Below are 230,686 nucleotides of genomic sequence, written 5' to 3' on the forward strand. Positions count from 1 at the left end.
GTTTCCGTTGATAATCCCTGCACTCAGAGAAAGGAAATTAAACTGAGTAGGAAGTCCACATACCATAACCGTACTTGGCTGTGCAGGATCTGCAGCAGGAATACCCGGAGTGACAAATGGGTTAGGAGCTAAAGTGGGATTGTTAAACGCAGATTCTAAGCTTGCGGTACCGGTCCAGTTCAATGAGAAGCCATTGGTAGACCTGCTGTAATTATCAATAACCAGATAATAGGTTTCTCCGGCTAATGCATTGATATAAGGGCTCCATTTACCATTATTCATGCTATTTGTTTGACCCGGAGGATTGGTCGGGAATACAGCAGGTGGATTTAGAGTCAGGTCAAGCCCGGTATCTCCACCGGTCCCTGAATAATTACATCTTAAAGGCTGTATAAAAATATTGCCGGGAGTTTGCAGGGAAGCACATCCTCCATTCGTAGGCCCATACACTGCAAAATCATAATCATTTGCCTGTACATTGGGTACAATGGTAAAGGCAAGTGTTCCTGAAGTAGATACGCTGAAAGTATACCATACTGTAAACCTTTCATTAGTACTTAAGCAGCCGCCGTTCTGATTGAGAATTTCCAGTATACTTCCAGGGCCTGAAGGGGTATAGGATATATTAGAGTTTCCACATATTGGGATGGCTGTAATGCAGTCTGATTGCGAGTAAAATGCCTGGGATATCCATAAAATTAAAAATAATAATATCTTTTTCATTGACTGGTTTTTTTAATGGTGATTATTAAGCCATTGTATATTTTAAAAACATATCTTTTAGGGAATTAAAGAGCGAATTAATCTCTGTTTTTTACCATGATCCATCCTGAGAATTTAATAGGCGTATTCTTTTTATCATTTTCATTCCATGTCATAGAATACCAGTAGGTTCCTGTAGGTATTTTTTTCCCGGAAACAGTTCCATCCCATTTATATCCGTTGGACTTATCTGCCTGATGGATTTTTGTTCCGTATCTGTCGAAAATGTTTAAGATGAGATTTTGCTTATCTGCCAATGTTGAATAATCTATTCCATCGTTTATTCCGTCTCCGTTTGGAGTGATGACATTAACCAGGTTTGGGACAACTACTGAAATTTCAATAGGATCACAATCATAAGCATCTTTTACATATACTTTATGATTTCCTCTGGAAATGTTGGTGAATACATTCGAGTTCTGCCATATTATATTATCCATAGAGTATTGGTAACTGGGAGTTCCGCCTGTGACATTTATAGTTATTGCATTGTTGGAGATATCAATACCGGTCACTACAGGCTGTTCGGAAGCATAAATCTTTACTGTTTGCAGGGTTATGCAGTCTCCGGTTTTCAGTTTTACCCAGTAGGTTCCTACTCCTGCATTGGAGATGGACTGAGTAGTAGCTCCGGTGCTCCATTCATAGCCGCTGAATCCAGGTCCTGCATCCAGTGTAGTTGTATCTTCCATGCAAATGATTTTGTCAACCAACACATCAGATTGTACAGGAGGAAGTACTGTTAAAGTTACTTTAGCAATAGAGTAGCATCCCTGGCTATTGATGACTCTTACGTAAATCAGTCCGTTTGGTGCAATATAATTTGCCGGGTTTAAGATTTCATTCGTCTCGTTTATTGCATCTGTCAAAGAAGGAAAGTATCTTTTCGTCGTATTCGCTTGTGTGGTTACCAATGCGTTGTTAAGATTAAATGAGGCTGTTGATGGATTGGCTTCAATATAGCAGGCTCTTAGAATAGCATCCGTTACGGTTACTGCCGGATGAAATTTTAAGGTAATTTCTACAGTGGCAATACATCCGGACGGATTGGTTGCTTTTACAAAGACAGATCCTTCAGCAGAGGAATAAGCGTTTGGATTGGTGATTTCATTGGTGCCATTGTTGAGGTCATATAGCGAAGGATAATATTTTAATACATGAGTGGGACCGGCTCCTATATTGGCTGTTGTCAGGTCATACAATGCTGTTCCTGAGTTATTATTACTACAGCTGGTAAGAGTGGTGGGCGTTAGGGTAAAATTGCCATCTCTAAACCTGAACCTCCCTGTAATGAAACATCCGTTGTTGAGGTTAGCAGGATTGGCAGGGTCACGATAAACAATTCTGTAGAAATAAATTGTTGTAGCATCTATAAGTCCTGTTGTAATAGGATTTCCTCCTGTAACAGCATCATTGGTGTTATTATGATAAGTTACTGTAAAATTGGTGCTGTTGCCGTTTATAATTCCCTGAGTAAAGGTCGTAAAATCAAAGGGAACAGAAAATCCACTGCATACTGTCACTTCATTGGGCTCTGGTGGGGTTGATAGAGTGCCTGGCGTGATGAACGGATTAGGAGCCAGCGCTGGATCATTAAATGCAGAATTCAGACTTGCAGTACCGGTCCAGTTCAACAAAAATCCGTTAGCTGATTCGTCGAAGTTGTCTACAATAAGATAATAGGTTTCACCGGCTGTTACGTCCATGTATGGACTCCATTCATTTTGGTTATTTGAGCCGGGAGGTATGGTTAATGATAAGCCGGTATTTCCTGTAGTGGTACCCGGCCAGTAATTACACCTCAATGGAGATACAAAAACACCGTTGTTCTGTAAAGAGGAGCATCCGCCATTCGTGGGACCATAAACTGCAAAATCATAATCATCGTCGTCGTCATTGGGGTCGATAGTGAATGCCAGTGTTCCCGGGGTTGCTATGGTAAAAGTATACCACACAGAATAATGTTCCCTAGTTAAGCATGAATTCGGACCAACCTGTTCATTGATGGCGCCAGGTCCGGTAGGGGTATAGGAGATATCAGAGTTTCCGCAAATAGGTATTGCAGTTATGCAGTCCGACTGAGCGTGAAATAGATGTGATATAAATAAGATGATAAGGAGTAGTTTTTTTTTCATATAAAATAGTATTTGAGTTTTTATTTATCAGAAAAGGTCCTAAGACTGTTGTTTATAATCATTAGATATTGATATAGTTAGTAATATTTTTTGTTGAAATTTATATATCCCTACTTGTTCAGGTGTTGTTTGAAAAACATTTAAATATTTCAGGTTTTTAGGAGATTATTCTAATGGGCTTGTGTTAATTACAACAGCAGCAGGTACTTTATAAAGAATACATTTAATTATTATAATCTAACAAGGCTAAAATACTTATTTGTTATTTAATAATTAATATTTTAGCCAAATGTTTATAGTATTAATAAAATAAATGTATTTATTTGCGTGTATTTATTATTTTGAAGAAAATTTTACTAATAAAAAAGCAAAAATCATTTACGGGGCAATAAAAAATCAGCTACGTTTTATAGCTGATGTTATTTTTTTATAGGTGAAGATGAGCTAGTACTGCATTTTTCTCAGCTTAGGATTAGTGCTTCCTACAAGCAGGGCTATCAAAACAGTCATGGTTCCCCCAAATATTACAGAACGTACAACTCCTAAAGCTTTAGCCATTACGCCGCTTTCAAATTGTCCCATTTCATTACTGGACATAATGAATATTGAATTGACACTTAAAACACGGCCCCGAATATGATCCGGGGTTTTTAGCTGAACAATGGTTCCCCTGATTACTACAGAAATTCCATCCAGCATTCCGCTCATCACCAGGAACATAAATGATACCCAGTAGAGTTTGGATAATCCGAATCCAATGATACAGAGCCCAAATCCTGTAACGGCCACCAGAAGAATTTTCCCCTGGTTTTTTCGTAAAGGAACAAGCGCCAGAATAGTAATGATGCACATTGACCCTATATCCGAGGCAGCATTCAGCAAACCGAAACCTTCCGCTCCCGAATCCAGAATGTCAGTAGCAAATACAGGAATCATAGCCACTGCACCACCAAAAAGTACGGCAAACATATCGAGGCATAAGGCTCCTAAAATTTCTTTGGTTTTAAAGATATAAGAAATCCCCTCACGCATACTTTCCGCAATATTTACTGAGTCCTTTTTGTTTTCCGAATATTGCTTGTTCAGCTGCCAGAAAAATAAAGAAGCAATAAAAATTAAAGATAATATAACCACTAATGTCCACTTTACTCCCACATATCCGATGAGAACACCTCCTATGGCATGGCCGCATACCGAAGAGATCAGAAATGTTGCCTGATTCAGGGTAACGGCATTCGGCAGGTTTTCTTTTTTTACTATTCTGGGGATCATAGAAGGAACGATAGGGCCGATAAAAGCCCTTGCTATTCCTGTGAAGAATATAACACCATAAATAAAATAAGTGATCTGATGGCCTGTAAAATGCATTTCTACATTAAGAAATGCAGGAATAAGTAAAAGACCTATCAGGAAAATATAAGAATAATTACAGATCAGAAGCAGGCGCTTCTTTTCATTCATGTCGATAACATGACCGGCATATAAAGCACAGCTCACCGCAGGGATAACCTCCGAGAGCCCGATAAGGCCTATTGAAAATGGATCTTTAGTCAGCTGGTATACCCACCATCCCAATAAGGTGGCAAGCATTCTGAATGCTAAAACAATAAAAAACCTTCCTGTAAGAAGATTTCTGAATTCGATATTTTGTAGGGTTTGTAACGGGGTAAAGGAAATCATGAACAAAAATAGCCCTAAAAATTTATTTAAGGCTATTCATATGTTGATTTTTAAAAGATAAATTAAATATATCCTGAAAGATAAAATCTATTTTAGTCAGCTCTGCTTGCACTCAGTACTATGGCAGCAACTCCGGCTGCTCCTATAATGGTTGCTCCGGCAGCTATTCTTGCTTTGGATCTGTCCTTTACAGCAGCTACCTTAGCTTTAGGAATAATTACTTCTGTACTGTCTTTTTTGCCGGCTGTTCCTACCAGATTTTCACCCACTACATTTCTGAACAGGATTTTTTGTTTTGGAGAGCCATCCCTCATTTGAACAACATACATTTTTCCTGCCTGAAGATTTGAATAGTTATTTTTGGAGATATCTTCGCTGTATTTTGTGGTAGCACAAGATGAAATGACAAATAAGGAGGTTAATAAAGACGATTTTAACAGTACAGATGCTTTCATTATTTTCTTTTAGTTTTTCAAATTTATAATTTTTTTCGAATATACGTTTTTGGAATTGAAAAAATATCTTTAAAGTTTATAAATTTCTAATAAATCTGCGATATTTCTGTCATTTGCCAATCTTGGAGTTTTGTTTTGTCCACCCAATTTTCCCTGAGATTTAGCATACTCTTGAAATGCATTTTTTCTGAGCCTGGTAATACAGAGCTTTTGTAAAATATTCCCTGAAATCAGGTCGTCATAATAGCTGTTTCTGCTTCTTAGCTGGCGGTCAAGTTCATTTCTGAATAATTCCAGATCTTCAGGAGCTTTTTCAAATTCAATCAGCCATTCATGGTAAGGAAGGCCCTCCTGAGGATTAACTTGAGGGGCAAGATGAAATTCTGTAATCTGTGCCGGGAGTTTTTCCAAAGTAGCCTTCATTGCTTCTTCCACTTCAAAAGCAATGACATGTTCACCAAAAGCAGAGGTGAAATGTTTGGTTCTGCCACTTACTAAAACTCTGTAAGGTTCTTTGTCAATAAATCGTACAACATCGCCTATCGAGTAAGCCCATAACCCGGAATTGGTGGTAAGGATCAGAGCATAATCCTTATGAAGTTCAACTTCTTGTAATGTTAATCTCCGTGCATGAGGTTTGCCGTATTCTTCAAGAGGAATAAATTCATAGAAAATTCCATGATTGGTCAGCAGTAACAATCCTTCTTTAGTATAATCATCCTGGAAAGCAAAAAATCCTTCGGAAGCTGGAAAAGTTTGGATAATATCAACTTTACCTCCCAGAAGATCTTCCATTTTATCCCGGTATGGTTCATAATTGACTCCTCCCGTAACAATGAGCTGAAGGTTGGGAAACAGTTGTTTGATCTTTTTCCCATGCTTCTCGGACAGTTTTTCAAAATACATAATCAGCCATGGCGGAATTCCTGAAATAAGGGTCATATTTTCAGACTCGGTTTCCATAATGATTTGATCTACTTTGGCCTCCCAGTCTTCCATAATATTGGTTTCCCAGCTGGGGAGACGGTTCTTTTGAAGGTATCCTGGGATATGATGGGCCACGATACCTGATAATCTTCCTGTTTTTATTCCAAAGACTTCTTCCAGCTCGGGACTTCCCTGTAGAAAGATCATTTTTCCGTTAACGAAGTCTGCATTGTTTTTTTGAGCAATATAATGGAACAGAGCACTCTGAGCTCCCGCAATCTGGAATGGCATCCCTTCTTTAGAAATAGGAATGTATTTAGATCCGGAGGTTGTTCCGGAGGTTTTTGCGAAATACTCCGGAGTATCGGTCCAGAGAATGTTGGCCTGTCCTTTTTTTACTCTTTCAATATAAGGCTTCAGGTCTTCATAGTCAGAAAGAGGAACTCTATCCTGAAAATCTTTTACAGAATGAATGTTTTCGAAATCATGCTCCCGTCCAAAAAGAGTTTTTTGAGCAGTGTTTATAAGAGAAAGTAATAGATCGTCCTGATTTTTCTCCGCATTTTTTTTGAATTCCCCTGCTTTTTGAACATGTTTTTTTGCCCAAATAAGCGCTGCATTTTTCTTGAAGAAGTTTAACATGCTCCAAATTTATAAATTAAGTAGAGAACTGGAACAATTTTTACAAAGCATGGCATAAAAAAGCCGATAAAACTTGTTCATCGGCATTTCGAAATTTGATTATGAAAATAACAACTATATATGTTAATGTTGTGCTTATTGGTTTACTTTATACCTTTTGTCGGGAGTTCCGTCTTTTTTCAGATGTTTATTGTCTTTGTATCTCTTATCCGGAGTTCCGTCTTTTTTCATTTTGACAGCAGGCTGAGCGGGTTTTACTTCAGCGGGTTTTGCTGTTTTCATGTCAGCGGGTTTTGCAGCTTTTATTTCAGCAGGTTTAGTTGCTTTTACTGTTTTCACCGGTTGATGAGCTGTGCTTGTAGCAGGAGCCGTCTGCTGAGCAGTTGCAAGTCCCAGTCCTAAGATCAGTGACATTGCTGATAATAATTTTTTCATAAGAAATACTGTTTGTTTTTGTTACATAAAGATATGCAAAAAGCGGGCTGAGAATTTTTGGTTTTTTAAACTTAACTAAAGTTTATTACAGCTTAAAAAAAAATTAAAACAATTCCTATCATTACAAAAACCTGTTTCAATGAAAACAGGTTTTTGTAATATAATTATAGTATGAAATGTTTATCGGGTACAATTGGCGGTCCAGGTCTTACCATCTTTAAGGTATAGAATTTTTAATTCGTTGTTGTCAATTCTTATATATGATGTTCCTGTAGAACCAATCATGACAAGGGTATGATCTCCTTTTTGTTCAAACTCAATCCCGTTGAGATCAGGAATTCCGTTTGAGAAAGAAAAATTATACTTGGTACCGCTGGCGATCTTGGTTACGAATACACTTCCGTTATCTGTACTGATGTTGGTAGATCCTCCGTCGTTATAAGAGATGCTTCCTTTATATGTTCCTGCGAAGAAGTCATTATTCGTAGGGTCATCATCATCACTGCACGACGAAAAAGATAATGCCGTAAAAACAAACAGCATTAAGACTCCTAAGATTTTAATTGCTTTTTTCATAATATTATTCTTTAGCGTTTGGTTATAAGCATAAATTTTCAAACATTGTGCCATGGGAATTTTTTTGTTTTTTTTTAACAGGGAATTAAATAAATTAATAAAAATTAAGATTTATAAAAAAAACTAATAGCCTCATTTTAAATAGGTATCTATCCGCTTTTATAAATAAGAAAAATTTATTCTTATCTTTGTATAGCTAAAAACGATTTCGGAAAACTCCCGAAATCGCTTTTGTCGTTTATACCATTAGTATTTATGCAGTTAAAATCCATCAATGAAAAGTTTCTTCCTGATCTTTTACAAAAGGAATTCGGGAAAGAAATATTCACTCAGTTAGAAAACGATCAGCATATTGCCGTGAAGGGGAGTGCGGGGTCTTCGGTGTCTGTTTTTGTTGCTGAACTTTTTTTAGTTCAAAAGAAAAGTATTCTTTATCTGGTAGATGATAAAGAAGATGCTTTGTATGCGAATGCAGAAATGGAAGATCTTTTGGGAAAAGAAAAGGTGCTGTATTTTCCGGCAACCCATCTTGAACCTTATCAGGTGGAAAAAACTCAAAATGCCAATCTGGTACTGAGAACGGAGGTTTTAAATAAGCTCAGCTCAGGAAGGTCTTCAAAAGTAATTGTGGCCTACGCAGGAGCATTATCCGAAAAGGTTTTAAAGAAAGAAGACTTTAAAGCAATTTCACATCATATAAAAGTAGGAGATCAACTGGATTTTGATTTTATTGACGAGTTGCTTAATCATTATCATTTTCAGCAGACTGACTTTGTCTCCGAGCCTGGTGAGTTTTCTGTAAGAGGAGGAATTGTAGATGTATTTTCCTATTCTTATGAAAAACCATATAGGATAACGTTCTTTGGAAATGAAGTGGAAAGTATTAAAACCTTTGATATAGAAACCCAGCTTTCTATAGATAAAGTAAAAGAGCTCCAGCTGGTTTCCAATATGAATTTTTCCGTGACAGGAAGTAGAGTGTCATTATTACAGCTACTGCCAAAGGAAAGCTTTATTATTTCCAGAAATGGAATGGTTGGAATGCAAAAGATAAAGACATTCTATGAGAAAGCTTTAGAGAAATATGATACTTTAAATAAAGATATTGCCCACAGAACGCCTCAGGAACTTTTTATTTCAGACCAGGAATTTCTTTTTGATTATAAAAAATTCAAGACCGTTGATTTTGGCGGAATAAGCATAGAAGGGCTGAAAGATATTTCCGAAATAAAAATGGAGCAGCTTCCACAGCCTTCCTTCCATAAAAATTTTGAACTGCTGATTGAAGATCTTGAAGAAAAGCAGAACGAAGGTTTTGATACCTGGATATCTTTTTCAACAGAAAAACAAAAAGAAAGGCTGGAATCTATTTTTGAAGAACTGGAACATGAGCTTCCTTTTAAAAGCTTTAAATCTGAACTTCATGAAGGATTTGTGGATAATGGACATAAGCTCCTGGTGTATACGGATCACCAGATTTTTGACCGTTATCAAAGGTATAAAGCCAAAAATACATTTGCCAAGTCTGAACAGCTTACCCTGAAAGACCTGATGTCTTTAAAAATCGGGGACTATATTGCCCATATTGATCATGGTATCGGGAAGTTTATGGGACTCGTAAAGGTGAATAATGATGGGAAGATTCAGGAATGTTTTAAACTGACTTATAAAAACGGAGATCTCCTGTATGTCAGCATTCACTCACTGCATAAAATTTCAAAATTTAATGGCCCTGACGGAAAAGAAGTGGTGCTAAGTAAACTGGGTTCTCCTGCCTGGAAATCTTTAAAACAGAAAACAAAAGCAAAAGTAAAACAGATTGCTTTTGACCTTATCCAATTATACGCCCAAAGAAAAACAGCCAAAGGTTTTGCTTATACTCCGGATTCTTACCTGCAGAATGAACTGGAAGCAAGCTTCATCTATGAAGATACTCCAGACCAGGAAAAAGCAACATTTGATGTGAAGAAGGATATGGAGGCTGATACGGTTATGGACAGGCTGGTATGTGGTGACGTAGGTTTTGGAAAAACTGAAGTGGCCATTCGTGCAGCATTTAAAGCCGCCACAGATGGAAAACAGGTCGCTATATTGGTGCCTACAACTATTCTGGCGTTTCAGCATTATAGAAGCTTTAAAGAAAGACTGAAGGATTTTCCTGTAAATGTTGGCTATGTCAACCGCTTCAGAACTGCCAAGCAAAAATCAGAGACTTTAGATGCTTTAAAAAACGGAAAATTAGATATTATTATAGGAACTCATCAATTGGTAAGTGCTTCCGTGAAATTTAAAGACTTAGGATTACTGATCATTGATGAAGAGCATAAGTTTGGTGTTTCTGTAAAAGATAAGCTGAAAACTTTGAAAAGTAATGTTGATACCCTTACTTTGACGGCTACTCCTATTCCAAGAACACTGCAGTTTTCTTTAATGGCTGCCAGAGATTTATCGGTTATTAAAACGCCACCGCCAAACAGACAGCCTGTTGATACTCAGCTGATCGGATTTAATGAAGAAACTCTTCGTGATGCTGTTTCTTATGAACTTCAGAGAGATGGGCAGGTGTATTTCATCAATAACAGGATAGAGAACCTGAAAGATATTGCCGGGCTTATCCAGCGATTGGTTCCCGATGCCAGAGTTATTACCGGACATGGACAGATGGAAGGTAAACAGCTGGAAAAAAATGTTTTGGACTTTATGGAAGGGAAATATGACGTGCTGGTTTCTACAACAATTGTGGAAAGTGGAGTAGATGTTCCGAATGCCAACACTATTTTTATTAATGATGCCCAAAGATTCGGAATGGCGGATCTTCACCAGATGAGAGGAAGGGTGGGGCGAAGCAACAGGAAAGCATTTTGTTATCTGATTACACCCCCTTATGATATGATCACTTCTGATGCAAGAAAACGTTTGGAAGCTATTGAACAGTTTTCTGACCTGGGAAGTGGTTTTCAGATTGCCATGAAGGATCTTGAAATTCGTGGTGCCGGAGATTTATTGGGTGCGGAACAGAGTGGATTCATCAATGAGATGGGGTTTGAAACCTATCAGAAATTAATGCAGGAAGCCCTTGAAGAGCTGAAAGATGATGCAGACTTTGAAAACCTGTTTGAAAATGAAGAGGACAGACAGAAGCTGTTCAAATCTGTAAAAGATGTCAATATCGATACTGACCTTGAGCTTATGCTGCCGGATTCTTATATTTCCAATACGGAAGAAAGACTGCTGTTGTATCAGAAAATTGCAGAAATAACGAATGAACAGGATCTTCATAAGTTTGAGCTTGAATTAATAGACCGTTTTGGAGCTCTTCCAAAAGAAGCGGTAAATCTTTTGAAAAGTGTTGCTTTAAAATGGCTGGCTGCGGATATAGGCTTCGAAAAGATTGTAATGAAAAACGGTGTGTTTTTAGGGTATTTCCCAGGCAATCCCCAGGATAAATTTTACCAGACAGACAGATTCAGACATATCATTACTTATTTAACCCAAAATCCTGCCGAAGCGCAGCTTAAAGAAAAATCAGGAAAAGAAGGTAACCAGCTCATGATGAGAAAGGAAAGAGTGAAAAATGTAGATGAGGTTAATCTGTTGCTGAAAGCTATTATTGCCCATCATTAAAATCTAATTTCCAAAATGATAAAGCTTCCCCGGAAGCTGAAAAAACATATAATAACTTAAGTTTTTATATGTTTTTTTGTGATTGTTATCAGCTTTTTGGTTAAAAATATTCATTAATTAGAGAGTTAACGCAGTTTTAGGCAATATAATATCACTTTTTAATGATAAAAATAAAGCTGTAAGCCTCGTTGTAGAAGGAGGTTGTGAAGAAGCGTGCTTTAAGATGAGCCAATAAAGTATGCTCGTGTAGTAATAATTCTACTTTTGTGTGCGAATAATTCTATCGTGTAATGTGTTTATTTCTATGGTGTTAGGTGTGTCGGTTGGGACTTTTTGTAGTTCTTAATTTGTACATTTGCAGTCCTTAATTATGAAAAAAACTATTTATTTCGTTGCTGGATTTCTTTCATTCTATGCCAACGCACAGGTGGGAATCGGGACACCTAAGCCAAAATCTACTCTCGATGTCAATGGAAAAACTACTTTAAGAAAAGAACTTAGAGTGGGAGGCAGTTCTACTCAGGCAGGTAATGCCGGGTTGAACGGGCAAATCCTGGTTTCTCAGGGAGAAGGTAAATCTCCTGTTTGGAAGTCGTTGAATGTTTCCTTTATGGAAGAGGGGCAATACAAATTGATCAATTCGTATTTGTCATCAGATCAGGAGGGTATTACTACCCTTACAGATGGTATTGCAGGAGATAATGTGTTTAAGAATAATGTAGGGGACAATATCACTGATGCTACTAAAGGTAAATGGGTAAAGATTGCAGGTCTTGAAAATAACTTTAGTATCAAAAATGGAAGAAATAGGTTAACGTATCAGTTCCAGACAGGAGTTGAAATGAAATCACCAACCGCTACTGTGATCAATGATGTGAGATTTACGTGTGGGGTATTTAGAAATGGAAAGCTTGTGGCTGTTCGTCCAGACAGAATAGAGTCTAATAATAATTCTGAAAAAGGAGGTATCCAGGACTATATTTTCACCCTTAATTATACTGAGCAAAATGTACCTGTAGGTGCTCATAAAATTGAAATTGCATGCAGAAAAATTGATGCTTCCAGTACTTCATCTCAATTTACAATAGGACGGAATGTTCAGAGCTCCAATGGGGTGTCTAATGCATTTACGCTGGAATCTACGATGAAAATGGATGTAATTGAATTTGTAAGCTATAAAAACTAACAATTGATGAAAAAAATAATATTGACTTTACTCCTTCCGGCAGGATTATTATTGTCTGCTCAGGTGGGAATTAATACAGATTCTCCAAAAGCAAAACTTGATGTCAATGGAGACCTTAATTTAAGAGATAAGATTGCGGTGTATGACTCTTCAGATAATTCTGTATCTCAGGGAAATAATGACCAGTTACTTGTATCACAGGGCGAAGGATATCCTCCTATTTGGAAAACACTTCGTATTCCTGAATATGAACCCAACAAATTTTATCTGATTTTTAACAATTCATTTTCCGATAAACAGGGAGCCAGATTTACTTATAGTGAACAGTCTAATATAACTACTTCCAGAGGCAGTGTTTTTAATAAAGGCACACAATATGGTACTTTGAGTAATTTCAAGAAAATTGCCGGACTTTCACAGGATATCAATGTATACAGTACGGTAAGCAAAGCTTATTTTCAATTTGAAACTGTTGTACAGGCTAATTTTGATGCAAACGGGGCTACAGATACTTCCATAGACTATGCTTGTGGAATCTTTGTGGATGATAAATTGGTGAATCTAAGACAGAGAAATCTGAAGGCCATTGGTTCCCTGCAGCCTTTCCTTACCCATACTCAGATTGGAATCGTTGAAAACCTTACAAAAGGAACCCATACAGTAAGTGTAGGATGTGCAAGACTGGCATCTTACGGTAATGCATCAGGCAAAACGCTTACTATTGGAATCAATGCAGCATCTAATATCAACAGCTTTATTGCTCAGTCTTCTCTGAAAGTAGATGTATATGAGGTTCCGGAGGTGTTTAACCCGATTATAAACTAAATCAAATCATGAAAAAAATATTTTTTATAAAATCTCTTTTGCTGGCAGTATGGATAAATGCGCAAGTGGGCATTGATACATCAAACCCTACAAATAAGCTTGATGTGAATGGAGATTTAAATGTCAGAAAAGAATTAAGAACCGGAGGTACAGATCTTTTAAAAGGTTCTGCAGGAACGAGCGGAGATATCTTTCATAACAACTCAGCGATGACAGCTAATGACTGGAAGGCTATAAAAATTGCTGATGGCCAGGGAAGTATGTCTGTATTCTCTATCAACACTGTGGCAGATCAGACAGGGGTTTCTTTTAGCTCCAGCGGGTCAGCTGTCCCTTATAACGAAGGTGACCCTTTAGCCGGAGATTGGACTGTATTGCCAACGGCATTGGATAATTTCTCCGTAACCAATTCAAACAATAAAGTAACATTCTCATTTCAAACTACTGTTCAGAAAGCCGCAAAAGGTTCAGCAAGTTTTGCATGCGGGATTTTTGTAGATGACAGACTGAGAGCTGTAAGAACAGACGTATTGCTGGGAGGAGCCGGAGCTTATAAAATTTTTAATCTGAATGCCACTCTCTCCAATCTTACCCCAAAAAACAAATATGTGGTGAAAGTAGCCTGTATTAAACGTACATTAAGCGGTTCACCAATACCGGTGCTGGGAATAGGAAGAGCCGTGGATACTGCAGTATTGAATAATGATATGGCACAGTCTGTTTTGACAACATCAGTACTACAGCCTTATTAATTTTCATGAAAATATAATAATTAAGAATCTAAAAACGTTATGTTTTTAGATTTTTTTTGTTTTTACGTCTGTTTATTGTGAATTTGTTCGAATGGAGTGTATGCTGTTATCGAAAATTGAATTATATTTGGCATTACTAAAACTAATTTTTCTATGGTAAAAAATTACTTTCTTAAAATATTTACAGGAATTGCTCTTTTAGGAGTATTGGCATCATGCAATACAACCTCTGACCCTACAGAATCGATCCCGAATCCTGATGAAGGAACTGCCCCCAAAAAAATTCTGGAAAAAATCAATAAGGATAATGTTTCTCAGGAAGAATATATTACAACAGCCGGAATTTTGGATCAGGCTGTTTTTAAAGATGATAATTCTAACGCCAGTTATATAAGTACGTTAACATACAATACAAACAAAAAAATTACTAAAATTAATTTTGCAAGCCAGACTCCCGGAAGTTTGTCTTATGAGTTTGATGTAACTCCGGATATTAATGGACAGATTTATAATGCGTCTTGTGTGGCAACAGGATCAATTCCCGGAACATCATTCATCAGCGATTATGCTTTTACATATGATGTAGCAGGAAAGCTTACGAAAATTCTTGAAAAAAGAAAAGTAGGAGGGATATCTGCCTACAATGCATTCGTAGAGAACGTTTTTGTATATGCCGGAGATAATATTTTTAAGGTAACGAGTTCTAAAGGAATCCTGAATACGAATGGTGCTCCTGATATGACTACAGCTGTTCAAACGATCTATAGTTTTCAAAACTATGATTCTCAGAAAAGCCCCTTTTCTACACTTCCAAGAGTGTTTTTTATCATGCGGGGCCTGATGAATCCGGTCAATTTCTACAGGCTGTCTCCAAACAACCCTACGTCAACGTATGTTCAGATGCCTGCGCCGGCCCCTGGAGTTAATACCACACAAAGTTATACCTATGATCAAGGCTATCCGGTGATTGAGAAAAATCAAAAACTGACCTATAGCTATAAAAATTTGTAAAAGAGTTCAATTATTAATCTTATTGGAATATAAATAATTATATAATTTTTATGCAAAAAAAAATTATATTTGTCAAAAAATAATCAATTACCAGAAAATGAAACAACTTTTCTATTTTATTTTATTAATAGCTGGTTTTGCCTCAGTGCATTCCTGCAAGAATCTAGTGGATGAAGAAGGAAATCCATTATTAGATCTGAATAACACAGGAGGATTAACCGGTCCCAGAGCATTATATAAAGAAATTACAGATAAAGATACATTAGCTGAATATCATTACAGTGGGCTTCTTGTGAATACAGTACTTATGGATAGTGCATCAATCACTAACATAATGTACAGTGGAGATAAGATCAGCCAGATCGCCTTTAATGGATTCCTTGATCTTGACGGAAACGGGAAGCTGGATAAGGATAGTGTTTCTTTTACCAGACTGCTTACTTATGGAAATACCGGAAGATTGGAAACGATTTCTGAAAACCGTTCTATCTTCAGAAGACCTCCCCCTGTTCCACCAGCTACTGACCCGGGACCACAAACACTTCTCAGAAAGACAAAATCACTTTATAATGTAAGATACAGTGCTGCGACAGCAAAACTGGATTCTATTATTATGAAGACAGGTCCGGATATTGCAGGAACACCATTTGCTTATGATAACTTCTCAAGAACAGCTTATACCTATTCCGGAGACAATGTTTCCAAAGTTATAAGACATTACGGTCCTATGGCCGGAGGAGTAATGGGAGCGGTTACTACAAAATACAGCTATGAATATTATGCTTATGATAATGAGATCAGTCCGTTCACATTATTACCGTTAGCATATAAAATTTCAAGACTTTTAAATACAGATCTTAATGATAAAGAAAGTCTTATATTATCTCCGAACAATCCTAAAAGATGGTCGTTTACAGATCTTACTCCGCCTATTCCTAGCCCGGTTGTAAAGAGTACAAATTACGTTTATGATCCACAGACCTATATGACAAAAGGATATGGAGTAAACTATATTTACAAACCGCAATAACATTATTTTTAATAATATGTAAACTCAACCTTCCGAAGGTTGAGTTTTTTATTTTTTATCTCTTAATTTTGCAAAAAATTTCTGATGAAATATTTAATAGTCGGGCTGGGAAATAAAGGCTCAGAATACGAAAACACACGCCATAATATAGGATTCAAAGTAGCTGAAAAAATTGCGGAGACGCTTGATGTTTCTTTCAATACGGCTAATTTTGGATGGATGGCTGAAGGAAAATACAAAGGCAGGAAAGTTTTTGTGCTGAAACCGGATACTTATATGAATCTTTCAGGAAATGCTGTAAGATACTGGATGCAGAAAGAAAATATCCCGTTGGAGAATGTCCTCATTATAACAGATGACCTTGCGCTTCCTTTCGGTATGCTGAGGATGAAAGGGAAAGGTTCTGACGCCGGGCATAATGGGCTTAAAAATATTAATGAAGTATTACAGACGCAAAACTACACAAGGCTCCGTTTTGGAATTTCTGCAGATTTTTCTGCAGGACGTCAGGTAGATTATGTATTAGGCACATGGAGCGGAGAAGAAGCAGAAAAGCTTACCGAAAGAATTGAAATATTCTCTAAGGCGAGTCTTTCTTTTGTTTTTGCCGGATTGAATAACACGATGTCCGCATACAACGGAAAATAGAGCTTGCTGTTAGTAGTTACGGAAAATGAAAAAGGCCATCGGATTTCGATGGCCTTACTTATAATCGATCTTGAATTAAGTGTTGATCTTTGATCTTAATTCTATGATCATGTTAATCTCTTATAACCAGGTTACTGCACCTGTCTCAACGTTGTAATTCGCTCCAACGATTTTAATCTTACCCTCATTCTCAAGGTTACGAAGGGTTGAACTTTGCTTACGGATATCTTCAATGGCGCATCTTACGTTCTGCTGATTAAGCCTTTCCAAAAGTGAGCTGTTTTTTGATGAACGCTCTTCGTTTTCCTCAATTATTTGGTTAATGATAGGGTCAAAATGGTTGATAAGGTGGTTGAGGTTATCCATTCCCAGCCCTTCAATCTGTGCTGCATCAAGACCTCCTTTTAAGGCGCCGCATTTAGTATGGCCTAAAACCACGATAAGTTTGGAACCGGCCACATTACAGCCAAATTCCATTGATCCCAGAATGTCCTGGTTAACAAAATTACCGGCAATTCTGATGCTGAAAACATCTCCCAATCCCTGATCAAAAATAAGTTCTGCAGAAGTACGGCTGTCTATGCAGCTTAAAACTACCGCAAAAGGCCACTGTCCCTCACGTGTAGCATTTACCTGCTCCAGAAGGTCCCTGTTAGCCTTAAGATTATTTACAAATCTTTGATTTCCTTCTTTCAAAAAATCTAATGCTTTTTCAGGAGTAATCGTCGATTGGGTTTCGTATGTATGTGCTTTCATATAGTATGTAATTGTTTTTTGAATTTAAATTAAAAAAAAGTTGATGGGCAATGAGATTACATTGCTCTTTTATGGGTAACCAGAATATGGGAATCTTCACTTCTTTCATAATCTCTGTATGAAGTTTTGAAGCCTAAAAGTTCTACCATGATGTCCTGTTCCTTTGCGCGGATATTGGCAAAGTCCTGAATCATCTCCAGAACATCAGTAGCAATATATGATGTACTTCTGGCATCGATGGTTACCGTAGAATTTGGTTTGATATTTTTAAGTGTTTTTTTGATCGCTGCCTTATTTAAAAATGAAACTTCCTCAGCTAATTTGATGTTGATTCCATCGGCATCATCCAGCTTTTCGCGGCTTAGATAATAAGCTCTTTTCATATTTCCCTGAAGGATATAGAAAACAGAGATGGCAAGACCAATTCCCACTCCTTTTAATAGATCTGTTGCTACAACAGCTGCAACAGTGGCTACAAATGGAATAAACTGGAATTTTCCTAAATGCCAGAAATGCTTAAACGTAGCAGGTTTTGCCAGTTTATATCCAACTAAAATTAATACCGCAGCCAACGTAGCTAGTGGAATTAGATTAAGAATGACAGGGATAGTAAGTACACAGATCAGTAAGAAAACCCCATGAATAATAGCCGATATTTTAGAAGTTGCCCCTGCATTTGCATTGGCAGAACTTCTTACTACAACAGAAGTCATGGGAAGTCCACCAATGAATGAACTGATCAAATTCCCTATTCCCTGCGCTTTAAGCTCAAGATTAGTATCAGTAATTCTTCGCTGTCTGTCTAATCTGTCTGATGCTTCAATACAAAGCAGGGTTTCAATAGAGGCTACAATAGCAATAGTTGCTCCTACGATCCATACTTTTGGATTAGTAAAGCCATTAAAATCAGGAGTGACAATCAGGTTTTTAAAATCATCCAGAGACTGTGGAACAGGTAAAGAAACCAAGTGCTGGGTTTCTATAGCCAATGAGCTTCCTGCCATTTTAAACAGTTGATTTAAAATAATACTCGCAATTACTGCAACCAAAGCGCCTGGAAGCATTTTCATTCTTTTCAGTACATGAATTTTATCCCATGCAATAAGAATAGCTACAGAAACTAAAGTGACAATAATAGCCCCGGGCTGGATTGCCCCAAATAATTCTGTAAAATATCCGAAGTTTAAGCCGTTGTCGAAAATAGATTCATGGCCTTCATAATCTTTATCGAATCCTAAAGCATGTGGGATCTGTTTCAGAATAATAATGATTCCTATGGCGGCAAGCATGCCTTCGATAACGTTGTTGGGGAAATAGTTGGAAATACTTCCTGCCCTTACAAATCCTAGAATTAATTGAATCAGTCCTGCAATGATCCCGGCACATAGAAAGAGCTCAAATGCGCCAAGGTCTGTTATTGCCGTTAAAACTATAGCCGTTAAACCTGCAGCAGGCCCTGAAACTGAAATATTTGAATTACTGAGGAATCCTACGACCAGGCCGCCTACAATACCCGAAATAATTCCGGATAAGGGTGGAGCGCCTGAAGCTAAAGCAATTCCTAAACATAGTGGGAGTGCCACTAAAAATACCACGAGTCCTGAAGGAATATTCTCCTTAATTCCTCCTATTAATGATGTCTTTTTCATGATGTGAAGCTGTGAGAAATAACCGGCTTATTCTCTGTGAATAAGTCTGTTATAAAAGTTGAAAAATTTTAATTTTTAAAGTACATGTGTATTCAATATCAAAAAACTGATAGAGAATAGGTATCAAAAAAATCTAACTATGGAGTTAAGCTTCCGGAGGAGGAGAAAATATAGTAAGTAAGGGAGATAGATGAAAAGAATCATCTACCAGCACAAAAGACCTTCCCAGAAAATCGGGTTCCGAAAACTTGAGATAATCAAATACATTCAATGTTTTCGGAATAGCCTTTTCGTAAACAATAAAAGAAGACGGATGAGAATGTGGTTCTTCTTCGTTCACTATTATATTGGTTCTCAGAATATCCCAGCCCGCAACCGCAGCAATGCTTGGCAGCGCTGTAAAATTCAGAAAAATCGTTAATACAATAATACTCCAGAACTTCATTTCACATTCTTTTTAGAAAAACTACTTTGTTTTTCTACTCATGACCCAGTCTGAACTTGTAAGGTTATAAATTTTCTGGATGTCTTTTAAGATTTTCTCAAAATCAATATCCAGATCAATAATTTTACCGGTTCTAAGGTCAAATACCCAGCCGTGTACCACAGGATACTCTTCTAAGATGTATCTTTCCTGTACACAGGCCATTTTGATCACGTTGATGCACTGCTCCTGAACATTAAGTTCTACAAGTTTGTCATAACGTTTGTTTTCGTCTTCAATAGAATCAAGTTCAGCCTGATGCAATCTGTAAACATCACGGATGTTTCTCAGCCAAGGATTTAACAATCCCAAATCCTGAGGAGTCATCGCTGCTTTTACACCACCGCAGTTGTAATGTCCACATACAATAATATGTTTTACTCTAAGATGTTCTACAGCATATTGAATTACTGCTGTAGAGCTCATATCTAAAGTATTGACAACATTGGCTATATTTCTGTGAACAAAAACTTCGCCCGGTTTTGCACCCATCAGTTCTTCCGCTGTGGCCCTGCTGTCTGAACATCCGATATACAAATAGTCAGGATGCTGAGTTTTTGCCAGCTCTTCGAAGAAGTGTGGATCTTCTGATACTTTGGATTCTACCCATTTCTTATTGTTTTCAAAAATAACCTCGTACGATTGTGACATAATTTTAAATTTTTAAAAGTTTATAATTATTTATTTCGTTTAAATTATTTTCAAAATCAATAGACTAAATCAATAATTATACAAAAATATAATTTTTGTCGAAGAATTGATGTGTTTTAACAAAGTTTAATATTAAAATATGCTTAAAATCATGTCTGATAAAATATGCTTTGTCTTACTGTCAATGTAGGCTGTCCTATAATTCAAACGTTTAAATCTAAGTTAAAATTACAAAGTATAAATTAGAATTTTGAATTTGAGATTAAATATTCTTAATTTTCTGTTCCTCAGAAGAACTGCAGGTCATCATATTCAAAATAAATAACCATATACTGTGGAAAAAAGAATAAATTAAGGTCCTGATTTTAACCTTATATTTTTAATGGATTTCGATCTGGGAATATTTTATTGGGCAGGAATTTTTATTGCCTGGTTTTCATCTTTTCTTATCTTGGGAAAGCAGAAAAAGAAAACAGTAGATTTTCTTTTAGCATTCTGGTTTCTGATTATAGGATTTCATCTTGTTTTTTTTGTGTTGTTCCGTTCGGGAGGCTATTTAAAGTTTCCTTATCTCATTGGATTTGAAATTCCTTTTCCTTTCATGCATGGGCCGATGTTATATTTGTATATTCTGAGCCTGACAGGTAGAAATACGGGGAAAAAGATTTGGCTATTGCATTGGGTGCCTGTTGTGATAATTTATATGATTTTATTTCAGTTTTTGCTGCTGTCTCCGCAAGATAGGATGACGGTTTACCAGAATAAAGGTAAGGGGTATGAGGTGTTGAGTGATGTGATCAAATTTTTAATGATCTTGTCCGGAATTTTGTATGTGGGCTTAAGCCTTCTTACAGTCAGAAAATATAAAAAAGAAATTTCCAATCAATACTCCAATACCGAAAAGATTAACCTGAATTGGTCATATTATCTGATTACAGGGATTGCGTTAATATGGGTCGCTGTTATCATAAGGAATGATATTCTTATTTTTTCCATGGTTGTTTTGTTTATTCTGGTAGCGGCTTACTTCGGTATCAGTCGTGTGGGGATTTTGGATTTGCCTGTTGTAGCTGATGTTTCAGGTGAAAAAGAATCTGATGTTGAAGTGGTAAAGTACCAGAAAAACTCTCCGGGATTTGATGTTATACAAGCTATTTATGAAAAGCTTGTGTACAAAATGGAGTATGAAAAGCTGTACAAAGATCCGGACCTGAATCTGAATCATGTGGCTCAGCTGTTGGATGTTCATCCGAACCTATTATCACAGACCATTAATTCTTTGGAGAACAAAAACTTTTATGACTATATCAACCGGCAACGGATTAAGGAGTTTAAAAGAATAGCAATACTTCCTGAAAACCAAAAGTACACGATTTTATCACTGGCCTTTGAAAGTGGGTTCAATTCCAAGACCTCATTTAACCGGAATTTTAAAAAATATATGAATTGTTCTCCAAGAGAGTTTCTAAAAAGCAAAAATCTTACGTTGGAATAGTAAGTGTCAGTTAATAAGTGATATTATATTTGTTTCATCTTTCATTTTGGAACAGTTGAACCTTTCTTTATGTCCATTTTTACAGAAAATTTAATCAACTGTCATGAAGAAACTCTTATTTGTAATCCTATGTATTCTTGCATTGCTTATGGGTGCCTATCCTTTAATTTATGTTTTTGTTGAACATAAAAATACTTTTCTAGGTTCTAAATCATTGGAGATACTTCAAAATACAATTTGGAAAACTGCATTTTTTGCTCATATTATTTTTGGTGGAATTTCCCTCTTCATTGGCTGGCGTCAGTTTGGGAGCAAGTTCAGAAATAAATATGTAAAGTTGCACAAATTCATTGGAAAATTCTACATAGCCGCAGTGCTGATAAGTTCTGTTTCGTCTATCTATATAGGAATGTACGCCAACGGAGGAATTGTATCATCTGTCGGATTTGTTTGCCTGGGAATTATTTGGCTGATTACCACTTTGGTAGCAGTAGTCTATATAACCAAAGGTAACGTAGTAAAGCATCAACAATTTATGGTATACAGCTATGCCTGTACCTTTGCTGCAGTGACATTAAGAATCTGGTTTCCTGTTTTAAAGAGTATTACACAGGATCCTGACAATTCCTACATTGCTGTAGCCTGGTTATGCTGGCTTCCCAATCTTTTGGTAGCGTATCTTATTAATAAAAAGAATGTGGTGGCCGGTTAAACTTTATTGTTGATATAGCCGTTCGTCGCCTCTGTAGTAGGGTAGATCTTTCCGGGATTTCCCATTACCATAGAATCATCAGGTACGTCAAAATTGACGTAAGAATTAGGGGCAATCAATACATTATTTCCAATGTTGATACTTCCTACAATCACTGCGTTGGGGCCAATCCATACTTCATCACCAATCACTGGAAACCCTTCATTCTTTCCACGGTTCTGCTGTCCGATGGTTACACCCTGTGCTATATTGCAGTTTTTTCCAATTCTGGTTTTGGGATTGATAACCAATGCTCCGAAATGTCCCAGATACAGTCCTTCCCCGATTTCAGTCTCGGGATAGATCTGGAAACCGTATTTTATCTGAAAATGCCTCAAAACAATTCTCCAGAATAAACCGGAAATGGCTTTTTTATTGCTTTTCTGGGCTTTCCTAAATAAATAAACATAGTGGAGATTAGGATTGATACATTTTTTCCAAATTTCAAAAGTAGAAAGCCATTTGCCGCTTTCCCTGTAAAAATCTTTCTGTATTGCTGTGTAATCTGGCATAACAAAATATTTTATACTTCATCAATAATTTCCTGAAGATGTGCTACCGATTTCTGAAGCACAAATGGAAGATCTGCTGCTGCAGTTTCCTTTTCAAACTGTTGTGCAATCTCCTTATTGAGAAGGAACTTTTTCATCCCTTCATAGATTCCGTCTTCTGAATTAGGAGTAATGAGGCCCAGTTTTCCGTCCTGCAGAAGATCTTTGATTCCTGAAACATCTGTGGAAACTACAGGTTTATTCAGGATAAGAGCTTCTGCAATAATGGTAGGGAATCCTTCATGTCGGGATGACATGACATAAAAATCAGATTTTTTAAGATATGGATAAGGGTTACTTCTGAAGCCAAGCATCTTTACCGTCTCATGAAGCCCCAATTGATTAAGCTTTGCCTTGATATTCTCAAAATCAAATCCATCACCAATAATGATGATCTGATGTTTTAATCCTTCATCCATTAATTTTTTATGAACATCCAAAAGCCTGTCATAGCCTTTTTGAGGATACACCGTGCCTATGGTTATAAAGGTTGGAAGATCCTTTGAAAAAGGGTAGTCATTAATTTCAGCTTCAGCTTTCTGGAGAGTATCCTGAGAGTCAATGGGGTTAAAGATCTTAACAACAGCCTGTTTTTCTTTTTCATTACGGGCCAGCTTCTGCATTTCCTCTTTAAGCTTGTTGGAAATGACCAGGATTCTGTCAAATTTGAAAAACTGCCTGATGACATCCGGAGTATATTCTTTCAGATTAAAGATGTCATTCTGAACCCAAACGATCTTTTTGGAATCCTTTTGCGGGCTGGATAGTACCTCTCTGTACATTCCATGGATAGCCGCTATTTCTACATCGTATTTTTTATTTTTCAGTATAAATGTATAGAGAAGGGATGGGAACATCAGGAACATTTTCTGATAAAGTACTCTGAATGCCTTTACCGGAATTTCATGAGGCCTGTTGGTGGTAATCATTTCCCCTTTCAAAAGGTAGTATAGGTTGACCCATGACGGAATTTCCTTAATGTACATTCCTGTATACAGGTTAATCAAAAGATCAACTTCATATTTGTCTTTGGGAAGGTTTTTAAGAAAGTTGGCCAGAACTTTTTCTGCACCGCCATGGCGAAGGGAACCGATTCTAATGAGAATTTTCTTTTTTTCAGACATTTATTTTTTTATAGGTTTATAAGTATGTGGGAGGTGCTCACTTACATAAGCTTCAAGTTTAGGTCTGTCTGCTTCGAGCTCTCTTGGATATATGATATTGTTTTGTAATGCTTTATCTCCATATTCTTCAATAGTGCAAATAAATTTTGCAGGAATCCCTGCATAAACCGTTCCGTTCGGCATAGAGGAAGTTAAAATCGAACCTGCTCCCAATACACAGTTATCACCTATTTCTGAGCCGAGCATGATGATGGTGTCTGCACCAATAAAGCACTGTTTTCCAATTTTTATGCGCCCGAAAGCTCGTACATCCTTATATTTTTCGAAAAAATGTAAAGCATTATAACCGCCGTCATGATTAATGAATCTAACATTATTAGAAAGTGTTGTTTCGTCACCTATTTCAATTAAAAAAGGTTCTGTACCTAATTCGGGAACTTCTACAAAACGAACATTTTTTCCTACCTTTAATCCCTTAGCAATACAAATTTTGAGATAGATTCTCTTGATAAGGTATTGGTAGGTAGTATGAATTTTTAATATGATACGATAAATAAATATCATTATTCTAAATTTGTTTTTCTCATACAAAGAAAAGAATTTATATGATAAGAATTTCTAAAATAGAATATTATTTGCCTGAATTGGTCCTTACCAACATGGATTTGGAAAAGGAGTTCCCGGAATGGAGCTCTGAAAGAATCCGGGAAAAAGTAGGGATCGTACAGCGTCATATTTCTTCAGAAAATGAAACCGTCCTGGATCTGGCTATACAATCATCAGAAAAGGTTTTTGAGAACTATGATAAAAGTAAAATAGACTTTATTCTTTTCTGTACCCAAAGTCCGGATTATTTCCTTCCAACCACCGCCTGTATTTTGCAGGATAAGCTTGGACTGAGAAAAAATATAGGAGCCATGGATTTTAATTTGGGATGCTCAGGATTTGTCTATGGCCTGGCATTTGCCAAAGGTTTAATAGCCGCCGGAATTGCTAAAAGCGTATTGTTGGTCACTTCTGAAACATATACCAAGCATATCAATCCTAAAGATAAAGGAAACCGTTGTATATTCGGAGATGCCTCTGCTTCAGTAATTATTGAAAAAGATACCAATGTAGGCGATTATAAATTTTGTTTGGGAACTGATGGCAGTGGAGCTGAAAACCTAATCGTAAAAAAGGGAGGTTTCAAAACAGATTTTACACTAAACCCAAATCATGAATTTGATCCTGAGAATCTTTATATGAACGGACCTGAGATTTTTAATTTTACCATAGAAAAAATCCCGGGATTGATTAAAGAGACCATGGATGAAAATGGGCTTACCATGGATGATATTGATTATTTTGTTTTTCATCAGGCTAATTCTTTTATGCTGAATTATTTGAGACGAAAAATGAAAATTCCAACCGAAAAATTCTATATTGATATGGAGACAACGGGGAATACAGTCTCTGCAACCATTCCAATTGCACTGAAAAATATGCTGGATAAAGGCCTGTTGAAAAGAGGAAATAAGATTTTATTGGCTGGTTTTGGAGTAGGATATTCCTGGGGAGCCACTATAATGGACTTTTAATTTTCAAATCATAAAATTTAAAATATATGAAAACTTCCGTTTTTTTAGAAAAGTTACAAGAGGAACTAGAAGAAAAACAAATGCTGAACCGGGACACTAAGTTAAAGGATCTGGAAAACTATGATTCCATAAGTTTACTCTCTGTCATTGCTTTTGTAGATGAAAACTTTAATCAACAGCTTGATCCGGATCAGTTTAAAAATATGGAAACGGTATCTGATCTGATGAATATTATTGGGTTGGAAAACTTTGAAGATGAATGATGATTATTTAATTATCATCATTCACTTTGTTTTTGTTGATAAAGATTCTCAAGGATCTGCTCAACGGCATTGAAGATTTTTTGATTATCAAACTGATCTTCGATGGTAAGAAGGTTCTTTCTGATGTTGGAGATCAATTCCGGATCAGAAAGGAACTTTTTCATAGCTTCATACATTTCGTTGGTTTCGTATTTGATTAGATATCCTGTTTCGCGGTCCTTAATCATGATTCCAACATCGCCGGTATCCGTTGCAATAATTGGTTTTTGAAGAATCAATGCTTCAGCAATTACAAGTGGCCATGCTTCAGATTCGGAAGGAAGAATAAAATAATCTGCCTTCTTAATGTAAGGATAGGGATTCATTTTATTGCCACATAAAATAAACGTATCCTGAACATTATTGGTGTTGATCTGTTCTTTCAGGTTTTCCATTTCTTCTCCATTTCCAAGGATTAAGATACTGTGTTGGAAACCTTCCTCTATCAATCTTTTATGAGCATCAATAAGTTTGTGATACCCTTTTCTGTGATGAAGTCTGCCTACGGAAACAAAAACAGGTCCCTGAGGGAAGTCTTCTAATTTCTCTTCTGCCTTTTTTTTAATTTCTTCGATAGGAATTGCATTAATGACAACACTTTCTGCAGGATATTTTAAATCCGGATAATACAGATGCATCATTTCTTTGATCCTTTGCGAGCAATAGATCATATGGTCAAACTTTTGAAAGTTGTCTATGATCTCCGGAACTACTGGCTGTAGGGCAGGTAAATTGATCTCGGAGTGAAACCAGCCTATTTTTTTTGAATGTTTATTGCTTGAATTGTTTACAGATGAGAATGTAGCATAAGAGGGAGAGATCTCTATATCAAACTTTTTATTTCCTAAGATACGGTCAGCAATTCTTGGATTTTTTAATATTCTTATCAGTTTTAGTCTTCTGCGGGCCAGCTGAAGTTTATTGATGAAAGGGTTTTTGGAAAAACTCTCTTTGCCTTCAGTAAGGTAGATCTTTTTTACATGACCCGGGATTTCATTTCGAAGTTCTCCCTGATTCATGTTTAGGCATATAGTTAATTCAAATTTATCAGGATTCAGATTGTTGAGCATGCTCAGTACCACTTTTTCTACCCCTCCCATTTCCATAGAGCGGTGTCTGAAAAGAACCTGTATTTTCTTGTTTTCTGACATTATCTTAAAAATTTATGTAAAGTAATGGAGTTTTTTTCTTTCCTATATATCCATGTTGGTATTTGCAAAAGTGCGAAAATCTCATGATTGGAAGTATTCCGGAATTTTTTACCATTGATAGCTTTGTGGTTTCTCCGCTTCATGCTATTCTATCAGGAAAAAAAATTCATCCGTGATTAAAGTGAATCGAAAATTAGCTCCTGCTTATTGATAACCCTTGTATTCGGAGGGATATCCTGATAAATAGTACATCCGGCGCCTATAATACAATTATCACCTATGGTTACTCCTTTAAGAACTGTTACGTTACTTCCAAGCCAGCAATTACTGCCTATTTTTATGGGAGCTTTATTAAACTTTGATGAATATACTTTAAATTCAGGCGAGGTTTCATAACAATGGTTATGATCATAAAGCTTTACATTCTCTCCAAATAACGTATGGCTACCAATAGAGATGTGTTCCATACAATTAATTGAACAGAAGTTATTCATAAAAAAATCAGTTCCTATCTCTAAAGAGGCGTTTTCTAAAACAAGAATAGAAATGTAGTTCCTGAAATCTGCTGAATGGCCAATATTTACTTTTTTCAGGTTTCTATCCAGGACAAAATGATTGCCTACACCAATTCTTATATTCTGAGAAAATACATTAGGGTGCTTTTTTAAAGAAGACAGTTGTTTTTTTCTTTGAATTTTTTCAAAAAAATTGTAAAGCATATTGTAATTTTTTTTTCACTTTGAGTTACACAAATATAGCCTGTTTTTAGATAAATGAAAAAAAATCTTTATTTTTGCTTCAATTAAAGGCAACACAGTGAGTGAAGTAACTAGAGTTCTCAAAACATTTATCGGGTATTTAAAAAGACCTGATCTTTATCCGGAGTTAGGCCGGAAGATTATTAAAAATACTGTCAACAGGGGCAATGCCTTTAAAGGAAAAGATAAAACCAATTCCTGGGCCGCTGCAAGAGCAGTATCACAGAAAGAAGCCGTTTCTAAGCTTTTTGGGCTTGAAATAGATGCTTTCCGTAACAATTATCAGGAAGTTTTAGCTACAGCAGCAGAAAAAGAAAGGGGATGTCCTGTAAAAATGGGAGGCCCCGGAGCGTTAGAGCTTATCTACTATGCCTGTGAGTTTACCAAAGCTCAGCATGTAGTGGAAACTGGAGTTGCCTATGGGTGGTCTTCATTGGCAACGCTTTTATCACTGGTAAAAAGAAACGGAACACTCTACAGTTCGGATATGCCTTACCTGGCACAGGATGGTGATCAATATGTAGGATATGTAGTTCCGGAAAACCTTAAAGGAGGTTGGAAATTATTCCGTTTTGCAGACAAAGAGTCCTTACCCAGGATTTTCTCAGAAAATAAAGTTTTTGATGTTCTCCATTATGATTCTGATAAAAGTTATAATGGCAGGATGTGGGCTTACGATGAGCTTTATAAGCATTTGAGAGAAGGAGGAGTCTTCATCAGCGATGATATTGGTGATAACTCTGCGTATCAGGATTTTTGTGAAAAAAATAATATTGAAAGTACAGTAGTAGAATACGAAGGAAAATATATTGGTGTTTTTATTAAATAAGCTTTATAATAAAACAGTTTGTTCCTTTTTTTATAAGATGGTGAGCGGATTGTAATAAGTTTATTCAACGAAAATAATTCATGACTATACTTTACAGTAATAAAATAAAGGTTTCTGGATAAAGGACATTAAATACAATGTATAATATGACTGTTTGGCCGTTTTTATGAAGATAACCCAGATTACATTTACCCGGTTTCTTGCGGCTATGGCTATTGTCATTTCCCACTTCAATAAAGATATGTTTCTATACAAAATAGATTACATTTCTAATATTTTTCTGAAAGCGAATGTAGGAGTAAGCTATTTTTTTATTCTTTCCGGCTTTATCATGATCGTAGCCTATCATAAGAAAGACAGGATCAAGTATTTTGATTATTACAAAAATCGGTTTGCCAGGATCTATCCATTGTATGTATTGGGGCTTTTGCTATATCTGATCACCCGGTATTCAGGGTTTAGTTTTTATAAAGCTTTTTTATACTTGTTGGGTCTTCAGAGCTGGATTCCAGGAGAGGCTATGGTTCTTAATTTCCCGGGCTGGTCTATCTCTGTTGAATTTTTGTTTTATCTGCTTTTCCCGTTACTCTATAATCATTTTTATTCTAAAGGAAATAAAAGCATCTGGGTGATTACCATTATTATCTGGATTGTAACGCAGGTAATTTGTAGTCTTTATGCTGGGTCCCAATATTATGAAGGACCTCATACAGAGAGTCACGAACTGCTGTATTATTTCCCACTGATGCATATTAATGAATTTCTTGTAGGAAACCTGGCAGGGCTGTTTTTTGTGAAAAATCATAAGCAGAAAAATTACGATGTTCCTGTCATTGTAATTTTCCTATTAATACTATTGGCGTTGATCTTTGTACCTCTTTTCTATCATAACGGCCTGATGGCGCTGCTGTTTATTCCGCTTATTGTTTTGATATCGAAGAATAACGGAACACTGACCAGAATATTTTCATTAAAACCGTTAGAATATTTAGGAGAAGCAAGCTATGCTGTTTATATAACACATATCCCTATTTTATATATCTTAAGGGAGATTCTGGAACCATATAATCTTGGAATTGACAATATATTCTGGATTTATATGGGTACTCTTATTATTACTTCTGCTTTATTTTATCAGTTTATTGAAAAGCCGCTCAGGGATTATCTTAAAAAAATAAAATTGAGCTGAGGATATGTATTTTTATCTAACTTAAAACGCTCATAATGATCAAAATAAAAAATGTTCCCCCCAAAAAACAATATCGAAATAGATGGTTTATTGCTTTATGGGAGGTATTTAAATATCAATAACTTCTAAAAAGGCAATATGTTATTTAATTCAATAGGGTTTCTTATCTTTTTACCAATCGTATTCTGTCTTTATTGGTTTGTTTTCAATAAAAAATTTCAGCATCAAAACAGGCTGTTGCTGTTGGCCAGTTTTTATTTTTATGCATGCTGGGACTGGAGATTTCTCTTTTTGCTACTGTTTTCTATTGGTTTGGATTATCTTTCAGGTATTAAGATTGAGAACAGTAAAAATAAGCGGGAAGCCACATTTTGGCTTACATTAAGTATTGCCATCAATCTCGGCTTTCTGGGCTTTTTTAAATACTATAACTTTTTTGTTGGAAGCTTTGCCGAACTTCTTGGTGGATTTGGGTTCAAAGCGAATATCTGGCTTCTTACAATTATCCTTCCGGTAGGTATTTCATTCTATACATTCCATGGTCTTTCTTATGTCATAGATGTGTATAAAAAAAGGATTAAAGCTGAACGTAACTTTACAGATTATGCCGTATTTGTAAGCTACTTTCCTCTTCTTGTAGCAGGCCCAATAGAAAGGGCTACCCATCTATTACCTCAGATACAGAAAAAAAGAACATTCAATTATGAGCAGGCTGTAGATGGCATGCGTCAGATACTTTGGGGGTTCTTCAAAAAAATGGTCATTGCAGATAACTGTGCTCCTTTAGTAAATGAGATCTTTACAAACTATCAGACGGAAAGCCCTGGAAATTTAGTAATAGGAGCTGTATTATTTGCATTCCAGATCTATGGTGATTTTTCCGGATATTCGGATATCGCATTAGGGGTTTCCAGACTGTTTGGAATAGAGCTCCTGAAAAACTTTGCATTTCCCTATTTCTCAAGAGATATTGCTGAATTTTGGAGGAGATGGCATATTTCGCTTTCTTCATGGTTCAGGGATTATCTTTATATTCCTTTAGGAGGCAGTAAAGGAGGGCTTTCTATGAAGATCAGAAATACATTTATTATTTTCCTTGTTTCCGGGTTCTGGCATGGTGCCAACTGGACGTTTATTATTTGGGGAGGACTTAATGCGCTGTATTTTATGCCTCTTCTGATAATGAATAAAAATCGTCAGAATATTGGAGTGGCAGCACAGGGGAAGGTATTACCCTCCTTTAAGGAATGTTTTCAGATCTTTATTACTTTTTTAGCGGCTTGCTTTGCGTGGATTTTTTTCAGAGCAGAATCTGTAGCCCAGGCTTTAGATTATATAAAGAGAATCTGCAGTACCGGAATTTTTACTTTACCACATCCATTACCTGTAAAAATACTGGCACTGATTGGGTTTATGCTTTTGGTAGAGTGGATCAATAGAGAAAAGTTTCATGGTTTGGAAATAAGAAGATTCAATCCATGGATGAGACGTCTTTTTTATATGGTTATTATTTATATCATTCTCCGTTATGCCAATTTCGGGAATAATGAATTTATTTATTTTCAGTTTTAGCATGAAGAAGTTTTTAATAAAAATAGGATCTTATTTTCTGGCAGTAGCAACGGTATTTGCTGTACTTGGAAGTTATGCTGACGGAAATACAGATGATAACTATATGCATTTTGCGGTTAAAAAGCCACAGAATATCATTTTGGGGGATTCCCGGGGATCACAGGCAGTTGTACCCAGTGTTTTAAAAAAGAAACTTTCAAGGGAATTTGATAATTTTTCGCTCAATGTTGTTGAGTCACCTTATGGGCAGATCTATTTTAAAGCATTAAAAAGAAAATTAGATCCTGAAACAAAAAATGGAATTTTCATTCTGACAGTAAGTCCATGGACTTTATCCTTGGATAAAAACACTAAAAATGTCAAAGATTTTCCGGAAGAACACTCACCACTGAATGATGTGTACACTTATGACAGGTCTCCAAATTATGAATACCTGCTAAAACACTATACAAGAAGCTGGTTCAAAATATACGCGGAAAGAGCAGATGCAGTTGGGAAATCCAGTTCATTTCTTCATGAAGACGGATGGATGGAAATTAATGTGAATATGCATAAAGATTCTGTGGCTGCCAGAACTACCAAAAAAGAAGTGTTCTATAAGGCTTTAGCCCAACAGGCCGAGTTGTCGCAGGAACGGCTCAAAGCTTTTGATGAGATCATTAACTATTTAAGAACTAAAGGAACGGTGTATCTGGTTCGGATCCCTGCTTCTAAAGGCATTATGGCCATTGAAAATAAAAAGTTCCCCCATTTCAGCAAGCTATTACAGGATGTTTCACGAAAACAGAATGTGAAATTTTTTGATTTTTCAGAGGCAAGCGAAACGTATATATATACTGACGGAAACCATATGTACCGGAATTCAAGTAAGGTTTTTACTTCCAGAATAGCAGACTCTATCAAAGTAGGGAAACGCTAAAATAAATTTTTTCTGAAATTAATATTGTAAATCCCCGAACGTATACTCGGGTAATCTGAGATCAAATGTTTTAGGATAACTCCCCATTTTTGAGGAGCAGCAGTTGTTGCGATCCGGAAACTTCTGTACATTCTGTTGATATGCAGTTTGATATGATCTGGTATTGTTTCTTCATTTTTAGCCCAATTGTCAACTTCCTGCCATAAAAGAACCCTGGTAGTAGCCGGATTGATTTTTTTCGAATCTACCTGAGTAATCCGGTTATTTTCATGTACACCTCTCATCGCTATAGCTTTATCTAAAATACCGGGATACAGATCAAGATAATAGGAAAGACGGAATAAAAATTCCGAATCCTGATGGAGCCTTAAACTGGCTTTAAATAAAGTACTCATTTTTTTTAGCAGAGAATCTCTTCGTATCGTTAAAGTATCAATACTGAACAGTCCAAAGCTTCCAAGCATATAGATTTGTCCCGGAAAAACTTCTTTTGGACTATGTTTCTTATGCACGGTAGTCAGTCTGTCTCCAAATACGGAATAGTACTGTTCTTTTGCTTTTTCAGTATAATAATGGACGCCAAGTGCTCCGTATACACCTTCTACTTTTGGATCTTTAAAAAGTTCTTTTTCAGCATCAAATCTGTTGGGAAGAAAATAATCATCTGCATCCAGAAATGCAATAAAATCTCCGGTAGCTTTTTGTATTCCCAGATTCCGGGTAGGGCCGGCACCGTGATTCCCTTTGTCAGGATGCTGATAAAGTTTTATCCTGTTGTCTTTTTCAATAAGTTGTTTGCATACCTGTAGTGCATTGTCTGGAGATTTGTCCTCAATCAGAATAACTTCATAGACCTCATCAAACTGAAGGGCTGATTCTACTGCCTGGAAAACAAATTTTTCGGCATTATAAACTGGAATTATTACAGAAATTTTCATTTTTTGCTAACTGAATTTTTTTGATCATTTGTGTGATGCAAGATAATCAAATATAAAGACTTGTGGCTTAAAAATTAATTAAAAAAGTGGAAATACAGCTCTGTAAAATAGAATAAACATAGCAGGATCACCAATCAGATCAGTGAATGCCTAAAGTTAATATTATAGAGACCGGATCTTATACTTTTATAATCTGTAAACAGGTATTTGATAATCATTCCCCATTTTTTGAAAGCCGGGGCTTTTGCAATTTCGAAGCTGCGGTGCATTCTTTCTATGTGAAGTTTGATATCTTCGGAAATATCACCCTCAGTTTGTGACCATGTTTTTATCTCCTTCCAAAGCACTGTCCGTGATATAGCGGGATTTATTGCACGGGAATCTATTTTTGTTATTCTGTTATTTTCGTGTACCCCTCTCATTGCTATTGCGCTATCAATAATTCCGGGATATAGATTAAGATAATAAGACAGACGAAGCAGAAATTCGGTGTCTTCATGCATTCTCAGATGAGGTTTGAATAAAGGATTCATCTTTTTCGTTAATGCCTCTCTGCGAACTGTCAGGGTGTCAATACTGAACAATCCAAAGCTTCCAAGCATGTGCAGCTGTCCCAGAAAGATATGGTAGGTATCGTATCTTTTATAGACGGTGGTAAGCCTGTCTCCAAATAAACTGTAGTATTGTTCTTTTGCTTTTTCAGTATAATAATGGACACCAAGTGCTCCATATACTCCATCTACTTCCGGATTTTTAAAAAGTTCCTTTTCCGCATCAAACCGATTAGGCAGAAAATAATCATCTGCATCTAAAAAAGCAATAAAGTCTCCCGTTGATTTTTCTATGCCTAAATTCCTACTTGGGCCTGCTCCGTGATTTTTCTTATCCGGATGCTGATAAAGCTGTACTTTATCATATTTTTCAGCAATCTGCTTACATACCTGCAGTGCATTGTCCGGAGACTGGTCTTCAACGAGAATTACCTCATAAACTTCATCAAACTGAAGAGCAGATTCCACTGCCTGAAGGACATAATTTTCGGCATTATAGACGGGAATAACTACTGAAATCTTCATTTCACCTTTTTATAATAAATTAATTGTGTTTTTTACACTGTCATTTCAAGTACGAAATTTAAGCTTTTAATTCTAGTTTTACAATTCTTAACCTTGTGAAACAGTGAAATACTTATTTTTTTGAATATAATAAAGATTAAAACATCATTTTATACCATATAAGCAAGGTAAATTGGTTGTATGAGATATTTTTTAATATACATTGGATATTAAAAAAGAAAACCTCTAAAAAAATTAATAGAGGCTTTAAGTTTTTAGGTGTAAGTTATCCTTTCGGTAGAATACTGATGTTACCCAGGACTTATTGGAGGTTGAATTTCATCAATGAGAATAGGTGAACCTGTATTTTGTCCGCAATATATTGGGATTTTTAAGAATAGTGGCCAATAGGCTCGTCATTTTTGAAAGTCCTTTTTTTGCAGAAAGCTCAAATGCTTTTTTCTGAAGGTAGATATGCTGGGCATAATCCGGTTCTAAAGATAATGGCTTAGACCATTCGTACAAAGAGTTCCAGAAAAGATATTGCCTTTGATTGTATTGAGGGGAATACCTTATGATTTTTGTAATTCTGTTGTCATCATGTATACCTCTCATCGCTACAGCCTGATCTATAATCCCGGACTTTAAATAACAGTGATAAGCCAGCTTAATGATAAAATCAGAATCCTGATGCACACGCAGAACCTTATTAAAGTTTAAAGAATGCTTCTCAAGGGCAGATTTTCTTACAGTCAATGCATTCAGGTGAAAAAATGTACCGAAAGTTTTCGGTGTAAAGCCTAAGAGTCCCCTGAAAACTTCTTTTCCCTCAGCAGGATAATTGACTGTAGTAAGTGTATTGTCGCTAAATTTAGACTGAAACTCTTCTTTTCCTTTTTCAGTCAGGTATTCAATACCCACAGCATTGAATACTCCGTCTACTTTTGGATCATTAAAGAGGGTGTTCTCTGCATCGAACCTGTTTGGAAGATAATAGTCATCTGCATCTAAAAATGTAATAAAACTTCCGGTTGCTTTTTCAATTCCCAGATTCCTTGAAGCTGCAGCTCCATGATTTTCCTGGTCAGGATGCTGAAAAAGCTTAACCTTTGAATGTTCTCCTGCTAATCGTTTACAGACTTTCAGGGAATGATCGGTTGATTTATCTTCGACTAAAATAACTTCTTTAACTTCTTCAAATTGTAACGCAGAGATTACTGATTTTTCTAAAAATTCAGCAGCATTATATACAGGGATGATTACAGAAATATCAAGCATTACAGTACAGATTGGTTATTATCTGCCCAAAGGGCAAGTTGCAAAAGATTCCAATGTTTTTCATCTTTATTCAGATAGCTTTGAGTGGCTTTAAAATCAATAAAATTAAATACTTTATGATTGGGGTTTTTCAGCATGTCATTGGAGAAATTCATGAGGTTTTCTTCGGTAAACCAGTTCTTTACTCCCAATCCAAATCCCTGTTTATGACGCTTCCTGATGGTTTCGGTCCAATATGATCCCATCGCTTCCCGAAGAATAATCTTGTCATTGGTATTGCTTAATTTCAACTGATCGGGTAGCTGTATGCAGAATTCTGCAAAATCCAGATCAAGAAACGGAGTCCTTACTTCCAGTGAATTGGCCATAGCCATCCTGTCAGATTTTACCATCATATTAGCCGGAACATAGTTCTCAAGATCGGTTCTCATAATATCATTGAGTGAGTCCGTATCCGGTGTGAAGCTGTAAGGCTGGAGGTAGTCGGAAGAAATACCGAGGTGCTTCCTTTCTTTCTTATTAAAGTCATTTCTTACAGCATTCAAATGGAAATCCAGAATAGAATCATATTGTATATTTTTTTGAGTAATAAAAGAAGTGGTTCTTAGCTTTTGATATAATTTTAATCCAAATTGAGCCATTATATTTTTATAGCTGAAATGCTGTTTCATCTTGTTTTCAACGGTATAAAAATGATAACCGCCAAAAAGTTCATCTCCTACATCTCCGGATAACACTACAGTAAGGTTTTTCTTAGCTGCTTTACATATCTCATAATGTGGGATAAAGGAAGCATCTGCAAAGGGCTCATCAAAAAAAGGAGTGATCTTTAAAAGAGAAGTGACAAGATCTTCTTTTTTCTCATGAACCTCTATATGGTTGGTTTTATATTTATCTGCAATTTCTTTAGCATATTTTAGCTCATTATCTTTATGGTCATATCCAAAACTGATGGTGGTCTGCTGAGGTAAAAATTCATCTACCAATGCAACAATGGATGAAGAATCCAACCCTCCGCTTAAAAAACTACCTACTTCTACATCTGCAATAAGCTGTTTTTTTACTGCATTTTTGAGGAGATGCAAAAATTCGTCTTTAGCATCAGAAAGACTGATCATTCTGTCTTTTGCCGGTAAACTGTAATAGCGTGATACACTAATTTTACCTTCTTTCCAGATCAGCTGATGGGCAGGAGGCAGGGTGTATATATTACTGTAAATACTTTGGTATGTACTTACATATCCATATTGAAGATAATGGGAGAGGGCATCAGAGCTTACTTTGGGTTGAATAAGACCAGAGGCCAGGATAGCTTTGATTTCCGATGCAAAAATAAACTCGTTATTGTTCCCAATAGCATAATAAAAAGGTTTTTCTCCAAAACGGTCTCTGGCACAGAATAATTGTTTTTTCTGATTATCCCAGATCGCAAATGCGAACATTCCCGGAAGCTCGTGGATCAGGTTTTCCTGCTTCCTCTGATACATAGCAAGGATAACTTCTGTATCAGATTCTCCATGGTAAGGATATTCGGCATATTGCTTTTTAATATCCTGATATCCGTAGATTTCACCATTGAGAACAATACATTCTTCTTTAGTATTGGAGAACATGGGCTGCTTTCCATTTTCAGATAAATCTATAATGGAAAGTCTGCGATGGCCTAATGCTGCATTGTCATAAAATTCATAATGCGAAGAATCAGGACCTCGGTGTATCAGGGAATCTGTCATTTTTTTGATTTCTTCCTGATAATTTCTGGCATTACTGCTTATAATTCCCGCTATTCCACACATAGATTTTTATTTTTCATCATTAATTTTCATTTTTTTGTATTGGCTAATTTACGACAGATTAAGAAAAGTAGGACCTTTCTGACTCAGCTGATTTCGTAAATCTGTTAATGTTTCCCCGTCTCTGGATATTTTTTTATATTTCTTTGAAAGCTGTTTATACTTACTAATATTGCCCGTCATTATATTTTTAAACATGCTTTGCTTAAGGGCTTTTTTTTCAAGTTCAAGAGCATTGGGAAGATTCGGATTCATAATATTGACTTCAATACGGACGTCTTCATACTTTGTGAAGTCTATTTTATGAAGTGACTGAACACCGTCATGCACCACCTTACTGCCGGGGACAAGTAATACTTTCTTCTGGTGAAAATGAATACGGTTCACGTACTCATCATCTTCTCCATAATGGAAAAAATAAGGATTAAAACCACCTACTGTCTCTATTGTTTTTTTGGGCAGCAGCCAATGGGCGGCATTCACAAATTTGATTTCATAAAAAGGCTTCAGGGTCTGAAAATAAAGGTCAGAAATCAGCCTGGTTTTTTCATAATTCTTAGCGATATACTGGTCTAAAAAAATATCCAGATATTTTTCTGAACCATCTATATGGAAAGGGCTGATAATCCCAATCTCGTCCTTGTTAGGGTGATGGTTATAAATATCTAGCATTTTTTCCATACTGTCCTGATAAAGCCATGCATCCTGGTTCATCAGATAAAAAAAATCTGCACCTTTTTGGTAGGCTTTTTCAATACCTATATTATTGGCCTTTCCAAAGCCCAGATTACTGTCCGCTTGAATAAAATCAGCTTCAGGAAAGTGGTTTTTTATATATTCCTGTGTACCATCTGTGGACCCATTATCAATAATTATACATTGCACAGGAACAGAAGACTGTTTTAAACTTGTAAAACATCTTTCGGCCCACTTCATGGCATTGTAAGTAACAATAATAATATAGACGTTAGGCATTGTAAATTTTTAATGAATTATCTTGTAAAAGTATATTTTATTATTTTTAATAATTGACTGATGCCAGTCCCCCAGTCCCTGGAGATTGAAAAACGTTCAAAAATTGCAGTATACAATTTGTTGTTTACTAAGGGAGAAGCAAACTCTTTTTCATAATAATATTTATTAATGAGTTCATCCAGATTCTTTACGATCTGCTGATCCGCTCTGTTATCATTATTGACTTTCTTGATGTTTTTAAAAATATTAATTGAAGTACGGAATTTTTTTTCATTTTCCAAAGAACTGAAAACACCTCCGCTGTGAAGCCGGTATACTCCAACAATAGTATTGAAACTTCTGCCTTTTCCAAATTCGAGGGCATGGTAAAAATAATATAAATCCCTGTAATTTGGGTAAACATCTATCCATTTGAGATCTACAAACTTTCTCCTTACAAGATAGGTAAATGTTTGTGTAGGACGCTGTACAAAAAAACTGTCCTGCGTATAATCAATATGTTCCTGATTTTTAAACATATAGTCTTTTCCATCCTCTGTAAATTTATTTTCATCCTGATGGAATAATAAATTTCTGGCAGTAACCATCACATAGTCCGGATTAGCTTCCAGAAAGTCATACTGAAACTGTAATTTTTCATGATCTGTCCAATAATCATCACCTTCACAGTAGGCGAGGTATTTCCCTTGTGCCTTGCCGAATGCAAATCTCTGATTTTCTACAAATCCAATATTTTCTTTATGGTTAAAATACCGGATGAGGTCCGGAAACCGGGCTGCATACTCTGAAATGATGGCATCAGAATAATCTGGTGAATTGTCATTACAAATGATCAACTCAATCGGGAAGTCTGTTTTCTGTGCAAGTACTCCTTCTATAGCCTGTTTCAAATAAGGAGCATGCTTATAGGTAAGCATTATTACAGAAACCAGTGGTATTTTATTTTCCATTATTATTCGAAGATACTATCTGTAAATTATATATTTAAAAAAGAATGTTGTTTCTTTTTAAGTGTTTCTCGGGAGCTCATGATTTCTTCAAATCTGCTTTTCTGATACTTGTATTCCTTAAAAATACGTATTGCAGCTGAGAATTTTCCCATCACCGTTTGCTTGATGATATCAGGAATGAAGTCTTTTTTTAAAACAGATCTGCTAAACTCTAGCCGGGGATCCAGGTAACGCTGTTCTCTCTGTACCCTTTTGGCATTGATATGGCTTGTTTTATTAAAGTCTTGTCTGCCATCATGTACTACCTTACTTTTAGTACATGCCAGTATTTTTTTGTCAAAATAGGCTACCCGCTGAACATATTCATAATCTTCGGAATAATGAAAAAAGTAAGGATTAAAACCTCCAATTTCTTCAATCGTCTTTCTGGGTAAGAACCAGTGCGCTGCATTTACAAAGTCAATTTCATAATATTCCTGTTGTGTGTTGGTAAAAGTATTTGAGAAGATCCTGTTGACATGGGTATTTCTTGCCAGATACCTTTCAAAAAAAATGTCGAGATTCTTTTCCGTACCATCCAGGTGCATAGGACTTAAGATACCTATTTTTTTTGGGTCAGGATAAGTGTTGTATACATCCAATAGATGTTGAAAACTGTCTTGAAAAATCCATGCATCCTGATTCATCAGATAAAAGAATTCTGCTCCTCCCCTGTACGCTTTTTCAATTCCTAGATTATTGGCTTTTCCAAAGCCTAAATTTTGAGGAGACTGTATAAAATCTACCTCGGGAAAGTGAGTTTTAATATATTCCTGTGTACCATCTGTAGAACCATTGTCTACTACAATACATTGTATCGGTACTGAAGAGGTTTTTAAGCTTGAAAAACATCTTTCTGCCCATCGCATGGCATTATAAGTAACGATAATTACATGAACAACAGCCATTCTTAAATATACTTTTGAGTTAATGTTTCAAGGTAATTTTCCGGGCTTATTCCTGAGAAGAAAGTGATGATCTCTTCCTCAAAATCTACTTTATAAAAGTCTCCTTCATCTACTTCTGAATAACAGGCTTTTTGATAAGTCTCTTTTTCAATCGCACGGATAATTTCTTTTAAATCAAAATTGTACGGAAATGAAAAATTAATAATCTTATTATTAACATGTAAGCATTGTGATTCTAAGAACCTGGAAATATCTTCTATATCCAAAAGCAGTCTTCTGGCTTTAGTATGGAGTGTAAATTCAGTTTTGTTCGCGATCTGTGTTTTAAGAAAATTAAAAAGGGTATTGGGATTTCCGCCTTTACCCACAATATTTCCGATTCTTAAAATTACATAATCCTCAATATTGTTCTTTATATAGTCCTCAATCTTTTTTTTATGAATGACGTAGAGACTCTTCTGTTTGGATTGGTCAAGAATGCTTAAGGTGGAGAAATAGACCATTTTTTTTCCTTTATTTTGTTCATATACCGTTTTTAAAAGAGAAAATTCTCTTTCAAACTCGGATGTTCGTGTTTCCAAAGAGTTGGAAACTCCTGATGCAAAATATAATATATCGTTTGTATCAATATTCATTAATGAATTGGCAATAAGCCCTGTTCCTATAATCATATTCTATTATATTTTTTCTTCACCATAGTGAAAGTAATAAATTTTTAGTTCTCAGTGTTTGTGTTTATCTTTCTGTTGATACTCTTGTGGTATCTAATATATTTAAAATACTTCTTTGTAATAATCAGATGATCATTAAAAGTAAGTTTTTTAGGATAAAATTTTAAAGTAAATACTATGTTTTTTGTATTTATAGGATAATAAGTGAAATAGTTATATAAAAAACCAAGGAAACTCTTTTTTTCAGTTTCAGAATCTGATTTTTTTTGGAAAGTTAAGTGATTGTTTTCCCTTACCAGAATAGTATTGTCCAGCCAGAGTTTATCCCGATTTCCCTTTGAAAAATGTTCTATGAGAATATCATCTATCACATAATTCTGAAGTTTTTTTGACACTCTGAGGCTGAAGTCCAAATCATAGCCATGAAAACCCTTTAATATGGTTTCGTTAAATTTGAATTGAGCGTAATTTTCTTTTTTAATGGCCATAAAAACACCATCTACAGCAAAAACCTCTTCTCTGTTTCGCTTGGTGGAGTGGATTAGAAATGAATCTGTATTGCTTTTATCCCCTTGTAATATATGTACAAAATTATATTTCTCTGAAACTGTCCAGCTTGAAGGAGCAGAAGGGACATATGAAGATCCTGCAATGCCTATGATTCCTGTGTTTTCTTTACTTAAATGTTTATTAAGCTTTTCTCCCCAACCTTGAGTATGGAATAGAATATCTTCATGTATAAAAAGAAGATTTTCGTATTTTGCTTTTTCAGCTCCTTGGTTGTATGCCTTACAGATCCCCATTAATCCGGGGTTGTCAATTTTAATTAGTTCGTAGGAACTGCCAATAGTTTCCTCTATATTTTTTTCGAGAGCAGAAAAAAACTTCGGAAGATAGGAGGAGATAATAATGGAAATCATTTTTTAAAGTAAGCTATCAATTATAGTGAAAATTTTACCGGCCAGTTTTTTATCAGAATATTCATTTTCCAGTCTGTGGTGAATGTTTTCTCCATAAGTTTCCCGCAAGCTGGAATTGAGCATAAGGGTAACTACTTTTGCTGCCATCACCTCCAAATCCAGATACGGAATAAGAACCCCATGATCATTTTCTAAAAATTCTACTGCGCCACCACTTTTTTCAAAAGCTATAATGGGCTTTTTAAGTTTCGCTGCAGTAAGCATTACCAAAGGGAAAGGGTCTTCACGTGACATCAGAATAAAAATGTCAAAAATATTGATATAGTCATTAGGGGTCTTGTTATGATCAATAAAAATCATACTATTTTCTATTCCTAACTTTTCTGCATCAAGCTTTGCACATCTTACGGCAGGACTTTTTGAATTACCACCGAGATTGATGAATTTAAACTCGAGATCGGTTTTTTGTTTTATCTTCTGAACCAACATAGGAACCATGTCCGTTCCTTTCCTTAATTCCTGAGAACTTGCAATTCCAATGATTAATTCATTATTTTTAATATTTAACTCACTTCTTAAAGTGTCTTTGTCTTTTTGGATGGTAAGAGCCGTATCAACAAAAGAATGTACAGCAGTGACTTTTTGAGGGTTTGCGTTGTACTTAGTGATGAGGTTGTCTGCAACGGCTTGTGAACCTGCGATGATTTGTGTGATGTTTGAAATATTTTCTAAAACAAATTCTTTAGAATATGTACTTTCAATTCCAAAACTCAGCTCATGAATAGCAACGATTGTCGGAATATTCTTTTTGTAGAAAGGGAGTGCCCAAATTAGTGATTCCATTGTATTTCCATAAACCAGATCATAGTTGTTCTCAAGAAGTATATTGGTGATTTTATCAATTTTATCTTGTTGCGTTTCTGTTTTCCTGAAAACAAGGGACTGAATTCTTTTTAAATTTCTCTTAAGAAATGAGAAGGATTGCAGATGATAATGTGCTACAACAATCTGGTTTGATACTTTTGCAAATTCTTCATATAATTCTCCGCCTCTGATCAATAAGACATCAATGATATAGTTTTCCTTTTCCTTCTTTAATCTTTTTATTAAATCTAAAACAAGAATCGGAGCGCCTGATAAAGAGGCTTCGTGGGAAATGAATAATATTTTTTTTGTATTCATTTTAAAGAGATTAAGAAATTAAATTTTGTTTATTTTTCATAATTGTGTTTGAAGGAACAGATTGATGTATTACACATCCTGCCCCAATAATGGAGTTGTCTCCAATAGTAACACCTTTTAATATAACGGTATTACTTCCGATCCAGCAGTTTTTACCAATTTTAATAGGTTTTTTTGTGTATTTTTCTTTTTCTATGGAAAGATTTTCATTCTTATGGATTAAATGATTATGATCATATAGTCTTACGCCTTCACCGAAAATAGTATCATCTCCAATTTCAATATTGTCTAAACAATTAATTGAGCAATAGTTATTAAAGAAAACTCCCTTTCCGATTTGAAGCTTGGCATTTGGGAAAACTAAAATGCGGCCATATTCTCGGATTAAAAAATTTTCACCAATTGTGATAGTTCCCAATTGATTATTTTCACCTTTGAAAATTTCTGCATCCTTTGGAAAAAAGCTGGAATGAATGTTAACATTAGATTTTGAAGTGAACATGTTCCATTTTTCCTGTTTCTTTCTTTTTTCATTATTCTCAATAAGAGTAATGATTTTTTTTGCAAAGTTGTTTTTTAATCTTGTAAACATTTTAGAAAAATTTATATTTCAGATTATATAATTTTGCCGGGAAGCCATACTTTAAACATATATCCAGCCAACGTTCTTTACCTTTATATTGGGAATATTTTTCAGAAACCTTTTGAATTTCTTTTTTATCGGTAGACGTTAGGTAAATCTTTTTAATGTCATTATTTATTTTTGTTTTATTTTCAAGATTGCTGTCGTATTTTAATCTTAAAAGAATTTCTTCTACAAAAACGATTCTTTCTTTTATTTTGGAAATGTTTTCATCATGTTTTCTATGATATGCTAAATTTTCAGGTACAAAATCAATGAAATAGTTTTCATTAATCCTAAGCCACCTGTCATAGTCTTCAATGAGAATATTTTTATCATAATGTCCGGTTTCAAGTAAGACTTTTCTTTTGGTCAAAGTAGCTAAAGCCGGGATGAAATTCATTTTTTTTAACGTCTTTTTAAATTGATTTTCATTCTGGTAAAAATTTAGATTATCAATATAATTGATCAGGCTTTTGTCCTCTTTTATAATAAAACAACTTGAAAAAACCATTCCGAAACGATCGCTTTTATTCTCTAAAGAAGCAAGACATTTTTCAAGAAATTCAGGATGGAAATAATCATCAGCAGCAATGATATTTACATATTTACCCTCCGTCATTTCAATACATTCATTAAGTGTGGTTGCAAATCCCTTATTAATTTCGTGAAAATTCGTTTTTGCGTGAATATTATTTTCTTTCAACCAGTTTTTTGTGATTTCTACGGAATTATCCGGAGAAGCGTCATCAGCAACGATAAGCTCCCAATTTTTATAAGTTTGGTTTTTAATACTGTTCAGACACTCAACAATAAATTCTGAGTGTTTGTAGGAAACCACTATGAAACTTACCAGAGGACTTTCCATTAAAACTTGTTTAATAATTCTATAATTTTTGTTACGGCTTCATTTTCCATCACAGGAGAAATAGGAAGACTCAATACTTCTTTATGAATTTTTTCACTGATGGTAAAAGATTGAGTATTCCATTCTTTGTATGCTTTCTGTTTATGAGGAGGAATAGGGTAGTGGATCAAAGTCTGTACATTATTTTCTGCAAGATATTTTTGAAGCTCATCTCTTTTTTCAGTTCTGATCAGGAAGATATGCCACACATGTTCACTTTCATTTTCAGGGTTTTCAGGAAGAATAATGTTAGAGTTTGAAATTTCATCGACATATCTTCGTGCTATTTTTCTCCTTGTTTCATTCTCTTCATCAATGTATTTTAATTTAATATCTAAAACAGCAGCCTGAATTTCATCAAGACGAGAATTTAACCCTTGGTAGATATTGACATATTTTGTATTTGAACCATAATTAGCTAAAGCTCTTATCGTTTTTGTTAACTCTTCATCATTGGTTGTAATTGCACCTGCATCACCTAAAGCTCCTAAGTTTTTTCCTGGATAGAAACTGAACCCCGCTGCATCACCAAGATTTCCTGTTTTTATACCATTCCACTCAGCTCCGATAGCCTGGGCATTATCTTCGATGATTTTTACATCATATTTTTGAGTAAGATTCTGTAATTCTTCAGAGAAAACTACTCTTCCATAAAGATGAACAATAAGAATCCCTTTCGTTTTAGAAGTGATTTTTTCTTCAATTTTTGAAATATTAATATTATAGGTATTGATATCCGGTTCAACTAATACAGGGACTAATCCGTTGTCTGAAATGGCAAGAATGGATGCTATATAAGTATTGGACGGAACAATAATCTCATCACCAGTACTCATGATGCCTAATTCAATATATGCGCGTAAAATGAGCCGTAATGCATCTAAACCATTAGCTACTCCTATGGCATATTTTGCTCCGGTATACTGGGCAAGATTTTGCTCAAAACTGGCAAGTTCTTTTCCCATAAGATACCAGCCGGAACGAAAAACGTCAATAAGCTTGGCTTCAATCTCCTGCTGATATTCTAAATTAATTTTTTGTAAATCGAGGAACTTAATCATGAGAATAAATTTTTTATTTTTTTGTTGAAAGGTTTCTCTATTATTTCATAAGCAAAAATACTTGCAATAAGTGTAATAGAAAACATTATTAAGGCTAGAGGGATACCGGTAAGGTGAATTCCCTTTATATCATTATATTTAAGTGTGTAAGTTATGACTAAATAATGAATTAAATAAAATCCAAAGCTAATCTCTCCTAAATATACAAGCCATTTCCATGAAAAAAAAGTTGTAATCCAAGTTATATTTTTCTCTGAAATAAAAGAATTTGCAGCAGTTAGGATAATTAGACACATTGGTGGCCAATAGTAAATTGAAAATCTATAACTGATAGGAAAGTTGTTATGAAAAATGAAAAATAATACCAGGGTAGACAGAGCTCCTATTTCAAAAAATGTACGTATGCTCTTTTGTAAGCTTATTTTTTTATTTTTCAGATAAAGGGCAACATCAAATAACAGAATTCCTAGAATAAAATCAAAAATTCTTGTGAAAGGTGAAATATAAAGCCAATAATGGCTTTTTTCTTCAGGTAAAAAATTATTTAGTACTATTAATAATGATACAAATATTATTAATAATAGTATTTTAAATATTCTACTAAATTTAAAACTAATTCCGATTAAAATAGGAAATAAAGCATAAAAAAAAATTTCATCAGAAATGCTCCATGAAGGTGCATTGAATGAGAAAAAATATTTTTGGTCAGGGATATAGCTTTGAATCAAGAAAATATTATACAACAATATTTTGAAACTACTATACAGCATTGGTATAGAAATCAAAATTGTTACAAGATATAATGGATAAATTCTGGCAAATCTGGCTATATAGAATTTTTTTAAAGTAATTGTTTTATTCTTAAACTTATCTCTATAATTTAACGCGAGGATGAATCCACTCAATATGAAAAAGAAACTAACTCCCAAAAATCCTTCTGAAAATATATCGTTAAACATAGTCTTATACCTCTCGTCCTCTTTTAAATAGGATAAATGGCTTAAGAAGACAAAGAATGCAAAGAAGAATCTTAAAGAAGTTAATGGTTTAATCATTTTTCAACAAATCATGATTTTGGAATTGATAAAAAATTTCCTTCGTTGTCCATCATATTTAGATCTAATATTTCACCTTTTGAGATGATGTAGCCTGTATATTGGGCTAGATTTTCAAGAGCAGGAATATTTTTGCTCTGAACGTCAGTTAATCTATGTGTTTTATAATTCATTCCGTATCTTAAAAAAATGATCATAATCCTTCTCAGACACAATAAGTAGTTGGAGAATTGGTTAAAAAATCCCCAAACCTTCTCCAATACATTTTCAGGTGTATAATCTGTAATAAGAGCGTTCTTAATAAATACTCTTTTTCTCCTTTATCATTTGTGATGATATCAACTTCCTGATAATGCAGTGATGAATTCCTACTGCTCTTTAAAAGCGCAGATTCCTCTTAATCCTATACCTAACATAAATCGAGTTATGTCTTTTTAGAAGTTGTATCGTCTGAGGTATCATGGCGTTTGTACATTATAGTCAAAATTAGGTCTCATAATTCCGGGATAGATGTGAAGTTTGCTGCCTACTTTTACATTTTCAACTTCAAAGCCAACGAAGTTATCAACTCCAAATAATACTTCAGTTTGATTTCTCCCGAAGATCAGTTTAAAATAATAATTGCCTGCATTGATAAGGCCTGCCGGAATATCAAATTCTACCGTATAATCACCTGTTTTGGAATCTTCATTCTCTGTAATAAGCTTTCCTACATGGAAGATGACAAGTTCTTCGTAATTTCTTAATTCAAAAGTCGTATCCAGATTAATATTGGGGCAATTATTTTGGAAAATAAGCTTTACCCTTATTCCTGAATCAATGTCAATCAAATTTCCGAGAATAGGACTAACAGAGAATTCTTTTATTCTGATATTTTCGTTTCCTAAAGCCTCATTAATGTTGCCGTTAAAATAATAAGAACTGGCTTTTGTACTGCTTTTTTGATACTCAATAATAGTACTTAGCATATCTCCTTCATAGGAAAGAGTCCCTTGGTTAAGAAGGATACCTTTATTACAAAGCTCTTTTACAGCAGTCATATTATGACTCACAAAAAGAATAGTTCTTCCCTCTCCTTTAGTAACATCCCCCATTTTACCGAGACATTTTTTCTGAAAATCAGCATCTCCTACCGCCAGTACTTCATCTACAATTAAAATTTCGGATTCCAGGTGGGCTGCAACAGCAAATGCAAGTCGGACGTACATTCCTGAAGAATATCTTTTTACTGGAGTGTCAATATATCTTTCAACACCTGAAAAATCTACAATTTCATCAAATTTACGTTTGATCTCTTTTCGGGTCATTCCTAAAATGGCTCCATTGAGAAAAACATTTTCACGACCCGTCATTTCAGGGTGAAAACCTGTTCCTACTTCCAATAAAGAGGCTATTCTTCCATTGGTATATATTTTTCCTGTTGTAGGCTTTGTAACTTTACTTAAGAGCTTTAGGAGGGTAGATTTTCCGGCACCGTTTCTTCCGATAATTCCTATAGCATCACCCTGTTCAATTTCGAAATTAATATCGCGGAGAGACCAGACGTAATCTGAATTGCCTTTGGAAGCTCTGTCATTAGTTTCACCAATTTTTAAATATGGATCTTCTTTTCCTCTTACTTTATGCCAGAACCTGTTGAGGTCATGAGATAAAGTACCGGTCCCGACTTCACCCAGGCGGTATTGTTTTGATATGTTTTCTGCTTTTAAAGCTAGCATGTTTTAGAGTTTTAAATTTTTTTATTCAAGTGCTTTCATGTTCACTTATACTGTATCCATAAATGTTTTTTCAACTTTGTTAAAAGTAACTACTCCTACCACAAGAAGAATTAAAATGATAACCGTACTGGTTATTAGCATTACGGGAGAGAAATCACCTACTCCCAGCCAGCCATATTTGAAACATTCAAAAATACCGGTTAATGGGTTGAATTTTGCTAACTGCTTAAAATATCCGGGAAGCATAGATACAGGATAAATAACCGGAGTCGCATACATGTATAAAGTGATCCCAAAAGCCAACAGCATGCTTAAATCTTTATATTTTGTAGTAAGAGCTGAAAAAATCATTCCCATTCCCAATGCAAATAAAGCCATGAGAATGAGTAGAAATGGAGTTGCCAGTATCCATAAATTAGGTGAAATTTCATGATTAATAAAATAGTATGCCCAGACCATAAGGAATAAAATAAACTGAACACTTAAACGCATCAGGTTTGAAATGACAATTGAAATAGGGGTTACTAACCTTGGAAAATATACTTTGCCAAAAATATTGGCATTTCCGGTAAACGTTGCTGATGTCCCTAATAATGCCCCGGCAAAATAATTCCACAAAGTAACTCCTGCAAGATAAAATATTGGGCCAGGAGCGCCATCTGTAGGAAGCTTTGCAAACCTTCCGAAAATAATCAGATAAGTGATCGTGGTAAAAATAGGATTGATAAAAAACCAGATAGGTCCTAAAATAGTTTGTTTGAAGCTTGATATAAAGTCCCTTTTTACAAACATGTAAACAAGGTCTTTATATTTCCATACTTCTTTAAGCTGGATATCAAATAAAGAATGATTGGCTTCAATTGTTTCTGTCCACTTTTGCTGTGGTTCATTCATCTGTGTAAGTTTTTACAAATTTATAATAATTAATTCTTACTCTATTTCTTCGTTTTATGAATAATTGTTCACATAAAAGCGAAAATCAACAACTAATATATTGATATTTGTTGTTATAAACAAAAACTATTGGCCATAAAGCCAATAGTGTGTGGGATTTACAAATTGTTTTTTTATTTACGGATAAGCTGTTTCAGGTATTCACCATAGCCGCTTTTGCCATATTTAGCTGCTGTTTCCAATAGCTTTTCTTCGTTGATAAATTTATTTCTGAAAGCAATTTCTTCAATACATCCGATCTTGAAGCCTTGTCTTTTTTCAATAACACTTACAAATTCTGAAGCATCATGAAGGGAATCGAAAGTTCCTGTATCCAGCCATGCGGTACCTCTGTCCAGTACACCTACCTCAAGATTTCCCTGGCTCAGATAAACATTGTTTAGATCCGTGATCTCCAGTTCACCTCTTGCAGAAGGCTGAATGTTTTTAGCAATGTCTACTACACTGTTATCATAAAAATATAAGCCGGGAACAGCATAGTTGGATTTTGGCTGTAAAGGCTTTTCTTCAATAGATATTGCTTTAAAGTCATCATCAAATTCTACCACACCATATCTTTCGGGGTCTGCTACGTGGTATGCGAAAACAACACCTCCCTCCGGATTGGTTTTATTTTTTAATAAAGTTCCCATCTCAGAACCGTAGAAAATATTATCACCAAGAACTAATGCTGCAGGATCATTGCCAATAAACTGCTCACCGAGAATAAATGCCTGTGCCAGCCCGTCCGGACTTGGCTGTACCACATATTCTATATTACATCCTATCTGGGACCCATCACCTAAAAGTTTGATAAAACCAGGCTGGTCATGAGGAGTGGTAATGATCAATATATCCTTAATTCCTGCTAAAAGAAGCGTAGAAAGAGGGTAGTAGATCATAGGTTTATCGTAAACAGGCATTAGCTGTTTGCTTACCGCAATGGTTAAAGGGTATAGTCTTGTTCCGGATCCTCCGGCTAATATTATTCCTTTCATATTATTTTTTGTTTTCTACTGCATAGCCTGTGTGATTTTAAATCAACAGGTAGGTAATTTAACCTTTTTCTATGCTTTTATAAAATATGATCAGTTCTTGAGGTCTTCTTTTTAAAATATATAGAAGAGTGATCTGATCAAATTTTAAAATTGTTTTTTTATACGTAGTTCCTTTGGTGTATGGATACTAGTTATATTGTTTTTCGTAATATTTTTGGTAATCTCCGCTGGTTATATTCTCAAGCCATTCTTTATTTTCAAGATACCAGTCTATTGTTTTTCCCAGACCTTCTTCAAAGGTTACTGAAGGCTTCCATCCCAAATCTTTATTAAGTTTAGTAGCATCAATAGCATAACGCTTGTCATGGCCAGGTCTGTCTTTTACAAAAGTGATCAGTTTTTCAGAATGACCTTCCGGCTTTCCTAATTTAGCATCCATTTGTTTGATAAGCTCTTTTACCAGATCAATATTCTGCCACTCATTGAATCCTCCAATATTGTAAGTTTCCCCTGTTTTTGCTTCATTGAAGACCTGGTGGATAGCTCTGGCGTGATCAATTACAAAAAGCCAGTCTCTGGTATACTTTCCATCACCATAAATAGGTAAAGGCCTTTCATTAATGATATTTGAAATACATAAAGGAATCAGTTTTTCAGGAAAGTGATTGGGTCCGTAGTTATTAGAACAGTTGGAAACGATGAAAGGCATTCCATACGTGTTACCATAAGCTCTTACCAGGTGGTCAGAAGCTGCTTTTGATGCAGAATACGGAGATTGAGGATCATAAGATGTTGTTTCTAAAAAGAATCCTGTTTCTCCTAAGCTACCATATACTTCATCGGTAGATACGTGGTAGAATAAGTTTTTTCTTTTTTCATTCGGAAATCTTCCATGGGTATGATCCGGGTTTAAAGTCCAGAATTCCTTACATAGATTAAGAAGATTGGCTGTTCCGTTTACATTCGTGTTAATGAATGCCATGGGGTCCGTAATACTTCTGTCTACATGACTTTCTGCAGCTAAATGTACTACTGCATCAGGATTGTATTTTTCGAAAACCCTTCTTAATTCTTCAGGTTCTGTAATGTCGGCTTTTTCGAAAACATAATTAGGTTCATTTTCAATATCCTTTAAGTTTTCTAAATTTCCGGCATAGGTAAGAGCATCAAGATTGATGATCATACCATCCGGGTTATTCTTCACAAATTCTCTTACAACATGTGAACCGATAAATCCGGCACCCCCAGTGATAATTATATTTTTCATTTTGTCTATTTTAAAATTGTTCTTCTTCCTATACTTTTATAATAAAACCCATTCTGCTCAGGAACTTCTAACGGGTACATGTTTCTACCGTCAAAAATAGCTTTATCCTTCATTTTTTTCGACATGAGTTCAAAATTGGGATTTTTAAACTCCGGCCATTCTGTAGAGATAAATAGAGCGTCTGCACCTTCTAAAGCATCATACATTCCTTTGGCGTATTGTATTTTATCACCAATTACTTTCTTGACGTTACTTTCTGCAACAGTATCATAAGCTATGATTTCAGCTCCCTTTTCCAATAACAGGGCAATATTATCTAAAGAAGAGGCTTCCCGGATATCATCCGTATTGGCTTTAAAAGCTAATCCCCATATAGCAATTTTCTTGCCTTTAATATTTCCTCCGAAATATTTTTCTATTTCAGACACGAGAATTACCTTCTGTGCCGTATTTACATTTTCTGTAGCTTCTAAAATCTGGAAATTGAAATCTTCCTGCTTTCCGGATTTAATAAGTGCTTTTACATCTTTAGGAAAACAGCTCCCTCCATAGCCGATACCCGGAAATAAAAAGCGGTGTCCAATTCTGTCATCACTTCCCATTCCCAGTCTTACCTTGTCCACATCTGCACCTACTTTTTCACAATAGTTGGCAATTTCATTCATGAAAGTAATCTTTACTGCTAAGAATGAATTGGCTGCATATTTGGTAAGTTCTGATGATTTTTCATCCATGAAGATGATTGGAATCCCAGTATTGGTAAAAGGCTGGTAAATTTTAGACATAATTTCCTTCGCTCTTTCAGAGCTTGCTCCTACAACCACTCTTGATGGGTTCATGGAGTCTTCCACAGCAAAACCTTCTCTTAAAAATTCCGGATTTGAAACTACATCAAAAGGAATGTTTGTTTTGGAAGATATGACGCTGCTTACTTTATCAGCAGTTCCTACAGGTACTGTACTTTTATTGACAATAACTTTATATTCTGTCATCATCTCACCAATATTATTGGCTACCTGAAGAACATATGAAAGATCTGCTGAACCATCCTCGCCGGGAGGAGTGGGCAGTGCCAGATAAATGACCTCACTTTTGTCTAAGGCTTCTTTCAGATTGGTAGTGAAAAATAATCTCTCAGACTGTATGTTTCTTAGAAACATTTCTTCAAGATTCGGCTCATAGATGGGAACTACGCCGTTTTTCATACCTTCAACTTTTTTTTCATCAATATCAACACAGTATACTGAATTGCCAAGTTCTGCCAGCGTAGTTCCTGTAACTAATCCTACATAACCTGTTCCTACAATCGTTATATTCAAAATGTTTGGTTTTTAAAATTCAAGACAAAAATAATAAAAATACTTTCATATGCTCGTTTAATTTAAGGTAAATAGAATTTATGCTATTTGCTTGATAATAAGATAATTTTGCTTTTTTAGAAAAAAAGCGTATATTTGCATTGGATTTACGGGAAAAATGAGAAGGCTTCGAAAGAAAGCCTTTTTTCGTACTATAAATCAAGATAAAACAATGTATGGAGTTTAGAAAAAGAATTGAAGAATTATTAAATGAATTCCTTGAGACCAGAAAAGATCTGTTTCTTATTGATCTTAAATTTTCTGCAGGGGATGACATTACAGTGATTTTAGATGGCGACAATGGAGTTTCTTTGCAGGATTGCCTTGATGCAAGCCGTGCAGTGGAATTCAATATGGATCGTGAGGAACATGATTTTAGCCTTCAGGTGATGTCTGCAGGACTTAGTGAACCGTTGTCTATCCCAAGACAGTTCAAAAAGAACTTAGGACGAGAGATTGAAGTGATGTTGGAGGACTCTTCTAAAATTGAAGGAGAATTATCTAAAGTAGATGAAGAGAAGATTACCCTTGTTTTACGTTATCGTAAACCGAAGGATATCGGGAAAGGGAAAGTTGATGTAGAGGAGGAAAAAGAAATTCCTTACTCTGAGATCAAAAAAGCATTGGCAGTAATTAAATTTTAAAAAAGAAAAAAGAATAGATGGATAATATAGCGTTGATTGAATCCTTTGGTGATTTTAAAGACGAAAAAGGGATCAGTAAGATTGATCTTATGGCAATTATTGAAGACTCACTGAAAACTCTTTTGAGAAAAAGATTTGATTCGGATGATCATTTTGATGTGATTGTAAACCCTGATAAAGGAGATTTTCAGATATTTTTAAATAAAACAATTGTAGAAGACGAAATGTCTGAAGACGATGATCTGGAGATTGAAATTTCTGAGGCTAAAAAAATTGATCCTACCTTTGAAGTAGGAGAAGATTTTACAATGGAAATTCCTGTTGCGCAATTAGGAAGAAGGAATATTCTTACCCTAAAGCAAATTTTGGCTACAAAACTTCAGGAGCACAATAATGCAATGCTGTATGAACAGTTTAGAGATAAAATCGGGGAAATAGTTGTAGGGGAAATTCACCATATCCGTCATAAGCACGTGATTTTGTTGGATGATGAAGAGAATGAATTTATTTTACCGAAAGAAAATCAGATCCCATCAGATTTCTTTAAAAAAGGTGAGAATATCAGAGCTATTGTAGAAACAGTAGACTTTAAAGGTTCTAAACCACAGATTATTATTTCCAGAACTGCACCTAAGTTTCTTGAAAAGTTACTAGAACTGGAAATTCCTGAAATTCAGGACGGAACAATTATCTTGAAGAAGGCCGTTAGAATTCCTGGAGAAAAGGCAAAAATTGCAGTAGATGCTTATGATGACAGAATTGATCCTGTAGGTGCCTGTGTAGGTGTGAAGGGATCCAGAATTCATGGGGTTGTAAGAGAGTTGAGAAATGAAAACATCGATGTTATTCAGTGGTCTAAAAACCCTGAGATTTTGGTGAAGAGAGCTTTAGGAAATGTTACAATTAATAAGATTGAAATCAATGAGGATACTAACTATGCATTGGTATATACTCCGGTTGAGGAAATCTCTAAAGTAATTGGAAAACAAGGTCAAAATATCAGACTGGCTTCTTGGTTGACAGGATATGAGATTGATGTATACAGAGAGTCTAGTGAGGATGACGACGTTGATTTGAGAGAATTTAATGACGATATCGAGCAGTGGATTTTGGATGAATTTAAAAAGGTAGGTCTTACTACTGCAAAGTCGGTTTTAGATAAAGAAACTGAAAGTCTTTTAAATATGGTTGATCTTGAGGAAGAAACTATTGAAGATGTAAAACGTATTTTAAGAGAAGAATTTGAAGATTAAGATTTTAATAAATTTTAATAAGCAGTAAAAAGAAATACTTTAATTTTAAAAATTAAAAAAATAGTAAATAATATAGATGCCAAAAATAAGATTAAATAAAGCGGTTAAGGAATTCAACATTTCGATGTCTAGATTAGTGGAGTTTTTACAAGCTAAGGGAATCGAGGTTGAAAGCAATCCTAACGCTCAATTAGAAGAAGCGGCATATTCTGCATTGGAAGCTGAGTTTGCCAAGGATGGTGAACAACGTAAAGCTTCCCATGAGGTGGTGATCACAAAGGTTCCGGAAGAGAAACTGGAAATTGAGAAATCCCCTGAAGTAATAAGAGCTAAAGCTAGTAAACCAGAAACTAAGATTTTAGGTAAAATAGACTTGGAGGCTAGAAAGCCTGAAGTTGAAGAAGCTCCTGCAGCCCCTGTAGCAATACCGGTTGAAGAAAAGAAAGAAGAAATAGTGAAAGAAGAACCGGAAGTGAAAACAGCGCCTGAGAAGCAGGAATTTAAAGTTTTGGATAAGATTGATTTGTCTCAGATAGAATCTAGAAATAGACCTGTGAAAAAAGACAAACCAAAAATGGAGGAGAAAAAAGAAGAAGTGAAACCTGTGGAACCAATAAAAGAAACTCCAAAACCGGTTGTAGAGGAGAAAAAAGTGGAAACTCCAAAAGTTGAGGCTGAACCGGAGTCTCAGGAACCACAAAAGATTGAGACAGTTTATCAGAAGCTTGACGGTCCTAAGATCGTTGGAGAAAAGATAGACTTAACTCAGTTTGCGCCAAAACCAGGTTCTGGAGCAAAAAAGAAAAGAAAAAGAATTGAAAAACCCGGTGGCCCGAATAATAATCAGCAAGGTCAGGGGAATAATCAAAATTCTGGAAACAATAACCAAGGTGGTCAAAACCAAGGAAACCGTCAGAATAATAACAATGGCGGACAAGGTGGGAACCGTCCTCCGGGTCAAGGAGGCCAAGGAAACCGTCCTCCAGGACAAGGTGGTCAGGGTGGTGGAAACCGTTTTGGAAACAACCAAGGTGGCGGAAATCGTCCGGGTCAAGGTGGTGGCTTCAAAAAAGGAGGTCAAAACAACAGACCTGGTCAGCGAGTTATGCCAGTTGAATTAACTGACGAACAAGTTAAAAATCAGATTAAAGAAACTCTTGAAAAACTTACCAATAAAGGAGGTAAGTCTAAATCTGCTAAACACAGAAAAGACAAGAGAACGTACCGGAGAGAGCAGGATGAGCGTCAGCAGGAGCTTGAAGCACAAGACAGAACGCTTAAGGTAACAGAATTCATCACAGTAGGTGAATTGGCCAGCTTAATGAATGTTTCACCAACAGAAGTTATTTCTGCTTGTTTCTCATTGGGGGTAATGGTAACCATGAACCAGAGATTAGAAGCTGATACCTTATTATTAGTAGCAGATGAATTTGGTTATAAAATTGAATTCTCAGATGCTGATCTTGAAGAAAGCGAAAGCGAAGATGAAGTTGATAATGAAGAGGATTTAGTGAGCAGAGCTCCAATCGTTACAGTAATGGGACACGTTGACCACGGTAAAACTTCATTACTTGACTACGTAAGAAAAACCAATGTAATTGCAGGAGAATCCGGAGGGATTACTCAGCACATAGGTGCTTATAATGTGAAACTGGAAAACGGTCAGAGAATTACTTTCTTAGATACACCAGGTCACGAAGCATTTACGGCGATGAGAGCCCGAGGTGCTCAGATTACGGATATTGCTATCATTGTAATTGCGGCTGATGATGATGTAATGCCTCAGACGAGAGAAGCTATTTCTCACGCTCAGGCAGCGGGGGTACCAATGATTATTGCATTGAACAAAGTAGATAGACCAAGTGCAAATCCTGATAATATCAGACAACAGCTTTCCGGGATGAATATCCTTGTAGAAGAATGGGGTGGAAATGTTCAGGCGCAGGAAATTTCTGCAAAATTTGGTAACAATATGGATGTTCTATTGGAAAAAGTATTACTTCAGGCAGAAATGCTTGATTTAAAAGCTAACCCGGATAGAAATGCTCAAGGAGTTGTTATTGAGGCTTCACTAGATAAAGGAAGAGGATATGTTGCCACGATGTTGGTACAAACCGGTACTTTAAGAGTTGGAGATTATGTAGTGGCTGGTAAAAACCACGGTAAGGTAAAAGCAATGCTTGATGAAAGAGGAAGAAACCTTACAGAGGCGGGTCCATCTATCCCGGTAACTATTTTAGGGTTGGACGGAGCACCAACAGCAGGTGATAAGTTTAAAGTATATGAAGATGAAAGTGAGGCTAAAACTATTGCCAATAAGAGAGAACAACTTCAGAGAGAGCTTTCAATCAGAACGAAGAAGCATACTACGCTTGAAGAATTAGGTAGAAGAATTGCTTTAGGAGACTTTAAGGAATTAAATATTATTCTGAAAGGTGACGTGGATGGTTCAGTTGAAGCATTATCTGATCAGTTACAAAGATTGTCTACAGGTGAGATTAACGTTAATATTCTTCATAAAGGAGTAGGTCAGATCACAGAATCTGATGTTAACTTAGCGGCTGCTTCAGATGCTATCATTATCGGATTTAACGTAAGAGCTGGTGCTAATGCTAAAGATCTTGCGGATAGAGAAGAAATTGAAATCAGAAACTATTCTGTAATTTATGCAGCAATAGAAGAAGTGAAAGAAGCTATGGAGGGTATGCTTTCTCCTGAAATTAAAGAACAGGTCATCGGTAATGTTGAGATCAGAGAGGTGTTTAAAATCTCTAAGGTTGGAACAATTGCCGGTTGTATGGTTCTTTCAGGAAAAGTAGCCAGAAACTCCAAAGTAAGAGTATTGAGAGATGGTATTGTTAAGTTTGACGGAGAGCTTGAAAGCTTGAAGCGTTTCAAAGATGATGTGAAAGAAGTAACCAAAGGTTATGAATGTGGTCTGAACCTGAAAGGATATAACGATATTGAGATCGGAGATATTCTTGAAGTTTATGAACAGGTAGCTGTTAAAAAGAAGCTAAAATAATATCATAAATAAATATATTATTAACCTGCCGTTTCAGAGAAACGGCAGGTTTTTTTATGGTATTTCATTTCAAAAATACTATCCGATGTTGATTTTATTAACCATTAATGGATTATAGATTTATATTTTTTAGTTTGATTAAAAACAACGGTTAAGGTCAATTTTTTCCTTGTTGGATAGTGTAATTCGCTTATATACTTAACTGTATGGTGAATTATAAAGGATGCATTATTTTCTATTGATTCAATTTATTTTTTAAGTATATCCCTTATTTTGGTTTTCCACTAATGATTGTGGTTTTCTGTAATGTGTTGGAAATGTGGGATGAATGGATGGTTTTAGTATTTTTATAGTCATTTTAACCTTAGAGAAAGCAAGTTTTGGCAATAAAATAATTTAGAATCATTATAAATAAAAAAAAATAAACTACGGATTGATTATTTATAGTGTGTTATTTTTAATATATTTTAATTTTATGGTATTTTTTTACTTTAAAAATTGTTAAATATTTATAATTTAAGCTCAATACCAAGTGAATTGTTAAAATTATACTATTTAGTCAAAGTGAAAAATTTGCTAGTGTTAATATTTATTAACATATTTGTTGCTAAAATATATTAAAATTTGTTAATATGAATGTTAAACTATGTGTATTGAGTGTGGGGGCTTTGTTTTTCTTGGGACAAACTGCTTTTGCACAGACAACAAAAAAAGATACAGCAAAAACTAAAGTAATTGATGAGATTGTTGTAGTTGGGGTACAAAAAAAGAAAAAAAATGAAATTACCCAGGCTGTTTCTGTAGTAGGTGGTGAAGAGCTTACTAGAATGTCCGCTTCAAGTACCGGTATTACAAACATGCTTCAGGGTAAGATGTCTGGTTTGCAGGTATCTACCAACTCTGGTAAACCAGGAGAACCAGGGTCCATCAGAATTAGAGGAGCTGTCAATGTTTCTGCTACAATAGGAGCTTCAGATCCATTGTTTGTTGTAGATGGTATTTATATGACTCAGCGTCAGTTCAACTCCATTCCTGCAACAGATATTGAAAGTGTTACGGAATTAAAAGATGCCGCTTCAACTGCTGTATATGGAGCTAGAGCTGCTAACGGGGTTATTGTAGTGACTACAAAAAGAGGTAAGTCTGGAAAACCAGCGATCACTTATGATACAAGATTTGGTTTTGCTTATAAGCCGAAAGACAAGAACTTCACAATGATGAATACTGCTCAGAAGATTCAGTTTGAGAACGAGATGTCAGGATTAGGAGTGAATCCAAACCCGGTTTATACTCCTGCAGAAGCTGCAGAATTAATGGCACAGGATCATGACTGGTCTAAAGATATCTTAAGAAATTCAGCAATTCAATATCATAACCTATCAGTAAGAGGTGGGGGAGAAACTAACTCATACTACGCTTCTTTGGGATATGATTCAGATTCTGGTATCCTACAGGAATTAGATGGATTTAAAAGATACAATGCCCGATTCAACTTTGACCAAAAGGTTAGTGATAAAATGAAGCTAGCTTTTGATTTTGGTATCATTAATGTTAGAACACAGGATCAGAGATTTTCTTATAATGCATTAAGCCCGTTTTATTCAATTTATACATTGAATTCATATGAGCCTATCTATAATGCAGACGGTTCTCTTAATCCTACAACCAACTCTATTAACCCAATTGATCTTAGAAGAAATGAGGTTACTACAGACTGGAGAACAAGAATTTCAGGGCAAATATCCGGTTCTTACGAATTCTTTAAAGGGTTAACATTCAAATCTACGTTCGGAAATATTTATGATCTTAGAAAGAATAAGTACGTAGTGAAAAAAGGGTCTGATATTGCTAAAGTATATGGTACTCCAGATGGAAGTATCAGAGATACAAGGTCAGATTTCTGGACGTATGTATTTAACAATAGATTTGACTTCTCAAGATCATTTGGACAGCACAAAGTGTCAGCAGTTGCTGCATTTGAATATAGCCAGGAACAGTTCGGAAGTTTATCAGGAACAAAAAGAGTAATGTTGGGACCTGATGTTACTGATGTGGGTTCTGCCTCTACTCCGTTTGCTATTACGGGTAGTACAACAACAACAAGATATGTGAGTTTATTAGGAGTAGTTGACTACAACTATGCTGGTAGATACTTATTATCAGGATCTATCAGAAGAGATGGAAACTCAAGACTAGGACAAGATAATAAATATGGTAACTTCTGGTCTGCTTCAGCAGCATGGAATTTAGCAAAAGAATCTTTCTTTGATGTTCCTTTCTTCAATGATATTAAATTTAGATATAGTATCGGTACAACGGGTAATATATCTGCTCTTGCAGATTATCAAAACCTTATTACTGTCGTATCAGGTGATTATGGTACAGATCCTACAGCGGGTCCTTCTAATGCATATGGACAGCCAAACCTTAAATGGGAGTCTAAAAAATCTCAAAACTTAGGGGTAGATGTGGCGATGTGGAATAACAGAATTAAATTAACTGCCGAAGTATTTAAAGATGACAGAAAAGACTTCTTGTATGCAATTCCTAATACACCACTTGAAGGAGGAGGTTATATTTATTCAAGTGTTACCAATGCTGGAAATATTGAAATTAAAGGGTTAGAATCTGAATTAAGTATTGATATCATCAGAAGTAAAGATATTGACTGGTCTGTAAGAGGAAATATCTCTATGCTTAAATATAATGTAAAAAGTTTATATGGAGATGCTACCCAGCTTAGCTTAGATGGTACTACATTTATGCGTGTGGGTGATGAGCCTACCGTGTTCAAAATGGTTAAGAGTGCCGGTGTAGACCCTACCAATGGAGATGCATTGTATTATAAACTGGATGGTTCTGTTACCAACGTATATAGCTCCGGTGATGCGCAGTTCCTGTCAGGAAAATCTACTTTACCAAGTGCGTATGGTGGTTTTGGAACTACATTCAGATATAAAGGATTTGATTTAAATGCAGATTTTTCTTTCCAGACTGGAGGATATAGCTATAATATTATGGGGCAAAACCTTTCAGATTTCTCTGCATACAACCAAAACTTGAGTACGGATGCGTTTAATTACTGGAAGAATCCGGGAGATACTAATGTGTTGCCTAAGCCAAATGTTAACGGTCTTCAATCTACAGATGCATTTTTACAGAAAACAGATTTTGTAAGATTGAGATCAGTGGAAATAGGATATACTTTTGATAAGAAATTCCTAGGTGAGTCCCTTCCTGTAAATAGTATCAGAGTATATGGTTCTGGTCAGAACTTAGCTCTTTGGACTAACTATACAGGAGATCCTGAAGTTGCTTTAGCCTCTGAGACACAGTCGAATGGAGCGTTTATTCCAGGATCTATCAGTTTATACAATTATCCAAATACAAGAACATTCCTAATGGGAGTGCAAGTTAACTTCTAATTCAATTTTCTCATGAAAAAAAACATAGTAAGAATAGTATTATTTACATCATTAGCTTTTACTGCTGCATCATGTACTGATGACTTAACAGTATTGCCGAATGATAGATTGGTTTCGGATACCTATTACACAACTGAAAGTGATTTTAGAAAAGGTGTAGATTATGCTTATGATGCGTTTAAGATTTCAGGATATTATCAGCAGGATTATACACAATTAATTGTTCCTGATGTTATTTCAGATAACTTAATTCAGAATCCTCAGGGAAGAAGATCAAATAACGATGCATACAATTTCAATTTTGCAGGAGATGTGGATGCAGTTGTTTCTGTTTATGGAGCAGGATATGCTGTGGCGGCAAGAGCCAATGCAGTTCTTGATAAGATTGGTAATTTAGCGCCGGGTGCATTCAGAACTAATATTGAAGCAGAAGCAAGAGGTATTCGTGCAATAGCTCACTTTGATATTGTAAGAAGATATTGTAAAATACCTACACAATCTGCTGATGCAGGTACTTCATTAGGTATTGCTTATGTAGAAAAGTTTGACCCATTTCAGTTAGTTACAAGAAACCTGAATGTAAATCAGGTATATGATAAAATTATTGCTGATTTACTTTTTGCAGAGCAAAATATTACTCAGACTGCCAACGTAGGTAAGCTTAGAAAACCTGCTATCCAAGGGATGTTATCAAGAGTATATTTGTACAAAGGTGATTATGATAATGCCATTCTTTGGGGCCAAAAAGCGTTAGCTTTAAGCCCTAGCGTAGGAGCTATCGGTACCTTCAAGAATATCTGGAATGATACTTCAAGTGATGGAGTATTGTTTAAAATACTTAACTCAAGTATTGAGAATATCAAAACAGGTTCGGCTTATAACCAAACTGTTGGTGGGCAAATTAAGTCAGAGTATGTAGTAGATTTCGATTTCTATAATAAGTTCGCTGCTACAGACATCAGAAAAAGTTCTTATATTACTACTTCTCCATTCCTTACAAAAACGTATAATAACGTTATTAAATACAAGCAGGCTACTGATAAGCCAATTGAGGCGGTAGATGTAAAGTATTTAAGAACTGCTGAAGTTGTTTTAAATGTTGCAGAAGCAATGTTTAAGAAAGGAAATGAAGCAGGAGCTCTGGGATTATTAAATACTTTAAGAGCGCAGAGATATACTGGATTTGTACCTGGTACAGAAGCCGGACAAGCTCTTTGGAATGCAATTATGCTGGAAAGAAGATTAGAATTAGCATTTGAAACAGACAGATTCTTTACATTAAAAAGACTTGCTCTTCCAATTCAAAGGTCTAACTTTGGTCCGGAATCAACTGGTGCAGGGAATCCGGCACCTGTGTTGAGTCTTCCTGCTTCCAGCCATAAGTGGCAGTGGCCAATCCCTCAAACTGCAATAAACAATAACCCACAGATTCAACAGAATCCTGGTTATTAATAATAATCATCAATTGTTATAAACAAAAAAACCTGCTCTTAGCAGGTTTTTTTGTTTATAATTTCTTTACATAGTATAAATAAAGTATATATTTTGCTGTTTTTAATTCTTGATAGGATTTTATTAATTAACATGTAATATTTTAAAAAATTTTATAATCATTAAAACTGCTATTTGTGTTTATTTTTTTCTTAATAAATTATTGTATTATGAAAAATAATTAACATAAATTATCAAAAGTTAAATTTTTTTTTAGTTAAAAAATAGAAGTTGATGTGCTTGGAACGGCCTGTAGAGGGCAAAAGCTTGTGGATGTTAATATTTATTAACATATTTGTCGCCTTAAAATTTATTAATAAAATTTGTTAATATGAATGTGAAACTAAGAGTATTAAGTGTTGGGGCTTTATTTTTTTTAGGGCAAACAGCTTTTGCGCAAAAGACAACAAAAGACTCTGCTTCGAATGAAACGAAAATTGAAGAAGTAATCGTTACAGGGTATCAGAAAAAGAAAGCGGATGAAATTACTCAGGCTCAGGCTGTAGTAGGTGGTGATGAGATCAGGAGAAACAGTCCTACTACCTCTATCGGTAACTCGTTACAGGGTAGAGCTTCAGGGGTATTTGTACAAAGTACTACAGGACAGCCAGGTGCTGCTGCTACCATTCAGGTAAGAGGTATTGGTGGTGTTGGTGGTTCTTCAGAGCCTACTTATGTGGTGAACGGAATGTACATGACTGCAAGACAGTTTAGTGCGATCAACCCTGCAGACGTAGAATCTATTTCGATTCTTAAAGATGCTGCTGCTACTGCCCAGTATGGCGCAAGAGGTGCTAATGGGGTAGTTGTAGTAACTACTAAATCCGGAAAGTCTGGAAAAACTCATTATTCATTTGAAACTAAATTTGGTTTCGCTGAAAGATTAAAGGACAATAACTATACCATGATGAACTCACGGGAGTTAATGGGTTTCCAAAATCAATTGGGATATCTAGGGTTTAAGCCAAGATCTCAGCAAGAGATGGATAGACTTGCTGCATATGATCACAATTGGCAAAAAGATCTGTTAAAGCCTTCTGCAATTCAGTCTTATTTGTTCAGTGCACAAGGGGGATCTAAAGAAAGTACTTTTTATTATTCATTAGGATATGATTCTGACAATGGAATTATCAGAGATATTGACGGGCTTAAGAGATATACAGGTAACTTCGGTTTTACAAATAGACTGAGTGAAAAACTGAACGTAGGAATCAACCTTGGAGTTCAGTATCAGGTTACACAGAACTTCAGAGATAGAAATAATACGCAGAACCCATTCGGAGCAATGTACAAATATGCTCCATATGAGCCAATTTATAACCAGGATGGAAGTTATAATCAAACCATGAGAGCCGGGTCAAATGTTGTTGAACAGATCCGTAATTATAGATTAGATGATCAGAGACTGAGAATTCCGGTAACTTTATTTGCTGAGTATAAAATCATCGATGGTCTGAAATTTAAAACTAATTTCAACGGACTTTTTGACTGGTTTATGGGAACTCAGTGGTTGAAAAAAGGATCAAACCTGGATTTAACGACAAACAAAGTTCCTACAGGGGCATTGAATAAAAATACATTCTATGGATTTAACTATACTTGGAATAACTCAATCAACTACAAAAAATCATACGGAAGCCACAACTTTGATTTCTTAGGATTTATCGAATATAATGATAATTTCAACGAAACAACCAATGGAGGTGCTTATGGATTGAAGTCTCCTGTGCTAAACGTTCCTTCTATTACTACACCTTCAGAAAGAAATACATTTACCGGAATTAAGACGAGAAATACCCTTTTCAGTTTAGCGGGAATGTTGAATTATGATTATGAAGGTAGATATTTAGTAACAGGATCATTGAGAAGAGATGCTTCTTCAAGATTTGGTGTAAATAATCAAAGTGGTATCTTCTGGTCAGCAAGTGCTGCATGGAATATTGCGAAAGAAGAATTTATGAAGGGTGGCTTTATTAATGATTTAAAACTTAGAGGATCATACGGTACAACAGGTAATGATGGAACATTGCCGGATTATTATAATGTAACAAATGTCAGCTACGGATTATATGGTTCTAATGCCACTTTGTATCCTGGAACAAGCTCACAAGGAAGCTTTATCATCGGTAATGAGAATCTTAAATGGGAATCTAATGCGATTACCAACTTAGGAGTTGATTTCACTATGATGAATAGAAGAATCCGTGGATCAGTTGAAGTGTATCAAAATAAAAGAAAAGATTTTGTACAGCTTGTACCATTGGATAAACTGGAAGGAGGATATTACCAGTACATCAATGCAGGAGATATGTCTCAGAAAGGTCTTGAAGTTGAGCTGAGCGTAGATGTACTTAAAAAGAAAGATTTTCAGTGGAATTTACATGCTAATATTTCTTTTCAGAAATCAACTCTTGATAAGCTAGCAGACGGTCAGACTGAAAGAAACTTAGGAGATACTTATCTTAAAGTAGGTGAAAGCCCATATGTATTCTATAATGTAAGGTTTGCAGGAGTAGACCCTAATAACGGAGATGCATTATATTACGATAAAGCAGGAAATGTAACTAACGAATACAGTGCCTCAAATGCTGTTCCTCTTACGGATAAATCTCCTTTCCCAAAAAGTTTTGGTGGATTCGGAACTACACTTCAGTACAAAGGGCTTGATTTCAGTGCAGATTTTGCATTTAAACTGGGAGGATATACTTATAACAATATGTATGCAGCTGCTGTTGATCCTACTCTTGCTGTTGCAGGGAGAAATATGGCGCAATCTGCTGCTAATATTTGGCAAAAACCAGGGGATACGAATGTATTTCAGAAGGTGGATTCAAACGGTATGCGTGATTCAGACCAATGGATTGAAAAATCAGATTACTTGAGACTAAGATCCCTTACATTAGGATATACATTTGATAAAGAATTCCTTGGAGAAGGATCACCTATCAATAAACTTAGAGCATATGTACAGGGACAGAACTTATTTACTGTAACTAAGTTCCACGGAGAGCCTGAGGTTTCTGTAGGTTCTGGTGAGTCTACCGCATTATTTGTTCCTGGATCATACAACCTTTATACTTATCCTGCTGTAAGAACAATCCTGGTAGGATTGCAATTAGAATTTTAATATTGAATAGCTTTATGAAAAAGAATATAATAAAAATAAGTTTAGCTGCGTTAACTGCCTTTGTTACGTTGACGTCTTGTGATAGAAATTTAGACCAGGTTTCATCTATTAATGAAACTGTAGACCAGGCGATGTTAAGACCTGAATCGTTCAGGCAGGCTATGGACGGTGCCTATACGGCACTAAAAGGAGCGGGGTATTATAATGGAGATACGGGTAGTCAGCTTATTATGGGAGACCTTACTACGGATAATTTAATTCGTACAGCTTCAGGAAGAAATTCAAATTTTGCAGCATCAAACTTTGAGTTTTCTTCAGATAATTCACAGACAACAGGATTGTATAGTGCGGCTTATCTTGCCATCAGCAGAGCAAATTTTGTTTTGTCACATATCAATAACGGGGTATTATCAGGTGCGCAAAAAACAAATGTAGAAGCAGAAGCGAGAGCATTGAGAGCAATCGTTCATTTTGATATCGTAAGAGCATATTCTCAAATTCCAACACAGTCTGCAGGAGCTAAAAATTCTATTGGAATTTATTATTCAGAAAAATATTCTCCATTAAGTAATACTGCCTCCAGAAACCTAACGGTTGAACAGGTGTATGATAAAATCATTGCAGATTTATTATTTGCTGCTGATAATATTACACAGAATGATGCTGATAAAGGAAGAATGAGCAAGGCTGCTATTTATGGATTATTATCAAGGGTAAACCTTTATAAAGGAGATTATGCTAATACAATCAAATATGGAGAACTAGCTTTAGGGCTTTCACCAAGTATTACCACAATCGATAACTTTACCAGAATTTGGAAAGAAAATGAAGGGCTATCCAGAATCACTGATGGTGTTCTATTCCAGGTATCTAATGCACCGGCAGAATCTAATACTGTAGGATCAGCATACAACCAGGCAGTCCCTAACCTTAGATCAGAATTTGTGGTAGATTATGATTTGTATACGGCATATACAGCTAATGATGTTAGAAAATCTGCTTACTTTACAACGAGTATATACAGTGGTGAAAAATATAACCACGTTACAAAATATGCTGGTAACGGCGGTCCTGCTAACATAGTACCTATTAAATATTTAAGATCTGCGGAAGTATTGTTAAATGTTGCAGAAGCTCATTACAGAACAGGAAACCCCTCTCAGGCCCTTACTTTATTGAATAAATTAAGACAAGAGAGATATTCTTCATTTACTCCGGGAACAGAAGCCGGACAGGCTCTTTTAGATGCTATCCTGAAAGAAAGAAGATTAGAACTTGCCTTTGAAAATGACAGATGGTATACCCTGAAAAGATTAGGTCTTTCTGTTCAGAGATCAGGTAAAGGAGATATTTTTGATGGTACAGGAGCACCGGCTGTTAAGCAGACTCTTGCTGCCGGAAGTACAAAATGGCAATGGCCGATCCCTATTACAGCGATCCAGGCTAATCCTAATATTAAGCAAAACGACGGTTATTAATTATCGTACAATTCTATAGCAGAGGCTATCTCATTTTTGAGATAGCCTCTTTTATTTCTTATTATTTCTTATTTTTGCTGTACAATAATGAATAATGAAGTACATCCTTTTCATACTCATCTTCTTTGGTTTTGTGAGCAAAGCGCAGGTTGTGGATAAAACAGATCCTAACAAATCAACTCAAAAAGAAGAAGATACCCTGGTCATAGACTCCGGGAAAAAAGACTCCTTAAAAATTTTTAAACCTACCATCAACGATTATCAGTATCAAACCCAGTTTTCAGAAAAAAAAGTTTTTGATACGGTAATGACTTTTGATAAGACCCATATTTTTTCACAGTATAACAACCGTGATAATTTTGGAAGAGCTCAGCCGGCTAACATAGGAGCAGGTTTTAATCCGCTTGTATTTGAAGTAAATCCCGAGCAGAATTTATCTTTACTACCTTCCAATAAATCTTATATGATTCTGGGAGCTGATGATGTGAAATATTATGATGTAAAAACGCCTACCGCCTCATTCATCTACCATACGGCAATGAAAAACGGTGCCGCATTAAATTCAACTTATACCCAGAATATAGGGAAAAGATTCAATTTTGCTATTGAATATATGGGACTGCGCTCTCAGGGGTTTTACAGGAATTCCTTAGCGGCAAATAACAATACTATATTTTCAGGACACTATACCTCAAAAAGTGGAAACTATGAGCTATTTGCCCATTACCTTCATCAGAATGTAAATAATCAGGAAAGTGGAGGGCTTGTGGAAGATAATCTGTTTCAAAATGGAGACAGTAATTCTAACAACAGGCAAAATATGCAGGTTAATCTGGCTTCCAGCAGCTCACAATTTGCTTATAGAAGGTACTATCTGAGCCATCAGTTCACTCCATTCAATGCAGAAAAATTTCCTTTCAGCATAAGACATACCATTTCCCACCAGGGAAACAAATATTATTATAACCAAGGTGCTCTGGAGCAGTATTGGTATGCTGAACCAACAGATTTAGTTAATGGATTTCCTTTGGCAACCAAAAAATATTCGGAGAATTTCAGCAATACGGTAAGTCTGGTTTTCAATAATGAAAAATTTAAACTGGATGCCGGAGTTCGTTATCAGGTTCTGAAGTTTGGAATTAATGACGCTGTTATTGCCAATGGGGTACCTTTCCCAAATGAGCTTAAAGAAAACAGGATTGGAGCTGTCGGCAATTTACAGGTAAAACTGTTGGATAAAATACAGCTGAATTCATTTTTAGAATTTTCAAACGGAAGCCAGTTTAAAAGCTATCTTAAAACGACAAATAATCTAAAATTTGAACCTATAAAAGATTATTTTGTCAATGCAAAAGTAAACTTCCAAAGCGCTTATCCTTCATTTAATTATTTATTAAATACTTCTGTTTACGGCAAGTATAATTATTACCTTGAGAATGCCAAGAATCAGTCGGTAACGGAAATTGGAGGAAGCATCAATCTGAAGTGGTTCAAGACAGAAATTTTCGCTAACTATTTCAGAATTGATAACTATACTTATTTTGACAGCAACGCTAATCCGAAACAGAGTGAAAGCTCATTGAACATTTCTCAGATCGGAGGAGATGCAACCTTCAGCTACGGTAAATTTCATCTAAATACAAGACTGCATTTTCAAAATGCATTAACGAATAAAGAATTGCTTCCTATGCCGGGTTTTATCGGAAGAGCTAATTTCTTCTTTCAGACACAGGCATTTAAAAAAGCTGCAGAAATTCAGGCAGGAGTTAAAGTGTATTACTTCTCTAAATTTGCATCCAGAGAGTATTTTCCAATCCTTAATGAATATATTCTGCCCAATGCAAATTCATTTTCCATTGGTGGGCAGCCTATTGCAGACCTTTATGTGAATATGAAAGTTAAAAAAATGTTCTTCTTTATTGAAGGACAGCAGATAGGAACTGTTATTTCCAGTAACAAAGCATATGCATTTCCACATTACCCTGTATATGACTTCAGGTTAAATATCGGAATTGTGTGGTATTTGTTCAACTAAAAACAAAACAAGTTGAAAACAATTAATAAAATATCATTTAACGATATAGAAAGCATTCCCCAATTGGTAAAAGATTTTTTGAATCAGAAAATTGAGGGTTTTGAAAATAATACATTTTCTTTAGATCATTTCAGAAATCAGATTGAACTGAAGAAAGAATCATTCTTATCCGGACAGAGAGAAATACTATATGACGTATTTGAAAAACAGCTTTCAGATCTCGATCTTTCTTTGAAGCAAAAAGAAAATCTTGAAAATCTGAAACTCCCCAATACCTTTACCATTACAACCGGTCATCAGCTGAACCTATTTTCGGGACCTGTTTTCTTTGTCTATAAAATTCTACAGACCATTAAAACCTGTACTTATCTGAAAGAAAATTTTCCTGATTTTAACTTTGTACCGGTATATTGGATGGCTTCGGAAGACCATGATTTTGCTGAGATCAATCACTTTAAAACTGAAAACAACTACTATGAAACCCATGAGAAATCAGGTGGGCCTGTAGGAAGAATACAGATCACGGATACCTTTTTTATCTCGGAATTTGAAAAAGAATTTAAAGATTCTGTTTTCGGTACCGAGCTGATCTTAATGCTAAAAGAATCCTATAAGCAAGGAAATACCCTGACACAAGCTATTAAAACATTAGTTAATCGTCTTTTTTCAGAGTGGGGTCTTATGATTTTGGATGGAGATTCTAAAGAGTTAAAGAATCAGATCAAAGATGTTTTTAAAGATGAGCTTCTCCACTGTAGTTTACAAAAAGCTTCAAAAAATAAAGTAGATCTCCTCACGGAAAAATATGGAAAAGTACAGGTGAATCCTAGAGATATCAATCTTTTCTATCTTACTGAAACAAGGGATAGAATTGAATATAACGGGCAAAAATATACTATTGTAGATACAGATATTCAGTTTACACAGGAAGAAATATTAGCTGAACTTGAAAATAATCCTGACAGATTCAGTCCGAATGCTTTGATGCGTCCTGTATACCAGGAAAAAGTATTGCCAAACCTTGCCTATATTGGAGGAAATGCTGAAATCATGTATTGGCTGGAACTTAAAGACTATTTTTCTGCAATTAATATTCCTTTTCCTATTTTGATTCCAAGAAATTCAATGCTTTTTCTGAAAGAAAAAACACTGGGGAAAATTGAAAAATTGGATCTTAGCATAGAAGACTTTTTTCAGAATTTTACCATCATTACCAACCGTAAAATTTTAAATGATAATACCATTTTAAAATTACTGGAAGAAAAGGAAGAGCTTTTAATTCGTAGTTTTTCGGAGCTGAAAGCAACAGCATCTACCACGGAAAAATCTTTTGGTAACCTTGTGAATGCTGAAGAAGTAAGACAATTGAAATCATTTAAAAGAATGAAAAAACGTTTGCTTCATGCCGAGAAAATAAAACAGGGCGAATTGCTGGAAAGACTTGAAAATCTGTTCCTCAGTGTACATCCTTCCAAAACCTGGCAGGAACGGGTATATAACTTTAGTACATTCTTTTCAGATGAAGGATATTCATGGCTTGAAAATTGTTTGGAAGAAATGGTGGTTCAAGAATCCAAATTAATAATTGTTGCCATTTAATTTTAAAGGAGTATTTTTGTAAATTATAATTATCGAATATGATAAAGAGGTTTTTTATTCTATCTAGTTTATGTATGGTTTTGGGCGTTTCAGCTCAAAAATCTCATACGGTTGTACAAGGTGATAACCCTTACAACATCGCAAAAAAGTATGGAATAACTGTAGATGAATTGCTGAAGCTAAACCCAAAGTTTAAAGACGGCAAATTGGCTATTGGAGATATTTTAACAATAAAATCAGATAAAGTAGCAGCTCCTGTTGTTACCAAAACTGCCGTAGCTGAAAAAGTAAAAACCAATACGGATGCTTCGCTTGGAAAAATTGTTTTACAGCCAAAGCAAACGATCTATGGAATTACCAAACAATACAGAATCTCGGAAACTGATTTAAGAAAACTGAATCCTGAATTGGATTCTCATATGAAAATCGGAGATGAGATCACATTGCCTCTTACAAGCATAAAAAAATATGGAGATAGCCAGCAGGTTATTGCTACTGAAAAACCGGTAGAAACTCCAGTAGAAAAAGAAGGTACTGCAACTCCTCCAGCTGTAGCTGTAGAAGGAGAGACCTATGTAATTCAAGCTAAGGATAATTACTACAGAATAACGAAACAGTTTGGAATCACGCAGCAGGACCTTTTTGCTTTAAATCCCGGATTGGAAGAAAAGGGACTAAAGCCCGGAGACTCCATCAAAATAAAAAGATCAAATACATCAGATACCGTTGCTGAACCTGTCAATCCAAAGACAAAAATAGATTCAGGAAACGAAAAATCTTCATCATCCAATGTGGTTGTAGGAGATGACTATGTAACCTATACTGTTCAGCAGGGAGATACTGTATTCTCTATTGTTAACAGATTTGGAGTGAGTATTGATGATTTGATCGCTCTGAACCCGGATCTTTCACATGGACTGAAATCAGGAATGGTTTTAAAGATCAAAAAGCAGGATCCTGCTTATGTGAAGAAAAACGGAGATGCTTTGAGCGTAGTGTTGATGCTTCCGTTTGGTTACAGCACGAACGAAACTCAATACCGGGGAATGGCATTAGACTTTTTAACCGGAGCTAAACTTGCTATTGAAAGAAACGCAAGAGGAGGTCAGAAACTGGATATAAAAATAGTGGACTCCGGAAACGAGGCTTCATTTAAAAATTCTCTGACACAGATTAACCCGGACAATACCGATTTGATTATCGGCCCATTCTTTAAGTCTAATGTAATTGACGTTTTGGATTTCACCAGAAATCAAAAAATTCCAATTGTAGCACCATTCGCTAATTCTCCGGAATTATACAATTACAGCAACCTGATTATTGTTGAAACAAACAATCAGACGTATGCCGATAAAATTGTTGAAGAAGTAAAAGCAGTATATTCAGATCAGAAAATATATGTGGTTGCAGATCCTAAGAAAGAAAATGCAAACTATATTAAAGCAGGTCTTGAAAAATCTGTTAAAAATCCAAATATTGTTATCGTTAATTCTCCGGCAGAAATTCAGCTGGATCAGAATATGATGACAGGGCAATCTGCCCCGGTTATTGCTGTTTTAGCTAATGATAATGATAGTATGGGTGAGGCTTTTGCCAACAGAATGATTGCTCTTTCTAAAGAAGCACAGGGAGTGAAAGCTTTCAGCTTATTCTATTCTCCGGTTTTTGAAAAGAAAGTAGATGAACTGAGCCAGGCAAACCTTGTATACCTGATGGATAGAAAGATCAATACTGACGGAGGATTTGAAAAAGAAATTCTGGCAGCCTATAAAACAAAATACTGTAAAACACCTCCAAAATATGCAATTGTAGGTTTTGATGTGGTGAATGATATGCTGACAAGAGAGAATAAAAAGGGAGAAATCTTTAAGCAGATGAATAAAGTTCAGACTCAGCTTGCAACAAAATTTGAGTTTGTAAAATCTAAAGCTAATGGAGCTTACGTAAACACCGGATACAGAGTAATCAGGCTGGTTCCCTAAATGATTTATATCTCTTTAACAGTATATTGTTAACAATATAGTTATATTTGCATAATATTTAATTCAGTACATGAAAGCACTTGTATTTCCTGGGCAGGGTTCTCAGTTCGTAGGAATGGGAAAAGAATTGTATGATTCTAGAAAAGATATCAAAGATCTGATGGAATCTGCCAATGAAATTTTAGGTTTCGATATTCTTTCCATTATGTTTAACGGAGCAGATGAGGATCTTAAGAAAACAGAGGTTACCCAGCCTTCAATTTTTATACATTCAGTAGCAGCATTAAAAGCAGTAAACGGTCTTGGAGCTGAAATGGTAGCAGGACACTCGTTAGGAGAGTTCTCTGCATTGGTAGCTAACGGAGTTTTATCTTTTGATGATGGTTTGAAATTAGTATCCGAAAGAGCTAAAGCTATGCAGGAGGCTTGTGATGCAAATCCAAGTTCAATGGCAGCTATTCTAGGACTGGAAGATGCCAAAGTAGAAGAAATCTGTGCTCAGATCAATGGAATTGTAGTTCCTGCCAATTATAACTGTCCGGGGCAGCTTGTAATTTCGGGAGAAACACCTGCAGTAGAAGAAGCTTGTGCTAAATTGAAAGAAGCAGGAGCAAAAAGAGCATTACTACTGGCTGTAAACGGAGCTTTCCATTCGCCATTAATGCAGCCTGCACAAGAAAGGCTAGCTGCAGCCATTGAGAAAACAAAATTCAGAAAAGCTACTATTCCGGTATATCAGAATATCACTACTACAGCGGTAACAAATCCTGATGAGATTAAACAAAACCTTATTGATCAACTTACCGGTCCTGTAAAATGGACACAGTCTGTTCAGAATATGATCAAAGATGGAGCTTCTAATTTTGTAGAAGTTGGACCTGGAAAAACCCTTCAGGGGCTGATCAAAAAAATTGACGGATCTGTAGACGCTGTTTCTGCAATCTAAAATAAAAAAATATGAACGCGATATTTTCACCGGGCAAGCTTATGCTTACTTCAGAATATTTCGCGATAGACGGAGCTCTTGTCCTGGCGGTACCTACCAAGCTTGGACAAGAGTTTTTTTTTGAAGAAAGAAATGACAACAAATCCCTGATTCTTTGGGAAGCATTTCATCAGAACAAATTATGGCTAAAGGCTGCTATAGATTATAAGAATTGGCAGATTCTTGAAGCTAATATTCCTGCAAGTGCTGAATTTATTCTAAAAACATTAAAGAATGTACAGCAGCTTTCCGACATAAAATTCAAAAACGATTGTACTTACCATTTAAAAACAAATCTTCAGTTTCCTGCGGATTTTGGACTTGGAAGCAGTTCTACCTTAATGAATAATCTGGCAGAATGGGCCAGAATTGATCCTTTTTATTTGAACTCCATCAGTTTGGGAGGAAGTGGATATGATGTTGCAGTCGCAAAAGAAAAATCTGCTGTTCTTTTTCAAAGTAAACCGGAAATCAAATATGAGAAGGTAACTTTCAGTCCTCCTTTTAAAAATGAATTGATTTTTATTCACCTGAATCAAAAACAAGATAGTAGGGAAGGAATCATTTTTTACAAGTCAAAAAAGAAATCTCCGGAATTGGTTGATGAATTTTCAGATATCACAAAGAAAATTTTGTTATGCAGTGAATTGCAAAATTTTTCTGAGCTAATGGCGGTTCATGAGCAAAAAATTTCCAATTTTCTTGAAATTCCTACAGTTAAAGAGAGATTATTCTCAGACTGCCCTTGTTTTGTCAAAAGTTTGGGGGCATGGGGTGGAGATTTCGTGATGAGTGCTAAATTTGGGAGCTATAAAGACTATTTTTGGGAGAAGGGTTTTACTAGTGTTTTTGAATGGCAAGATATAATTAATTTATAATCAATAATTTACAAGCCCCTTTTTTTATTTGCGATTCTGACTTATATCAGTATATTTAAACCACCTTTAACAAATAATTAATATTATTTTTGTTGAACTCAATAAAGAAATAGAAAATATAAGTAAAATGAAAAACACTAAAATCATCCAGGATTTAGAGAAATTAGGGATTAAAGGAAACTATGAAGTAGTATATAATCCTTCTTATGAAGAATTATATCAGGCTGAAGTTTCTCCTGAAAATCAAGGATTTGAGAAAGCTGAGCTTACAGAATCTGGCGCGGTATCGGTAAAAACAGGAATTTTCACAGGTCGTTCACCTAAAGACAGATATATTGTTCAGGATGATGTTACAAGAGATACAATTTTCTGGGATGGTAAAGTAAACTTACCTACCACTTCGGAAATTTTCGGGTCTTGTAAAGAACTAGTGATGGATCAGCTGGCAGAAGCAAAAAAAATCTATGTTGTAGACGCTTTCTGCGGGACAAATGCTGATACAAGACTTAAAGTAAGATTTATTGTTGAAGTGGCATGGCAGGCACATTTCGTGACCAATATGTTCATTCGCCCTTCTCATTTTGAGCTTGAAAACTTCGGAGAGCCTGATTTTACTGTAATCAATGGTTCTAAAACTACGAATCCAAATTGGGAAGCTCAGGGATTAAACTCTGAAAACTTCATCATGTTCAACCTTACTGAAAAACTACAGATCATTGGTGGTACTTGGTACGGAGGTGAGATGAAGAAAGGAATGTTTGCAATGATGAACTATTACCTACCATTAAAAGGTATGGCTTCAATGCACTGTTCTGCAAATGTAGGAGAAGAAGGTGATGTTGCTTTATTCTTTGGTCTTTCAGGAACTGGTAAAACTACTTTATCAGCAGATCCGAAAAGATACCTGATCGGTGACGATGAGCACGGATGGGACAATAACGGAGTATTCAACTATGAAGGGGGATGCTACGCTAAGGTTATCGATTTATCAAAAGAAAAAGAACCGGATATCTTCAGAGCGATCAAGAGAGATGCACTTCTTGAAAACGTTGTTGTGAACAATGGAGTGGCAGATTATACAGACGGATCAATCACTGAAAACACAAGAGTTTCTTATCCAATCTATCATATCAACAAAATTGTATTGCCATCTAAGGCAGGGCATGCTAAAAAGATTGTTTATCTTTCAGCAGATGCATTCGGAGTACTTCCTCCGGTTTCTATCCTGAATGAAGATCAGGCTCAGTACCATTTCCTTTGCGGTTATACTTCAAAACTTGCCGGAACAGAAAGAGGAATTACAGAACCTCAGCCATCTTTCTCACCTGCATTTGGTGAAGCATTCCTTACATTACACCCTACAATGTACTCTAAAACATTGATCGGTAAAATGAAAGAGCACGGTGCTAAAGCTTATTTAGTAAATACAGGTTGGAACGGTACTGGAAAAAGAATTTCTTTAAAAGATACAAGAGCAATCATTGATGCTATTATTGACGGTTCTATTGATAACGCTCCTAAAACTCAGGTTCCCATCATGAATCTTGAAATTCCTACCGAACTTCCAAATGTTTCTGCAGGTATTCTGGATCCTAGAGATACTTACGGTAATGTTTCCGAGTGGGAAGAAAAAGCAAAAGACCTTGCTTCAAGATATATTAAAAACTTTGAACAGTACTGTGATACTGAAGCCGGTAAAAAACTAATTGCTTCAGGACCTCAATTACAGGGACAGACTATCTAATAAGATTGCTTACAACATACACAAAAGCCTCATCACTGATGAGGCTTTTCTATTTTCAAATAGATGAATTGCTTATTTTTTCTACAACGCAATCATTTGCAGAATTTGCTAAACCTGAGGAGAAACTGAGAAATTATTTTAATCCCAGTAATGCTAATCTGTATCCCTCCATTCCGAAGCCAGACAAAACAGCATCGGTATTGGCGGCAGTCACAGACTTTTGCCGGAATTCCTCTCTTTTATAAATGTTGCTGATGTGAACTTCCACTTTAGGTTTCTGAATATTTTTTAAACAATCTGCTATGGCATAAGAGTAGTGTGTGAAAGCACCTGGATTGATGACAACAGCATCAAAATCATCTTCCTGAAGCCTGTTGATAAGCTCTCCTTCAATATTGGATTGATAATATTTTAATTCATAAGAATGAAACTCGGATTTTAAATTTTCCAAATAAGTTTCCATGGATATTGTTCCATAGATTTCCGGTTCTCTGGTGCCTAAAAGATTGAGATTAGGCCCGTTTATAATTAAAACTTTCATCTTATAAAAATAAAACTTTTTCCTTTAAAGAGTAGAATTTTATTTTTTTTCATTTTTCTCCTTTGCATTATCTATAATGATATTTGTCATGTTTGTTAAAGTGCCAATTTTTATAAGTCCTTATTTTACCGGCTTTTTAATAAAATATTAAGTTAATTTTTGAAAAATTATCATGAAAAATTATAAGTCTACTTGTTTTGTAGACTAAATATTTCTAGATTTGCAGTCATATTTCGATCGGCTTATAAAGAAAGATGGAGGGAACTGACCCAATGAAATCTTAACAACCTGCTCTTGTGCAAGGTGTTACATTCAGCCTTTAAAGGAAAAATAAGCATTAGGTTTATCGTATTTATCGATGCCCTTTGCTGTATTATCTGCAAAGGGCAAAATTTTAATATATGATAAACAAAATTGATTATGATTAATAAAAATTTGATTAGCTCAAAAATTTGGATTCCCCCTGTAGCGGTATTCTTTTTAGGAATTGGAAGCATACACGGGCAGGATACCAAATCTAAAAAAGATACACTCAATGAGAAGGAACTTGATGAAGTGGTGGTGGTAGCTTACGGAAAGGCTAAAAGAACCAGCTATACCGGTTCTGTGGCAACTATTTCCAGTGATAAGATTAACAACAGACCTGTTACCAATATTACCAAAGCATTGGAAGGACAGGTGGCGGGAGTACAAACAACAAGTTCTTCCGGACAGCCGGGATCTACAGCTACAATCAGGATCAGGGGAATTGGCTCTATCAGTGCATCCAGCGATCCTTTATATGTGGTAGACGGTATTCCTTTTGACGGAAATCTGAACTCTATAAGCCCTAATGATATAGAATCAATCAGTGTGCTGAAAGATGCTACGGCAAGTGCTCTTTATGGATCAAGAGGGGCGAATGGGATTATTATTATTACGACCAAGTCCGGTAAAAAAGGAGAAGCCAGAATCAACTTTAATATAAGCCAGGGTTTTTCCAGCAGAGCGGTAAAAGACTACGAACAGGTAAGTACAGATCAGTATTTCCAGCTGTATTGGGAAGCATTGAGAAACGGATACAGATCCAGTCAGGTCAATGGGCAGCAGGCAGCCCAGATGGCTACCAATAATCTTATCTCTGAACTGGGTATTAATCCTTATGGTGCTAATTATTCAAAACCTGTAGGTACAGACGGGAAATTGTTACCCGGAGCAACACCATTATGGAATGATGACTGGAGAGATGTTTTACAGAGAGTGGCTTCCAGGAATCAGGTAGATCTGGATATCAGTGGAGGAAGTGAAAAAAGCAATTACTTTTTCTCATTGGGATATCTTGATGATAAAGGGATTGCCATTGAATCCGGATTTAAAAAATACAGCACAAGGTTAAAACTCAACTCTGAAGTTAAGAAATGGCTGAATGTAGGGGTGAATTTAAGTTATACCAACAGTATTCAGCAGGCTCCTACGTCTTCAGATTCCAATACAAGCAATGTTATCCAGGCAGCAAGATCTGTTCCTTCGTTTTATCCTTATTATGAGAGAAACCCTGATGGATCATATATATTGGATGGGGCAGGAAACAGAATTTACGATTTTGGAAAATACAGACCTACCAATGCTCTTCAGAATCAAAATTTAGCGGCAACTTTACCTTTAGATAAAAATGAAAATAAAGAAGATAACTTCTCCGGAAAAGGTTTTATGGACTTCACATTCTTACCGGAGTTGAAGTTCAGAACAAGTTTTTCCGTAGATTTAGTCAATTATAATGGACATTATTATTCAAACCCACTTATTGGGCAGGGTAGTGAGATTGGAGGATCGGTCACAAAGTCAAACAGCAGAACTTTATCTTATACCACGAGTAATATTCTGACGTTTGATAAAAAATTCGGAAAGCATCATTTTAATGTGTTAGCAGGTCAGGAATTTTATAAATATGATTACCAGACAATCTCCGGTACCCGAAGTCAGTTTTCACTTCCATACTATTATGAGCCGGATGCTGCAGCCTTGTTGGGGAGTTTCAGTGGAAACAGTGATAAGGTCAGCCTGCTAAGTTATCTTGGAAAAGTGGAATATGATTTTAACAATACCTATTTCCTGTCAGCTTCAGGAAGGGCAGACGGTTCTTCAAGATTCTTTGAGGATAACCGTTGGGGGAAATTCTGGTCTTTAGGAGGTTCATGGAAGATTTCTAACGAGGAATTTATCAAAAATCTGAATTTCTTTAATCAGCTGACACTTCGTGCAAGTTATGGAGGGCAGGGGAATGATAAATTATTACAGCCTAATAAACTACCTCTTTATTACGCTTACCAGGAGCTTTATAAATTTTATAACAACCTTGGTGAGCCTGGTGCCGTACTTGAAAAAGCGAGAACCAACGGCTTAAAGTGGGAGACGAATCTTAATCTGAACGTAGGATTAGAGTTTGCGGTTCTTAATAACAGAGTAAAAGGAAATATCGAATATTTTGAGCGAAAAAGCCAGGATCTTCTATTTAATATGCCAGTAGCTCCGTCTTTAGGGATTAATGATTTCCCGGCCAATATCGGAACTATAAAAAATACAGGTTTTGAATTCTCCCTTTTTACGACGCCAATCAAGACAGATAATTTCCAATGGAATTTAGACCTTAACCTGAGTACACTGAATAATAAGATTACGAAATTACCTAAAGGTTCTATCCTTACCGGAACGAAGCTGTTACAGGTAGGAGGTTCTGTATATGATTTCTATATTCCGGAATGGGCAGGGGTAGATGCAAGTAACGGAAGACCGTTATGGAAAACCATTGGTACAGATGCTAATGGAAACACAGTGGAAGGGACTACTTCTGAATATGCAAAAGCAACAAGAACATTGCAGGGATCTGCATTGCCAAAAGTAACCGGAGGGCTTAGTACAAGTATTACCTATAAGAATTTCGACTTCTCAGGGTTGCTGACTTTCAAAATCGGAGGTAAAATTCTTGATACCGATTATACCTCAATTATGCATAACGGAAGCGCCGGAGGTCGTGCGTGGAGTGTAGAAATGTTAAACAGATGGACGCCTGAAAATCCTAATACGGATGTACCTGCATTGAGTACAATTACCAATAACTGGACGTCCAATTCTTCAAGATTCTTATATTCCGGAACGTATGCAAGACTTAAAAATGTAAGTCTGGGATATACTCTTCCTTCAGATTATTTTGAAAAACTTGGACTTAAAAAGTTCAGAATCTATGTTCAGGCAGAAAATCTTCTGACCTTCTATAAGCATAAAGGAATGGATCCTGAGCAGGCATTGGACGGTACTACTTATTACAGGTATCCTGCCATGAGAACAATTACTTTTGGACTTCAGGCAACTCTTTAACTTTTAAAATTGAAACAATGAAAAAATTAAAATATTTATCTTTTGCCTTACTTACAGCATGGTCATTGACCAGCTGTGAAAGTGACCTGGCAACAGCTCCTACCGATCAGGCTAATGATGTGGAAGTTTTTAAAACTGCTGAAAGTGCAGAAACAGTAATCAACGGAACCTGGGCCAGATTCAATGATGACGGAACTACTTATGCCAATATCGGGTATTCAACTGTTTTAAGAGCAAGTGATGCTATGGGAAGTGATGTTGCTGTACTGACTAATAAATATGGTTTTTCTTCTACCTATACATTTACAGAAATGGTCAATAATACAGCAAGCCGTCCATTATTTATCTGGTCGATGCTCTATTCTGCCATTAATAATATGAATAATGTGATTGCAAGGATTGACGGAACAGAAGGAAGTCAGGAAAAAAAGAATCAGGTGAAGGGCCAGGCAAAGGCTTTACGGGCTTTCTGTTATCTGAATCTTGCCAGTTTTTATCAGTTCAGTTACCTGAAAGATAAGACAGCATTAACAGCTCCGATCTATACGGAACCTTCAACGATAACTACTGTAGGGAAGAAAAGAGCAAGCCTGGAAGAGATCTATGCTTTAGTGAAAAATGATCTTACAGATGCTGATGATTTATTGAAAGATTATACGAGAAACAATAAAGATAAGATCAATCGTTCTGTAGTAAACGGGATCTTGGCAAGAACTTATCTGAATACAGGAGAATGGAGTAAAGCTGCAGCTGCAGCAAAAGTTGCAAGAGAAGGGTATCCTTTGATGGCTCCGGAGAAATATAAGGATGGTTTCAACGATATCAATAATGCTGAATGGATTTGGGGACACGGACAAACCCAGGAGCAGTCGGGGGCGAGTTATGCATTCCATTACCTGGATGTATCTTCTTCCGGAAGTTATTATTACAGTTTTATGGCTGATCCTTATTTTAAAGACCTCTTTGATGCTAATGATATCAGATATCAGCTTTTCTCATGGGATGGCCTTAAAGGGAGAGAAGGGTTGCTGAGGTATGCTAAGTTTAAATTTAAATCAGGGCTTATTGCTGATATCGTCTATATGAGAGCTGCTGAGATGTACCTGATTGAAGCGGAAGCAGAAGCAAGAAACGGAAATGTATCCCAGGCAGTCACTATTTTAAATCAACTAAAATCTGCAAGAAATGCTAATGTTTACAGTGGTTCTTTAGCTCAGAATAATGTGGTAAAGGAAATTTTAATTGAAAGAAGAAAAGAATTATTTGGAGAAGGTTTTTCTCTTTCAGATATCATCAGAACACAGGGGACAGTAGTAAGGAAACGTTTCGTAGATGCCAATGGAGAACCTGTTAAAGTTCAGGTTACCACACCGAACGGAACGGTAAAAACGGTTGATGGAAGAGGTCATACTAATTTTGCATTCCCTGATCAAACAGGATTTGTTCCGAATAGCAGGTATTACTTATTCAGCATTCCACAGAAGGAATCTGAAAACAACCCGAATTTATAGTTTATAACCCAATAATTAGATTTGATTTTTTTAAGCCACTGCACTTGCGGTGGTTTTTTTATTTTGATAAATGATTTGGTTGATAAATTTATAAATTATCTATGGTTAACAAATTATTTCCCCCTGGATCTATAATATACTAAAGAATCAAAAGTGTGCATAAAATTTTTAAAACTTTTAGTTTTTACAGTATCTATACTCTCTTTTTCGTTAAGAAAATGGCGAAAGTTTATTGATAAGGACCTTTTATTTGTTTTAATTATAATTGTATCATCAAGTTCAATAGAATTTGCTCTTTCTCCTATCTTTGTATTGTTATTAATAAGATAGATTTTATTCTTATCAAAACTTTTTCTTAAAAAAGTCCAATCCTTATCTGTTAGTTTAAACCTAAGCGTGTCAGAGGTATCAGGCTCGATCATAAGATTTGTTGTGTAAATATCAGTTCCATTAACAGTCGAAAGATTTCTGTTTTGGTTTAAGATCTTAATGTCCTCGTTTAATATCTCTTTTTTTTCACAAGAAAATAGGATTGAACAAGTCAATGATATAATTAAAGGTGTAGCAAAAAAAGGTTTCATTCTAATATAATTTTATTACTTGATTAGAGGGGTTTTTTAGAATATTTAAGTTATAATAATTGTCAGGATTTAAAATGTATTCAATGTAGTGATTGTTTTTTTATTTCATTATCAAACTTAGAATAATCAGAAACATTTCTGTATTGCATATTAAATATCCAAGGAGATGATCCATTTTAGAAAAAAGCTTTACCTTTGTAACAATGAATCTATTAAGATGGATACTGGCAATTTATTTCATGGCGTTATCATTAATGCCATGTGAAGATGTGTCCGCATCATTTGATTCAGGAGAAAAGAAAATATCATTAAGTATCCATGGAACTCATTCTACAGAGAAAGGAGATATCTGCTCGCCACTCTGTGCATGCAGCTGTTGCCAGATTGCAGTTTCCACATTTAAGATGGATCCTTTATTAGATATTCCTGAGCAGATTCCTGCTTATTTTTCAAAGAAAATTCTGTTTCAGAAGAATGACTTTGCTTACCAGGTATACGATCCTATCTGGCAGCCTCCCAAAATTTAATTTTTATTGATCTTTAGAAAGTGATGCTTTCTAAACATTACCTGAAACTTTGCAATACCGTTGCAGAGGTTTTCATGATATTTTTGCTGCAGCTTATAAGCTGCAGGCATTTGTTTTTCAATAAAAATTCAATAAAATCGTGTTAGATAAAATCATAAAATTCAGTATTAAAAATAAGGTTGTGATTGGTATTATGACCTTGCTGCTGATCATCTGGGGAACCTGGAGTGCCACCAGATTGCCGATAGATGCTGTACCGGATATTACCAATAATCAGGTGCAGATTATTACAGCCTGCCCTACATTGGCAGGTCAGGAAGTGGAGCAGCTGGTAACCTTTCCTATAGAGCAGAGTATTGCCAATGTTCCGGATATTCAGGAAACGAGGAGTATTTCAAGATTTGGCCTTTCTGTGATTACCGTCGTTTTCAAAGAAGATGTCGATATTTACTTTGCAAGACAGCTTATTAGTGAACAATTAAAAAATGCCGTAGAAGAAATCCCTAAAGGAATAGGAACTCCTGAGCTGGCTCCGGTAAGTACGGGGCTAGGAGAAGTATATCAGTATATTCTCCATCCTAAAAAAGGAAGTGAGAAGAAATACAATGCTAAAGACCTTAGAACGATGCAGGACTGGATTGTCCGCAGGCAGCTCAACGGAACTCCGGGAGTGGCGGAAATCAACAGTTTTGGAGGAGAACTGAAACAGTATGAAGTTGCTATTGACCCTAACCGTCTTAAAGCAATGGGAACCAGCATTACTGAAATATTTACAGCTTTAGAAAAAAACAACCAAAATACAGGAGGAGCTTATATCGATAAAAAGCCTAATGCTTATTTTATCCGTGGGATTGGTCTTGTTACTTCTCTTGAAGATATAAAAAATATAGCCGTTAAAAACGAAACCGGCAGTGTGCCTATTTTTATCAAAGATGTGGCAGATGTTCGTTTAGGAAGTGCTGTGCGTTACGGAGCTTTGACCTATAATGGGAAAGTAGATGCTGTTGGAGGGGTGGTTATGATGTTAAAAGGTGCCAACAGTAATGAAGTGGTGGAAAATATTAAGTCGAAAATTCCTGTTATTCAAAAATCACTCCCGGATGATGTTGTCATAGAACCTTTTCTGGATAGAACAGATTTGGTAGATAGGGCAATAGGCACGGTTGAGAAAAACCTTATTGAAGGGGCTTTAATCGTTATTTTCGTGCTGGTGGTTTTTTTAGGAAATCTTAGAGCAGGGCTTATTGTGGCTTCAGCAATTCCTCTTTCATTGTTGTTTGCGTTAGGAATGATGAACGTCTTTGGCGTAAGTGCTAATCTGATGAGCCTTGGAGCCATTGATTTCGGGTTAATTGTGGATGGCGCTGTAATTATTGTGGAAGCTACCCTGCATCTTCTTCATCATAAAAAGTTTAATGGAAGTCTTACCCAGGCTCAGATGGATCAGGAAGTAGGAACTGCTGCCTCTAAAATGATGAATAGTGCGATATTTGGACAGATTATTATCCTTATCGTTTATGTTCCTATCCTTACATTAGCAGGGGTAGAAGGGAAAATGTTTACGCCAATGGCTAAAACAGTTGGCTTTGCCATTATTGGAGCGACTATTTTATCCGTTACTTATATTCCAATGATGAGTGCCTTATTTCTGTCTAAAAAAATCTCTCATAAAGAAACTATTTCAGATAAGATGATGAACCGTCTGCAAAGGATCTATGAACCCTTACTGAAGAAAGCTATTAAAGTAAAATATGCCGTGGTTTCAGCTACAATACTTGTTTTTGTATTGGCTGCTTTCATCTTTAAAAATATGGGTGGAGAGTTTATCCCGCAGCTACAGGAAGGTGATTTTGCATTCCACTGTATACTGCCGCAGGGAAGTTCATTAAGCCAGAGTATAGAGACGTCTATGCAGGCTTCCAGGATCATTAAGCAATTTGATGAGGTAAAAATGGTCGTTGGAAAAACCGGTTCAGCTGAGGTTCCTACAGACCCGATGCCTCCTGAGGCCACGGATATGATTATTGTATTGAAACCACAGAGCGAGTGGAAAACCAAAAAATCATATGATGAACTGGCAGATGAGATCAGTGAGAAACTGGAAACGATCCCGGGGGTCTTTTTTGAAAAAAATCAGCCTATCCAGATGCGTTTCAATGAATTAATGACAGGGATAAGACAGGATGTTGCCGTGAAAATATTTGGTGAAAACCTTGATTCATTAGCAGTATATGCAGATAAAGTGGGAAAAGTAATTCAAACGGTTGACGGGGCTACAGCTCCTCAAATCGAAAGGGTAAGCGGTCTCCCACAAATTAATGTACAATATGACAGAACAAGGATAGCGAATTACGGATTAAATATTGAAGATGTTAACAATGCCGTAAGTACAGCCTTTGCTGGGAAAGCTGCAGGACAGGTTTTTGAAAATGAAAGACGTTTTGACCTGGTAGTAAGGCTTGACAGTCTTCACAGAACAGATATTACAGATGTTAATAATTTAATGATTACCTCAAGTACAGGAATTCAGATCCCATTATCGCAGGTTGCAGATATAAGCTACAAACTGGGCCCTGCACAGATTAGTCGTGAACAGGGAAAACGTAGAATTGTGATAGGCTTCAATGTAAAAGGACGTGATGTAGAAAGTGTCGTGAAAGATATTCAGGCAAACCTGGATAAAAAAATAAAGCTTCCATCCGGATATTACTTTACTTATGGCGGACAGTTTGAAAATCTTCAGGAAGCGAGCAAACGTCTTACGATTGCTGTTCCGGTGTCGTTATTTCTTATTTTCATGCTATTGTATTTTACATTCCGCTCATTCAAACAGGCTGCTTTAATTTTTACCGCAATTCCTATGAGTGCCATTGGGGGAGTATTTGCTCTTCTTTTAAGAGATATGCCTTTCAGTATCAGCGCAGGAATCGGGTTTATTGCTTTATTTGGAGTGGCTGTACTTAATGGGATTGTTTTGATAGGAACTTTTAACCAACTTGAAAAAGAAGGGCAAACCGATATTCTGAAAAGAGTATTTGAAGGAACAAAAACCAGGTTAAGACCGGTTTTGATGACGGCTACAGTAGCTTCATTAGGATTTTTACCCATGGCTATTTCCACCGGAGCAGGAGCGGAAGTTCAGAAGCCCTTGGCAACTGTGGTAATCGGTGGTTTGGTAACGGCAACCTTCCTTACTTTATTTGTCCTTCCTATGTTGTATATTATTTTTAATACTCAATTTTTCAAGCGAAAAAATAATAAAGCAGGAACATTTACCATCATTGTTCTCATAGGGTTTATGATGCTGGGACAGACATTTAAAGCACAAACCAGACCTATCTCTGTAGACCAGGCAATAGAAATGGCAGTGGATAATAATTTAACTTTAAAATCAAAAGATTTAAGTATAAGGTCGGCAGAGGCATTAAGGCCTACGGCTAAAGAACTTCCCAAGCTAAGTGTTGAGGCCCAGCTTGGCCAGTACAACAGCCCGAAATTTGACCAGTCTTTTGCCATTTCACAAAGTATTCCTTTCCCAACACTCTTTAAAGCAAAAAAGGAATTGATCAGCGAGAATATCAGGAGTAAGCAAATTGACAGAGAAATTACAGCCAACGAGCTGATAAGACAGGTTCGAACCTATTATTATCAGATTGAATATTTTCAGTACAATAAAGCACAGCTTACCAATCTTAGCACTGTCTATGATGACTTTATAAGAATTGCCACCGTGAGATTTAAAGCCGGCGATATTAAAAAGATTGAAATTAATACGGCCGAAACCCAAAAAGGAGAAATTAACCTGTTGCTTAAACAAAATGAAGTATATTTAAATAATGCGTATAAAAGTTTAAGAACACTTCTAAATACATCAGATAATATTGAAGTACCGTTTACAAAAGACTATGAACCTCTAAGAGCGGAAAATGTGCTGGATAGTGCTGCGGTAGCTAATAATCCGTCAGTAAGAGCTTTTTACCAGGAAATGGAAATGGCAGAGAAAAATAAAAAAGTTGAAAAATCTTTGGGCTTGCCGGATTTTAGCTTAGGATATACAAACCAGTCGCTAATAGGTCTTCATACGATCAATGGGCAGGAAAATTTTTATGGATCTGGCAAGCGTTTCCAGTCTGCAACAGTAGGTGTGGCAATTCCTTTAACATTTGGAGCTACAAAAGCCAGAATTCAGGCTCTGGAATATGATAAGCAGGTCGCAGAAACCAATGCTAAAATGCAGCAGAAACAACTTTCTGCACAGTTGGAAAATGCTTTCAGCCAATATCAGCAGGATATTCAGCAATATGACTATTATGTAAGCCAGGCACTGCCGAATGCGGAGAAAATTGTAAAGGCAGCTCAATTAGGATATAAAACGGGAGAAATCTCCTATGTGGAATATCTTTTTGCGCTGCAGACAGCAACGAATATTCAGTTAAAATACCTGGAATCTATCCAACAGGTTAATCAATCTGTAGTGACCATTAATTCAATCATTAATAAATAATATGAAATCGCTAGTAAAAAAAAATTCCGGAAAACAAGCCTTAATAAAGGAGGCGATTGCATCTGATCTTAGACCAAGTAAACATTTTCATATGAAACTCAAATATAACATCATAGCCCTTATACTTTTCTCCCTGGTAATCATAAGCTGTGGAAAAAAAGAAGTCGCAGTGGAAAAAGCTGCTGAAAAAACTGAGCAGAAAGAACAATCTCATGAAGAAGCTCCCGAAACCACAGCCTCACTTACAGAGGAACAGATGAAATCTGTGGGAGTAGCCCTGGGAACCGTAGAAATGAAAGAACTGACCTCCACGATTAAAGCAAATGGGCTGCTGAGTGTTCCCAACAGTAATAAAGCAACTATTACTTCTCTGTATGGAGGGATTATTAAAACATTAAATGTCCAGGTAGGAAGCATTGTGAAAAAAGGGCAGGTGATTGCTACCATTGCCAATCCGGAATATATACAGCTTCAGGAAGATTATCTCACCACAAATAGCCGGATTACCTATGCAGAACAGGAATACAGAAGACAGAAAGAGCTTTTTAATAATGATGCAGGCGCTAAAAAGAACCTTCAAAGTGCCGATGCAGAGCTCAACAAACTAAGAACCAAAAAAGCTTCTCTTCTCAAACAACTTCAGATGATGGGAATAAGTCCTGGAAAGGTAAGCAATGGTAATATGAGATCGGGTCTGGTAATTACTGCCCCAATTAGTGGGACAATCAGTGGTATTACAGCACAGATAGGAAGCTATGTAGATATTTCTTCTCCTGTGGCTACTGTGATTGATAATGGATCAATTCATCTGGATCTTCAGGTTTTTGAAAAAGATCTTCCGAAGATGAGAGTAGGGCAGATTGTTCATTTTAAACTGACAAATAATCCTGAAACAGAGTACGATGCAAGAATTTACAGTATAGGATCTTCATTTGAAAATGAGAGTAAAACAATTTCTATGCACTGTGAAGTGATCGGAAATAAAACCGGCTTAATTGACGGAATGAATATCACGGGAATTGTAAGCCTGGATAAAAGCACTACTCCGGCAGTGCCCACAGAGGCTATCGTAGAAGCAGACGGTAAATACTACATTTTTATTCAAACCGATAAAAAAATAGAGGAAGAGCATGAAGAAAAAGGGAAGCCTCATCCTAAAACTTTGAATTTTGAAAAAGTAGAAGTAGTAAAAGGAACATCAGATATGGGATACACTGCCATTACAGCCATTGGGAAAGTTCCGGACAATGCAAAAATTGTGACGAAAGGTGCCTTTTTTGTGAATGCTAAATTAGTTAATTCCGGAGAGCACGAACATTAATTAAAGTGATCGGAATCAGGTAAATATGGTTTTTTATGCTTAATTTAGAACTAATTCCAGCATCGCTTTTATACCCTTGTAAAAGCCGCCTGAAGGTGAGAAGATAAGCTTTATTGTATTTAATAAATGATGAATTATGTTATTAAACAAAAAAATATCAGTCTGGTATTTCATCCGCGAAATAAAATCTCAGATTCTGTTTATTGGGATATTCGCTGTTGCCATAGGCCTTTTGGATATGCTGCCTGGGTTTAGAAAAATATCACTCCCTTTGAATATTCCCGCACTTTTAGGAACTGCAGTGTCTTTACTGCTGGCTTTCCGGACTTCCCAATCCTACGAAAGATGGTGGGAGGCAAGAACCGTTTGGGGAGCTGTTGTTAATGATTCAAGGACGTTTGTAAGGCTGGTCATTCAGTTTATGCCTGCCGGAGATGATAAAACGATAAAAGATTTTGCCGAAAGACAAATCACCTGGACCTATGCGCTTGGAGAATCTCTGAGAAAGCAGCCCTTCTCTGAAAAAGTTCAGGAATATCTGGACAGAAATCATATCAACGGAATGAATATACCCAATGCGCTGCTGGATGCTCATTCTAAACAGCTAAAGGAAATTGCCCCAACGAAAGAATTAACAGATTTTCAGCAAATGCAGCTCAATGATATAGTTACAAGGCTTTGTGACAGCATGGGAAAATGTGAAAGATTGAAAAATACAGTTTTTCCCAGGTCTTACAGTATTTTAGTACATATTTTGATCTATGTATTTGCCGCCATACTTCCTTTTGGGCTGGATGATTCACAGCTTGTTGTGGAGATTGCAATTACATTCCTGATTCCGATTATGTTCATTGCTATTGAAAAAACATCAATCATTATGCAGGACCCTTTTGAGAATGGTCCGGTGGATACTCCAATGACGTCTCTGGCACAGACCATAGAGATCAATATTAGGCAGATGATTGGTGAACAAAATGTTCCTTTGAAAAAAGAAAATACGTCGTATTATGAAATGTAATTAAACCATAGAGATCATATGGAAAACACACCGACACAAACACCCTCTGCAGCAAGCAGACATAAAAAGAACCTTCTGATTGTACTGGGCCTCAGCGGAACCTATCTTATTGCTGAGGTTATTGGAGGAATAGTTACCAATAGTCTTGCATTATTGGCAGATGCAGCCCATATGCTGACAGATGTTGTGGGACTGCTTTTGGCATTTATTGCCATAAAAATTGGTGAAAGAAAAGCGGACCCTTCCAAAACATATGGATATTACCGGACAGAAATATTAGCGGCCGTTATTAATGCGGTCGTTTTACTGGGAATTTCTATCTATGTATTGATTGAAGCCTATAAGCGTTTTCAAAGTCCACCGGAAGTACAGAGCAAATCGATGCTGATTGTAGCAGGAATAGGATTAGTAGTGAATATTATCGGGATGATGATCCTGAGAAAAGATTCAGAAGGAAGCCTGAATATGAAAGGCGCTTACTTTGAAGTACTTTCAGATATGCTTACCTCCGTAGGAGTAATGATTGCAGGGGTTATTATGCTTACCACGGGCTGGTATTATGCCGATCCTTTGATCTCTGCAGCCATCGGATTTCTGATCTTCCCCAGAACCTGGAAACTGCTGAAAGAAGCAATCAATGTTTTACTGGAAGGTACTCCCAAAGATGTAGATATTCATATGTTGCGTCAATCATTGGAACAGACCCCTGGAGTGAAGAATATCCATGACCTCCATGTATGGTCCCTTACCTCAAGTGTCAATGCGATGAGTGCCCATATTGTAAAGAATGAGGGTGTTTCTCAGAATCAACTGTTGAAAACATTAACGGAGGAGACGGTTAAAAACTTTAAAATAAGCCATACCACTTTTCAGATAGAGGAGGAAGGATATGAGGAAACAGAAGTACATCTGTAACATTAAAATTGTTGACAATGAAAAAAGATATAGAAAATAAGCTCATTGATAAAAATACCAAGCCTACCAGCATGAGAATTCTGGTTTATGATTTTTTAAGCTCTCAGGAAGCGGCATTGTCTCTTTCTGAAATAGAAAATTATTTTGATAATGCAGACAGGATCACAATTTACAGAACATTGAAAACCTTTGAAGAAAAAGGAATTGTTCACAGTATACAGGAAAATACAACTACCAAATATAAGTTATGTGAGGATGACTGTGATGAAAAAACACATAAAGACTGGCATCTCCATTTCTATTGTAAAATATGTAAACAAACCACCTGTAAAGAAGATATTTCCTTTCCTGAAAATATCCAGACCAGTTTCAGGATTGATGAAATAAGGCTGTTTGCCAAAGGAATCTGTGAGAATTGTCTTGAAAGTTTGCAATAGTATTGCATCCGTCTCATCATTAAATTTGTATAAAAATATCAGTTATGGAAAAATGCTGTAGTACGACCCCGGAAAAACCAGTAACAAAAAAACATAATCATTCAGAAGGAGATGGGCATGACCATGACGGTCATGATCACTCTCATGATTCCGGAGATCAGACGGTCTTTCAGATGTTTCTTCCGGCTATGATATCATTTGCCCTTTTATTGTTAGGAATTGCTTTTGATAATTATATAAAACCCACATGGTTTACCGGATGGGTACGTTTAGTATGGTTCCTGGCAGCTTATATTCCTGTAGGAATTCCTGTATTGAAAGATGCTTATAAAAGTATCATTAAAGGAGATGTTTTTTCCGAGTTTTTCCTGATGGGAATAGCTACCATTGGTGCTTTTGCTATTGGAGAATATCCGGAAGGAGTTGCCGTAATGCTGTTCTATGCCGTAGGGGAAGTTTTCCAGTCTATGGCGGTAACCAGAGCAAAAGGAAATATAAAGGCTTTATTGGACCAGCGTCCTGATGAGGTAACGGTTATTAAAAATAATCAGCCGAAAACTATGAAAGCAAAAGAAGCAAAAATAGGAGACGTTATCCAGCTGAAGCCTGGTGAGAAGCTGGCTTTGGACGGTGAATTGCTATCGGATGCAGCCTCATTCAATACGGCAGCTTTAACGGGAGAAAGTAAACCGGACACCAAAAATAAAGGGGAGACAGTGCTGGCAGGTATGATCAATATGAACAGTATTGCACTTGTTAAAGTAAATACCGCCTATGAAGACAGTAAGCTAAGTAAAATACTGGAGCTGGTTCAGAATGCTACCGCCCAAAAAGCACCTACAGAATTATTTATCAGAAAATTTGCCAAAGTATATACTCCAATTGTTGTATTCCTGGCTATAGGAATCTGTTTATTACCTTATTTTTTCGTCAATGACTACCAGTTCAGAGATTGGCTATACAGATCCCTGATCTTCCTGGTAATTTCTTGTCCTTGTGCATTGGTTATTTCCATCCCGTTGGGCTATTTCGGAGGGATAGGAGCAGCAAGCCGGAATGGAATTCTGTTTAAAGGAAGTAATTTTCTGGATAGCATCGCAGAAATTCAAAATGTGGTGATGGATAAAACAGGAACGATGACAGAAGGGGTTTTCAAAGTTCAGGAAGTAAGCATTACCCCTGGGCTTAATAAAGATGAAATCCTTCAGATGGTCAATGTCCTGGAAAGTAAAAGTACTCACCCTGTAGCCACTGCCATTCACAATTATGTAGGAGATATCAATCATTCTATTCCTTTGGAAAATGTAGAGGAAATTGCAGGACATGGCCTTAAAGCTGTGGTCAATGGAAAAGAGCTTTTAGTGGGGAACTTTAAATTAATGGATAAATTCAGCATCAGCTATGATATCAACCACACCAATATTGTATACACTATTATTGCTGTAGCGTACGATCGTAAGTTTGCAGGATACATCACCATTGCAGACAGTATTAAAGAAGATGCGAAAGAAACAGTTGACAAACTCCATAAAATGAATGTAAAAGCCACCATGCTGAGTGGCGATAAGACTACAGTGGTAAAATATGTGGCAGATCAACTGGGTATCGACAATGCATACGGAGATCTATTGCCTGAAGATAAAGTAAATAAAGTAAAAGAGATTAAAGCCAAAAACCAAACGGTAGCTTTTGTAGGAGATGGCGTGAACGATGCTCCTGTAGTTGCTTTAAGTGATGTGGGAATCGCTATGGGAGGCTTGGGAAGTGATGCAACCATTGAAACGGCAGATGTGGTGATCCAGGATGATAAGCCCAGCAAAATTCCAATGGCGATCAATATCGGTAAGCAGACAAAAAAAATCGTTTGGCAGAACATTATTTTAGCCTTTGCCGTAAAAGCTGTTGTTTTACTCCTTGGAGCCGGAGGACTGGCAACTATGTGGGAGGCTGTTTTTGCAGATGTAGGGGTTGCATTGCTGGCTATTCTGAATGCGGTAAGGATTCAGAGGATGAAGTTTTAAAGATAACTCAATTATATTCATAAGCTCTGCTGAAGATTCAGTGGAGCTTTTTCTTTGACAATACTGGATATAATGGCCTTTACGTTTGGCTATAACAATAAAAAAGCCCTACCAAAATACATCAATAGAGCCTTTTAACAAGATTAAATTTTATAAAGAACTAATATTTTTCTTTTGACAGTACAAAAAAATCGAATATTTCCTTTCCTATGCTGAACTGATGTTCTCCAATCTTAGAGAACCCGTTTTTATAATAAAAATGTAAAGCCCGTTCATTCGAATGTAAAACTGAAAGCCAAATATGAGTCTGGTCGGAAGTATTAAAAGAAGACATAAGCTCTTCCATTAATACCTTTCCTGCTTTTTTATCCAAAAACTCTTTCAGCACATAGATCTTTTGCAATTGTGAAACTGTGGAAGAGCCGATAAACTCAGAAGTAGAATGCACTTTCAATTTTGCATACCCAATAGGCAGCTCATTCCAAAATACAATCCAGTATTTGTTATTCTTTATACTTGCTTTTATTTTAGATACTGCGAAAGTCTGCTCATAATAATCGAACAGGTCCTGTGTATCGCGGAAATATTCCGAGAATGTTTCGGTGAAAGTAACTCTTCCCAACAATGCAATATGTGGTGCATCTTCAGGGATCGCTTGTCTTATCTGAAGCATGGTATAAATTATGAGGTTTACTTCAAAGGTCGGAAAAATATAATTATAGCAACAGATACAGTTTTATTATTTTTATAGGTAACAGTATATTGTATTCATAAGAACCATTAATGACTTTCATCATAAATAAGGCTTAAAACAGTTTTGAAATAGTATATTTGTATCACAGAACAGAATAGTTGAAGTTATTCATTTCCATATTCATCATTTTTACCGTTGCATTACGTCCCGTTTTGCCATTGGTCAATTACGCTGTTAATTATGATTATATCGTAAAAAATCTTTGCGAAAAAAGAGATATACCCCAGTCGACCTGTAAAGGGAAATGCTATGTGGAAAAAGAACTGGCAAAAACAGAAAAACAATCCAATAGCTCTCAAACAATAAAGATTGCCGGGCTTGATGTTTTTCTTTCCAATGAAATCCTTTCTTTTTCATATAAAAAAGAACTTGATCTGTCTGTGAAAACTCCGCATACAAAGGATGTTAACTTTCACCCTTCGGGATATTTTTCCAGAATATTCCATCCTCCGTTAGCGTAAATTTATTTTAAACTATGTTTTTAGTTTATGTGGTTGAAAGTATTCCTGAACTTAATACTGAGTTCTGATTGCTTTCACTAATGTTATGCTTTACAATAGCTAACAATCTATTCCGTTTAATAGTATCATTAATTTCAATTTATATCAAAATGAAATCTCCGATTATTTTGACAGCGTTGTTGTCAATATCATTATTAGCATGTGCTAAAGAAACACCTCAGGTGAAACATAAAAGCAGCATGAGCTCTTCTAAAGAGAATATAAAGAATATACAGGTGGTGAACGGGGAAGACCCGATCTGTCATATGAAAACCGCAGAGTTCCTGAAAGACACTGCTGTATATAAAAATAAAACCTATGGTTTTTGCAGTGCTTACTGTAAAGATGAATTCAAAAAAAGTCCTGAGAAATATGCCAAAAAATAATAAAGCTAACAATAAAACAAAGATTATTATCCCCATTGTGGCCTTTGGGTTGCTTTTTCTGGGTATTGGAGTAGGAATGGGATATTTTAAAAAGAATCTTTATACTGTTATGAAAGTTCCTGATTTTAACCTGACTGATCAGAACAGTAAAAAAATCACCAACAGAGATATGCTGGGAAAAGTATATCTGGTAGAATTTTTCTACAGTAAATGTCCTACCATATGTCCTGTGATGAATACCAATATGAAGGCCATTCAGAATCAGATTAATAATCCTGATTTTGGAATTATTTCCATAAGTATTGATCCTGAAAATGATACTCCGGAAGCTTTAAAAGAACATGCTAAAAGAATTGGGGCTCAATCTCCCAACTGGCATTTTCTGACGGGAGACAGAAAATATATCGGGGATCTTGCAGATAAATTCAATATTTATGTTGGAGATCAGGAGAATGAAGGGGAAAGTCTTAATCACAGTGGAATGATTGCCCTGGTAGATCAGGAAGGAAATATCCGCTGCCGATACAATAAAGAGAATATGCCGATCCTCTATTATTCAGGATTGAATTATGAAGATCCAGATGGGAAAAACCCAAAGCTAACAGGGAAATATCACCCTGACCGCGAAATTCTGATTGAAGATATCAGGAAATTATTGAAATAGGCTGGAAGATGGAGATCTGAAGTGCCTCTATGCAGATATTTAGTATGTATTTGTCTGCTAATTGAGATCAACTAAATTACTTCCAGCCCTAAGCTTCCTTATTAATGAAAATATTGTTTAACCATACAACAAAACGTTATGAAGATTATGAAAATAGCTGCTTTAGGAGCAGTATTGGCGGCTCAGTTTACACTGGCTCAATTTAAGCAAACTCCTTTACCTTATGCTTATAATGCATTGGAAGGATCAATAGATGCGCAAACAATGGAGATCCATTATTCAAAGCATGGTGCAGCGTATGCCAGCAACCTGAATAAAGCGATTGCAGGAACTCCACAGGAAAAAGAAACCTTAATCAAGATTCTTTCTGAGACTTCAAAATTAAGTCCTGCAGTAAGAAATAATGCAGGAGGGCATTACAACCACGAGCTTTTCTGGACGATCCTTACTCCTGAAAAAAATACCCAGCCATCAGCAAAGTTAGCGAAGGCTATCAATGAGTCTTTCGGAAGTATAGATGCTTTCAAAGAAAAAATGAGCAAGGCCGGTGCGGATCGTTTCGGTTCCGGATGGGCTTGGCTGTCTGTGGATAAGAACGGAAAATTATTTGTTTCTTCAACTCCCAATCAGGATAATCCTCTAATGGATATCGTAGAGGAGAAAGGAACTCCTATCCTGGGAATTGATGTTTGGGAGCACGCTTACTATCTGAAGTATCAGAACAAAAGAGCAGACTATCTTTCTGCCATCTGGAATGTACTGAACTGGAAAGAAGTAAGCAGAAGGTATGATGCCGCTTTAAGCAAGAAATAACCTTATGAAATTATTTTGCAGCATACTCTTTACTTGTTATATGGTGTTCAGGCCTCTGATACCTATAGTGGAGTATGCTGTAAATTATGATTACATTGTCAATACCCTGTGTATTAATAAAAGTAAGCCAGAGATTCATTGTAACGGAAAATGTTTCCTGAGCAAAGAGCTGGCAAAAGCTAATGATTCCGAAACGGCGCCATTTAGTAAAGCGAAAAATTCGGGGCAAAAAATTCTTGATATTTATATCCTTCCTGGCATCACAGAGATTTCAGTTACCGGGAAAATTCCTTTTTCCAATGGTCAGTTTATCTATGAAGCAGCCTATTCTTTTCTGTTTCTGAATCCTATTTTCAAACCTCCGGTTTTTTAAGTTATACATCATTATTGAGCCACAAAAGCCCAGATAAGTTGAAAATCAAAAGATTTTCAAAAACTTAAGTGCCCTTACTATGCGCAAAACATATCACTTAAAGAACTTAAGTGTAAGAAGCTTTGTGCCTTTTGCGGTAAAAAAGAATGTTTTCACATTCAAAACAGCACATTCAAAAATTGTATTCAACTAAAAAAATCAACAATGAAAATTTATAAATTTTTATCATTACTCTTTATTGCCTTAACTCTATTTTCTTTTTCCGCTTGTAGTAACAGGGATGACGATAATCCACAGGATACAACACCCGGAAATCTTCAGATAAAATTTGAAAACGGTTTCAATAACTTAGGAGATATTGTTTTAAACCAGACGACACAAACTTCCTTACAAGGGCAAAAACATAATTTTTCCACATTGAAATATGTAGTCAGTAATATTGCATTGATTGATGAAAGCGGAAACGAGTTCAAATACAATGAAAATAATCCTGACAAAGGAGCATTTATCATAGATCAGGCTGATGCTGTAGCCGGAATTGTCTATCTGAATCTAGAAGGCATACCCAAAAACAATTATAAAAAAATAAAATTCGGTTTGGGAATCAGCCAGAAAGCATATTTACTCGGACAGGACGGACAGGCTGAGTTCTGGACTAAGGCTAAGCAGAAGGGAATGTCCTGGTCCTGGGCAGCAGGCTACGTTTTTGTAAAACTGGAAGGGAAGTACGGAACGGGATCTCCCACTACTGAATTTATGAACCATACAGGAAATATGGGAAATGTAACAGCTAATAATACTCCTGATCTTTACAGGGAAATTACACTGAATTTACCGACTACGGCCAGGGTTACAGCTCAGATCAGGCCATCTGTCCATATTCTGGCAGATCTGAATCAGTTTTTGAGCGGTGATAAGCAGCTTATGCTTACTACAGCTAATGATATGATGATGGGTTCAAGCCAGCATCTGGCAGATGTTACCAACAACCTTACAAAAATGTTTAAAGTAGACCACGTTCACAATGATTAATTTTTTTTTAAAGACAGTATTATTTCTGGTGATCTTACTGATGAGCGTTATTTCCTGTTCTGATGAGGTGATTCAGCCATTGGAGAAAGATGAAGCCTATCGTCTTCAGTTTCCTTCTTATTTTCCTGAGATGAGTTTTGATCAATCGGCCAATCCGGTAACAAAAAATGGAGTAGAGTTGGGAAGGAAACTATTTTATGAAGGAAGACTTTCCCGTAACAATACAATTTCATGTGGTTTTTGCCATATTCAGGAAAATGCTTTTACCCATCACGGTCATACGGTAAGCCATGGTGTGGATGACAGGATAGGAATCAGAAATGCTCCGCCCATTCAGAATATGGCATTCCTGAAAAGATATATGTGGGACGGCGTGATTCATAATTTAAATGAACAGCCTATTATTCCGATAACAGATGTGAATGAAATGGACAGTTCTATGCCGGAAGCTATTTCGAAAATAAAAGATGATCCGAAGTATAAAAGGCTTTTCAGCGCAGTGTATGGAGATGAAAATATTACCGGAGAAAGGGTTTTAAAAGCATTATCCCAGTTTATGGTATCAATGATCTCTGCTGATTCCAAATACGACAGATTTAGACAGGGAAAGGAGGTTTTTACATCCGCAGAATCGCAGGGAATGGCCGTATTTAATCAGAAGTGCGCTTCCTGTCATAGTGGGGAACTGTTTACTGATGAAAGTTTCCGGAATACAGGGATGTATTATAATACCCAATTTAAAGATGCGGGGCGTTATCGTGTGACACTTGATCAGATTGACTGGATGAAGTTTCGTGTACCCAGCTTGAGGAATGTAGAATATACAGCTCCTTATATGCATGACGGAAGATTTTATACGTTAGATGCCGTGCTTAATTTTTATACCGATGGGGTAGAAAATCATCCTAATCTCGATCCACAGCTGAAACAGAATAACCACATCGGAATTGCAATGAATACACAGGAAAAACAATTCATCATCGCCTTTCTGAAAACACTATCGGACAAAAATTTTATATCCAATCCAAAATTTGCAGAATAATTTAAATTGACATGAAGAAGATAATTTTAATTGTAAGCTTGCTCATAGGTACTGTGATTCAGGCGAAGATAATCAAAGACAGCGCTTATATTCCCCAAAAGAGTTTTAATACAATTGATTTTGATTTTGATGATTGTGATGCCTGTGGCTGTGCGGCGGGAAATGGGTCATCCGGTTTTGAGTCATTACTAAATCCTCAGTTTATCGGGATCAAGTATTTTGCCCAGCATTATAAAGCAAAGGAAAATTTATTTGTAAAAGATCTGACGCAGGATCAGTATTTTAATACCATACAGCTTTGGGGAAAAATTCCGTTGACAAAGAAACTCAGTGTTTATGCAAGCCTTCCATTTCATTTTCACGAAAAGAAAACAATGCAGGGCGATATCAGGATCAATGGGATCGGTGACCTAAATGTTATGGGAATTTATCAACTGATGCGTTCGAAAGATAATTTCCATCAGCTGAACGGTGGATTGGGCGTAAAAATTCCTTTGGGTAAGTTTGATGAAAAAGGAATTTCAGGAGTTAATCCGAGTTTTCAGCTGGGAACAGGAAGCTGGGATTATCAAGCAGCTTTGAATTATAAATTTCAGAAGAATAAAATTGCGGTATTGCTTAATACAGATTATACCATTAAAACAGAAAATAAAAAGAAGTACCGCTTTGGAAACCAATGGAATTATGCAGCAACAGGCTTTTATCAGGTTGCGGGAAATGAAAAATCAATATTTTCTTTAAAGACAGGGGTTCAGGGAGAAGTGTATGCTCAGAATAAACAGTTTGATGAAGCGCTGCCTAATACTGCCGGAAGTGCATTATATGGAAAGTTGGGCTTTGAGGCTTCCTATAAAAAGTTCAGTCTTGGAAGTGAAGTTATGCTTCCTGTTTATACCCATCTTGCAGGAGGAGATATAGAAGCAAAATCAAGGTTCAGTATTTTCCTGAATATTGGGATATAGTTGATCCTTAACGCAAAGTTTAATGTTTGTCATACTTATTCAGATGGGAGATATTTAAACTTTGCGTTTAAAATCATACCTGTAATTTTTACACGAATTCTATTGTACTTTAGTATTTTTCTATTCAAAATTTACCTTTGGTACACATGCTTTTATAATATTGTAAATCATTTTGTTATTTGTGAATATATATTAATTATTTTCTATCTTTGCCGAAATTTGGTAAGCTGTAAAAAGCTTTTAAAAGGGAATCCGGTGAGAATCCGGAACAGACCCGCTGCTGTAAGCTCCACACCAAAATTTTTGAAGATTATATCCACTGTTTTTTAATGGGAAGGATTTCAAAAATGGAGTAAGTCAGAAGACCTGCCAGACCATAAACGTTTGACGCTTTCGTGGAATAAAGCTTTAGGACAACAATGATTTTGTGCAGTGACCACTGTGCTTTGTCGTTGCTTTCTTACATCCATTAGCGTCATCATTATTCATAAATGAGCTAATGGTGGCAAAACTGACTACATCTCAATTTCATAAAGTTGTTTTCACAATATTGGTGTTAACATCACAATTCTTGTTTTCTCAAACAAAGAAAAAAGACACCTTAAAGGAAGAAGCTATTAAGGCTGTCAATATTTACAAAAAGAGCTTTAAAGAAATCGTTCCTGCTCAGATATTGCAGGGAGAAGAGCTTGAAAGACTGAACAGCCACTCTGTTGCAGATGCCTTACGGTATTTTTCCGGTGTTCAGATCAAAGACTACGGTGGAATTGGAGGCTTAAAGACCATTAATATCCGAAGTATGGGAAGCCAGCACGTAGGAGTTTTTTATGACGGAATTCAGCTGGGAAATGCGCAGAACGGCCTTGTGGATCTGGGAAGATATTCTTTGGATGATCTGGAAGAAATATCATTATACAACGGTCAGAAAAGTGAGATCTTTCAGCCGGCAAAAGATTTCGGATCATCAGGTTCTATTTATTTGCAGCCCAAAACACCGGTATTTACCGGAACAAGAAAAACAAATCTTGTTTTGAGGGCAAAAAGTGCATCCATTGATTTATTCAACCCCTCTTTCCGTTTGGAACAAAAAATATCACAGAGAACTTCTGCCAGTTTCAGTGCCGAATTTCTGCAAAGTGATGGTATTTACAAATACCGTTACGAGAAAAAATATCCTAATGGAGAGCAGGCGTATGATACGATTGCTAAAAGAAGAGACTCTGATATTAAAGCAAAACGTTTTGAAACCTCCTTGAATGGAACTTTAAATAACGGAAGCTGGAATATCCGTGGATATGGGTATATTTCAAATCGGGGTATTCCTGCTCCTGTTGTTAACAGCCGTTTTGATGGGCGAGGGGCAAGGATGTTTGATGAGAACTATTTTGTACAGGCCAATCTGAGGAAAAAGTTATTCCCTAAATTCGAAACTCAGCTTAAAGCAAAATTTGCTTACGATTATACCCGTTTTCTGGATACGGTACAGTCTCAGTTAGTTAAATATTCAGATAATACCTACATTCAAAGGGAGCTTTATATATCTTCTTCCAATTTATATACAGTGAGTTCCAATTGGGATATTAGTTTGAGCGGGGATTTCCAGTACAATAATCTGGATGCAGACCTGTATCAATTTTCTTATCCTACCCGCTATACCACATTGGTGGCTTTGGCTACTACCTATCAATGGAACAGGTTTAAAGTTTTAGGAAGTTTGCTGGGTACTTTTACTTTTGAAGAAGTAGAACGGAATAAAAGACCTGAGGACAGAAGTGAATGGACTCCTGCTGTTTTTATGAGCTACCAGCCGGCTACTGTTCCGGAGCTTACTTTTAGGGCTTTCTATAAAAAGATTTTCAGACTCCCCACCTTCAATGATCTTTATTATACCAATATTGGAAGTACTTTTCTGAAACCGGAGTTTACTACGCAGTATGATGTAGGATTTACCTATCAGAAAAAATATAATCATCCTGTTTTTAAAGCTTTTTATGCGAAGGTAGATGGCTATTACAACCGGGTAAAAGATAAGATAGTTGCGGCACCCACAGGAAATATGTTCCGCTGGATGATGATGAATCTTGGGTTGGTTGATATCATAGGAGCAGATGTAAATGTTCAGGCAGAAATGATGTGGGGCAACGTAAAAATCAAACCATTACTCTCTTATACCTATCAAAGTGCGAAAGATATCAGTAATCCGGGAGATGATATCACCCCGGGCGATACCTTTTATAAAAAGCAGATCCCCTACACGCCCTGGCATAGTGGATCTTTTACACTGATGGCAGACTACCGTGACTGGAATTTCAACTACAGCGTGATCTATGTTGGAGAACGTTACGATGGGCAACAGGATAATATTCAGTATAATTTTGTCCAGCCCTGGTATACCCATGATTTATCTGTTCAGAAAAGATTTGACTACTCAGGACATCAGTTTAAGCTAAGCCTTGAAATGAATAATATTTTCAATCAATATTATGACGTGGTCAGAAACTATCCCATGCCGGGAAGAAATTTTAAAATTAGTCTAAACTTCACCTTATGAGAAAAATAAACTTTTGTCTCCTACTCTTCATATTGGTTTTTTTTGTGGCCTGCCGTACCGATGATATTATCGTCCGTCAGGAAGTGGTGGAAGGGTTGGCAGCACCTGAGAATACTGCTATTAAAGGCTTTTATCTATTAAATGAAGGGAATATGGGAAGCAATAAATGTACCCTTGACTTTTTCGACTATACCAAAGGAACTTACTATCGGAATATTTATGCAGAAGTGAACCCTAATGTGATCAAAGAATTGGGGGATGTAGGAAATGATATTAAAATTTACGGAAGCAAACTGTATATCGTGGTCAATGTTTCCAATAAAATTGAAGTACTGGATGCTAAAACAGCCAAACGGATAACGTCCATCCCCTTACAGAACTGCAGATATATAACATTTAAAAACGGAAAGGGCTATGCCAGCAGTTATGCAGGCCCTGTAGATATCAATCCTAATGCACCCAAAGGTAAAATAGTGGAAATAGATACAGCTTCTCTGGCTATACAACGCCAGGCCGCAGTGGGATATCAGCCTGAGGAAATAGAAATTGTTGGGGATCAGCTTTTTGTAGCCAATTCCGGAGGGTATATGGCTCCGAATTACGACAGAACAGTTTCTGTAATCGATTTAAATAGTTTTACAGAAAGCAGGAAAATAGATGTTGCCATTAATCTTCACCGGCTTAAAAAAGACAGTTATGGTGACCTGTATGTAAGCTCCCGGGGAGATTATTATTCAGTACCCTCCAGTTTATATCTGATTGACGCTGCAACAGGGACGATAAAAAAAGACTTTCATATGGCGGTAAGCGAGATGACGATTGTGAATGACAAGCTTTATTTCTATGGAAATGAATTCAATTACAATACCCATACCTCCAAAAAAACATTCGGAATTATTGATGTAAAAACAGAACAGATTATTTCTGACAGGATTTTTGATAAGGAATATGAAAATGTCATACAAACCCCTTACGGAATTGCTGTAAACCCAATTACAGAGGATGTTTATATTACTGATGCCCGAAACTATGTTGCAATGGGCTTCGTGTACTGTTTCGATAAAAACGGCCATTTCAAATGGAAAACCGAGGGAGGAAATATCCCTGCCCATTTTACTTTTCTATATAAATAATTAAAACTGACAAACATGAAGATCAATACTTTTACCTACTTAAAAACAGGTTTTTTATCATTTCTTCTCGTAGGAATGACAGCCTGTAAGCATGATGATGAGGATAATTTTGTATTTAACGGGTTGGATGACTCTTATACTATCGAACGTTTTGAAGTTCTGAGCATTCCCACCAATATTTCAGGAAACTTTACCTGGAGTGTGAAGGACTCCATTGTTTCTCAAAGTTCAGAACTTGAATTTATCAGTCCGGTAGTAGCCACATATCCATTGACACTTAAGATAGAAAGTAATGGCAATATTCATACATATCAGTCTAAAATAATAGTGGAAAAAGAAGCGGCTACCTACAGCAAGTATATTGCTAAGGTTTTCGAATATCGCCCGGCTCCCGGACAATTTATGAATAAGATTCCCGAATATGAACCGGGAAATACTGCTGAAAATATGCTTCAGAAAGCAAGAGAATCTTTGATAGGTTCCAGTTTTCAGGAAATAAGTCTTGGGGGCTTCGGAGGCTATGTTGTTTTTGGATTTGATCATACGATTCCCAATCTGAATGGAAGAGATTTTAAAATCCTTGGAAATGCCTTCTTTGGAAATGCAGCTGCTGACCCCCGTTCAGGATCCTGTGAACCGGGAATTATTGTCGTGGCCTACGATAGAAACAAAAACGGAAAGCCTGATGATAATGAATGGTACGAAATTGCAGGAAGCGAGCATTTTAAAAATACAACCGTAAAAGATTATAGCATAACTTATTTCAAGCCCGATGAGAATAAACCTCCTGTTTCTGGAAGTTTAGGCTGGCAGGTTGACACAGAATACATCAAGTGGCAGGATAATCTGGGAAACAATGGATTTAAAACAAAGAATATGTTCCATTTACAAAGCTATTATCCTTTATGGTTTTCCGATGCTTCTTACAGTTTTACAGGGACTAAGCTTAAAGACAATTATTATGATCAAAGCGGAACAGGATCGTACTGGGTAGGAAAATCATATGAATTTGGCTACGCAGACAATGCTCCCAATAAAGATGATGCTTCTAATATTGATATTTCCTGGGCGGTAGACAGGAATGGCAGATATGTAAAACTTCCGGGTATCGACTTTGTCAAAGTATACACGGGGATCAATCAGGAAGCCGGATGGGTAGGCGAAGTTTCTACAGAAGTTTCAGGAGCTTATGATTTATACTTTAAATAACATTAAACCATACAATAAATTTTAAATTAATAGAAATGAAAAAGTTTTATCTTTTTACTCTGCTTTTTCTATTTGCATTTTTTACCAATGCACAGATAAAAGTTCAGGGTGTTCTCCGAAATGATATTCAGGGAACGGAAACAAGTCAGCTTAGAGCAGCTGTAGCACCATCAATCAGTTTTTCCGATATTAAGTATTGGGTAGGAACAGGCTCAAACGAAGCTGCTTTTGTAGTACAGTGGAACGACAGTAAAAATCCGGATGCCCTGGTTTGGGGATTCAGATGGAACGGAACTGCTACAGGCGCAGATATGATTAAAGCAATTGCTAAAGAAGATCATAGACTTTTTACACTGCTTTATCAGGGAACACCACAGGGAACAGCAGTTGGAGGTTTTGGTTTCGATCTGGACGGGCAAAATCTCAATGCCCTGTATTATAACGGAAATACAGCATCTCCGATTTCTCCGGTAAACGGAATTGTTAATACCACAGCATATAATTTTGATAATTATACCGGAGTGGATGCTAACGACCACTGGCAGTCCGGATGGGCAACTAAAGGATACTGGTCTTATTGGATAAAAAATCCTGCAAGCGCTAATTTTGGATACTCCGGGGTAGGAGCATCTTCCCGTACGTTGCAAAACGGTTCATGGGATGTATGGAATTTCAATCCTTCATTCACTTCAGTTCCTATTTCTTCTACGATGACTCCGGTTTCTCCTTATGTTGCTTCTGCAAGCTTTATGAGTCTGATGAACCCTGCTAATCGTCTGAATCCGACAAGTTTTACAGAGGGTTTCTTTATCGTTAATGAAGAATGGTTCGGCCATACAAACGGATCGGTAAACTTTATAGATAATAACGGACAGATCAATTACCGTGTATATAGTGAGGCTAATAACAATCATGCTTTTGGAGCCACTACCCAATTTGGAACCATTTATGGGGATAAGTTTTACTTTGTATCAAAGCAGGAGGCAGACCCCGGAGATGTGCAATATACACCTGGAGGAAGACTGGTGGTTGCCAATGCGCAAACCATGCAAAAATTAGCTGCATTTGATAATATCGGAGGTGGTGATGGAAGATCATTTGTAGGAGTAAATGAGCATAAAGGATATATCGGAGCTTCCAATGGAGTCTATTTATTTAATATCGATAACCTTCAGGTTGGAGGATTAATTCCAGGTACGGCAGGTGCAGGAGGACCTTACAGTGATCAGGTGGGAAACATGATCCGTACTTCACAATATGTGTTTGCCGTAAAACAGGGAGAAGGTATTTTAGTCATTGATCCTAAAACCGATACCCTTGTTACTACCATTACCGGAGACTTCTATTCTGTTACTCAGGCTAAAGACGGAAGTATCTGGGCCATTAAGAGTCAGGCGGTAGTAAATATCCATCCTACTACTTTTGCCACTCAGTCCTATGCCATTCCTACCACAACATATCCTGATCCTTGGGGAGCATGGAATGCAGGAAGTTTTTCAGCAAGCAACACAGAAAATACACTCTACTGGTTTATATCTGCAGGTTGGGGTTCCGGAAACAGGATCGTTAAATTTGATGTAACGGCTAAAAGCTTTAATGAAAATTTTATTACCATTCCGGGACAGACAGGAACTTATAAGCAGACTCCTTATGGAGCAGGATTACGTGTAAATCCAGTGACGGGAGAACTTATTGTAAATAGTACCGAAACAGGAGGCCATTATCAAAAAAACTGGGTTCATATCTATGATGCTAATGGTAGCCTTACCAGTACGAGAATATTGAGTGACTATTACTGGTTCCCTGCATTAACGGTATTCCCGGATAATACAGCTCCGGTGGTGAACAATACGCTGCCTTCACAGGTTACTGTAGGAAATGTGACTACAATTGATTTGAAAACAGGGGTTTCTGATGAAGACAATAATACAGCTTCAATTGTGAAGACTATACAGTCAAATGACAATCCGGCAGTAGTTTCCGCAGTAATTAATAATAATGATGAGCTGGTATTGACTCCTGTTGCTTCGGGAACAGCCAGTATTGTTATCCGTTTTAATTCTAACGGTAAGACAGCAGAAAAAATAATCACAGTAAACAGCCTTGGCTCTACTTTAGCTACCGCTGAGGTGAAAAAACTGGAATTCAGTATTTATCCGAACCCGGTTACAGATATTCTTATGATCAAAACTCAGGAGAAAATTGTAACTATTTCTGTGTACGATGCTTCAGGTAAATTGGTGAATACGCCATTCAGCAACGGACAGATCAATATGAGTATGTTACCAAAAGGAATGTATATTCTAAAAGCAGTAACGGATAAAGCAGTATATCAGCAAAAACTGATTAAAAAATAGTTTAGCATAGCTATTTTGTTTCATTTAGCCCCGGCCAATTTTGGCCGGGGCTTTTGTATTATTAGATATTGTTGGGTTTTATCGGGTAAGAATAATCTTTCGGGAATAGACTTTTTTGTCTTTCGTTTGCAGGATAAGGATATAAACCCCTCCAGAAAGAGTAGAGGGCAGTTCCAAAGTTTTAGATCTCACTTTTGCCTGGTACACCTCTCTTCCGAAAGCATTTCTTAGGGTAATAGTAGCATCCTGTAAAAGAATGTTTCCACTTAGGGTAATCTGTCCAGTTGTGGGGTTGGGAGAAACAGTAAATATTTCATGGTCTGATCTTACTTTTTGTGCTTCAATAGCAAAAGAGGGAATCTCTAGAGGAATATTATAGCTGGTGGTTAATTGGTGCCTTTCCTCAGGATTCAAAATTCGGTCGTAAACGAGAAGTTCATCGATACTACCTTTTGCAACTGTCATGAGTAAGCTATAAGGAGGCAGTATCATCGCTACACCGCCATCATTAATCTTTTTCCCATTTCGATATACTTCTGCAGAAAAATGATAATCTCCTCCATTAGCATATATTATGACATAATGATTGAGTTGGGATGAATTAATAGAATCCTCCTCTGGTGTGAAAAGTGCTGACTCACCATGGTCTGATATAGATCTTATGGATATTAAGGAATCTGTACGCCCCAGGAATGAAATAGTTAATGAACGGTCAGGAGCTAAAGGGAGGTCATTTTCTATATACAGTGAGTCTAAATGAGTTGCTGTAAGATTTTTTCCACAGGTCGGGCTATTTGAGAAGGTAGGGGCGATTGTTGAAGTAAGATCCAATCCTCTTATTTTATCTTTTAGGTCTCCATCGAATGGATAATAAAGAAGTGGACCAAGAGGAGGGGTACCACAGGTTGTAAATGGAATGGGACTATGCTGGGCATAATATATTCTAAGCTCGTCTCCTAAATGAAGCAATCCACTGTGGAGAGTAATTTTAATCCGGTCAAAACGCTTTGAAGGATTGAATTCAATAGTTCCGGTCTTGGGATCGGGATCAGCTTTCAGCATTGTGTTGTCTACTATTCTAACATCATTGTTGGAGATACTTCCATTAAAAGTTTCTATAGATATTTTTCCTAATGGCAACTGCATAACAGGTGTATTGGCAGTACCGATTCCTATAGTCGCTTTTCTGAAATTAGAAGCAAGCTCTGGAAAAATTAAGGTTTGTTCTATTCTGGCAAGAACTCCTATGGGAATTGTCAAACTGGCATAATCACCTTCATAGTGATCTAATGCTTTTTCTGGATTTTGTACAGAACAGAGCAGGCAGATTCCGAAGATCTGGTTAACCTGGCTGTTTACATAGATTTTGTCTAGCTGTGCAAACGATAATGAGTTTATCAGTAAAGCCAATAAGGAGAAAAGGGCCGTTTTCATAAAGCAAGAGCCTGAAAATAAATAAGTTTTCATACTTTGAGAATTTTGGTTATTGTGTTTAAGTAAAATTTATTAAAAATAAGGCAGAACTAAGCTGTCTGCCTTACTATATTATTTTCTACCTTGTTAAAATGATCTTACGCGAATAGACTTTTTTATCTTTCGTTTGCAGGGTAAGAATGTAAACCCCTCCGGAAAGAGCAGATGGAAGATCAATAGTTTTAGATTGTACTTTTGCCTGGTACACCTCTCTTCCAAAAGCATTTCTTAGGGTAATATGAGCATCCTGTAAAAGAATGTTTCCTCCCAGGGTAATCTGTCCGGTTGTGGGATTGGGAGCAATTGTAAATGATTCTTCTGCAGGAATTGTTCTCATAGTATCTGTATTTGAAACAGAATTTGTAGGATAGACATTAGATATTCCGTAAGAATTGGCCAGAGTACGGATTTCTCCTGGGCCAAGTGCCCAATTATAGATTATTAATTCATCTACTTGTGCCCGGTCCAGAGCAAGTTTAATTTTTTTATGATTGCTTCGGTCAGCTTGGTTCCAGGGGGTGCAATCCGCATCTTCATCACTAGTTTCTCCTCCCAATACACTATCAATATATAAGCATGCTCCTCCATCTGTATTATCAGGATTTTCTTTTAATACAAGAGCATAATGAACAAAATGATTTGGGATGTTTGGTTTATCGATTTGAGGTTCGTCCGCATTCATACCTACTTTTATTACTTTAGGACTGATGTTAATTTTTTGCCCAAATGCATCCATTGTAAAAAAAGGCTGTGGTCCGGTGGGTGGAATGGTTTCATCAGGATCATCAGGATTAGGAATATCTTTATCTCCTTCATTGATACTGGCCCAAAAAGAAATAGTGATATCACCTGTAAGCAGTGAAGCCGGAATTTCAGGGCTTTCAAGAGTGTATGGAGATGAAATTGAAGTCAGCCCCTGATTACAGATCATATCGCTTTTGTAGGCCGGAGTAGAAGAAGTAAGTGTAAAACCGGGAACCGTACTGTTTGTATTTCCATTAAAGGAAAAATAATAAAAAGGATTAAACGGAACATCAGAACAGGCATTAAGAGGAATAGGCTCCTGGTATGCATAATAAATCCTTAGATGATCCATGTCAAACAACAGTTCTAGTCTTATCCCGTCATAGGGGAGTGATGTCCAGAATTCGATGGTTCCTCTGCCAGGGTTTAATGGGTCAGTCTTTATTTCTGGTTTTATTCTTTCATCATGATGGCTTAAGCCATTTTTTAGCATGCGTATGGCTGGTCTGTGTGAAGAAGAAAGAGGAGGTGTATCTGTTCCGATACCGATCACTACTTTTGTAAAAGTTTTTACAGCTGGAAAATACAGATTCTGTTGGATATTGGTAACACCTGTTTTTTTTCTCATTTTCATATAATCATTTTCATTAGGTCCTAAGGCATTCTGTGGATTTTCTACACATTCAGGGCAGAATGCCCCAAAAGCCAGATGACTTTCACTGTTTACGTATACCTTGTCATTTACTGTTTTATAGGCATAATATACTCTAAGACCTCCATTGAGGTTAAGTAATCCTGCATTCAGGCTTATTCTTACCCGGTCAAAAGGTTTGTTAGTGGTGATTTCAATAGTACCTTTGGACAGATTGGTAAACCCTACTTTTAGCAGTTCATTGTTTACTATTCTGTAATCATTATTGGAAACATTCCCGTTAAATGTTTCTATGGAAACTCCTGCCAGAAGCTGTGCAGACAAAAGAGATTCGCTTGTTCCAATACCAATTACAATTTTATTCAGACTAGGATCTGTAGCCGGAAAACTTAATGTCTGTTCTATTCTTGCAGCAACTCCCAAAGGAATAAGGAAGGTAGCAAAGTTATCTTCATTGTTCCCAATGGCATTTTCTGGGTTCTGTATACCACAGTTTAAACAGATGCCATAGACTTGGTTAGTCTGGCTGCTTGCATACGTTTTGGCCTGTGCAAAAGCCGATGTGTTCATCATGAACAGAAATAAGGCTAATACTGTTTTTACCAGACAGCGGTTTGTCAATACTTGTGTTTTCATACTTTGAGAATTTTGGTTATTGTGTTTAAGTAAAATTTATTAAAAATAAGGCAGAACTAAGCTGTCTGCCTTACCATATTATTTTCTACCGTGTTAAGATAATTTTACGGCTATATACTTTTTTATCTTTCGTTTGCAGGGTAAGAATGTAAACTCCTCCGGAAAGGGTAGATGGAAGATCAATAGTTTTAGATTGTACTTTTGCCTGGTATACTTCTCTTCCGAAAGTATTTCTTATGGTAATGTTAGCATCCTGTAAAAGGATATTTCCATCAAGGGTAATCTGCCCGGTAGTAGGATTAGGAGAAATAGTAAATATTTCATTTTCTCCCGAAGGGGATATTCTTGCAACACTGTTAGAATTAGGCATCATTTGCGAATAAGAATTGAAAAGTAATTTTGGGGAAACCTTTTTATCATAGATGAGAAATTCATCTATTTGCGCTTTATTAAAAGAAATGATAAAATCATTATTATAAAGGTCTGCGCCCTTGGTGTAATAAGGGGCCCAATAAGTAGTTTCGATTAAGCCTGGATAGTTTCCTCGGTTGTTAGGATCAGAAGGAGTGAAAAAAGGAAAAGGCCCTGGTAATCCTTCACCATTGACGGTCATGCGTAAATCTACAGGATAATAAGGTGGATTAGTGTTAGCATTGCTGGTATAGAAAGTATTAATAGTGTAATAATCCGGAGTCGGATCATTATTAAAGTTGATAACATAAAGGTTTAATGCTCCGGGGGTAGCGGGATTTCTTCTGAACATTCTGCTGACTAGTTTAACAAAACTTGGGTGTTCTTTTATGGGCTTTATGATAACGCTATCTTGGGTAATTTTGATCTTTTCTCCGTACAGGGTTAGATTGATGGAACCGCCCTGATCTACGCGTGCCCAGAATGAAACGGTCCTTGGTGCTCTCGGAGAAGGAACATTTAAATAATCTGCCCCTTTAAATGTATACTCGGTTTCCGGTTCTGTTGTTGAATATCCAAGCCCTTGCTGGCACACCAGGCTATTCTGAAATATCTCAGTGTTTGCACTGATGCGGGTTAAATTGAGATTGCCGCCTGGCATATCCAGAATATTTTCATTCAATGAGTAATAATGAATAGGGCTTAAAGCAGGAGGACACATTGTAGCAGGTATGTCTGTGTAGAGATAATAGGCATAATAAATCCGAAGCCCATCATTGAAGAGCTGTTGAGAATGACTCCATATCAATGTTGCAGTAGAAAACTCAGTAGGATCAATGTCAATTTCAATAGTTGCCCTTGTGGGATCTGATAGACTGCTCCTAAACATACTGTCATCCACAACAATAGCTTTTCGTGTATAATTTCCAAAGCCATTATATGCCATTTCTACAACGAGTTTCCCTAAGCTTGCCAAAGATATTGGTTTATAGTTATTATGAGGATAGCCGTTACTATTATATAGCTTACCAATGCCAATAACTAATTTTTTTGGCAGTTTATTAATTGGAGGTTGTGGGAATGTTAGTGTTTGCTTGGCGTTATTGGTTCCATTCGCCGCTTTTAAAATGGAATAAGTATTTTCATCGTTATCAGCTGCATTATCTGAATCTGTTACCCCATAATCATTCCATGCATGGGTCGCATAGATCCTGTCTATCCAATAAGCATAATAAATTCGCAGCCCGCCATTGAGATTTAGCACTCCCGAGTGATAATTTATTTCAATACGGTCATAAGGCTTGAATGTAATAAATTCAATAGTACCATTGCTGGAATTTGAGCTGATTTTGAGTAATTCACTGTTGACAAATCTATAATCATCATTGGAGATATTTCCATTAAATGTTTCAATAGATACTCCACTCAGTAATTGAGCCGTTAAAGCTTGATTTGTTCCAGTACCAATGCCAATCACAACTTTACTGGTTTGTGTTATTGTTGCAGGAAAGGCTAATGTCTGCTCCACTCGGGAAATAGCCCCAAGTGGAGTTGATAGAGTAGAATAATCACTTTCATTATTGCCTATTGCATTTTGTGGATTCTGAACGCTGCAGCCTATACAAATACCATGAACTTGGTTAGTCTGACTGCTTGCATACGTTTTGGTCTGTGCAAAAGCCGATGTGTTCAGTATGAACAGAAATAAGGCTAGTAATACTGTTTTTACCAGACAGCGGTTTGTCAATACTTGTGTTTTCATACTTTGAGATTTATGGTTATAGTTATTCTGAATTTTATTTAATCTTTAGCGATTAACGTTTTAAATATACTTTCTAAAATAAAACGGCAGGCTTTAAAGCCTGCCGTTATGATTTCTTATGAATTTTATTTCATCATAATTTTTTGAGTATAGGTTTTTCCTTCCTTCGTTTTCAAAGTCATAATGTACAAACCTTGTGGCTGTCTTGATTCAAAGGTATTGGAAGTCAGTTTAGAATGGTAAACTTCTTTTCCGGAAGTGTTGGTTAAAGTAATTTCCGAACCTTCCAGTGGAAGTTTTTTATCAAGGGTAACCTGCCCACCTTCTGTATGAGCCATTAGGTTGATAAAAGGATCTTTGTATTGATACGTATAATAAACACGAAGTTCACCACCAAGATTCAGTAACCCTGAATTGACGTTTATTTTAACACGGTCAAAAGGAATGTTCATGGTAAGTTCAATTTCACCTTTGCTTGGGTCTGCACTTCCCAGTTGGAGAATATCATTGTTGATATTTTGATAGTCATTGTTAGATACATCTCCATTAAATGTTTCAATGGATACACCTCCCAATACCTGAGCAGATAGCGGAGTACCGTTTGAGCCGATTCCAATGACAAGCTTATTGGTGTTATTGGCTATGTTGGAGGTGGGAAAGATCAGGGTCTGTTCCGTCCTTGCCAATAGACCTATTGAAACCTGTAAAGTAGAATAATCGTTTTCATTACTTCCTATGGCGTTCAGTGGATTTACTACACCGCATCCTATGCAGAGTCCGGTAACCGAATTGGTTTGGCTGCTCGCGTACGTTTTTACGATTTGTGCAGTAGACATAGAACTCATCAGGAACAAAAATGTTGCAGACATAGCCGCTTTAATAGCACGTCGTCTCAATAATAAATTAGTTTTCATATGTAAAAAATTTTGATTCTTAGCTTTATGTAAATTTATAAATAAAATTATTATGTTAATAATTTTATTTCATATTGTGGTGATTATGTAATAATTTGTTTACATAAATATAAATTTTTGTTTTTTATTTAATATGTATAATCATTATAAAACAAAAAAAATCCGGCTGGATTTGCCCGGCCGGATTGAAATATAAAAATATACTTATTTAATCATTATTTTCTTGGAATACATTTTCCCGTCTTTTGTCTGCAGAGTCATAATGTACACACCTCCGGGTTGTCCGGATTCAAAAGTTTTAGATCTCAGTGTAGAGCGGTATACTTCTTTTCCGGAGGTATTGGTTAAGACAACTTCTGACCCCTCTAATGCTATGTTTCCATCAAGGGTAACCTGTCCGCTCTGGCTATGTGCCATCAGGCTGATTAAAGGATCCTGGTAAGCGTAATATATTCTGAATCCGCCACCAAGGCTAAGTACACCACCTGTCAGCCCGATTCGTATGCCGTCATACGCTTTTGTCGGCTTGAATTCTACAGTCCCTCTGTTAGGCGTTGCTCCCAGCTTAAGAAGACTTATATCTATGGTTCTGCGGTCTTCATTTGAAGTCCCTCCATTCATAGTTTCCAATGTTACACCGCTTAACAATTGTACAGATAAAGGAATGTTGTCTGTACCGATGCCTACTACCAGCCTTGTATCTGATCTAAGATCCGGGAAAATTAAAGTTTGCTGGATTCCTCCTAATAATGCGGTTCCCAGCGACATTGTAGAATAGTCATCCTCATTATCCCCAATTGCATTTTGAGCATTTTCTACACGGCAGCCTAAACAGGCAACCCCAAAAACACCGGAGCTCTGCGCGTGAGCATAAATTCTGTTTTGGCCAAATGATAAAGTGTGGATTGAGAATAAAAGTAAGGCTATTAAAGCCGTTTGAAATGAGAAATGATTCCCCGGGAGTAAATTAAATTTCATATTATTGATTTTTGGATGAATAGTTTTAGTCAAATTTAAGGATTAATAGTAAAACCTAAAAATAATATTTCTATTATAAGTGATTTTTTTAATTGTTTTGTATATGTACTTGATAATCAGTATATAAAATCAAATTTATTGTTCTTTTTAAATTTGATTGGGGAATGGTAATTCTATTGTTTATGTCAATAAACAAGATGAATTTTTTTTTCTGCCAGGCTTACTGCGGTTCATTGTAATAAAAAAGACAGGCCGCTGAGCCTGTCTTGCTTTATAGTTCAATTTTTATCGTGTAAGAATAATTTTACGGGTGTATATTTTTTTATCCCTGGTTTGCAGAGTAAGAAGATAGACTCCTCCTGGCAGCGTAGCTGGTATATCAAACGTTTTGGAACTGAGTTTAGAACGGAAAACTTCTTTTCCAAAAGTTGTATTGATAAAAAGGTCAGCATCTGCCATAGAAATGTTACCTTCCAGGGTGATCTGCCCGAAAGTAGGATTGGGTGATACGGTGAATAGATCTTCTGAGGGCATTATTTTCGCGACAGGGGCTATAGAACCGGTAAGACCGGAAAAACAATTTTGCGGACGATTATAAGCGCATGGTAATTTTTTAAGGACTTCATCAGGTAATGCTTCATCATAAATAAGTAATTCGTCAATTTTTGAATTGTTATAGGTAAGTGAAATATTATTATCTTTTTCTGGTCGTTGTGGGTTGTTATTTTTAAATAAAATATAGCTTTCAGGATAAGGTTTTCCATCTATGAAGAGTGAGATTTTACCTTTTGTTGTGAATGCACAACTGAGAATGTTTCCTTCTCCATATCCACTTGTGGCTGATATGCATTCTACCTTATCAGCAGTAGAAGGAGGAAATGATGAAACTTGTATTGAATAATGATGAAGCCCGGTGAAAGACTGTAGGTTAATATCTACGGGCTCAAAGATATTTTCATCATCATCATCATATTCTGACGGGAAATGATTAGTCTGATATAATGCAATAGAAGTAGGTCGTATAAATACTTGTGTACCGAGTACATCTAGATGCAAAGAATCTTTTATATCAGCCCAGAATGAAATAGTTTTTTCAAATTTAGTTGTTCTTGTATTGGTTTCGAGTTTAAACTTTTTGGCCAGACCTTCTTGACACACCTGATTGTTTGCGAACGGATAATTTTCTATAGTCACTGGTGTTTCAGAAGTCATGTGATACTGTCTGATTTCCTCTTCAAAGTTATTATTAAAAGTATAGTAATAATATGGATCAGCAGGAAGAGCAGTATTACATTGTGTATGATATTCAGATTGATAGACGTAGTAAATTCTTAGCTCACCATTGAGGCTAATAACTCCGGTATTTAAAGTTATCTTAACTTTGTTATAGGGTTTTGATGGCCTCAATTCAATGATTGCTTTGTTGGGCTCGGTTCCGATTCTAAGAATGTTGTTATCTATAACTTTACTGTCCCCATTAGATGTATTTCCATTCATTGTTTCTATGGTAGCTCCACTTAGTAATAAAACCGACAATTGATCAGTACCTGTTCCAACGCCGATAGTTATTTTTTTTAAACTGGATGAAGGAAATTCCAATGTCTGATTGATATTGCCCAATAATGCCAGACCTGTTTTTAAAGAAGAGTAATTAGTTTCGTTATTTCCTACTGCATTTTGTGGGTTATCAATCCTGCAGCCTACACAAACAGAGGAAACGGTATGGGATTGATTGGTTGCATAGCTTTTTTGGTTACCGTTACCTTGTGCGAAGGCGAATGTATTGGCAAGAAACACTAATAAGAATAGCCAACCTGCTTTTATTAAGCAAAAATTTACAGATAAATGTTTTTTCATGGTTTTAGGATTTTGGTTATTAATTTTATTCAAAGTTAAGTGAATAAAATTTTATATAAGCAAAATGCATTATTTTTTTTTATTAATTATTAGTTATATTCACATTATGATGGCTTTTATTGTTTAATAGATGATTATTTATAAACTAATTTTATACGAAAGTTGTTTTCTAATGTGAAATTGAGAAAAATATGATCAGGTATTGGAGCGGAAGAAGCTCTAAAGCAGTAGGGCAAGATGTTAAATCCGCTCACTGATCTCTGTTTTTTGTGACTGATCCGTAAAAGGTAGAGCTTTCTTTCTATTCAGATTAACTCAACTTTTGCCTAGACCCCAAACTTTTGCACCTGATCCGTTTCCTCAAGCCGGCACTGCAATATGAAAATAAAGAATTATAACAACAAAAAAAGAGAAGACTTCATATAATATAAGTCTTCTCTTTGTAGCCCGTAGGGGAATCGAACCCCTCTTACCAGAATGAAAATCTGAGGTCCTAACCGATAGACGAACGGGCCCTCTATCTTCCATTACCAAAGTAACGTGTTAGCTTTTGTTTTTATAAGTATCAACTCTTAGTTTGTAGCCCGTAGGGGAATCGAACCCCTCTTACCAGAATGAAAATCTGAGGTCCTAACCGATAGACGAACGGGCCTACTATATTATTACGCTAACTTATTAACGTGCTTTGTCAGTTTGCTTTTCAAGTTAGCCGCTTTGTTTTTGTGGATAATATTTTTCTTAGCTAATTTATCCAATAAAGCGATAACCTTTGGCAGTTGTTCCGTTGCAGCAGCTTTATTCTCTTCATTTCTCAAGCTTTTAAGCGCTGTTCTAGCGGTCTTGTGGTAATATCTGTTACGAAGTTTTCTAGTTTCGTTTTGTCTAATTCTCTTTAGTGCTGATTTATGATTTGCCATATCGTTCAAATGTGAGTGCAAAACTATAAACTTTTTTTTAAACTACCAAATTTATTTTCTGAATTTTTTAATTTTCTTCCGAAAGGTACTTTTTAAGTTTATTTATTGCTTGTTCTATTTTTAAATTTTCTTGTTCCTTTTCTATTTTTTTGATTGTGTTTCCCAACATAATCATCGCGTTGTTCCATTCCCCAGTAGTATTGGTGAAAGTAAGTTCATCTATTGTTACTTCAAAAGCAACCCTTTCTCCTGTCCTGTAAAGCCTGAAACTTATTTTATCATCCCTGCCTGTAATCCCGTCTTCATAGATTTGTAAATCATAACTTTTTGGGTTAGAGTGGATTTTATTAAAAAGCAATTTCGCTTCTTGTATTTTTAAATCCGGCATGATATCAAATTTGGTAGCCTATAGGGGAATCGAACCCCTGTTGCAAGAATGAAAATCTTGAGTCCTAACCACTAGACGAATAGGCCAAATTTTGAGGTTGCAAAAGTAACGATTAACTTTTTAACTTCAAAATTATTTTTAACTATTTATACACTTTTTGTATCACTGTATTCTTAATTCCTTTGTTCTCAAGTTCTTTCTGAAGTTTCACTGCTTCCTCCAAAGTAGCTACTTTTCCATAGGTATAGTAGAAAACACCATTGTCTTTCTGTCTTTCCACATCTTTAAGGTTCTGAAGAATATAAGAATTTCCGTTCAGTTTATCGCCGGCATACAGCTCTATGGTATAGTATCCCATGCTTATTTTTTGGTTAGGCATGAACCCTACAGCAAAGGCATTTCTAAATCCTGCATCCTTGGCAGACTTCAGATTAATGTCTTTCACAGAAGCCATATTAGTGACTGCATAATAGTATTTGTACTGGCCATTTTCTTTAATGGTAAGAATATAACCCAATCCTTTCATTGCAGGATCTCCCTCATTGTATTTGGTAGGAGAGCTCATCAGTAATATCCTGAAATCGTTTTTCAACGGTGTTTCTGCCGGTTTTTCAGGTTCCTGCTTTTTAATGGTGAACGTACCTCCGCTTTTTCTGTCGATTGCTTTTTTATAATCAATAATAGCATTGTAAATACTTTCTGCAATTTCAGCCTGCCCCTTTTCAGAAGCTATATAGTGGCTTTCTTCCGGATGATTGATAAATCCGGTTTCTATCAGTACAGAAGGCATAGCGTTCATACGCAGAACGTGAAGGTTTTTCTGGAAAACCCCTCTTGAAGATCTTTTGTCTTTATTCACAAAGTTGTCTTCCACCAATCCTCCTAAAAGAAGACTGGATTCCAGATATTTACTCTGCTGAAGTTTTAACGCAATTAAAGACTCCGGAGAATCAGCGTTATAAGAGCCGAAGATCTGCTTATCTTTCTCATCAAGAAAAATCACATCGTTTTCCCTTTTGGCAACTTCAAGGTTTTCGTTGTTTTGGTTAGGTCCCTGTACATAAGTTTCTGTACCGTAAGCGGTAGGTCTCTGTGAAGAATTACAGTGAATAGATACAAATAAATCGGCCTTGCTTCTGTTGGCAAGATTAGTCCTGTCCGATAAAGATGGGTATTCATCAATTTTACGGGTGTAAATTACTTTGAAATCTCTGTTTTTTTCAAGCATTGCGCCTAATCTTAAGGTAATGGCAAGGGTAACATCTTTTTCTGCGACTCTTCCAATGTCAGAATAGGACCTGTTTGCCCCATGATCACTTCCTCCGTGTCCCGCATCCAGAACGATTGTAAGCTTCTTTTGAGCAAAAATAAGGTTACTGATTAGAATAAGGAGAAATGATAAAATTATTTTAAAATTTTGTTTGTGCATCTTACAGTTATAAAAATTATATTAATTTTGGGCCTTAATTATATAGAATAAAATTGGCCAAAACCGTCTTCAAAAATATATTACAAATTTTAATTATCCTAATTTTTAACAATTTTTTAGCACAAGAAACGCCCGAAAAATTGCCTAAAAATGTGGTTAATGATACTATTTCCAAAAAGGATACCATAGTTGTAAAAAAAGAATCTTTAGATGATATTCTCCGCACAAAAGCAGAAGATCAGAGAAGAGACATCCCTAAAAAGATGACTTTTTTAAATAAAAATGCCCAGGTAGTATATCAGGATATGCAGATTGATGCAGATTATATTTCAATAGATGATAATAAAAATCTGATTTATGCCCGCGGAAAACAAGACTCTTTAGGAAAAATTATTGAACCCGTAATTACTACGCAGGCTGGGAAAAAGTATGAAACCAACGAATTCAGCTATAATACCAAAACCAAACAGGCTATTGCCTACAATGCCAGAACAGAGGAAAGCGAAGGGGTAATCATAGCTCAAAAAACAAAAAAGTATAATGACTCTGTGTTTGCAATGAAAAGAGCAGATTATACTACCGATGATTATTTTATTAAGAAAAAAGATACTGCGGCAGACTACTTTATGCGCGCTTCCAATATCAAACTGATTAAAACAAAGAACAAGTCGCAGATTGTGACAGGTCCGATTCAAATGTACATTGAGCGGGTTCCTACGCCTCTTATTATGCCTTTTGCCATTCTTCCGTTTTCAGATAAAAGAGCAGCCGGTATTTTGATCCCGAGTTTTGGAGAAAGAGAGGATGTAGGATTTTTCCTTAATGGAATTGGGTATTATCAGCCTATTGGAGAACATTTTGACCTTAAAGTGCTTGCCGACGTGTATACAAAAGGAAGCTGGAACCTGCGCCCGCAGATGAATTATCAGAAGAAGTACAGGTATTCAGGTAGCTTTAATGCAGATATCGGAACTATGGTAAGAGGAATTAAAGGACTGGATGATTATAACAGGAATAGTACCTATAGAATCAACTGGACCCATTCGCAGGATGCAAAATCTAATCCTTTTCTCACCTTTAGTGCATCTGTGGATATTGTAAGTACAAAGTTTTATAATAATCCGCTGAATAACAACTATATTTTTAACCAAAATGTATTGAATACACAGCAGAACTCCACGGTAACGCTTACCAAGAGATTTCTGAAACTTCCGGTAACCATCACCGGAACGGCATCTTATTCCCAAAACTTTGCGACAGGGCTGGCAGATCTCCGTCTTCCGCAGATGAACGTTGCCATAAACCAGTTTTATTTATTTAAATCTAAAACAGGAGTAAGACAGGGACTTCTTGAAAACATTACGGTAAACACAGGGTTTAACCTTACAAACTTTGTGAACACACAGGAGAATGAGCTCTTTAAGAAGGAAATGTGGGACAAAATGCAGACAGGACTTAAAAACAATATCGCACTGGCAACAAATACCACTTTGGCAAAATATTTTACATTCAGCTTAAGTGCAAATATTGACAATGCATTGACAACAAAAACATTGAACAGATACTATGATCCTGTAAAAAATGTTACAGTAGATGAGATTGACAAAAATCTTGCAGGATATTCTACATTCTCTACTACTGCGAGTCTTCAGACAACACTGTACGGAATGCTTAAGTTTAAAAAAGGATCTTCTGTTGAAGCCATCAGGCATATGATGACCCCAAGTATCGGGTTTACCTATTCTCCGGATTTCTCAAGTCCAAACTTTGGATATTACAAAAACTATTATAACGCAACCGGGGCCATTACTCCTTATTCTATCTTTGAAAAAGGAATTGTAGGAAGCCCGTCCAGCGGATTGGTAGGAGCTTTAGGATTTAATGTGGGGAACAATATTGAGATGAAAGTAAAGTCTAAGAAAGATTCTACAGGAGTAAAAAAACTTAAGATTTTTGAATCCTTAAATCTTTCAGGAAGCTATAACTTTGCTGCTAAAGATCACCCATGGTCCATCCTTTCAATCAACGGGCAGTCTTCTTTCTTCAACAGTAAACTTACCGTCAATACAAGCCTTACCCTTGATCCGTATAGAATTGCATTTATTCCGGGGCAGGACACAGGGATCAGAACAGAAGAATTCGGACATTTTAGTGTACAGGGCTTCAATATCCAATTGTCTTATCCTCTAAGCAGTGAAATTTTTGGTGAGAAAACTGATTATGGTAAAAAATATTCCTCGAAAGGAGAAGTCAGAAATGAAAACTATTATTTTGATGACGATAATTATGCTCATTTCGATCAGGCATGGACTTTGAATGTCAATGCAAACTATGCTTATTCAAAAGGTCTCAACAGGTTTGGAAGTAAAATTGCATCCATAGGATTGGACGGTAGTATTAAGCTGACACCTTACTGGAATATCAATGGAAGCACGCATTATGATATGGTCACTAAAGAACTGGCGTATACGAGAATAGGATTCTCAAGGGATCAGCGAAGTTTTACCATTAACTTTAACTGGGTTCCTTTCGGACAGTATAAGGTATACGACTTCTTTATTGGGATAAAAGCCAATATCTTAAGCGATGCTCTGAAGTATAAAGACAGAAGTTTTACTCAGCCCAATGCACCTTTCTAATATCAGATTGGCATTTGAGAATATAAATTTTATATTTGCAACCAAAATATATTCTAATGAAATTGCTGTTGACAGAATTTTCAATCAAGTACATACAGCAGATGGTGATTGCAATATGATCTAAAAAAAATAAATATCCACTTATGAAACAAATAATAAACACAGTTAATGCACCTGCAGCAATCGGACCTTATTCACAAGCCAATATGGCAAACGGAGTATTATATATCTCCGGACAGATTCCTGTAGATCCTGCAACTGGTAAATTGGTAGAGGGAATTGAAAAAGAAACTCATCAGGTAATGAAGAACCTGGAAGCTATTCTTACTGAAACAGGAATGACTTTCAAAAATGTTGTAAAGGCTACAATCTTCCTTAAGAATATGGATGATTTTGCTGTAATGAATGATATTTATGCTTCTTATTTAGATGCAGAAAGCTTCCCGGCACGTGAAACGGTACAGGTTTCTTGTCTGCCTAAAAATGTGGATATTGAAATTTCTATGATTGCACATCAGGATTAATGAATTTTATAAGAAATACAATTGCGGTGTTGGTAGGTCTGGGGATAACCGGGCTTATTATTACTCTTGGTATAAGAGCTTTTCCGCAATGGGTTACTTTTGAAGCTTTTGCTCCGTTTGAGCATTGGCAAAGATTCCTTTTCAGCATGAAAGATGATAAGGCTTTCTTTGGATTCCTGTTGTTTGTTTCCGGATTGGGAACTACCATAGGCGGTGTTGCAACAGCAATCATTGTTAAATATGCCAAAGTAGCTTATGCTATCCTTATAGGCTTTATTATGCTGTTTATAGCGATGTTGGATATTATTATATTCCCTTATCATCCTACCTTTTATAAGATTTCTATCTTTCTTACTTTTTTTCCGTTTTCCTGGATTGGCGGTAAGATTGTAGAAGTAATTTATGAACGGAACAAGAAAAAAAAGATTGCTGAGAAAATGAATAAACCCAAATAAAATAAAAAAAACGCTGCAGATTTCTGCAGCGTTTTTGTTGATATGGAAAGACTATTGTCTTTTTTCCATTATGGCATTTTGAATCCTCTTTGGTAATTTCTTCCGTAGTCGTCCATATATTTTATCTGTATAGTTCCTGAGAACTTATTCAGTAAACTTTCCACATCTTTCTGTGAATTTACAGGCTTACCATTGATTTCTGTAACGATATAACCGTCCACAATTCCTGCTTTAGCCATTTCGCTTCCTTCTAAAACATTTTTAGCAATCACTCCACTATTTAAGCCATAATATGCTTTCGTTCTTTCATCAATGCTTTGGAATTCAGCACCTATTTTTTCAGTTACACTAAGATCTGCCTTGGTTCTCGTTGATGTTCCTCCTTTTTGATCTCTAAGGGTTACCATACTGGTGTTTTCTTTACCATTTCTTATGTAGGTTACCTGAACTTTATCACCAGGACGTTTGCTTCCAATAGACATAGAAAGATCAGCAAAATCTGTAATGGCATAATTATCTATTTTAGTAATAATGTCACCCTTTTTCAGCCCTGCATTCTCTGCGCCGCTGTTATCTCCAAATCCTGTAACATACACTCCGGCACCTGCCTTCAGATCCGTTTTGTTTTGCTTATTATACAATAAAACCTGCTGGTCATTGGAAAGGTCTAAAGATTGAACTCCTAAGAATCCTCTCTGAACAATTCCGAATTTTTTGATGTCCTCAACAATTTTTCTGGCAAGATTAGCCGGTACAGCAAATCCGTATCCCTGATAATACCCTGTTGTAGACTGAATTGCTGAGTTGATACCAATCAGTTCTCCATTGGTATTGACCAACGCTCCTCCAGAGTTTCCCGGGTTAATGGCAGCATCGGTCTGAATAAAGCTTTCAATAGGATTGGCTGCTTTACCCTGGCTTCCTAAAATACCGATCCCTCTTCCTTTAGCAGAAACAATACCTGCTGTTACGGTAGAGTTTAATCCCAGTGGATTTCCTACAGCAAGCACCCATTGTCCTACATCTATATTATCTGAATTGGCAAAGTTTAAGTAAGGAAGTCCTTTCTCTTCGATCTTTAATAAAGAAATATCTGTATTGGGATCGGTTCCTATTAAAGTGGCTATATATGATTTCTTGTTGCTTAATACCACTTCAAGTTTGTTAGCACCTGCCACTACGTGATTGTTTGAAATAATATAACCGTCCGGAGAAATGATCACCCCGGATCCCATTCCTGAAGGCATATTGTCCGGAACCTGCTGCTTCTGTCTTTGTTGGCCTCTTCCTCCGCCTCCGAATGGATCTCCAAAGAAAAAGTCAAACAGATCCTGCTCTGAAGCTCTGCTGGAAGTTCTGCTTTGATAATTTTTAATAGTGACTACAGCTGGAACAGTTGTTTTAGCTGCTTTTACGAAGTCATCTCCCACTGCGCCAGTGTTCATCCCTGCAAATGTAGTGTTAGGGGCTGATGTAGTGAAATAAGATTGATCTCCGTTGTTGGAGTTATGTCCAAAATATTGTATTGCTCCAACGGTAGTAGCACCGGAGACAACTCCTACTACTGCAAATGGTAATAGTTTTTTTAAAGTACTCTTCATTGTATATCTTTCTTGTTTATTAATTAATTTCCTTTTTTTGTTTTTGAGTAAACAAATTTAATGTTAAATAAGTAAGCAATTAGTATGCTATGTTTCAATTTTAACTAAAATTTAACGGGTATTATGTCATTTTATATATTATGTCATAATCTTCGGCGTTCTATTAACAAAACTTAAAAAATTATTAAAGAAAAAATGTGACATTTTGTAACCTGTCCGGAAAAAATAATGCCTGTTTAAGATACAATATTTTTATTTAAAAAAGATCTTCAGTATCCATTTGTCTGAAATTTCTTATTCAGCATTTAGAGGTCTGGTTCTCACTGGTCATACACTTTATTGAAAAATGATTATCTTTGCAAAAATATTTTTCTCACTTAAAACGTTTATAGCATGCAACTGTATAACACCTTAAGCGCAGAAGAAAGAGCTCAACTTATTGATGAAGCTGGTAAGGATCGTCTTACACTGTCTTTCTATGCGTATGCCAACATTGAAGATCCCAAAAAATTTCGCGACGAACTGTTTATAGCCTGGAATGCCCTTGATGCCCTTGGCCGTATTTATGTTGCCCATGAAGGAATTAATGCTCAGATGAGCGTTCCCGCGGATCAATTTGAGGCTTTTCGGGACACGCTGGAAGTCTATGATTTCATGAGGGGAATTCGATTAAATGTAGCAGTAGATCAGGATAACCATTCTTTTTTAAAATTAACCATAAAAGTCAGACATAAAATTGTAGCTGATGGTTTGAATGATGCTACTTTTGATGTTACCAATAAAGGAATTCACCTGAAAGCACAGGAATTCAATGATCTGCTTGAAGATCCCGACACTATTGTAGTGGATTTCAGAAATCATTACGAAAGTGAAGTTGGGCACTTTGAAGGGGCAATTACTCCGGACGTAGAAAATTTCAGAGAAAGTTTGCCCATTATCAACGAACAGTTACAGGATTTTAAAGAAGATAAAAAACTGTTGATGTACTGTACCGGTGGAATCCGTTGCGAAAAAGCCAGTGCTTACTTCAAGCATCAGGGTTTTAAAAATGTTTTCCAATTAGAAGGCGGAATCATTGAATATACCCGCCAGATTAAAGAAGAAGGTATAAAAAGTAAATTCATTGGTAAAAACTTTGTATTTGACCACCGTTTAGGAGAACGAATTACAGACGATATTATTTCGCAGTGTCACCAATGTGGTAAGCCTTGTGACAACCATACGAACTGCTCTAATGATGCCTGTCATTTATTGTTTATTCAATGTGACGACTGTAAAGCTGCTATGGAAAATTGTTGCTCTACAGAATGCTTGGAAACCATACATCTACCTTTGGAAGAGCAAGTGAAGTTAAGAAAAGGGTTACAGGTAGGAAATAAGGTTTTCAGAAAAGGAAAATCGGACGCCCTGAAGTTTAAAAAATCAGGTGATCTGCCCCATAAACCTTTAGCAAAAGCGGAAACAAAAAATATCCGTCAGAAAATTACGGTAAAAAAAGTACAGGTTGGAAAAGCAGAGCATTATTATTCAAAATCAAAAATCGGACAGTTTTTAATAGAGAATAAAGAACTTTCCGTAGGCGATAGAATATTAATTTCGGGACCTACCACGGGAGAGCAGGAACTTACCATTACAGAAATTTATGCCAATGGAGGTCCTTGTGAAACGGCTAAAAAAGGAGATCAGATCACTTTTGAAATTCCATTTAGAGTTCGTTTGTCTGACAAATTATATAAAATAGTACAACCTTCTGAAAATGCATAATCATTATGCTGAAAGCAGATCTTAGAAAAAAATATATGCAAAAAAGAAAAGCCTTGTCCCGTGATGAGGCTTTCTTGTTATCCGAAAAAATACTGGCTCAGTTTTTAAACTTCTTTACTCCTTATGAAGGCCAGAAAGTACATGTTTTCATTCCAATTGAGAAGTTTAATGAGATAGATACCCAAATCTTCATCCAGTATTTTTTAGAGCAGAATATACATGTTTATGTGCCTAAAGTAATAGGTGATCAATTGATCAGTGTCGAAATTTTTAAAGATACTGCTTTTGAAACCAGTGCCTGGGGGATTGCTGAGCCGGTTTCCAATGAAGATTCCGGAGAAATCTGTTTTGATTATGTTATTGCTCCCTTACTGTATTGTGATAAAAAGGGGAATAGAGTAGGCTATGGCAAAGGATTCTATGATGCTTTTTTTGAAAGTGCATGCAAAGAATCAAAAAAAATCGGAGTCAATTACTTTGACCCCGATGAATATATTGATGACGTATGGGAAAATGATATTCCCTTAGACTATTTGGTAACTCCTACAGAGGTGCTGTCTTTCTTAAGCGGTTTAGAATAAAAATCCAGGAAATAAAATTTAAACTCTTTTTTTAGCTTAGGTGTTGATAGCAGGATATACTGTGCATTCTTTTCAAAATTCCCTAAAGATTTATTCTTACTGTCGAAGTATTCTACATTGAATTTGGCATAATCCAGGGTATCCTTTTTATAAAATTCTTTATAAACACTGAGGTTATTCACTTTAATTGATCTTACCTTCATGCTGTCCAGTTCCCTGAATAACCTCTTAAAAGTTAAAGAATCCGGCTTGTGGAAATAACTTTGCATCTGGGAATAGATCACCGTGTCTATTTCCGTATTTCTGTTTCCTGACAAATAGAGAGTAGACAGATCCATTAGCTCCTGAACTTTTTGTTTTGTGATTGAATTGATAGCCTGCATGCTGTCCATCTGTACGGCAGGATAACTTTTGGCATTGTTGCTGTTTCGAAGCTTATCGAGATCGCTTACTTCTGTTTTTTTATTGTTACAGGCTATAACTGCTAAAAAAAGCACTGCAAAAATTAAAAAATTATTTATTTTTTTCATCTGTGGATGCGATTTTAAATTTAATAGATATAATCTTACCGTTGTTGTCCTTTTTCATTTCTATAACATTCAGGTTTTTCAATGAAGTAGTGGGAGTGGTCACCAGGGTAATGTATTTTTGTTTGTCCAGTCTTTCTATACCATAAGTATCGTTGTCGTATACCTGATATATCACCGCATTACTGCTGATCAGGTTTTCTAACTGATTTCTTTTTTGCTTAATGAGTGCTACCTGCTCTTCGGGGTTTCCGCCTTTAATATCTTTAATGGAAAAATAATAAGCAGCCATTTTATAATCATCGGGCTTTAGCTCTATTTTTTCTTCTTCAGGTGCATTTTCAAGATTTCTGTTAACATCCAGAGGCTCATAGAATGGAGCGCTGATCCGCATTTTCAGGTTCTTATCCTTTGTTGAATATAAAAAACAGTCGCCAGGTTTTATTTTATACATAATTGGAGACTCATTTTCTTTAATCACCATAATGTCTAATGTATTGATGACATTCACACTGCGGTCCTTGTCAATAAAACAATATTTATAAGTTTTTGAAAAAAGTACATCCTTGAAGCCTAGCACCCCCGTTATTGTTATCAATACTGAAGTGATAAGTGCCCATGCATTTTTTTTGAAGAAATTTTTCTTGGGAACATCTGGTGATTGAACCTGTTCCTGAGAAATAGTTGTTATTTTATTAACTGATTGATTGTCAGTATTTGTTTTTTGTAAATCAGTAGTTTCAGGTGTCTTAATTTCTGTTTTTTGGACAGGAATTTCAGTTTTTGGGAGTTCCGGAGCTATTTGAACAGTTTTTTCCAATTCTTTAAGTTCTTCGTCCTCCAGATTTTCAATTTCCTGCAGTAATTCTCCAGCAAAAAGATGTTGCTTTTTGAATTCATACCAAGAGTCGTAACCCGCATAAATGCTCAGCAAATTGAGCATGTCAATTCTGGGTAATTTTGTAACCGGTGAAGTTTTAAAGTAAGTGTAAAATGACTTTTCACTGATGTTGCCTTTGGCTTTTTTCCGCAGGTCTTCCTGGAAATATATAATATCTATACCCTTCCATTTTGAAATATCATCATGAGAAGGGGTATATTCTTTTAAGTATTGACCCTGAACATCCTTTTTTAACTGTTCAAAGTGTAATAAATCTAAATCTGCCAATTTTTAAAATAATAATTAAATTGTTGATTATCAGTTATGTTTTTTTGTAAAACTATTTTACAAAGTTATTACAATTATTTTTCATAAACAAGTTTTCTATCTGCTATACCTTTGTCTTGTTCAAATAACAGAACAGAAGAAAATTTTATAAAACAATATTAACAAAATTAAATTTAATTTATTATGAAAAAGTCATTATTCGTAGCTGCTATCGCTGCAATCTCTCTAGTTGCTTGTAAAAAAACTGAAGCTACTGCTACTGAAGGTACTACTGATTCAGCTGCTGTAACTGCTGATTCTGCTGCTGTTGTAGTTGATTCTGCTGCTAAAGTTGTTGATTCTGCTGCTACTACTGCTGTAGATGCTACTAAAGATGCTGCTGCTGCTACTACTGCTGCTGGTGCTGAAGTTGCTAAAGATGCTGCTAAAGGAGCTGCTGACGCTGCTAAAGGAGCTGCTGATGCTGCTAAAGGTGCTGCTGATGCTGCTAAAGATGCTGCTAAGAAATAATTCTAGCATAAGCTTAACAATAAAAGAACCGTTTCACCCAGTGAAACGGTTTTTTTATGTCTTGTTTTAATCTGTCATTGTAAACCCAAAGGTAAAGCAACTTCAGAATATAAAATATACGGAATTACTTATAGCGTAAATCTTTTATCCTTTTTTCTGTTTCAATGATTCATAACAGGTGATGGCTACCGCATTGCTCAGGTTTAAAGAATCAATACTTCCAGCCATTGGAATCAGGGTGTTCTGTCCTTTTCCCATCCAAAAATCACTCAATCCTGAATGTTCAGTACCAAACAATACCGCAGATCGCTGTTTGAAATCTTTTTTATAAAGATCTTCCGCACTTTCATCCATCAGAGTAGTATAGATGTTGAATTTGTTTTGCTGAAGAAATTTCAGTGTTTCTTCATTTTCAGCCTGATAGACTTCCATACCAAAAAGGCAGCCTACACTGGATCTGATGACATTGGGGTTATAGAAATCTGTTTTTCCGTCTGCTACAATAAGGGCATCAATTCCAAATGCCTCACAGCTTCTTAAAATTGCTCCCAGGTTTCCAGGTTTTTCTACACCTTCAACAATAATAACCGTAGCGTTTTCTTTCGGAACAAATGATGATAAAAGTGCTTCTTTAGCCTGATAAACGCCGATAATCCCTTCTGAGCTTCCTCTGTATGCTATTTTTTCATATACTTTTTCACTGACGTAATGGATCTTTCCATCAGGCGTATTTCCTTTAAAGATATTTTCACAAATAAAATATTCTAAAGGCTCGAAATGATAGTGTACAGCTCTTTCATTTTCCTGCTGTCCCTCTACAACAAATACATTGGATTTTTTACGGAATCTATTGTCAGTAAGGAGCTTAGTGACGTTTTTTACTTTATCGTTCTGAAAACTTTCTATCAACATAGTGCAAAATTATGCAAAATTTATGATTGAGCTTCTGTGCTTTTAGAAAAAAGCATTCTCCACGTAATCTGAAAAGGTATTTTATTTTTCCTTTTATAATATACAATGATAGCTATAATGAGAAAAATAGATAAGAGCTTATAGAGGTTTCCATAAAGGTTTCCGGCAACATTTTCCGAAACAGTAAAGATTTCCCAATATAAATTCATGAAGAAATGGAGAAATATGGCAGACCATAGATTAAAGCTCTGTTCAATATAAATCCAGGCAAAAAAATGCAGACCCCAAAAATGTAATGGCGAATATTTCAATAAGTTCCATGGAATTCTGACTTTGGTACAAATGAACCTGTGCAAATAGTAAAGATCCCAGTAATATAGATGATAAAAATCCGAGCCGGGTGAACCTGTATAATGTTCCAATGAGAAAAGCCCTGAAGATTATTTCTTCAAAGAATGCAGAGGAAATAGTATTGATGAATAAGGATTCAATGTTTATAGCCGTGCTTATTTTAAAGTGAATTCCATATCCGATCAGCATAGGTGAAGTACCTAGAAATGCTAAGGTAAAGCCTTTAATAATTGATTTATCCAGAGAAAAGAGACTGGAAATACTCTTTGTAGGAGATAAAATCTTTGATGTGATGACCAATGGGATTAAAGTAATTGTGTAAGCCATTACATGAGCAATAGCTTTGCTGTGAAAAATTTCTTTAAAGAATTGTTGAATATTTTTGAAATAAAATAAGTCAAAAAAATAATAGGTGATAAATCCCAGGATAAAGATTGAAAAAAAGCCAATATTCTTACTCATGTCAGTTATTTTGAGCAAAAATGTACTATTAATTAACGTGTATCAAATTAATGTGATGAGTGTCAAGGAATAGTGACCAATGGCAAGCTTTTACCTTTTAGACTGTTGTAATTGAGGAATAATGTCAGAGATAAAACTTCTGGAAACCGGAATTTCAAAATCAATTTCCGGAAGAATTAGTTTATAGCCCTGAGCATTTCCTTTAAGATCCTTTACTTTTTCCAAATTGATAATGTGGGAGCGGTGGCATTTTTTAATGGAATGGGTTTCCACTTGTTTTAATATATTGGATAAGCTTATCCTGATTAAAAGTTTTTTTACCTTATTATTTTCTAAAAAGTAAACGCTGCAATAGTTTTCCATAGATTGTACATACAGGAAATTTTCTTCAGCAACTTCCAGTTCGATATTGTTACCAGAAATTTTCAGGACTTTTTCTTTAGTTTCCTCAGAGTTGTTTATAAGTTGAGGAGCAATATCCAACGCCGTATTTTCAGGAATGTTTTTTAAATAAATATATCTCGACAAAATATAGATAGCAGAAATGGGAATACCTATTGCTAAAGAGTAGAGAAACATATAGCCATAATTTTCAAGGCTAAGTTTTACATGACTTATAAAAAATGCATTGTAAAAGTAAGAAAAGATGGATCCTAACAATAAGATGACAAGGACTTTTAAGAGTTCATATCCAATATTCCATTCTTTGAATTGAGAAACAAAAAGGCTTGAAACAAAAAAGGCAAGTCCAAAAATAAGAGTGTAAGGGAAAAGAATAATGTATTTATAAGGATGATGAAAATTTTCCGTACCAAAAGGTTGAAATATAATCAGAAAAAGATAAACCAGAATTCCCGCGGCTATGGAGGAAACCAGTATCTCTTTTATAGATTTTGATCTTGGATATAAATAAGATACAATAAAAAGCATATCAGATATTTTATCAAATTTTAGTATCCGTTTTTACATGGATGATTCTTAAATTTTTAATTTTCCGTGTCTAAGATATTGCTGTTATCAATAAGACTTGGTGGAAGATCTTTTTTGTTTTTGATGCCCAGAGATTTAAGCTTTTGAGTCTGAATAATAAGATTATCATTACCCGTGTGAAGCTGTTTGTAGGCATCGTTATACACATTTTTGGCCTGATCAAGATTCCTTCCTACTTTCTCGAGATTCTCCACAAAACCTACAAACTTGTCATAAAGTTTAGCACCCCGTTCAGCAATTTCCAAGGAATTTCTGTTTTGATATTCACGTTTCCAAAGATCAGCAATAAGCTTCAGAGAGGTGATCAGATTACTTGGATTCAGTAACAGGATTCTCCTTTCGTAAGCGTAATTCCAAAGGTGCTGGTCTGCCTGCATCGCTGCAATATAGGCGGGTTCACTGGGGATAAACATCATTACAAAGTCTAACGATTTTCCATAATCATCATAGGCTTTCTGACTAAGCTGTGTAATATGGTTTTTGATGGATCCCAGATGCTGGCTTAGTTTTATGGCGTATACATCCTGATCGGTTTCGTCTACCAGATCCGTAAAAGCCGTGAGTGAAACTTTAGAATCAATAATTACATTTCTTTCATCAGGATATTTTATAACGGCATCAGGACGCATTTTCTTACCTGAAAATTCGGAAAACAGAGCATTGTTATCTTCATCGCGAAGTTCATGTTCAAGAAAATATTCCCTTCCTTTTACAAGTCCTGATTTTTCAAGGATACTTTCCAAAATCATTTCACCCCAATTTCCCTGGGTTTTACTTTCCCCTTTCAGAGCCCTGGTCAATTTTTTAGCATCCTCAGAAATCTGCTGATTAAGCTCGGCAAGTTCTTTTACTTTTTCGGCCAGTGAGAAACGTTCTTTATTTTCCTTTTCATAGGCTTCATTGACCTTATTTTTAAGCTCAGCAATTTTTTCCTGAAAGGGATCAAGAATATTTTTTAAGTTATTTTGATTCAGGGTAGTGAATTTTTCTGTCTTTTCCTCTAAAATTTTATTAGCAAGGTTTTCAAACTGTAATTTTGACTCTTCCTGAATTTTTGTAATTTCTTCTTTCTGAGTATCCAATGATTTTTGAAGACCCTCATTCTTTGCTGAAAGCTCAGCATTTTTAGCAAAAATATCCTGCTTTTCCAAAACCAGTGTATCGATATAAGAAGTCTGTTTAATGCTAAGCTGCTTCAATTCCTGATACTGCATGTTCAGCGACGAATACTCGGCAGAGATTTTTGCGAATTCATTCTTCAGATCGTTCAGAAGATCCTGATGTAGAAGATGTTGTTCTTTTTCTTTTTCCACCTCTTTGCCCAGTTCCTGAATTTTCAACCCACTGTTGGAAAGGTCGGAATTATTTTTAATATATAAATTATTCAATTCATCATAAGAGCTCCTTGAAACCATTGACGATTTCAAAGCAAAATATAAAACTACGGCTCCCAATAAACCGCCTGCAATAAACCCAATAATTAAATAGATCGTCTCCATTTTTCAAAATTATGAAAAAAGGCTGGAAGTTGCTACCGGATAATGAATTCCCGGAAGCGCTGCTCTTTCAATCTTTAGCCTTTTTCCCTAAAGAATACTTATATTTATAGGAAATTTCAGGGCTATATGAATATTTTGTTGGTAGAAGATGATCAGAGAATCAGTAACTTTCTTATAAAAGGGCTTACCGAAGCAGGCTACAGTATGACACTTGCTGATTCCGGTGAAAAAGCCCGGGAACTTCTTACCACGTATAATTTTGATATTATTTTAATGGATATTATGCTTCCCGGTTTAGACGGAATACAGCTTACCCAGTTGATAAGATTTAAAGGAAATTATACCCCGATTATTATTCTAAGTGCATTAAACAGTCCTGATGATAAAATAAAAATGCTGGATCTCGGGGCCGATGATTATTTATCCAAACCTTTCCATTTTGAAGAGCTTATTTCAAGAATTAAAGCATTGACCAGGCGAAATAAACTGAGTTACCAGAAAGAAAATCAGCTCCTGTCTTGTGGTAATATTGTGATTGATACAGATCTTCATAAAGTGTCACAGGGCGATAAGGAAATTGAGTTTTCTCCTACCGAATATAAACTTTTTACTTTCCTGATGGAAAATAAGAATAAAGTAGTCAGCAGAACCCAGATTTTACATAATGTGTGGGGCATTGATTTTGATAATTCAACGAATGTGGTGGATGTTTATATTTCCTATGTCCGTAATAAGATTGATGAAACCGATCAAAAAATTATTCATACGGTAAAAGGAACAGGTTATTTAATTAAAGACTGAAGATGACGCTCAGAAACAGGTTTACTCTTATTTCAAGCCTTTCATTCGGCATTGTTTCTATTGTCACATTTGTGGTGATATTCTTTGCTTATTATGACAGTACCAAGATCTTTTATTTTGAAAAGCTTAGAAATACGGCTCTTATTTCTGCGATCTATTATCTTGAAAAAGATGAACTTCCGAAAGACAGACATGCCCAGATTAAGCAAGAGTACAATCACCTTATCCAGAATAACCGGGTGGCTGTTTACAATCAAAATAATGAAGTTACATTCGGTCAAAACCTGGATGATACTAATATTAAGCTGCAACATATTCAGACGGCAAGAAATAACAAAGGTGTGCAGTTCATGTCGGATAACAGTTTTTATTACGGGATCTTTTATCCTGATAACCAGGGAGATTTTGTTGTTTTTGTAAAATCACCTAATGATTCATTCCAGTCGCAGATGATCAGGCTTTCGGTTATTATGCTTGCCGTTCTTGTGCTTGGTTTGCTGGCTATTTATTTCCTCAGCCGCTATCTTTCAAAAGTGGTGTATAAACCGATTTCCAATGTGGTAGAGCGTATTAATAATGTAGATTACAACAATATTTCCACAGCAATTACCTCTACCAATACCAATGATGAAATTGAAGACCTTATTAAATCTTATAATAAATTATTCGGAAGGATTTCTGAAAGCATGTTGCTTCAGCAGAACTTTATTAATTATGTTTCTCATGAATTTAAAACTCCTTTAGCGGCGATCTCCGGAAACCTGGAGGTATTTGCTCAGAAAGACAGAACTCCGGAAGAGTACAAAGCAGTGGTCCGGGAATCTTTAGATAATGTATATGAGATTGAAAATATTCTCAACAATCTTTTACTGATGTCCGGAATGACGAAGCTTGAAACGTCCCATAAACAGGTGAGGGTAGACGAACTGATCTGGAAAATTTATGAGAAACTTGAGCCGAAAGCAAAAGAAAAACACTCATCTATTAAAATACAGCTTCAGGTGATAAAACCTGCCTTATTGGAGATTCCGGGAAATGAAACTTTGCTTTATCTGGCCTTATATAATATTGTGGAAAATGCTGTCAAATATTCTCATGATACTCCTGTCGTTATTACATTATCGGAGAAAGATAGCTGCCTGAATATTGAAGTTAATGATCAGGGAAAAGGAATTCCGGCAGAGGATCTTGCAAAAATTACGGAAACATTTTACAGAGGTAAAAATGTAGACAATATTAAAGGGAGTGGCATTGGGTTGTCATTATCCAAAAGTATTTTTGACCATCATAATATCCTTATGAAAATAGATTCTGCGGTCAATATGGGAACTAGCGTTCTGCTTGTGTTTCCCACTACTTAATTTCATGCAGATTTTACAGATTCTACAGATGTTTGTATATGAAATACTTACATGATAAAATTGTGTTATTTGTGTAGCGCATTAGTGGAATTTGTATTTAAAATCTACTACAGATGTACGGATTTTTTGAATCCTCATTGTTAATTAATAGCCGCCGTTATTCGTGTTAAAAAAATAGGCTTAATCTCACTGATCTGCGAGAGCCTTAAAAAAGTATCTCTACCTGTTCTAATCAAACTCTAATGTTGGGCTAATTGAATTTTAATTTGATTCGAAATTGAGTCTAATACTAGAGGGATAGCTTTGTGGTCTTAAATATGAGACCTTTGAAGAAGATTATTTTTACCCTATTTTATATTCACTGTTTTAGTTTTTTTTCTGCACAGATTTCCGATACCGTGAAGATCGGCAGAAAGGAAGCTGAAACAGTTTTTCTTGCTAAGAACCTTGATCTTATTGCCCAGAAACTGGAGATTTCCCAGGCAGAAGCCCGTGCTCTTCAGGCAAAATACTGGCCTAATCCTACATTAAGTATCAGTGAAGTCAATCTATGGAGAACTTATGACATTGAAGAGCAGCCTGCGCTTATTGGAAATTGGGGAAAGAATACCCAGATTTCTGTTGAAATAGAGCAGGTGATTCAGACAGCCGGTAAGAGGAGGAAAAATATAGAATTACAAAAGATTGAAGTAGAGGGGGAGAAGTATGAGCTGCAGGAAGTATTCCGTGAGCTTAAAAAGACACTGAGAAATACAATTACTGAAATTCTCTATAACCAGGAACAGCAGAAAATCTATCAGGGTCAGATCTCTTCCATTGAGAAACTGACAAAATCTTACAACAACCAATTGAACCTTGGAAATATCAGTAAAGCGGAGTACGTCCGCTTAAAAGCACAGGAAATTGAATTCAAGAAAAAGCTGATTTCATTGAAGCAGGAAATTGAAGACCAGCAGGTGGAACTGAAAGCTTTACTGATGATTCCCTCTCAGTCTTATCTTGTTATTTCTGATTCTTTTACGATGCCGGAAAAACAGCTTTCCGAAGTGGAAATGGTACAATGGATAGAAAAGGCAAAAGAAAACCGGCCGGACATTCTGATTTCCAGAAATAAAGAAAAACAGGCGGATAAAAATCTGGAAATACAGAATGCCATGAAGACTCCGGATATTGCCGTTTCAATAGGCTATGACCGCGGTGGAAATATTATGAAAGATTTTATAGGATTGGGATTATCTTTTGATCTTCCCATTTTCGACCGAAATAAAGGGAATATTCAGGAGGCCCAGCTGGAAGTTCAGAAAATGAAAATTGAAACCCGAAAAAATATGCTGAAGTCTGAAAATGAAATTGTTTCTGTTTTCAGAAATTATATCCGGACACAGCAGATTTCAGAAGAAATAGATGATACATATGAGTCTACTTTGGATGGTCTGTTGGTGAGCCATGAGAAAAATTTCAGGTTGAGAAATATCAGTATGCTGGAATACATGGATTTTCTGGATACCTACATTGGTAATAAAATGATCATCCTGGATACTAAAAAAGAGCTTAATCAATACTACGAAAACCTGCAATATGTTGTAGGACAAGATTTATAATACTTAGATATGAAAATGAATATTACCAGATACATTGCTGCAATTTATCTTTCTGCTTTGGTTTCCCTTACTGGCTGTAAGGATCAAAAACAGGATAACGAAATTCAGAAACCCTATTGCATCAGTAAAGAACTTAAAAAGGATATTAAACTTGTTCAGGCAGAAATGCGCCCTATTGAAGAAAGTATTACACTTACCGGAGAAGTGGAAAGCAATTCAGATAAAACAGTTCCTTTTGTAAGTCTTGTAGATGGAGTGGTTACAGAAACGTACTTTTCTTTGGGAGACTATGTGAAAAAAGGGCAGGTTTTAGCAAGTGTAAAAAGTACGGCTGTCAATGAAATGCAGGATGATACCCAGACGTTGCAGGCTCAGCTGGCAGTGGCCAAAAGAAAGCTGTCTTCTGTAGAAGCGATGTATAAAGATGATATTGCCTCTCAGAAAGATTTGCAGGAAGCCAGATCCGAAGTGGCCATATTGCAGTCTAATATTTCCAAGACCCAAAAAAATATGCAGCTGTATTCAGCAGGAGGGAACACGATTCAGATTAAAGCTCCCGCGGACGGATATGTTGTTTCCAAAAATATTTCCAAAGGAATGCCGGTTACAGCTGGAGGTGATCAGCTATTTACCGTTTCCAATCTGGATAAGGTTTGGGTAATGGCTAATGTATATGCTACCAATATGAGACATGTCTATGTAGATCAGCCGGTAGTGGTGAAAACCCTGGCGTATCCTGATGATAGTTTTTCAGGGAAAATCAACAATATTTCACAGGTTTTTAACGAAAATGAAAGAGTCCTTAAGGCGAAGATCATTATGGATAATAATGGCATGAAGCTAAGACCCGGAATGTCCGCGGATATTGTTCTTCCGGTCAATTCACAAAACAGAAGTGCACTGGCAATTCCTGCTAAGGCTATGATCTTTGATAATAATCAGAGTTATGTGGTGGTGTACAAAAAAGACTGTGAACTGGAGATCAGGCCGGTAACGGAAATCACTTCCAACAGCCAATATATTTATGTGGAAGGAAATTTAAAGCCTGGTGAAAGTGTTATTGCTTCCAATGGGTTACTGATCTATGAAAACCTGAAAAACCAATTAAATAACTCCACCAAGTAATGCGAAAATTTGTACAGAATATAGTTTCCTTCTCTTTAAAAAACTCATTGATTGTTCTTCTGGGAACTTTCCTTTTGTTGGTTGGAGGAATCTATTCCTATATGCATACCCCCATTGAAGCATTTCCGGATGTTACCAATACCAGAGTAAGGGTGATTACCCAATGGCCGGGAAGAAGTGCCGAGGAAATAGAAAAATTTGTTACCCTGCCAATTTCGAAAGAAATGAATGCGATCCCGAATAAAACCTCGGTACGGTCTATTTCACTGTTCGGATTATCGGTAGTTACGGTAATTTTTGATGATCATGTAGATGATTTTTATGCCCAGCAGTATGCTTCTAATAAACTGGGAAATGTGGAGCTTCCCAACGGTGCAGAATACAGTATCGAGCCTCCTTCCGGGGCTACCGGTGAAATTTATCGGTACATTATCAAAAGTAAGCTGCCGATCAAAGAAGTTACAGCGATTCAGGATTGGGTCATCGAAAGAGAATTGCTGGCAGTTCCGGGAGTAGCTGACGTGGTCAGTTTTGGTGGTGAAGAAAAAACATATGAAATAAAAATTAATCCTACAGAATTACACAATTATGACCTTTCCCCCCTGGATGTGTATGAAGCAGTTTCGAAGAGTAACATCAATGTAGGAGGAGATGTAGTGGCTAAGGGAGATCAGGCTTATGTAGTGCGGGGGATCGGTCTTTTGGAAAAAAAGGAGGATATTGAAAACATCCAGATTGAAGTAAAAGGTTCTACGCCTATTTTGGTAAAACATGTGGCAGAAGTAAAAATCTCGGCAAAACCAAGATTGGGACAGGTAGGATACAATAAAGAGAATGATGTAGTAGAAGGAATTGTGATAATGCTTCGTGGTGAAAACCCAAGTGAGGTTATTGCGAAACTGAAGGATAGGATAGAGCAGCTGAACGGAGGAGAACTTCCGGGTGATATTCAGATTGTTCCTATTATTGACCGTACGGAGCTGGTGAATACAACCGTTCATACCGTTTCCAAAAACCTGATTGAAGGGGTGATCCTGGTTTCTATTATAGTATTTATATTTCTGTATAACTGGAGAACGACATTCATAGTGGCTTCGGTGATTCCTCTGGCTTTTCTTTTTGCTATTATAATGCTGAGGATTCAGGGGCTTCCTGCTAATCTGATTTCTATGGGAGCATTGGATTTCGGATTGCTACTGGAGGGAACATTGGTTATTGTAGAACATGTATTTGTGGCTCTTGAGCTTAAAGCCAGGAAAATAGGGCTCCGAAGGTTCAATAAGATTTCAAAACTTGGGATCATAAAAAGAAGTGCCGGAAGTGTGGCAAGCTATATTTTCTTTGCATTGCTGATTCTTATTGTGGCATTGCTGCCTATTTTCTCTTTCCAGAAAGTAGAAGGGAAAATGTTCTCTCCTTTAGCATTTACCTTGGGATATGCTTTGTTAGGATCATTAATCTTGAGTTTGACCTATGTGCCTGCAATGTGTAAACTGTTGCTGACTAAAAATATAGAAGAAAAGGAGAACTTTATATCAAGATTCTTCAGGGTGAATATCTATAGAATTTATGAATTCAGTGACCGTCATAAAAAAGGATTTATGATCGGGTTTATTACTTTATTAGCGATTTGTGGCTGGAGATTCTCCAATTACGGATCTGAATTTTTACCTAAGCTGAATGAAGGAGCAATCTATGTACGTGCAACACTTCCCAATAGTGTAAACCTTGATGAATCCGTACGTCTGACGAAAGAAATGAAAGGGATTCTAATGAAGTATGATGAAGTGAAATTTGTGATGACCCAGACAGGCCGTCCAAACGATGGAACAGACCCTACCGGATTTTTTAATATTGAATTTAATATTCAGCTGAAGCCGGAAAATGAATGGAAGAAAAAAATATCCAAAGAAGAACTTCTGGAAGAAATGAGAGGCTCTCTTGAAAAATATCCGGGTATTAACTTCGGATTCAGCCAGCCGATTCAGGATAATGTGGAAGAATATGTGGCAGGAGTAAAAGCCCCATTGGTGATCAAGATTTTCGGGAACGATTTATTTGAACTTGAAAACTATGCCAATCAAGTAGCCAATTCTATCAGAACGGTTCCTGGAATTTCAGACGTAAATGTCTTTAAAAATATTGGGCTTCCTGAGCTTAGGATACAGCTTCATGATTCTAAAATGGCAAAATACGGTGTTTCTACAGCAGATGCACAAGCCGTTATTGAAATGACCATTGGGGGGCAGGCTGCCACCAAGTTCTATGAAGAAGAAAGAATGTTTGATGTCATGCTGAGATTTGAAAAACAATATCGCGATACCCCTGAAAAAATGGGGGATATCCTGATTCCTACCCAGGATAATAAAAAAGTACCGTTGAAAGAAATTGCAACGATTGATTATCATACCGGTCCGTCTTTTATTTACCGTGAAGGAAACAGCAGGTACATTGGAGTAGGATTTAATATCGAAGGCCGTGATTTAGGAAGTACGATCAAAGAAGCCAAAGCTAAAGTTGAAAAAGAAGTAAAGCTTCCCAAAAGTCATAAAATGACCTGGGCCGGGGAGTTTGAAAGCAAAGAAAGAGCAGCAAAACAGCTGGCAATGGTAGTGCCCATTTCTTTAGTTCTTATTCTGATGCTGCTGTATTTCAATTTTGGAAATGTAAAAGATACGCTGATCTCTTCCATTACATTGGCGTTTGCATTTATCGGAGGGTTTTTATCCCTCTGGCTGACGGGGACCATTTTCGGAATCTCTGCAGGGATCGGTTTTATTATCCTCTTTGGAGTAGCAACTATTGACGGTATCGTTCTGATTGGAGTGATGAAGGAGAACTTACAAAACAGGATGCCTCTTAAACATGCCATTGCTCAGGGAGTGCAGAGCAGGATCCGTCCGGTAGTGATGATTGCCTTAATGGGTTCTATGGGACTTTTACCGGCAGCAATGTCCAATGGAATGGGGTCTGAAATCCAAAAACCGTTAGCAATTATGATTGTAGGAGGACTGATTATCTGTATGTTTCTGTCATTTACCATACTGCCGATTATATTCTATTATGCTTATCGTAAAAAGCTCAAAGAAGCCATATAGTTTCTTTCATTTTTGTTCATTATGTTAACCGGGATTCTTGAGGGAGATCCCGGTTTTTTATTCCATTAAGTGCTTTTTGCAAACTCTGATATTTCAATATTTTTTGCCACATCATTTTCATATCGGTTTTGGTTTATTTAAAGGTAATAAAAACCTATGATCAGCGGTATATTTCTTTGAAAATGAATAGAATGATCTTTTTAATAATAAAAAAGTGAGCCGGAAGCCCACTTTATTTGTTGTTCATTAGATTATGGAGTAATTATAATGGGATCTGGAAAAGGTTCAAGAACCAATGGTTTGCACATTGCGGCCGGCTGGCAGGTTCCCCCCATGCATATAAAATTAGTCATAGTGGTGGAGCCGTCAGGACATCTGATCATGGCTTCACCATGGCATCCTCCAGGACATTGTGCAGGATACAAAGTTCCTCCAAAGACATCTTTCAAATCTGTTCTTGAAAGTTTTGATACGTTCTTTTTCATGGTTTAATTTTTTTTGTTTAGTAAATTAATTTATTCTTAACACTCTTATAATTAATTAAGTAAGCTTAAAAATATTGAACTAAAATAGTAAATTATTCTATGATAATTGAATTAATTTATGATAAATGTTAAAATGAAGGTTAGATTTTTTAAAAATGCCAAATAAGCTTAAAATAGAAGAATGTCAATTAGATTTGAAATCTAACTATGAATAGTATAGTGATGTGATTTCTGTTTATTTGTGCTTTGTTTTTGCTTCCAGTTTAGGCAAGTCTTTTTTATATTGTTCAGCATCCCATTTAATTTGCCAATTCTTTACATACTCTGCCAATGGAGGAAGTCCAACATCTGCGCGTCTTTTATCTACATTCTCAGGATCTTCTAATGGGGATACATAATATATTTGTGTTTCAGGATCACGTCCGATCTGGCTGCCGTAAATTTGTCTTTTACCTTGTCTCAGGGCCACCCTGTCTTCGAGAAGGGCCAGACTGCTGCTTTGTGCTTTACCATTTTTTACAGCATCTCTCATCATGGGTAAATATTTTTCCTGTGTTGCCTGATCTGCATGTTGGATAACAAGAAATAATGTAGCACTTCCCTGTCCGCCCACAATATCAGGACCCACCCAGCCATATTTATCAAGAATGGCTTTTACCTCAATAAGATTTAGTGAATCTTTTTTATTGATAAGCTGCCAGTGCTCATTCATTTCTTTTGATTCCCCACCGTATTTTTTTTCAATACCATCGATTTGTTTTCTGTACTTTTGGTCTTCATTATAAATGTCACCAAGCTTTGCGGCCAAGGGTTTATTCAAATTTGCTTCTGCTTTCTCCTGATTCTGTTTGATTTTTTCGATTAGAGGCTTCCATCGTTTATCACTATGTAAAGAGCTAAGGTCTGTATCCGTTATTATATGGTTATAATTACTGAATTTTACTGCAATCCTGTCAAGTTGGGAAAATGCACTGTCTGGCCCTGATGCCATTGCCCAAGAGCATGCTGCGTTATACCTATCATTTAGAGACGCTTTCCAGCCGTTAGATTTAAATGCTTCTGAATAGTTGCTGGCAGAGTTTTTGAAATCCTTGGCACGGTAAAGTGATTCAGCCGTTTTTACTTTATCAGTGTATTCTTTAAAAACAGTTTGTCCGAAGAGCAGTTTTGTTGATACTAAAAAAAGCAATACGAATAGTCTTATTTTCATGGAATTAATTTTTATAAGTTTTAATTTGTATGGTGTTGAAAATGAGTCTCTAATATAGTAATAAAAACAAATCACTACATGACGATATAGTGATTTGTTTTTATTTTGTTTAACAATGAGAATGAATTATGATTGAAGGAGTATTCATAATTTATTGTTTTATTCAGCTTCCACAATACATATAGTATGATGGTTGATCATTTTCTCTTTTTTCATTGCTTTGTGGAGTAAGCCCTTCAAAAAAGATATGGTCGCCAAGTTCTTTATTACTGACTTGATTTTGTAATTGATACAGTAAATCCAGAGCTGTGAAGCTGGTACCGTTGCCTGCTTTCAGCTTCGCGCAAAACTCTACCTGAAACATGCCATAGTCACTATTATTTTCGCTGAATACATCATTTTCATCACCCATCAATGTTTCGTTGGGGGCAATATCTTCTTTTCCTTTGATCCACGCTTCATATAAAACATATATTTCAGGTGCGTTTATTACGGTTTTATATGGCTCCCAGGACGCTTTTTCTTTTAAAATCAGAGTTTGGTAGTCTGCGATTTCCTTATTAAAATCCTCACTGCTGTTGTAAACTTTCTTTTGAAAAGCCCAGAGAATGTTTGATAATAGACCCATTTGTTTTCGTTTTTAAGTGATTAAACGTTTATTTTTAAGTTATTACTTTTTCTTAATTAACGAAAAGAACAAAATATACACAGTTAAGGACTGTTGCTATAAATGAAGCAATAAATACAGCCAAATTATCACGTGTTTTTCCTGTGAATAATCTTATGATCCAATAATTAATAATGTAAGCAGGTATGAGTAAACTAAAAGAGAAAACTGACAGGAACGTAAATTTGTATAAAATGGCCAGGATAATAATGGTACTGACAACAGAGGCTATGATAGTCCCGATAAAGCTGTGCATTAAAGTATCTGAATCAACTTTTAAATTTTCAACTTTCTGATGGATCTGATTGTATTTTGTATCTACAAGAATTCCAATGGTTTTATCGGATAACAAGTCAGAGCTTAATAATGATAAACATTCCTGTTTTGATAATTTATTCATGTAATGCCCATGAATCTCTCTTATCAATCTGTTTTGTTCATTTAAAAATAAATTCTGAGCTTTAATTTTATTCTGAAAATCTTCCAGAGTACCCCTGCTTACAATTTCGTCTATGATTTCCTTATCCGGCTTACCCTGATGATCTATCTGATTCTTATAAGATTCGATCAGATCCTGTTCTGAAAATTTACTATAAAATCCCATTTTCTAAGGATTTTCCTTCGAAATTTCTTCGTGATGTTTAAGATATAGAGGCAATGCCGCCGATCCATACCATGGGAAAATTTCATAACTAAAGACTCCGGCTTGTACAGCGGGATCTGTCTTTACCCACTGCTCTGCTTCTTCTTTAGATTTTGTATTAAAGATGAACATACCGCGGTAGTTTTCTTTATTTTTTTCCAGAAAGGGTCCTGCTACAATAATTTTTCCTTCATCAGCCAGCTTTCCGATATTGGTCATATGACCTTTCATGACTTCTCCCATTTTGGCTTTGTCATCTATTTTTGTGCTTCCGGAAGTAAGCATGACAATGGTGTAGGCCTTCATCCCGTATTGATCTGCACCAAGTGAGGTAGCCAGTTCCTGATTGAATTTTACTTTTTCCTTTTTATTCTCCTGGGCGAAGGATAAAGTGGTCAGCAAAACAGTAAGAGGTATAAAAATTTTTAATTTCATAGATGTTTTAATTATAATGTGGATATCTCAGATCTGACATCTCTATCTGAAATCTGTCTAAACCCTAATCTTTTATTCTTAAAAACTCCTTGGCAAGCTCTATCATTTTAGGATCACCCGTGTATTTTCCATGCTCATCAGAAAGTTTTACGGTTGGGATCCATTCTTTGTTAGGAGCCTGTACACCAATAAGTTTCATAACAATATTCATTGGTTTTACCCCTACATCATTGGTAAGGTTGGTTCCTATTCCAAAAGAGATGCCTATTTTTCCTCTGCAGTAGCTGGTAATTTCCCCTACCTTTTCAAGATTCAGGGCATCAGAGAAAATAATATACTTAAACATCGGATTGATGCCGTTATTCTGATAATGCGCAATGGTTTTATCGGCAAATTCAAGGGCATCACCGCTATCATGACGTACCCCGTCAAAAAGCTTGGCGAATTTTTTATCAAACTGCTGGAAGAAAACATCTGTGGTATACGTATCTGAAAGAGCAACTCCAAGGTCTCCTCTGTATACATCTACCCAATGTTCCAAAGCGAGTTCATTGGCCATTTTGAAACCATATTCAGCAGCGTGGAACATAAACCATTCGTGAGCATGGGTTCCAATTGGCTTTACACCATACTTCATGGCGAAATGAACATTGGAGCTACCGATAAAAGTAGAATCTTTTTTCTGTGTCAAAGCTTCCATTACCAGGTTCTGTACTTTATAAGAATGTCTTCTTCTGGTTCCGAACTCTGCAAAAGTTACTCCAAGTTCTCCCAATGAATCTGCCTTCTCCAGCGTTTTGCTCATCACCACTTCATTGGAATCCCTTTCCATATGATTCATTTCGTAGTGAAGTTCGCTGATCAGTGCCAGTAAAGGAACCTCCCAAAGAATCGTTCTGTACCAAAGTCCTTCAACTATTACAGAAAGATCACCTCCTTCCTGATGAATTTTTACTTCAGAAGGATCATAGTGATAGCCTTCTAAAAAATCCAGGTAGGGCAGGTCGATATAAGGACAGGTTCTTGCCATGAATTTCTTCTCATCTTTGGTAAGCTTAAGTTCTGCCATCTTATTAACAGCATCCCTTAACGCAGCATCAAAACCTGGCGGAAAGTGATGTTTTCCCCTATTGATAAATTCGTATTTTACAATAGAACTTGGGAAAAGTTTTACCACTGCATTTTGCATGGTTATTTTATAAAAATCATTATCGAGAATTGAGTTCAGTCTTACGTCGTTCATAATATGTGTAATTTTAACGCAAATATAGAAATAAAAAATAAAATCGCCTAAATGTAAGGCGATTTTTTTGAAATATTTCAATGCTTGCTATTGCGCTATTTTCCAAGGTAAGAATTGTACATCCAAACTTCTTTCTCCTGTTCTGTGATATAGTCGCTCATTTGAGAGTTTGTACCTTCATCACCTGCTTCATCCGTAATATCTAATAAGTCTCTCTGAAGATCAATAACCACCTTGAAAGAGCTTAAAATCAATTCAACACTTTTTGTACCATCTGTCACTTCTTTTGTCTCTTTAATGGTAGCTACTTTCAAATAGTCGGAGTAATTGTGAGCCGGGGTAGCTCCTAAAGTCAGAATTCTTTCTGCAATCTCATCAATTTTTAAAACCAGGCTATTGTATAGCTCTTCAAATTTAGGGTGAAGGGTAAAAAACTGATCTCCCTTAATATTCCAGTGAGCCCCTCTGGTGTTTTGATAGAATATGGAATAGTTGGCTAAAAGTGTATTTAATTTTTCTGAAATTTTTTTACAGTCGGCTTCTTTAAGACCGATAATACTGGCGTTTTTCATATGTATATATTTTATATTTAATTGTTATGAGATCATAGGGAACTGTCTTCCTCACTGCGGTTTTGGCCAGGAGATGTTCATAATGGCAGTTTCATAAGTTATCTTTTTGAATCTATCAAATTTACGAAATATTGTGCCGAACTATCCTCTTTATTAATAGATGATAACTATAAGAAAATTTTAAAAAAAATAGTTTGAAAGTAGTATTATTGCAGAGATGAAAAGTTTTCTGATCACAGCAGCAGTATTTTTTGGGATATGTTTTATCTATATCCTGATTATGCTTTCTACTACCGGGAATTATTTTACTTATCTGTTGGATGATGCCTATATTCACATGGCAATTGCTAAAAATTTTGCAGTTCATGGTGTTTGGGGAATGACCCAGTATGCTTTCTCCTCTTCCTCTTCCTCTCCGGTTTTTACCGTTATTTTAAGTGCTTTGATTTCTCTTTTTGGAGACCATACTTTAATTCCATTAATTTTTAATCTGTTTTCAGCCGGATTGCTTATCGCCTTTCTTACTACATACTATTCGCTGTTTTTCAGCCAGAACAGATCTATAGTTTGGGCCTGCTTGTTTAGTCTTTTCTTTGCGGTGCTGCATGTGCAGATTGTAATCGGGATGGAACATATTTTACAGACATTGATGATTACCATCAATATTTACTGCTTTAAAAAATGGGCTGACAATGATTTTAAGGATAGGATTTCTCAATATGGTTTCTATTTTACGGTTCTGTTATTGGGCCTGATAAGATTTGAAAGCATGTTTTATTTTGTCTCTCTTGCTTTTGTCTTTATGCTGATCAGGAAATGGAAGGACTCTGCACTTGTACTGGTCTGTGGTTTCGTTCCTATTTTTCTCTTCGGCTACTTCAATTATCCTAAAAGTGGGTATTTTTTCCCCAATTCAGTTATTGCCAAAGGATCACTGATAGATTTCTCGGGCAGTATACCGATGCAGATCATTGATGTCGTACTGAAAAAAGTAGTTTTAAATATCAGTTTCTATAAAATTGGATTGTTTCCCTTAGTGATCAGTATTGTTTTATTATATAGGGATTGTCAAACAAAAGTAAGCTTTCAAAAAATCATTGCAAACAACTTTCTCATTATAACCTGGAATTTTACTTTTATCCTGCATAGTCTATTTGGTGAAATAAAGGGGCAATTCAGATATGAAGCTTATCTTTTGGTTGCTTTTGCAATGGTTCTCATTCCAAAGCTGAGATATTTTTTCACTCAGCCATTACAGTTTTTCAGAAAAGAAAGGATAATAGGAGTATGTATACTGGCAAATGTATTACTGCTGTTGTATAAGTCAGGTCATGCTCATATTTTGATTACCAATGGGAGTGCCAATATATATGAACAGCAGATTCAGTCTGCAAGATTTTTGAAAAAATACTATAATTCCTCTAAAGTGGTGGCTAATGATATTGGTGCCATCTGCTACTTTACGGATATCCATTTACTTGACTTCATGGGATTAGGATCTAAAGAAATGCTTCCTTTCAGAACGAAAGATAAAAGGCCTGATGATCAGTTTGAAAACTTTTTGACACGAAGTGCTGTTGAAAATAAGTATCAGCTGGCTATCGCTTATGAAGAATGGCTGGATGGGCATACCCCAAAGAACTGGAAAAAGGTTGCTTATCTGGAAGTGGAAGGAAAGAATGTAGTGCTGGGTGAAAAACACTTGTTCATATATTCTATTAACCCTGAAATTCATAATTCTTTAAAACAAAATGTTCGAAATTTTAATTGGAATACAAATGTTAAGGTTAAAATTATTGAGTAACTAAAAAAAATCATTCCTGTAGTTTTTCTTAATGAATAGATAATAGTTTGTTAACCGGACTGGCAGATTGTTTTTTTAGCTTTATCCCCAAAACTGATATGGCAGGTCCTGCGATTGATCCTTTAAAAGGAAAAGCAATAAAAGTTGCTTTTAAATAAAATTTTATTTTTTTTGAGTGAATCCTGAAGGTTCAACAATGAGGCAATAACATGAAAACCAATAGGGTTGCCGTGGGGTATAAAAAACAAATAAAAAGTTTTTTTAAACAAATAAAAATATATAACTACTTGTCAATTAAAAAAATATTAGTATTTTTGCACCCTAAAATAAAAAGCAATTAAATGCCTACTATTCAACAATTAGTAAGAAAAGGAAGAGCCACGCTTGCCAAGAAGAGCAAATCGGCTGCCCTTGATTCTTGTCCACAAAGACGTGGTGTATGTACGAGAGTATATACTACTACACCGAAGAAACCTAACTCTGCACTTAGAAAAGTAGCAAGGGTAAGACTTTCTAACGGTAAAGAAGTGAATGCCTATATCCCGGGCGAAGGACATAATCTTCAAGAGCACTCGATAGTATTGGTTAGAGGCGGAAGGGTGAAAGACCTACCGGGAGTACGTTACCACATCGTAAGAGGTGCATTAGACACCGCTGGTGTAAATGGAAGAACTCAGAGAAGATCTAAGTACGGAGCTAAGAGACCTAAACCAGGACAAGCAGCTGCGGCTCCTGCAAAAGGAAAGAAAAAATAATCATTAAATAAGGTACAGAAGCAATGAGAAAGACAAAAGCGAAAAAAAGACCGTTGTTACCAGATCCGAAATTTAATGATCAATTGGTAACTAGATTCGTAAACAACTTAATGCTTGACGGTAAGAAGTCAATCGCATTCAAAATTTTCTATGATGCATTAGAGATCGTAGAAACTAAAAAAGGAGATAACGAAAAAACTGCACTTGAAATCTGGAAAGATGCACTTACAAATGTAATGCCTCACGTAGAAGTACGTTCTAGAAGAGTAGGTGGAGCTAACTTCCAAATCCCTATGCCAATCAGAGCTGACAGAAAAATTTCTATGGCAATGAAATGGTTAATCAAATATTCTAAAGCTAGAAATGATAAGTCTATGGCTTTGAAATTAGCTAACGAAGTGGTAGCTGCTTCAAGAGAAGAAGGTGCTGCTTACAAGAAAAAGAGTGATACTCACAAAATGGCGGAAGCTAACAAAGCGTTTTCACACTTTAAATTCTAATCTGAAATGGGAAGAGATCTTAAATTTACAAGAAATATTGGTATTGCTGCGCATATTGATGCCGGTAAAACTACCACTACAGAAAGGATTTTATTCTATACAGGGGTAAACCACAAAATTGGAGAGGTTCACGATGGTGCTTCTACAATGGACTGGATGGAGCAGGAAGCTGAAAGAGGTATCACAATTACTTCTGCTGCTACTACTTGTTCTTGGAACTTTCCAACTGATCAAGGAAAAACTTTACCTGAAACTAAACCTTATCACTTCAACATCATCGATACACCGGGACACGTTGACTTCACAGTAGAAGTAAACAGATCTTTAAGAGTATTGGATGGTTTGGTATTCTTATTCTCAGCAGTAGATGGAGTAGAGCCTCAGTCTGAAACAAACTGGAGACTTGCTGACAACTACAAAGTAGCGAGAATGGGATTCGTAAACAAAATGGACAGACAAGGTGCTGACTTCCTTAACGTGGTAAACCAGGTTAAGACTATGTTAGGATCAAACGCAGTTCCTATCGTTTTACCAATCGGTGCTGAAGAAGATTTCAAAGGGGTTGTAGACTTAATTAAAAACAGAGCGATCATCTGGGATGAAGCAGGACAAGGAGCTACTTTCGAAGTAGTGCCAATTCCTGAAGATATGAAAGATGAAGTTCTTGAATATAGAGAGAAATTAGTAGAAGCTGTTGCTGACTACGATGATACTTTGATGGAGAAATTCTTCGAAGATCCGGATTCAATCTCTGAAGAGGAAATCAACGAAGCTCTAAGAAAAGCTACTATCGATTTATCTATTATCCCAATGACTTGTGGTTCTTCATTCAAGAATAAAGGAGTACAGTTTATGTTGGATGCAGTATGTAAATATTTGCCTTCTCCATTGGATAAAGATGATATCAAAGGTACTGACCCTAGAACTGATGCTGAAATTACAAGAAAACCAGACGTAAACGAGCCTTTCTCGGCTTTAGCATTTAAGATTGCTACTGACCCATTCGTGGGAAGATTAGCATTCTTCAGAGCATACTCTGGAAGACTAGATGCAGGTTCTTATATCTTGAACACCCGTTCAGGAGATAAAGAAAGAATCTCAAGAATCTATCAGATGCACGCTAACAAACAAAACCCGGTAGAATATATTGAAGCTGGTGATATTGGTGCTGCGGTAGGATTTAAATCTATCAAAACTGGTGATACAATGTGTGACGAGAAAAATCCAATCGTTCTTGAATCGATGGTTTTCCCTGATCCGGTAATTGGTATCGCTGTTGAGCCTAAAACTAAGGCTGACCAAGATAAAATGGGTAATGCATTAGCTAAATTAGCTGAAGAAGATCCTACGTTTACGGTTAGAACTGATGAGGCTTCAGGACAAACGATTATCTCTGGTATGGGTGAGCTTCACCTGGATATCATTGTTGATCGTATGAGAAGAGAATTCAAAGTTGAAGTAAACCAGGGTCAACCACAGGTAGAATACAAAGAAAACTTAACAAAAGTTGCCCAGCACAGAGAGGTTTACAAAAAACAATCTGGAGGTAAAGGTAAATTTGCTGATATCGTATTTGAATTAGGACCTGCAGACGAAGGTAAAATTGGTTTAGAATTCATCAATGAGATCAAGGGTGGTAACGTTCCTAGAGAATTTGTTCCTGCAATTGAAAAAGGCTTTAAAGCTGCAATGAAGAACGGTCCTTTGGCTGGTTTCGAAGTTGAAGGTATTAAAGTTATTCTTAAAGACGGATCTTTCCACGCAGTGGATTCTGATGCTCTTTCTTTTGAAATGGCTGCTAAATTAGGATTTAAAGAAGCGGGACGTGCTGCTAAGCCAGTAATCATGGAGCCTATTATGAAACTGGAAGTTGTAACTCCAGAAGAATATATGGGTAACATCATTGGTGACCTTAACAAAAGGAGAGGTACGATCAGTGGTCAGGAAGAAAAGAACGGTGCCGTTGTAATCAAAGGTTCAGTTCCACTTTCTGAAATGTTTGGATATGTAACGACTCTAAGAACACTTTCATCAGGAAGAGCTACTTCTTCTATGGAATTAGAGAAGTACCAAGCAACTCCACAAAACGTTGCTGAAGAAATCATTGCTAAAGCAAAAGGTTAATTTTTAAATTAAAGAAATGTCACAAAGAATCAGAATAAAACTAAAATCTTACGATTACAACTTGGTAGACAAGTCTGCTGAGAAAATCGTAAAAACGGTAAAGGCTACTGGTGCTGTTGTAAACGGTCCAATTCCATTGCCAACGAATAAGAGAATCTTCACTGTGTTGAGATCTCCGCACGTAAACAAGAAAGCAAGAGAGCAGTTCCAATTGTCAGCTCACAAGAGACTGATGGATATCTACTCTTCTTCTTCTAAAACTGTTGATGCTCTAATGAAATTAGAACTTCCTTCAGGTGTAGACGTTGAAATTAAAGTGTGATAACTGCATACTTTGCAATGATTATACAATCCGTTCCTTTTTAGGGACGGATTTTTTTTGCTGCTAACCTCTCAATACTATAACCTCACTTTTATAAAAAAAAATATTTTTTTCAGGTTTTACTCTTTATAATCATAAAATACATTTGAGGTCATACTATTAAAGATCGAAACTATCTGTTGACATATTATAAACAGACTATTGCGTTGGTTGTTGATCCGGTATTGATTAGTCTTTTGCAGGTGACATATGTCAGTGCTACTTGTTTTATTTAGAATGAATAAAAACAATAAATTTGCAAAAAAATTATTGATGAAAAAAATCGTGTCTTTTTCTTTACTCGTTTTAGGAGCAGCTTTTGTAAATGCCCAGAAAATAAAGGATACTTTGAAAAGTAGCAATATTGATGAAGTGGTAATAACAGGATCAGGATATGCACAGAAAGTTAAAGATGCTCCGGCAACTATTTCTGTAATAAGCCAGGCCGATATTAAAAAAAGAGCTTACAGAGATATTACAGATGCTTTACAGGATATCCCCGGAGTATTTATTACAGGAGGAGGAAGTACCAGCGATTTTTCAATAAGAGGGGCCGAATCCGGACAAACGCTGGTATTAATAGATGGTAAAAGAATTAATACTAGAGAAACAAGACCCAATTCTGATGGACCCGGGATTGAACAGGGATGGATGCCTCCATTGGAAACCATCGAAAGAATAGAAGTAGTAAAAGGACCTATGTCTTCATTATATGGTTCTGATGCTATGGGAGGAGTTATCAATATCATCACTAAGAAACTTACAGACAGATGGAAAGGATCTGTAGGAACAAGCCTTATTCAGCAGGTTCATAAAAAATCCGGTAATACCTACCAGATTGACGGCTACGCTGCTGGTTCTATAGTAAAAGATCTTCTTCAAATGAAAATTACGGGAAGTTATTCCGACAGAAATGAAGATAAATTTGTGGGTGGATTTACAGAAAGAGTGATTAAAGCTTTTGGAACAGAATTGAGCCTTACCCCTGATCAGAAAAATGTGTTCAAGCTAAACTATGACTTTAACCGTCAGGAACGAAATCAAACCCCGGGATATTCTTTAGCTCCCAATGCAAAAAGCTCACGTAATAATTACGAAAGAAATGTCCTTTCATTAAGCCATAAAGGTGATTATTCCAACTTTCATACGAATTCTTATCTGCAATATGATAATACCAATAACCCTAACAGGGATATGAGGTATCAGACTTTCCTTGCCTATAGCCTTAATAATTTTAATATTAAAAAGCATGTGATCAGTTTTGGTGGCGAATATAGATATGAAAAGCTGAATGATTTAGGAAATAAAATTATGTCGGAAGGCGAAATCATCAACGAGCTGACCCGTTGGAACTGGTCTGCCTTTGCAGAAGGTAACTGGAGCTTGTTTGATAAGCTTCACCTAGTGACAGGTGCACGTTTGGATAATGATCAAAACTATGGTTCCAACTTTACACCCAGAGGATATTTGGTATGGAATGTTACCAATAACTTTACTTTAAAAGGAGGTACCTCCTGGGGATATAAAGCTCCGGGACTGAGAGCCGTAAACCCAGGATGGGGACAGGTAACAGGTGGAGGGACTTCGGATGGTGTGATTATCGGAAACAAAGATCTTAAGCCGGAAAAAAGCTTTAACCAGGAAGTGACTGTTATGTTTGAAGATAATAAGAAAGTGATTAATTTGAGCGTGACAGGTTTTAATACAGACTTTAAAAACAAACTGGTAGAAGTAAGAAAATGTAATAATACCGAAGAGTGTAAACAGTTTGAAAACATATACAATCATGTGTATGATTTTATTTCAACAAGAGAAAATTTAGGGAAGGCCAATAGTATGGGAATAGAAGCTAATCTGAGTATAAATGTGACGAAAAGCATCTTGTTAAAAACGAATTATACATATACAGATACTAAGATTAAATCCGATGAAATTCCTGCACTTTACAATAAACCCTACGCAAGAATTCCCAAGCACATGGCTAATGCAAATCTTTCATGGAAAGCAAACGACAGCTTTGAGTTTTGGTCAAGAGGTAATTATAGAAGTGAAAGCCAGCCTGGGGTAAACAGAGGTAAGGCTCAGGAGTATCCTATACCTTCATACTTTTTATGGGATCTAGGAACCGTGTACCGATTGAATAAAAATGTACGTTTCACCTTTGGAGTATACAATATTCTGGATAAAAACATACGTAATGATGCCTCTGATCCGGCTAGTAATTTCGGTTTCAGGATCGATGGAATCAGATACCAGTTTGGGGCTAATTACTTCTTCTAATGATTAACTTAACAAACCATAAAAAAATATAATGAATAATACATATATCAGAACTATTGTAGTAGCAGTAACAACATTATTAGTTGTTTCATGCTCCGGAGACAAAAAGAAAGGAATCGATTACAACCAGTTTAAAACTGAAATACAGCTTACACCGGATCAGACGAAAAGCTTTGACGAGATCACTAAAAAATACCAGGATCTTCAGGAGCAGAACTTCCAGGCTGCAAAAGCTCAGGGAGGAAATATGGACCGTGTAGCTTTAGGAATAAAAAATGAAGAGCTGAGAGCACAGCAGTCTCTTGAGATGGCTAAAGTTCTGGATGGCCCTCAAATGGAACAGTTCAACAAATTTGTTGATGAAAACTCCAGAAAAAGACCAAGATATGACAACGCCCTTTTAGAAAGAATAAAAACAGAGGCACAGCTTTCCGAAGACGAATTCAAAGTAGTAAATGCAGCGAATGATGCATTTGAAAAAGCATTCAACGATGCCCACGATGTCTATCATGGCAACAATGATTTAGCTAAAGAATACTGGGAAAAATTTGATGCACAGAGAAAAGCAGCAATCCAAAAAACACTTACTCCTGAACACTACACAAAATTCGAAGAGATCGTAAAAGAGGTTCAGTTTAAAGGAAGAAAATAATTTGATCCGGATCCCGTCCGGAGAAGGGAAAACTAAGTTCTACCCGTATCACAGAACTTTTTTGTAAGACTTATACAGGTTATCATAGCTGGTTATTGAGCTACATTAATTTGCAGGTCACCCTTTAAAATTATCAATCATTCATATCAATTTTAATTTAAAAAACATTAAGGTGACCCAACCATCTTAATGTTTTTGTTATGAGTCCAAATGAAGTTATTGTTTAAAAGCCTTTACCGGAAAAAAAGAAAGAATGAATCGGTCACTAAATATCTGATGTGGCTTATTCATCTTTGGTTGGGACTTTTATCTTGTATCATCGTTTTTGTGATGTGTCTTACCGGTTGTCTGTATGCATTCAAAAACCAGATTATAGAATTTACGAACAGAGAAAAAGTATATATCAGCTCAGCTTCCGGAAAAATTAAAAGCCCTGATCTGATCCGGTCAGAGTTATTACAGCAGAACAAAGAACTGACCTCTCTTCTGATTCCGGATGATAAAGGAAGAAGCTATGTTATTGGGTATCGGGAGAATCAATTAGATAAAAGTACTTATTACAATCAGTATACAGGAGAAATTCTTGGGTCGGCAGATATAGGAGCGAGCCATTTCTTTGAAGTGGTACTTGATATTCACAGAAACCTTATGATGGGAAATGCCGGACGCCAGGTGGTAGGAGCTTCGGTACTTATATTTTGTGTGCTGCTGATTTCAGGATTCATCCTCTGGCTTCCCAAAAAGCTGAAGTTTTTAAAGCAAGGCCTGACTGTCATGGTGAAAGCAAAGTTTCAGCGACTGAATTACGACCTTCATAATACCGTGGGATTTTACAGCTTCCTGATGATTTTTTTTATTGCTGTTACAGGATTGTATATCACATATCCATGGGTGAAAAATGGTCTTATTGTGAGTCTCGGAGGATCTTCAATTGATCATATTTCAGATGCTAACGAAGGTGGGGATGATCCGTTCAGCGGGCTTATGGAAGATATGCTTCAGAAGCAGGATGAAAAGAAAAATTTTAAAAATGCAGCTTCAGCTTCCATCGATACAATTTTACAGCTTTCGGACCGGTATCTTCCTTATACTGCCGTTACAAGCGTAGAGTTGCCTAATAAGGATAACCCCCGATATGTGATCATAAAAACAAACAGGCAGAATCTGCTGGGAATGATGCTTCAGGATGAAGTGACATTTGATAAAACCGGAGTTTTTAAAACCAGGGAATTATTCTCTGCCAAGCCTCTCAATAAACAGTTTACGGCACTTGCCAAACCGTTACATACGGGAGAAATCATGGGGTTGCCCAGTATCATTCTATATTTTGTAGTATCTCTTATTGGATGTTCTTTACCGGTTACAGGATTTCTGATCTGGTGGCACAGGCTGAAGAAAACAAAATAAAAGATACCACTTCTCATTTGAAAACTCAACTTTGTTAATCCCGGTTCATGTTAATTTTATACATTTATTATGTAAAATAACTTCTATCATGAGTCACAAGAATAATAATTTTTTTGAAAAGTTTTCAAACGGGGCAGTAAAATTTACAGGTAGCCCTGTTGCATTTATAGGCGCTATGCTTCTGGTGATTGTCTGGGCGGTAACAGGTCCGTTTTTCGACTATTCGGAAACCTGGCAGCTTGTGATCAACACAGGAACTACTATCATTACATTTTTAATGGTATTTCTTATTCAAAAAGCCCAGAATAAAGATTCTAAAGCCATACAGATAAAGCTGAACGAGCTGATAGCTGCCCACGAAAAGGCCAGCAACAGAATTGTAGATATCGAAGACCTTACGGAAGTGGATCTGGACCAGCTCCACCATTATTACGAAAATCTGGCTCAGTTTGCAAAAAAGGATGCGGATATTCATACCTCACATTCTATTGATGCAGCACAGAGAAATCAGAATTACAAGCATGAATTTTTCAAAAATAAACATGAAGAATGGCTGAAGAAGAAAGAGCAAAAAAAGGAATCAGAATGATCCCTTTTTTAATAATATTATTTGCTGGTATATTCACCTTCTACATACCCTCCATTTATATAACGGGAGGTGTCATTCGTATGCCAGGCATATACACCGGCTACCATAATGCCAAGATCCTCTACGTAATTTCGGACCATATCCTGCCATTGGCCAAAAGAAGGCAAATGTTCCTGCAATATCAAAAATTCCTTTAAATAATTATCATGTACTTCCAGAGCCATCATATAGGCCTCTTTTATTGACGTTTTATGCTCTTGCTGCAATACTTTCACCAGATTCATCGTATCCTCTTCTCTATGTAGTTCTTTTGGTAAAGAAATAATATCATTATGTATTCCGATCATCAGAGAACAAATTGTATGAAGGCGTTGAATGTGTAAATGCTCCAATACGCTGTCAGGGAGCTGACGATAATCTTTTTGCATAGCTACATATTTACAAAAAGGCTGTACTCCGCTTGTCGCTTCGCGAATTAATAAATAAACAGGCAGAGAAGGGATGGTATTTGATCTGTAGTATACTCTTTCGTCTGCATATCCGATAAGCACTTCGTGCAGTGACTTTAGAAATTTTTTATAGTGCCGTTCCGGCATTTCACATGCAATAACGTTTTGTCTTAATATCCAGAATTGATGAAATATACCATTGTCAGTTGGTTCATTAGGGTCATCACCAGTGAGTAAAGCCATAATACGAGTCGCTATTTCTGTCATTTCATCATGGGAGCAGCGATCAAAATAATCGTCCATCATGGCCCCATCAGCAGCATAACTGGCTAATGGCCTCAATTCCGCCAGGTTCCTTAAAAAAGGACAACCACGTGCTGCAATGTCAGTCAGGTTGTGTTGCTTGTGTTTTTCACGGGCTTCTTTACTGTGAAAAATATACTCCTTGTCAATCCAATCATAATATTCTTCTCGCTGAAGTTGAAAGTCAGGATGTATAGAATCGGGGAAAGGATACTTGGGCTTGGGTAATTGTTGTAATCCTGCGTAAAATTCATTATCTGAAATTGTTGCTTTCATGGTTTTTTTATTAATGGTTTTAGTTTAATAAATCATTATTAGTAATGATATTGTGAAAATAATAATAAGAATGATTATAAAGTAATTGTATGTTGTGAATTTTTTTAGAGATTTTAAAATCAGTTCAGATATATCCGATCCTGTTGATAATGTTCTGAATGTAAAAAATGTATCCCCAAAAATCACTCTATGAATCTAAATGTTCCGGAGTAACTAATTTCAAAAGGAATAATTGGTGAAGGTCAAATAAATGTAAGCAGCTTAATTAAAGGAGTCTACTTCATGACCATGAATGATGATGCGAGCTTATTAAAAAATAAACATACGATATAAAATAAAAACCTCTGATGATTCAGAGGTTTTTTTATGCAGTGATGTTATCTCATAAAGTAACTGAAATAAGAACAGCTTCCCATCAGCGCTTTTGAGGTTTCAGTATCTGAGTACTGTGTTTTCAATTGTGCAAAATAGGTTCTGTATTTCTGATTTCTCAGATTGTCCAGTTCTTTTTGGTGGGCATCAGATTTTTCAGACCACTTAGGATCAGAATAATCATAATCCATCTGGTTTTTTGCTTCATATTGATAGTATTTCCCTTGCTCAGCACTAGCCATCTGGAAAAGAACTCTTGCTTTTTCTTCTTTATTATTGGAAAGCTTCAGTGCTTTTTGATAATAATTAATCGCCAGGTCAAAATTGTCAGGCTCAATATAAGAAGTGTCCAGAAAGTTTTTGTAATAATATTTATAAGGGTTCTTTCTGTCGGTATTCCAGAAATTATACTTTCCGCCATTACTATTGTCGATATCCATGACGAAGAGTTCTCTATAATATCCTAAAATAGAAGTGTTGTAGAGTAGATTTCCAATAAGCTGGTTGGCTTTGGCAGCTTTTTCATCAGCACCATTTCCGATCTTTTTAAGCTGGATCAGTACATCAGCAAGTTCAAGTTTATTCATGCTGGTTTTGATGAAAGGGAAATCAGTATAGTTTTCAGCTTTCATGCTTTCAGTATCAGAACTTTGGAAACTTTCCCAAACATTGTGGCCAAACACAAGATTTGAAATATTATCAAAACCGTCATATTCAGTAGGTGTATATTGTTTGGCTGTAGTGGTTGGGCCGCTTTTTTCTGACCAGTCGTAATTGACTCTTGGGATTCCGGCAAATTTCTGTGCTTTTTCGTAATAGGATTTAGCCTTGTCAAAATCGGCAAGCCTCATGGCTCTGTCTCCATAAATGGTATTGAAAAATGCATCAATATTACCTACACTGTCCATGTTTTTGGCAATAACCTGCTGCTCAAACTGTGTTTTATCTGACTTTCTGTAAAAGTCCTCCACACTTTTTACCAAAGTTGAGTTCGGGTTGTACTGAAGATCAGAAAGCTTATTATTCATCAGGAATGATTTTCCATCTTCACCCTGAAGGAAATAGCGGTTCGCCAGAACGTCTTTAAGGAAATCAGCAGTAGATGGTGCTTCCCCATAATAATCGAAATTATCCGTGGTGGCAGTATCTTTCTTCACTGGTTTTTCCACAAAGTATTCAGGATAATCTTTCATTAAATGATCCTCATATGCTGCATCTATTTTGGGCTGGGAAACAATATCATTCAGAACTTTCATTCTCTTGATCTCCTCCTGATACTCGGGATTGGTGGTTTTGATGTCATTAAGAATTTCAGAACTTGCTTTATAGTCTTTTTTCAAAAACTTAAGGTAAGCATTGGCAATCTGCCAGTATTCATCCTTAGATTTCTCCCTTGTTTTATCTGTGAATTTTTCCAGGTTATCAAGGAAGTCCTGTGTTTTCTGATCATAATAATAGCCTGTCCGGGTATAGAAAGGGATCCTGTCCGGATTACTGAAGAGCTCATCATCACTTTGACCAGCTTTAGCTTCGTCACCGGTTTTCCCAGACTTAGAACCTCCGAAAAGGTTTTTAAAGAATCTTACAATCTTTTGCCAGAAAGAAAGCTTTTCCTCTTTTACCTCTGTGGTAGTGGTACCTGCTGTATTGTCATTTGAAGCCTTGGTATCCGTTTTTCCTCTTTGTACAGAAACTCTCCCGGAAGCAGCGTCGGTATAATAATAAGTGGGAAGATAACTTCTTTCCAGTTCATTGATACTTCTTACGGCCATTACCTTCAGAATCTCAGAATCCGGATTGATGTCATACATTTTTTCCATAACCGGAATAGGATTGTTGAAATCTTCATACCCTAAAAGAAAATAAGCCATGTTTTTTTCCTCATTGGTATTAGCTCTTTTCATAATATTGCTGAAAGAAGCCGTATCCGAAAGCTTCATAGATACAAAAGAAGATTCCTTACGGTCTTTAGTATTCATGAATACCTGGAAAAAGTTCCAGTTGGCATCACTGTTCATCTCCAGTCCCCTTTGAGCGCCCGCCATTTGATCCAGTGCCATAAAATAAACAGCACCTTTGAGCTTGATAGGCTCTATATAGGTTTTGAAAGCCTGTAGTGAAGCATCATAATTTCTCGTATAATGATTGAGGCGTACCAGTTGGTATCCGTAGCGCTGTTTAATCTCCGGATTTCTGGCAGCATTGTATAAAGAAGTTAAAGCAGCAATGGTTTTGTTGTAATCAAGAGCGGTTGCATTCTTTCTGTCGGCATTTCTATCATAGTAAAATGAGTTTTCACTTTCAATATAATTGATGCTCATATAAGGCTCCAGATATTTGGCCTCAATTAAATAATCTATTCCCTCACGGTACTTCTGGTAAAATCCTGAACCCAGCTTTTGGAGAAGAGGATTAGAAGGATTACCATTTTTAAGACCATTGAGGTCATTCATACTGATCTTATAAACCAGGTCATAAGCTTCAGCATGATTAAGCTGGTTGCCAAAATACTTCTTCCATGTTTCCAGATTGTCATCAGGAATCAATGAGGTTTTATAGCCCGTATAAAATCTGCTGGAATAGTTGTGCAGAAAGGGTAGATAAGATTTATCTTTAATGATACTCTGGGTAAAAAGATTGAAGTATTCATAGTCAGGATCTGACCAGGCGCAGGCATCAGATTTCGTATAGAAAAGAGAGGCCACTGCAAGCGAAAGAATATACTTTTTCATATGTAGAGTGGTGTTTTTAATTTTTTTATAATGATTAATAATTTAAAGTCTTGCAGGCACTCATGCAATGCCTTCATCGGTGGTAATGATTTAAAATTTTCGATCTATCACAAATTTACTATCTAATTGATAATAAATAATATTAAAATGAGGTATTTTTTTCTCAAGAAAACGGATGACATCTTCCAGCTGCTCACTTGAAATTTCCTCTACCTTTATTTTAAAACCTTTATTCAGGTAGCTTCCAAAGTAAAAACCGTCCTTTAAAACTTCAGCTTCATTTTCAGAGATCTTTTTAAAATGTTCATTTTGCAGATCCTTTTTCGATAGTGCATTAATCAGCTTATGCTTTTCCAGATGATTGGTAACAATTCCCCATGAGTAAATAGGGAGCGCTACTTCAATAGTTTTGATGGGATAATCTTCCATTCGGGAAAGATAACTTTTTAATATAGCCACATCCAGAATCGAGTTTTTATCAGATTTTTCTAATGGTGAAGAAGTGGAGTAGCACATCAGATATACTTTTTCTACCGGCGGAATTCCGGCTTTCTTTTTATCTTTAACCTGATGAAGACGCAGAGTACAGGTGATATTCTTTCCGGAAACCCTTTTCAGCTCTTTTAGAAATGTAAAGTAATCATTACGTGTGCCGGCTGTCCAGTCACAGTCGATCTGAATCTCATTGTTGATTTTTAAATGATATTCTTCTGCTTTCTTCTGTACTAAATGATGAATACTTTCCGCCAGGAATTTTATCTCCTCCGAAGAAATATCCAGTAAAGTCTGATTCGTGAGAAAAACAGTAGGTACAATCTGTTTATCGGTTTCGAAACTCTGGTCTTTGGTGATGACAGCCACAGGCTGAAACTTTCCTCCTATTTTATCAACATCAAAAAAACGGGTATATAAATAAGGAACAGAAGCATGTTCCAAAACTTTTTTCTCTTCCTGATTCAGTTTCAAATTGGTTTTCCAATAATAGAACGTATAAGGATGATGCTCCTTCTTGCTACATGAAACAAGAAGAAAAGATATAAATAAGATTTTTAAAACTTTCATTGATGTAAAATACCTTCATAGTCACAATTCAACTCAGCCATTCCACAATCCGGACAGCATTCGTTAATTTTTTCAAAATTAAAGATATTTAACCAATAAATAGGCCGTAAAATCCCGGTGATTCCTTATTTCTGACAAATGCCATAATCTCAAATTTCCTTCGCAACAAATCCCAATAATTCTTATAGCCATTCTCCTCCACTGGATAAAGGGCGAAAATGCAAAGAATTTTTGACGGGGTGGCCTTTTTTCATTCTATTAAAAAAAAACACTGCAAAGGAGTGGTACTATATGATCTCATTATTCATACAGCTCACTTTCACAGGTACAGGTTTCCTTATCCATACTCTCACTGGAAGAGCAGCAGCCTTCAAGATTCTGAATATTCCCCTTTTCATCGGTCATAAAGATTTTATTTTTATCAAATTTCACAAAGAAGGTCTCATTGAATTTTTTGAAATGTACTTTCATGACTTTGTTTGTCCCATATTTACCTGCATTTATTTCTTCAGTAGTTTCCTTTCCGTTAGCCTGATTCACCTGAACATACCCAAAAAAGACATCACCGTTTTTTTTCACATCCAGATAATAATGAGGCGTGCCGGTGCCACTGTAGCCCTGCATAATATCAAAACTTCTATGTCCCGTAAAAGGAACTTTTACCTGTGCAAAAGACAAAATGCTGATACATAAAATCATAATACTGAAAAGTTTTTTCATAGTTCTTTTTTCTTCAAAAGTAAAAATATTTACTTAAATGATAAACCGTAAAATCCCGGTGATTGGAGGTAAAGCTATTATTAATCTCAGGCTTATGCTTCTACTATGTATAATATTCTTATAACTATTCCCCTCCACTGGAGGGCGGCAAATCAAAGATTTGACGGGGTGGTTTAATTTGGCAGGATAGTCATTGTCATCCATAACAAAAAATCACCCCATAAGGAGTGATTCTATAGTATTGTGGCAGCTATCCTGTTAAAAAACTGTAGCAGCAAGCTGGATCCTTGCAAACTTATTAGAAGGATTCCACATGGCCATCATATAAACAGGAAGGCTGTAATGGTCGGTAATTTTAACAACCTTACCGGCTTTTACACCTATATTAACGATGTCGAAACTGTTTTTACCATTTCCATACAGGAAGGTTTTATCATTAAGAGCAAAGCCAGCCCCTACAAAGGCGTCCAGATTCACTTTCTGGGCCTTTATTACCGGGTAACTTGCCTGAACATAGGTAGAATATTTATTCTTTTTATAACTTCCGTCCGGCTCAAGAACAACCTCTCCTGCATTGGCACCCCCATAAAGCATAATATCTGCTTCAATATTAATAGGGAATGAAGGCCCGAACGTATAGTTGGTTCTTAAATCGATAATATGTGCCGTTCTCCTTTGTGAATAGCTGAAGATGTCATCTGCAGCCACTGCGGTATTAATGTTTCTGGAATTATAAAGATCCCAAAGCCCGATATAAAAACGTCCGTCAGAATATTGAACATAATAATTGATTTCTTTATAATGGGTATTGTCTTTATCATCTGCTAAAGCGGATGCCCCCCAGATTCCTATTTTCCATTTTTTTTCCGCATCCAGGGCATAGGAGAGATTCCCCATTACAACAGGCTTATCAGTGATGATTAAACCTCTCCATAAATGGTTATTCTGAATGTTGGCAGTGAAATCAAGCCTGCTTTCCTTAGCCTCAGTGTTTTCCTGAGAAAATAATCTTCCGGAGCCTAACGCAAGAAGGAAGATTCCTTTTAAAATTTTCATCATCTGTATTTTTTAAGTTAAGAGTCCATATAAAACAGCGGCAAGCACAGCTCCTATTACAGGCCCTGCTACAGGTATCCATGCATATCCCCAATCACTGCTTCCCTTTACAGGTAGAATAGCATGCATAATTCTTGGGGCAAGATCTCTTGCCGGGTTAATCGCATATCCTGTAGTTCCGCCCAGAGACAAACCTATTGCCCAGACAAGAAATGTAACAGGAAGAGCTCCTACAGTACCTAAGCCTACTTTTGCTGTAGGATCAGTAGCAATCGAAATACTGGGATCCGAAAAATGAAAGATGACAAATACCAGTACAAACGTTCCTATGATCTCACTGATAAGATTGGAAGAAGTCTTTCTGATAGCTGGTCCTGTACTGAAACAGGCAAGCATTCCCGGTTCATCTTCTGTTATAGCAAAATGATCCTTATGGAACAGCCAAACCAGGAAGGCTCCAAGCATTCCTCCGATCATTTGAGCGGCTATATAGGATGGAACCAGATCCCAGGAGAATTTTCCTGCAGTGGCAAGACCAATGGTGACTGCCGGGTTCAGATGGGCGCCGCTTACAGGTCCGGCTACGGTGACGCCGATAAAGACAGCTAATGCCCATGCTGTTGTAATTACAATCCAACCGGAATTATTTCCTTTGGTTCCTTTTAAGACAACATTGGCGACAACGCCGTTGCCCAAGAGTATAAGAAGCATTGTTCCTATTAATTCTGCGATAAATGGTGTCATATGTGTATTTTTAAGGTCAGCGGGTTAATCTTCTATCCAGTTTTGAGAACGTGATACGGCCTTCTTCCACAAGTGGATCATTTTATCAACGCTTTCTTTATCCAACTGGGGATGGAAATCTTTGTCTACGATCCATTGAGATTGTATTTCATCAATATCTTTCCAGTATCCTACAGCAAGACCTGCCAGATAAGCAGCTCCCAATGCAGTAGTTTCAAGCGTCTGAGGTCTTGTGATTTTAAAACCAAACAAGTCAGACTGAATCTGCATCAGAAGATCACTTGCTGAGGCTCCTCCATCTACTCTTAGCTCAAGACTTGCTCTTCCGGAATCTGCTTCCATAGATTTTACAATATCATAAACCTGGAAAGCAATACCTTCCAGTGTTGCTCTGGCAATATGTCCGTCCGTTGTTCCGCGTGTGAGGCCTGCAATAGTTCCACGGGCGTACTGATCCCAATGTGGTGCTCCTAATCCGGTAAGGGCAGGAACAAAATATACACCACCATTGTCCTGAACAGATGCCGCCAGCTCATTCACTTCTTCAGATGAACGAATAATTTTAAGACCGTCTCTCAACCATTGGATGGCTGCACCTCCCACAAATACACTTCCCTCCAATGCATAATTTACTTCTCCATTGATTTTCCAGGCTACGGTTGTTAGCAGGTTGTTTTTAGAGGAAACAGCTTCTTTTCCTGTATTCATTAACAAAAAGCAGCCGGTTCCGTATGTGTTTTTTACCATTCCCGGAGTGATGCACATTTGCCCGAATAAAGCTGCCTGCTGATCACCTGCAATACCTGCAATAGGAATTTTGGTGGAAAATAAAGTAGTGGCCGTTTCTCCGTATATTTCACTGCTCTGTTTTACTTCGGGAAGAACAGCTCTGGGAATATTGAATAATTCCAGCAAATCATTATCCCATTCTAAGGTATGAATATTCAGAAGCATTGTTCTGCTGGCATTGGATACATCAGTGATAAACATTTTACCACGGGTAAGTTTCCATACAAGCCATGTGTCTACAGTTCCAAAACATAGTTTTCCTGCTTCTGCTTTAGCCCTTGCACCCTCTACGTTATCAAGGATCCATTTTAGTTTTGTTGCAGAAAAGTAAGCATCTAATACAAGACCTGTTTTTTCTTTAATAACTTCAGCGTGGCCCTGTTCTTTTAGTTCGTCACAATATTTAGAAGTTCTTCGGTCCTGCCATACAATGGCATTATAGATAGGTTCGCCGGTTTCTTTGTCCCATACAACAGTGGTTTCACGTTGATTGGTAATACCGATGGCGGCAACTTCCAGTCCGGAGATACCTGCTTTCGCTATCGTTTCTGCTGCTACGGAGATTTGTGATGACCAGATTTCATTCGGATCATGTTCTACCCAACCTGGTGTTGGGAATATTTGTCTGAAATCTTTCTGTGCTACAAATTTAATTTCTCCACTGTGGTTGAATAAGATCGCTCTGGAGGAAGTTGTTCCCTGGTCTAAAGCGAGAATTAATTTTTCATTCATAAAAGTGTACTAGTTAAGATTGAACTTTAGGTGAATAAGGCGTTAATAAATATCCTCTTGCTAAATCAATAAATTCATTTTCGTGTTGTTGCGTCCATTCTTCAGAATATCCTTTTTCTTCAGCAATTATTTTTGCAACAGTGTGAGCGCTGTCTATCGCGGCTCTGGCATCTAAGAATAATAAACGGACCCTTCTGGATAATATATCCTCAATGGTTTCTGCCATCTCGTTTCTTATAGCCCATACAATTTCTGCAACGGTAAAAGGGTGATCCGGATGTATTTTCTGAGAATAACGCGGGTTGCTTTCCTGTAAAGCTTTTATAGCCGGAATATCAGAACCGTAAACATAAAGATGGTTACTTCGGTCTACCTGTTCCGGTTTTACATTACCATGAATGGAAAGGTGCTCTGTTTTAGATGTAGTGTTTCCTAATCTGTGAACTTTCATTGCTTCATCTATAGTATCTTCCGCCATTTTACGGTAAGTTGTCCATTTTCCACCGATAATGGAAATAAGCCCAGTTTCAGAAGCAATAACTTTATGGCTTCTGGAAACCTCTTTTGTACTTTTGCTTCCGTCTTTAGGAGCTGCGAGAGGACGTAATCCTGCGAATACAGATTTTACATCTTCACGGGTTGGCTTCTTGGCTAAATACTGTCTTGCTGTATTTAAAACAAAGCTGATCTCTTCTTCCAAAGCACGGGGTTCAAAACTTTCATCCTTTAAAAGTGTATCTGTAGTTCCTACCAAAGCTCTGTTGTGCCAGGGAACAACAAATAAAACCCTGCCGTCTGATGTTTTTGGAATCATGATCGCATCATCGCTTTTCAGGAATGATTTATCAAGCACCAAATGGATTCCCTGGCTTGGAACAACAAGTTTACCATGCTTAGGGTTATTCATATTGAGGATGTCATTGGTAAATACACCTGTTGCATTAATGACTACCTTAGCGTGAATCTGATATTGCTGCTTGGACAGTTGATCTTCTGCAACAACACCAATTACTTTATCAGCACCATCTTTCAGAAGATTGATCACCTTTACATAATTGACTGCGGTTCCTCCCTTTTCGATAATGGTCTGAGTTAAATTCACAGCAAGTCTGGCGTCGTCAAACTGTCCGTCCTGGTAAACAACACCACTCATCAAGTGATTTTGTTCAATAGTTGGAAGTTTTTCTACGGTCTTTGATTTGCTGATGTATTTCGTTTTTCCCAGGCTTAGTTTCCCTGCAAGGAAATCATAAACTGATAAACCTATTTTATAATAGATTCCTCCCCACCAGGTATAATTGGGAATAATAAAAGATTGATTTTTTACAATATGGGCTGCATTTTTAGCAAGAAGGCCTCTTTCTTTTAGCGCTTCTTTTACCAATCCTACATCTCCCTGTGCAAGATATCTTACTCCACCATGTACTAATTTTGTACTTCTGCTGGATGTTGCTTTTGCAAAATCATGAGATTCAAGCAATAAGGTTTTAAATCCTCTGCTTACTGCATCTAGTGCCGAACCTAAACCACTGGCTCCTCCTCCTATGACTATAAAGTCCCATTCCTTTACATTGGTTAATTTACTGAGTTCTTCGTTTCGTTTCATAAATGTTTCGTTTATGTTTCGTTTTCAAATATATAAATTAAAAATGAAAGCAAAAAGAAAATAAATGAAATTTTAGAGTATGAAAAAAAAACGCTAATTTTGATGAAACGAATAAAATGGAGAAGCTAATACCAAGGCATGATGAAATATTAAAAGAGCTGGATGAAAAAGGCCATGTTCTTGTACAGGATTTATGTGAAAAACTGAATGTTTCTTCGGTTACGATCCGAAAGGATTTGAACTATCTTGAAAGTTTAGGGCTTCTTTTTCGTAATCATGGGGGAGCAAGTAAGCAGGTAAGATATGCATATGAAAAAAATGTAGGGGAGAAGGAGAATATTAATGTGGAAGCAAAACAGGCGATAGCAAAAGCGGCATTAGCGCTGATTCAGGAGAATGACTGTATTATATTAGCTTCCGGAACTACCATGCATTATCTTGCCCGGATGCTGGTGAACTTTGGTCCGCTTACGGTACTGACCTCTTCTTTGAGGGTGGCTATTGAGCTTTGCAATAATCCTAATATTAACATTATTCAGTTAGGGGGAGAAGTTCGTAAGAGCTCTACTTCTATAGTAGGATCTATTTCCGAAGGAATTCTCAGACAGTTTTCCTGTAATAAGCTTTTTCTGGGAGTAGATGGTATTGACCTTGAATTTGGAATCAGTACTTCTAATGCCGCAGAAGCCCATCTTAATCAGATGATGATTGACTGTGCCGATCAAACGGTAATTCTTGCGGATTCTTCAAAGCTGAATAAAAAAGGCTTTGGTAAAATCGCTTCATTAGATAAAATAGACTACCTGATTACAGATGCAGGTATCTCTGCTGAAGATGAGGCAGGATTGGAAGAAGCAGGCGTAAATGTGATCGTATAAACAGATCCTCTTTTTAAATTCTTTTTAAAAATCAAAATAAACCATTGGAAAATTTGTTCCGGCTTTTCTCAAAATGATCTAATTGATTAAAAATCAAAATATTTTACTTGAAAAATTTGTCAGTAATAAATTTATTCATACATTTGCACACTCATTTTAGGGGCGTAGTATGCCTATATCAGAAGTAGAAATTACTTTAGTCTCCTAAAAATGGTGATAAGAGAAAGATAAATTTTATTATAATATAAACAATGTCAGGTATTATTGGTAAGAAAATCGGTATGACATCTTTGTTTAACGAAGAAGGAAAAAACATTCCTTGTACAGTTATCCAAGCTGGTCCATGCTCGGTTTTACAGGTCAGAACCTTAGAAAAAGACGGTTATAAAGCTGTTCAATTAGGTTTCGATGACAAGAGTGAGAAGAACGTTGGTAAAGCGTTAGCTGGTCATTTTAAAAAGGCTGGTTCTGCTCCTAAAGCTAAATTAGTTGAATTCTACAGAGAATTCGTTGATGAAGTAAAAGTAGGAGAAGAAGTAAAAGTTGATCTATTCACTGAAGGTGAGTATGTTGACGTAACAGGTACTTCAAAAGGTAAAGGCTTCCAGGGTGTTGTTAAAAGACACGGATTTGGAGGTGTAATGCAGGCAACTCATGGTCAGCACAACAGACTTAGAGCTCCAGGTTCTATCGGTGCTGGTTCAGACCCTTCAAGAGTATTCAAAGGGATGAGAATGGCTGGAAGAATGGGAGGTGAGCAGGTAACTGTTCAAAACCTTCAGGTGTTAAAAGTTGATCAAGAACAAAATCTTTTAGTAGTAAAAGGTGCTGTTCCGGGAGCTAAAAATTCTTATGTAATTATCAGAAAATGGAACTAGTAGTATTAAATACATCAGGAAAAGAGACCGGAAGAAAAGTAACTCTAGACGAAACAGTATTCGGAATTGAGCCAAATCAGCACGCGGTTTACTTAGAAGTTAAACAGTACCTTGCTGCACAAAGACAAGGGACTCATAAATCGAAAGAAAGAAGCGAAATTACGGCTTCTACTAAAAAGCTTAAGAAGCAAAAAGGATCAGGATCTGCTAGATACGGGGATATCAAATCTCCAACTTTCAGAGGTGGAGGTAGAGTATTCGGACCAAAACCAAGAGACTATAGATTCAAATTGAACAAAGCTCTTAAGAGATTAGCTAAGAAATCTGTTTTATCTCAGAAAATGAGAGACAACAGCATCAGAGTTTTGGAAGATATGAGCTTAAGCGCTCCTAGAACTAAAGATTTCATTACTGTATTGAATGCTTTGGCATTAAACGATAAGAAAGCTTTATTCATCCTTCCTGAAGCTAACAAGAATGTGTATTTATCTTCAAGAAACTTACCTAAAGCTAAAGTAATGAACTTCAATGAAGTAAGTTCTTACGATTTAGTAAATGCAGGTGAAGTTGTATTCTTCGAAGGTGCAGTTGAAAAATTCCAGGAAAATCTAAAGAAATAAGTCATGTCTATTATTATTAAACCAGTTATCTCAGAAAAGGCTAATTACCTTACAGATTTAAGAGGTTCTTATTCTTTCTTAGTTAATCCTAAGGCGAATAAAATCCAGATTAAAAAAGCTGTAGAAGCGGCTTACGGTGTAAAAGTAGCAGACGTTAACACAATGATTTATGCTCCGAAGGTTTCTTCGAAATACACTAAAAAAGGTCTTCAAGTAGGAAAGACAAACAAATTGAAAAAAGCGGTAATCAAGCTTGTTGAAGGTGAGGTTATCGATATTTTTGCTGTAAATTAATTATTAATTATAAATAATAGTAATGTCTGTTAGAAAATTAAAACCTATCACCCCGGGACAGAGATTCAGAGTTGTAAACAATTTTGAGGAAATTACTACCAACAAACCAGAGAAGTCTCTAACCGTTGGTATTAAAAAGTCAGGTGGACGTAACCAAACAGGTAAAATGACCATGCGTTACACCGGAGGTGGACACAAAAAGAAATACAGAATTATTGACTTCAAAAGAAACAAAGCAAACGTTGAAGCAACTGTAAAATCTGTAGAATACGATCCAAACAGAACTGCATTTATCGCTTTATTAGAGTATGCTGACGGAGAGAAGAGATATATCATCGCTCCAAACGGTATCAAAGTAGATCAGAAAGTAGTGTCAGGAGAAAGCGTTGAACCAAACGTAGGTAACGCAATGAAATTGAGAAATATTCCATTGGGTACTGTAATTTCTTGTGTTGAAATGAAGCCTGGTCAAGGTGCTATTTTAGCAAGAAGTGCTGGTTCTTCAGCTCAATTAACTTCAAGAGACGGAAAATACGCCATCATTAAATTGCCTTCAGGAGAATCTAGAATGATCCTTACTGAATGTATGGCAATGATTGGTTCAGTTTCCAACTCTGATCACCAATTAACTGTATCAGGTAAGGCTGGTAGAAGCAGATGGTTAGGTAGAAGACCAAGAACTAGACCGGTAGTAATGAACCCTGTAGATCACCCAATGGGAGGTGGTGAAGGACGTTCTTCTGGAGGTCACCCAAGATCTAGAAACGGTATGCCGGCTAAAGGTTACAAAACTAGAAAGAAAAACAAAGTGTCTAACCGTTACATCGTATCTAAAAGAAAATAATTATGGCAAGATCACTTAAGAAAGGACCGTTCATTCATCATACTTTAGATAAGAAGGTTCAGGCAAATATAGAGTCTGGTAAGAAGACAGTTATCAAAACTTGGTCTAGAGCATCGATGATCTCTCCGGACTTCGTAGGACAAACTATCGCTGTACACAACGGGAAATCTTTTATCCCTGTATATGTTACAGAAAACATGGTAGGTCACAAGTTAGGCGAATTTTCTCCAACAAGATCTTTCAGAGGTCATGGTGGTAACAAAAACAAAGGAAGCAGATAATCATGGGATCAAGAAAACAAGATAGCGCAATCGCAAGAAAAGAAGCTAACAAAGACGTTGTAAAAGCTTCATTAAATGACTGCCCATCATCTCCAAGAAAAATGAGATTAGTTGCTGATATCATTAGAGGAGAGCAGGTAGATAAAGCTCTTTATATCCTAAAATATTCTAAAAAAGAAGCCTCTAACAAATTAGAGAAATTACTTCTTTCTGCTATGGCAAACTGGCAGACAAAAAACGAAGGTGCTGATATTGAAGAAGCAAACCTTATCGTTAAAGAAATCTTCGTGGATAGTGCAAGACAATTAAAGAGACTAAGACCAGCTCCACAAGGTAGAGGGTATAGAATCAGAAAAAGATCTAACCACGTTACATTAATCTTAGGTAATAAAGAAAATTAATCAAGGTATGGGACAGAAGACAAATCCAATTGGTAATAGATTAGGTATCATCAGAGGATGGGATTCTAACTGGTTTGGTGGTAAAGATTATGGAGACAGAATCGCTGAAGACTACAAAATCAGAAGATACCTTGAGGCTAGATTATCTAAAGGTGGTATTTCAAAAATTTATATTGAAAGAACATTAAAATTAGTAACAGTTACAATTACTACTGCTAGACCGGGACTTATCATCGGTAAAGGAGGTCAGGAAGTTGATAAATTGAAAGAAGAATTGAAGAAACTTACAGGTAAGGATATTCAAATCAACATCTTTGAAATCAAAAGACCTGAACTAGATGCAGTTTTAGTTGCTGATAGTATTTCTAAGCAAATTGAAAACAGAATCTCTTACAGAAGAGCTGTTAAAATGGCAATGGCTAGTACTATGAGAATGGGTGCTGAAGGTATCAAAGTTCAAATCTCTGGTAGATTGAACGGTGCTGAAATGGCAAGAAGCGAATCTTTCAAAGACGGAAGAATTCCTTTGTCTACTTTCAGAGCTGATATCGATTATCACTGGGCTGAAGCTCACACTACTTATGGTAGACTAGGTGTAAAAGTTTGGATTATGAAAGGTGAAGTTTATGGTAAAAGAGAACTTTCCCCATTAGTAGGACAACAGAAAAAAGGAGGTCAGTCAGGAGATAGAAACAGAGGAGGAGACAGAGACAACAGAAGACCTAGAAAAAATAATAACAATAATAACAATAATAATTAAAAATTTTAGATTAGACATTTTGAATTTTAAATTACCGTTACTTTTTTAAAATAAAAAAAATCTAAAATCTAAAATCTAAAATCTAAAATTTAGAAATTATGTTACAACCAAAAAGAACCAAATTCCGTAGAGTTCATAAAATGAAGATGAAGGGGATTGCTCAAAGAGGTAATCAACTTGCTTACGGAACTTTCGGGATTAAAGCTACGGAAGGAGCTTGGATCACAGCTAGACAAATTGAGGCTGCACGTATTGCTGCAACTAGATATATGAAGAGAGAAGGTCAGCTATGGATCAAAATCTTCCCAGATAAGCCAATTACTAAGAAACCAGCCGAAGTAAGGATGGGTAAAGGTAAGGGTGCTGTTGAATATTGGGTGGCTGTAGTAAAACCAGGTAAAATCATGTTCGAAGTAGGAGGTGTTCCTTACGAAGTAGCGAAAGAAGCTCTTAGACTTGCGGCACAGAAATTACCAGTAGTTACTAAATTCATCGTTGCTAACGATTTTGTTAAACCTCTATAATCTTTGAATACAATGAAAAATGCTGATATTAAAAATTTAAGCGCGGGTGATATTCAAGCTCAATTAACTGAAGCAAAAGCTCAATATTCTAAATTGAAATTGGCTCATGCAATCAGCCCAATTGAAAACCCGATTCAAATCAAAGATTTGAGAAGAACAATCGCAAGACTAAACACTGAGTTAACTAACAAACAATAATTTCATTTTACAATGGATAGAAATTTAAGAAAAGAAAGAATCGGAGTGGTTTCCAGTAATAAAATGGAAAAAACTATTGTTGTTAGTGAAACTACAAGAGTAAAGCACCCGATGTACGGTAAATTCGTTTTGAAAACGAAAAAATATACTGCACACGACGAGAACAACGAATGCACAGAAGGTGATACAGTTCTGATCCAGGAAACTAGACCTTTGAGCAAGAGCAAGAGATGGAGATTAGTAAGAATCATTGAAAAAGCTAAGTAATAATGTTACAAACAGAATCAAGATTAAAAGTTGCTGATAACACAGGTGCTAAAGAAGTATTGGTTATCAGAGTTCTGGGAGGAACCAGAAGAAGATATGCTTCAGTTGGTGATAAAATCGTTGTTACTATCAAGGATTCTACACCATCAGGAAACGCTAAGAAAGGTCAGGTATCTAAAGCTGTAGTAGTAAGAACTAAAAAAGCAGTTAGAAGAAAAGATGGTTCATACATCAAATTCGACGACAATGCTTGTGTATTGCTAAATGCAGCAGGAGAAATGAGAGGAACACGTGTTTTCGGACCAGTTGCTCGTGAGTTGAGAGATAAAGAATATATGAAAATCATTTCATTAGCTCCTGAAGTACTTTAATTTTTAAAATTTTTAAAAGAAAATGTCAAAGTTAAAAATAAAAAGAGGAGATAACGTAATCATTACTACTGGTAAGAAAGATATCAAAGGTAAAACTGGTGAAGTTATTGAAGTGATCAAGAAAGAAGGAAGAGACCCTAGAGTAATCGTTGCAGGACTTAATATCGTTAAAAAACACGTTAAGCCTTCAGCTTCTAATCCTCAAGGAGGAATTACTGAGAAGGAAGCTTCTATTCATATCTCTAACGTAGCTTTAGTTGGTAAAGACGGAAAAGCTATCAAAATCGGTTACAAAATCGAAGGAGATAAGAAAGTAAGAATTAACAAAAAAACGGGGGAAACTTTATAATTTGAATTAACACATGGAATTTATAGCAAGACCCAAAAAAGCATACAAAGAGCAAATTGTTCCTGCAATGATGGAAGAATTTGGGTACAAGTCAATCATGCAAGTACCTAGATTAGAGAAAATCGTTGTATCACAAGGTTTAGGAGATGCTACTGCAGATAAGAAAATCATTGATTATGCTGTAGAAGAATTGACAAACATCACAGGTCAGAAAGCAGTAGGTACGATCTCTAAGAAAGACGAAGCGGCTTTCAAACTAAGAAAAGGAATGCCTGTAGGTGCTAGAGTAACTTTGAGAGCTCACAGAATGTATGAGTTCTTAGACAGACTTACTTCTTCTGCTTTACCACGTATCAGAGATTTCTCTGGTATCAAGGCAGATGGTTTCGATGGTAGAGGTAACTACAACTTAGGTATTACTGAGCAAATTATCTTCCCTGAAATCGTAATTGACAAAGTGAAAAAAATCCAAGGGATGGACATCACTTTCGTTACTACTGCGAAGACAGATAAAGAAGCTAAAGCATTATTAACTCACTTCGGTTTACCATTTAAAAAGAACTAAGAAATGGCTAAAGAATCAATGAAAGCGCGTGAGCGCAAAAGAGAAGCACTTGTTGCTAAATACGCTGACAAAAGAAAAGCTTTAAAAGAAGCAGGTGATTACGAAGGACTTCAAAAGTTGCCTAAAAATGCTTCTCCTGTAAGATTACACAACAGATGTAAACTAACAGGTAGACCAAGAGGATACATGAGAACGTTTGGTATTTCCAGAGTAACTTTCAGAGAAATGGCAAACAACGGTCTTATCCCAGGTGTAAGAAAAGCCAGTTGGTAATAATTACTAATTAAAATCGGGACAATTAAGTTGTCTAGATACTAAAGAATATAAATATCAGACTGAAGTTTTCTGAAGTCTGATATTTTCCTCTTCAAGTCTTTTCAATACTGATTGTCTTTAACCAATAATTTATAAAAGAAAAATGGTAACAGATCCAATTTCAGATTTCCTAACAAGAGTAAGGAACGCACAAAGCGCAGGCCACAAAGTGGTGGAAATTCCTGCATCGAAAATCAAAAAGGAGATTACTAAGATCCTATTTGATCAAGGGTATATCTTAAACTACAAGTTTGAAGATAACGCTGTTCAAGGAGTGATCAAAATCGCTTTAAAGTACGATAAGCAAACTAGCAAACCTGCTATTAAGTCTATTCAAAGAGCTTCTAGACCAGGTTTGAGACAGTACAAAGGTTCTACTGAACTTCCAAGAGTACTAAACGGTTTGGGTATTTCTATCATCTCTACTTCTAAAGGAGTAATGACTGACAAGAAAGCTAGAGAAGAGAAAGTAGGCGGTGAAGTAATCTGCTATGTTTATTAATTTTTAATCAGAGGAAAATGTCAAGAATTGGTAAAGCAATTATAACAATTCCAGCTGGAGTTACAGTCACTGAAAATAACGGTGTAGTAACTGTAAAAGGAGCAAAAGGAGAACTTTCTCAAGAGCTTACAGCAGGAATTACTTTAGAACAAAAAGATGGTGAGCTTAACGTAAACAGACCATCTGATTCTAAGCAACACAAAGCGCTTCACGGTTTATACAGAGCGTTGATCGCCAACATGATCGTTGGGGTATCAGAAGGTTTCGAAAAGAAACTAGAACTAGTAGGGGTAGGATACAGAGCTTCTCACTCAGGTCAAAAACTTGAGTTAGCTTTAGGATTCTCTCACGGTATCGTATTAGAACTTCCAGGTGAAGTAAAAGTTGATACATTGACTGAAAAAGGTAAAAACCCAATTATTACTTTAGCGTCTCACGACAAGCAACTTCTAGGAATGGTTACTGCAAAGATCCGTTCTTTCAGAAAGCCTGAGCCATACAAAGGAAAAGGTGTAAGATTCGTAGGAGAAATTGTTAGACGTAAAGCTGGTAAATCTGCTTAATAAATTATAAGTATTATGGCATTAAGTAAATTAGAAAAAAGAATAAGAATCAAAAGAAGAGTAAGAGGGAAAATCTCTGGATCTTCTGAATTGCCAAGATTATCTGTATACAAAAGTAATAAGGAAATTTACGCTCAGTTAATCGACGATAAAAATGGTAAAACTTTAGCATCAGCTTCTTCTAGAGAGAAAGGTGTAGACGCTAAAGGTACTAAGACTGAAATTTCTGCTGCTGTAGGTAAAGCTATCGCTGCTAAAGCGGTTGCTGCAGGAATCGAAAGTATTGTATTTGACAGAAACGGTTTCGTATACCATGGAAGAGTGAAAGCTCTAGCTGATGGTGCGAGAGAAGGAGGACTTAAATTCTAATCATTAAATTTCGGAAAATATGTTAGGACTAGATAATATAGAAAGAGTAAAACCGGGAGGATTAGAATTAAAAGATCGTCTCGTAGCTGTTAACAGAGTAACAAAAGTAACTAAAGGAGGTAGAGCTTTCGGATTTTCTGCTATTGTTGTAGTAGGGAACGAAGAAGGTGTTATCGGTTTTGGTTTAGGAAAATCTAAAGAGGTTGCTTCTGCAATTGCTAAGGCAGTGGAAGATGCTAAGAAAAACCTTGTGAAAGTTCCTGTAATGAACCACACTATTCCTCACCAAACTACTGCTAGATACGGTGGAGCAGATATCTTCTTAAGACCTGCTTCTCACGGTACAGGACTTATCGCCGGTGGTGCGGTAAGAGCGGTATTGGAATCTGCAGGTATTCACGATATCCTTTCAAAGTCTAAAGGATCTTCTAACCCTCACAACGTAGTGAAAGCTACTTTTAAAGCGTTATTAGATATCAGAAGACCTGAGGAGATCGCTAGAATGAGAGGAGTTTCTCTAAGTAAAGTGTTTAACGGTTAATATTAGAACAATGGCAACAATTAAAGTAAAGCAAGTAAGAAGCGCTATTGGTAGAACAAAAACCCAAAAGAGAACGCTTGAAGCATTAGGATTAAAGAAACTTCACCAAGTTGTAGAACATGAAGCTACTCCTTCTATCTTAGGAATGATAGCTGCAGTTAGTCATTTACTTGAAGTTCAAAAATAATTTTTAAAAAAGAAATTAAAATGAATTTAAATAACATAAAACCTGCTGCAGGATCTACTTTCAATTCAAAAAGAATTGGTAGAGGTCAAGGTAGTGGAAAAGGAGGTACTGCTACAAAAGGACATAAAGGACAGAAAGCAAGAGCTGGTTATTCTCAGAAGATCGGTTTTGAAGGAGGTCAGATGCCTTTACAAAGAAGATTACCTAAATTCGGATTCAAAAACGTAAATAGAAAAGAGTTTAGAGGAGTTAACCTTGATACTATCCAGACTTTAATCGAGAACAAATCCATCACTGGAGATATCACGAAAGAAGTTTTAGTAGAAAATGGTGTAGTTTCTAAAAACGAATTAGTGAAAATTATGGGTAGAGGAGAATTGAAATCTGCGGTTTCAATCTCTGCTGACAAGTTCACTAAATCTGCTGAAGAGCTTATTGCTAAAGCAGGTGGAAAAGCAATTACCTTATAATACTTACTAATGAAAGAATTTATACAAACACTTAAAAATATTTGGAGCCTAAAGGAATTAAGAGATAAGATTATCTTCACTTTAGGTATTATCCTTGTGTATAGATTCGCATCTTATATTTCACTTCCTGCAATTAACCTTGCAGAGGTGGGAGATCTCTTAGAGCATTATAAAAATCAAGGCGGTAACAAGCAAGGAGCAGGTCTCCTTGGCTTGCTTTCGTCGTTTACGGGGGGAGCTTTCAGCCACGCTTCCGTAATGGCGTTGGGAATCATGCCTTATATTTCTGCTTCTATTATTGTTCAGTTGATGGGGATGGCTATTCCTTATCTTCAGAAGCTTCAGAAAGATGGAGAGTCAGGTAGAAATACATTGAACCAAATTACAAGATGGTTAACAATCGGAGTTTGTCTGGTACAGGCACCTTCTTACTTAACTTCTATTACTCAATTATTCTTACCGTATGCTCAATTCCAGTCTGCATATTTTGTAGAGCCAAATTCTATCATGTTCTGGCTGCCAAGTATTGTAATCTTGGTGGGTGGTTCAGTATTCGCAATGTGGTTAGGTGAAAAAATTACCGACAAAGGAATCGGAAATGGTATTTCCATCCTTATTATGGTAGGGATTCTTTCAAGATTACCTGAAGCATTCGTACAGGAGATGGCCGTGCAGAACGGAAAAGGAGGAATGGGATCTATCATGATCCTTATTGAAGTATTATTCTGGATGGTGGTGGTTCTTTTAGCAGTTATACTATCTGTAGCTGTTAGAAAAATACCAATTCAGTATGTAAGCAGAGCTCAAGCAAGAGGAGGTGTAAACAGAAATCTTATGCAGGGAGCAAGACAATGGATTCCATTGAAGGTAAATGCTGCTGGTGTAATGCCGATTATCTTTGCCCAGGCATTGATGTTCGTACCAGGACTATTAACAAAATTCGATGAGTCTAACACTTTTCTTGCAGGTTTCAAGAATGTTTTTAGCTGGCAGTACAATGTATTGTTTGCGCTATTAATTATTATCTTCTCGTTTTTCTACACTGCAATTACAATTCCGGTGAACCAGATGGCTGATGATTTGAAGAGAAATGGAGGTTTAGTACCGAAAGTAAGACCCGGTAAAGAGACAGCTGATTATTTAGATGATATTTTATCAAAAATTACCTTGCCAGGTGCAATTTTTTTATCTATCTTTGCAGTCCTTCCAGCAATTGTGCATGGAAGCTTTGTTCAGACAGATGCGTTTGCCTTATTTTTCGGGGGAACGTCATTATTGATTATGGTGGGAGTAATTTTAGATACTGTTCAACAGATTAATACATATCTGCTGAACCATCACTATGATGGTTTAATGCAGTCTAAACTGTCTAGAACGACTGGATATTAATTTATGGCAAAACAAAAACATATTGAACAAGACGGCGTTATAACGGAAGCACTTTCGAACGCTCAGTTCCGTGTAGAACTTGAGAATGGGCATATACTTATTGCTCATATTTCCGGTAAAATGCGAATGCATTATATTAAACTTTTACCTGGTGATAAGGTAAAACTAGAAATGTCTCCCTATGATTTAACGAAAGGGAGAATTACATTTAGATATTAAACAAAATAGCCAAATGGAAGAAACATTCCATTTGGCATTTGTTAAAAAATAAATACTATCAAAATGAAAGTAAGAGCATCAATTAAAAAAAGAAGCGCTGATTGCAAAATTGTACGCAGAAAAGGTGTCCTATTTGTAATCAACAAGAAGAACCCAAAATTTAAACAAAGACAAGGCTAACATTAAATTATGGCGAGAATTGCAGGTATTGATTTACCAAAAAACAAAAGAGGTGTTATCGGTTTAACTTACATCTATGGAGTAGGAAGAAGTACTTCTTCTGAAATCCTTAAAGCTGCCGGTATCAGCGAAGACAAGAAAGTCAACGAATGGAATGACGATGAATTGGCTGCAATCAGAACATATATCTCTGACAACGTAAAAGTAGAAGGAGAATTAAGATCTGAAGTGCAATTGAACATCAAGAGATTGATGGACATAGGATGCCAACGAGGAATACGTCACAGACTAGGATTACCTTTAAGAGGCCAGAGAACGAAAAACAACTCTAGAACCCGTAAAGGAAAGAGAAAAACAGTTGCTAACAAGAAAAAGGCAAGTAAATAATCGTTAGGAATTATGGCAAAACAAAGTAAAGTAGTTAAAAAAAGAAAAGTAAAAGTTGAAGCTATTGGTGAAGCACATATTCAAGCTTCTTTCAATAACATCATCATTTCTTTAACAAATAAAAGTGGAGAGGTTATCTCTTGGGCGTCTGCCGGTAAAATGGGATTCAGAGGTTCTAAAAAGAACACTCCTTTTGCTGCTCAAATGGCAGCTGAAAATTGCTCTAATGTTGCTCACGAAGCTGGATTAAGAAGAGTAAAGGTGTATGTGAAAGGTCCTGGTGCAGGTAGAGAATCTGCTATCAGAACAATCCACAATTCAGGTATTGAAGTTAGCGAAATCGTTGATGTGACGCCAATGCCACACAATGGATGTAGACCACCTAAAAGAAGAAGAGTTTAATTTTTAGAATTTACCCATTATGGCAAGATATATTGGACCTAAAACTAAGATTGCTAGAAAGTTTGGAGCTGCAATCTACGGAGATGATAAAAACTTCGAAAAGAGAAAAAACCAACCACCAGGACAGCATGGTCCTAACAAAAGAAGAGGTGCTAAAAAATCAGAATATGCAATTCAGTTAGCTGAAAAACAAAAAGCTAAATATACTTACGGTATTTTAGAAAGACAGTTTGCTAACCTATTTGAAAAAGCACACAGAAACAAAGGAGTAACAGGTGAAGTTCTTTTACAACTTTGCGAATCAAGATTGGATAACGTAGTATACAGATTAGGTTTTGCTAAAACTAGATCTGGTGCTAGACAACTAGTTTCTCACAGACACATTACTGTGAATGGAGAAATTCTTAACATCCCTTCGTATTTGGTAAAAGCTGGTGATGTAATCGCTGTAAGAGAGAAATCTAAATCTCTTGATGTGGTAACAAATGCATTAGCTTCTAAAGCAAATTATGAGTGGTTACAATTCAACGATGAGAAGAAAGAAGGTACCTTCATTTCTGCTCCTGAAAGAATCCAGATTCCGGAAGACATCAAGGAGAACCTTATCGTCGAACTTTACTCTAAATAATTTTTTAATCAAATTTTTGCTCAACCCAATAATATGGCAATTTTACAATTCATAAAACCCGATAAAGTAATTTTACTTAACTCTGATGAATTTAAAGGTCAATTTGAATTCAGACCTTTAGAACCAGGTTTCGGGCTTACAATAGGTAATGCTTTGAGAAGAGTGTTACTTTCTTCTCTGGAAGGATACGCTATTTCATCTATCAAAATAGAAGGTGTAGAGCACGAATTTTCAACTATTCCAGGAGTAATCGAAGATGTTACCGAAATTATTCTTAACCTTAAGCAGGTAAGATTAAAAGCTACAGCAGAAGGCCAGGCTAATGAGCAGGTTGTTGCTAAAGTTTCAGGTCAAACGGTTATTACTGCTGGTGATTTAGGAAAGTCTATCAACGGATTTGAGGTGCTGAACCCGGATCTAATGATCTGCAACCTAAATAGTGATGTAACTTTCGAAATTACTTTCAACATTGAAAAAGGTAGAGGGTATGTTCCTTCAGAACAAAATAAGTCAAACAATGCACCTATTGGTACTATTGCTATTGACTCTATTTTCACGCCAATCAAGAAAGTTCAATACAGCATTGAAAATTATCGTGTAGAGCAAAAAACAGACTACGAAAAACTTGTACTAGATATAGAAACTGATGGTTCCATCAGTCCTCAAAATGCTTTAACAGAAGCTTCTAAGATATTAATTTATCACTTCATGTTATTCTCTGATGAGAGAATCACTCTTGAAACTGAAGCTGTAAAAGCATCTATCCAGTACGATGAAGAAACTCTTCATACAAGGCAGCTACTTAAGTCTAAATTAGCAGATATGGATCTTTCTGTAAGAGCCCTTAACTGTCTGAAAGCAGCTGAAGTAGAAACTCTTGGAGAACTTGTTTCTTACAGTAAGTCTGATTTGATGAAATTCAGAAATTTTGGTAAAAAATCTTTGACAGAACTAGAAGAATTAGTGCATTCAAAAGGTCTTAACTTCGGTTTCGACGTTGCAAAATATAAGTTAGACGCTGATAAATAATTAATAATGAGACACGGTAAAAAATTCAATCACTTAGGAAGAACAGCTTCTCACAGAAGTGCTTTACTTTCTAATATGGCTTGTTCTCTAATTGAGCATAAAAGAATCAACACTACTGTAGCTAAAGCTAAGGCTTTAAGAGTATATGTTGAGCCTCTATTAACAAAAGCAAAAGAAGATACTACACATAACAGAAGAGTAGTATTCTCTTACCTTCAAAATAAATTTGCGGTTGCTGAATTATTCAGAACTGTAGCTCCTAAAATCGCTGAAAGAAACGGTGGTTATACAAGAATCATTAAGACAGGTTTCAGACCAGGTGATGCTGCTGATATGGCTCTTATCGAATTGGTAGATTTCAACGAGCTTTACAACCCTAATGCTGAAGAGAAAAAAGCTACGAGAAGAAGCAGAAGAGCTACTACATCTAAAAAAGTTGAAGCAGTAGTTGCTGATGCTCCAGTAGTAGAAGAAAAAGTAGAAGAAGCAAAAGCTGATACTACTGAAGAAAAAACTGAAGAATAATATTCATTCAGATATAAATAGAAAACCATCCGGACTCCGGATGGTTTTTTTGTTATATCAAATTTATATATGCTGAAACCCGAAACCTGTATTACAATTTAGATCTTCGTTCTTTTCAGTTCAATAATATTATTGCCCTGTTCAAGGTGGATGCTGTCTCCTTTTACCCTGGCTGTCATATCATCTTTTTTATAGATGGTTTCACCGTCTTTGGTTTCCGTTTTAGGCAAAGTGAAAGTTTTCTTGTTGCTGGTGATAGCCACCGTATTTTCCTTAGGGTCGTTTTTGAAAACTACTTTTACCAATGTCCCGTCTGTTGCCTTATAAACAAAATCGGTTTTTTCAGTTTTTTGACCGTTCACCTCTATTGTTGATGAACTTTGTGTTACTGAATCCACTTTTCCGTTGGTATCCGTTACTAAGGTTTCTGAACTGTCTGCCTTGATAACGCTTTTGTTTCCGCTTTCACTTTTCTTGCAGCCTACTGCTGTTAATGTAAGTACTGCACCCAGTACCAAAATGCTTTTTTTCATGATTATTTTTTTGATATTCAAATTGATTTTTTTGTAATTTAATTTTACAAAAATCATGCCCTATACTATGAAGAATTTCAACAAATATATATGTATTATTCTGTTCATTCTCTCCACAAATTTAGCATTTTCTCAGAAAGGAAATTTCGAAATTAAAGAGGGTCATTTTTTATTGAATGGAAAGCCATTCACCATCTATTCCGGAGAAATGCATTACCCGAGAGTTCCATCACAATATTGGAAACATCGCCTCCAAATGATGAAAGCAATGGGGCTGAATACGGTTACCACATATGTCTTTTGGAATTACCATGAAGAAGCTCCCGGCAAATGGAATTTTTCCGGTGAGAAAGATTTACAGAAGTTCATTAAAACAGCAAAAGAAGTAGGATTGTATGTTATTATTCGTCCCGGCCCTTATGTTTGTGCAGAATGGGAGTTTGGTGGGTATCCCTGGTGGCTGCAAAAGAATAAAGATCTTGAAATAAGAACAGATAATAAAGCCTTTTTAGGCGAATGTGAAAAATACATCAATCAGCTGGCTAAACAAATTGTTCCCCTGCAGATTAATAACGGAGGCCCCGTAATTATGGTTCAGGCAGAAAATGAATTTGGATCCTATGTTGCGCAAAGAAAAGATATTCCTTTAGACCAACATCGTAAATACAGCCACAAAATAAAAGATATGCTTTTGAAGGCTGGGATTTCCACACCCTTATTTACTTCAGATGGAAGTTCCCTTTTCAAAGGAGGATCTATTATCGGAGCTTTACCTACTGCAAATGGTGAAAGTGATATTGATGTTTTAAAGAAAAGCATCAATGAGTACAATAACGGAAAAGGGCCTTATATGGTTGCGGAATATTATCCGGGATGGTTGGATCATTGGGCAGAACCATTTGTAAAAGTTTCCACGGAACAGGTGCTGAAACAGACAGAGCTGTATATAAAAAATGGAATTTCCTTTAATTACTATATGATTCATGGAGGGACAAATTTTGGTTTTACAAGTGGAGCTAATTATGATAAAGACCACGATATTCAGCCTGATCTTACAAGTTATGATTATGATGCACCTATCAATGAAGCAGGCTGGGCTACTCCGAAATATAATGCGTTGAGAGAAGCTTTTCAAAAAATCAATCCTGATCATCTTCCGGAAGTTCCCAAACCCATGAAAGTAATTACAATTCCTGAAATTAAGTTTTCAAAGCTCAATAGCCTGTTTGATATAACTGACCAGCAGAAGCCTGTTGTTAATAATCAGCCACTCACTTTTGAAGACTTAAATACCGGACATGGGTACGTTTTGTACAGAAGGAAATTCGACAAAGATCAGAAAGGCATATTGGAGATAAAAGGATTGAGGGATTATGCCAATGTCTACATAAATGGCATTTGGAAAGGAGAGCTTAACAGGGTTAACAAAAAATACGATCTTGATCTTGAAATAAAAGCCGGAAGCAGGCTGGAGATTTTGGTGGAAAATATGGGTCGGATTAATTATGGAGCTGATATTGTTCACAATACAAAAGGCATTATCAGCCCGGTAAAAATGGGAGGCATTGAAGTTTCCGGAAATTGGGAAATGCTTCCTTTACCTTTTGATACATTTCCAAATCTTTCTGACAAAGTAAAAAATATAGCTTCTCATTCCCCCGTGATTCAGGAAGCTGAGTTTATGCTTAACGAAACGGGAGATACTTTTCTTGATATGCGGAAACTGGGTAAAGGAATCGTTTTCATCAACGGAAAAAATATAGGACGCTATTGGAGTAAATTGGGCCCTCAGCAAACATTATACATTCCCGGAGTCTGGTTGAAAAAAGGCAGCAATAAGATTCAGATATTCGAACAAATTTTTGAAAATAACAATTCGATAAGCAGTATTGATCATCCGATTCTGGAACAGCTTGTGAAATAACTGATGATTTTTCGGCTATAAAATTATTATTAATTCAACGTTAAGTTTATTTAATTAAAATTATTATTAAATAATTTATTTTTTAAAACGAAAAATTAGTTAAATTTAATAAAACTAAAGACTGAACCATAAATGTAAACTCTGATTTTAAAATTACCCAAAGGGGTAATTGATTCGGCTTTGTTTTCTATTGAAATTTGTTTCAAACAAAAAGGACATGAGTATTTCTATAGCCATAGTAGAAGACGAGAAGAACTACAACAATGCGTTGAAGAAGGTAATCAATTATCAACAGGACATGAAAGTAATTGCTCAGTTCTTTGATGGCAATGATGCCCTGAATAATCTCGCCAGTATTTCTCCGGATGTTGTGATGATGGATATTCAGTTACAGGATATGTTGGGAATTGAAATTATACTCAAATTGCGGAAAGACATGCCCAATACCCAGTTTATTATGTGTACAAGCTTTGAAGAGGATGAAAAAATCTTCAATTCCTTAAAAGCAGGGGCTATGGGATATCTTGTAAAGGGGGAAAGTATGGATAAAATTCTTTCCTCTATCCGGGACGTACACAACGGAGGCGCTCCCATTAGTTTCTCTATCGCCCGCAAAGTTCTGCATCATTTTGAAAAAGAATCTCCTGAGGTTAAAGGCTTTGATGAGCTTACCGAGCGCGAAAAAGAAATCCTGGAACTCCTCTCACAAGGGCTTCTGTACAAAGAAATTGCCGATAAAACATTCATCAGCATGGATACGGTAAAAAAACATGTTGGAAATATCTACAGAAAACTTCACGTCAATAATAAAGTGGAGGCCATCAATAAACTCAACCAAACTAAAAACTAAGAAACCATGAAAACTATTAAATTTTTTTTCAGTGCACTATTCTTTTTGCTACTGATAAGCTGTGACGGAAATAAAAAATTTCTAGAAGAGTTACAGCAATTAACCAAAAATAAACCCCAATATGATCCAGTACCAAGGGATGTTGCAAATCGTATGCAGAGTGAATTCAAAAGTAAAACATATAATGAGCTTGTGAAAATGAATTTGTTAAAGAGTGATGAATTTATTTTAGGTAAAAAAGAATGGGAGGAAATAAATCATTTCCTTCAAGGGAACAACAAAATATCAGTAATTCGTTTTTATTTCATCCAGTTCAATCAGGGTAAGTTTGGAACAAAATATACCGCTCTACAAAACTATGATGGAAAACTTTATATTCTGCTAGGTTATTTTAATGGTAATAATGAATTGATAGGAGATAAGTACTATGGAATGATGTCTCTAAGCTCAGGTGCGGTTGAAGTTAGTCCTGAAGATTTTCAAGTAATGCATGAGGATTATAAAAAGAATATCAAACCTTATATTAATCAATTCTGTGTCACAAAAAATAATACAGAGTATTTAAAAATTGATGCTATAGACTTTGCAAAGCAGCAAGGAGGTATTGAAGCTCATGATAGATATATTTCTGTAAAATTTAAACAATTGAAATTTAAATTGGCTGAAGTAGTAGATCCAGGTAATATTGAAATAGTAAAGAATAAGGCCTATTATATAACGAAATATAGAAATGATATTGGCCAGCTAACTACTCTTACTGATGCGGAAGACATGGCAGGAAAGCCAATTCAGGGATTAAATGATTATGATATGAACTCTCTTTGTCCTCAGCAATGTCCTTAAATAAAATTTATGAAATTGTTGTTTTGATCTGTTTCCTATATTCAGTTTATCTGTGGATAGGTAAGCATAAATCAAAACAGCAATTTTATTTTTTCCTATATCTGCTTCTTATAATGATGGTAGACATCATTCCTGTTAACTTACCTTTTCTGGTAATATGCAACAGGAATATATTGTTTTGGGGATACATTCTCCTTTCGGTCTCCTATTTTGGAACAATTTATTATAAAAGTATTCCCAATAATATTTTCAAAATTACAACGGCTTGTTTTTGTAGTATACTTATTCTTTTTAATGTTTACACATTCCAGATATCGGATGTAGGGAAATTAAATTTTATTTCAATTATAAGCCTTCCAGTTCTGTTTATTTTTCTTTCAATAGCCTGGCTTATGTATAAGCTTAAGAATGTTGATGAAAAAAGTATTACGAAGCATTTCCTATTTTGGATAAGTTCTGGCCTACTGATCTGGTCTGTATTTTTTATTTTCAGGGCAATACCTATGTATTTTTTGCAGGAAAATGATTCCCAACTTTTAAGTTTTTTGATAACAGCTTTTTCGATTGTTAATATCATGGTATATCTTTTATTTTTAATAGGATTAATACTCACACAAAATGAAAGAACTTCCCGCAGAAATTAAAGCAACTTATATCCTTGCTGTTTTCATTATGATGTTCTTTGTAGGCTTCATTATTTTTGTTGTGTTAATGTATAACAGAAAACAGCTTTTATACCTCAAGGAGAAACAACTCAAAGAGGTCGAGCATCAAAACCAGCTTCTCCAAAAAGAACTTGAAAAACAAAAATCAATAGAGCAGGAACGGGAACGTATTTCCCATGATATGCATGATGATCTTGGAGCTGGTATTTCAGCCCTTAAGCTTCAGGCTGAATTCCTAAAACAGAAAGTAGAAAAAGATGACGTGCAGGATGATATCAATGAATTGTTGAAAACGTCTGAAGAAATGAATATCTCCATGCGGGAAATGCTTTGGAGCCTGAATTCAGAAAATGATACGTTGGGTAGCTTTATAGACTATGCAATCCAATATGCTGATCATTTTCTGAAAAAGACCCAAATAAAACTATGGTCAGAAAGCATAGATATTGTATCAGAAATTCCCATCTCTACAGAACTGAGACGGAATCTTTTTTTATGTTTGAAAGAAGCGGTTAATAATGGGTATAAGCATAGCCGCGCAGATGAACTGAAACTTTCATTTTCCCAGGAAAAAAATGTCTTTACTATGAAAATATCAGATAACGGGATTGGAATCTCCGAAGGGCAGTGGGAAGGGAATGGCTTTCGGAATATGAGAAGAAGGATGAATGAACAAGGCGGTGAGTTTGAACAGTCCTCCGGAGATTCGGGAACCTGCTTACTCTTTAAGATAACACTGTAAATAATTATTAGTTTTTTTTGAACAGCATCATTTTTTAATGGTGCTGTTTTGTTTTTATAATCACCCGTTTGTGTAATTGACAGGCGTGTTTTTTAGGCGGAAATTTGAGATATAAAACAAATAGCCATGAAAATTTCTTTTACAAGACCGTTAACCCATTCTCCCAATAAACAATAATTAAAAACTAAGATCATGAAAAAATTAACCATTCAAGGAACATGCACAGGTGTAAATAATATGGCAATAATTGATGTATTCAGTTCTAATGCCACCAATAAACCCTATGATGTAAGAAAAGTATTCTACAAAAGTTTCATTTTTGAGCTTGATGACCTGGAGCCAGGGACTTCATACATTGTGGATATTACAGGATTTACGTTTGGAACATTTGAAATGAACATCACAGGTGATATTGCAAAACCTGTTCAGGCTTCATTCTCAAATACAGATTTTTCACCAGGATATATCATAAAAACAAAGAAATGAAAACAATAGGTAATATCATAGTATTTGTGTTTTTATGTTTCAGCTGTTGTATAAAAGCACAAAAGAAAGAGATAGAAATATTATCAAAAGATAAAGCTGAGATCAATAAAGCTATTAATCTTTACAAAACAGATAATACAAAAGAAATCCTGACAACATTTCTTAGAACGGCATTGAACAACATTACAAGCAAAGAGAAATCATTCAGTCTTAATACAACATTGTATGCCATTGATTCCTTATTCCATCTTTCAAAAGATGAACCCAGTGATTTTATTAAGCAAACCTCATTTGATTTTAAGCTAAAAGCCAACGAACAAAATTCAGTATCGAGTATTTATTTTGGATTTACAACTGCAATTGTTAATAATAAAGATTTAAAAACAAAAAAATTGGATTCCAAAGATTTTGCAGCCCTTGAAAAGAATGTGTTTATACAGGCTGATATTAAAAAATCACTGTATGCTTTACTCCTAAAAAAAGAAGAAATAAGTAATCAGAAAATTGATTCGGTAAAAGCGCAGATCAATACGATATTGCAATCATTACATAAGAGCTCAAAATATGAGGATACATGCTTTGCCCAGACAAAAATAAGCAAACGATTACGGGCTTTATTTTCAAAGGTGAATTTAAGCCATGAAGAAAGCCAATCGAAACAAGTAGAATTTGATGATGTATTGGAAGGGTTAGAAGATAAGGAAATAAGCAAAGTACAGACAGATATAGATGGGGAACTGGAAGCACTAAAAGACTATATCAATACTAAAGAACTGGAATCTTTAAACAAAAAATGGGACGATGCTAAAGAAAAAAGCGATTTTATGGCGCTTACAAATGATATTAACCAAATTAATTTTGATGGTGATGTTTTTAGAGAAGTCACAAAAGATGGAGATTATAAGAGAATTATAAAAAGCTACCGGGAAGGAAAAGACCCTCTTAAAATGCTGCATAAAGAAGTTGCTGAAACCTATTCAAGAAGAATGCTCTGGACCGTTTCTCCGGCTATGGAGTACGACAGAGAAAATAAACAGGGAATTTATAATATGGCAACAAAAATGACGGTAGGGATTTCTAATAAACTTCAAAGAAAACCTTGGGAAATAGAAGCCAATGCCACATTTAAAGTTTCTAAAGATACACTGAACCAAGCCACAAATTATGATAATCAGGTAGGTTTAATCAATTTTGGGGTGAATAAAGTGTTACTTGAGAATAAAGATAACGAACCCAAGATGGAATTTAAGTTCTTCACTCAGTTAGAACACCAGTTCGGAAAAACTTACAATTCTCCAAAAAGTATTTTCAGTCTCAATTCTACCTTAAGAATAAACCTGTTCAAGGCTGTTTGGCTGCCGATAACAGTGAAATATGATCCGGATAACGAAAATCTTTTTGGCTTTTTTTCCATAGCAGCGAACCTGTCTGACTGATAGTTGTTAGTGTCTTTTAAGTCTATTCTGAAAAAATGGAAAATTAGAAAAAGTGTAAGTATGATAAAACCTTTTTTGAAACAAATCAAAGAAGGTTTTTTTCTTGTATTAAATGGGACGGGGAATAAAATTAGGAAATGGTTGTCCCGTTTTTGAATTCTTACTTATCATAATATTGAAATTAACTAAAATTTAACTCAGAATAATTTTAAAATAACACCTCGAAATACCCCTAAAAGTTAAATTTTGATTAAATTTGTATAAACTAAAAAAATAAAAAATGAGTGCAATTTCTTATATAGAAGCAAGACAAATTTTAGATTCCAGAGGTAATCCTACCATTGAAGTGGATGTATTTACAGAAAGCGGAGCAATGGGACGAGCAGCTGTACCTTCGGGAGCATCTACAGGAGAACATGAAGCAGTAGAGCTGCGTGACGGCGGTTCAGAGTATTTAGGGAAAGGAGTTCTGAAAGCTGTTGAAAATGTAAAAGAAGTAATTGCAGAAAATTTAGTTGGACAGCCGGTTTTTGAACAAAACTATATCGATCAGATCATGATTGATCTTGATGGTACTCCAAATAAAGGAAACCTAGGGGCTAACGCCATTTTAGGGGTTTCTTTAGCGGTAGCAAAAGCTGCTGCTGCAGAATTGGGAATGCCTTTATACAAATATGTAGGAGGAGTAAATGCAAACACACTTCCTGTTCCTATGATGAACGTAATCAATGGTGGATCTCACTCAGATGCTCCTATTGCGTTCCAGGAATTTATGGTGATGCCGGTAAAAGCTGATTCTTTCTCTCATGCATTGAGAAAAGGAACTGAAATTTTCCACAACCTTAAATCTATTCTTCATTCAAGAGGTTTATCTACGGCAGTAGGTGATGAAGGTGGTTTCGCACCTACTTTCAAAGGAACTGAAGATGCTTTGGATACTTTACTTCAGGCTATTGAAAAGGCTGGATATAAGCCTGGTGATGATGTAATGTTAGCATTAGACTGTGCTGCTTCAGAATTTTACAAAGATGGAGTATACGATTACAGAAAATTCCAAACTCCGGATGCTGCTCAGTTCTCAAGCAGTGAGCAGGTTTCTTACTTAGCAGAATTGGCCGCTAAATATCCTATTATTTCTATCGAAGATGGTATGCAGGAAAATGACTGGGAAGGATGGAAAATGTTAACAGATAAAATCGGTGACAGAGTACAATTGGTAGGTGATGATCTATTCGTAACAAACGTAGAAAGACTCTCAAGAGGAGTAAAAGAAGGAATTGCAAACTCAATTCTTGTAAAAGTAAACCAGATTGGATCTCTTTCTGAAACAATGGCTGCAGTACAAATGGCTCAGAATAACAAATTCACTTCAGTAATGTCTCACAGATCAGGAGAAACAGAAGATGCTACTATCGCTGATCTAGCGGTAGCTATGAACTGTGGACAGATCAAAACGGGGTCTGCTTCAAGATCAGACAGAATGGCAAAATATAACCAGCTGTTGAGAATAGAAGAGGCTTTAGGTGAAACAGCAATTTTCCCGGGATTAGAGGCTTTTAAAATTAAAAGATAATTGAATTTATAAATAACGGCAAGCGATAATTTTTGTTTGCCGTATTTTATGGAAAGTGGTATATTTAAAAAAAATAATAAATAATGTCAGACAACAAAGTAATATTGAATTACGACGGTAATTCATATGAATATCCTATCGTGGATAGTACTATCGGAGACAGAGGGATTGATATTTCAAAATTAAGAGACCAGACAGGTTTAATCACTCTGGATTTAGGTTACAAAAATACAGGAGCTACTATTAGCGACATCACTTACTTAGACGGAGATAAAGGGGAGCTATTCTACAGAGGTTATCCAATCGAGCAGATTGCTGAGAAATCTAACTTCACAGAAGTAATGTACCTTTTATTACATGGAGAATTACCTACTCAGGATCAATTTACTTCTTTCGACACCAATATTAAAAAATATAACTTCATCGCAGATGAGATGAAAAAGATCATTGATGTTTTTCCTCGTTCTGCTCACCCTATGGGAGTTTTATCTTCTATGACTTCTGCATTGACAGCTTTTAACCCTAAAGCCGTTAACGTAAACTCTAAAGAAGAAATGGATCACGCTGCTGAGCTGATGATCGCTAAATTCTCTCACCTTTGTGCTTGGACATACAGAAAAACTCAAGGTTTACCATTAAACCACGGTGATAACAATCTAAGCTATGTAGAAAACTTCTACAAAATGGCATTCAGATTACCAAACGCTGATTTCGAAATCGATCCGGTAGTAGTCAATGCATTAGATAAATTATTAATCCTTCACGCTGACCACGAGCAAAACTGTTCTACTTCTACAGTAAGAATGGTAGGTTCTGCACACACTGGTCTTTTCGCTTCTATCTCTGCTGGAGTATCTGCACTTTGGGGACCTCTTCACGGTGGTGCTAACCAGGCAGTAATCGAAATGCTTGAACTTATCGAGAAAGACGGTGGTGATGTATCCAAATATGTGGCTAAAGCTAAAGATAAAAATGATAACTTCCGTCTAATGGGATTCGGACACAGAGTTTACAAAAACTTCGACCCAAGAGCGAAAATCATTAAAAAAGCAGCTGACGATATCCTTACTGCACTGGGGATTCAGGATAAAGCTCTGGACATTGCCATGCAGTTAGAAAGAGTAGCTCTTGAGGATGAGTACTTCATCGAAAGAAAACTATATCCAAACGTAGACTTCTACTCAGGTATTATCTACAGAGCATTAGGAATTCCTACAGAAATGTTTACAGTAATGTTTGCATTAGGAAGACTTCCGGGATGGATTTCCCAATGGAAAGAGATGAGACTGAAAGGAGACCCAATCGGAAGACCAAGACAGGTTTACCAAGGAGCTCAGGAAAGAAACTACATCGATATTGCAAGCAGATAATCTTTCATTTTATCATATTAAAATCCCAAAGCGTGCTTTGGGATTTTTTATTTTTTCAGGATCAGAAGCTATTTCCCGCTATCCACTTATACTCCTCACTCCAATACCTTATCACCCCCATATCCTCGGCTTTCCAGCTTATGTTGCGGGGTAACCGTTACTATCGGGGCTAAGAGTATAGAGGTGAGTAATAGGTAATGAATAATAAGTGATAAATAATCAATACAACTATTCTCATTATGACCCTTAATCGTTGTCTATATTATATCTTTTCCGGCCCAAGGATATAAATAATGTTTTATCCATAACGTTTATCATTCAATAGAAACGGGCTTTAGCCTGTTAATAAATAGAAAAAATTCCACTGGCTTTAGCCAAAACCTAAAAAATATTTATCTATTTGAATTTCAATTCAATAATTTATTAAATTTACTTGTGCAGAATATAGGTTTTTGACTAAAGCTAAATGAATTAAAACGAACTTAAAGTTTATTTCTATGGGTGGCTTTGTAACCTATTTCTGTAAAAAAATAAAAATTAGTAAATCATGACCTTTGGACAACAGATGTTATTTTTCTTCAGTGCAGTAGGAGCCTTCAATGGGCTTTTGCTTGGAATTTACCTGTTGTTTGTCAAAAAGCTGAAATATCTTCCGGATTTTTTCCTGGGGCTTCTGCTGTTGATGCTAAGTCTAAGAGTTGGAATTTCAGTAGGTATCTATTTCTATCCGGACTTACCGAGGATTATTCCACATTTGGGACTGTCAGCATTGTTCTTTACAGGTCCTGCCTTATTGTATTACATTAAATCTTCCTTTCAGCAGGAAGACTTTGATTTGAGAAGCTGCCGGCGGATGTTTGGAATATTAACCCTTATTTTAGGAGCTGTCGGATTACTGTATTTATTTTTTCCGGTTACATGGGATCATTATTTTGGAACTTTTATTTATACAGCCTGGTCAGTATTTGTATTTCTGGCCATATACCAGTATTATATATTGTCAAAGCAGAATAGTAAAACAGCCAACAAATTTGTTCTTCCGGTACTGATCAGTAATGTGATTATCTTTTTGACATATCAGCTGATCTCTACAGGTTGGGTGGCGATCTATTGTGCAGGAGGAAGCCTGGTGTTTTCATTTGTATTGTATGCTAATTTTCTCATCTTATTTAACAAAAACCATCAACAGGTTTCTACCAAAGAACTTAATAAGTATTCTAATAAGAAAATCTCTGAAGAACGGGCAGACAGTTTTGTTTCAAAGCTGGAACGATTGATGAATTCAGAAGAACTGTATAAAAATCCAAATCTGAAATTAAGTGATCTCGCTTCCAGAATGAATATGTCTGCTCATCAGCTCTCCCAGTTGCTGAATGACAATCTGGGAAAAAGCTTTTCCACATATATCAATGAATACAGAATTGATGAAGCCTGTGAAAAAATTGAAAATGGGTCCTGTTTAAAGATTGAAGAGATAGGATATGAAGTGGGATTCAATTCCAAGTCTACATTTTTCTCTACATTTAAGAGATTTAAAAATACTACGCCTCTTTTGTATAAGCAATTGCAAACTCCTTCTGATTCTAAGTTTCAGAGTTCAAATTTATAATTTCGTACTGCGGAATTTAAACTTCAAAACCCTATTCTTGCTGTAAGCCAATATTTTTGATTCATAAAATTTAAAATTTATGAATATCAAATTATGGGTGCTTCTGTTGCTTTTGTTTCTGTCAACTTCTGGAAAAGCTCAGGATGTTTTAAAAGGAAAGGCTTCAGATTCTCTTATTCAGATAAAATCTGCAACGACAAATATTTCAGAAGTGATTATCCAATCTGCTTCACGAAATCTAAAGTTAAATAATGGAAATATAGTGATGGCTGTTTCCGGTAATAAAGATTTTAAAACATCAACAAACCTTCTTGAAGTTCTTAGGAAAACTCCGGGAGTTTCGGTAGATCAGGAAAACGGAATTTTTATTGGGGGAAGACTAACCCCCGCAATATTTATTGACGGAAAACCTGTAGTGATGATTAACCAGGAATTACAGGCGTATCTACGGTCACTGTCACCAGAAATGGTAGAATCAATAGAAGTCAATTCCAATCCTTCTTCAAAATATGATGCTGAATTCAAGGGTATCATTGATATTAAATTAAAAAAGAATACCAATCTTGGCTGGAAGGGAAGCTATAATGGAAATCTTTATGTCAATAAATTCAGTTTCCGGGAGAATTCTCTGAATTTAACTTATAATACAGAAAAGATTGCTTATAATTTGCAAGCAGGATACACTGACGGAATCTCAAGATATCATTATCAGGCACTGCAACGGCTGGCCAATACTAACATTATGCGAACCGATACCGATCAGGAAGATACAGGAACAGTCTATAGCATTCAAGCCGGAGCAGATTTCAGGCTGAATGATAAGAACCGGGCAAGTGTAAATCTAAGAGGGAATTTCCGGGAAAATGACCGTATCCGTTCAGGATCTTTATATACCACTGACAAAAGTGAAACGAAACTTGTTTCTCATACCGAAAGTGAAAATCCAATCGCTTATTCCCAGGATAATTACGGGATAACAGCCAGTTATTCTTTTCAAAATAAAGGCTTTAAAATTGACCTTTTGGGTAATTATCTCTCCGTTAAGAACAAACAGCAGGACGATTTTATCAATAGAAATAAAGGCTCATCAGAATTATTATCCTATTGGAAATCTGATCTTTTTAATGAAATTGGTATTTACACGGGCCAAATTGATGCTTCCCAAAAGATTGGAAACGCAGATATAGAAGCAGGAATTAAATACAGTCAGTCCGATACCAATAACAATATCAGGTATGATACCTTATCAGTAGCCGGACAGTTTACATTTGACCCGGCAAGAAGCAATATATTTTCGTATAAAGAGAAAATATGGGCTGGTTATTTGGCTTACAGGCAAAAATTTGGAAAGCTTCAGATCAATGCAGGAATACGGTTTGAAAACACAAACAGTATTTCTAATGCTGTTACGGTAGATTCTATTGTCTCAAGAAATTATCTGGAATGGCTGCCTTCTTTCAGTGCAAGTTATACCATTGATACCTCTAATGAACTGTCTTTTTCTTACAGCAGGAAAATAACCAGACCTGTTTTTTCACAGCTTTATCCCTTCCGGTTTTATTTCAGTCCGTTGAATTACTGGATAGGAAATCCTTATCTGTTACCTTCTTTTACCAGCCAGATCAAGGCTACTTACCGACACAAAAACTGGATCACAAGTTTTACCATTGGAAAAGAAAAAGATGTAATGACACGATATCCGCTGTATAATCCGGAAACCAATGTACTGGAATACCTGGGAACCAATCTTCCTTACCGGAAATTTGCCGCTCTGGAAACCAGTTTTCCCGTTAAAATTAATAAGTGGTGGACTGTAACAAGCCAGTTTGCAGGATACTACAATGATGAATTCAGGCCATATCTTGACGAAGTTTTTGCATTGAAAATTTATAATTATGAAATCAGGCTGAACCAGGTTTTTACTCTGCCAAAAGGATATACTATTACTCTGTTTGCGAATTATGAATCCAAAACCGGTAACAGCCTTTACATCATAAAACCACGTTACACAGTAGATCTTTCAGTCCAAAAATTTTGGCTGAATAACAAACTGAACACCAAAATTGGTTATAATAATATTCTTGATTCTTATGATCAGCGCCTGGAATTCCGGCATAAACAGATTATGGATAATCGTTTTACCCATTGGTGGGATAGCAGCCGCTTCTTTCTCTCATTGAGTTATAATTTTGGAAGCTCAAAATACCAGAATAAAGAAATTCAGAAGACAGAAGAAGAGAATAGGGCAAGATAAAAGAAAACCTGCTTGAAAAAGCAGGTTCTTAATTTATTATGGACATTGGCATCTGTCGCACGTCCATATAAAGCATACTCCATTTTCGTCCCATTCGCAGCATCTTCTGCCAGTTGAGATAGGAGCTCCTCCCATAACGGATTTTTGTTGCTCTCTTCCTAATTTTTGTGCATTTTTTAGCACTGGACTGTTCTTGTTCATGATTTTGTTGTTTTGATGTTTTGATGTTAAGTAGTTAAGTTTTAATTATAATTTCGCGAGAATTATATCACTAAGGTATGAAGATATTCTATGATTATACTATTTTTTTTCATTCTTATGTAGATGAAATATAGCAGGTTGTAGATCATATGTAATGAGAGATTTTGATTTTATTCCCGGATATCGGGTAAAATAGTAAGAAGGAAGTGAAAATTCCTGGTGGAGTTATTGTATTAATAAATTCAAAATTGCCGGATAAAATAATGCAAAAGTTTTGCAGGTAGAGTCCTTTACTTATATTTGTAGTATTGCATAAATCTTTATGAGACTAAACATTAAAAACGAAACGGGAAGGCTGAAGTCAGTAGTTCTAGGCCAGCCTAATTCTTTGGGACCCGTTCCCACATTAGAAGAAAGTTATGACGCCAAGTCATATTACTCAATCGAACACAATATCTATCCTAAAGAGGTGGATATTATCAATGAAATGAACGCTTTTGAAGCGGTATTGAAGAAGTATGATGTTGAAGTACTTCGCCCTAGCATTATCGAAGACTATAATCAGGTTTTTTCACGGGATGTAGCCTTTGTTATTGATGATAAAATGATTATTTCCAATGTGATTGCTGACAGAGCAGATGAGCAGGAAGCATACAAAAGCGTTTTTGAAAAAGTAGCCTGGAGAAAAATTATCAACCTTCCGGAAACAGCACATATTGAAGGCGGAGATGTAATTGTATGGAATGATTTTCTTTTTATAGGAACTTGCTTCAGCGAAGATTACAGAAATTATAAAACGGCAAGAACGAATGAATATGCCATAGAAATTTTAAAAGAATATTTTCCTAAGAAAAGAATCATTGATCTTGAATTGAAGAAAAATGATAAAATTCCATTTGAAGGAATTCTGCATTTGGACTGTACCTTTAACCCGATTGGAGAAGACAAATGTATCATCTATAAAAACGGATTCGTAGACGAAAGCGATTATCGCTTAATTATTGATATTTTTGGAGAAGAAAACTGTTTCCATATCAATGACGAAGAGATGTTTGAAATGTTCCCGAATATTTTCTCTATTTCGCCCGAAATTGTAGTTTCCGATAAAGCTTTTACCAGAATGAATAACCATTTGAGAAACGAATGGGGAATGATAGTAGAAGAAATACCTTACCGAGAAATCTCTAAAATGGGTGGTTTATTGAGATGCTCTACAATGCCCCTGGTGAGAGAATAATTGAGTTGTAGAGTGAGAGCATAATAGTGTAGGAGAGTTTTTAGGACGGAATTAATTATGTGTGAAAGTATTTTAATCAATAATAATTATGACAACGATTAAATTTCATCAAGACTTAAAAGTTTTTCAAAGATCCTTTGAAACAGCACAATATATTTATGAACTCTCAAAGACTTTTCCGAAAGAAGAACTCTATTCTCTTACAGATCAGATTAGAAGATCATCACGATCTGTAACGGCTAATATCAGCGAAGCCTGGGGCAAAAGAAAATATGAAAAGTCTTTTACAGCTAAGCTTACAGATTCTGAGGGGGAAGCTAGAGAAACTCAGACTTGGCTTCAGTTTGCTCACGCTTGTAAGTATATCAATGCTGAACAGTTTGAAAAATTAAATAATGAATATAATTATATCATTGGAATGTTAGTAAATATGATGAGCCAATCAGCAAAATGGTGTTCATTCTCTTCACTTGAAAGAGATGACGATAATTGATAGCCGGCTGATTAACCCTCTAACTCTCACACCCTAATACTCTAAAACTAAAAAAATGCAGACAACAGATACCGTATTAATGATAGAGCCGATAGCATTCGGTTATAACGCAGAAACTGCGAAAAACAACTATTTTCAAATTGAACAGACAGGGGTTGATATCCAGTCAAAGGCTTTGGCTGAGTTCAACACTTTTGTCGGAAAACTGAGAAATAAAGGAATCAATGTGATTTCCATAAAAGATACATTGGATCCTCATACCCCGGATTCTATATTCCCTAATAACTGGGTGAGCTTCCATAAGGATGGAAAAGTGGTTTTATATCCGATGTTCGCATCCAACAGAAGAGTGGAAAGAAGAGAAGATATTATTGAAAGCATCAAGGATCAGGGATTCGATGTTGCTGAAATTGATGACTGGTCATTTTCTGAAACTCAGGGACATTTTCTGGAGGGAACAGGAAGTATGATTTTCGATCATGATAACAAGATTGCTTATGGATCTGTCTCTCTAAGGCTGGATGAGCAGTTATTCAGAGACTTCTGTGCAAAATATGATTTCACACCGATTGTTTTTCATTCCTATCAGACCGTAGGTACAGAAAGGCTTCCCATTTATCACACCAATGTAATGATGTGTGTGGCAGACAAATTTGTGGTAATCTGTCTTGATTGTATTGATGATGAGCTGGAAAGAGAAAAAGTAATTGAAACCATCAAAAACTCCGGAAAAGAGATTGTAGAAATTTCTGAAGAACAAATGCAGCAGTTTGCAGGAAATATGCTTCAGGTTCAAAATAAAAATGGAGAAAAGTTCCTGGTAATGAGCCAGACAGCATATCAGTCTTTACATCCTGAGCAGGTAGCAGCCATTGAAAAGTATTGTGAAATTATCTATTCCGATCTTAATACCATTGAAGTAAATGGTGGTGGAAGTGCGAGATGTATGCTTGCTGAAGTTTTTCTGCCAAAAAAATAATATATTTACGAAAAAAATTAATTGAAACCATTATCAAGTAAAGGTTTACATATTCTTCTGACTTTGGAAACAGAGTCAGAAGATTTGTTAATAGACAGCAAGGGTTTTCTGGAATTTACGGAAAGTATCCTGGCCACTAAAGATGTGGAAATTGTAGGAATTACCAACCATATTTTTGACAATCAGAGCTTCACGGCTGCAGTATGTCTCAAGGAGTCCCATCTTTGTATTCATACCTGGCCGGAATTTAAACAGCTTACTTTTGACGTTTTTCTTTGTAACTATACTCAGGACAATACTTCAAAGGTAGAGCAGATTGCAGATGAGGTAATTCAGTATTTTAAAGCTAATACCATTCAAAAACACAAAATTAACAGATAAAAATGCATTATGCCTGCCCTGCATGTGATTCAGAAAATAAATTAGACCTTACGTTTACTGTCAAAGAATACGTTTGTCAAACCTGTTCTCATCTCATTGACCTAACTACTAATAAATCTTCAAAACACCTGAATGTTCCTACAGAAAATGTAGTGTTGGACGTTGGGAAAAAAGGGAAAATTGAAAATGTAGAGTACACAGTCGTGGCTATTATAGTCAGAAAATATGGAGCCAATATTTTTTGGCGTGAATATTATCTGAAAAACAATAAAGGAGAAGGTGCTTTCCTGAGTGAAAGTGATGGCCATTGGGTATTTCTTACCCCCATGCATCCTAATGATTTTAAGAGTAAAAATTCTAAACTGGCCACATATGCCGGTAAAAACTATCGTTGGTACGAAACTTCTCAATGCAGTATTCATGCAGCAACAGGTTTTTTTGAAGATAAACTTGATTTCATCCTGGCTACTTACAAAGAATATGTAAATGGGACTCATATGATTTCTCAGGAGAATTCAGGAAAGGAAACAAACTATTTTTACGGAACTCATATTTCAAAACAGACCATTAAACGGGCCTTTACGCTTTCCCATATGCCGAACTCTTCAGGCATTGGAATCGTTCAGCCCTATTATGTGAATATGAAGGAAGCTGTTAATATCTTTTGCGTAGCGGGACTTTTAATATGCCTGTTCCAGTTGTATGTGTATACTTCCAGAACCAATGAGACGGTTATAGAGCAGACGGTTAATTTTTCAGATGTACGGGATAAAGAGCTTATCAGTAAAAGCTTTACCCTTTCAGGAGGCTCAGCACCCCTAAAGGTTAATGTTTTCTCGAATGTTGATAACTCGTGGGCAAATGTTCAGTTGAGCCTTGTCAATGAAAATACCAATGAAGCGGTATATACCTCGAAGGATATAGAACAGTATCATGGTTATGAAGATGGTGAAAGCTGGTCTGAAGGAAGTCAGTCTGAAGAATTCAACCTTTGTGGAGTAGGAGCAGGGAAATATCATTTTGTAATTTCAGCAGAAAATGAAGGATCTTACCCTGTATTAACCAATTTCCAATCACCGGATTCAAAGGTGACAATCTCTCGCGATAAAATGGGAAATATAGGGGTTACAGACAATTTTAAAGGACTTTCTACAACTTTTACAGACGGAAAAACGCTGGATAAAGATTCATCGGAAACAGCAAAGCTGATGAGAGAATCTTTTGGAACACAGAAACTGGATTCTTTAATTACTGCTGAAGCCATCAGGTCTTCCGCCGGCCTATCTTCAGATAATTCTTCTGTTCAGATCAAAGCGACATGGCTTCCCGTTTCATTCTGGAATTTTACATTTATATTAGTCATCATGATTATTCTTTACGTGCTCATGCGCGTTGGAAGGTATTATTTTAATTTTAATAAGTGGAAAAATAGTTCAAACTCACCTTACCAAGCATGATTACAAATATTTTTAACTATATAAGAGAAAATTGGCTCCTTTCGCTGGTAGGAGGGCTTTTCCTGAGCTGGTTTGTATACCTTACTTATCAGGGAAATCAGGTTTGTGACTGCCAGAAAACAGAAACTTACCGTGACGGAACTACCAGAACCCATTCTACCGGAAGAGGATTTTACAGATATTATCACAAATAAATTATAAACTATGGACAACTTCAATGTATTACCCATAATCAATTCGGTTCTCTATTCATTTTTAGGAATCGCTATTTTACTGGTGTGCTATTTCATTATAGAAAAACTGACCCCTGAAAAAACATGGCATGAGATCTCTCAGAATAAAAATATCGCTTTGGCCATTGTATTCGGAGCATTTATCATAGGAATTTCAATGATTATAAGCGCCGCAATTCATGGATAAAAAGAGAATCTCTCTTGAATTACTCTTGCTGTTTTCTGTATTTGTCATCGCTACCTGCGGACTGATTTACGAATTGGTTGCCGGAGCTTTGGCAAGTTATCTTTTGGGAGATTCTGTTAAACAGTTTTCTTTCATTATTGGAGTCTACCTTTTTTCAATGGGAGTAGGTTCCTATCTTGCGAAATTTGTGAAAGGAAATCTCATCGATAAATTCATTGAGATTGAAATTTTGGTGGGAATCATTGGCGGAATAAGCTCTGTTGTATTGTTTGTTCTCTTTAATACATTAGCTCATTTTGAAAGTGTTTTATATCTTTTTGTCTTTTTTACAGGATGCTTAGTTGGCGTGGAAATTCCCCTGCTCATGAATATTTTAAAAGACAGGGTTAAATTTAAAGATTTAGTTTCAAATGTTTTTGCTTTCGATTATATTGGTGCCTTATTGGCATCAATCCTTTTCCCATTAGTCTTAATTCCGAAGTTGGGAATTGTAAAAACGCCTTTGTTTTTTGGACTGATTAATATTTCTATCGCCATATTTTTATGCTTTTATCTTAAAAAAGAATTATCAAAACCGATTTCTTTAAGGATAAAATCAATAGCAGCATTTGCTTTGTTGGTAGGCCTTTTCATTTTTTCAGATACTATTTTATCCTATTCTGAAGAGAAGTTATATGGTGAAAATGTGGTCTACACCAAAAGTTCACCTTACCAGAGAATTGTTTTAACAAGAAATAATCATGAATTTCGGTTATACTTAAATAATAACTTACAGTTTTCTTCCACGGATGAGTACCGTTATCATGAAGCGCTTGTACATCCCGCGATGTCTATGGCGAAAAATATTGAGAATATTCTGGTGCTGGGAGGAGGCGATGGTTTTGCAGTCCGTGAAATACTGAAATATAAAGAAGTAAAAAAAATTAGTCTTGTAGATCTTGATGGAGAGATGACCCATTTCTTCAAAACCAATGAAACCATGCGCGGGCTGAATCAAAGTTCCCTATCCAATCCTAAGGTGGAAGTGATTAATAAAGACGCTTATATATGGGTAAAAGAGAACAAAAAGAAGTTTGATGTTGTGATTATCGATTTTCCTGATCCATCCAATTACAGCCTGGGAAAGCTGTATTCCTTACAGTTTTATAAAGAACTTGAAAGATTGACAAAGCCGGAGACTAAAATTGTAGTGCAGACAACATCACCCTATTTTGCTCCCAAATCTTTCTGGTGTATAGAGAAAACAATGAATCAGATATTCCCTTTTACTGCTGCTTACCATACCTATGTTCCCTCATTTGGAGAGTGGGGATTTTCAATGGCTTCCTATGAACCGGTAAATAACAGGATTTTCAGAAAGCTTCCCAATTTAAAATATTATGATTACAATTTTTCACAGTTATCCTACTTTAATAAGGATATGAAGGTGAAAGAGGTAGAAGTTAACCGTCTGGATAACCAGATTTTAGTTCGTTATTTCGATGAAGAGTGGGGGAAAGTTCAGTAGGAAGGATTTTCTTACAACAGTATTGCTGGGCAGTTTGATGCTTCCTTTTCTACAGTATTGTGGAAAGAAAGTGAAGGCTGTGCTTCTTCATATTACCGGGACCAATCATATTTTGGGACATAAGTTGTGGGCAAAAGATTTTCCACAATTTTCAGAAGTTATCCACACAAAATACCTTATTGTGGGTAGTGGGATCTCCGGACTTTCAGCCTGCCGATTTTTCAGCCAGAATAACGAGAACGATTATCTTATTTTGGAAATGGAGAATCATTTAGGGGGTAATTCCTCCAACGGAAAGAATAAATTTTCCAAATTCCCTTTGGGAGCCCATTATCTACCCTTACCCAATAAAGAAAATATTGAAATCATTGATTTCCTGGAGGAATGTAAAATATATCTGGGTACAGACGAGCACGGTGAGCCTGTTCTTGATGAGTACCAGATGACTTTTCCACAGCAGGAGAGATTGTTTTTCAAAAACTCATGGCAAAATGATATTGTTCCTCAAAAAGGAATCTCCACAGAAACCCAGAAAGAACTTGACCGGTTTTTCAAAATGATGGATGGTTTCCGTCTGAAGAAAGATGCACTTGGAAAATATTGGTTTGCTATTCCTGTTGAGGATTCCAGCAGGGAAGATGAAGTAGTAAGGCTGGAAAATATGCTGTTTAAGGATTGGCTGAAAGAATATTATTTTCAGTCTGAAGAGCTTTTGTGGTTGCTGGACTATTCATGCAAAGATGATTATGGTTTAGGGATTGAGTTTGTTTCTGCATGGGCCGGGATTCATTATTTTGCAGGCAGAAAAAATAACTGGAGCCAAAAATACAAAGATCAGGTTTTCACCTGGCCGGAAGGAAATGCTAGACTGGTACAGCATTTTTCCAAATATACCAAAGGGAAATTATTACCTAAAAATTTAGTTTTTGATATTAAAATTGGTAATTCCGTTGAAGTATTGAGCTTTGATAATACAGAGAAGAAAACCAAAAAGATCATTGCTGAAAAGGTTTTATGTGCAGTGCCTCAATTTGTAAACGAGAGAATTTTCAATCATAAAAAAGCATCATCATTTAACTATGTTCCCTGGTTACTCACTACCATTACATTGAAAAATGAATTTGGAGGTGATGAAGAACTGGCGTGGGATAATGTGATCTACAGGTCAGCCGGCTTGGGTTATATTTATGATCAGCATCAGAATGTTAATCAGATTATGGGTGAAAAGGTGATTACCTATTACAAAAGCTTCTCTACCAATGACTGCAGAAAAGCCAGGAGGAAACTGTATGCAATGAAAGAAGACGAGCTTAAATCTTCTGTACTGGAAGATTTAAAGAAAGCCCATCCGCTGATAGAAGACTTTATTCTGGATATGCAGTTTCATAAAATAGGACATGCCATGATTGCCCCTGTTCCCAGCCAGATCTTTGGGGAGGCTGCCCAGGCAGCAAAAGAACCTATAGATGGCAAAGTTTTCTTTGCACACTCTGATCTTTCCGGAATATCTATTTTTGAAGAAGCGTTTTATCAGGGACGAAGAGCTGCCGGGCAAATGATATGAAATCGCTTTTGACTGATAAAACCTCAGGACAAATGACAATGCTGAGACTATAAATGACTATTTAAAAACAAATTAATATCCACATGAAACAGCCCTGGATACATAATGCAAAAACAGACTGGTGGCTTATTTTGTCCCCACCATTCCTTATTCTGCTGATCATCTTCCTTTTTCAAAAGCAGATTCAGGAACTCGAAAGCAGTTATTCTTTCTATACCTGGCTCTTCCTTATTGTTTTTGTGGATGTTGCCCATGTTTATTCCACCTTATTCAAAACTTACCTGGTAAAAGGCCGGGTTCAAAAAAGAAAGTTGCTGTATTTGGGAATCCCGATGCTAAGCTGGTTGCTGGGGATTGCCTTATTTCAGTTTGGCAATCTGACGTTTTGGTCGGTGTTAGCATTGGTGGCTGTTTTTCACTTTATCCGTCAGCAGTATGGTTTTATGAGGATTTATGCCCGCTTTGAACCCGGTAATTGGAGTAAAAGAATAGATGAGGTTGCAGTATATGCTGCCACCATTTATCCAATGCTGTATTGGTTTAAAACACCACGTGCCTTCACTTGGTTTGTCAGCAATGAATTCGATTGGTTCAAAAGGCTCCCGGATTATACTGGTCTTATAACCGTTTTATATGTTGTTATCCTTACAATATGGATTTCAAAGACTGTTTTTGTTGCGGTGAAAAATAGAAAACTGAACATTCCCAAAATATCGCTTATTACCGGAACCTATCTTTCATGGTATTTTGGAATCGTCTATTTTAATGATGACCTTATTTTTACTTTTCTAAATGTTATTTCCCATGGAATCCCTTATATCGCATTGATCTATATCCGTGAAATCAAACAGAAAGATGATGAGCAGTTGAATAGATTGCTGATCTTTAAATCTGTAACAGGAATTTTTTTATTTGCAGGAGTACTTTTGGCTTTCGCTTTCTTTGAAGAGCTTTTGTGGGAAACGTTGGTCTGGAATGAACACTTCTCCCTGAACTTTACAATATCAGAGAATATCCTTTCATTTTTGATCCCACTGCTGGCAGTACCACAGCTTACCCACTATCTTTTGGATGGGTTTATTTGGAGAAAACCAAAAAAAGTTAACTAAATTTGCTTGTAAGGCAAAAAATATAAAGATGCGGCACTACTTATTATCATTGGCTATTTTCCTGGGAATATGGGCTGGAGGTCAGCAGAAAACATTCTGTAACCCTATTAATATTGATTATGGTTATACCCCTTTTGAAGCTTTTTCAAAACAGGGAAAACACCGGGCTACCGCTGATCCGGTAATTGTCAATTTTAAGAATAAGTTATTTCTTTTTTCTACCAATCAGGAAGGATACTGGTACAGTGACGATATGCTGGATTGGAAGTTTGTAAAAAGAAAATTCCTCAGAGACAACAAATATATTCATGATCTGAATGCTCCGGCAGTCTGGGCTATGAAAGACACACTCTACGTCTATGGTTCTACATGGGAGCAGGACTTTCCCATCTGGAAAAGTACAAACCCTACCCAGGATGACTGGAAAATTGCAGTAGATACTTTAAAAGTGGGCGCATGGGATCCTGCGTTTCATTATGATGAAGATAAAAATAAGCTTTATCTGTATTGGGGATCAAGTAATGAATGGCCGCTGTTGGGAACAGAAGTAAAAGTTAAAAACCTTCAGTCTGAAGGTTTTGTAAAGCCGATTATTAAATTAAAACCTGAAGACCATGGATGGGAACGTTTCGGGGAATACAATGACAATGTTTTTCTTCAGCCTTTTGTAGAAGGAGCATGGATGACAAAGCATAATGGGAAATATTATATGCAGTATGGTGCTCCGGCTACAGAATTCAGCGGATATTCAGATGGGGTATATGTCAGTAAAAACCCTTTGGAAGGGTTCGAATACCAGCAGCATAATCCGTTTTCCTATAAGCCGGGAGGTTTTGCAAGAGGAGCAGGCCATGGCGCTACTTTTGAAGATAATTACAAAAACTGGTGGCATATTTCGACCATTTTTATTTCCACTAAAAATAATTTTGAAAGAAGACTCGGAATCTGGCCGGCCGGTTTTGATAAAGATGATGTAATGTATTGTAATACGGCCTATGGAGATTATCCTACTTACCTTCCCCAATATGCCCAGGGTAAAGATTTCACTAAGGGCCTTTTTGCAGGATGGATGCTGCTGAATTATAATAAACCTGTTCAGGTTTCATCCACTTTAGGCGGTTATCAGCCCAATTACGCAGTAGACGAAGATATTAAGACCTACTGGAGTGCGAAAACAGGAAATTTCGGCGAATGGTTTCAAACCGATCTTGGTGAAGTTTCTACAATTAATGCAATCCAGGTTAACTATGCAGATCAGGATGCTGAATTTTTGGGGAAAACTTCAGGAAAAATGCACCAGTATAAAATCTATGGCTCTAATGATGGGAGAAAGTGGAAAGTAATTGTTGATAAAAGTAAAAATACCAAAGATGTTCCCCACGATTATATTGAATTGGAAAAACCGGCACAGGCACGATTCCTTAAAATGGAGAATCTTAAAATGCCTACCGGAAAATTTGCATTAAGTGGCTTCAGGGTATTTGGAAAAGGAGCAGGAGAAAAGCCTAAAAAAGTAGAAGGGTTCGTGCCTTTAAGAGCCGATCCGAAGAAATATGGTGAAAGAAGGAGCATCTGGATGAAATGGCAGCAAAACCCGGAAGCAGACGGCTATGTGATCTATTGGGGAAAATCTCCTGACAAGCTCTATGGAAATATTATGGTGTATGGGAAAAATGAATATTTCTTTACAGGAGCTGATAGAACGGATGCCTATTTTTTTCAGATTGAAGCTTTTAATGCCAACGGGGTTTCTGAAAAAACAGAGATTGTAAAATCTGAATAATTAAAACAATAAACCAACGATATACCATGAAAAAACTAAAAACTATTGGGTGTTCCCTTTTTCTGCTTGCTTCCTTAGGCTGTGGAAAAAATGATAACGAGGATTACCGGTCAAATCTGGATACAGCCGTAAAGGATATTCACGCTAACCTTCAGAAAGAATTAAAGACTGATGTTCCTTCACTGAGCGTTTATGTAGTTTCACCAAAAGGAACTCTTTTCAGTACGGCTACCGGAGTGAATGGTATTCCGGTAACCAAAAACACTTACTTCCGTTTTGCCAGCAACACCAAAAATTTTACTTCTACGGCAATTTTAAAAATGATGCAGGAAGGCTGGCTCAACCTGGATGATAAAATTACAGCTATGATTCCCGGAACAAATGTCCCTTATACTCCCGATGGAGCAGCATGGGACTTTCCCCACAAATCGCAGATAACTATTCGCCAGCTTCTACAGCATAATGCGGGAGTCTATGATATTACCAATGACGCCAGCAAATATAATATAGATGGGGAGAGCTATACCGATTATATGCTTGAGCATTTCCCGGATCACCAGTTTTCCACTTCGGATTATGTGAAAATTTTAGCAGAAAAAAGTCTTACCTATGGAGCACCGAATACGGTGTATCATTATTCAAATACCGGATATTCTATTCTGAGTGAAATTATAGCCAGAATTTATTCTCAAAAAACAGGAGCGAACAAAACCTATGGTAATTATATGTACGACCATATTGTAGGGCCCGGAACAAAGGTTCCGCTGGAAATCAGGTTTCCAGAGCTTGCTTCGGATAAGCAGCTGCCTATGCCATATGTGACAGGCTTCATTAAATATGATGACCACGATGAGGTTACCAATCTTAAAAATGCCAGCGCTCATATAGGGGAAGGAAACGGAATCGGGACCATGAAATTGCTTTCCGATTATATCAGGAGCACCATGAAAGCAGAGAATGTACTTACTGCTTCAAGTATTGAACAAATGAAAACCAGTAAGGGGCCTGCAACGGCTGTCAAAGATCGTAATTATGCATTAGGATGTTTTCATCTTCCGGGAGTTGGCTACGGTCATAACGGAGCTACTGAAGGCTACCTTTCTATGATGCTTTATGATCCTGAGACCGATTTTTCAGTGATTGTACTGTTACCGTTCTGGGATCTCAGAAACAATATGGAAAACTTTCCGAAATGTATGAATGCCCTGAATACTGCGGCTACTGAAGCTAAAAAAGCATTGGGATACTAAGAATAAAACGCTTTGAAATTTTCAGAGCGTTTTATTATGTATCGGTCCTCTTAAGGAACGTTTCAATTTTTTTAATGAGAAGACTATCATTTGGCTTTTTATCCCAATCCAGATGTCCACCATTAAACTCATAAGATTCATTGATCACGTTATTTTTATTTAAAACAGAATCTAAAATTCTTTTCTGGCTTAAAGGAATAACACGGTCTGTTTTTCCATAGTAAGAAAGAGTAGGAGGAGTATTGGATGTAATCCATTGTACAGGACTGGAAAAACTGTTGGCAGTCATGCTCCCAGAAAGAATTTTAGGATCTATAAGATGTTTTTCCACAAACGAATAGTCTTCATAGGTTTTAAAACCTTCATCAGAAAGATCAGCGGGTCCTACGATATTAATAACAGATTTTACATTTTTCAAAGGATCAAAATGATAGGCATACATCATGGATAAATGCCCACCGGCACTGTTTCCCAGAAGAATGATTTTAGGATTATACTTTAATTTATTTTTTAAAAATACGGTAACTTTTCTAATATCTTCCATTTGGTTAGGAATACCATACCGATTGACCGAAGCCAGTCTGTAATTGATATTGGCAAAAATATAATCGGGAAATTTCTGCATCATAGAAAGGGTAAAGAATGTCAGCTGAGATTTGTTCCCGCTGCGCCAGCCTCCACCATGTATAATGATAAAAGCTGTTTTTTTCTTTGAAGGGTTTTCATGCGGAAGATAGAGATCCATTATCTGGTCGGGATCATTTCCATAATGAATATTTTCCTCTTTGTCAAAATGAATACCGCTACCGAGACTTACCTTTTTTTCTTTGCAGTTTAGGAGCAGACATAATATATGGAGACTTACCACAATGAAAATTAACTTTTTTCTCATACCTCTAAAGATAAAAAACCCGCTGATCAATCAACGGGTTATAATACAAAATAATTGAGTTGAATATGAAGAAAGATAATTTTTTATCTTGTCCTGCTTTTAATAGAATCGGAAGCGCCTTCAATATCTCTTACCTTTTTCACTTTTTGATTTCCGAAGTTATAGGTAAGACTTACCGTTAAGCTTCTAGGGTACTGATTTTGGTGAATGTAGTTGTAGTTACCGTTTGACTGAAAGTCTTCAATCTTAATAATGTTAGTTCTTAAAATATCATTTACATTCACTGCAAAGGTCCATTCATTCCATGTTTTCTTGATACTGAGATCTAAACTCATTAAGCTTTTCAATGTACCAAGCTCAATCTGTTGTTTGTCTACAAAGAAATAATTAACACCCAAAAACCAGGTTTTCTTTTTATCCAGGCGGATGGTATTGTTGGTTTGGATCAAAAGACTTGTAGAGCTCGTTTTATTGGTATATACGATATAGTCTCCCTCTTTATTTCTGAATCGGTCTCCGGTTGTAGGATCAGTATCGAGACTTCCGTTGTTAATGTTATGCTGTACTCCAATATTGAAGTTGGTGGTCAGATATTGTTTGAAAAATGACTTTTGAATTCCTACCATGGCAGACATTTCCTGTTTATCTCCGAAATTGGTTCTGATATATCTTAATACAGGGTTTTCTCCAATATTTCCATTAGGTGATTCAGGATACCCCTGTAAAGGAACCTGAGTGATAGCATCCTTAAAAAATGAATGGCTAAGAATCAGGAAATAAGAGTTTTTGTACATATAGGTCAGCTCCTGATTATATGTTGAAGATGCCTTTACAAAAGGGTTGTTTTGGGTGTAATTATCGTCAGTCAGAATATTTCTTACCGGATTTATTTCCCAGAAGCTAGGTCTTCTCATTCTGCTCGAAAAGGAATAGGATAGATTGTTTTTATCATTAATAGCATAATTAAAGCTTAGATAAGGAAGGATATTGTTATAATTCCTTTTTATCCTTTTCAGCTCTTCTGTAGGTGCATTGTCTGAAGTTCCCAGGCTGTTGGTGATTTCATATCGGGTACCTATTTTCCCTGAGAATTTATCCGAAAATTTTTTTTCTGCGGTAATATAAACACCATATATATTTTCATCATAAATAAAGTGATTAGGCGCTGATTTTGAGGCTACAGGATCAAAAAAGTAAGTATCGCTTTTAGAATCGTTGTCTGTTTTCGTTTTATTATAATTTCCTCCTACTGAAATAGTCAGGTCGTTCTTAAACTTCTGGATATAATCCACCATTCCGGAGAAATTATTAATGATCTGAGGGAGATCTTGAAACACCTGTGTGGTCTTATTTCCTATTTCTCTGTTTATATTTGAAGCATAGGTTCTGTTGTCGGTAAACTGGAATCTTTTATAATTCAGGTAAGCAGCATTTACATTTAATTTACTGCCCAGAGAATCAGTTTTTAACTCATAATTTAAATTTAAAGAGTTGTTATATGACCTTGAATCCTCTTTGTTTTTTGACCATGTATATTTTGTCTTCCCTCCATTGGTTATAGTATTAAACAAACTTACTGTGGAATTATAACTCTTGTTAGCCCAGGTATTCCAGGAAAGAGCAAGATTACTGTTGTCCGTCAGCTGGTAATCAACATTGAGATAGCCACCTATATTTTTGTTCGGGTCATCGATATTTCCGGTAGATTCATTGGATGTGTCAACCGTTCCGTTTCTTAAAGTATAAGTCTGAGCCTGAATATTTTCACCACCGTTGAGGTTGGCACTGATGCCCAGTTTATTCTTTCTGTAATTGGCGGAGAAGCTGGTCTGGCTTGCATTATATTTACTTTGTGTATTGGAAAATCTCATGTTCCCGCTGAGACCATCACTCATCTTTTTCTTCAAAACAATATTAATGATCCCATCTGAAGATTCTACCTGATACTCACTTCCCGGAACTGTAATAACCTCTATTTTCTGAATATTCTCAGCAGGTGTGTTTTTAAGGAACTGCACCAGTGATTCAGCATCCATATTGGTTTTTCTGCCGTTGATGTAGATGAGTGCATTGTTTTTACCGGCTATCTTCAGGGTTTTATCATCTGTAGAAGATAAAAGCGGAGTTTGTTTCAAAAGATCAAAAGTAGTATTTCCTTTAGCAACAGGAGAAGCTGCAACATCATATACGAAACGGTCGCTTTGCTTTTTAAAAACCTGTTTTGTTATGGTAATTCCTTCAATGCTTTTTGTCTTTGTAGTGTCGGTTTTCTTTTCCTGAGCAAAAACAAAAGTTCCGAATATAATAGCGATGGATAAGAGAGTGCGTTTCATGTCTGTTTTCTTTAAATGTGAATGATGTGTAGTAGTTTTAAAAGCTTATGTTCTCGATTTTACAGCATCGTTGGCTGATTTCATTTCTCTTGCTTTTTTCAGTTTCTGATTTCCGAAATTGTAGGTAACTCCGATACTCAGTAGCCTTGGATAGTTGAAGTTGGTTATATTATTGTATTGCCCGTTAGGCTGTATTCCGTTAACCCTATAAAAACTTTGATTAAACAAGTCATTTACTTCCGCTATAACAGTCCAGTCACCTATAATTTTTTTCACACTGATATCGAAACTTTGTCTTGCGCCAATCACACCACCTTCCATTGCCACTTTACTGGCAAAAAAGTAATTGACTCCTAAAAACCAGTCTTTTTTGGAAGAAAGCCGAACCGTATTATTGATGGTAGCAGACATATTGTAATTTTTAACATCAATGATGTAAGGTTCAAGGACTTCCGTTTCTTCAGGAGTCGGTGCGGACGTAGGATCTTCCAATACTGCACCTTTATAAGTAACATAACCTAAGTTGACAGAATAATTAGTAGTCCATATATCTTTGAACCATGATTTGTTCATTCCAAGCGTTAAATTAAGTTCCCTGTTGCTCCCATAATTGGTTCTTATGTATCTCAGAAACTTTGTTGTTTCCATGATCTTATTGCCATTATTGTCATAAATGATATTGCCATTTTCATCCCTTTTAGGAGCCGTTACGGTTCCCTGCAACGGAAGCAGATCAGAAGCAGAAGCATCTTCTACCATATTAAAACTTAAATTAGCATAGTAGGCATTCTTATACATATAATTCAGTTCCTGATTATAGAACTTTGAAGCCAGTATAAATGGATTGTTCTGGGTATAATTCGTAGGAGTGAAATAGGTTCTGGAAGGGTTTAGCTCCCAGAATCTTGGCCTTCTGATTCTGCTGGAAAAAGTATAGCTTAGGTTATGGTCCGAACTGATTGCATAATTTAAATTCAAATAAGGTAACAGGTTATTATAATTTCTTTCGAATCCTGTTTTGTCAAGGATATCCCCTGTACTTCTGGTCATTTCGTAACGGGCTCCTATTTTTCCGGATAGCTTTTCCGTCAGCTTTCTTTCATAGTTTAGATAAATTCCTAAGATATTTTCTTTATAAGTGAAATGATTTGTCTGCTTGGGGTCTATTACAAAATCACCGTTTTTAAGTCTTTCCTGTCTGGTATCATTATCCGTATTGGTGTGATTGTAGCTGATTCCCATCAGCCAGGTTGCGCCTTTAGATGTTTTTTTCAGATAATCTATGTTGGCAGCATAATTATTGATGATTTGTGGTACTGACTGGTACAGGGCCGAATAGTTGTTATCAGGATCGTTGTCTAATGGGAAGCTTTCATTAAAGCTGGCTTTATCTCTGTTGAACCAAAGATAAGATACATTAGAAGTAAGCTTACTGCCCAGAGAATCTGTCTTTATTTCATAATTTAAATTAAATGTATGATTCCTTGTCTGTGCATCCTCATTATTTACAGTTCTGTTGGTTAAAAGGCCATTTTGCCAATTAGTTATATCAAGAATAGAGTTGAAACTTTTGTTATATCTCATATTGTAAGAGAATCCGATACTTTGTTTCTTATTGATCTCATAATCCACATTGAAGCCTCCACCAAAATTTTTGTTGGGATCGTCATTAGATCCGGAAGATTCATTTCTAAAACTGGGATCGCCGTTAGACAAGGTATATTTTTGTCTCTCCGTCCAGCTTCCCATTCTGAAATTTGAGTTTCCGGACCATTTACCCTGCCTGAAATTAAAAGAAGCACCGGCCGATGGGTTGTTGTAATACCCCTGTTCATTATTCATCTTTATCGTTCCATTGTAGCCATTATTTTTATTCTTTTTCATAACAATATTGATCACACCTTCCTTAGATTCCACCTGAAATTCACTTCCCGGAACAGTAATCACCTCAATTTTCTGAATATCCTCAGATGGAGTAGACTTCAGCATTTCAATTAATGCCTCAGAATCCATATTTGATTTTTTGTTGTTGATATAAATAATCGCATCAGACTTTCCTAAGATCTTCAGCGTTTTTCCGTCTATACTGGAAATCATTGGAGTTTGCTTCAAAAGATTGAACGTATTGGTCCCTTTGGCAATAGGAGAAGAGGCTACATCGTAAACGAGGCGATCTCCCTGTTTTTTGAAAACTTGTTTCTTGATATTGACCGCTTCAATATTCTTTACTTTCAGGCTATCCTTAGATTGCTGGGCATTAACAAATCCGCTGAAAAATAAGGCTGCAATTAGAATTTGAGTTTTCATGATCATTATTTTTTAATTGGTAATAGCTTGTATGTGTTATTATTTAACATAGCAAAGATATATAATAAAAACAGTATTATGCAATACAAAGTACTTAAAAATAATATTAAATAAATATAAGTATTTGATTATCAGTTGATAAAATTTAAATTATTTTTTTATTGCTTTGCCTTTCTACGTAATAAGACAACCATAACAATGATTTTGTTACAGGAAAATTTGAAATTTTATGAAAAATAAAGTTATTCTCTGTCGAAACGGGCTAGTTTTTTGTCTATCCAAATTGTGGCAAATGGAAAAAATGCGGCAATTAATGCGAAAACGCTATCTTCATCATCCCATTTATATATTTTTCTTATGGCAGGTAAAAATATCAGGTACAATGTAAAGAAAAAACCATGGATACTGCCGATAGTACTGATGTACACAATTGGAAATATACCTTCCGGATCAATACGTATCCAGGTCATTGCTGTGAATAAAAAAAACCATGAAACAGCTTCGGCCAGGCAGATCTGCTTAAACCATCTGATTACTTTTTCCTGAGGATATTTTGAGAAAATTTTTTCGAGAAATTCCATGTTGTAAAGTATAAGGTAAGAGTTACAAATAGAGAATGCAACTCTATTAACTTCTAAATTCTAGCTTCTTATTTGCAAAATTACTTATAAAAACTGCTTCCGTCCAAATATTCAAATACTTCAGGAGGCAGCATAGGCCTCACATTTTTACCGTCTTTGAGCATACTGCGGATTTCCGTAGCCGAAAGTTCTACTACGGGAGCCTTTATCAGTGAAATGTTTTCATGCTGCAGGTATTCAGAATCTTTCTTTTCACCTTCAAATACTCTCGGATAAACAATAATATGATGATTTTTAATAAGGATATCAGAGTTTTTCCATTTATGAAGATTATCCAGATTATCCTCTCCCATAATGAGACTGAAAGAATATTCCGGATACTTTTCATGAAGATAGGTTAGTGTATCGATGGTATAGCTTGGCTTTGGAAGAGAAAACTCAACATTAGAGACTCTCATATTAGGGTAATTTTTTACCGCAAGCTGTACCATATCCAGTCTGTTATGATCGTTAAGCAGCGATTTCTTTTCTTTAAAAGGATTTTGAGGGCTTACCACAAACCATAATTCATCCATATCAGAATTTTCCAAAATGTAATTGGCCAGAATAAGATGTCCGATATGTATTGGATTAAAAGATCCGAAAAATAAACCGATTTTTTTCATTTTTTGTAAAGTAACAGGTAGCAGATAATAGGTTATAGTAAAAAAGTTATCAATATAATAGGCAGACTATTTGAGGTTTTGCAGGGAATTATTAAATGTTGGTTTTGTTACTTAATAATCTAATCCTGCAGCCTATTAATCTCTAAACTTCACATCCTTTATATTGAGATAGTGGGTCACATTACCTTTCCAATGGTTTTCTTCCAGGGTGAAGGCAAGATCGAAATTCTTATGTTTAAAATCTTCCGCAAAAGGTCCCAGTTTAAAGCCTACACATTCAATATTCCGGCCTGTGGTTTCCTGTTTGATATAAAACTTAAGATGATTGTTATCCTTTCCCATAGTCTTCACATAGCCGGCAAGTTTCTGGTTGGTCAGGGTGAAAATAGGTTTCATATTATGAGGCCCAAAAGGAGCTAATTTCCGGTGGAAATTGATAAACTCTCTGTTGATTTCATTAATATTAATCTCACAGTCTATACTAATGGAAGGTTCCTTTTGATGCTCCTGTATCTTTTCAGAAACAATTCTTTCAAATTTTTCCTTGAAAGCATCAAATTTATCTTTTTCCATAGAAAGTCCGGCTGCTGCATGATGGCCACCGAATTTCAGAAAATATTCAGAGCACAGATCAAGGGCTTCATGTACATCAAAATCCGAAACAGATCTTGCTGAAGCTACCATTTCTCCATTGTTACCATTTGTAAATACCAAAGTGGGCTTGTAGTAAGTTTCAATAAGCCTTGAAGCCACAATACCGATCACTCCCTTATTCCATTCAGGATGATAAACAATGGTTGTATGTTTTGTTTCCTGCTGAGATTCAATGATTTGATTCAAAGCAGAAAGTGTAGAATTCATATCCAGTTCACGCCTTTCATCGTTAAGATCCATAATGTCACTCACAATTTGGTTGGCATGCTTCAGATTATCAGAAACCATAAGCTCCACTGCGGCTTTACCATGAGATATTCTCCCTGCAGCATTGATCTTCGGAGCAATTTCAAAAACAATATTTGAAATTTCAAAATGAGAAAGTTTATCTTCAGGAATAAGTAACCTTAAGCCTAGATTTCTGGTCTTTCTGAGAATTTTCAGCCCCATTTTAGCCAGTACTCTGTTTTCTCCTGTCATAGAAACGATGTCTGCAGCAATGGAAATAGCAAGAAGGTCAGTAAGCTCAAATAATTCCGCTTCCGGAAGTTTATAAATGGTATTAAGTCCCTGGCAAAGCTTAAATCCTACACCACATCCTGAAAGTTCTTTGAATGGATACCTGCAGTCATTTCTCTTAGGGTCCAGAACAGCCACAGCATTGGGAATTTCTTCTCCGGGAAGGTGATGGTCGCAAATGATAAAATCAACACCAAGATCTTTGGCATATTGTATCATATCAATAGCTTTGATACCACAGTCTAATGCAATGATCAAAGAAAATCCATTCTCTTTGGCAAAGTCTATTCCTTCCGTAGAAATTCCATATCCTTCAGAATTCCTGTCCGGAATATAATAGTCCAGATATTTTTTTTCTACAATTTTGCTGAGGTAAAGATACATCAGAGCTACTGCTGTAGTTCCATCTACATCGTAATCCCCATATACCAATATCTTTTCTCCATTTTCAATAGCGGTTGCAATACGCTCTACAGCTTTTTGCATATCTGCCATTAAAAAAGGGTTGTGTATATCATTAAGGTTCGGTTTAAAAAATTCTCTGGCCTTTTGATAATTGTCAATTCCTCTTAGAACAAGAAGCTTAGATTCAAAAGTACCAAAACCAAGTGACGAACTTAGTCCGTCCACAACTTCCTCATCGGGTTCGGGTTTATAAATCCATTTTTGACTCATTTCACAAAAATAAGGAAAAAAAATAGCATTCTGAAATGATGGGAAGTGAAGTTTTTACATTATAGTTGTTAAAAATTGGCTACATTTGCCTTCCAAATTTTGAATAGTTATGAAAAAAATTACTCTATGTTTATTGTTTTTAGGAACAGCGTATTCTGTCAATGCCCAAAAAATTAACCTGGGAAAAGCAGCCGGTATTGTTTCTAATGGTGCCAAGGCTTTATCTTTTACCAACGAAGATGCCATCAAATTATCCAAAGAATCTGTAGATTGGATGGATAAAAATAATCAGGTAGCAGGGCCAAAAGACCCCTATACTGTAAGATTGAATAAATTGTTTGGAAAGCACAAATCTCAAGACGGGCTAAGTCTGAACTATAAGGTGTATAAAGTGAAAGATATCAATGCTTTTGCTTGTGCAGACGGAAGTGTTCGTGTGTTTTCCTCATTAATGGATATCATGTCAGATAATGAATTATTAGCGGTTATCGGCCATGAAATTGGTCACGTGAAAAATCAGGATACAAAAGATGCTATGAAATCTGCCTACCTGAAAGCAGCTGCACTGGATGCTGCATCTTCAGCATCTTCACAAGTGGCTACTCTTAATGATAGCCAGGTTGGGAAAATGGCTAATGCATTTGTAGATGCTTCTCACAGTAAAAAACAAGAATCCGAGGCTGATACCTATTCCTATGACTTTATGAAGACTAACAAGTATGATGTTGTAGGAGCATATACAGCTTTTAAGAAGTTAGCATTACTTTCACAGGGAAGTACACAAACCGGTTTTGAAAAAATGTTTAACTCTCATCCTGACAGTGAAAAAAGAGCACAGGCTATAAAGAAAAAAGCGGAAAAAGACGGTTTATGGAAAGACCCGGGAACGGTTTCTATTCCAACGACAAAACTGACGAAATAATTATTTTATTTATTGTTAAAAAAAATACCTCAAAGAATTTCTTCGAGGTATTTTTATATCAACACGAATGTTGTTTCAGATTAAGAATACATTTGTTCTCTTAATTCTTTTACTTTCTTATCACTAAGATACTCATCATAAGTCATTTCTCTGTCGATAATTCCTTTAGGAGTCAGTTCAATGATTCTGTTACAGACTGTTGAAAGCATCTCGTGGTCATGAGACGACAACATGATATTCCCTTTAAAGTTGGATAAGGAGTTGTTTAATGTCGTAATACTTTCAAGGTCCAAGTGGTTAGTAGGCTCGTCCAATAAAAGGATATTGGCTTTCTGAAGCATCATTCTGCTGAACATACATCTCATTTTTTCTCCCCCTGAAAGTACCTTACAAGATTTCAACGCTTCATCACCGGAGAAAAGCATTCTTCCTAAGAACCCTCTTACGAATTCTTCATGACGCTCTTCATCGTTTTTGGTGAATTGTCTTAACCAGTCAACCAAACTAAGATCTTCCTGGAAGAAATTAGTATTGTCTAAAGGCATGTGAGACTGAGTAGTAGTAACTCCCCAAGCCACAGCACCTTTATCAGCTTCAGTATTACCCGCTAAGATTTCAAAAAATTCTGTTATTGCTAAAGAGTTTTTAGAAAGTACCGCTACTTTATCACCTTTCTTAAGGTTTAAGTCAATATTGGAGAATAATAATTCGCCGTCTTTTGTTTTTTCAAGACCTTTTACATCTAAAATCTGATCTCCGGCTTCTCTTTCCATTTCAAAAATGATGGCAGGGTATCTTCTTGAAGATGGCTTAATATCATCAATATTTAATTTATCGATCATTTTCTTCCTTGCAGTAGCCTGTTTAGCTTTAGCAACGTTTGAACTGAATCGGGCAATGAAATCCTGAAGTTCCTTTTTCTTCTCTTCAGCTTTTTTGTTGGCCTGAGCCCTTTGTCTTGTAGCTAGCTGAGATGCCTGATACCAGAAAGAGTAGTTTCCTGTATAAAGGTTAAGTTTAGCATAATCTAAATCTCCGATGTGCGTACAAACGGTATCCAGGAAGTGACGGTCGTGAGAAACCACAATTACTGTATTTTCGTAATCAGCAAGGAAATCTTCTAACCATGAAATGGTATCAATATCAAGGTCATTCGTAGGTTCATCCAGAATCAATACATCAGGGTTACCAAAAAGAGCCTGAGCTAAAAGAACCTTTACTTTGTCTTTGTTCTCAAGTTCACTCATCATTTGCCAGTGCATATCATCTTTAACACCTACATTGGAAAGCATGGTCTGTGCATCAGATTCAGCAGTCCACCCACCCATTTCGTCATAAATTACGCCCAGCTCACCAGCTTTAATTCCGTCTTCATCAGAGAAATCTTCTTTTGCGTATAACGCATCCATTTCCTCCTTTATCTCAAATAATTTTTTGTTTCCTCTCAAAACAGCTTCCAGAACAGTATATTGATCATAAGCAAAGTGATCCTGCTCTAAAACTGACATTCTTTTTCCCGGCTCCAGAGATACATGTCCTGTTGTTGGATCTTGCTTTCCTGTTAATATTTTAAGGAATGTAGACTTTCCTGCACCGTTTGCTCCGATGATCCCGTAGCAGTTTCCTTTGGTAAACATAATATTTACCTCGTCAAAAAGAACTCTTTTCCCGAATTGTAAAGATAAGTTAGATACTGTTAACATATAGTTTTGTAAATTTGGCGCAAAATTACGAAAAGAATTTGGGTATTTTGTAATAATATAATAGTCAAGTTTTTAAATGTATCGTATTTTTTCTATATTTCATTAACGAAATTTTAAAATGATGAAGATTGAAAAAACAGTTAGCATATTAAATAGAAGAGCCCGTTTTGAATATGAAATTCTCGAAGAATATGAAGCGGGAATGGTTTTGACGGGTACGGAAATAAAATCTTTGCGTTCTTCAAAAGCATCCATCACAGAATCCTTCTGTCAGTTTATTGATGGGGAGTTATACATCATTAACATGATGATTGATGAGTATAAATTGGGAACTTTTTATAACCACAAAACAAAAAGGGAACGGAAATTGCTCTTGCACAAAAAAGAATTGCAAAAACTTGAAAAAAAGTTAAAAGATGCAGGGAATACAATTATTCCATTAAAATTATATATCACTGATAAGGGGAAAGCAAAGGTGCTGATTGCGTTAGGTAGGGGGAAAAAACTCTTTGATAAAAGAGAGTCCATAAAAGATAGAGAAAATAAACGTAACCTGGACAGAATATTAAAGAAAAGTTAAAAATCATTTGAAAAACTTTGTATATAAAGAAAAATTATATTTATTTTGCATTATCAATTATTTAATCATTTAATTCTATGAAAAATCTAAAATTAGGAATTTCAGCATTGGCGCTTACTGTAGCCTCTACTGTTTTCGCGCAGACTACCAACAATCCGTGGTTAATCGGAGTTGGTGCTCATGCAGAAAACCATGTAGCAGCAAGAGGTAACTTCAGTAATACGTTCTCTGCTAAAAATTTGACAAAGAGTATGTTCAATATGAACAACTTCTCTATTACACCTCCATTATCTAAGTTGACAGTTGCTAGAAACGTTGGAAAAGGTTTAGTGATTGACTGGCAAACTTCTGTTGGAAATGTTGAAAACAAAAGATTCAACATGGGGAAAGAATTTTTCTTGATGACAGGTCTTGGTTTCCAGGCTCACGCTGCAGGTCTTTTATGGAACGAAGAATCTTGGTTTGATCCATACTTAAGAGTTGGTGCTAACTACCTTAGACATGACTATACTGCACTTTCTTTCCCAAGAATGAGTGTAGATGCTAATGGTAACCCAATCGAAACTGTTGAAAACGGAAAAGATGGAAACGAGAATGGTAAAGCTAACCACTTTGCTGTAGCTACAGGTGCTGGTGCTAACTTCTGGGTAACTAAGAACTTCGGTCTTGGTATTCAAGGTGACTATGTATCAACTCCAGGTGATAAATCTACTGTTGCTAACTTCTGGCAAGCTTCTGCATCTATCTTATTCAGATTCGGAAACAGAGATAGAGATAAGGATGGTATCCTAGACAAAGACGATCTTTGTCCAGATACTCCAGGTTTACCAGAATTCCAGGGATGTCCTGATACTGACGGTGACGGAGTTCCAGATAAAGACGATCAATGTCCAGATGTTGCTGGTCCAGTTGAAAACAATGGTTGTCCTTGGCCAGATACAGACGGTGATGGTGTAATCGACAAAGATGACGCTTGTCCTACTGTAGCAGGTCCTGCTGAAAACAACGGTTGTCCTTGGCCAGATACAGACGGTGACGGTATCTTAGATAAAGATGATGCTTGTCCTACTGTTCCAGGTCTTCCAGAATACAACGGATGTCCTAAGCCAGAAAAAGTAATCAGTGAAGAAGCTACTGGTGCTCTTAAAGGAATCTTGTTCAACTTTAACAAGGCTACTATCAGACCAGAATCTAATGGTAAATTAGATGAAGCTGCTAAGATCATTAAGCAATCTTCTAACGGTACATTCTTAGTAACTGGTCACACAGATGCTAAAGGTGCTGCTGCTTACAACTTGAAACTTTCAAGAGAAAGAGCTGCTGCTGTAGTAGGTGCTCTTGAGTCTAGAGGAGTTAACGCTAACCAGTTAAAATCTACTGGTGTTGGTTCTAGAGATGCTCAAGTTTCTGCTAAAGCTTCAGATGCTGACAGAATGGTTGACAGAAAAGTAGTTGTAGAAGCTGTAAATGGTGCTGCATGGGATTCACTTAAGAAATCTGATCTAGAAGTAGTAGAGAAGAAGACTGTAGTGAAAAAAGCTAAAAAAGCTCCAGTTAAAAGAAAAGCTACGGCTAAAAAAAGAAAATAATTAATTTTTCTAAATAATGAATACCTCCAATTTGATTGGAGGTATTTTTTTTTTGTTGACTTTTAGTTAATTTTGTTGAAAATTTAAAATTAAAATGGGAAGAGCATTTGAATATAGAAAAGCTTCTAAAATGGCCAGATGGGATAAGATGGCCAAAACATTTTCCAAAATAGGTAAAGATATTGCGCTGGCTGTAAAAGCGGGTGGAGCAGATCCGGAATCTAATCCGGCCTTAAGAAGATGCATCCAGAATGCTAAAGGGGCTAATATGCCTAAAGATAATGTAGAAAGAGCCATTAAAAAAGCAAGTGGTGCTGATGCTGAAAATTATGAGGAGATCACTTACGAAGGTTACGGACAAGGAGGAGTTGCTTTTTTTGTAGAATGTACTACTAATAATACAACCAGAACGGTAGCTAATGTAAGAGCTATTTTCAATAAGTTTGACGGAAACCTCGGGAAGAATGGTGAATTAGCATTTATCTTCGATAGAAAAGGAATTTTTACCCTTGACCTGGCTCAGGTAAAGATGGACTGGGATGATTTTGAAATGGAAATGATTGATGGGGGAGCAGAAGATGTGGAAAAAGATGAAGATGAAGTAATGATAACAACTGCTTTTGAAGATTTCGGTTCTTTATCTCATAAATTAGATGAACTTGGAATTGAAGCTAAAAGTGCAGAACTTCAAAGAATTCCAAACAATACAAAAGAAGTAAACGAAGAACAATTCAAAGCTAACATGAAAATGCTTGACCGTTTTGAAGAGGATGATGATGTGCAGAACGTTTACCACAACATGGAAATTACCGAAGAGCTGATGAACTCTTTATAAAAAATAATATAGCATTCATATACAGTTAATTTTCAATTAGTTTCTTTGTATAAAACTATGAAAAGAAATGTTGAATTAGTTGTTATATCGGATGTTCATTTGGGAACTTATGGATGTAAGGCTAAGGAATTGTTGAGATATCTCAATTCTATCCAGCCCGAAACGTTAGTTTTGAATGGTGATATCATTGATATCTGGCAATTCAAAAAGTCTTACTTCCCTAAACCTCATTTGAAAGTGATCAGAAAAATCCTTTCATTTGCTACCAAAGACACAGATGTCTATTATATTACAGGCAATCATGATGAAATGTTCCGCAAGTTTACTGATTTTGAATTGGGAAAACTTAAGGTCTGCAATAAAATCTGCCTCGAAATTGACGAAAAGAAAACCTGGATCTTTCACGGTGATGTTTTCGATGCATCAGTTCAACATTCCAAATGGATTGCCAAGCTTGGCGGAAAAGGATATGATCTTTTAATTATCATCAATAACGTTGTCAATTGGTTTTTAGAAAAAATGGGTAAAGAAAAATATTCATTTTCAAAAAAAATCAAAAATAATGTGAAAAAAGCGATTAAGTATATCGGGGATTTCGAGCTTACTGCTTCTGAGCTGGCTATAGATAATCATTACGATTATGTTGTCTGTGGCCATATTCATCAGCCCCAGATTCGGGAGGTCGTTACTAAAAAAGGATCCTGTACTTATTTAAATTCCGGTGATTGGATAGAAAATTTATCAGCATTGGAATATAATGAGAAAAAATGGAGTATCTTTTACTACGACGAACATAAACATCTGCTGAAAGATGACGAAACTGAAGAAATTCAGGAGATGGACAGCTCTGACCTTTTAAAAATCGTAACCAATTTCACTTAAATGAAAATTTTGTATGCATTTCAAGGAACCGGAAATGGCCATATGGCCAGGGCACAGGAAATAATTCCTATTCTTAAAAAATATGCTTCGGTAGATACGCTCATCAGTGGTCATCAGTCCCAATTAAAGGCTGATTTCGGCATCAACTTCCAATATAAAGGTATCTCTCTACTTTATAACAAAACAGGCGGTTTATCCTATCTCAAAACATTTACTGAGAATAAATTTCTGGAAGCTGTCAAAACAATAAAGGAACTGGAGCTTTCTCAATATGATTTAATCATCAATGACTACGAGCCGCTAACGGGATGGGCTTCCAAATTGAAGAAATTACCAATGATAGAACTGAGCCATCAGGCATCAATGAGTTTTCCGGAGACCCCCAAACCTGAAAAGAAAGATTTCCTCGGAGAAATGATCTTAAAATATTATATTCCCAGCGAAAGGAAAATAGGTTTTCATTTTGAAAATTATCATCCTCAGATCAAGAAGCCGGTTATAAGAAAAAAAATCAGAAACCTTAGTCCTTATAAACAGGGGTATTATGTAGTTTATCTTCCCAGTTTTGCGGATGAAAATATTATTAAAGTTCTCAGGAAGATTCCGGTAGAGTGGAAGGTGTTCTCGAAATACAGCAAAGTACAGGTGAAAGTAAAAAATGTTGAAGTATTTCCTATAGATGAAAGCCAGTATCTGAAATATTTTGAAGGCTGCGAGGGGATTTTATGCAACGCGGGTTTTGAAACTCCGGCTGAGGCTCTTTTTATGGATAAAAAATTATTCGTAATCCCTATTCATAATCAATATGAGCAGGAATGTAACGCCTGTGCTTTAGATAAAATGGGAATTCCAAATTCTAAAGTTTTAAACCTGCAGGAAATTATGGAATGGGTAGCTTCTGACCATCACTTAAAAGTAGACTACCCCAACAATATTGAGGAAATTCTGCTGAATGAGGTTCTAATTCTTTAAAAGGATATCATCTACATCGCTCATTCTCATCATTACTGATCTTGCATAGGAACAGTGAGGATATACCTGCCAGTTATTTTCTCTAGCAAACTTTATGGCTTCTTCTACCAAATATTTCCCCATTCCTCTTCCTTCAAATTCAGGGTGAACCAATACGAAAGAAATAATCAGCTTATGGTCTTCAGGGAAAATGGTATAAGTAAGTCTTCCTACTTCCTTTATTTCATTATTTAATGTCAGAACTCCGCCGTTTCCGGATTTATTGTTTTCAAAATTCATGATGTAAGGCTTTAATACTAAAGATACAAAAATTGCACCACTGGCTACTATAAGTATGAATGATCAGTAATGAGTAATTACAAAAAGCTTTATCTTGAGTTTCTAAAGGATATTTTCAAATTGACAATTCAACTGCAACGCAAAATTGCTAATTACTGCTAATTGTCATTAGTTATCCTTTCCTGTATAGTAGTTGTAATCTTTGATAATTACATTAATAAACTGTCTTTCCGTCATTTGGGTGGCATCTATTTCCAGTTTTAAAATACTTTTGATCTTATTGGAAAGCTTAGTGATAATCTGACGGTCATCTATTTTCAATGCTTTGGTGTAGTTGTCTTTAATAATTCTCATATCGTTATCACTTAATGCAATAACCTGAGGAAAAGAGGGTATGTAATCCTCGTGGATATTTTCCAGAATAGTATGAGAGATATTAATATTGTTTTTTAAAGAAATTACGGCTGTTCCGGAAGCGATATCTCCCAGTCGCTGATTGTTTTTGGTGATAATCATTGAAACTAAACCTACTATTCCTGCAAAAGAAACATCAACGAGCCTGAAAACCCAGCGGATCATATAATCTCCAAAGCTGGCCTGGTAACCATCAATCTTTACCACTCTTATTTTCATCAGTTTTTTACCGGGAGTCTGTCCTTCTGTCAAACTCTCAAACACTACAGGATAAATGTAAGTTGGGAAGGTAAGAACAATATAAACAGCCATCATAGACCATTGGTCAAGGCCACTTAATAAGTATCCCAAATCTAAAATATTAAAAAAAGTATAAAATACAATAACAACAAAAGCAACTCTTATCAAAAGGTCAATAATAAAAGCAAGCATTCTTTCTCCTACACTGGCCGTATTGAAGTTAATATTTACATTTTGTGAAGTATTTATCGCAATTTGAGACATAATTTTTATTATTTTAGCCTTACAATTATGAGAGAAGTTTATTTCATTAAACAAAATAAAGAAAAATGGTTGGGAATAGAACAGGTTATTCAAGGAAAAATTAAAAAAAATCCTGATGACCTGTCTTCACTGTATATTAATTTGATCAATGACCTGTCATTTGCACAGACATACTATCCCAAAAGCAATACAACTGTTTACTTAAACCACTTGTCGTCTCAGATTTTTCAGAAAATTTATAAAACAAAAAGAGTAGAAGAGAACCGGTTGATTTATTTTTTCCGGACTGAAGTTCCATTATTGGTTTATCAGTATAGAAGATATCTGATGTATGCTTTTCTTTTTTTTATTCTGTTTACTTCAATAGGTGTGCTCTCTGCCATCTATGATAAAGATTTTGCAAATATTATCCTTGGGGAAAGCTATGTAAATGAAACTATTGAAAATATAAAGAATAACAATGCTGTAGGAATCTATCAAAGCGGGTCTACATGGGGAAGTACCATAGGAATTATTTTTAATAACATCCAGGTAGGCGCCAAATTATACATGTATGGTATTGCGGGAGGAGTAGGAACGCTGTTTGCTCTTCTTTCGAACAGTGTCATGTTAGGTTCTTTTCAGTATTTTTTCTATGAATATGGAGCTTTGAAGGACAGTGCAAGAGGAATATGGCTCCATGGGGTCTTTGAGATTTTTGCTATGGTAGTAGAAGCTATGTGTGGATTAATTTTGGGAGCTTCTATTTTGTTTCCCGGAACTTTTTCAAGGTTTAATTCTTTTAAGAGGGGATTCAAAGATTCATTTAAAATATTTTTGAGTACCATTCCATTCACTATTTGTGCAGGAATTATTGAAGGATATGTGACGAGGCATGCGCTGAAAATGCCTTTGGTTTTGAACATAGCAATTATTTTCAGTTCACTTGCGATTATTGGGTTCTATTATTTTGTATATCCGTCAATCGTCAATAAAAAAATTAATAACCAAATCAATGATACAGTTTTATAAAAAAAGGGATTTTGGAACTTTTATAAGTGACAGTTTCAATTTTTTCAAATTATACGGAAAAAACTATTTCAAAAGCTATCTTTTGATTAATGGCTTATTGTTAATCCTTATGGTAACTGTTGTGGTTTTCGGATATAAAGAGCTTTTTTCTCAGCTTTTCGGATCCAATCTGGGTGGTGATACGTATTATTTTGAACAATATTTTTCAGAAAACGGAGGAATGCTGATTGTAGTAGGGCTGCTTACATTTTTACTTTTTATGGTCCTGGCCATCGTCAATTATCTGTTTCCTGTTTTCTATGTGAAGAGAATTGCACAGGGGGCAAAAAATATAAAAACCGATGAAATTCTGAGTGATTTTAAAAATAATGCCGGAAAAATAGTGAAGTTATGCCTTGGAATTATTTTTATTGTAGCACCGCTGGCCCTGTTTGTGATTGGATTTTCCTATCTCCTGATATTTATTGTAATTGGTTTTTTCCTGATATTTCTTGTGTATCCCACGATATTTAATGTCACTACATTTCTGATGTATGATTATTTTAATTCAAACAGGAGTTTTTTTGAAAGTTTGAGCTATTCGATGAGAGCACAGTTTTCCTATCCGAACGGAAGTGAAAAATCTCCATACTGGAAGTATTGGGGAGCGGCATTTGTGATGGTGATTATTATCTCCATTGTGGCTTCATTTTTTACCTACATTCCGATGATATTTTTTTACGGATCAATCCTTACCACTGCTCCGGATGCAAACTTTGAACAAAATCCATTTACAGGTGCAATAGGTATTGCCTTTTTTGTTTTTTATGGTATTTCAATGCTTCTCTCATTCTTTCTTTCCAATCTGATGTATATTAACGGAGGGTTGATGTATTATGACAGCAGAACAGATCTTCACCAGAAAGTGGAACTTGAAGAAATAGACACCATTGGTAATAATGAATAAGTTTCTGTTTTTTATACTGTTTTTTTTGTCCCTGGAATTGATTAATGCTCAGGAAAATATTCCTGTGGATAACTATCTGGGAGATTCTTTGAGTAGAAATCATTACCACAATATGCTGCGTGCAGATTCTGTATTGATGAAAAATCCAGTATCTGAAAATAGGGTATATTCAAAGGAATTTAAAGAAAACATTCCTGCAAGATATAAGGGTAAAGAATACGACTATTCTGTAACCAAGCCAAGAGAATCTTTCTGGCAGAAGCTAATGAGAAAGATCGGACAGCTTTTGCAGAGTATTTTTGGAGAAACAGCTCTTTCCAAATCGGCAGAGCTCACTACAGTTCTCATCCGGTTATTTGCCATTATCCTGGTAGGATTCCTTCTCTATTTTATCATCAGATATATGCTGGGAAAAGACGGAAGCTTTATTTTTGGTAGAAAGAATAAAAAAATAAATATTAAGGTAGAAGAACTTCATGAAAATATCCATGAGATTAATTTTCCTGAAAGTATTGCAAAGTTTGAACATGAAGGAGATTACCGTTCGGCAGTACGTTATCAGTTCCTGTTTATTCTTAAAAAGCTAAGTGATAAAAAACTGATCGACTGGAATCCCGAAAAAACGAACAAAGATTATACGATGGAGCTAAAAGCACCCCATCTGAAAAACGAATTTTCAAACCTTGCCTATATCTTCGATTATGTGTGGTATGGGGAATTCAATATTGAAGAACAGAGTTACAGGAAATTTAAAAATCAGTATCAGGTATTTAAACCATAATTAAAGATTAACCATGAATAAAACTTTCAAAATATATGCTGTAATTTTCATCGTTGTGATGGTTATTCTGGCGTTGCTTGAAGTTAACAAAAAAGAGACTACAAACTGGCGCAAAAACTTCGATATTAATGAGAAGTCTCCTTTTGGGCTGTTTGTTTTTAATAATGAAGCAAAGGATCTCTTTAAAAATAAGCTCAAAAAAACTGAGCAGACGCCTTACGAATATTATAATCAACATAAAAGAGGAATCCATAATATTGTTGTTATCGAAAGCAATATTGACAAAGAATCATGGAAGAAAATCCTGGATCAGGTATCCAATGGTTCCGATGCGATGTTGATTATGGAACGCAGCATGCCCAAAGAAATATCCGACAGTATTGGTTATTATGACTCAGATATTTCTTTTGAAGAAGAGAATGTGCTGAAGCTTACCGATAAAAAATATCAGAGCGATTTTATAAAACTGAATAAATTTCCGTCCGGAAGAGGTTTTTCATTTATTAAGCCCCAGATTGAAATACTCGGTAAGACTGTAGAAAGAAAGAATACGGACCAGGCCAATTTTATTAAAGTAAAATTTGGGAAAGGTAATATCTATGCTCACTGTGAGCCACTTTTCCTTACCAATTACTATCTTCTGAAACCCGGAAATGTAAAATATACACAGGATGTTTTTTCTTATCTTCAGGATAGGGAAACGGTTTGGTTTGTACCAAGCAGCAGTAAAGCATCACGCTTCTTTATGAGGTTTGTATTGTCGAATCCCGCTTTGAAATATGCCTGGTGGGTTCTTTTAGGCGGACTTACCCTGTTTATTTTCTTTAATGCTAAAAGAAAGCAGAGGGTAGTAGCCGTTATAGAACCATTGAGAAATACCTCTTTAGATTTTGTTAAAAGCATAGGAAATCTTTATCTTCAGGAAGGTGATTTTCACGATATGATGGCCAAAAAAGCCCAATATTTCCTAAATAAAGTGAGAATGGACCTGCTGATTGATACCCAGCAATTAGATTCGGAATTTGCAAAAAAACTGCAATTGAAAACCGGAAAAACAATAGAGATGATAGATGAGGCAATAGAGCTTATTAAA

210 protein-coding genes, 3 tRNA genes, 1 pseudogene and 2 riboswitches (1 of these 216 cut by a window edge) are annotated in these 230,686 nt (G+C 36.1%); of the genes and pseudogenes, 130 read left to right on the plus strand and 84 right to left on the minus strand.

Annotated features, from left to right (window positions below):
* The 7 genes and pseudogenes from MP478_RS12875 to MP478_RS12905 all read right to left on the minus strand — a co-directional run.
* Window positions 1-723: pseudogene (locus MP478_RS12875) on the minus strand (gliding motility-associated C-terminal domain-containing protein); the annotation flags it as partial.
* A gap of 77 nt (window positions 724-800) precedes the next feature.
* Complete coding sequence (locus tag MP478_RS12880) at window positions 801-2,897, minus strand: T9SS type B sorting domain-containing protein (RefSeq protein WP_257200674.1); 2,097 nt, start codon at window positions 2,895-2,897, stop codon at window positions 801-803.
* A gap of 444 nt (window positions 2,898-3,341) precedes the next feature.
* Window positions 3,342-4,577: an MFS transporter gene (locus MP478_RS12885; protein WP_257191131.1), complete on the minus strand. Its 1,236-nt coding sequence runs from the start codon at window positions 4,575-4,577 to the stop codon at window positions 3,342-3,344.
* A 92-nt stretch (window positions 4,578-4,669) separates the two neighbouring features.
* Window positions 4,670-5,032 carry a hypothetical protein gene (locus MP478_RS12890; protein WP_230033843.1) on the minus strand — a complete coding sequence of 121 codons (363 nt, stop codon included), beginning with the start codon at window positions 5,030-5,032 and terminating at the stop codon, window positions 4,670-4,672.
* A gap of 69 nt (window positions 5,033-5,101) precedes the next feature.
* On the minus strand, window positions 5,102-6,601 hold the full coding sequence (locus MP478_RS12895) for a GH3 auxin-responsive promoter family protein (protein ID WP_257200675.1): 1,500 nt from the start codon (window positions 6,599-6,601) through the stop codon (window positions 5,102-5,104).
* Between the two features lie 135 nt (window positions 6,602-6,736).
* Window positions 6,737-7,036: a hypothetical protein gene (locus MP478_RS12900; protein ID WP_230033847.1), complete on the minus strand. Its 300-nt coding sequence runs from the start codon at window positions 7,034-7,036 to the stop codon at window positions 6,737-6,739.
* Between the two features lie 180 nt (window positions 7,037-7,216).
* Window positions 7,217-7,612, minus strand: a complete 396-nt coding sequence (locus tag MP478_RS12905; RefSeq protein ID WP_230033849.1) for a hypothetical protein — start codon at window positions 7,610-7,612, stop codon at window positions 7,217-7,219.
* Between the two features lie 255 nt (window positions 7,613-7,867).
* Here MP478_RS12905 and mfd point away from each other — a divergent pair, with 255 nt between their 5' ends.
* The 7 genes from mfd to pth all read left to right on the plus strand — a co-directional run bounded on the left by mfd (window position 7,868) and on the right by pth (window position 16,688).
* Entirely contained in the window at window positions 7,868-11,236 is a 3,369-nt protein-coding gene (gene mfd / locus MP478_RS12910) for a transcription-repair coupling factor (RefSeq protein ID WP_257200676.1), read from the plus strand.
* A 370-nt stretch (window positions 11,237-11,606) separates the two neighbouring features.
* The gene (locus MP478_RS12915) at window positions 11,607-12,422 is read left to right on the plus strand and encodes a hypothetical protein (protein ID WP_257191133.1); all 816 of its coding nucleotides are present in this window, start codon (window positions 11,607-11,609) and stop codon (window positions 12,420-12,422) included.
* Window positions 12,423-12,428: 6 nt separating this feature from the next.
* On the plus strand, window positions 12,429-13,247 hold the full coding sequence (locus MP478_RS12920) for a hypothetical protein (RefSeq protein ID WP_257191134.1): 819 nt from the start codon (window positions 12,429-12,431) through the stop codon (window positions 13,245-13,247).
* Between the two features lie 8 nt (window positions 13,248-13,255).
* Entirely contained in the window at window positions 13,256-13,999 is a 744-nt protein-coding gene (locus MP478_RS12925) for a hypothetical protein (RefSeq protein WP_257200677.1), read from the plus strand.
* 153 nt (window positions 14,000-14,152) lie between these two features.
* A complete protein-coding gene (locus MP478_RS12930; protein WP_257191135.1) occupies window positions 14,153-15,010 on the plus strand; it encodes a hypothetical protein in 858 nt (285 codons plus the stop codon).
* 97 nt (window positions 15,011-15,107) lie between these two features.
* On the plus strand, window positions 15,108-16,040 hold the full coding sequence (locus MP478_RS12935; RefSeq protein WP_257200678.1) for a hypothetical protein: 933 nt from the start codon (window positions 15,108-15,110) through the stop codon (window positions 16,038-16,040).
* A gap of 84 nt (window positions 16,041-16,124) precedes the next feature.
* Window positions 16,125-16,688 carry an aminoacyl-tRNA hydrolase gene (pth, locus tag MP478_RS12940; RefSeq protein ID WP_257200679.1) on the plus strand — a complete coding sequence of 188 codons (564 nt, stop codon included), beginning with the start codon at window positions 16,125-16,127 and terminating at the stop codon, window positions 16,686-16,688.
* Window positions 16,689-16,808: 120 nt separating this feature from the next.
* Here the strand turns inward: pth and MP478_RS12945 are convergent, their stop codons facing one another.
* The 4 genes from MP478_RS12945 to MP478_RS12960 all read right to left on the minus strand — a co-directional run bounded on the left by MP478_RS12945 (window position 16,809) and on the right by MP478_RS12960 (window position 20,228).
* The gene (locus MP478_RS12945) at window positions 16,809-17,444 is read right to left on the minus strand and encodes a carbonic anhydrase family protein (protein WP_230033866.1); all 636 of its coding nucleotides are present in this window, start codon (window positions 17,442-17,444) and stop codon (window positions 16,809-16,811) included.
* A 56-nt stretch (window positions 17,445-17,500) separates the two neighbouring features.
* Complete coding sequence (locus tag MP478_RS12950) at window positions 17,501-19,093, minus strand: SulP family inorganic anion transporter (protein WP_230033868.1); 1,593 nt, start codon at window positions 19,091-19,093, stop codon at window positions 17,501-17,503.
* A gap of 145 nt (window positions 19,094-19,238) precedes the next feature.
* Entirely contained in the window at window positions 19,239-19,538 is a 300-nt protein-coding gene (locus MP478_RS12955) for a hypothetical protein (protein ID WP_230033870.1), read from the minus strand.
* Between the two features lie 21 nt (window positions 19,539-19,559).
* The gene (locus MP478_RS12960; RefSeq protein WP_230033872.1) at window positions 19,560-20,228 is read right to left on the minus strand and encodes a carbonic anhydrase; all 669 of its coding nucleotides are present in this window, start codon (window positions 20,226-20,228) and stop codon (window positions 19,560-19,562) included.
* A gap of 382 nt (window positions 20,229-20,610) precedes the next feature.
* Between MP478_RS12960 and MP478_RS12965 the strand changes: the two genes are divergently transcribed.
* Window positions 20,611-21,723 (plus strand): helix-turn-helix domain-containing protein, encoded by a 1,113-nt coding sequence (locus MP478_RS12965; RefSeq protein WP_257200680.1) that lies wholly within the window; start codon window positions 20,611-20,613, stop codon window positions 21,721-21,723.
* Window positions 21,724-21,826: 103 nt separating this feature from the next.
* The gene (locus tag MP478_RS12970; protein ID WP_257200681.1) at window positions 21,827-22,435 is read left to right on the plus strand and encodes a DUF2306 domain-containing protein; all 609 of its coding nucleotides are present in this window, start codon (window positions 21,827-21,829) and stop codon (window positions 22,433-22,435) included.
* Here MP478_RS12970 and MP478_RS12975 read toward each other — a convergent pair.
* Genes MP478_RS12975 through MP478_RS12985 form a run of 3 tightly spaced genes read right to left on the minus strand, consistent with a single transcriptional unit; the run spans window position 22,432 to window position 24,713 of the window.
* Complete coding sequence (locus MP478_RS12975) at window positions 22,432-22,986, minus strand: serine acetyltransferase (RefSeq protein ID WP_230033878.1); 555 nt, start codon at window positions 22,984-22,986, stop codon at window positions 22,432-22,434. The genes MP478_RS12970 and MP478_RS12975 overlap by 4 nt on opposite strands.
* An 11-nt stretch (window positions 22,987-22,997) precedes the next feature.
* On the minus strand, window positions 22,998-24,149 hold the full coding sequence (locus MP478_RS12980; RefSeq protein ID WP_257200682.1) for a glycosyltransferase: 1,152 nt from the start codon (window positions 24,147-24,149) through the stop codon (window positions 22,998-23,000).
* Window positions 24,150-24,713, minus strand: coding sequence for a DapH/DapD/GlmU-related protein (locus MP478_RS12985; protein ID WP_257200683.1), 564 nt, complete (start codon window positions 24,711-24,713; stop codon window positions 24,150-24,152).
* A 41-nt stretch (window positions 24,714-24,754) separates the two neighbouring features.
* On the opposite strand from MP478_RS12985, the gene MP478_RS12990 reads away from it, so the two are divergent.
* A complete protein-coding gene (locus tag MP478_RS12990) occupies window positions 24,755-25,729 on the plus strand; it encodes a 3-oxoacyl-ACP synthase III family protein (RefSeq protein WP_230033884.1) in 975 nt (324 codons plus the stop codon).
* Window positions 25,730-25,755: 26 nt separating this feature from the next.
* Window positions 25,756-25,992 carry a phosphopantetheine-binding protein gene (locus MP478_RS12995; protein WP_230033886.1) on the plus strand — a complete coding sequence of 79 codons (237 nt, stop codon included), beginning with the start codon at window positions 25,756-25,758 and terminating at the stop codon, window positions 25,990-25,992.
* 17 nt (window positions 25,993-26,009) lie between these two features.
* Here the strand turns inward: MP478_RS12995 and MP478_RS13000 are convergent, their stop codons facing one another.
* Together MP478_RS13000 and MP478_RS13005 are read right to left on the minus strand one after the other, a co-directional pair.
* On the minus strand, window positions 26,010-27,182 hold the full coding sequence (locus tag MP478_RS13000; protein ID WP_257200684.1) for a glycosyltransferase: 1,173 nt from the start codon (window positions 27,180-27,182) through the stop codon (window positions 26,010-26,012).
* Between the two features lie 176 nt (window positions 27,183-27,358).
* Window positions 27,359-27,901 carry an acyltransferase gene (locus MP478_RS13005; RefSeq protein WP_257191143.1) on the minus strand — a complete coding sequence of 181 codons (543 nt, stop codon included), beginning with the start codon at window positions 27,899-27,901 and terminating at the stop codon, window positions 27,359-27,361.
* Window positions 27,902-27,998: 97 nt separating this feature from the next.
* Here MP478_RS13005 and MP478_RS22590 point away from each other — a divergent pair, with 97 nt between their 5' ends.
* From MP478_RS22590 to MP478_RS13025, 4 genes are all read left to right on the plus strand, one after another.
* Window positions 27,999-28,769, plus strand: a complete 771-nt coding sequence (locus MP478_RS22590; RefSeq protein ID WP_257200685.1) for a class I SAM-dependent methyltransferase — start codon at window positions 27,999-28,001, stop codon at window positions 28,767-28,769.
* Between the two features lie 166 nt (window positions 28,770-28,935).
* The gene (locus MP478_RS13015) at window positions 28,936-29,958 is read left to right on the plus strand and encodes an acyltransferase (RefSeq protein ID WP_257200686.1); all 1,023 of its coding nucleotides are present in this window, start codon (window positions 28,936-28,938) and stop codon (window positions 29,956-29,958) included.
* Window positions 29,959-30,096: 138 nt separating this feature from the next.
* Complete coding sequence (locus MP478_RS13020) at window positions 30,097-31,530, plus strand: MBOAT family protein (protein ID WP_257200687.1); 1,434 nt, start codon at window positions 30,097-30,099, stop codon at window positions 31,528-31,530.
* Between the two features lies 1 nt (window position 31,531).
* Window positions 31,532-32,449, plus strand: coding sequence for a hypothetical protein (locus MP478_RS13025; protein ID WP_257200688.1), 918 nt, complete (start codon window positions 31,532-31,534; stop codon window positions 32,447-32,449).
* Here the strand turns inward: MP478_RS13025 and MP478_RS13030 are convergent.
* The 19 genes from MP478_RS13030 to MP478_RS13120 all read right to left on the minus strand — a co-directional run bounded on the left by MP478_RS13030 (window position 32,446) and on the right by MP478_RS13120 (window position 53,038).
* Window positions 32,446-33,387 carry a glycosyltransferase family 2 protein gene (locus MP478_RS13030; RefSeq protein ID WP_257191148.1) on the minus strand — a complete coding sequence of 314 codons (942 nt, stop codon included), beginning with the start codon at window positions 33,385-33,387 and terminating at the stop codon, window positions 32,446-32,448. The genes MP478_RS13025 and MP478_RS13030 overlap by 4 nt on opposite strands.
* A gap of 134 nt (window positions 33,388-33,521) precedes the next feature.
* Window positions 33,522-34,463, minus strand: coding sequence for a glycosyltransferase family 2 protein (locus MP478_RS13035; RefSeq protein WP_257200689.1), 942 nt, complete (start codon window positions 34,461-34,463; stop codon window positions 33,522-33,524).
* Between the two features lie 321 nt (window positions 34,464-34,784).
* Window positions 34,785-35,720: a glycosyltransferase family 2 protein gene (locus MP478_RS13040; protein ID WP_257200690.1), complete on the minus strand. Its 936-nt coding sequence runs from the start codon at window positions 35,718-35,720 to the stop codon at window positions 34,785-34,787.
* Complete coding sequence (asnB, locus tag MP478_RS13045) at window positions 35,720-37,516, minus strand: asparagine synthase (glutamine-hydrolyzing) (RefSeq protein WP_230033902.1); 1,797 nt, start codon at window positions 37,514-37,516, stop codon at window positions 35,720-35,722. The genes MP478_RS13040 and asnB overlap by 1 nt, the downstream gene beginning before the upstream one ends.
* 48 nt (window positions 37,517-37,564) lie before the next feature.
* The gene (locus MP478_RS13050; protein WP_257200691.1) at window positions 37,565-38,488 is read right to left on the minus strand and encodes a glycosyltransferase family 2 protein; all 924 of its coding nucleotides are present in this window, start codon (window positions 38,486-38,488) and stop codon (window positions 37,565-37,567) included.
* Window positions 38,489-38,505: 17 nt separating this feature from the next.
* Complete coding sequence (locus MP478_RS13055) at window positions 38,506-39,438, minus strand: glycosyltransferase (RefSeq protein ID WP_257200692.1); 933 nt, start codon at window positions 39,436-39,438, stop codon at window positions 38,506-38,508.
* Between the two features lie 26 nt (window positions 39,439-39,464).
* Window positions 39,465-40,385, minus strand: a complete 921-nt coding sequence (locus tag MP478_RS13060; RefSeq protein ID WP_257200693.1) for a glycosyltransferase family 2 protein — start codon at window positions 40,383-40,385, stop codon at window positions 39,465-39,467.
* Window positions 40,386-40,387: 2 nt separating this feature from the next.
* Window positions 40,388-41,056: a hypothetical protein gene (locus MP478_RS13065; protein ID WP_257200694.1), complete on the minus strand. Its 669-nt coding sequence runs from the start codon at window positions 41,054-41,056 to the stop codon at window positions 40,388-40,390.
* Between the two features lie 44 nt (window positions 41,057-41,100).
* Window positions 41,101-41,976 (minus strand): glycosyltransferase family protein, encoded by an 876-nt coding sequence (locus MP478_RS13070; RefSeq protein WP_257200695.1) that lies wholly within the window; start codon window positions 41,974-41,976, stop codon window positions 41,101-41,103.
* A gap of 3 nt (window positions 41,977-41,979) precedes the next feature.
* Window positions 41,980-43,158, minus strand: coding sequence for a glycosyltransferase family 4 protein (locus MP478_RS13075; RefSeq protein ID WP_257200696.1), 1,179 nt, complete (start codon window positions 43,156-43,158; stop codon window positions 41,980-41,982).
* A gap of 10 nt (window positions 43,159-43,168) precedes the next feature.
* Window positions 43,169-43,750: a DapH/DapD/GlmU-related protein gene (locus MP478_RS13080; RefSeq protein WP_257200697.1), complete on the minus strand. Its 582-nt coding sequence runs from the start codon at window positions 43,748-43,750 to the stop codon at window positions 43,169-43,171.
* A gap of 1 nt (window position 43,751) precedes the next feature.
* On the minus strand, window positions 43,752-44,648 hold the full coding sequence (locus MP478_RS13085) for a glycosyltransferase family 2 protein (protein WP_257200698.1): 897 nt from the start codon (window positions 44,646-44,648) through the stop codon (window positions 43,752-43,754).
* Entirely contained in the window at window positions 44,648-45,748 is a 1,101-nt protein-coding gene (locus MP478_RS13090) for a DegT/DnrJ/EryC1/StrS aminotransferase family protein (RefSeq protein WP_257200699.1), read from the minus strand. Before MP478_RS13090 ends, MP478_RS13085 begins: the two co-directional genes overlap by 1 nt.
* On the minus strand, window positions 45,745-46,803 hold the full coding sequence (locus MP478_RS13095) for an acyltransferase (protein ID WP_257200700.1): 1,059 nt from the start codon (window positions 46,801-46,803) through the stop codon (window positions 45,745-45,747). Before MP478_RS13095 ends, MP478_RS13090 begins: the two co-directional genes overlap by 4 nt.
* 458 nt (window positions 46,804-47,261) lie before the next feature.
* Window positions 47,262-48,521, minus strand: coding sequence for an ABC transporter ATP-binding protein (locus tag MP478_RS13100; RefSeq protein ID WP_257200701.1), 1,260 nt, complete (start codon window positions 48,519-48,521; stop codon window positions 47,262-47,264).
* 45 nt (window positions 48,522-48,566) lie between these two features.
* On the minus strand, window positions 48,567-49,415 hold the full coding sequence (locus MP478_RS13105) for an ABC transporter permease (RefSeq protein WP_257200702.1): 849 nt from the start codon (window positions 49,413-49,415) through the stop codon (window positions 48,567-48,569).
* A 173-nt stretch (window positions 49,416-49,588) separates the two neighbouring features.
* Window positions 49,589-50,452 carry a glucose-1-phosphate thymidylyltransferase RfbA gene (rfbA, locus tag MP478_RS13110; protein WP_047484947.1) on the minus strand — a complete coding sequence of 288 codons (864 nt, stop codon included), beginning with the start codon at window positions 50,450-50,452 and terminating at the stop codon, window positions 49,589-49,591.
* A 187-nt stretch (window positions 50,453-50,639) separates the two neighbouring features.
* The gene (gene rfbB, locus MP478_RS13115) at window positions 50,640-51,719 is read right to left on the minus strand and encodes a dTDP-glucose 4,6-dehydratase (RefSeq protein WP_257200703.1); all 1,080 of its coding nucleotides are present in this window, start codon (window positions 51,717-51,719) and stop codon (window positions 50,640-50,642) included.
* 5 nt (window positions 51,720-51,724) lie between these two features.
* Complete coding sequence (locus MP478_RS13120; protein ID WP_257200704.1) at window positions 51,725-53,038, minus strand: UDP-glucose/GDP-mannose dehydrogenase family protein; 1,314 nt, start codon at window positions 53,036-53,038, stop codon at window positions 51,725-51,727.
* A gap of 215 nt (window positions 53,039-53,253) precedes the next feature.
* Here MP478_RS13120 and rimP point away from each other — a divergent pair, with 215 nt between their 5' ends.
* From rimP to pckA, 13 genes are all read left to right on the plus strand, one after another.
* Window positions 53,254-53,721 carry a ribosome assembly cofactor RimP gene (rimP, locus tag MP478_RS13125; RefSeq protein WP_230033936.1) on the plus strand — a complete coding sequence of 156 codons (468 nt, stop codon included), beginning with the start codon at window positions 53,254-53,256 and terminating at the stop codon, window positions 53,719-53,721.
* A gap of 17 nt (window positions 53,722-53,738) precedes the next feature.
* Window positions 53,739-54,974, plus strand: a complete 1,236-nt coding sequence (gene nusA, locus MP478_RS13130; RefSeq protein WP_209800360.1) for a transcription termination factor NusA — start codon at window positions 53,739-53,741, stop codon at window positions 54,972-54,974.
* Between the two features lie 76 nt (window positions 54,975-55,050).
* Window positions 55,051-57,999 carry a translation initiation factor IF-2 gene (infB, locus tag MP478_RS13135; RefSeq protein WP_230033938.1) on the plus strand — a complete coding sequence of 983 codons (2,949 nt, stop codon included), beginning with the start codon at window positions 55,051-55,053 and terminating at the stop codon, window positions 57,997-57,999.
* Window positions 58,000-58,631: 632 nt separating this feature from the next.
* Entirely contained in the window at window positions 58,632-61,424 is a 2,793-nt protein-coding gene (locus MP478_RS13140) for a SusC/RagA family TonB-linked outer membrane protein (protein WP_257200705.1), read from the plus strand.
* A gap of 12 nt (window positions 61,425-61,436) precedes the next feature.
* A complete protein-coding gene (locus tag MP478_RS13145) occupies window positions 61,437-62,876 on the plus strand; it encodes a RagB/SusD family nutrient uptake outer membrane protein (protein WP_257200706.1) in 1,440 nt (479 codons plus the stop codon).
* A 370-nt stretch (window positions 62,877-63,246) separates the two neighbouring features.
* Entirely contained in the window at window positions 63,247-66,042 is a 2,796-nt protein-coding gene (locus tag MP478_RS13150) for a SusC/RagA family TonB-linked outer membrane protein (protein WP_257200707.1), read from the plus strand.
* 14 nt (window positions 66,043-66,056) lie between these two features.
* A complete protein-coding gene (locus tag MP478_RS13155; protein ID WP_257200708.1) occupies window positions 66,057-67,520 on the plus strand; it encodes a RagB/SusD family nutrient uptake outer membrane protein in 1,464 nt (487 codons plus the stop codon).
* Window positions 67,521-67,614: 94 nt separating this feature from the next.
* Window positions 67,615-69,555, plus strand: a complete 1,941-nt coding sequence (locus MP478_RS13160; protein ID WP_257200709.1) for a putative porin — start codon at window positions 67,615-67,617, stop codon at window positions 69,553-69,555.
* A 12-nt stretch (window positions 69,556-69,567) separates the two neighbouring features.
* Window positions 69,568-71,154: a bacillithiol biosynthesis cysteine-adding enzyme BshC gene (bshC, locus tag MP478_RS13165; RefSeq protein ID WP_257200710.1), complete on the plus strand. Its 1,587-nt coding sequence runs from the start codon at window positions 69,568-69,570 to the stop codon at window positions 71,152-71,154.
* Between the two features lie 38 nt (window positions 71,155-71,192).
* On the plus strand, window positions 71,193-73,136 hold the full coding sequence (locus MP478_RS13170; RefSeq protein ID WP_257200711.1) for a LysM peptidoglycan-binding domain-containing protein: 1,944 nt from the start codon (window positions 71,193-71,195) through the stop codon (window positions 73,134-73,136).
* A gap of 70 nt (window positions 73,137-73,206) precedes the next feature.
* Complete coding sequence (gene fabD / locus MP478_RS13175) at window positions 73,207-74,082, plus strand: ACP S-malonyltransferase (protein ID WP_047484973.1); 876 nt, start codon at window positions 73,207-73,209, stop codon at window positions 74,080-74,082.
* Window positions 74,083-74,093: 11 nt separating this feature from the next.
* A complete protein-coding gene (locus MP478_RS13180; protein WP_257200712.1) occupies window positions 74,094-74,999 on the plus strand; it encodes a GYDIA family GHMP kinase in 906 nt (301 codons plus the stop codon).
* 127 nt (window positions 75,000-75,126) lie between these two features.
* Complete coding sequence (gene pckA, locus MP478_RS13185; protein WP_230033956.1) at window positions 75,127-76,743, plus strand: phosphoenolpyruvate carboxykinase (ATP); 1,617 nt, start codon at window positions 75,127-75,129, stop codon at window positions 76,741-76,743.
* A 133-nt stretch (window positions 76,744-76,876) separates the two neighbouring features.
* On the opposite strand, the gene MP478_RS13190 is transcribed toward pckA, so the two are convergent.
* Entirely contained in the window at window positions 76,877-77,284 is a 408-nt protein-coding gene (locus tag MP478_RS13190) for a type II 3-dehydroquinate dehydratase (RefSeq protein WP_230033958.1), read from the minus strand.
* A 239-nt stretch (window positions 77,285-77,523) separates the two neighbouring features.
* Window positions 77,524-77,621, plus strand: a riboswitch (SAM riboswitch).
* Between the two features lie 83 nt (window positions 77,622-77,704).
* Between MP478_RS13190 and MP478_RS13195 the strand changes: the two genes are divergently transcribed.
* Both MP478_RS13195 and MP478_RS13200 read left to right on the plus strand, forming a co-directional pair.
* The gene (locus MP478_RS13195; RefSeq protein WP_257200713.1) at window positions 77,705-80,638 is read left to right on the plus strand and encodes a TonB-dependent receptor; all 2,934 of its coding nucleotides are present in this window, start codon (window positions 77,705-77,707) and stop codon (window positions 80,636-80,638) included.
* Window positions 80,639-80,655: 17 nt separating this feature from the next.
* Window positions 80,656-82,149 (plus strand): RagB/SusD family nutrient uptake outer membrane protein, encoded by a 1,494-nt coding sequence (locus MP478_RS13200; protein WP_257200714.1) that lies wholly within the window; start codon window positions 80,656-80,658, stop codon window positions 82,147-82,149.
* Between the two features lie 113 nt (window positions 82,150-82,262).
* On the opposite strand, the gene MP478_RS13205 is transcribed toward MP478_RS13200, so the two are convergent.
* The gene (locus MP478_RS13205) at window positions 82,263-82,730 is read right to left on the minus strand and encodes a hypothetical protein (RefSeq protein ID WP_257200715.1); all 468 of its coding nucleotides are present in this window, start codon (window positions 82,728-82,730) and stop codon (window positions 82,263-82,265) included.
* Window positions 82,731-82,933: 203 nt separating this feature from the next.
* Here MP478_RS13205 and MP478_RS13210 point away from each other — a divergent pair, with 203 nt between their 5' ends.
* The 7 genes from MP478_RS13210 (at window position 82,934) to MP478_RS13240 (ending at window position 93,473) form a co-directional block, all read left to right on the plus strand.
* Window positions 82,934-83,257 carry a DUF6660 family protein gene (locus tag MP478_RS13210; RefSeq protein WP_257191175.1) on the plus strand — a complete coding sequence of 108 codons (324 nt, stop codon included), beginning with the start codon at window positions 82,934-82,936 and terminating at the stop codon, window positions 83,255-83,257.
* A gap of 139 nt (window positions 83,258-83,396) precedes the next feature.
* Complete coding sequence (locus MP478_RS13215; RefSeq protein WP_257200716.1) at window positions 83,397-87,761, plus strand: CusA/CzcA family heavy metal efflux RND transporter; 4,365 nt, start codon at window positions 83,397-83,399, stop codon at window positions 87,759-87,761.
* A gap of 91 nt (window positions 87,762-87,852) precedes the next feature.
* On the plus strand, window positions 87,853-89,082 hold the full coding sequence (locus MP478_RS13220) for an efflux RND transporter periplasmic adaptor subunit (RefSeq protein WP_257200717.1): 1,230 nt from the start codon (window positions 87,853-87,855) through the stop codon (window positions 89,080-89,082).
* A 136-nt stretch (window positions 89,083-89,218) separates the two neighbouring features.
* Window positions 89,219-90,100, plus strand: a complete 882-nt coding sequence (locus tag MP478_RS13225) for a bestrophin family protein (protein ID WP_230033972.1) — start codon at window positions 89,219-89,221, stop codon at window positions 90,098-90,100.
* A gap of 18 nt (window positions 90,101-90,118) precedes the next feature.
* The gene (locus MP478_RS13230; protein ID WP_257200718.1) at window positions 90,119-91,015 is read left to right on the plus strand and encodes a cation diffusion facilitator family transporter; all 897 of its coding nucleotides are present in this window, start codon (window positions 90,119-90,121) and stop codon (window positions 91,013-91,015) included.
* Window positions 91,016-91,032: 17 nt separating this feature from the next.
* The gene (locus MP478_RS13235) at window positions 91,033-91,452 is read left to right on the plus strand and encodes a Fur family transcriptional regulator (RefSeq protein WP_257191179.1); all 420 of its coding nucleotides are present in this window, start codon (window positions 91,033-91,035) and stop codon (window positions 91,450-91,452) included.
* Between the two features lie 371 nt (window positions 91,453-91,823).
* A complete protein-coding gene (locus tag MP478_RS13240) occupies window positions 91,824-93,473 on the plus strand; it encodes a heavy metal translocating P-type ATPase (RefSeq protein ID WP_373691711.1) in 1,650 nt (549 codons plus the stop codon).
* A gap of 160 nt (window positions 93,474-93,633) precedes the next feature.
* Here MP478_RS13240 and MP478_RS13245 read toward each other — a convergent pair whose 3' ends face one another.
* Window positions 93,634-94,146, minus strand: a complete 513-nt coding sequence (locus MP478_RS13245; protein ID WP_257200720.1) for a GNAT family N-acetyltransferase — start codon at window positions 94,144-94,146, stop codon at window positions 93,634-93,636.
* A gap of 179 nt (window positions 94,147-94,325) precedes the next feature.
* On the opposite strand from MP478_RS13245, the gene MP478_RS13250 reads away from it, so the two are divergent.
* The 12 genes from MP478_RS13250 (at window position 94,326) to MP478_RS13305 (ending at window position 107,249) form a co-directional block, all read left to right on the plus strand.
* Window positions 94,326-94,688 (plus strand): hypothetical protein, encoded by a 363-nt coding sequence (locus MP478_RS13250; RefSeq protein WP_230033983.1) that lies wholly within the window; start codon window positions 94,326-94,328, stop codon window positions 94,686-94,688.
* 149 nt (window positions 94,689-94,837) lie between these two features.
* Entirely contained in the window at window positions 94,838-95,113 is a 276-nt protein-coding gene (locus tag MP478_RS13255; protein WP_230033985.1) for a YHS domain-containing protein, read from the plus strand.
* Window positions 95,100-95,777, plus strand: coding sequence for an SCO family protein (locus MP478_RS13260; RefSeq protein ID WP_257191182.1), 678 nt, complete (start codon window positions 95,100-95,102; stop codon window positions 95,775-95,777). Before MP478_RS13255 ends, MP478_RS13260 begins: the two co-directional genes overlap by 14 nt.
* Window positions 95,778-95,915: 138 nt before the next feature.
* Window positions 95,916-96,590 (plus strand): superoxide dismutase, encoded by a 675-nt coding sequence (locus tag MP478_RS13265; RefSeq protein ID WP_290368636.1) that lies wholly within the window; start codon window positions 95,916-95,918, stop codon window positions 96,588-96,590.
* Window positions 96,591-96,594: 4 nt separating this feature from the next.
* Window positions 96,595-96,963: a hypothetical protein gene (locus tag MP478_RS13270; RefSeq protein ID WP_257200721.1), complete on the plus strand. Its 369-nt coding sequence runs from the start codon at window positions 96,595-96,597 to the stop codon at window positions 96,961-96,963.
* Window positions 96,964-97,167: 204 nt separating this feature from the next.
* Complete coding sequence (locus tag MP478_RS13275; RefSeq protein ID WP_230033990.1) at window positions 97,168-97,995, plus strand: MbnP family protein; 828 nt, start codon at window positions 97,168-97,170, stop codon at window positions 97,993-97,995.
* Complete coding sequence (locus MP478_RS13280; RefSeq protein ID WP_257200722.1) at window positions 97,988-99,037, plus strand: cytochrome-c peroxidase; 1,050 nt, start codon at window positions 97,988-97,990, stop codon at window positions 99,035-99,037. Before MP478_RS13275 ends, MP478_RS13280 begins: the two co-directional genes overlap by 8 nt.
* A gap of 11 nt (window positions 99,038-99,048) precedes the next feature.
* The gene (locus MP478_RS13285) at window positions 99,049-99,999 is read left to right on the plus strand and encodes a transporter (RefSeq protein ID WP_257200723.1); all 951 of its coding nucleotides are present in this window, start codon (window positions 99,049-99,051) and stop codon (window positions 99,997-99,999) included.
* A gap of 203 nt (window positions 100,000-100,202) precedes the next feature.
* A riboswitch (cobalamin riboswitch) is annotated at window positions 100,203-100,388 on the plus strand.
* Window positions 100,389-100,570: 182 nt separating this feature from the next.
* Window positions 100,571-102,550 (plus strand): TonB-dependent siderophore receptor, encoded by a 1,980-nt coding sequence (locus MP478_RS13290; protein ID WP_306592675.1) that lies wholly within the window; start codon window positions 100,571-100,573, stop codon window positions 102,548-102,550.
* Window positions 102,547-103,683 (plus strand): YncE family protein, encoded by a 1,137-nt coding sequence (locus tag MP478_RS13295; RefSeq protein WP_257200725.1) that lies wholly within the window; start codon window positions 102,547-102,549, stop codon window positions 103,681-103,683. Before MP478_RS13290 ends, MP478_RS13295 begins: the two co-directional genes overlap by 4 nt.
* 15 nt (window positions 103,684-103,698) lie before the next feature.
* Window positions 103,699-104,892, plus strand: coding sequence for a cell surface protein (locus tag MP478_RS13300; RefSeq protein ID WP_257200726.1), 1,194 nt, complete (start codon window positions 103,699-103,701; stop codon window positions 104,890-104,892).
* A gap of 35 nt (window positions 104,893-104,927) precedes the next feature.
* Window positions 104,928-107,249, plus strand: coding sequence for a DUF5074 domain-containing protein (locus tag MP478_RS13305; protein ID WP_257200727.1), 2,322 nt, complete (start codon window positions 104,928-104,930; stop codon window positions 107,247-107,249).
* Window positions 107,250-107,327: 78 nt separating this feature from the next.
* On the opposite strand, the gene MP478_RS13310 is transcribed toward MP478_RS13305, so the two are convergent.
* From MP478_RS13310 to MP478_RS13365, 12 genes are all read right to left on the minus strand, one after another.
* Window positions 107,328-108,716 (minus strand): T9SS type A sorting domain-containing protein, encoded by a 1,389-nt coding sequence (locus MP478_RS13310; protein ID WP_257200728.1) that lies wholly within the window; start codon window positions 108,714-108,716, stop codon window positions 107,328-107,330.
* A gap of 85 nt (window positions 108,717-108,801) precedes the next feature.
* The gene (locus MP478_RS13315; protein WP_257200729.1) at window positions 108,802-110,754 is read right to left on the minus strand and encodes a T9SS type A sorting domain-containing protein; all 1,953 of its coding nucleotides are present in this window, start codon (window positions 110,752-110,754) and stop codon (window positions 108,802-108,804) included.
* An 85-nt stretch (window positions 110,755-110,839) separates the two neighbouring features.
* Entirely contained in the window at window positions 110,840-112,927 is a 2,088-nt protein-coding gene (locus tag MP478_RS13320; protein WP_257200730.1) for a T9SS type A sorting domain-containing protein, read from the minus strand.
* Between the two features lie 125 nt (window positions 112,928-113,052).
* The gene (locus tag MP478_RS13325) at window positions 113,053-113,841 is read right to left on the minus strand and encodes a T9SS type A sorting domain-containing protein (protein ID WP_257200731.1); all 789 of its coding nucleotides are present in this window, start codon (window positions 113,839-113,841) and stop codon (window positions 113,053-113,055) included.
* A 204-nt stretch (window positions 113,842-114,045) separates the two neighbouring features.
* On the minus strand, window positions 114,046-114,819 hold the full coding sequence (locus MP478_RS13330) for a T9SS type A sorting domain-containing protein (RefSeq protein WP_257200732.1): 774 nt from the start codon (window positions 114,817-114,819) through the stop codon (window positions 114,046-114,048).
* A 285-nt stretch (window positions 114,820-115,104) separates the two neighbouring features.
* Complete coding sequence (locus MP478_RS13335) at window positions 115,105-116,676, minus strand: T9SS type A sorting domain-containing protein (protein ID WP_257200733.1); 1,572 nt, start codon at window positions 116,674-116,676, stop codon at window positions 115,105-115,107.
* A 443-nt stretch (window positions 116,677-117,119) separates the two neighbouring features.
* Window positions 117,120-117,191, minus strand: a tRNA-Glu gene (locus MP478_RS13340).
* Between the two features lie 65 nt (window positions 117,192-117,256).
* Window positions 117,257-117,328, minus strand: a tRNA-Glu gene (locus MP478_RS13345).
* A gap of 10 nt (window positions 117,329-117,338) precedes the next feature.
* On the minus strand, window positions 117,339-117,593 hold the full coding sequence (rpsT, locus tag MP478_RS13350; protein ID WP_047491303.1) for a 30S ribosomal protein S20: 255 nt from the start codon (window positions 117,591-117,593) through the stop codon (window positions 117,339-117,341).
* A 67-nt stretch (window positions 117,594-117,660) separates the two neighbouring features.
* Window positions 117,661-117,981 carry a hypothetical protein gene (locus MP478_RS13355; RefSeq protein WP_230034020.1) on the minus strand — a complete coding sequence of 107 codons (321 nt, stop codon included), beginning with the start codon at window positions 117,979-117,981 and terminating at the stop codon, window positions 117,661-117,663.
* 11 nt (window positions 117,982-117,992) lie between these two features.
* Window positions 117,993-118,067, minus strand: a tRNA-Glu gene (locus MP478_RS13360).
* A 56-nt stretch (window positions 118,068-118,123) separates the two neighbouring features.
* Window positions 118,124-119,410: an N-acetylmuramoyl-L-alanine amidase gene (locus MP478_RS13365; RefSeq protein WP_230034022.1), complete on the minus strand. Its 1,287-nt coding sequence runs from the start codon at window positions 119,408-119,410 to the stop codon at window positions 118,124-118,126.
* Between the two features lie 53 nt (window positions 119,411-119,463).
* Here MP478_RS13365 and MP478_RS13370 point away from each other — a divergent pair, with 53 nt between their 5' ends.
* From MP478_RS13370 to MP478_RS13380, 3 genes are all read left to right on the plus strand, one after another.
* A complete protein-coding gene (locus MP478_RS13370) occupies window positions 119,464-122,049 on the plus strand; it encodes a putative LPS assembly protein LptD (protein WP_257200734.1) in 2,586 nt (861 codons plus the stop codon).
* A gap of 143 nt (window positions 122,050-122,192) precedes the next feature.
* Window positions 122,193-122,573, plus strand: a complete 381-nt coding sequence (locus tag MP478_RS13375) for a RidA family protein (RefSeq protein WP_257200735.1) — start codon at window positions 122,193-122,195, stop codon at window positions 122,571-122,573.
* Window positions 122,573-123,028: a hypothetical protein gene (locus MP478_RS13380; RefSeq protein ID WP_230034026.1), complete on the plus strand. Its 456-nt coding sequence runs from the start codon at window positions 122,573-122,575 to the stop codon at window positions 123,026-123,028. Before MP478_RS13375 ends, MP478_RS13380 begins: the two co-directional genes overlap by 1 nt.
* A 68-nt stretch (window positions 123,029-123,096) precedes the next feature.
* On the opposite strand, the gene MP478_RS13385 is transcribed toward MP478_RS13380, so the two are convergent.
* The gene (locus tag MP478_RS13385) at window positions 123,097-124,629 is read right to left on the minus strand and encodes a trypsin-like peptidase domain-containing protein (RefSeq protein WP_230034028.1); all 1,533 of its coding nucleotides are present in this window, start codon (window positions 124,627-124,629) and stop codon (window positions 123,097-123,099) included.
* Between the two features lie 393 nt (window positions 124,630-125,022).
* Between MP478_RS13385 and MP478_RS13390 the strand changes: the two genes are divergently transcribed.
* Together MP478_RS13390 and MP478_RS13395 are read left to right on the plus strand one after the other, a co-directional pair.
* Window positions 125,023-126,393, plus strand: coding sequence for a rhodanese-related sulfurtransferase (locus MP478_RS13390; RefSeq protein WP_257191194.1), 1,371 nt, complete (start codon window positions 125,023-125,025; stop codon window positions 126,391-126,393).
* A 5-nt stretch (window positions 126,394-126,398) separates the two neighbouring features.
* Complete coding sequence (locus MP478_RS13395; protein ID WP_257191195.1) at window positions 126,399-126,974, plus strand: 5-formyltetrahydrofolate cyclo-ligase; 576 nt, start codon at window positions 126,399-126,401, stop codon at window positions 126,972-126,974.
* Here MP478_RS13395 and MP478_RS13400 read toward each other — a convergent pair.
* Both MP478_RS13400 and MP478_RS13405 read right to left on the minus strand, forming a co-directional pair.
* Complete coding sequence (locus MP478_RS13400; protein ID WP_257191196.1) at window positions 126,923-127,504, minus strand: hypothetical protein; 582 nt, start codon at window positions 127,502-127,504, stop codon at window positions 126,923-126,925. The two genes, MP478_RS13395 and MP478_RS13400, sit on opposite strands and share 52 nt — an antisense overlap.
* The gene (locus MP478_RS13405) at window positions 127,488-128,669 is read right to left on the minus strand and encodes a hypothetical protein (protein WP_230034032.1); all 1,182 of its coding nucleotides are present in this window, start codon (window positions 128,667-128,669) and stop codon (window positions 127,488-127,490) included. The genes MP478_RS13400 and MP478_RS13405 overlap by 17 nt, the downstream gene beginning before the upstream one ends.
* A gap of 183 nt (window positions 128,670-128,852) precedes the next feature.
* Here MP478_RS13405 and MP478_RS13410 point away from each other — a divergent pair, with 183 nt between their 5' ends.
* Window positions 128,853-129,179, plus strand: a complete 327-nt coding sequence (locus tag MP478_RS13410; protein WP_230034033.1) for a hypothetical protein — start codon at window positions 128,853-128,855, stop codon at window positions 129,177-129,179.
* A 144-nt stretch (window positions 129,180-129,323) separates the two neighbouring features.
* Here the strand turns inward: MP478_RS13410 and MP478_RS13415 are convergent, their stop codons facing one another.
* The 4 genes from MP478_RS13415 to rmuC all read right to left on the minus strand — a co-directional run bounded on the left by MP478_RS13415 (window position 129,324) and on the right by rmuC (window position 133,393).
* A complete protein-coding gene (locus tag MP478_RS13415) occupies window positions 129,324-130,091 on the minus strand; it encodes an RNA methyltransferase (protein ID WP_257200736.1) in 768 nt (255 codons plus the stop codon).
* Window positions 130,092-130,343: 252 nt separating this feature from the next.
* A complete protein-coding gene (locus MP478_RS13420) occupies window positions 130,344-130,904 on the minus strand; it encodes a type II CAAX prenyl endopeptidase Rce1 family protein (RefSeq protein WP_257200737.1) in 561 nt (186 codons plus the stop codon).
* A 90-nt stretch (window positions 130,905-130,994) separates the two neighbouring features.
* On the minus strand, window positions 130,995-131,834 hold the full coding sequence (locus MP478_RS13425) for a LytTR family DNA-binding domain-containing protein (protein ID WP_257191199.1): 840 nt from the start codon (window positions 131,832-131,834) through the stop codon (window positions 130,995-130,997).
* 56 nt (window positions 131,835-131,890) lie between these two features.
* Window positions 131,891-133,393 (minus strand): DNA recombination protein RmuC, encoded by a 1,503-nt coding sequence (gene rmuC, locus MP478_RS13430; RefSeq protein WP_257200738.1) that lies wholly within the window; start codon window positions 133,391-133,393, stop codon window positions 131,891-131,893.
* A gap of 126 nt (window positions 133,394-133,519) precedes the next feature.
* On the opposite strand from rmuC, the gene MP478_RS13435 reads away from it, so the two are divergent.
* The 5 genes from MP478_RS13435 (at window position 133,520) to MP478_RS13455 (ending at window position 141,379) form a co-directional block, all read left to right on the plus strand.
* Entirely contained in the window at window positions 133,520-134,194 is a 675-nt protein-coding gene (locus MP478_RS13435) for a response regulator transcription factor (protein ID WP_257191201.1), read from the plus strand.
* Window positions 134,195-134,196: 2 nt separating this feature from the next.
* Complete coding sequence (locus MP478_RS13440) at window positions 134,197-135,555, plus strand: HAMP domain-containing sensor histidine kinase (protein WP_257200739.1); 1,359 nt, start codon at window positions 134,197-134,199, stop codon at window positions 135,553-135,555.
* A gap of 317 nt (window positions 135,556-135,872) precedes the next feature.
* Entirely contained in the window at window positions 135,873-137,156 is a 1,284-nt protein-coding gene (locus tag MP478_RS13445; RefSeq protein ID WP_257200740.1) for a TolC family protein, read from the plus strand.
* A 9-nt stretch (window positions 137,157-137,165) separates the two neighbouring features.
* Window positions 137,166-138,281 carry an efflux RND transporter periplasmic adaptor subunit gene (locus MP478_RS13450; RefSeq protein ID WP_257191204.1) on the plus strand — a complete coding sequence of 372 codons (1,116 nt, stop codon included), beginning with the start codon at window positions 137,166-137,168 and terminating at the stop codon, window positions 138,279-138,281.
* Window positions 138,281-141,379, plus strand: a complete 3,099-nt coding sequence (locus MP478_RS13455; RefSeq protein ID WP_257200741.1) for an efflux RND transporter permease subunit — start codon at window positions 138,281-138,283, stop codon at window positions 141,377-141,379. The genes MP478_RS13450 and MP478_RS13455 overlap by 1 nt, the downstream gene beginning before the upstream one ends.
* A gap of 251 nt (window positions 141,380-141,630) precedes the next feature.
* Here MP478_RS13455 and MP478_RS13460 read toward each other — a convergent pair whose 3' ends face one another.
* From MP478_RS13460 to MP478_RS13490, 7 genes are all read right to left on the minus strand, one after another.
* Window positions 141,631-141,864, minus strand: coding sequence for a hypothetical protein (locus MP478_RS13460; RefSeq protein ID WP_257191206.1), 234 nt, complete (start codon window positions 141,862-141,864; stop codon window positions 141,631-141,633).
* Window positions 141,865-142,099: 235 nt separating this feature from the next.
* Window positions 142,100-143,074, minus strand: coding sequence for a DUF6624 domain-containing protein (locus MP478_RS13465; RefSeq protein ID WP_257200742.1), 975 nt, complete (start codon window positions 143,072-143,074; stop codon window positions 142,100-142,102).
* Window positions 143,075-143,237: 163 nt separating this feature from the next.
* Window positions 143,238-143,702, minus strand: a complete 465-nt coding sequence (locus MP478_RS13470) for a hypothetical protein (RefSeq protein ID WP_257200743.1) — start codon at window positions 143,700-143,702, stop codon at window positions 143,238-143,240.
* 52 nt (window positions 143,703-143,754) lie between these two features.
* Entirely contained in the window at window positions 143,755-144,345 is a 591-nt protein-coding gene (locus tag MP478_RS13475; protein WP_257200744.1) for a hypothetical protein, read from the minus strand.
* A 3-nt stretch (window positions 144,346-144,348) separates the two neighbouring features.
* Complete coding sequence (locus MP478_RS13480; protein WP_257200745.1) at window positions 144,349-144,819, minus strand: YciI family protein; 471 nt, start codon at window positions 144,817-144,819, stop codon at window positions 144,349-144,351.
* Window positions 144,820-144,883: 64 nt separating this feature from the next.
* A complete protein-coding gene (gene pncB, locus MP478_RS13485; protein WP_257200746.1) occupies window positions 144,884-146,062 on the minus strand; it encodes a nicotinate phosphoribosyltransferase in 1,179 nt (392 codons plus the stop codon).
* 95 nt (window positions 146,063-146,157) lie between these two features.
* Window positions 146,158-146,634: a Dps family protein gene (locus MP478_RS13490; RefSeq protein WP_257191212.1), complete on the minus strand. Its 477-nt coding sequence runs from the start codon at window positions 146,632-146,634 to the stop codon at window positions 146,158-146,160.
* A 217-nt stretch (window positions 146,635-146,851) separates the two neighbouring features.
* On the opposite strand from MP478_RS13490, the gene MP478_RS13495 reads away from it, so the two are divergent.
* From MP478_RS13495 to MP478_RS13535, 9 genes are all read left to right on the plus strand, one after another.
* A complete protein-coding gene (locus MP478_RS13495) occupies window positions 146,852-148,438 on the plus strand; it encodes a hypothetical protein (protein WP_257191213.1) in 1,587 nt (528 codons plus the stop codon).
* A 341-nt stretch (window positions 148,439-148,779) separates the two neighbouring features.
* A complete protein-coding gene (gene rpsL / locus MP478_RS13500) occupies window positions 148,780-149,193 on the plus strand; it encodes a 30S ribosomal protein S12 (protein WP_002983146.1) in 414 nt (137 codons plus the stop codon).
* A 23-nt stretch (window positions 149,194-149,216) separates the two neighbouring features.
* On the plus strand, window positions 149,217-149,693 hold the full coding sequence (gene rpsG / locus MP478_RS13505; RefSeq protein ID WP_047491372.1) for a 30S ribosomal protein S7: 477 nt from the start codon (window positions 149,217-149,219) through the stop codon (window positions 149,691-149,693).
* 6 nt (window positions 149,694-149,699) lie between these two features.
* Window positions 149,700-151,817 (plus strand): elongation factor G, encoded by a 2,118-nt coding sequence (gene fusA / locus MP478_RS13510; RefSeq protein ID WP_257191214.1) that lies wholly within the window; start codon window positions 149,700-149,702, stop codon window positions 151,815-151,817.
* A 16-nt stretch (window positions 151,818-151,833) separates the two neighbouring features.
* Window positions 151,834-152,139, plus strand: a complete 306-nt coding sequence (gene rpsJ, locus MP478_RS13515; RefSeq protein ID WP_002661363.1) for a 30S ribosomal protein S10 — start codon at window positions 151,834-151,836, stop codon at window positions 152,137-152,139.
* A gap of 312 nt (window positions 152,140-152,451) precedes the next feature.
* On the plus strand, window positions 152,452-154,458 hold the full coding sequence (locus tag MP478_RS13520) for a TonB-dependent receptor domain-containing protein (RefSeq protein WP_257200747.1): 2,007 nt from the start codon (window positions 152,452-152,454) through the stop codon (window positions 154,456-154,458).
* A gap of 31 nt (window positions 154,459-154,489) precedes the next feature.
* Complete coding sequence (locus MP478_RS13525; protein WP_257200748.1) at window positions 154,490-155,110, plus strand: hypothetical protein; 621 nt, start codon at window positions 154,490-154,492, stop codon at window positions 155,108-155,110.
* Window positions 155,111-155,320: 210 nt separating this feature from the next.
* Complete coding sequence (locus tag MP478_RS13530; protein WP_257200749.1) at window positions 155,321-156,517, plus strand: PepSY domain-containing protein; 1,197 nt, start codon at window positions 155,321-155,323, stop codon at window positions 156,515-156,517.
* A gap of 88 nt (window positions 156,518-156,605) precedes the next feature.
* Complete coding sequence (locus MP478_RS13535) at window positions 156,606-157,106, plus strand: low affinity iron permease family protein (RefSeq protein WP_230034065.1); 501 nt, start codon at window positions 156,606-156,608, stop codon at window positions 157,104-157,106.
* Between the two features lie 17 nt (window positions 157,107-157,123).
* Here MP478_RS13535 and MP478_RS13540 read toward each other — a convergent pair whose 3' ends face one another.
* The 8 genes from MP478_RS13540 to MP478_RS13575 all read right to left on the minus strand — a co-directional run bounded on the left by MP478_RS13540 (window position 157,124) and on the right by MP478_RS13575 (window position 167,947).
* On the minus strand, window positions 157,124-158,134 hold the full coding sequence (locus MP478_RS13540; protein ID WP_257200750.1) for a terpene synthase: 1,011 nt from the start codon (window positions 158,132-158,134) through the stop codon (window positions 157,124-157,126).
* Between the two features lie 377 nt (window positions 158,135-158,511).
* The gene (locus tag MP478_RS13545) at window positions 158,512-161,238 is read right to left on the minus strand and encodes a hypothetical protein (RefSeq protein ID WP_257200751.1); all 2,727 of its coding nucleotides are present in this window, start codon (window positions 161,236-161,238) and stop codon (window positions 158,512-158,514) included.
* 90 nt (window positions 161,239-161,328) lie between these two features.
* Window positions 161,329-162,300, minus strand: coding sequence for a hypothetical protein (locus tag MP478_RS13550; protein WP_257200752.1), 972 nt, complete (start codon window positions 162,298-162,300; stop codon window positions 161,329-161,331).
* Between the two features lie 300 nt (window positions 162,301-162,600).
* Window positions 162,601-163,020, minus strand: coding sequence for a hypothetical protein (locus tag MP478_RS13555; RefSeq protein ID WP_230034073.1), 420 nt, complete (start codon window positions 163,018-163,020; stop codon window positions 162,601-162,603).
* Window positions 163,021-163,278: 258 nt separating this feature from the next.
* Complete coding sequence (locus MP478_RS13560) at window positions 163,279-164,079, minus strand: hypothetical protein (RefSeq protein ID WP_257200753.1); 801 nt, start codon at window positions 164,077-164,079, stop codon at window positions 163,279-163,281.
* 9 nt (window positions 164,080-164,088) lie between these two features.
* On the minus strand, window positions 164,089-164,820 hold the full coding sequence (locus tag MP478_RS13565) for an MIP/aquaporin family protein (RefSeq protein WP_230034077.1): 732 nt from the start codon (window positions 164,818-164,820) through the stop codon (window positions 164,089-164,091).
* A 24-nt stretch (window positions 164,821-164,844) separates the two neighbouring features.
* Window positions 164,845-166,341 (minus strand): glycerol kinase GlpK, encoded by a 1,497-nt coding sequence (gene glpK / locus MP478_RS13570; protein ID WP_257191225.1) that lies wholly within the window; start codon window positions 166,339-166,341, stop codon window positions 164,845-164,847.
* A gap of 13 nt (window positions 166,342-166,354) precedes the next feature.
* Window positions 166,355-167,947: a glycerol-3-phosphate dehydrogenase/oxidase gene (locus MP478_RS13575; RefSeq protein ID WP_257200754.1), complete on the minus strand. Its 1,593-nt coding sequence runs from the start codon at window positions 167,945-167,947 to the stop codon at window positions 166,355-166,357.
* Between the two features lie 116 nt (window positions 167,948-168,063).
* Here MP478_RS13575 and MP478_RS13580 point away from each other — a divergent pair, with 116 nt between their 5' ends.
* The 29 genes from MP478_RS13580 to rplQ all read left to right on the plus strand — a co-directional run bounded on the left by MP478_RS13580 (window position 168,064) and on the right by rplQ (window position 182,883).
* Window positions 168,064-168,825: a DeoR/GlpR family DNA-binding transcription regulator gene (locus MP478_RS13580; RefSeq protein ID WP_257191227.1), complete on the plus strand. Its 762-nt coding sequence runs from the start codon at window positions 168,064-168,066 to the stop codon at window positions 168,823-168,825.
* A 251-nt stretch (window positions 168,826-169,076) separates the two neighbouring features.
* Entirely contained in the window at window positions 169,077-169,703 is a 627-nt protein-coding gene (gene rplC, locus MP478_RS13585) for a 50S ribosomal protein L3 (RefSeq protein WP_027371722.1), read from the plus strand.
* Entirely contained in the window at window positions 169,694-170,323 is a 630-nt protein-coding gene (gene rplD / locus MP478_RS13590) for a 50S ribosomal protein L4 (RefSeq protein ID WP_047491412.1), read from the plus strand. The genes rplC and rplD overlap by 10 nt, the downstream gene beginning before the upstream one ends.
* Before the next feature lie 3 nt (window positions 170,324-170,326).
* Complete coding sequence (gene rplW, locus MP478_RS13595) at window positions 170,327-170,617, plus strand: 50S ribosomal protein L23 (protein WP_047491415.1); 291 nt, start codon at window positions 170,327-170,329, stop codon at window positions 170,615-170,617.
* Window positions 170,618-170,639: 22 nt separating this feature from the next.
* Window positions 170,640-171,461 (plus strand): 50S ribosomal protein L2, encoded by an 822-nt coding sequence (rplB, locus tag MP478_RS13600; RefSeq protein ID WP_230034085.1) that lies wholly within the window; start codon window positions 170,640-170,642, stop codon window positions 171,459-171,461.
* A 2-nt stretch (window positions 171,462-171,463) separates the two neighbouring features.
* On the plus strand, window positions 171,464-171,742 hold the full coding sequence (gene rpsS, locus MP478_RS13605) for a 30S ribosomal protein S19 (RefSeq protein WP_002983209.1): 279 nt from the start codon (window positions 171,464-171,466) through the stop codon (window positions 171,740-171,742).
* Window positions 171,743-171,744: 2 nt separating this feature from the next.
* On the plus strand, window positions 171,745-172,143 hold the full coding sequence (rplV, locus tag MP478_RS13610) for a 50S ribosomal protein L22 (RefSeq protein WP_047491422.1): 399 nt from the start codon (window positions 171,745-171,747) through the stop codon (window positions 172,141-172,143).
* Window positions 172,144-172,150: 7 nt separating this feature from the next.
* A complete protein-coding gene (rpsC, locus tag MP478_RS13615; RefSeq protein ID WP_230034087.1) occupies window positions 172,151-172,903 on the plus strand; it encodes a 30S ribosomal protein S3 in 753 nt (250 codons plus the stop codon).
* A 98-nt stretch (window positions 172,904-173,001) separates the two neighbouring features.
* Complete coding sequence (gene rplP, locus MP478_RS13620) at window positions 173,002-173,427, plus strand: 50S ribosomal protein L16 (RefSeq protein ID WP_047491432.1); 426 nt, start codon at window positions 173,002-173,004, stop codon at window positions 173,425-173,427.
* 12 nt (window positions 173,428-173,439) lie between these two features.
* Window positions 173,440-173,625, plus strand: a complete 186-nt coding sequence (gene rpmC, locus MP478_RS13625) for a 50S ribosomal protein L29 (RefSeq protein ID WP_027371716.1) — start codon at window positions 173,440-173,442, stop codon at window positions 173,623-173,625.
* A gap of 12 nt (window positions 173,626-173,637) precedes the next feature.
* Window positions 173,638-173,892 (plus strand): 30S ribosomal protein S17, encoded by a 255-nt coding sequence (gene rpsQ / locus MP478_RS13630; protein ID WP_027371715.1) that lies wholly within the window; start codon window positions 173,638-173,640, stop codon window positions 173,890-173,892.
* A gap of 2 nt (window positions 173,893-173,894) precedes the next feature.
* Entirely contained in the window at window positions 173,895-174,263 is a 369-nt protein-coding gene (gene rplN / locus MP478_RS13635) for a 50S ribosomal protein L14 (RefSeq protein ID WP_002983226.1), read from the plus strand.
* Window positions 174,264-174,285: 22 nt separating this feature from the next.
* The gene (gene rplX, locus MP478_RS13640) at window positions 174,286-174,612 is read left to right on the plus strand and encodes a 50S ribosomal protein L24 (protein WP_047427597.1); all 327 of its coding nucleotides are present in this window, start codon (window positions 174,286-174,288) and stop codon (window positions 174,610-174,612) included.
* A gap of 13 nt (window positions 174,613-174,625) precedes the next feature.
* Window positions 174,626-175,177 carry a 50S ribosomal protein L5 gene (gene rplE, locus MP478_RS13645; RefSeq protein ID WP_047491435.1) on the plus strand — a complete coding sequence of 184 codons (552 nt, stop codon included), beginning with the start codon at window positions 174,626-174,628 and terminating at the stop codon, window positions 175,175-175,177.
* Window positions 175,178-175,180: 3 nt separating this feature from the next.
* Window positions 175,181-175,450: a 30S ribosomal protein S14 gene (gene rpsN / locus MP478_RS13650; RefSeq protein ID WP_047376574.1), complete on the plus strand. Its 270-nt coding sequence runs from the start codon at window positions 175,181-175,183 to the stop codon at window positions 175,448-175,450.
* 145 nt (window positions 175,451-175,595) lie between these two features.
* Window positions 175,596-175,994 (plus strand): 30S ribosomal protein S8, encoded by a 399-nt coding sequence (gene rpsH, locus MP478_RS13655; RefSeq protein ID WP_076353268.1) that lies wholly within the window; start codon window positions 175,596-175,598, stop codon window positions 175,992-175,994.
* A gap of 17 nt (window positions 175,995-176,011) precedes the next feature.
* Window positions 176,012-176,557, plus strand: a complete 546-nt coding sequence (gene rplF / locus MP478_RS13660) for a 50S ribosomal protein L6 (protein WP_230034089.1) — start codon at window positions 176,012-176,014, stop codon at window positions 176,555-176,557.
* 15 nt (window positions 176,558-176,572) lie between these two features.
* Window positions 176,573-176,926, plus strand: a complete 354-nt coding sequence (rplR, locus tag MP478_RS13665; protein ID WP_047491441.1) for a 50S ribosomal protein L18 — start codon at window positions 176,573-176,575, stop codon at window positions 176,924-176,926.
* Between the two features lie 19 nt (window positions 176,927-176,945).
* A complete protein-coding gene (gene rpsE / locus MP478_RS13670) occupies window positions 176,946-177,467 on the plus strand; it encodes a 30S ribosomal protein S5 (protein ID WP_042721505.1) in 522 nt (173 codons plus the stop codon).
* 10 nt (window positions 177,468-177,477) lie between these two features.
* Complete coding sequence (gene rpmD, locus MP478_RS13675; RefSeq protein ID WP_029297759.1) at window positions 177,478-177,654, plus strand: 50S ribosomal protein L30; 177 nt, start codon at window positions 177,478-177,480, stop codon at window positions 177,652-177,654.
* 20 nt (window positions 177,655-177,674) lie between these two features.
* Complete coding sequence (gene rplO / locus MP478_RS13680) at window positions 177,675-178,124, plus strand: 50S ribosomal protein L15 (protein ID WP_230034091.1); 450 nt, start codon at window positions 177,675-177,677, stop codon at window positions 178,122-178,124.
* A 9-nt stretch (window positions 178,125-178,133) separates the two neighbouring features.
* Window positions 178,134-179,513: a preprotein translocase subunit SecY gene (secY, locus tag MP478_RS13685; protein ID WP_230034093.1), complete on the plus strand. Its 1,380-nt coding sequence runs from the start codon at window positions 178,134-178,136 to the stop codon at window positions 179,511-179,513.
* Window positions 179,514-179,516: 3 nt separating this feature from the next.
* Window positions 179,517-179,732: a translation initiation factor IF-1 gene (gene infA, locus MP478_RS13690; protein WP_034684855.1), complete on the plus strand. Its 216-nt coding sequence runs from the start codon at window positions 179,517-179,519 to the stop codon at window positions 179,730-179,732.
* A gap of 63 nt (window positions 179,733-179,795) precedes the next feature.
* The gene (rpmJ, locus tag MP478_RS13695) at window positions 179,796-179,912 is read left to right on the plus strand and encodes a 50S ribosomal protein L36 (RefSeq protein WP_007839480.1); all 117 of its coding nucleotides are present in this window, start codon (window positions 179,796-179,798) and stop codon (window positions 179,910-179,912) included.
* A gap of 9 nt (window positions 179,913-179,921) precedes the next feature.
* Complete coding sequence (gene rpsM, locus MP478_RS13700; protein ID WP_047491452.1) at window positions 179,922-180,299, plus strand: 30S ribosomal protein S13; 378 nt, start codon at window positions 179,922-179,924, stop codon at window positions 180,297-180,299.
* Between the two features lie 12 nt (window positions 180,300-180,311).
* Window positions 180,312-180,701: a 30S ribosomal protein S11 gene (gene rpsK / locus MP478_RS13705; protein ID WP_047491454.1), complete on the plus strand. Its 390-nt coding sequence runs from the start codon at window positions 180,312-180,314 to the stop codon at window positions 180,699-180,701.
* Window positions 180,702-180,720: 19 nt separating this feature from the next.
* Window positions 180,721-181,329 carry a 30S ribosomal protein S4 gene (rpsD, locus tag MP478_RS13710; RefSeq protein ID WP_230034101.1) on the plus strand — a complete coding sequence of 203 codons (609 nt, stop codon included), beginning with the start codon at window positions 180,721-180,723 and terminating at the stop codon, window positions 181,327-181,329.
* A gap of 33 nt (window positions 181,330-181,362) precedes the next feature.
* Window positions 181,363-182,358 carry a DNA-directed RNA polymerase subunit alpha gene (locus tag MP478_RS13715; protein ID WP_047491458.1) on the plus strand — a complete coding sequence of 332 codons (996 nt, stop codon included), beginning with the start codon at window positions 181,363-181,365 and terminating at the stop codon, window positions 182,356-182,358.
* Between the two features lie 6 nt (window positions 182,359-182,364).
* Window positions 182,365-182,883 (plus strand): 50S ribosomal protein L17, encoded by a 519-nt coding sequence (gene rplQ, locus MP478_RS13720; RefSeq protein ID WP_047491461.1) that lies wholly within the window; start codon window positions 182,365-182,367, stop codon window positions 182,881-182,883.
* Between the two features lie 98 nt (window positions 182,884-182,981).
* On the opposite strand, the gene MP478_RS13725 is transcribed toward rplQ, so the two are convergent.
* Window positions 182,982-183,416, minus strand: coding sequence for a hypothetical protein (locus MP478_RS13725; RefSeq protein ID WP_257200755.1), 435 nt, complete (start codon window positions 183,414-183,416; stop codon window positions 182,982-182,984).
* 67 nt (window positions 183,417-183,483) lie between these two features.
* Here MP478_RS13725 and MP478_RS13730 point away from each other — a divergent pair, with 67 nt between their 5' ends.
* The 3 genes from MP478_RS13730 (at window position 183,484) to MP478_RS13740 (ending at window position 187,033) form a co-directional block, all read left to right on the plus strand.
* Window positions 183,484-185,340 carry a beta-galactosidase gene (locus MP478_RS13730; protein ID WP_257200756.1) on the plus strand — a complete coding sequence of 619 codons (1,857 nt, stop codon included), beginning with the start codon at window positions 183,484-183,486 and terminating at the stop codon, window positions 185,338-185,340.
* 217 nt (window positions 185,341-185,557) lie between these two features.
* Window positions 185,558-186,190 carry a response regulator transcription factor gene (locus MP478_RS13735; protein ID WP_257200757.1) on the plus strand — a complete coding sequence of 211 codons (633 nt, stop codon included), beginning with the start codon at window positions 185,558-185,560 and terminating at the stop codon, window positions 186,188-186,190.
* A gap of 6 nt (window positions 186,191-186,196) precedes the next feature.
* Entirely contained in the window at window positions 186,197-187,033 is an 837-nt protein-coding gene (locus tag MP478_RS13740) for a hypothetical protein (RefSeq protein WP_084086579.1), read from the plus strand.
* A gap of 298 nt (window positions 187,034-187,331) precedes the next feature.
* On the opposite strand, the gene MP478_RS13745 is transcribed toward MP478_RS13740, so the two are convergent.
* A complete protein-coding gene (locus MP478_RS13745; RefSeq protein ID WP_143330523.1) occupies window positions 187,332-187,610 on the minus strand; it encodes a hypothetical protein in 279 nt (92 codons plus the stop codon).
* 41 nt (window positions 187,611-187,651) lie between these two features.
* On the opposite strand from MP478_RS13745, the gene MP478_RS13750 reads away from it, so the two are divergent.
* From MP478_RS13750 to MP478_RS13780, 7 genes are all read left to right on the plus strand, one after another.
* Complete coding sequence (locus tag MP478_RS13750) at window positions 187,652-188,440, plus strand: sensor histidine kinase (protein ID WP_257200758.1); 789 nt, start codon at window positions 187,652-187,654, stop codon at window positions 188,438-188,440.
* A gap of 192 nt (window positions 188,441-188,632) precedes the next feature.
* A complete protein-coding gene (locus MP478_RS13755; protein WP_230034113.1) occupies window positions 188,633-188,926 on the plus strand; it encodes a hypothetical protein in 294 nt (97 codons plus the stop codon).
* Window positions 188,923-190,362 (plus strand): hypothetical protein, encoded by a 1,440-nt coding sequence (locus MP478_RS13760; RefSeq protein ID WP_257200759.1) that lies wholly within the window; start codon window positions 188,923-188,925, stop codon window positions 190,360-190,362. The genes MP478_RS13755 and MP478_RS13760 overlap by 4 nt, the downstream gene beginning before the upstream one ends.
* A gap of 280 nt (window positions 190,363-190,642) precedes the next feature.
* On the plus strand, window positions 190,643-191,935 hold the full coding sequence (eno, locus tag MP478_RS13765; protein ID WP_047491487.1) for a phosphopyruvate hydratase: 1,293 nt from the start codon (window positions 190,643-190,645) through the stop codon (window positions 191,933-191,935).
* Between the two features lie 83 nt (window positions 191,936-192,018).
* Window positions 192,019-193,305, plus strand: a complete 1,287-nt coding sequence (locus MP478_RS13770) for a citrate synthase (RefSeq protein ID WP_230034123.1) — start codon at window positions 192,019-192,021, stop codon at window positions 193,303-193,305.
* Between the two features lie 547 nt (window positions 193,306-193,852).
* Window positions 193,853-194,914, plus strand: a complete 1,062-nt coding sequence (locus MP478_RS13775) for an AraC family transcriptional regulator (protein ID WP_257200760.1) — start codon at window positions 193,853-193,855, stop codon at window positions 194,912-194,914.
* A 79-nt stretch (window positions 194,915-194,993) separates the two neighbouring features.
* Window positions 194,994-197,168, plus strand: a complete 2,175-nt coding sequence (locus MP478_RS13780; RefSeq protein WP_257200761.1) for a TonB-dependent receptor domain-containing protein — start codon at window positions 194,994-194,996, stop codon at window positions 197,166-197,168.
* 36 nt (window positions 197,169-197,204) lie between these two features.
* On the opposite strand, the gene MP478_RS13785 is transcribed toward MP478_RS13780, so the two are convergent.
* On the minus strand, window positions 197,205-197,369 hold the full coding sequence (locus MP478_RS13785; protein WP_257200762.1) for a hypothetical protein: 165 nt from the start codon (window positions 197,367-197,369) through the stop codon (window positions 197,205-197,207).
* Between the two features lie 322 nt (window positions 197,370-197,691).
* Here MP478_RS13785 and MP478_RS13790 point away from each other — a divergent pair, with 322 nt between their 5' ends.
* The 12 genes from MP478_RS13790 to MP478_RS13845 all read left to right on the plus strand — a co-directional run bounded on the left by MP478_RS13790 (window position 197,692) and on the right by MP478_RS13845 (window position 209,549).
* A complete protein-coding gene (locus MP478_RS13790) occupies window positions 197,692-198,606 on the plus strand; it encodes a dimethylarginine dimethylaminohydrolase family protein (protein ID WP_257191236.1) in 915 nt (304 codons plus the stop codon).
* Between the two features lie 88 nt (window positions 198,607-198,694).
* Window positions 198,695-199,099, plus strand: coding sequence for a four helix bundle protein (locus MP478_RS13795; RefSeq protein ID WP_257200763.1), 405 nt, complete (start codon window positions 198,695-198,697; stop codon window positions 199,097-199,099).
* A 55-nt stretch (window positions 199,100-199,154) separates the two neighbouring features.
* Entirely contained in the window at window positions 199,155-200,078 is a 924-nt protein-coding gene (gene ctlX, locus MP478_RS13800; protein WP_230034131.1) for a citrulline utilization hydrolase CtlX, read from the plus strand.
* A gap of 21 nt (window positions 200,079-200,099) precedes the next feature.
* On the plus strand, window positions 200,100-200,459 hold the full coding sequence (locus MP478_RS13805) for an S-adenosylmethionine decarboxylase family protein (protein ID WP_230034133.1): 360 nt from the start codon (window positions 200,100-200,102) through the stop codon (window positions 200,457-200,459).
* A gap of 2 nt (window positions 200,460-200,461) precedes the next feature.
* A complete protein-coding gene (locus MP478_RS13810) occupies window positions 200,462-201,916 on the plus strand; it encodes a DUF4178 domain-containing protein (protein WP_257200764.1) in 1,455 nt (484 codons plus the stop codon).
* Window positions 201,913-202,110 (plus strand): hypothetical protein, encoded by a 198-nt coding sequence (locus MP478_RS13815; protein ID WP_047491515.1) that lies wholly within the window; start codon window positions 201,913-201,915, stop codon window positions 202,108-202,110. Before MP478_RS13810 ends, MP478_RS13815 begins: the two co-directional genes overlap by 4 nt.
* Window positions 202,111-202,120: 10 nt before the next feature.
* Window positions 202,121-202,336, plus strand: a complete 216-nt coding sequence (locus MP478_RS13820) for a DUF350 domain-containing protein (RefSeq protein ID WP_230034139.1) — start codon at window positions 202,121-202,123, stop codon at window positions 202,334-202,336.
* The gene (locus tag MP478_RS13825) at window positions 202,329-203,843 is read left to right on the plus strand and encodes a polyamine aminopropyltransferase (protein WP_257200765.1); all 1,515 of its coding nucleotides are present in this window, start codon (window positions 202,329-202,331) and stop codon (window positions 203,841-203,843) included. The genes MP478_RS13820 and MP478_RS13825 overlap by 8 nt, the downstream gene beginning before the upstream one ends.
* Window positions 203,818-205,407 carry an NAD(P)/FAD-dependent oxidoreductase gene (locus tag MP478_RS13830; RefSeq protein ID WP_230034142.1) on the plus strand — a complete coding sequence of 530 codons (1,590 nt, stop codon included), beginning with the start codon at window positions 203,818-203,820 and terminating at the stop codon, window positions 205,405-205,407. The genes MP478_RS13825 and MP478_RS13830 overlap by 26 nt, the downstream gene beginning before the upstream one ends.
* An 83-nt stretch (window positions 205,408-205,490) precedes the next feature.
* A complete protein-coding gene (locus MP478_RS13835) occupies window positions 205,491-206,516 on the plus strand; it encodes a hypothetical protein (protein ID WP_257200766.1) in 1,026 nt (341 codons plus the stop codon).
* A gap of 28 nt (window positions 206,517-206,544) precedes the next feature.
* Window positions 206,545-208,299: a discoidin domain-containing protein gene (locus MP478_RS13840; RefSeq protein WP_257200767.1), complete on the plus strand. Its 1,755-nt coding sequence runs from the start codon at window positions 206,545-206,547 to the stop codon at window positions 208,297-208,299.
* Window positions 208,300-208,325: 26 nt separating this feature from the next.
* Window positions 208,326-209,549, plus strand: coding sequence for a serine hydrolase (locus MP478_RS13845; protein WP_257200768.1), 1,224 nt, complete (start codon window positions 208,326-208,328; stop codon window positions 209,547-209,549).
* A 34-nt stretch (window positions 209,550-209,583) separates the two neighbouring features.
* Here MP478_RS13845 and MP478_RS13850 read toward each other — a convergent pair whose 3' ends face one another.
* The 6 genes from MP478_RS13850 to recJ form a co-directional block, all read right to left on the minus strand.
* Window positions 209,584-210,441: an alpha/beta hydrolase gene (locus tag MP478_RS13850; protein WP_257200769.1), complete on the minus strand. Its 858-nt coding sequence runs from the start codon at window positions 210,439-210,441 to the stop codon at window positions 209,584-209,586.
* 83 nt (window positions 210,442-210,524) lie between these two features.
* Window positions 210,525-212,774, minus strand: a complete 2,250-nt coding sequence (locus MP478_RS13855) for an outer membrane beta-barrel family protein (RefSeq protein ID WP_257200770.1) — start codon at window positions 212,772-212,774, stop codon at window positions 210,525-210,527.
* A gap of 45 nt (window positions 212,775-212,819) precedes the next feature.
* Window positions 212,820-215,081: an outer membrane beta-barrel family protein gene (locus MP478_RS13860; protein WP_257200771.1), complete on the minus strand. Its 2,262-nt coding sequence runs from the start codon at window positions 215,079-215,081 to the stop codon at window positions 212,820-212,822.
* A 242-nt stretch (window positions 215,082-215,323) separates the two neighbouring features.
* Entirely contained in the window at window positions 215,324-215,662 is a 339-nt protein-coding gene (locus tag MP478_RS13865) for a DUF3817 domain-containing protein (RefSeq protein WP_230034150.1), read from the minus strand.
* An 80-nt stretch (window positions 215,663-215,742) separates the two neighbouring features.
* Window positions 215,743-216,327 carry a nicotinate (nicotinamide) nucleotide adenylyltransferase gene (gene nadD, locus MP478_RS13870; protein WP_230034151.1) on the minus strand — a complete coding sequence of 195 codons (585 nt, stop codon included), beginning with the start codon at window positions 216,325-216,327 and terminating at the stop codon, window positions 215,743-215,745.
* A gap of 135 nt (window positions 216,328-216,462) precedes the next feature.
* The gene (gene recJ, locus MP478_RS13875) at window positions 216,463-218,175 is read right to left on the minus strand and encodes a single-stranded-DNA-specific exonuclease RecJ (RefSeq protein WP_230034153.1); all 1,713 of its coding nucleotides are present in this window, start codon (window positions 218,173-218,175) and stop codon (window positions 216,463-216,465) included.
* A 109-nt stretch (window positions 218,176-218,284) separates the two neighbouring features.
* On the opposite strand from recJ, the gene MP478_RS13880 reads away from it, so the two are divergent.
* A complete protein-coding gene (locus MP478_RS13880; RefSeq protein WP_257200772.1) occupies window positions 218,285-219,097 on the plus strand; it encodes a M48 family metalloprotease in 813 nt (270 codons plus the stop codon).
* An 80-nt stretch (window positions 219,098-219,177) separates the two neighbouring features.
* Here MP478_RS13880 and MP478_RS13885 read toward each other — a convergent pair whose 3' ends face one another.
* Complete coding sequence (locus MP478_RS13885) at window positions 219,178-220,800, minus strand: ABC-F family ATP-binding cassette domain-containing protein (RefSeq protein ID WP_230034163.1); 1,623 nt, start codon at window positions 220,798-220,800, stop codon at window positions 219,178-219,180.
* A 121-nt stretch (window positions 220,801-220,921) separates the two neighbouring features.
* Here MP478_RS13885 and smpB point away from each other — a divergent pair, with 121 nt between their 5' ends.
* The 5 genes from smpB (at window position 220,922) to MP478_RS13910 (ending at window position 225,658) form a co-directional block, all read left to right on the plus strand.
* Window positions 220,922-221,380 carry an SsrA-binding protein SmpB gene (gene smpB / locus MP478_RS13890; protein WP_230034240.1) on the plus strand — a complete coding sequence of 153 codons (459 nt, stop codon included), beginning with the start codon at window positions 220,922-220,924 and terminating at the stop codon, window positions 221,378-221,380.
* A 77-nt stretch (window positions 221,381-221,457) separates the two neighbouring features.
* Window positions 221,458-222,969 carry an OmpA family protein gene (locus MP478_RS13895; RefSeq protein ID WP_230034165.1) on the plus strand — a complete coding sequence of 504 codons (1,512 nt, stop codon included), beginning with the start codon at window positions 221,458-221,460 and terminating at the stop codon, window positions 222,967-222,969.
* A 94-nt stretch (window positions 222,970-223,063) separates the two neighbouring features.
* A complete protein-coding gene (locus MP478_RS13900) occupies window positions 223,064-223,804 on the plus strand; it encodes a YebC/PmpR family DNA-binding transcriptional regulator (protein ID WP_257191251.1) in 741 nt (246 codons plus the stop codon).
* 57 nt (window positions 223,805-223,861) lie between these two features.
* Window positions 223,862-224,686, plus strand: coding sequence for a UDP-2,3-diacylglucosamine diphosphatase (locus tag MP478_RS13905; RefSeq protein ID WP_257191252.1), 825 nt, complete (start codon window positions 223,862-223,864; stop codon window positions 224,684-224,686).
* Entirely contained in the window at window positions 224,687-225,658 is a 972-nt protein-coding gene (locus MP478_RS13910) for a glycosyltransferase family protein (protein WP_257200773.1), read from the plus strand.
* Here the strand turns inward: MP478_RS13910 and MP478_RS13915 are convergent.
* Together MP478_RS13915 and MP478_RS13920 are read right to left on the minus strand one after the other, a co-directional pair.
* Entirely contained in the window at window positions 225,647-225,937 is a 291-nt protein-coding gene (locus MP478_RS13915; protein ID WP_257191254.1) for a GNAT family N-acetyltransferase, read from the minus strand. The two genes, MP478_RS13910 and MP478_RS13915, sit on opposite strands and share 12 nt — an antisense overlap.
* Window positions 225,938-226,105: 168 nt before the next feature.
* Window positions 226,106-226,855 (minus strand): RDD family protein, encoded by a 750-nt coding sequence (locus MP478_RS13920; RefSeq protein ID WP_257191255.1) that lies wholly within the window; start codon window positions 226,853-226,855, stop codon window positions 226,106-226,108.
* A 27-nt stretch (window positions 226,856-226,882) separates the two neighbouring features.
* Here MP478_RS13920 and MP478_RS13925 point away from each other — a divergent pair, with 27 nt between their 5' ends.
* The 4 genes in view from MP478_RS13925 to MP478_RS13940 are tightly spaced (at most 13 nt apart) and all read left to right on the plus strand, a layout consistent with a single transcriptional unit that may run on beyond the window.
* The gene (locus MP478_RS13925; protein ID WP_257200774.1) at window positions 226,883-227,866 is read left to right on the plus strand and encodes a stage II sporulation protein M; all 984 of its coding nucleotides are present in this window, start codon (window positions 226,883-226,885) and stop codon (window positions 227,864-227,866) included.
* The gene (locus tag MP478_RS13930; protein ID WP_257200775.1) at window positions 227,850-228,812 is read left to right on the plus strand and encodes a DUF4013 domain-containing protein; all 963 of its coding nucleotides are present in this window, start codon (window positions 227,850-227,852) and stop codon (window positions 228,810-228,812) included. The genes MP478_RS13925 and MP478_RS13930 overlap by 17 nt, the downstream gene beginning before the upstream one ends.
* On the plus strand, window positions 228,805-229,593 hold the full coding sequence (locus MP478_RS13935; protein WP_257200776.1) for a DUF4129 domain-containing protein: 789 nt from the start codon (window positions 228,805-228,807) through the stop codon (window positions 229,591-229,593). Before MP478_RS13930 ends, MP478_RS13935 begins: the two co-directional genes overlap by 8 nt.
* Window positions 229,594-229,606: 13 nt before the next feature.
* Window positions 229,607-230,686, plus strand: partial view of a hypothetical protein gene (locus MP478_RS13940; protein WP_257200777.1) — the 5' portion only. The gene runs 81 nt beyond the window's last position; 1,080 of the gene's 1,161 nt are visible here — the first part of the coding sequence; the start codon lies at window positions 229,607-229,609; its stop codon lies beyond the right edge, outside the window.

The organism is Chryseobacterium sp. WG14 (genome assembly GCF_024586945.1).
Lineage (GTDB): Bacteria > Bacteroidota > Bacteroidia > Flavobacteriales > Weeksellaceae > Chryseobacterium.

What these genes read in the sequence shown, in the direction of transcription:
- MP478_RS12880 (WP_257200674.1), bottom strand. Translation starts at nt 2,897, where the DNA reads ATGAAAAAAAAACTACTCCTTATCATCTTATTTATATCACATCTATTT.
- MP478_RS12885 (WP_257191131.1), bottom strand. Translation starts at nt 4,577, where the DNA reads ATGATTTCCTTTACCCCGTTACAAACCCTACAAAATATCGAATTCAGA.
- MP478_RS12890 (WP_230033843.1), bottom strand. Translation starts at nt 5,032, where the DNA reads ATGAAAGCATCTGTACTGTTAAAATCGTCTTTATTAACCTCCTTATTT.
- MP478_RS12895 (WP_257200675.1), bottom strand. Translation starts at nt 6,601, where the DNA reads ATGTTAAACTTCTTCAAGAAAAATGCAGCGCTTATTTGGGCAAAAAAA.
- MP478_RS12900 (WP_230033847.1), bottom strand. Translation starts at nt 7,036, where the DNA reads ATGAAAAAATTATTATCAGCAATGTCACTGATCTTAGGACTGGGACTT.
- MP478_RS12905 (WP_230033849.1), bottom strand. Translation starts at nt 7,612, where the DNA reads ATGAAAAAAGCAATTAAAATCTTAGGAGTCTTAATGCTGTTTGTTTTT.
- mfd (WP_257200676.1), top strand. Translation starts at nt 7,868, where the DNA reads ATGCAGTTAAAATCCATCAATGAAAAGTTTCTTCCTGATCTTTTACAA.
- MP478_RS12915 (WP_257191133.1), top strand. Translation starts at nt 11,607, where the DNA reads ATGAAAAAAACTATTTATTTCGTTGCTGGATTTCTTTCATTCTATGCC.
- MP478_RS12920 (WP_257191134.1), top strand. Translation starts at nt 12,429, where the DNA reads ATGAAAAAAATAATATTGACTTTACTCCTTCCGGCAGGATTATTATTG.
- MP478_RS12925 (WP_257200677.1), top strand. Translation starts at nt 13,256, where the DNA reads ATGAAAAAAATATTTTTTATAAAATCTCTTTTGCTGGCAGTATGGATA.
- MP478_RS12930 (WP_257191135.1), top strand. Translation starts at nt 14,153, where the DNA reads ATGGTAAAAAATTACTTTCTTAAAATATTTACAGGAATTGCTCTTTTA.
- MP478_RS12935 (WP_257200678.1), top strand. Translation starts at nt 15,108, where the DNA reads ATGAAACAACTTTTCTATTTTATTTTATTAATAGCTGGTTTTGCCTCA.
- pth (WP_257200679.1), top strand. Translation starts at nt 16,125, where the DNA reads ATGAAATATTTAATAGTCGGGCTGGGAAATAAAGGCTCAGAATACGAA.
- MP478_RS12945 (WP_230033866.1), bottom strand. Translation starts at nt 17,444, where the DNA reads ATGAAAGCACATACATACGAAACCCAATCGACGATTACTCCTGAAAAA.
- MP478_RS12950 (WP_230033868.1), bottom strand. Translation starts at nt 19,093, where the DNA reads ATGAAAAAGACATCATTAATAGGAGGAATTAAGGAGAATATTCCTTCA.
- MP478_RS12955 (WP_230033870.1), bottom strand. Translation starts at nt 19,538, where the DNA reads ATGAAGTTCTGGAGTATTATTGTATTAACGATTTTTCTGAATTTTACA.
- MP478_RS12960 (WP_230033872.1), bottom strand. Translation starts at nt 20,228, where the DNA reads ATGTCACAATCGTACGAGGTTATTTTTGAAAACAATAAGAAATGGGTA.
- MP478_RS12965 (WP_257200680.1), top strand. Translation starts at nt 20,611, where the DNA reads ATGGATTTCGATCTGGGAATATTTTATTGGGCAGGAATTTTTATTGCC.
- MP478_RS12970 (WP_257200681.1), top strand. Translation starts at nt 21,827, where the DNA reads ATGAAGAAACTCTTATTTGTAATCCTATGTATTCTTGCATTGCTTATG.
- MP478_RS12975 (WP_230033878.1), bottom strand. Translation starts at nt 22,986, where the DNA reads ATGCCAGATTACACAGCAATACAGAAAGATTTTTACAGGGAAAGCGGC.
- MP478_RS12980 (WP_257200682.1), bottom strand. Translation starts at nt 24,149, where the DNA reads ATGTCTGAAAAAAAGAAAATTCTCATTAGAATCGGTTCCCTTCGCCAT.
- MP478_RS12985 (WP_257200683.1), bottom strand. Translation starts at nt 24,713, where the DNA reads ATGATATTTATTTATCGTATCATATTAAAAATTCATACTACCTACCAA.
- MP478_RS12990 (WP_230033884.1), top strand. Translation starts at nt 24,755, where the DNA reads ATGATAAGAATTTCTAAAATAGAATATTATTTGCCTGAATTGGTCCTT.
- MP478_RS12995 (WP_230033886.1), top strand. Translation starts at nt 25,756, where the DNA reads ATGAAAACTTCCGTTTTTTTAGAAAAGTTACAAGAGGAACTAGAAGAA.
- MP478_RS13000 (WP_257200684.1), bottom strand. Translation starts at nt 27,182, where the DNA reads ATGTCAGAAAACAAGAAAATACAGGTTCTTTTCAGACACCGCTCTATG.
- MP478_RS13005 (WP_257191143.1), bottom strand. Translation starts at nt 27,901, where the DNA reads ATGCTTTACAATTTTTTTGAAAAAATTCAAAGAAAAAAACAACTGTCT.
- MP478_RS13015 (WP_257200686.1), top strand. Translation starts at nt 28,936, where the DNA reads ATGAAGATAACCCAGATTACATTTACCCGGTTTCTTGCGGCTATGGCT.
- MP478_RS13020 (WP_257200687.1), top strand. Translation starts at nt 30,097, where the DNA reads ATGTTATTTAATTCAATAGGGTTTCTTATCTTTTTACCAATCGTATTC.
- MP478_RS13025 (WP_257200688.1), top strand. Translation starts at nt 31,532, where the DNA reads ATGAAGAAGTTTTTAATAAAAATAGGATCTTATTTTCTGGCAGTAGCA.
- MP478_RS13030 (WP_257191148.1), bottom strand. Translation starts at nt 33,387, where the DNA reads ATGAAAATTTCTGTAATAATTCCAGTTTATAATGCCGAAAAATTTGTT.
- MP478_RS13035 (WP_257200689.1), bottom strand. Translation starts at nt 34,463, where the DNA reads ATGAAGATTTCAGTAGTTATTCCCGTCTATAATGCCGAAAATTATGTC.
- MP478_RS13040 (WP_257200690.1), bottom strand. Translation starts at nt 35,720, where the DNA reads ATGCTTGATATTTCTGTAATCATCCCTGTATATAATGCTGCTGAATTT.
- asnB (WP_230033902.1), bottom strand. Translation starts at nt 37,516, where the DNA reads ATGTGTGGAATAGCGGGAATTATAAGCAGTAATGCCAGAAATTATCAG.
- MP478_RS13050 (WP_257200691.1), bottom strand. Translation starts at nt 38,488, where the DNA reads ATGCCTAACGTCTATATTATTATTGTTACTTACAATGCCATGAAGTGG.
- MP478_RS13055 (WP_257200692.1), bottom strand. Translation starts at nt 39,438, where the DNA reads ATGGAAAATAAAATACCACTGGTTTCTGTAATAATGCTTACCTATAAG.
- MP478_RS13060 (WP_257200693.1), bottom strand. Translation starts at nt 40,385, where the DNA reads ATGGCTGTTGTTCATGTAATTATCGTTACTTATAATGCCATGCGATGG.
- MP478_RS13065 (WP_257200694.1), bottom strand. Translation starts at nt 41,056, where the DNA reads ATGATTATAGGAACAGGGCTTATTGCCAATTCATTAATGAATATTGAT.
- MP478_RS13070 (WP_257200695.1), bottom strand. Translation starts at nt 41,976, where the DNA reads ATGATTTCCATTATTATCTCCTCCTATCTTCCGAAGTTTTTTTCTGCT.
- MP478_RS13075 (WP_257200696.1), bottom strand. Translation starts at nt 43,158, where the DNA reads ATGAATACAAAAAAAATATTATTCATTTCCCACGAAGCCTCTTTATCA.
- MP478_RS13080 (WP_257200697.1), bottom strand. Translation starts at nt 43,750, where the DNA reads ATGTTTACAAGATTAAAAAACAACTTTGCAAAAAAAATCATTACTCTT.
- MP478_RS13085 (WP_257200698.1), bottom strand. Translation starts at nt 44,648, where the DNA reads ATGGAAAGTCCTCTGGTAAGTTTCATAGTGGTTTCCTACAAACACTCA.
- MP478_RS13090 (WP_257200699.1), bottom strand. Translation starts at nt 45,748, where the DNA reads ATGATTAAGTTCCTCGATTTACAAAAAATTAATTTAGAATATCAGCAG.
- MP478_RS13095 (WP_257200700.1), bottom strand. Translation starts at nt 46,803, where the DNA reads ATGATTAAACCATTAACTTCTTTAAGATTCTTCTTTGCATTCTTTGTC.
- MP478_RS13100 (WP_257200701.1), bottom strand. Translation starts at nt 48,521, where the DNA reads ATGCTAGCTTTAAAAGCAGAAAACATATCAAAACAATACCGCCTGGGT.
- MP478_RS13105 (WP_257200702.1), bottom strand. Translation starts at nt 49,415, where the DNA reads ATGAATGAACCACAGCAAAAGTGGACAGAAACAATTGAAGCCAATCAT.
- rfbA (WP_047484947.1), bottom strand. Translation starts at nt 50,452, where the DNA reads ATGAAAGGAATAATATTAGCCGGAGGATCCGGAACAAGACTATACCCT.
- rfbB (WP_257200703.1), bottom strand. Translation starts at nt 51,719, where the DNA reads ATGAAAAATATAATTATCACTGGGGGTGCCGGATTTATCGGTTCACAT.
- rimP (WP_230033936.1), top strand. Translation starts at nt 53,254, where the DNA reads ATGGAGTTTAGAAAAAGAATTGAAGAATTATTAAATGAATTCCTTGAG.
- nusA (WP_209800360.1), top strand. Translation starts at nt 53,739, where the DNA reads ATGGATAATATAGCGTTGATTGAATCCTTTGGTGATTTTAAAGACGAA.
- infB (WP_230033938.1), top strand. Translation starts at nt 55,051, where the DNA reads ATGCCAAAAATAAGATTAAATAAAGCGGTTAAGGAATTCAACATTTCG.
- MP478_RS13140 (WP_257200705.1), top strand. Translation starts at nt 58,632, where the DNA reads ATGAATGTTAAACTATGTGTATTGAGTGTGGGGGCTTTGTTTTTCTTG.
- MP478_RS13145 (WP_257200706.1), top strand. Translation starts at nt 61,437, where the DNA reads ATGAAAAAAAACATAGTAAGAATAGTATTATTTACATCATTAGCTTTT.
- MP478_RS13150 (WP_257200707.1), top strand. Translation starts at nt 63,247, where the DNA reads ATGAATGTGAAACTAAGAGTATTAAGTGTTGGGGCTTTATTTTTTTTA.
- MP478_RS13155 (WP_257200708.1), top strand. Translation starts at nt 66,057, where the DNA reads ATGAAAAAGAATATAATAAAAATAAGTTTAGCTGCGTTAACTGCCTTT.
- MP478_RS13160 (WP_257200709.1), top strand. Translation starts at nt 67,615, where the DNA reads ATGAAGTACATCCTTTTCATACTCATCTTCTTTGGTTTTGTGAGCAAA.
- MP478_RS13170 (WP_257200711.1), top strand. Translation starts at nt 71,193, where the DNA reads ATGATAAAGAGGTTTTTTATTCTATCTAGTTTATGTATGGTTTTGGGC.
- fabD (WP_047484973.1), top strand. Translation starts at nt 73,207, where the DNA reads ATGAAAGCACTTGTATTTCCTGGGCAGGGTTCTCAGTTCGTAGGAATG.
- MP478_RS13180 (WP_257200712.1), top strand. Translation starts at nt 74,094, where the DNA reads ATGAACGCGATATTTTCACCGGGCAAGCTTATGCTTACTTCAGAATAT.
- pckA (WP_230033956.1), top strand. Translation starts at nt 75,127, where the DNA reads ATGAAAAACACTAAAATCATCCAGGATTTAGAGAAATTAGGGATTAAA.
- MP478_RS13190 (WP_230033958.1), bottom strand. Translation starts at nt 77,284, where the DNA reads ATGAAAGTTTTAATTATAAACGGGCCTAATCTCAATCTTTTAGGCACC.
- MP478_RS13195 (WP_257200713.1), top strand. Translation starts at nt 77,705, where the DNA reads ATGATTAATAAAAATTTGATTAGCTCAAAAATTTGGATTCCCCCTGTA.
- MP478_RS13200 (WP_257200714.1), top strand. Translation starts at nt 80,656, where the DNA reads ATGAAAAAATTAAAATATTTATCTTTTGCCTTACTTACAGCATGGTCA.
- MP478_RS13205 (WP_257200715.1), bottom strand. Translation starts at nt 82,730, where the DNA reads ATGAAACCTTTTTTTGCTACACCTTTAATTATATCATTGACTTGTTCA.
- MP478_RS13210 (WP_257191175.1), top strand. Translation starts at nt 82,934, where the DNA reads ATGAATCTATTAAGATGGATACTGGCAATTTATTTCATGGCGTTATCA.
- MP478_RS13220 (WP_257200717.1), top strand. Translation starts at nt 87,853, where the DNA reads ATGAAACTCAAATATAACATCATAGCCCTTATACTTTTCTCCCTGGTA.
- MP478_RS13225 (WP_230033972.1), top strand. Translation starts at nt 89,219, where the DNA reads ATGTTATTAAACAAAAAAATATCAGTCTGGTATTTCATCCGCGAAATA.
- MP478_RS13230 (WP_257200718.1), top strand. Translation starts at nt 90,119, where the DNA reads ATGGAAAACACACCGACACAAACACCCTCTGCAGCAAGCAGACATAAA.
- MP478_RS13235 (WP_257191179.1), top strand. Translation starts at nt 91,033, where the DNA reads ATGAAAAAAGATATAGAAAATAAGCTCATTGATAAAAATACCAAGCCT.
- MP478_RS13240 (WP_373691711.1), top strand. Translation starts at nt 91,824, where the DNA reads ATGGGAATAGCTACCATTGGTGCTTTTGCTATTGGAGAATATCCGGAA.
- MP478_RS13245 (WP_257200720.1), bottom strand. Translation starts at nt 94,146, where the DNA reads ATGCTTCAGATAAGACAAGCGATCCCTGAAGATGCACCACATATTGCA.
- MP478_RS13255 (WP_230033985.1), top strand. Translation starts at nt 94,838, where the DNA reads ATGAAATCTCCGATTATTTTGACAGCGTTGTTGTCAATATCATTATTA.
- MP478_RS13260 (WP_257191182.1), top strand. Translation starts at nt 95,100, where the DNA reads ATGCCAAAAAATAATAAAGCTAACAATAAAACAAAGATTATTATCCCC.
- MP478_RS13265 (WP_290368636.1), top strand. Translation starts at nt 95,916, where the DNA reads ATGAAGATTATGAAAATAGCTGCTTTAGGAGCAGTATTGGCGGCTCAG.
- MP478_RS13270 (WP_257200721.1), top strand. Translation starts at nt 96,595, where the DNA reads ATGAAATTATTTTGCAGCATACTCTTTACTTGTTATATGGTGTTCAGG.
- MP478_RS13275 (WP_230033990.1), top strand. Translation starts at nt 97,168, where the DNA reads ATGAAAATTTATAAATTTTTATCATTACTCTTTATTGCCTTAACTCTA.
- MP478_RS13280 (WP_257200722.1), top strand. Translation starts at nt 97,988, where the DNA reads ATGATTAATTTTTTTTTAAAGACAGTATTATTTCTGGTGATCTTACTG.
- MP478_RS13285 (WP_257200723.1), top strand. Translation starts at nt 99,049, where the DNA reads ATGAAGAAGATAATTTTAATTGTAAGCTTGCTCATAGGTACTGTGATT.
- MP478_RS13295 (WP_257200725.1), top strand. Translation starts at nt 102,547, where the DNA reads ATGAGAAAAATAAACTTTTGTCTCCTACTCTTCATATTGGTTTTTTTT.
- MP478_RS13300 (WP_257200726.1), top strand. Translation starts at nt 103,699, where the DNA reads ATGAAGATCAATACTTTTACCTACTTAAAAACAGGTTTTTTATCATTT.
- MP478_RS13305 (WP_257200727.1), top strand. Translation starts at nt 104,928, where the DNA reads ATGAAAAAGTTTTATCTTTTTACTCTGCTTTTTCTATTTGCATTTTTT.
- MP478_RS13310 (WP_257200728.1), bottom strand. Translation starts at nt 108,716, where the DNA reads ATGAAAACTTATTTATTTTCAGGCTCTTGCTTTATGAAAACGGCCCTT.
- MP478_RS13315 (WP_257200729.1), bottom strand. Translation starts at nt 110,754, where the DNA reads ATGAAAACACAAGTATTGACAAACCGCTGTCTGGTAAAAACAGTATTA.
- MP478_RS13320 (WP_257200730.1), bottom strand. Translation starts at nt 112,927, where the DNA reads ATGAAAACACAAGTATTGACAAACCGCTGTCTGGTAAAAACAGTATTA.
- MP478_RS13325 (WP_257200731.1), bottom strand. Translation starts at nt 113,841, where the DNA reads ATGAAAACTAATTTATTATTGAGACGACGTGCTATTAAAGCGGCTATG.
- MP478_RS13330 (WP_257200732.1), bottom strand. Translation starts at nt 114,819, where the DNA reads ATGAAATTTAATTTACTCCCGGGGAATCATTTCTCATTTCAAACGGCT.
- MP478_RS13335 (WP_257200733.1), bottom strand. Translation starts at nt 116,676, where the DNA reads ATGAAAAAACATTTATCTGTAAATTTTTGCTTAATAAAAGCAGGTTGG.
- rpsT (WP_047491303.1), bottom strand. Translation starts at nt 117,593, where the DNA reads ATGGCAAATCATAAATCAGCACTAAAGAGAATTAGACAAAACGAAACT.
- MP478_RS13355 (WP_230034020.1), bottom strand. Translation starts at nt 117,981, where the DNA reads ATGCCGGATTTAAAAATACAAGAAGCGAAATTGCTTTTTAATAAAATC.
- MP478_RS13365 (WP_230034022.1), bottom strand. Translation starts at nt 119,410, where the DNA reads ATGCACAAACAAAATTTTAAAATAATTTTATCATTTCTCCTTATTCTA.
- MP478_RS13375 (WP_257200735.1), top strand. Translation starts at nt 122,193, where the DNA reads ATGAAACAAATAATAAACACAGTTAATGCACCTGCAGCAATCGGACCT.
- MP478_RS13380 (WP_230034026.1), top strand. Translation starts at nt 122,573, where the DNA reads ATGAATTTTATAAGAAATACAATTGCGGTGTTGGTAGGTCTGGGGATA.
- MP478_RS13385 (WP_230034028.1), bottom strand. Translation starts at nt 124,629, where the DNA reads ATGAAGAGTACTTTAAAAAAACTATTACCATTTGCAGTAGTAGGAGTT.
- MP478_RS13390 (WP_257191194.1), top strand. Translation starts at nt 125,023, where the DNA reads ATGCAACTGTATAACACCTTAAGCGCAGAAGAAAGAGCTCAACTTATT.
- MP478_RS13395 (WP_257191195.1), top strand. Translation starts at nt 126,399, where the DNA reads ATGCTGAAAGCAGATCTTAGAAAAAAATATATGCAAAAAAGAAAAGCC.
- MP478_RS13400 (WP_257191196.1), bottom strand. Translation starts at nt 127,504, where the DNA reads ATGAAAAAAATAAATAATTTTTTAATTTTTGCAGTGCTTTTTTTAGCA.
- MP478_RS13410 (WP_230034033.1), top strand. Translation starts at nt 128,853, where the DNA reads ATGAAAAAGTCATTATTCGTAGCTGCTATCGCTGCAATCTCTCTAGTT.
- MP478_RS13415 (WP_257200736.1), bottom strand. Translation starts at nt 130,091, where the DNA reads ATGTTGATAGAAAGTTTTCAGAACGATAAAGTAAAAAACGTCACTAAG.
- MP478_RS13420 (WP_257200737.1), bottom strand. Translation starts at nt 130,904, where the DNA reads ATGAGTAAGAATATTGGCTTTTTTTCAATCTTTATCCTGGGATTTATC.
- MP478_RS13425 (WP_257191199.1), bottom strand. Translation starts at nt 131,834, where the DNA reads ATGCTTTTTATTGTATCTTATTTATATCCAAGATCAAAATCTATAAAA.
- rmuC (WP_257200738.1), bottom strand. Translation starts at nt 133,393, where the DNA reads ATGGAGACGATCTATTTAATTATTGGGTTTATTGCAGGCGGTTTATTG.
- MP478_RS13435 (WP_257191201.1), top strand. Translation starts at nt 133,520, where the DNA reads ATGAATATTTTGTTGGTAGAAGATGATCAGAGAATCAGTAACTTTCTT.
- MP478_RS13440 (WP_257200739.1), top strand. Translation starts at nt 134,197, where the DNA reads ATGACGCTCAGAAACAGGTTTACTCTTATTTCAAGCCTTTCATTCGGC.
- MP478_RS13445 (WP_257200740.1), top strand. Translation starts at nt 135,873, where the DNA reads ATGAGACCTTTGAAGAAGATTATTTTTACCCTATTTTATATTCACTGT.
- MP478_RS13450 (WP_257191204.1), top strand. Translation starts at nt 137,166, where the DNA reads ATGAAAATGAATATTACCAGATACATTGCTGCAATTTATCTTTCTGCT.
- MP478_RS13455 (WP_257200741.1), top strand. Translation starts at nt 138,281, where the DNA reads ATGCGAAAATTTGTACAGAATATAGTTTCCTTCTCTTTAAAAAACTCA.
- MP478_RS13460 (WP_257191206.1), bottom strand. Translation starts at nt 141,864, where the DNA reads ATGAAAAAGAACGTATCAAAACTTTCAAGAACAGATTTGAAAGATGTC.
- MP478_RS13465 (WP_257200742.1), bottom strand. Translation starts at nt 143,074, where the DNA reads ATGAAAATAAGACTATTCGTATTGCTTTTTTTAGTATCAACAAAACTG.
- MP478_RS13470 (WP_257200743.1), bottom strand. Translation starts at nt 143,702, where the DNA reads ATGGGTCTATTATCAAACATTCTCTGGGCTTTTCAAAAGAAAGTTTAC.
- MP478_RS13475 (WP_257200744.1), bottom strand. Translation starts at nt 144,345, where the DNA reads ATGGGATTTTATAGTAAATTTTCAGAACAGGATCTGATCGAATCTTAT.
- MP478_RS13480 (WP_257200745.1), bottom strand. Translation starts at nt 144,819, where the DNA reads ATGAAATTAAAAATTTTTATACCTCTTACTGTTTTGCTGACCACTTTA.
- pncB (WP_257200746.1), bottom strand. Translation starts at nt 146,062, where the DNA reads ATGAACGACGTAAGACTGAACTCAATTCTCGATAATGATTTTTATAAA.
- MP478_RS13490 (WP_257191212.1), bottom strand. Translation starts at nt 146,634, where the DNA reads ATGAAAAACGCCAGTATTATCGGTCTTAAAGAAGCCGACTGTAAAAAA.
- MP478_RS13495 (WP_257191213.1), top strand. Translation starts at nt 146,852, where the DNA reads ATGAAAAGTTTTCTGATCACAGCAGCAGTATTTTTTGGGATATGTTTT.
- rpsL (WP_002983146.1), top strand. Translation starts at nt 148,780, where the DNA reads ATGCCTACTATTCAACAATTAGTAAGAAAAGGAAGAGCCACGCTTGCC.
- rpsG (WP_047491372.1), top strand. Translation starts at nt 149,217, where the DNA reads ATGAGAAAGACAAAAGCGAAAAAAAGACCGTTGTTACCAGATCCGAAA.
- fusA (WP_257191214.1), top strand. Translation starts at nt 149,700, where the DNA reads ATGGGAAGAGATCTTAAATTTACAAGAAATATTGGTATTGCTGCGCAT.
- rpsJ (WP_002661363.1), top strand. Translation starts at nt 151,834, where the DNA reads ATGTCACAAAGAATCAGAATAAAACTAAAATCTTACGATTACAACTTG.
- MP478_RS13520 (WP_257200747.1), top strand. Translation starts at nt 152,452, where the DNA reads ATGAAAAAAATCGTGTCTTTTTCTTTACTCGTTTTAGGAGCAGCTTTT.
- MP478_RS13525 (WP_257200748.1), top strand. Translation starts at nt 154,490, where the DNA reads ATGAATAATACATATATCAGAACTATTGTAGTAGCAGTAACAACATTA.
- MP478_RS13530 (WP_257200749.1), top strand. Translation starts at nt 155,321, where the DNA reads ATGAAGTTATTGTTTAAAAGCCTTTACCGGAAAAAAAGAAAGAATGAA.
- MP478_RS13535 (WP_230034065.1), top strand. Translation starts at nt 156,606, where the DNA reads ATGAGTCACAAGAATAATAATTTTTTTGAAAAGTTTTCAAACGGGGCA.
- MP478_RS13540 (WP_257200750.1), bottom strand. Translation starts at nt 158,134, where the DNA reads ATGAAAGCAACAATTTCAGATAATGAATTTTACGCAGGATTACAACAA.
- MP478_RS13545 (WP_257200751.1), bottom strand. Translation starts at nt 161,238, where the DNA reads ATGAAAAAGTATATTCTTTCGCTTGCAGTGGCCTCTCTTTTCTATACG.
- MP478_RS13550 (WP_257200752.1), bottom strand. Translation starts at nt 162,300, where the DNA reads ATGAAAGTTTTAAAAATCTTATTTATATCTTTTCTTCTTGTTTCATGT.
- MP478_RS13555 (WP_230034073.1), bottom strand. Translation starts at nt 163,020, where the DNA reads ATGAAAAAACTTTTCAGTATTATGATTTTATGTATCAGCATTTTGTCT.
- MP478_RS13560 (WP_257200753.1), bottom strand. Translation starts at nt 164,079, where the DNA reads ATGATGAAAATTTTAAAAGGAATCTTCCTTCTTGCGTTAGGCTCCGGA.
- MP478_RS13565 (WP_230034077.1), bottom strand. Translation starts at nt 164,820, where the DNA reads ATGACACCATTTATCGCAGAATTAATAGGAACAATGCTTCTTATACTC.
- glpK (WP_257191225.1), bottom strand. Translation starts at nt 166,341, where the DNA reads ATGAATGAAAAATTAATTCTCGCTTTAGACCAGGGAACAACTTCCTCC.
- MP478_RS13575 (WP_257200754.1), bottom strand. Translation starts at nt 167,947, where the DNA reads ATGAAACGAAACGAAGAACTCAGTAAATTAACCAATGTAAAGGAATGG.
- MP478_RS13580 (WP_257191227.1), top strand. Translation starts at nt 168,064, where the DNA reads ATGGAGAAGCTAATACCAAGGCATGATGAAATATTAAAAGAGCTGGAT.
- rplC (WP_027371722.1), top strand. Translation starts at nt 169,077, where the DNA reads ATGTCAGGTATTATTGGTAAGAAAATCGGTATGACATCTTTGTTTAAC.
- rplD (WP_047491412.1), top strand. Translation starts at nt 169,694, where the DNA reads ATGGAACTAGTAGTATTAAATACATCAGGAAAAGAGACCGGAAGAAAA.
- rplW (WP_047491415.1), top strand. Translation starts at nt 170,327, where the DNA reads ATGTCTATTATTATTAAACCAGTTATCTCAGAAAAGGCTAATTACCTT.
- rplB (WP_230034085.1), top strand. Translation starts at nt 170,640, where the DNA reads ATGTCTGTTAGAAAATTAAAACCTATCACCCCGGGACAGAGATTCAGA.
- rpsS (WP_002983209.1), top strand. Translation starts at nt 171,464, where the DNA reads ATGGCAAGATCACTTAAGAAAGGACCGTTCATTCATCATACTTTAGAT.
- rplV (WP_047491422.1), top strand. Translation starts at nt 171,745, where the DNA reads ATGGGATCAAGAAAACAAGATAGCGCAATCGCAAGAAAAGAAGCTAAC.
- rpsC (WP_230034087.1), top strand. Translation starts at nt 172,151, where the DNA reads ATGGGACAGAAGACAAATCCAATTGGTAATAGATTAGGTATCATCAGA.
- rplP (WP_047491432.1), top strand. Translation starts at nt 173,002, where the DNA reads ATGTTACAACCAAAAAGAACCAAATTCCGTAGAGTTCATAAAATGAAG.
- rpmC (WP_027371716.1), top strand. Translation starts at nt 173,440, where the DNA reads ATGAAAAATGCTGATATTAAAAATTTAAGCGCGGGTGATATTCAAGCT.
- rpsQ (WP_027371715.1), top strand. Translation starts at nt 173,638, where the DNA reads ATGGATAGAAATTTAAGAAAAGAAAGAATCGGAGTGGTTTCCAGTAAT.
- rplN (WP_002983226.1), top strand. Translation starts at nt 173,895, where the DNA reads ATGTTACAAACAGAATCAAGATTAAAAGTTGCTGATAACACAGGTGCT.
- rplX (WP_047427597.1), top strand. Translation starts at nt 174,286, where the DNA reads ATGTCAAAGTTAAAAATAAAAAGAGGAGATAACGTAATCATTACTACT.
- rplE (WP_047491435.1), top strand. Translation starts at nt 174,626, where the DNA reads ATGGAATTTATAGCAAGACCCAAAAAAGCATACAAAGAGCAAATTGTT.
- rpsN (WP_047376574.1), top strand. Translation starts at nt 175,181, where the DNA reads ATGGCTAAAGAATCAATGAAAGCGCGTGAGCGCAAAAGAGAAGCACTT.
- rpsH (WP_076353268.1), top strand. Translation starts at nt 175,596, where the DNA reads ATGGTAACAGATCCAATTTCAGATTTCCTAACAAGAGTAAGGAACGCA.
- rplF (WP_230034089.1), top strand. Translation starts at nt 176,012, where the DNA reads ATGTCAAGAATTGGTAAAGCAATTATAACAATTCCAGCTGGAGTTACA.
- rplR (WP_047491441.1), top strand. Translation starts at nt 176,573, where the DNA reads ATGGCATTAAGTAAATTAGAAAAAAGAATAAGAATCAAAAGAAGAGTA.
- rpsE (WP_042721505.1), top strand. Translation starts at nt 176,946, where the DNA reads ATGTTAGGACTAGATAATATAGAAAGAGTAAAACCGGGAGGATTAGAA.
- rpmD (WP_029297759.1), top strand. Translation starts at nt 177,478, where the DNA reads ATGGCAACAATTAAAGTAAAGCAAGTAAGAAGCGCTATTGGTAGAACA.
- rplO (WP_230034091.1), top strand. Translation starts at nt 177,675, where the DNA reads ATGAATTTAAATAACATAAAACCTGCTGCAGGATCTACTTTCAATTCA.
- secY (WP_230034093.1), top strand. Translation starts at nt 178,134, where the DNA reads ATGAAAGAATTTATACAAACACTTAAAAATATTTGGAGCCTAAAGGAA.
- infA (WP_034684855.1), top strand. Translation starts at nt 179,517, where the DNA reads ATGGCAAAACAAAAACATATTGAACAAGACGGCGTTATAACGGAAGCA.
- rpmJ (WP_007839480.1), top strand. Translation starts at nt 179,796, where the DNA reads ATGAAAGTAAGAGCATCAATTAAAAAAAGAAGCGCTGATTGCAAAATT.
- rpsM (WP_047491452.1), top strand. Translation starts at nt 179,922, where the DNA reads ATGGCGAGAATTGCAGGTATTGATTTACCAAAAAACAAAAGAGGTGTT.
- rpsK (WP_047491454.1), top strand. Translation starts at nt 180,312, where the DNA reads ATGGCAAAACAAAGTAAAGTAGTTAAAAAAAGAAAAGTAAAAGTTGAA.
- rpsD (WP_230034101.1), top strand. Translation starts at nt 180,721, where the DNA reads ATGGCAAGATATATTGGACCTAAAACTAAGATTGCTAGAAAGTTTGGA.
- MP478_RS13715 (WP_047491458.1), top strand. Translation starts at nt 181,363, where the DNA reads ATGGCAATTTTACAATTCATAAAACCCGATAAAGTAATTTTACTTAAC.
- rplQ (WP_047491461.1), top strand. Translation starts at nt 182,365, where the DNA reads ATGAGACACGGTAAAAAATTCAATCACTTAGGAAGAACAGCTTCTCAC.
- MP478_RS13725 (WP_257200755.1), bottom strand. Translation starts at nt 183,416, where the DNA reads ATGAAAAAAAGCATTTTGGTACTGGGTGCAGTACTTACATTAACAGCA.
- MP478_RS13730 (WP_257200756.1), top strand. Translation starts at nt 183,484, where the DNA reads ATGAAGAATTTCAACAAATATATATGTATTATTCTGTTCATTCTCTCC.
- MP478_RS13735 (WP_257200757.1), top strand. Translation starts at nt 185,558, where the DNA reads ATGAGTATTTCTATAGCCATAGTAGAAGACGAGAAGAACTACAACAAT.
- MP478_RS13740 (WP_084086579.1), top strand. Translation starts at nt 186,197, where the DNA reads ATGAAAACTATTAAATTTTTTTTCAGTGCACTATTCTTTTTGCTACTG.
- MP478_RS13745 (WP_143330523.1), bottom strand. Translation starts at nt 187,610, where the DNA reads ATGATATTAACAATCGAAAAAGCTGTTATCAAAAAACTTAAAAGTTGG.
- MP478_RS13750 (WP_257200758.1), top strand. Translation starts at nt 187,652, where the DNA reads ATGAAAGAACTTCCCGCAGAAATTAAAGCAACTTATATCCTTGCTGTT.
- MP478_RS13755 (WP_230034113.1), top strand. Translation starts at nt 188,633, where the DNA reads ATGAAAAAATTAACCATTCAAGGAACATGCACAGGTGTAAATAATATG.
- MP478_RS13760 (WP_257200759.1), top strand. Translation starts at nt 188,923, where the DNA reads ATGAAAACAATAGGTAATATCATAGTATTTGTGTTTTTATGTTTCAGC.
- eno (WP_047491487.1), top strand. Translation starts at nt 190,643, where the DNA reads ATGAGTGCAATTTCTTATATAGAAGCAAGACAAATTTTAGATTCCAGA.
- MP478_RS13770 (WP_230034123.1), top strand. Translation starts at nt 192,019, where the DNA reads ATGTCAGACAACAAAGTAATATTGAATTACGACGGTAATTCATATGAA.
- MP478_RS13775 (WP_257200760.1), top strand. Translation starts at nt 193,853, where the DNA reads ATGACCTTTGGACAACAGATGTTATTTTTCTTCAGTGCAGTAGGAGCC.
- MP478_RS13780 (WP_257200761.1), top strand. Translation starts at nt 194,994, where the DNA reads ATGAATATCAAATTATGGGTGCTTCTGTTGCTTTTGTTTCTGTCAACT.
- MP478_RS13785 (WP_257200762.1), bottom strand. Translation starts at nt 197,369, where the DNA reads ATGAACAAGAACAGTCCAGTGCTAAAAAATGCACAAAAATTAGGAAGA.
- MP478_RS13790 (WP_257191236.1), top strand. Translation starts at nt 197,692, where the DNA reads ATGAGACTAAACATTAAAAACGAAACGGGAAGGCTGAAGTCAGTAGTT.
- MP478_RS13795 (WP_257200763.1), top strand. Translation starts at nt 198,695, where the DNA reads ATGACAACGATTAAATTTCATCAAGACTTAAAAGTTTTTCAAAGATCC.
- ctlX (WP_230034131.1), top strand. Translation starts at nt 199,155, where the DNA reads ATGCAGACAACAGATACCGTATTAATGATAGAGCCGATAGCATTCGGT.
- MP478_RS13810 (WP_257200764.1), top strand. Translation starts at nt 200,462, where the DNA reads ATGCATTATGCCTGCCCTGCATGTGATTCAGAAAATAAATTAGACCTT.
- MP478_RS13815 (WP_047491515.1), top strand. Translation starts at nt 201,913, where the DNA reads ATGATTACAAATATTTTTAACTATATAAGAGAAAATTGGCTCCTTTCG.
- MP478_RS13820 (WP_230034139.1), top strand. Translation starts at nt 202,121, where the DNA reads ATGGACAACTTCAATGTATTACCCATAATCAATTCGGTTCTCTATTCA.
- MP478_RS13825 (WP_257200765.1), top strand. Translation starts at nt 202,329, where the DNA reads ATGGATAAAAAGAGAATCTCTCTTGAATTACTCTTGCTGTTTTCTGTA.
- MP478_RS13830 (WP_230034142.1), top strand. Translation starts at nt 203,818, where the DNA reads ATGAAGAGTGGGGGAAAGTTCAGTAGGAAGGATTTTCTTACAACAGTA.
- MP478_RS13835 (WP_257200766.1), top strand. Translation starts at nt 205,491, where the DNA reads ATGAAACAGCCCTGGATACATAATGCAAAAACAGACTGGTGGCTTATT.
- MP478_RS13840 (WP_257200767.1), top strand. Translation starts at nt 206,545, where the DNA reads ATGCGGCACTACTTATTATCATTGGCTATTTTCCTGGGAATATGGGCT.
- MP478_RS13845 (WP_257200768.1), top strand. Translation starts at nt 208,326, where the DNA reads ATGAAAAAACTAAAAACTATTGGGTGTTCCCTTTTTCTGCTTGCTTCC.
- MP478_RS13850 (WP_257200769.1), bottom strand. Translation starts at nt 210,441, where the DNA reads ATGAGAAAAAAGTTAATTTTCATTGTGGTAAGTCTCCATATATTATGT.
- MP478_RS13855 (WP_257200770.1), bottom strand. Translation starts at nt 212,774, where the DNA reads ATGAAACGCACTCTCTTATCCATCGCTATTATATTCGGAACTTTTGTT.
- MP478_RS13860 (WP_257200771.1), bottom strand. Translation starts at nt 215,081, where the DNA reads ATGAAAACTCAAATTCTAATTGCAGCCTTATTTTTCAGCGGATTTGTT.
- MP478_RS13865 (WP_230034150.1), bottom strand. Translation starts at nt 215,662, where the DNA reads ATGGAATTTCTCGAAAAAATTTTCTCAAAATATCCTCAGGAAAAAGTA.
- nadD (WP_230034151.1), bottom strand. Translation starts at nt 216,327, where the DNA reads ATGAAAAAAATCGGTTTATTTTTCGGATCTTTTAATCCAATACATATC.
- recJ (WP_230034153.1), bottom strand. Translation starts at nt 218,175, where the DNA reads ATGAGTCAAAAATGGATTTATAAACCCGAACCCGATGAGGAAGTTGTG.
- MP478_RS13880 (WP_257200772.1), top strand. Translation starts at nt 218,285, where the DNA reads ATGAAAAAAATTACTCTATGTTTATTGTTTTTAGGAACAGCGTATTCT.
- MP478_RS13885 (WP_230034163.1), bottom strand. Translation starts at nt 220,800, where the DNA reads ATGTTAACAGTATCTAACTTATCTTTACAATTCGGGAAAAGAGTTCTT.
- smpB (WP_230034240.1), top strand. Translation starts at nt 220,922, where the DNA reads ATGAAGATTGAAAAAACAGTTAGCATATTAAATAGAAGAGCCCGTTTT.
- MP478_RS13895 (WP_230034165.1), top strand. Translation starts at nt 221,458, where the DNA reads ATGAAAAATCTAAAATTAGGAATTTCAGCATTGGCGCTTACTGTAGCC.
- MP478_RS13900 (WP_257191251.1), top strand. Translation starts at nt 223,064, where the DNA reads ATGGGAAGAGCATTTGAATATAGAAAAGCTTCTAAAATGGCCAGATGG.
- MP478_RS13905 (WP_257191252.1), top strand. Translation starts at nt 223,862, where the DNA reads ATGAAAAGAAATGTTGAATTAGTTGTTATATCGGATGTTCATTTGGGA.
- MP478_RS13910 (WP_257200773.1), top strand. Translation starts at nt 224,687, where the DNA reads ATGAAAATTTTGTATGCATTTCAAGGAACCGGAAATGGCCATATGGCC.
- MP478_RS13915 (WP_257191254.1), bottom strand. Translation starts at nt 225,937, where the DNA reads ATGAATTTTGAAAACAATAAATCCGGAAACGGCGGAGTTCTGACATTA.
- MP478_RS13920 (WP_257191255.1), bottom strand. Translation starts at nt 226,855, where the DNA reads ATGTCTCAAATTGCGATAAATACTTCACAAAATGTAAATATTAACTTC.
- MP478_RS13925 (WP_257200774.1), top strand. Translation starts at nt 226,883, where the DNA reads ATGAGAGAAGTTTATTTCATTAAACAAAATAAAGAAAAATGGTTGGGA.
- MP478_RS13930 (WP_257200775.1), top strand. Translation starts at nt 227,850, where the DNA reads ATGATACAGTTTTATAAAAAAAGGGATTTTGGAACTTTTATAAGTGAC.
- MP478_RS13935 (WP_257200776.1), top strand. Translation starts at nt 228,805, where the DNA reads ATGAATAAGTTTCTGTTTTTTATACTGTTTTTTTTGTCCCTGGAATTG.